The organism is Halomonas sp. HNIBRBA4712 (assembly GCF_043558675.1).
Lineage (GTDB): Bacteria > Pseudomonadota > Gammaproteobacteria > Pseudomonadales > Halomonadaceae > Vreelandella.
The window spans coordinates 395,237-608,169 of record NZ_JBIFXR010000002.1 but is presented as its reverse complement, the minus strand read 5'-3'; the positions used below and the strand labels follow the sequence as shown (position 1 = coordinate 608,169).

General features: G+C 63.9%; 199 protein-coding genes and 1 other RNA gene (1 of these 200 cut by a window edge). 130 read left to right on the top strand and 70 right to left on the bottom strand.

From position 1 onward, the window contains the following. The first annotated feature begins 15 nt into the window (after window positions 1-15). The 6 genes from ACGK9R_RS07235 (at window position 16) to ACGK9R_RS07210 (ending at window position 13,165) form a co-directional block, all read left to right on the top strand. Complete coding sequence (locus ACGK9R_RS07235) at window positions 16-6,276, top strand: Ig-like domain-containing protein (protein ID WP_394579722.1); 6,261 nt, start codon at window positions 16-18, stop codon at window positions 6,274-6,276. 86 nt (window positions 6,277-6,362) lie between these two features. Then, window positions 6,363-7,661: a TolC family protein gene (locus ACGK9R_RS07230; RefSeq protein WP_394579720.1), complete on the top strand. Its 1,299-nt coding sequence runs from the start codon at window positions 6,363-6,365 to the stop codon at window positions 7,659-7,661. Then, window positions 7,645-9,870, top strand: coding sequence for a type I secretion system permease/ATPase (locus ACGK9R_RS07225; RefSeq protein WP_394579718.1), 2,226 nt, complete (start codon window positions 7,645-7,647; stop codon window positions 9,868-9,870). Before ACGK9R_RS07230 ends, ACGK9R_RS07225 begins: the two co-directional genes overlap by 17 nt. Continuing rightward, window positions 9,857-11,035 carry an HlyD family efflux transporter periplasmic adaptor subunit gene (locus tag ACGK9R_RS07220; RefSeq protein ID WP_394579716.1) on the top strand — a complete coding sequence of 393 codons (1,179 nt, stop codon included), beginning with the start codon at window positions 9,857-9,859 and terminating at the stop codon, window positions 11,033-11,035. Before ACGK9R_RS07225 ends, ACGK9R_RS07220 begins: the two co-directional genes overlap by 14 nt. Window positions 11,036-11,119: 84 nt before the next feature. Beyond that, window positions 11,120-12,091: a GlxA family transcriptional regulator gene (locus ACGK9R_RS07215; RefSeq protein ID WP_394579714.1), complete on the top strand. Its 972-nt coding sequence runs from the start codon at window positions 11,120-11,122 to the stop codon at window positions 12,089-12,091. A 180-nt stretch (window positions 12,092-12,271) separates the two neighbouring features. Next, complete coding sequence (locus ACGK9R_RS07210) at window positions 12,272-13,165, top strand: ABC transporter substrate-binding protein (protein WP_394579750.1); 894 nt, start codon at window positions 12,272-12,274, stop codon at window positions 13,163-13,165. Here ACGK9R_RS07210 and ACGK9R_RS07205 read toward each other — a convergent pair. The 5 genes from ACGK9R_RS07205 to ACGK9R_RS07185 all read right to left on the bottom strand — a co-directional run bounded on the left by ACGK9R_RS07205 (window position 13,156) and on the right by ACGK9R_RS07185 (window position 16,960). Beyond that, window positions 13,156-13,983 carry an alpha/beta hydrolase fold domain-containing protein gene (locus ACGK9R_RS07205; protein WP_394579712.1) on the bottom strand — a complete coding sequence of 276 codons (828 nt, stop codon included), beginning with the start codon at window positions 13,981-13,983 and terminating at the stop codon, window positions 13,156-13,158. The two genes, ACGK9R_RS07210 and ACGK9R_RS07205, sit on opposite strands and share 10 nt — an antisense overlap. A 37-nt stretch (window positions 13,984-14,020) precedes the next feature. Further along, complete coding sequence (locus ACGK9R_RS07200) at window positions 14,021-14,473, bottom strand: thioesterase family protein (RefSeq protein ID WP_394579710.1); 453 nt, start codon at window positions 14,471-14,473, stop codon at window positions 14,021-14,023. Further along, window positions 14,473-15,429 carry an L-carnitine dehydrogenase gene (locus ACGK9R_RS07195; RefSeq protein ID WP_394579708.1) on the bottom strand — a complete coding sequence of 319 codons (957 nt, stop codon included), beginning with the start codon at window positions 15,427-15,429 and terminating at the stop codon, window positions 14,473-14,475. The genes ACGK9R_RS07200 and ACGK9R_RS07195 overlap by 1 nt, the downstream gene beginning before the upstream one ends. Continuing rightward, entirely contained in the window at window positions 15,426-16,322 is an 897-nt protein-coding gene (locus tag ACGK9R_RS07190; protein WP_394579706.1) for a 3-keto-5-aminohexanoate cleavage protein, read from the bottom strand. Before ACGK9R_RS07190 ends, ACGK9R_RS07195 begins: the two co-directional genes overlap by 4 nt. Window positions 16,323-16,438: 116 nt before the next feature. Then, window positions 16,439-16,960 carry a hypothetical protein gene (locus ACGK9R_RS07185; protein ID WP_394579704.1) on the bottom strand — a complete coding sequence of 174 codons (522 nt, stop codon included), beginning with the start codon at window positions 16,958-16,960 and terminating at the stop codon, window positions 16,439-16,441. Between the two features lie 187 nt (window positions 16,961-17,147). Here ACGK9R_RS07185 and ACGK9R_RS07180 point away from each other — a divergent pair, with 187 nt between their 5' ends. Next, entirely contained in the window at window positions 17,148-17,651 is a 504-nt protein-coding gene (locus ACGK9R_RS07180) for a CreA family protein (protein ID WP_394579702.1), read from the top strand. On the opposite strand, the gene ACGK9R_RS07175 is transcribed toward ACGK9R_RS07180, so the two are convergent. Both ACGK9R_RS07175 and ACGK9R_RS07170 read right to left on the bottom strand, forming a co-directional pair. After that, window positions 17,648-18,202, bottom strand: a complete 555-nt coding sequence (locus ACGK9R_RS07175; protein WP_394579700.1) for a CAP domain-containing protein — start codon at window positions 18,200-18,202, stop codon at window positions 17,648-17,650. The two genes, ACGK9R_RS07180 and ACGK9R_RS07175, sit on opposite strands and share 4 nt — an antisense overlap. Window positions 18,203-18,655: 453 nt before the next feature. Beyond that, entirely contained in the window at window positions 18,656-19,834 is a 1,179-nt protein-coding gene (locus tag ACGK9R_RS07170; RefSeq protein WP_394579699.1) for an alpha-hydroxy acid oxidase, read from the bottom strand. Window positions 19,835-19,945: 111 nt separating this feature from the next. Between ACGK9R_RS07170 and ACGK9R_RS07165 the strand changes: the two genes are divergently transcribed. The 8 genes from ACGK9R_RS07165 to uxuA all read left to right on the top strand — a co-directional run bounded on the left by ACGK9R_RS07165 (window position 19,946) and on the right by uxuA (window position 28,721). Further along, a complete protein-coding gene (locus tag ACGK9R_RS07165; RefSeq protein ID WP_394579697.1) occupies window positions 19,946-20,692 on the top strand; it encodes a GntR family transcriptional regulator in 747 nt (248 codons plus the stop codon). Further along, the gene (gene manD / locus ACGK9R_RS07160) at window positions 20,689-21,900 is read left to right on the top strand and encodes a D-mannonate dehydratase ManD (RefSeq protein WP_394579695.1); all 1,212 of its coding nucleotides are present in this window, start codon (window positions 20,689-20,691) and stop codon (window positions 21,898-21,900) included. Before ACGK9R_RS07165 ends, manD begins: the two co-directional genes overlap by 4 nt. 14 nt (window positions 21,901-21,914) lie before the next feature. Next, window positions 21,915-22,937 (top strand): Zn-dependent oxidoreductase, encoded by a 1,023-nt coding sequence (locus tag ACGK9R_RS07155; protein ID WP_394579693.1) that lies wholly within the window; start codon window positions 21,915-21,917, stop codon window positions 22,935-22,937. A gap of 83 nt (window positions 22,938-23,020) precedes the next feature. Then, a complete protein-coding gene (locus tag ACGK9R_RS07150; RefSeq protein ID WP_394579691.1) occupies window positions 23,021-23,989 on the top strand; it encodes a TRAP transporter substrate-binding protein in 969 nt (322 codons plus the stop codon). A 175-nt stretch (window positions 23,990-24,164) separates the two neighbouring features. Beyond that, window positions 24,165-24,743 (top strand): TRAP transporter small permease, encoded by a 579-nt coding sequence (locus tag ACGK9R_RS07145; protein ID WP_394579689.1) that lies wholly within the window; start codon window positions 24,165-24,167, stop codon window positions 24,741-24,743. A gap of 2 nt (window positions 24,744-24,745) precedes the next feature. Further along, complete coding sequence (locus tag ACGK9R_RS07140) at window positions 24,746-26,029, top strand: TRAP transporter large permease (protein ID WP_394579687.1); 1,284 nt, start codon at window positions 24,746-24,748, stop codon at window positions 26,027-26,029. A 2-nt stretch (window positions 26,030-26,031) separates the two neighbouring features. Then, entirely contained in the window at window positions 26,032-27,510 is a 1,479-nt protein-coding gene (locus ACGK9R_RS07135) for a mannitol dehydrogenase family protein (RefSeq protein WP_394579685.1), read from the top strand. Window positions 27,511-27,521: 11 nt separating this feature from the next. After that, window positions 27,522-28,721, top strand: a complete 1,200-nt coding sequence (uxuA, locus tag ACGK9R_RS07130; RefSeq protein ID WP_394579682.1) for a mannonate dehydratase — start codon at window positions 27,522-27,524, stop codon at window positions 28,719-28,721. A 32-nt stretch (window positions 28,722-28,753) separates the two neighbouring features. Here uxuA and kduD read toward each other — a convergent pair whose 3' ends face one another. From kduD to ACGK9R_RS07105, 5 genes are all read right to left on the bottom strand, one after another. Next, window positions 28,754-29,506 (bottom strand): 2-dehydro-3-deoxy-D-gluconate 5-dehydrogenase KduD, encoded by a 753-nt coding sequence (gene kduD, locus ACGK9R_RS07125; RefSeq protein ID WP_394579680.1) that lies wholly within the window; start codon window positions 29,504-29,506, stop codon window positions 28,754-28,756. Between the two features lie 70 nt (window positions 29,507-29,576). After that, window positions 29,577-30,251 (bottom strand): HAD family hydrolase, encoded by a 675-nt coding sequence (locus ACGK9R_RS07120; protein WP_394579678.1) that lies wholly within the window; start codon window positions 30,249-30,251, stop codon window positions 29,577-29,579. After that, window positions 30,248-31,222, bottom strand: coding sequence for a 2-hydroxyacid dehydrogenase (locus ACGK9R_RS07115; RefSeq protein WP_394579676.1), 975 nt, complete (start codon window positions 31,220-31,222; stop codon window positions 30,248-30,250). The genes ACGK9R_RS07120 and ACGK9R_RS07115 overlap by 4 nt, the downstream gene beginning before the upstream one ends. A 37-nt stretch (window positions 31,223-31,259) precedes the next feature. Continuing rightward, window positions 31,260-32,243, bottom strand: coding sequence for a sugar kinase (locus tag ACGK9R_RS07110; RefSeq protein WP_394579674.1), 984 nt, complete (start codon window positions 32,241-32,243; stop codon window positions 31,260-31,262). Between the two features lie 35 nt (window positions 32,244-32,278). Continuing rightward, complete coding sequence (locus tag ACGK9R_RS07105) at window positions 32,279-33,289, bottom strand: LacI family DNA-binding transcriptional regulator (RefSeq protein WP_394579673.1); 1,011 nt, start codon at window positions 33,287-33,289, stop codon at window positions 32,279-32,281. A 206-nt stretch (window positions 33,290-33,495) separates the two neighbouring features. Between ACGK9R_RS07105 and ACGK9R_RS07100 the strand changes: the two genes are divergently transcribed. From ACGK9R_RS07100 to ACGK9R_RS07085, 4 genes are all read left to right on the top strand, one after another. Beyond that, the gene (locus tag ACGK9R_RS07100) at window positions 33,496-35,010 is read left to right on the top strand and encodes an amidase (protein WP_394579671.1); all 1,515 of its coding nucleotides are present in this window, start codon (window positions 33,496-33,498) and stop codon (window positions 35,008-35,010) included. 33 nt (window positions 35,011-35,043) lie between these two features. After that, complete coding sequence (locus tag ACGK9R_RS07095; RefSeq protein WP_394579669.1) at window positions 35,044-35,865, top strand: methyltransferase domain-containing protein; 822 nt, start codon at window positions 35,044-35,046, stop codon at window positions 35,863-35,865. Beyond that, on the top strand, window positions 35,862-36,851 hold the full coding sequence (locus ACGK9R_RS07090; RefSeq protein WP_394579667.1) for a methyltransferase: 990 nt from the start codon (window positions 35,862-35,864) through the stop codon (window positions 36,849-36,851). Before ACGK9R_RS07095 ends, ACGK9R_RS07090 begins: the two co-directional genes overlap by 4 nt. Before the next feature lie 81 nt (window positions 36,852-36,932). Then, window positions 36,933-37,658, top strand: coding sequence for an SIMPL domain-containing protein (locus tag ACGK9R_RS07085; RefSeq protein WP_394579665.1), 726 nt, complete (start codon window positions 36,933-36,935; stop codon window positions 37,656-37,658). Between the two features lie 2 nt (window positions 37,659-37,660). Here the strand turns inward: ACGK9R_RS07085 and ACGK9R_RS07080 are convergent, their stop codons facing one another. The 4 genes from ACGK9R_RS07080 to greB all read right to left on the bottom strand — a co-directional run bounded on the left by ACGK9R_RS07080 (window position 37,661) and on the right by greB (window position 40,390). After that, entirely contained in the window at window positions 37,661-38,968 is a 1,308-nt protein-coding gene (locus tag ACGK9R_RS07080) for an arsenic transporter (RefSeq protein ID WP_394579663.1), read from the bottom strand. 4 nt (window positions 38,969-38,972) lie between these two features. After that, window positions 38,973-39,389: an arsenate reductase (glutaredoxin) gene (gene arsC, locus ACGK9R_RS07075; protein WP_394579661.1), complete on the bottom strand. Its 417-nt coding sequence runs from the start codon at window positions 39,387-39,389 to the stop codon at window positions 38,973-38,975. Next, window positions 39,386-39,745: an ArsR/SmtB family transcription factor gene (locus ACGK9R_RS07070; protein WP_394579659.1), complete on the bottom strand. Its 360-nt coding sequence runs from the start codon at window positions 39,743-39,745 to the stop codon at window positions 39,386-39,388. Before ACGK9R_RS07070 ends, arsC begins: the two co-directional genes overlap by 4 nt. A 111-nt stretch (window positions 39,746-39,856) precedes the next feature. Then, window positions 39,857-40,390 carry a transcription elongation factor GreB gene (gene greB, locus ACGK9R_RS07065; protein WP_394579657.1) on the bottom strand — a complete coding sequence of 178 codons (534 nt, stop codon included), beginning with the start codon at window positions 40,388-40,390 and terminating at the stop codon, window positions 39,857-39,859. Window positions 40,391-40,644: 254 nt separating this feature from the next. Here greB and ACGK9R_RS07060 point away from each other — a divergent pair, with 254 nt between their 5' ends. The 9 genes from ACGK9R_RS07060 (at window position 40,645) to ACGK9R_RS07020 (ending at window position 48,444) form a co-directional block, all read left to right on the top strand. Then, window positions 40,645-41,286 (top strand): TRAP transporter TatT component family protein, encoded by a 642-nt coding sequence (locus ACGK9R_RS07060; RefSeq protein ID WP_394579655.1) that lies wholly within the window; start codon window positions 40,645-40,647, stop codon window positions 41,284-41,286. Between the two features lie 70 nt (window positions 41,287-41,356). Continuing rightward, window positions 41,357-42,052, top strand: coding sequence for an NUDIX domain-containing protein (locus ACGK9R_RS07055; RefSeq protein ID WP_394579653.1), 696 nt, complete (start codon window positions 41,357-41,359; stop codon window positions 42,050-42,052). Beyond that, window positions 42,045-42,491 (top strand): DUF1249 domain-containing protein, encoded by a 447-nt coding sequence (locus ACGK9R_RS07050; RefSeq protein WP_394579651.1) that lies wholly within the window; start codon window positions 42,045-42,047, stop codon window positions 42,489-42,491. The genes ACGK9R_RS07055 and ACGK9R_RS07050 overlap by 8 nt, the downstream gene beginning before the upstream one ends. Further along, on the top strand, window positions 42,491-43,228 hold the full coding sequence (locus ACGK9R_RS07045; protein WP_394579649.1) for a metallophosphoesterase: 738 nt from the start codon (window positions 42,491-42,493) through the stop codon (window positions 43,226-43,228). Before ACGK9R_RS07050 ends, ACGK9R_RS07045 begins: the two co-directional genes overlap by 1 nt. Window positions 43,229-43,381: 153 nt before the next feature. Then, entirely contained in the window at window positions 43,382-44,344 is a 963-nt protein-coding gene (gene cysD, locus ACGK9R_RS07040) for a sulfate adenylyltransferase subunit CysD (RefSeq protein ID WP_394579647.1), read from the top strand. Further along, window positions 44,344-45,777: a sulfate adenylyltransferase subunit CysN gene (gene cysN / locus ACGK9R_RS07035; RefSeq protein ID WP_394579645.1), complete on the top strand. Its 1,434-nt coding sequence runs from the start codon at window positions 44,344-44,346 to the stop codon at window positions 45,775-45,777. The genes cysD and cysN overlap by 1 nt, the downstream gene beginning before the upstream one ends. A gap of 221 nt (window positions 45,778-45,998) precedes the next feature. Continuing rightward, window positions 45,999-46,562, top strand: a complete 564-nt coding sequence (locus tag ACGK9R_RS07030) for a type 1 glutamine amidotransferase domain-containing protein (RefSeq protein ID WP_394579642.1) — start codon at window positions 45,999-46,001, stop codon at window positions 46,560-46,562. Next, window positions 46,562-47,695, top strand: coding sequence for an App1 family protein (locus ACGK9R_RS07025; protein WP_394579640.1), 1,134 nt, complete (start codon window positions 46,562-46,564; stop codon window positions 47,693-47,695). The genes ACGK9R_RS07030 and ACGK9R_RS07025 overlap by 1 nt, the downstream gene beginning before the upstream one ends. Before the next feature lie 74 nt (window positions 47,696-47,769). After that, complete coding sequence (locus ACGK9R_RS07020) at window positions 47,770-48,444, top strand: zinc metallopeptidase (protein ID WP_394579638.1); 675 nt, start codon at window positions 47,770-47,772, stop codon at window positions 48,442-48,444. Here the strand turns inward: ACGK9R_RS07020 and cmoB are convergent. Further along, window positions 48,441-49,457 (bottom strand): tRNA 5-methoxyuridine(34)/uridine 5-oxyacetic acid(34) synthase CmoB, encoded by a 1,017-nt coding sequence (cmoB, locus tag ACGK9R_RS07015; protein ID WP_394579636.1) that lies wholly within the window; start codon window positions 49,455-49,457, stop codon window positions 48,441-48,443. The two genes, ACGK9R_RS07020 and cmoB, sit on opposite strands and share 4 nt — an antisense overlap. A gap of 1 nt (window position 49,458) precedes the next feature. Further along, window positions 49,459-50,202: a carboxy-S-adenosyl-L-methionine synthase CmoA gene (gene cmoA / locus ACGK9R_RS07010; RefSeq protein ID WP_394579635.1), complete on the bottom strand. Its 744-nt coding sequence runs from the start codon at window positions 50,200-50,202 to the stop codon at window positions 49,459-49,461. 96 nt (window positions 50,203-50,298) lie between these two features. Here cmoA and pgi point away from each other — a divergent pair, with 96 nt between their 5' ends. The 4 genes from pgi to serB all read left to right on the top strand — a co-directional run bounded on the left by pgi (window position 50,299) and on the right by serB (window position 57,231). Continuing rightward, window positions 50,299-51,996, top strand: a complete 1,698-nt coding sequence (pgi, locus tag ACGK9R_RS07005; RefSeq protein WP_394579633.1) for a glucose-6-phosphate isomerase — start codon at window positions 50,299-50,301, stop codon at window positions 51,994-51,996. Window positions 51,997-52,141: 145 nt separating this feature from the next. After that, window positions 52,142-54,052 (top strand): DNA topoisomerase IV subunit B, encoded by a 1,911-nt coding sequence (parE, locus tag ACGK9R_RS07000; protein WP_394579631.1) that lies wholly within the window; start codon window positions 52,142-52,144, stop codon window positions 54,050-54,052. Window positions 54,053-54,058: 6 nt separating this feature from the next. Beyond that, window positions 54,059-56,311: a DNA topoisomerase IV subunit A gene (parC, locus tag ACGK9R_RS06995; protein ID WP_394579629.1), complete on the top strand. Its 2,253-nt coding sequence runs from the start codon at window positions 54,059-54,061 to the stop codon at window positions 56,309-56,311. Window positions 56,312-56,313: 2 nt separating this feature from the next. Next, the gene (gene serB / locus ACGK9R_RS06990; RefSeq protein ID WP_394579627.1) at window positions 56,314-57,231 is read left to right on the top strand and encodes a phosphoserine phosphatase SerB; all 918 of its coding nucleotides are present in this window, start codon (window positions 56,314-56,316) and stop codon (window positions 57,229-57,231) included. A gap of 247 nt (window positions 57,232-57,478) precedes the next feature. On the opposite strand, the gene ACGK9R_RS06985 is transcribed toward serB, so the two are convergent. From ACGK9R_RS06985 to ACGK9R_RS06955, 7 genes are all read right to left on the bottom strand, one after another. Continuing rightward, on the bottom strand, window positions 57,479-57,865 hold the full coding sequence (locus ACGK9R_RS06985; protein ID WP_394579625.1) for a Na+/H+ antiporter subunit G: 387 nt from the start codon (window positions 57,863-57,865) through the stop codon (window positions 57,479-57,481). 31 nt (window positions 57,866-57,896) lie between these two features. Further along, a complete protein-coding gene (locus tag ACGK9R_RS06980; protein ID WP_394579623.1) occupies window positions 57,897-58,166 on the bottom strand; it encodes a K+/H+ antiporter subunit F in 270 nt (89 codons plus the stop codon). Continuing rightward, window positions 58,160-58,657 (bottom strand): Na+/H+ antiporter subunit E, encoded by a 498-nt coding sequence (locus ACGK9R_RS06975; protein ID WP_394579621.1) that lies wholly within the window; start codon window positions 58,655-58,657, stop codon window positions 58,160-58,162. The genes ACGK9R_RS06980 and ACGK9R_RS06975 overlap by 7 nt, the downstream gene beginning before the upstream one ends. After that, complete coding sequence (locus ACGK9R_RS06970) at window positions 58,654-60,165, bottom strand: monovalent cation/H+ antiporter subunit D (protein ID WP_394579619.1); 1,512 nt, start codon at window positions 60,163-60,165, stop codon at window positions 58,654-58,656. The genes ACGK9R_RS06975 and ACGK9R_RS06970 overlap by 4 nt, the downstream gene beginning before the upstream one ends. Next, window positions 60,162-60,494 carry a Na+/H+ antiporter subunit C gene (locus tag ACGK9R_RS06965; RefSeq protein ID WP_394579617.1) on the bottom strand — a complete coding sequence of 111 codons (333 nt, stop codon included), beginning with the start codon at window positions 60,492-60,494 and terminating at the stop codon, window positions 60,162-60,164. Before ACGK9R_RS06965 ends, ACGK9R_RS06970 begins: the two co-directional genes overlap by 4 nt. Before the next feature lies 1 nt (window position 60,495). Further along, window positions 60,496-63,321 (bottom strand): monovalent cation/H+ antiporter subunit A, encoded by a 2,826-nt coding sequence (locus ACGK9R_RS06960; RefSeq protein WP_394579615.1) that lies wholly within the window; start codon window positions 63,319-63,321, stop codon window positions 60,496-60,498. Between the two features lie 321 nt (window positions 63,322-63,642). Further along, window positions 63,643-64,050, bottom strand: coding sequence for a hypothetical protein (locus tag ACGK9R_RS06955; RefSeq protein WP_394579613.1), 408 nt, complete (start codon window positions 64,048-64,050; stop codon window positions 63,643-63,645). Window positions 64,051-64,082: 32 nt separating this feature from the next. On the opposite strand from ACGK9R_RS06955, the gene ACGK9R_RS06950 reads away from it, so the two are divergent. Further along, a complete protein-coding gene (locus ACGK9R_RS06950) occupies window positions 64,083-64,940 on the top strand; it encodes an ion transporter (protein ID WP_394579611.1) in 858 nt (285 codons plus the stop codon). Window positions 64,941-64,982: 42 nt separating this feature from the next. Here ACGK9R_RS06950 and ACGK9R_RS06945 read toward each other — a convergent pair whose 3' ends face one another. Together ACGK9R_RS06945 and ACGK9R_RS06940 are read right to left on the bottom strand one after the other, a co-directional pair. Continuing rightward, window positions 64,983-67,004 (bottom strand): pyrroloquinoline quinone-dependent dehydrogenase, encoded by a 2,022-nt coding sequence (locus tag ACGK9R_RS06945; RefSeq protein WP_394579609.1) that lies wholly within the window; start codon window positions 67,002-67,004, stop codon window positions 64,983-64,985. Between the two features lie 11 nt (window positions 67,005-67,015). Next, window positions 67,016-67,375, bottom strand: a complete 360-nt coding sequence (locus ACGK9R_RS06940) for a hypothetical protein (protein ID WP_394579607.1) — start codon at window positions 67,373-67,375, stop codon at window positions 67,016-67,018. Window positions 67,376-67,573: 198 nt separating this feature from the next. On the opposite strand from ACGK9R_RS06940, the gene ACGK9R_RS06935 reads away from it, so the two are divergent. After that, the gene (locus ACGK9R_RS06935) at window positions 67,574-68,653 is read left to right on the top strand and encodes a hypothetical protein (RefSeq protein ID WP_394579605.1); all 1,080 of its coding nucleotides are present in this window, start codon (window positions 67,574-67,576) and stop codon (window positions 68,651-68,653) included. Here the strand turns inward: ACGK9R_RS06935 and ACGK9R_RS06930 are convergent. The 6 genes from ACGK9R_RS06930 to ACGK9R_RS06905 are packed head-to-tail and all read right to left on the bottom strand — an operon-like array spanning window position 68,603 to window position 74,394. Next, window positions 68,603-69,820 carry a four-carbon acid sugar kinase family protein gene (locus ACGK9R_RS06930; protein ID WP_394579603.1) on the bottom strand — a complete coding sequence of 406 codons (1,218 nt, stop codon included), beginning with the start codon at window positions 69,818-69,820 and terminating at the stop codon, window positions 68,603-68,605. The two genes, ACGK9R_RS06935 and ACGK9R_RS06930, sit on opposite strands and share 51 nt — an antisense overlap. A gap of 2 nt (window positions 69,821-69,822) precedes the next feature. After that, the gene (locus ACGK9R_RS06925; protein WP_394579601.1) at window positions 69,823-71,070 is read right to left on the bottom strand and encodes a RuBisCO large subunit C-terminal-like domain-containing protein; all 1,248 of its coding nucleotides are present in this window, start codon (window positions 71,068-71,070) and stop codon (window positions 69,823-69,825) included. Continuing rightward, window positions 71,067-71,612 carry a VOC family protein gene (locus ACGK9R_RS06920; RefSeq protein ID WP_394579599.1) on the bottom strand — a complete coding sequence of 182 codons (546 nt, stop codon included), beginning with the start codon at window positions 71,610-71,612 and terminating at the stop codon, window positions 71,067-71,069. The genes ACGK9R_RS06925 and ACGK9R_RS06920 overlap by 4 nt, the downstream gene beginning before the upstream one ends. 8 nt (window positions 71,613-71,620) lie before the next feature. Next, on the bottom strand, window positions 71,621-72,895 hold the full coding sequence (locus ACGK9R_RS06915; protein WP_394579597.1) for a TRAP transporter large permease: 1,275 nt from the start codon (window positions 72,893-72,895) through the stop codon (window positions 71,621-71,623). Beyond that, on the bottom strand, window positions 72,886-73,386 hold the full coding sequence (locus ACGK9R_RS06910; RefSeq protein ID WP_394579595.1) for a TRAP transporter small permease: 501 nt from the start codon (window positions 73,384-73,386) through the stop codon (window positions 72,886-72,888). The genes ACGK9R_RS06915 and ACGK9R_RS06910 overlap by 10 nt, the downstream gene beginning before the upstream one ends. 3 nt (window positions 73,387-73,389) lie before the next feature. Next, complete coding sequence (locus ACGK9R_RS06905; protein ID WP_394579593.1) at window positions 73,390-74,394, bottom strand: TRAP transporter substrate-binding protein; 1,005 nt, start codon at window positions 74,392-74,394, stop codon at window positions 73,390-73,392. A gap of 111 nt (window positions 74,395-74,505) precedes the next feature. On the opposite strand from ACGK9R_RS06905, the gene ACGK9R_RS06900 reads away from it, so the two are divergent. Then, entirely contained in the window at window positions 74,506-75,540 is a 1,035-nt protein-coding gene (locus ACGK9R_RS06900; RefSeq protein WP_394579592.1) for a LacI family DNA-binding transcriptional regulator, read from the top strand. 121 nt (window positions 75,541-75,661) lie between these two features. Here ACGK9R_RS06900 and ACGK9R_RS06895 read toward each other — a convergent pair whose 3' ends face one another. Together ACGK9R_RS06895 and ACGK9R_RS06890 are read right to left on the bottom strand one after the other, a co-directional pair. Next, on the bottom strand, window positions 75,662-77,554 hold the full coding sequence (locus tag ACGK9R_RS06895; protein WP_394579590.1) for a TRAP transporter permease: 1,893 nt from the start codon (window positions 77,552-77,554) through the stop codon (window positions 75,662-75,664). Between the two features lie 111 nt (window positions 77,555-77,665). Then, window positions 77,666-78,667, bottom strand: a complete 1,002-nt coding sequence (locus ACGK9R_RS06890; protein WP_394579588.1) for a TAXI family TRAP transporter solute-binding subunit — start codon at window positions 78,665-78,667, stop codon at window positions 77,666-77,668. Between the two features lie 295 nt (window positions 78,668-78,962). Between ACGK9R_RS06890 and dapA the strand changes: the two genes are divergently transcribed. From dapA to ACGK9R_RS06865, 5 genes are read left to right on the top strand one after another with little or no spacing between them, the layout of a single operon-like run. Beyond that, complete coding sequence (gene dapA, locus ACGK9R_RS06885) at window positions 78,963-79,838, top strand: 4-hydroxy-tetrahydrodipicolinate synthase (RefSeq protein WP_394579586.1); 876 nt, start codon at window positions 78,963-78,965, stop codon at window positions 79,836-79,838. Then, a complete protein-coding gene (locus ACGK9R_RS06880; protein WP_394579584.1) occupies window positions 79,838-81,088 on the top strand; it encodes a four-carbon acid sugar kinase family protein in 1,251 nt (416 codons plus the stop codon). The genes dapA and ACGK9R_RS06880 overlap by 1 nt, the downstream gene beginning before the upstream one ends. Window positions 81,089-81,137: 49 nt before the next feature. Next, window positions 81,138-82,175, top strand: a complete 1,038-nt coding sequence (gene pdxA, locus ACGK9R_RS06875) for a 4-hydroxythreonine-4-phosphate dehydrogenase PdxA (protein ID WP_394579582.1) — start codon at window positions 81,138-81,140, stop codon at window positions 82,173-82,175. Then, complete coding sequence (locus ACGK9R_RS06870; protein ID WP_394579580.1) at window positions 82,172-83,062, top strand: NAD(P)-dependent oxidoreductase; 891 nt, start codon at window positions 82,172-82,174, stop codon at window positions 83,060-83,062. Before pdxA ends, ACGK9R_RS06870 begins: the two co-directional genes overlap by 4 nt. A 50-nt stretch (window positions 83,063-83,112) precedes the next feature. After that, window positions 83,113-83,889 carry a DeoR/GlpR family DNA-binding transcription regulator gene (locus ACGK9R_RS06865; protein ID WP_394579578.1) on the top strand — a complete coding sequence of 259 codons (777 nt, stop codon included), beginning with the start codon at window positions 83,113-83,115 and terminating at the stop codon, window positions 83,887-83,889. Between the two features lie 36 nt (window positions 83,890-83,925). Here the strand turns inward: ACGK9R_RS06865 and epmB are convergent, their stop codons facing one another. Continuing rightward, a complete protein-coding gene (gene epmB / locus ACGK9R_RS06860; protein ID WP_394579748.1) occupies window positions 83,926-84,945 on the bottom strand; it encodes an EF-P beta-lysylation protein EpmB in 1,020 nt (339 codons plus the stop codon). A 123-nt stretch (window positions 84,946-85,068) separates the two neighbouring features. Here epmB and efp point away from each other — a divergent pair, with 123 nt between their 5' ends. Beyond that, entirely contained in the window at window positions 85,069-85,635 is a 567-nt protein-coding gene (gene efp, locus ACGK9R_RS06855; protein WP_394579576.1) for an elongation factor P, read from the top strand. Window positions 85,636-85,710: 75 nt separating this feature from the next. Then, complete coding sequence (gene epmA / locus ACGK9R_RS06850; RefSeq protein ID WP_394579574.1) at window positions 85,711-86,691, top strand: EF-P lysine aminoacylase EpmA; 981 nt, start codon at window positions 85,711-85,713, stop codon at window positions 86,689-86,691. A 6-nt stretch (window positions 86,692-86,697) separates the two neighbouring features. Here epmA and ACGK9R_RS06845 read toward each other — a convergent pair whose 3' ends face one another. After that, window positions 86,698-88,206, bottom strand: a complete 1,509-nt coding sequence (locus tag ACGK9R_RS06845; RefSeq protein WP_394579573.1) for a DHA2 family efflux MFS transporter permease subunit — start codon at window positions 88,204-88,206, stop codon at window positions 86,698-86,700. Between the two features lie 38 nt (window positions 88,207-88,244). Further along, entirely contained in the window at window positions 88,245-89,408 is a 1,164-nt protein-coding gene (locus tag ACGK9R_RS06840) for an efflux RND transporter periplasmic adaptor subunit (protein WP_394579571.1), read from the bottom strand. A gap of 183 nt (window positions 89,409-89,591) precedes the next feature. Here ACGK9R_RS06840 and ACGK9R_RS06835 point away from each other — a divergent pair, with 183 nt between their 5' ends. Then, window positions 89,592-90,221, top strand: coding sequence for a TetR/AcrR family transcriptional regulator (locus tag ACGK9R_RS06835; RefSeq protein ID WP_394579569.1), 630 nt, complete (start codon window positions 89,592-89,594; stop codon window positions 90,219-90,221). On the opposite strand, the gene asd is transcribed toward ACGK9R_RS06835, so the two are convergent. From asd to rsgA, 3 genes are read right to left on the bottom strand one after another with little or no spacing between them, the layout of a single operon-like run. Continuing rightward, window positions 90,211-91,068, bottom strand: coding sequence for an archaetidylserine decarboxylase (gene asd / locus ACGK9R_RS06830; RefSeq protein WP_394579567.1), 858 nt, complete (start codon window positions 91,066-91,068; stop codon window positions 90,211-90,213). The two genes, ACGK9R_RS06835 and asd, sit on opposite strands and share 11 nt — an antisense overlap. Window positions 91,069-91,113: 45 nt before the next feature. Beyond that, entirely contained in the window at window positions 91,114-91,956 is an 843-nt protein-coding gene (locus tag ACGK9R_RS06825) for a sulfurtransferase (RefSeq protein WP_394579565.1), read from the bottom strand. Between the two features lie 29 nt (window positions 91,957-91,985). Next, entirely contained in the window at window positions 91,986-93,005 is a 1,020-nt protein-coding gene (gene rsgA, locus ACGK9R_RS06820) for a small ribosomal subunit biogenesis GTPase RsgA (RefSeq protein WP_394579563.1), read from the bottom strand. A 96-nt stretch (window positions 93,006-93,101) separates the two neighbouring features. On the opposite strand from rsgA, the gene orn reads away from it, so the two are divergent. From orn to ACGK9R_RS06735, 17 genes are all read left to right on the top strand, one after another. Further along, a complete protein-coding gene (gene orn, locus ACGK9R_RS06815; protein ID WP_394579561.1) occupies window positions 93,102-93,668 on the top strand; it encodes an oligoribonuclease in 567 nt (188 codons plus the stop codon). A 219-nt stretch (window positions 93,669-93,887) separates the two neighbouring features. Next, on the top strand, window positions 93,888-95,384 hold the full coding sequence (locus tag ACGK9R_RS06810) for an NAD(P)H-hydrate dehydratase (RefSeq protein WP_394579746.1): 1,497 nt from the start codon (window positions 93,888-93,890) through the stop codon (window positions 95,382-95,384). Window positions 95,385-95,393: 9 nt separating this feature from the next. Continuing rightward, window positions 95,394-95,852: a tRNA (adenosine(37)-N6)-threonylcarbamoyltransferase complex ATPase subunit type 1 TsaE gene (gene tsaE / locus ACGK9R_RS06805; protein WP_394579559.1), complete on the top strand. Its 459-nt coding sequence runs from the start codon at window positions 95,394-95,396 to the stop codon at window positions 95,850-95,852. Window positions 95,853-95,877: 25 nt separating this feature from the next. Continuing rightward, a complete protein-coding gene (locus tag ACGK9R_RS06800) occupies window positions 95,878-97,341 on the top strand; it encodes an N-acetylmuramoyl-L-alanine amidase (protein WP_394579557.1) in 1,464 nt (487 codons plus the stop codon). A gap of 48 nt (window positions 97,342-97,389) precedes the next feature. Further along, window positions 97,390-99,291, top strand: a complete 1,902-nt coding sequence (gene mutL / locus ACGK9R_RS06795) for a DNA mismatch repair endonuclease MutL (protein WP_394579744.1) — start codon at window positions 97,390-97,392, stop codon at window positions 99,289-99,291. Window positions 99,292-99,324: 33 nt separating this feature from the next. Then, window positions 99,325-100,263 carry a tRNA (adenosine(37)-N6)-dimethylallyltransferase MiaA gene (gene miaA, locus ACGK9R_RS06790; protein WP_394579555.1) on the top strand — a complete coding sequence of 313 codons (939 nt, stop codon included), beginning with the start codon at window positions 99,325-99,327 and terminating at the stop codon, window positions 100,261-100,263. Window positions 100,264-100,405: 142 nt separating this feature from the next. Continuing rightward, complete coding sequence (hfq, locus tag ACGK9R_RS06785; protein ID WP_394579553.1) at window positions 100,406-100,654, top strand: RNA chaperone Hfq; 249 nt, start codon at window positions 100,406-100,408, stop codon at window positions 100,652-100,654. A 35-nt stretch (window positions 100,655-100,689) separates the two neighbouring features. After that, the gene (gene hflX / locus ACGK9R_RS06780; protein ID WP_394579551.1) at window positions 100,690-102,000 is read left to right on the top strand and encodes a ribosome rescue GTPase HflX; all 1,311 of its coding nucleotides are present in this window, start codon (window positions 100,690-100,692) and stop codon (window positions 101,998-102,000) included. Further along, window positions 101,942-102,106 (top strand): hypothetical protein, encoded by a 165-nt coding sequence (locus tag ACGK9R_RS06775; protein ID WP_394579549.1) that lies wholly within the window; start codon window positions 101,942-101,944, stop codon window positions 102,104-102,106. Before hflX ends, ACGK9R_RS06775 begins: the two co-directional genes overlap by 59 nt. A 12-nt stretch (window positions 102,107-102,118) precedes the next feature. Then, window positions 102,119-103,396: an FtsH protease activity modulator HflK gene (hflK, locus tag ACGK9R_RS06770; protein WP_394579547.1), complete on the top strand. Its 1,278-nt coding sequence runs from the start codon at window positions 102,119-102,121 to the stop codon at window positions 103,394-103,396. Then, entirely contained in the window at window positions 103,397-104,305 is a 909-nt protein-coding gene (gene hflC / locus ACGK9R_RS06765) for a protease modulator HflC (protein WP_394579545.1), read from the top strand. 183 nt (window positions 104,306-104,488) lie between these two features. After that, window positions 104,489-105,682, top strand: coding sequence for an ATP phosphoribosyltransferase regulatory subunit (locus ACGK9R_RS06760; protein WP_394579543.1), 1,194 nt, complete (start codon window positions 104,489-104,491; stop codon window positions 105,680-105,682). Then, the gene (locus ACGK9R_RS06755; protein WP_394579541.1) at window positions 105,682-106,992 is read left to right on the top strand and encodes an adenylosuccinate synthase; all 1,311 of its coding nucleotides are present in this window, start codon (window positions 105,682-105,684) and stop codon (window positions 106,990-106,992) included. The genes ACGK9R_RS06760 and ACGK9R_RS06755 overlap by 1 nt, the downstream gene beginning before the upstream one ends. Window positions 106,993-107,268: 276 nt before the next feature. Beyond that, window positions 107,269-107,754, top strand: a complete 486-nt coding sequence (locus tag ACGK9R_RS06750; RefSeq protein WP_394579539.1) for a YajQ family cyclic di-GMP-binding protein — start codon at window positions 107,269-107,271, stop codon at window positions 107,752-107,754. 134 nt (window positions 107,755-107,888) lie between these two features. Further along, the gene (gene pepN, locus ACGK9R_RS06745) at window positions 107,889-110,519 is read left to right on the top strand and encodes an aminopeptidase N (RefSeq protein ID WP_394579537.1); all 2,631 of its coding nucleotides are present in this window, start codon (window positions 107,889-107,891) and stop codon (window positions 110,517-110,519) included. 33 nt (window positions 110,520-110,552) lie between these two features. Continuing rightward, a complete protein-coding gene (yegS, locus tag ACGK9R_RS06740; protein WP_394579535.1) occupies window positions 110,553-111,512 on the top strand; it encodes a lipid kinase YegS in 960 nt (319 codons plus the stop codon). 76 nt (window positions 111,513-111,588) lie between these two features. Then, on the top strand, window positions 111,589-112,941 hold the full coding sequence (locus ACGK9R_RS06735; RefSeq protein WP_394579533.1) for a hypothetical protein: 1,353 nt from the start codon (window positions 111,589-111,591) through the stop codon (window positions 112,939-112,941). Window positions 112,942-112,992: 51 nt separating this feature from the next. Here the strand turns inward: ACGK9R_RS06735 and ACGK9R_RS06730 are convergent, their stop codons facing one another. Next, a complete protein-coding gene (locus tag ACGK9R_RS06730) occupies window positions 112,993-113,196 on the bottom strand; it encodes a cold-shock protein (RefSeq protein ID WP_252107491.1) in 204 nt (67 codons plus the stop codon). Between the two features lie 128 nt (window positions 113,197-113,324). On the opposite strand from ACGK9R_RS06730, the gene ACGK9R_RS06725 reads away from it, so the two are divergent. Beyond that, entirely contained in the window at window positions 113,325-113,981 is a 657-nt protein-coding gene (locus ACGK9R_RS06725) for a LysE family translocator (protein ID WP_394579530.1), read from the top strand. 25 nt (window positions 113,982-114,006) lie between these two features. Here the strand turns inward: ACGK9R_RS06725 and ACGK9R_RS06720 are convergent, their stop codons facing one another. Continuing rightward, complete coding sequence (locus tag ACGK9R_RS06720) at window positions 114,007-115,956, bottom strand: transglycosylase SLT domain-containing protein (protein WP_394579528.1); 1,950 nt, start codon at window positions 115,954-115,956, stop codon at window positions 114,007-114,009. Between the two features lie 171 nt (window positions 115,957-116,127). On the opposite strand from ACGK9R_RS06720, the gene ACGK9R_RS06715 reads away from it, so the two are divergent. The 4 genes from ACGK9R_RS06715 to sixA all read left to right on the top strand — a co-directional run bounded on the left by ACGK9R_RS06715 (window position 116,128) and on the right by sixA (window position 120,177). Then, the gene (locus ACGK9R_RS06715) at window positions 116,128-116,469 is read left to right on the top strand and encodes a YkvA family protein (protein ID WP_394579526.1); all 342 of its coding nucleotides are present in this window, start codon (window positions 116,128-116,130) and stop codon (window positions 116,467-116,469) included. A 107-nt stretch (window positions 116,470-116,576) separates the two neighbouring features. After that, complete coding sequence (htpG, locus tag ACGK9R_RS06710) at window positions 116,577-118,481, top strand: molecular chaperone HtpG (protein WP_394579524.1); 1,905 nt, start codon at window positions 116,577-116,579, stop codon at window positions 118,479-118,481. Between the two features lie 156 nt (window positions 118,482-118,637). Continuing rightward, a complete protein-coding gene (locus tag ACGK9R_RS06705; protein WP_394579522.1) occupies window positions 118,638-119,711 on the top strand; it encodes an NAD(P)H-dependent glycerol-3-phosphate dehydrogenase in 1,074 nt (357 codons plus the stop codon). Continuing rightward, on the top strand, window positions 119,701-120,177 hold the full coding sequence (sixA, locus tag ACGK9R_RS06700; protein ID WP_394579520.1) for a phosphohistidine phosphatase SixA: 477 nt from the start codon (window positions 119,701-119,703) through the stop codon (window positions 120,175-120,177). Before ACGK9R_RS06705 ends, sixA begins: the two co-directional genes overlap by 11 nt. Before the next feature lie 67 nt (window positions 120,178-120,244). On the opposite strand, the gene gatB is transcribed toward sixA, so the two are convergent. The 3 genes from gatB to gatC are packed head-to-tail and all read right to left on the bottom strand — an operon-like array spanning window position 120,245 to window position 123,504. Beyond that, window positions 120,245-121,699: an Asp-tRNA(Asn)/Glu-tRNA(Gln) amidotransferase subunit GatB gene (gene gatB / locus ACGK9R_RS06695; RefSeq protein WP_394579518.1), complete on the bottom strand. Its 1,455-nt coding sequence runs from the start codon at window positions 121,697-121,699 to the stop codon at window positions 120,245-120,247. Further along, complete coding sequence (gene gatA, locus ACGK9R_RS06690) at window positions 121,699-123,159, bottom strand: Asp-tRNA(Asn)/Glu-tRNA(Gln) amidotransferase subunit GatA (protein WP_394579516.1); 1,461 nt, start codon at window positions 123,157-123,159, stop codon at window positions 121,699-121,701. Before gatA ends, gatB begins: the two co-directional genes overlap by 1 nt. Before the next feature lie 57 nt (window positions 123,160-123,216). Continuing rightward, on the bottom strand, window positions 123,217-123,504 hold the full coding sequence (gatC, locus tag ACGK9R_RS06685; protein WP_394579514.1) for an Asp-tRNA(Asn)/Glu-tRNA(Gln) amidotransferase subunit GatC: 288 nt from the start codon (window positions 123,502-123,504) through the stop codon (window positions 123,217-123,219). 227 nt (window positions 123,505-123,731) lie between these two features. On the opposite strand from gatC, the gene ACGK9R_RS06680 reads away from it, so the two are divergent. The 7 genes from ACGK9R_RS06680 (at window position 123,732) to tldD (ending at window position 133,629) form a co-directional block, all read left to right on the top strand. Next, window positions 123,732-124,769, top strand: coding sequence for a rod shape-determining protein (locus ACGK9R_RS06680; RefSeq protein WP_259036490.1), 1,038 nt, complete (start codon window positions 123,732-123,734; stop codon window positions 124,767-124,769). 24 nt (window positions 124,770-124,793) lie between these two features. Further along, the gene (gene mreC, locus ACGK9R_RS06675; RefSeq protein WP_394579512.1) at window positions 124,794-125,741 is read left to right on the top strand and encodes a rod shape-determining protein MreC; all 948 of its coding nucleotides are present in this window, start codon (window positions 124,794-124,796) and stop codon (window positions 125,739-125,741) included. Then, window positions 125,734-126,222: a rod shape-determining protein MreD gene (gene mreD / locus ACGK9R_RS06670; protein ID WP_394579510.1), complete on the top strand. Its 489-nt coding sequence runs from the start codon at window positions 125,734-125,736 to the stop codon at window positions 126,220-126,222. Before mreC ends, mreD begins: the two co-directional genes overlap by 8 nt. A 5-nt stretch (window positions 126,223-126,227) precedes the next feature. Then, window positions 126,228-126,812 (top strand): Maf family protein, encoded by a 585-nt coding sequence (locus ACGK9R_RS06665; protein WP_394579508.1) that lies wholly within the window; start codon window positions 126,228-126,230, stop codon window positions 126,810-126,812. Window positions 126,813-126,880: 68 nt separating this feature from the next. Continuing rightward, window positions 126,881-128,344, top strand: a complete 1,464-nt coding sequence (gene rng / locus ACGK9R_RS06660) for a ribonuclease G (protein WP_394579506.1) — start codon at window positions 126,881-126,883, stop codon at window positions 128,342-128,344. Then, window positions 128,345-132,178: a YhdP family protein gene (locus ACGK9R_RS06655; RefSeq protein WP_394579504.1), complete on the top strand. Its 3,834-nt coding sequence runs from the start codon at window positions 128,345-128,347 to the stop codon at window positions 132,176-132,178. After that, complete coding sequence (gene tldD / locus ACGK9R_RS06650; RefSeq protein WP_394579502.1) at window positions 132,178-133,629, top strand: metalloprotease TldD; 1,452 nt, start codon at window positions 132,178-132,180, stop codon at window positions 133,627-133,629. Before ACGK9R_RS06655 ends, tldD begins: the two co-directional genes overlap by 1 nt. Window positions 133,630-133,668: 39 nt before the next feature. Here tldD and yjgA read toward each other — a convergent pair whose 3' ends face one another. Then, window positions 133,669-134,199 carry a ribosome biogenesis factor YjgA gene (yjgA, locus tag ACGK9R_RS06645; RefSeq protein WP_394579500.1) on the bottom strand — a complete coding sequence of 177 codons (531 nt, stop codon included), beginning with the start codon at window positions 134,197-134,199 and terminating at the stop codon, window positions 133,669-133,671. Window positions 134,200-134,293: 94 nt separating this feature from the next. Between yjgA and pmbA the strand changes: the two genes are divergently transcribed. Beyond that, window positions 134,294-135,634 carry a metalloprotease PmbA gene (gene pmbA, locus ACGK9R_RS06640; protein ID WP_394579498.1) on the top strand — a complete coding sequence of 447 codons (1,341 nt, stop codon included), beginning with the start codon at window positions 134,294-134,296 and terminating at the stop codon, window positions 135,632-135,634. A gap of 63 nt (window positions 135,635-135,697) precedes the next feature. On the opposite strand, the gene ACGK9R_RS06635 is transcribed toward pmbA, so the two are convergent. The 11 genes from ACGK9R_RS06635 to ACGK9R_RS06585 form a co-directional block, all read right to left on the bottom strand. Next, window positions 135,698-136,237, bottom strand: coding sequence for a hypothetical protein (locus ACGK9R_RS06635; RefSeq protein WP_394579496.1), 540 nt, complete (start codon window positions 136,235-136,237; stop codon window positions 135,698-135,700). Window positions 136,238-136,266: 29 nt separating this feature from the next. After that, window positions 136,267-136,536 (bottom strand): HPr family phosphocarrier protein, encoded by a 270-nt coding sequence (locus tag ACGK9R_RS06630; RefSeq protein ID WP_394579495.1) that lies wholly within the window; start codon window positions 136,534-136,536, stop codon window positions 136,267-136,269. Window positions 136,537-136,594: 58 nt separating this feature from the next. Then, window positions 136,595-137,482 (bottom strand): RNase adapter RapZ, encoded by an 888-nt coding sequence (gene rapZ / locus ACGK9R_RS06625; protein ID WP_394579493.1) that lies wholly within the window; start codon window positions 137,480-137,482, stop codon window positions 136,595-136,597. 44 nt (window positions 137,483-137,526) lie between these two features. Beyond that, window positions 137,527-137,997, bottom strand: coding sequence for a PTS sugar transporter subunit IIA (locus ACGK9R_RS06620; RefSeq protein WP_394579491.1), 471 nt, complete (start codon window positions 137,995-137,997; stop codon window positions 137,527-137,529). A gap of 4 nt (window positions 137,998-138,001) precedes the next feature. Beyond that, complete coding sequence (gene hpf, locus ACGK9R_RS06615) at window positions 138,002-138,310, bottom strand: ribosome hibernation-promoting factor, HPF/YfiA family (protein ID WP_394579489.1); 309 nt, start codon at window positions 138,308-138,310, stop codon at window positions 138,002-138,004. An 80-nt stretch (window positions 138,311-138,390) separates the two neighbouring features. Then, window positions 138,391-139,806: an RNA polymerase factor sigma-54 gene (locus ACGK9R_RS06610; protein ID WP_394579487.1), complete on the bottom strand. Its 1,416-nt coding sequence runs from the start codon at window positions 139,804-139,806 to the stop codon at window positions 138,391-138,393. Between the two features lie 105 nt (window positions 139,807-139,911). Continuing rightward, window positions 139,912-140,661, bottom strand: coding sequence for an LPS export ABC transporter ATP-binding protein (lptB, locus tag ACGK9R_RS06605; protein WP_394579485.1), 750 nt, complete (start codon window positions 140,659-140,661; stop codon window positions 139,912-139,914). 10 nt (window positions 140,662-140,671) lie between these two features. Then, entirely contained in the window at window positions 140,672-141,163 is a 492-nt protein-coding gene (gene lptA, locus ACGK9R_RS06600) for a lipopolysaccharide transport periplasmic protein LptA (protein WP_394579483.1), read from the bottom strand. A 2-nt stretch (window positions 141,164-141,165) separates the two neighbouring features. Beyond that, window positions 141,166-141,789: an LPS export ABC transporter periplasmic protein LptC gene (gene lptC / locus ACGK9R_RS06595; protein WP_394579481.1), complete on the bottom strand. Its 624-nt coding sequence runs from the start codon at window positions 141,787-141,789 to the stop codon at window positions 141,166-141,168. Window positions 141,790-141,806: 17 nt separating this feature from the next. After that, window positions 141,807-142,337, bottom strand: coding sequence for a KdsC family phosphatase (locus tag ACGK9R_RS06590; RefSeq protein ID WP_394579479.1), 531 nt, complete (start codon window positions 142,335-142,337; stop codon window positions 141,807-141,809). 74 nt (window positions 142,338-142,411) lie between these two features. After that, complete coding sequence (locus ACGK9R_RS06585) at window positions 142,412-143,398, bottom strand: KpsF/GutQ family sugar-phosphate isomerase (protein ID WP_394579477.1); 987 nt, start codon at window positions 143,396-143,398, stop codon at window positions 142,412-142,414. A 265-nt stretch (window positions 143,399-143,663) separates the two neighbouring features. Here ACGK9R_RS06585 and ACGK9R_RS06580 point away from each other — a divergent pair, with 265 nt between their 5' ends. The 9 genes from ACGK9R_RS06580 (at window position 143,664) to hisD (ending at window position 150,456) form a co-directional block, all read left to right on the top strand. Continuing rightward, window positions 143,664-144,485: an ABC transporter ATP-binding protein gene (locus tag ACGK9R_RS06580; protein ID WP_394579475.1), complete on the top strand. Its 822-nt coding sequence runs from the start codon at window positions 143,664-143,666 to the stop codon at window positions 144,483-144,485. After that, window positions 144,485-145,285 carry a lipid asymmetry maintenance ABC transporter permease subunit MlaE gene (gene mlaE / locus ACGK9R_RS06575; protein ID WP_394579473.1) on the top strand — a complete coding sequence of 267 codons (801 nt, stop codon included), beginning with the start codon at window positions 144,485-144,487 and terminating at the stop codon, window positions 145,283-145,285. The genes ACGK9R_RS06580 and mlaE overlap by 1 nt, the downstream gene beginning before the upstream one ends. 16 nt (window positions 145,286-145,301) lie before the next feature. Next, window positions 145,302-145,766, top strand: coding sequence for an outer membrane lipid asymmetry maintenance protein MlaD (gene mlaD / locus ACGK9R_RS06570; RefSeq protein ID WP_394579471.1), 465 nt, complete (start codon window positions 145,302-145,304; stop codon window positions 145,764-145,766). Between the two features lie 120 nt (window positions 145,767-145,886). Continuing rightward, window positions 145,887-146,471 (top strand): phospholipid-binding protein MlaC, encoded by a 585-nt coding sequence (locus ACGK9R_RS06565; RefSeq protein ID WP_394579742.1) that lies wholly within the window; start codon window positions 145,887-145,889, stop codon window positions 146,469-146,471. Beyond that, the gene (locus tag ACGK9R_RS06560; protein WP_394579470.1) at window positions 146,468-146,806 is read left to right on the top strand and encodes a lipid asymmetry maintenance protein MlaB; all 339 of its coding nucleotides are present in this window, start codon (window positions 146,468-146,470) and stop codon (window positions 146,804-146,806) included. Before ACGK9R_RS06565 ends, ACGK9R_RS06560 begins: the two co-directional genes overlap by 4 nt. Before the next feature lie 119 nt (window positions 146,807-146,925). Beyond that, window positions 146,926-147,177, top strand: coding sequence for a BolA family protein (locus tag ACGK9R_RS06555; RefSeq protein WP_394579468.1), 252 nt, complete (start codon window positions 146,926-146,928; stop codon window positions 147,175-147,177). 11 nt (window positions 147,178-147,188) lie between these two features. Then, on the top strand, window positions 147,189-148,451 hold the full coding sequence (gene murA, locus ACGK9R_RS06550) for a UDP-N-acetylglucosamine 1-carboxyvinyltransferase (protein WP_394579466.1): 1,263 nt from the start codon (window positions 147,189-147,191) through the stop codon (window positions 148,449-148,451). 27 nt (window positions 148,452-148,478) lie between these two features. Next, entirely contained in the window at window positions 148,479-149,129 is a 651-nt protein-coding gene (hisG, locus tag ACGK9R_RS06545) for an ATP phosphoribosyltransferase (RefSeq protein WP_394579465.1), read from the top strand. 13 nt (window positions 149,130-149,142) lie between these two features. Further along, complete coding sequence (hisD, locus tag ACGK9R_RS06540) at window positions 149,143-150,456, top strand: histidinol dehydrogenase (RefSeq protein ID WP_394579463.1); 1,314 nt, start codon at window positions 149,143-149,145, stop codon at window positions 150,454-150,456. Between the two features lie 21 nt (window positions 150,457-150,477). Here hisD and ACGK9R_RS06535 read toward each other — a convergent pair whose 3' ends face one another. Beyond that, window positions 150,478-151,719, bottom strand: a complete 1,242-nt coding sequence (locus ACGK9R_RS06535) for a Do family serine endopeptidase (protein WP_394579461.1) — start codon at window positions 151,717-151,719, stop codon at window positions 150,478-150,480. Between the two features lie 153 nt (window positions 151,720-151,872). Between ACGK9R_RS06535 and ACGK9R_RS06530 the strand changes: the two genes are divergently transcribed. Beyond that, window positions 151,873-152,634, top strand: a complete 762-nt coding sequence (locus ACGK9R_RS06530; RefSeq protein WP_394579459.1) for a Nif3-like dinuclear metal center hexameric protein — start codon at window positions 151,873-151,875, stop codon at window positions 152,632-152,634. A 56-nt stretch (window positions 152,635-152,690) separates the two neighbouring features. On the opposite strand, the gene ACGK9R_RS06525 is transcribed toward ACGK9R_RS06530, so the two are convergent. Beyond that, entirely contained in the window at window positions 152,691-153,149 is a 459-nt protein-coding gene (locus tag ACGK9R_RS06525) for a ZapG family protein (protein WP_394579457.1), read from the bottom strand. A 232-nt stretch (window positions 153,150-153,381) separates the two neighbouring features. On the opposite strand from ACGK9R_RS06525, the gene zapE reads away from it, so the two are divergent. The 5 genes from zapE (at window position 153,382) to ACGK9R_RS06500 (ending at window position 156,901) form a co-directional block, all read left to right on the top strand. After that, window positions 153,382-154,560 (top strand): cell division protein ZapE, encoded by a 1,179-nt coding sequence (gene zapE / locus ACGK9R_RS06520; protein WP_394579455.1) that lies wholly within the window; start codon window positions 153,382-153,384, stop codon window positions 154,558-154,560. A gap of 172 nt (window positions 154,561-154,732) precedes the next feature. Next, complete coding sequence (gene rplM, locus ACGK9R_RS06515; protein WP_394579453.1) at window positions 154,733-155,161, top strand: 50S ribosomal protein L13; 429 nt, start codon at window positions 154,733-154,735, stop codon at window positions 155,159-155,161. Window positions 155,162-155,174: 13 nt separating this feature from the next. After that, window positions 155,175-155,564: a 30S ribosomal protein S9 gene (gene rpsI, locus ACGK9R_RS06510; protein WP_394579451.1), complete on the top strand. Its 390-nt coding sequence runs from the start codon at window positions 155,175-155,177 to the stop codon at window positions 155,562-155,564. A gap of 185 nt (window positions 155,565-155,749) precedes the next feature. Next, window positions 155,750-156,376 (top strand): stringent starvation protein SspA, encoded by a 627-nt coding sequence (gene sspA, locus ACGK9R_RS06505; protein WP_394579449.1) that lies wholly within the window; start codon window positions 155,750-155,752, stop codon window positions 156,374-156,376. Window positions 156,377-156,424: 48 nt separating this feature from the next. Next, on the top strand, window positions 156,425-156,901 hold the full coding sequence (locus tag ACGK9R_RS06500; protein ID WP_394579448.1) for a ClpXP protease specificity-enhancing factor: 477 nt from the start codon (window positions 156,425-156,427) through the stop codon (window positions 156,899-156,901). A 106-nt stretch (window positions 156,902-157,007) separates the two neighbouring features. Here the strand turns inward: ACGK9R_RS06500 and ACGK9R_RS06495 are convergent, their stop codons facing one another. Genes ACGK9R_RS06495 through ACGK9R_RS06480 form a run of 4 tightly spaced genes read right to left on the bottom strand, consistent with a single transcriptional unit; the run spans window position 157,008 to window position 160,096 of the window. Next, complete coding sequence (locus tag ACGK9R_RS06495) at window positions 157,008-157,580, bottom strand: BON domain-containing protein (RefSeq protein ID WP_394579446.1); 573 nt, start codon at window positions 157,578-157,580, stop codon at window positions 157,008-157,010. A gap of 41 nt (window positions 157,581-157,621) precedes the next feature. Continuing rightward, on the bottom strand, window positions 157,622-158,212 hold the full coding sequence (locus ACGK9R_RS06490) for a phosphoheptose isomerase (RefSeq protein ID WP_394579444.1): 591 nt from the start codon (window positions 158,210-158,212) through the stop codon (window positions 157,622-157,624). Between the two features lie 20 nt (window positions 158,213-158,232). After that, window positions 158,233-158,604, bottom strand: coding sequence for a YraN family protein (locus ACGK9R_RS06485; RefSeq protein WP_394579443.1), 372 nt, complete (start codon window positions 158,602-158,604; stop codon window positions 158,233-158,235). Further along, window positions 158,594-160,096: a penicillin-binding protein activator gene (locus ACGK9R_RS06480; RefSeq protein ID WP_394579441.1), complete on the bottom strand. Its 1,503-nt coding sequence runs from the start codon at window positions 160,094-160,096 to the stop codon at window positions 158,594-158,596. Before ACGK9R_RS06480 ends, ACGK9R_RS06485 begins: the two co-directional genes overlap by 11 nt. Before the next feature lie 115 nt (window positions 160,097-160,211). Between ACGK9R_RS06480 and rsmI the strand changes: the two genes are divergently transcribed. The 17 genes from rsmI to lpxC all read left to right on the top strand — a co-directional run bounded on the left by rsmI (window position 160,212) and on the right by lpxC (window position 179,344). After that, entirely contained in the window at window positions 160,212-161,081 is an 870-nt protein-coding gene (rsmI, locus tag ACGK9R_RS06475; protein ID WP_394579439.1) for a 16S rRNA (cytidine(1402)-2'-O)-methyltransferase, read from the top strand. Between the two features lie 46 nt (window positions 161,082-161,127). Beyond that, window positions 161,128-161,472: RNase P RNA component class A (gene rnpB, locus ACGK9R_RS06470), an RNA gene on the top strand. Window positions 161,473-161,517: 45 nt separating this feature from the next. Further along, entirely contained in the window at window positions 161,518-162,468 is a 951-nt protein-coding gene (gene rsmH / locus ACGK9R_RS06465) for a 16S rRNA (cytosine(1402)-N(4))-methyltransferase RsmH (protein WP_394579437.1), read from the top strand. 2 nt (window positions 162,469-162,470) lie between these two features. Further along, the gene (ftsL, locus tag ACGK9R_RS06460) at window positions 162,471-162,803 is read left to right on the top strand and encodes a cell division protein FtsL (RefSeq protein ID WP_394579435.1); all 333 of its coding nucleotides are present in this window, start codon (window positions 162,471-162,473) and stop codon (window positions 162,801-162,803) included. Continuing rightward, window positions 162,800-164,506, top strand: coding sequence for a peptidoglycan D,D-transpeptidase FtsI family protein (locus ACGK9R_RS06455; protein WP_394579433.1), 1,707 nt, complete (start codon window positions 162,800-162,802; stop codon window positions 164,504-164,506). Before ftsL ends, ACGK9R_RS06455 begins: the two co-directional genes overlap by 4 nt. Window positions 164,507-164,521: 15 nt before the next feature. Further along, window positions 164,522-166,018, top strand: a complete 1,497-nt coding sequence (locus ACGK9R_RS06450) for a UDP-N-acetylmuramoyl-L-alanyl-D-glutamate--2,6-diaminopimelate ligase (RefSeq protein ID WP_394579431.1) — start codon at window positions 164,522-164,524, stop codon at window positions 166,016-166,018. Then, a complete protein-coding gene (gene murF, locus ACGK9R_RS06445; protein WP_394579429.1) occupies window positions 166,018-167,361 on the top strand; it encodes a UDP-N-acetylmuramoyl-tripeptide--D-alanyl-D-alanine ligase in 1,344 nt (447 codons plus the stop codon). Before ACGK9R_RS06450 ends, murF begins: the two co-directional genes overlap by 1 nt. Window positions 167,362-167,380: 19 nt before the next feature. After that, the gene (gene mraY / locus ACGK9R_RS06440) at window positions 167,381-168,463 is read left to right on the top strand and encodes a phospho-N-acetylmuramoyl-pentapeptide-transferase (protein ID WP_394579427.1); all 1,083 of its coding nucleotides are present in this window, start codon (window positions 167,381-167,383) and stop codon (window positions 168,461-168,463) included. A gap of 30 nt (window positions 168,464-168,493) precedes the next feature. Then, on the top strand, window positions 168,494-169,873 hold the full coding sequence (gene murD / locus ACGK9R_RS06435) for a UDP-N-acetylmuramoyl-L-alanine--D-glutamate ligase (protein WP_394579425.1): 1,380 nt from the start codon (window positions 168,494-168,496) through the stop codon (window positions 169,871-169,873). After that, window positions 169,870-171,051: a putative lipid II flippase FtsW gene (gene ftsW, locus ACGK9R_RS06430; protein ID WP_394579423.1), complete on the top strand. Its 1,182-nt coding sequence runs from the start codon at window positions 169,870-169,872 to the stop codon at window positions 171,049-171,051. Before murD ends, ftsW begins: the two co-directional genes overlap by 4 nt. Before the next feature lie 14 nt (window positions 171,052-171,065). Beyond that, window positions 171,066-172,163 (top strand): undecaprenyldiphospho-muramoylpentapeptide beta-N-acetylglucosaminyltransferase, encoded by a 1,098-nt coding sequence (gene murG / locus ACGK9R_RS06425; RefSeq protein WP_394579421.1) that lies wholly within the window; start codon window positions 171,066-171,068, stop codon window positions 172,161-172,163. A 53-nt stretch (window positions 172,164-172,216) separates the two neighbouring features. Then, the gene (gene murC, locus ACGK9R_RS06420) at window positions 172,217-173,629 is read left to right on the top strand and encodes a UDP-N-acetylmuramate--L-alanine ligase (protein ID WP_394579740.1); all 1,413 of its coding nucleotides are present in this window, start codon (window positions 172,217-172,219) and stop codon (window positions 173,627-173,629) included. A 52-nt stretch (window positions 173,630-173,681) separates the two neighbouring features. Further along, a complete protein-coding gene (locus ACGK9R_RS06415; RefSeq protein WP_394579419.1) occupies window positions 173,682-174,611 on the top strand; it encodes a D-alanine--D-alanine ligase in 930 nt (309 codons plus the stop codon). 27 nt (window positions 174,612-174,638) lie between these two features. Continuing rightward, the gene (locus tag ACGK9R_RS06410; RefSeq protein WP_394579418.1) at window positions 174,639-175,367 is read left to right on the top strand and encodes a cell division protein FtsQ/DivIB; all 729 of its coding nucleotides are present in this window, start codon (window positions 174,639-174,641) and stop codon (window positions 175,365-175,367) included. A 405-nt stretch (window positions 175,368-175,772) separates the two neighbouring features. Next, window positions 175,773-177,062 carry a cell division protein FtsA gene (gene ftsA / locus ACGK9R_RS06405; RefSeq protein WP_394579416.1) on the top strand — a complete coding sequence of 430 codons (1,290 nt, stop codon included), beginning with the start codon at window positions 175,773-175,775 and terminating at the stop codon, window positions 177,060-177,062. 34 nt (window positions 177,063-177,096) lie between these two features. Beyond that, entirely contained in the window at window positions 177,097-178,269 is a 1,173-nt protein-coding gene (gene ftsZ / locus ACGK9R_RS06400) for a cell division protein FtsZ (protein ID WP_394579414.1), read from the top strand. A gap of 163 nt (window positions 178,270-178,432) precedes the next feature. Further along, window positions 178,433-179,344: a UDP-3-O-acyl-N-acetylglucosamine deacetylase gene (lpxC, locus tag ACGK9R_RS06395; RefSeq protein WP_394579412.1), complete on the top strand. Its 912-nt coding sequence runs from the start codon at window positions 178,433-178,435 to the stop codon at window positions 179,342-179,344. A gap of 110 nt (window positions 179,345-179,454) precedes the next feature. Here the strand turns inward: lpxC and ACGK9R_RS06390 are convergent, their stop codons facing one another. Then, a complete protein-coding gene (locus tag ACGK9R_RS06390; protein WP_394579410.1) occupies window positions 179,455-179,925 on the bottom strand; it encodes a DUF721 domain-containing protein in 471 nt (156 codons plus the stop codon). Between the two features lie 87 nt (window positions 179,926-180,012). Between ACGK9R_RS06390 and ACGK9R_RS06385 the strand changes: the two genes are divergently transcribed. From ACGK9R_RS06385 to ACGK9R_RS06370, 4 genes are all read left to right on the top strand, one after another. Next, window positions 180,013-180,357 (top strand): hypothetical protein, encoded by a 345-nt coding sequence (locus ACGK9R_RS06385; RefSeq protein WP_394579408.1) that lies wholly within the window; start codon window positions 180,013-180,015, stop codon window positions 180,355-180,357. A gap of 78 nt (window positions 180,358-180,435) precedes the next feature. After that, the gene (gene secA, locus ACGK9R_RS06380) at window positions 180,436-183,153 is read left to right on the top strand and encodes a preprotein translocase subunit SecA (protein ID WP_394579406.1); all 2,718 of its coding nucleotides are present in this window, start codon (window positions 180,436-180,438) and stop codon (window positions 183,151-183,153) included. Between the two features lie 55 nt (window positions 183,154-183,208). After that, window positions 183,209-184,423, top strand: coding sequence for a bifunctional glutamate N-acetyltransferase/amino-acid acetyltransferase ArgJ (argJ, locus tag ACGK9R_RS06375; RefSeq protein WP_394579404.1), 1,215 nt, complete (start codon window positions 183,209-183,211; stop codon window positions 184,421-184,423). Between the two features lie 103 nt (window positions 184,424-184,526). Further along, window positions 184,527-185,474, top strand: coding sequence for a Nudix family hydrolase (locus ACGK9R_RS06370; RefSeq protein WP_394579738.1), 948 nt, complete (start codon window positions 184,527-184,529; stop codon window positions 185,472-185,474). Between the two features lie 61 nt (window positions 185,475-185,535). Here the strand turns inward: ACGK9R_RS06370 and ACGK9R_RS06365 are convergent, their stop codons facing one another. After that, window positions 185,536-186,435, bottom strand: a complete 900-nt coding sequence (locus ACGK9R_RS06365; protein WP_394579402.1) for a carbon-nitrogen hydrolase — start codon at window positions 186,433-186,435, stop codon at window positions 185,536-185,538. After that, entirely contained in the window at window positions 186,432-187,538 is a 1,107-nt protein-coding gene (locus ACGK9R_RS06360; RefSeq protein WP_394579400.1) for an agmatine/peptidylarginine deiminase, read from the bottom strand. The genes ACGK9R_RS06365 and ACGK9R_RS06360 overlap by 4 nt, the downstream gene beginning before the upstream one ends. Before the next feature lie 178 nt (window positions 187,539-187,716). Between ACGK9R_RS06360 and ACGK9R_RS06355 the strand changes: the two genes are divergently transcribed. Together ACGK9R_RS06355 and ACGK9R_RS06350 are read left to right on the top strand one after the other, a co-directional pair. Next, on the top strand, window positions 187,717-188,958 hold the full coding sequence (locus ACGK9R_RS06355) for a lipoprotein-releasing ABC transporter permease subunit (protein WP_394579398.1): 1,242 nt from the start codon (window positions 187,717-187,719) through the stop codon (window positions 188,956-188,958). Between the two features lie 10 nt (window positions 188,959-188,968). Continuing rightward, the gene (locus ACGK9R_RS06350) at window positions 188,969-189,685 is read left to right on the top strand and encodes an ABC transporter ATP-binding protein (RefSeq protein ID WP_394579396.1); all 717 of its coding nucleotides are present in this window, start codon (window positions 188,969-188,971) and stop codon (window positions 189,683-189,685) included. A 57-nt stretch (window positions 189,686-189,742) separates the two neighbouring features. On the opposite strand, the gene ACGK9R_RS06345 is transcribed toward ACGK9R_RS06350, so the two are convergent. Continuing rightward, window positions 189,743-190,294 (bottom strand): DUF2062 domain-containing protein, encoded by a 552-nt coding sequence (locus ACGK9R_RS06345; RefSeq protein ID WP_394579395.1) that lies wholly within the window; start codon window positions 190,292-190,294, stop codon window positions 189,743-189,745. Window positions 190,295-190,396: 102 nt separating this feature from the next. Between ACGK9R_RS06345 and ACGK9R_RS06340 the strand changes: the two genes are divergently transcribed. The 7 genes from ACGK9R_RS06340 to murB are packed head-to-tail and all read left to right on the top strand — an operon-like array spanning window position 190,397 to window position 197,944. Next, the gene (locus ACGK9R_RS06340) at window positions 190,397-192,667 is read left to right on the top strand and encodes a DNA internalization-related competence protein ComEC/Rec2 (RefSeq protein WP_394579393.1); all 2,271 of its coding nucleotides are present in this window, start codon (window positions 190,397-190,399) and stop codon (window positions 192,665-192,667) included. A 40-nt stretch (window positions 192,668-192,707) separates the two neighbouring features. Next, window positions 192,708-194,444 carry a lipid A export permease/ATP-binding protein MsbA gene (msbA, locus tag ACGK9R_RS06335; RefSeq protein ID WP_394579391.1) on the top strand — a complete coding sequence of 579 codons (1,737 nt, stop codon included), beginning with the start codon at window positions 192,708-192,710 and terminating at the stop codon, window positions 194,442-194,444. Then, a complete protein-coding gene (gene lpxK / locus ACGK9R_RS06330; RefSeq protein WP_394579389.1) occupies window positions 194,441-195,472 on the top strand; it encodes a tetraacyldisaccharide 4'-kinase in 1,032 nt (343 codons plus the stop codon). The genes msbA and lpxK overlap by 4 nt, the downstream gene beginning before the upstream one ends. A 21-nt stretch (window positions 195,473-195,493) precedes the next feature. After that, window positions 195,494-195,703 (top strand): Trm112 family protein, encoded by a 210-nt coding sequence (locus tag ACGK9R_RS06325; RefSeq protein ID WP_394579387.1) that lies wholly within the window; start codon window positions 195,494-195,496, stop codon window positions 195,701-195,703. Further along, window positions 195,703-196,476 (top strand): 3-deoxy-manno-octulosonate cytidylyltransferase, encoded by a 774-nt coding sequence (kdsB, locus tag ACGK9R_RS06320; protein ID WP_394579385.1) that lies wholly within the window; start codon window positions 195,703-195,705, stop codon window positions 196,474-196,476. The genes ACGK9R_RS06325 and kdsB overlap by 1 nt, the downstream gene beginning before the upstream one ends. After that, window positions 196,473-196,937, top strand: coding sequence for a low molecular weight protein-tyrosine-phosphatase (locus ACGK9R_RS06315; RefSeq protein WP_394579383.1), 465 nt, complete (start codon window positions 196,473-196,475; stop codon window positions 196,935-196,937). Before kdsB ends, ACGK9R_RS06315 begins: the two co-directional genes overlap by 4 nt. 2 nt (window positions 196,938-196,939) lie before the next feature. Then, on the top strand, window positions 196,940-197,944 hold the full coding sequence (murB, locus tag ACGK9R_RS06310; RefSeq protein ID WP_394579381.1) for a UDP-N-acetylmuramate dehydrogenase: 1,005 nt from the start codon (window positions 196,940-196,942) through the stop codon (window positions 197,942-197,944). A 54-nt stretch (window positions 197,945-197,998) separates the two neighbouring features. Here murB and rne read toward each other — a convergent pair whose 3' ends face one another. After that, window positions 197,999-201,328, bottom strand: a complete 3,330-nt coding sequence (rne, locus tag ACGK9R_RS06305) for a ribonuclease E (protein ID WP_394579379.1) — start codon at window positions 201,326-201,328, stop codon at window positions 197,999-198,001. A 700-nt stretch (window positions 201,329-202,028) separates the two neighbouring features. Here rne and ACGK9R_RS06300 point away from each other — a divergent pair. Genes ACGK9R_RS06300 through sppA form a run of 3 tightly spaced genes read left to right on the top strand, consistent with a single transcriptional unit; the run spans window position 202,029 to window position 204,810 of the window. Continuing rightward, window positions 202,029-202,970, top strand: coding sequence for an RluA family pseudouridine synthase (locus ACGK9R_RS06300; protein ID WP_394579736.1), 942 nt, complete (start codon window positions 202,029-202,031; stop codon window positions 202,968-202,970). 25 nt (window positions 202,971-202,995) lie between these two features. Further along, a complete protein-coding gene (locus ACGK9R_RS06295) occupies window positions 202,996-203,649 on the top strand; it encodes an HAD family hydrolase (protein ID WP_394579377.1) in 654 nt (217 codons plus the stop codon). A 39-nt stretch (window positions 203,650-203,688) separates the two neighbouring features. Beyond that, window positions 203,689-204,810, top strand: coding sequence for a signal peptide peptidase SppA (gene sppA / locus ACGK9R_RS06290; RefSeq protein ID WP_394579375.1), 1,122 nt, complete (start codon window positions 203,689-203,691; stop codon window positions 204,808-204,810). Here the strand turns inward: sppA and ACGK9R_RS06285 are convergent. After that, window positions 204,798-205,412 (bottom strand): Maf family protein, encoded by a 615-nt coding sequence (locus ACGK9R_RS06285; protein WP_394579373.1) that lies wholly within the window; start codon window positions 205,410-205,412, stop codon window positions 204,798-204,800. The two genes, sppA and ACGK9R_RS06285, sit on opposite strands and share 13 nt — an antisense overlap. 250 nt (window positions 205,413-205,662) lie before the next feature. Between ACGK9R_RS06285 and ACGK9R_RS06280 the strand changes: the two genes are divergently transcribed. From ACGK9R_RS06280 to mltG, 9 genes are all read left to right on the top strand, one after another. After that, window positions 205,663-206,211, top strand: coding sequence for a YceD family protein (locus ACGK9R_RS06280; protein WP_394579371.1), 549 nt, complete (start codon window positions 205,663-205,665; stop codon window positions 206,209-206,211). 34 nt (window positions 206,212-206,245) lie between these two features. Then, window positions 206,246-206,416, top strand: coding sequence for a 50S ribosomal protein L32 (rpmF, locus tag ACGK9R_RS06275; RefSeq protein WP_394579369.1), 171 nt, complete (start codon window positions 206,246-206,248; stop codon window positions 206,414-206,416). A 40-nt stretch (window positions 206,417-206,456) separates the two neighbouring features. Next, on the top strand, window positions 206,457-207,494 hold the full coding sequence (plsX, locus tag ACGK9R_RS06270; protein WP_394579367.1) for a phosphate acyltransferase PlsX: 1,038 nt from the start codon (window positions 206,457-206,459) through the stop codon (window positions 207,492-207,494). Window positions 207,495-207,583: 89 nt separating this feature from the next. Next, the gene (gene fabD, locus ACGK9R_RS06265) at window positions 207,584-208,546 is read left to right on the top strand and encodes an ACP S-malonyltransferase (RefSeq protein ID WP_394579365.1); all 963 of its coding nucleotides are present in this window, start codon (window positions 207,584-207,586) and stop codon (window positions 208,544-208,546) included. Between the two features lie 43 nt (window positions 208,547-208,589). Further along, complete coding sequence (gene fabG, locus ACGK9R_RS06260) at window positions 208,590-209,333, top strand: 3-oxoacyl-ACP reductase FabG (protein WP_394579363.1); 744 nt, start codon at window positions 208,590-208,592, stop codon at window positions 209,331-209,333. Window positions 209,334-209,457: 124 nt separating this feature from the next. Continuing rightward, window positions 209,458-209,691: an acyl carrier protein gene (gene acpP, locus ACGK9R_RS06255; RefSeq protein ID WP_008956801.1), complete on the top strand. Its 234-nt coding sequence runs from the start codon at window positions 209,458-209,460 to the stop codon at window positions 209,689-209,691. A 183-nt stretch (window positions 209,692-209,874) separates the two neighbouring features. After that, entirely contained in the window at window positions 209,875-211,113 is a 1,239-nt protein-coding gene (gene fabF, locus ACGK9R_RS06250; protein ID WP_394579361.1) for a beta-ketoacyl-ACP synthase II, read from the top strand. Window positions 211,114-211,118: 5 nt separating this feature from the next. Continuing rightward, window positions 211,119-211,925 (top strand): aminodeoxychorismate lyase, encoded by an 807-nt coding sequence (pabC, locus tag ACGK9R_RS06245; protein ID WP_394579359.1) that lies wholly within the window; start codon window positions 211,119-211,121, stop codon window positions 211,923-211,925. A 32-nt stretch (window positions 211,926-211,957) separates the two neighbouring features. After that, window positions 211,958-212,933: the 5' portion of an endolytic transglycosylase MltG gene (gene mltG, locus ACGK9R_RS06240; RefSeq protein ID WP_394579357.1), read on the top strand. Its footprint extends 32 nt past the window's final position; the window shows 976 of its 1,008 coding nt (coding positions 1-976); it begins with the start codon at window positions 211,958-211,960; the stop codon falls past the right edge of the window.

Sequence of the window (212,933 nt, the reverse complement as noted above, 5' to 3'; positions counted from 1 at the left end):
TTGAACTGGCAGCCGGTGACCGGCGATCGCTTCCTGCTGCCCCAAGGCAGCTACGCGGCGGATACCATTCAGGTACGCCAGACCGACGGCGCGGGCAACGTCAGCGAATCCGGCAGCATCGCGGAGGCGATCAGCGTGGTCACCACGCCGCCTCCGGCACCGATAGCCACCCTGATCGGTGACGGACCGATCACCAACGACGCCACGGTGGATGTCGACGGCATTCTCGACGGCGCCACCTGGGAGTATTCCATCAACGGCGGCACCACCTGGCTGGCGGGCACCGGGGCGAGCTTCGAGCTGCCGGAAGGCAGCTACGCCGCCGGTACCGTGCAGGTCCGCCAGACCGACGGCGCGGGCAACGTGAGTACACCCGCCCGGGTCGGCGCGGTCGTGATCGATCTCACCGCCCCGGAATCCCCGACGGCCACGCTTGCCGATGAAAGCCCGATCACCAACGACGGCACCGTCAACGTGGGCAACCTCGAGCCCGAGGCCATTTGGGAGTACTCGCTCGATGGCGGTGACAGCTGGCTGATCGGTACGGGCACGAGCTTCACATTGCCCCAGGGCGACTACGGGATCGGCGACGTGCAGGTGCGCCAGACCGACCGCGCCGGCAACGTGAGTGAGTCTTTCGAACTGGGCGTTGCCGTCACCATCGACGTGTCGGCCCCGGAAGCCCCCATCGCCACCCTGGCGCTGGAAGGCGAGCTTATCAACGACGGGACCGTCAGCGTCACGGGAATCGAAGAGGATGCGTTCTGGGAGTACAGCCTGGACGGCGGGTCGAACTGGCTGGTGGGCGAGGGTGATAGCTTTACGCTACCGGATGGTCCTTACGCGCTGGATGATATTCAGGTTCGCCAGACCGATCCAGCGGGTAACGTTAGCCCGCTGGCGACCCTGGGGCCGGTGGTCATCGATACCATACCCCCACAGGCACCGACGCTGACACTGGCCAACGACACCGGTGTCGAAGGCGATGGCATTACCGCCGATGGCACCATTCTGGTCGGTGGTCTCGAGCCCGGCGCGACTTGGCAGTACCGGCTGGACACCGACGGCGCTTGGATCGACGGCAATAACGGAAGCTTTATCCTTCCCGAGGGTGTCTACACGGCTGGTCAGATTCAGGCGCGCCAGTTCGATGCAGCGGGTAACGTCAGTGAGGTGGCCGAATTCGGCGCGATCACCGTTGACCTGAACATCGAGCCGCCCACGCCGGTCGAGGCGCCGACGCTTGCGCTTGCCGAGGATACCGGCGCGGTGGACGGTATCACCAGCAACGGCACCGTGAACGTGCTGGGCCTGGTCGAGGGCGCCACCTGGGAGTACAGCACCGATGGTGGCGACAGCTGGACCGACGGCACCGATGCCAGCTTCGAGTTGGTAGATGGCACCTACCCGGCGGGCAGCGTGCTGGTACGTCAAACGCTTGGTGAGATCACCAGCGCTCCCCGTACGCTGGAAACGGTCACGATCGATACGACCGCCCCCGCTGCCCCCACGCTTACGCTTGCCACCAACACCGGCGTCGATGACGACGTGACCAGCGACGGTACGGTGCTGGTAAATGGTCTGGAAGAGGGGGCGAGCTGGGAGTACAGCACCGATGGGGGAGACACCTGGACGGCGGGCACTGGCACAAACTTTATCCTGCCGGAAGGTGTCTACGTGGACGGGCAGGTGTTGGCCCGCCAAACCGACATTGCGGGTAACCAGAGCCTGGAGGGCGAGCTGGCCCCGATCGTGGTAGACGTGACGAGCCCCGGCGGTGAAAACGGCACCGATGCGCCGTTTATCGCGCTACCGGCGCTGATCAACGGGTTCATCAATGCCGAGGCGGCGGATGAAGGCATCGAGCTGGGCGTGATGTTGACCCCCGGCACCCAGGCGGGCGATACGCTCACCGTTACGCTGACCGGCGGCGGCGAGACCCTGGAATTCGATTACACCGTAACCGATGAGGACGTCACCGCCGGCGCGATGAGCGTGGTGCTCGAAAGCGAGACCGCTTTGCTTGACGCAGGCTACAGCGTGTCCGCGCAAATCACCGATGGGGCGGGTAGTGGCTCTGCGGTGTCCAACGTGATCGGTTTCGTGCTCGATACGGTTGCGCCCAATGACGCGACCACCTTCATCGAGGTGGCCCCGATCACCGCAGACAACATCATCAACATCGCCGAGTCGGGGCGCAGCGTCGAGATCCGCGGGCGCGTCGATGGTGAGTTCCGCGCGGGCGATGAGCTCCTGATCACCGTGGGTGACGGCGAGTACCGCACCACCGTCGGAGCAGATGGCGCCTTTAATGTGGCGGTACTGGGAAGCCTGCTCGCCAGCGCCACGCCGCCGGAGGTAAGCTTCGCGCTCGCCGCTCGGGACGCGGCGGGCAATGTGGGCACCATCGTAGACACGGCAGATTACACCGTCGACCTCTCTACACCCACCGTGACGATCGACCCGCTGACCGGTGACAACATCGTCAACGCGCAGAATATCGCCAACGGTTTGGAGGTGACCGGCACGGTGGAAGGTGCTCCGGTAGGCGCCCCAGTGACTCTCGCCATTGCCGGTGCCACCTTCGAGGGAGTGGTTGAGAACGGCAGCTGGAGCGTGTCGATACCGGCAAGTTTTCTGCGCGATATCGATGGCAACACCGTGGAGCTCGTGGCCACGGTGGCCAACGAGGTCGGAAACGTTGGGGCGTCCGCGCCGGTTGATGTGGTGATCGATACCCTCGCCCCCACTGCGACCATCGCCATTTCGGATACACTAATCGGCGCTGGCGACGAGGCGCTGGTGACCTTTACCTTCAGCGAGCCCATCGAGAACTTCACTCTTGCGGATGTCGCTGTGACCGGCGGCACGCTGGTTGATCTTGCGAGCGAGAACGGTACCGTCTGGACCGCGACCTTCCAGCCAGGCGCCGTGTCCGGCCCGGCGAGCATTACCCTGGCCGGGGCAAGCTATACCGACCTGGCCGGCAACCCGGGTCAGCCGGCGAGCCTTGACGACATCACGGTGGATATCGACCGACCGTCACTCGAGTCGATCAGCTTCGCCGTGCAGGGCCGCCCCTTGACGTCCCAGGAAACTACCGAGGTAACCTTCAGCTTCAGCGAGCCGGTCACGGGCCTTGCCCTTGGTGACTTCACGGTCACCGGTGGGCGGCTTTCCAATCTGAGTAGCGTCAACGGTGGCGCGACCTGGACCGCCACGTTCCGTCCGGACGGCACGGCCACTAGCGCATCGATCACGCTTGAGAATGGAAGTTTCACCGATCTGGCCGGCAACCCCGGCATCGGCAGCACGAGCCCTGGTCTTGACATCGATATTCTCCAGCCGGTGCTGGTCATCGAGGCCGCCGATGACGGCTGGATCAACGAAGTCGAAGCCACGAGCGCCGAGGTGCAGGTCGGTTTTGGTGGTCTGAGTGTCCAGGAAGGCGAAATCGTTACGCTGGAGGTGATCGCCCGGCCCGGCGGTGAGCTCGCCGAGGGGGTGAGTATCGCCACGCTGACCTACACCTTGACCGCGGCGGATGTCGCCAACGGCTTCGCGACGTTCTCGCTGGACATTCCCACCGAGTACGCCTTCCAGCCGGCGAGCGCCCAAGTGCAAATTGGCGGTAGCGCTGGCTCGATGGACGTGGACTTCGTGCTCGATACCATTCCCCCGGGCCGCGCGGTGGATGAGGGCGTGGAGGTTGCCGGTAATGGCATCCTGTTGGGCACTCTATTCAACCCCGGTGAAGGCATCCGGCTGCGTATCGAAGATAACGAGGACACGGTGCGCATTCTGGATACCGATGACTACCCGGGACTTCTTAGCCAGAACGCCAGCGGACAGTTCGTGATCGACCTGTTCGTGCTGGCCCTGAACCTCGGGGAGCTTCTAGGCGATGATCTGGGCGATCTGCTGGATCTGAGAAGCCTCGATCTGCAGCTTTCCTCTTTTGATGCCGCAGGCAACGAAGGCGAAATCGTCACTCTGAACGATTTCAATATCCTGGGGCCGGTGGTGTCGCTTCTTGATTTCACCGGATCGCTGATCGGGGTGACCGACCCGGGTGCAACGGTACAGCTCGATGTTCGCCTTGCGGGCGTGACCCAGACCCTTACCGTCGGCTCCGATGAAAACGGCCAATTCGCGGTGAATCTGCTGGCTGACCCCCGATTGAGTTTCAGCCTCAACGACCTGCTTCAGGCGTCGATCACCGCCGTGGCGACGGACGCCCAGGGCAACCGCAGCGTCTCACCGGTCAACGCGAATCTGGTAGACCTGCTGCCGGTACCGCTCTCTACCCTGGATCTGAGCCCGCTCACCGATCTGGTGGTGGGCGGTGCCGGGGTCGTGCCGAGTCTGACCAATATCGTGCTGCCGGAGGGCAGTACGCTGACCGCAACGCTGGATGTTTCAGGGCTTGCCGGGGTCAACGTGCCATTAAGCAACAACCCCAATGGCACGCTTTCGCTAAACGTGGGCGCGGCGCTGGGATCTGCGGTGACGTCGCTGAATCTTCTAGGCGGCGTTGCGGGACTTCTGAGCGGGCGCGGCGTGGGGCTTACCCTCGAGTACACCTCGCCCGAGGGGGTGGTCGGCACCACGGAAGTGAGACTGCTGGGCGGGTCGTTGGCCACGCTCACTTTTGGTAGCGCAGGCGAGACCACGGTCATCGGTACGCCTGAATCGGACGTTCTCATCGTCGGTGCCGGTCAATCCATCGAGGCGCGCGGCGGTGACGACCTGATCGTGCTGCGAAGTGCTGATTTCGTCAGCATCGACGGCGGCGCCGGCACCAATACACTGCTCGTCGAGCAGGGGCTGACCCTCGAGCTTGCTGACTTCGCGCGCATGAGCAACGTTCAGCGCTTGAACCTGGGCACCAGCGGCAGCACGGTGCAACTCGACGCCGAAACCGCAAGTGCGCTGGCCGGCGACGGCGGCTCGCTTCAGATCATCGGCGGCGCGTCGAACAGCCTGTTGATTACCGGCGCCGCGTCTTCGATGGGCACGGTGGTAGTCGATGGCGTCACCTATCAGCAGATCACGCTGGGGGATACCAGCGTGCTGGTCAGCCCCGAGGTCGGCCTGGACTACGTGCCCACCATCAATCAGACCGCTGGGTACATTATCAGCGGAGGCGGCGAGGCGGGCGCGGCCGTGGTCATTACCGTGGGCAGTACTACCTACAACACCCAAGTGAACGGCGAAGGCGATTGGCGTCTGGTGCTCGACCAACCCGCCACGGCGGGCAGCCAGATTCGCGCGGTCGTGGGCGGCGATATCACCGAGACGGTCAGCGTGCCCACGCTCGTTGCCGCCCCATCCGGGCTACAGATTCGTACCCCGTCAGCGTTGGGTAATATCCTCAATCTGGTAGCTCAGCCTCCGCTACTTGAGGGCAATGCTCCCGGTGCCAACTCCGTGCGGATGGATGTCTATCAGAACGACCTGTTCACGTCGTTGAATAGCGCCACTATCGCCGTTGGATCGAACGGGGGATTCTCTACAAACGCTTCGTTGATAAATACCTTGCTCAGTGACGTTACAGGCTTTTTGTTGGGTGGCCAAGGAGTTAGCGTTGGATTCACCGCTCTACGCAATGACGGCTCACAAAGCACTACCGAAGTCGTCAATATCGGCTCGGCGGAGTCGGTGCTCGCCAACCCTACCGGAGCGCTCAATAACTTGCTCGGTGGAGTGCTGGGCGGTGTTGTCGGCCGCACCGATCCGCTGACGGTGAATACCTCCTTCTACGACGGCAGCGACCGCGCCGATCTCGTGCAGGGCAGTGCGCGTAATCAGACCTTCACTACCGAGGATGGTAACGATGTGGTCATTAGCACCGGCGGCGCCGATGTCATCAGCACCGGCACTGGCGACGACGTCATCGTGCTGCGCAGCACCCAGTTCGCCAGCATCGATGGTGGCGACGGGTTCGATATCGTCGCACTCGGCACGGGCATCAACCTGAACCTGACCAGTTCGACGATCGGCGAGATCAGTAACGTCGAGCGTATCGCGCTTGGCCGTAACAACGGAGCGAACACCCTGCGCCTGGGCCGCCAGGAGCTGATCGAGCTGACCGATGACGACAACGTTCTACAGGTCACCGGTGGCGGGCAGGATCGGGTCGAGCTTGCCGGGGGTAGCTGGAGCCGCTCGGCGGGCACGCAGACCGTTGATGGGGTGGTGTTCAACGAGTACACCAATCAGGACGTCATTCTACTCATCGAACAAACCATCAATAACGTAGCGGAGGTGTCTTGATCGAAGCGATGGTCGAACTGGCAGGCTGCAGTGAAAAAGGGCGCCGGGAGGCGGCGCCTTGCAAGCCCGAGAAAACGCGATGGCGAATGACAATGACAAGACACCGTGTCTGGTTGGTACTTTCTGTGGTACCGCTATGCCTGGCCCCTTTACCGGGGCTGGGGATAACGCTCGACGAGGCGGTGCGCCGCGGCCTCGAGATCAATCCGATGGTGGCCCAGGCCGAGCAGGAGCTGGCCGAGGCGGGCACCGAGGTGGATATCGCGCGGGACGGCTACTGGCCGACGGTCGCGCTTTCCGCCGGGCCCGAAGGGTTTTCGACCAGTAACTTCGGCTACGACTTGACCGCCAGCCAGACGCTGTACGACTGGGGGCGGGTGAGTAGTCAGGTGGAAGGGGCGTCCGCTACCTACCGCCAGTACGAGCAGGAACTCAGGCTCGTCGCCGAAGAGGCGGCGCTGGATGTCACCGAAGTGTATCTCGACGTGGTCAACGCCCGGCGCCGTGAGGCGGTGGTCGAACGCCACATCGAGTCGCTTGAGCGGATCGCTGCGCTTGCCCGCTCGCGCAGCGACATCGGCTACGCCGATCGGACCGAAAGCGACCGGGCGGCGCTGGAAATTGCCCGGGCGAGAGAGCAAGCGGCCCAGGAGGCGGGTATCCGCCGGGATGCGGAACTTCAGTTTCGCCAGCTGGTGGGCGCGGTGCCGAACGATATATCGCTGCCCGAACCGATGACGTTCACCCAAATGCTGCAAGCCTCTCCGGAAATGCTGTCCGAGGCGATTCTGGATGCACCTCAGTTTCGCCAGGGTGAAGAGCGCATTGCCGAGGCGCGTGCCGGCACCGAAGAAGCGCGAGCGGCGCTTTTACCCAAGCTCAATCTGGAAGGGTCGGTGCTGCGCCGCGAAATCGGCGGCACCATGGAGGACGACACCGTGGTGGCGCTACGGTTTCGCATGGATAGCTTTCAAGGGTTTTCCAACCTGCGCCGCACCCAGTCCGCCGAGCAGCGTTTGGAAGCGGCACGCTGGGGCGTCGAGGTGGCGCGACGTGACCTGGGGCGGTCGCTGACCTCGCTGATCGAAAATCACGAAGCGCTCGGCTTTCGCGAAGAGGCGCTGAGCGCGCAGTTGGACAACGCCTCGAACGTGGTCGATGTCTACGAAGAGCAGTTTTCGGTCGGCTTGCGTGACGTGTTGGATCTTCTCAGCCTGCAGCGCGACGCCTTCGAGGCCGAGCGCCAGTTGGTCGAGCTTGCGACCGAGCAGCGGCGCATGCAGTACCGCGCGGCGGCGCAGTTGGGCCTTCTTCATGCATTGATTACCGCCCCCCCGCAGAAGATGGAGCATCTCCTAAGGACCTCGCATGCAGCATCGCGATAGTCGCTCGCGCGCCACAAAAAGCGAAAAGCCCGGCGGTAATGAAAACACGCGTACCGACGCAGCGCCTTTGGCCCCACCAGGCGAAGACTTCAACGAAGGCCTGGCGCTGCTGTGCCGCGAGCTTGGCCGACCCACCACCGAGGTGGAGCTGACCGACGGCTTTGCTTTGGAGCAGGGGCGGTTACCGCTGAACCTGGTGCCCCGGGCACTCAAGCGTATCGGCATGACCGGGCGAGCGGTCGAGATGTCGCTGACTCGTCTGGGCGAGGGCTTGCTACCGGCGCTTTTGATGCTCGAACACGGCGCGGTGTGCCTGTTGGTGCGTGTCGATGCCGGCGAGGCCACGATTCTCGTACCCGAAACCGGCGGCGGCGAGGAGCGCCTGGCGCTCGAGACCCTGACGGCGCGTTACTCCGGCGTGGCAGTGGTGGCGCGCCAGGTATACCGGGCCGATGCGCGTGCCGGTAACTTTGCTAAAACGAAAAAAGAGCACTGGCTAAAGGGGCCGGTACGGCGGCAGTGGAAAACCTATGCGGAGGTCGGCGTGGCCGCATTGATGGCAAACCTGCTCGCCATTGCCACGGCGATTTTCGCCATGCAAGTGTATGACCGGGTAGTGCCCAACAATGCACTGGACACGCTCTGGATTCTGGCCAGCGGCGTGGCGCTGGCCGCCACTCTCGAGTTCGTGTTGCGCGTGCTGCGTGCCCGGTTGATCGACACCACCGGCAAGCGCCTTGATTTGAGCCTCTCCTCGAGGCTTTTTGAGCAGGTGATGCAGCTTCGCCTCTCAGCCAAGCCCGGCTCCACCGGGGCGTTCAGTAGCCAGCTTCGCGAATTCGAATCGGTGCGTGAATTCTTTACCTCTTCGACCATCGGCGCGATCAGCGATCTACCCTTCGTCATTCTATTTATCGGAGTGATCGCCTATATCGGCGGGCCGATCGCCTGGGTGCCGCTGGCGGCGGTGGTACTGATGGTGCTGCCGGGGCTTCTCGCTCAGCCCAGGCTTGCAACGCTTGCCCGCCAGAACCTGCGCGAAGGCGCCATTCGCCAGGGCGTGGTGCTGGAAACGCTGGAGAACCTCGAAACGGTGAAGACCACCCGAGCCGAGGCCCGCCACTTGAAAATCTGGGATTCGCTTTCGGCGGAGCTTGCCGATGCCGGGGTGAAAATGCGCTCGCTAAGCTCGACCTTGAGCTTTGGCGCCGCCTTCGTACAGCAGCTTTGCTATATCGGAGTGGTGATCGTCGGCGTGTATCAGATCAGCGCCGGCGCCTTGACCGTGGGCGCGCTGATCGCCTGCACGATTCTCGCCTCGCGCACCATTTCGCCGATGAGTCAGGTCGCCGGCATTCTGACCCGCTGGCAGCACGTCAAGGTCGCGCTCGAAGGCCTCGACGAGGTGATGAAAGCGCCGGTCGAGCGCCCGGAAGGACGCTCGTTCGTGCACAAGACCTCGCTTGCGGGCACCTATCATCTCGAGGGCGTGAAGCTCGCTTACCAGCAGGATAGCCCACCAGCGCTCAACCTTGATGTGCTCGATATCGCCGCCGGCGAGCGTATTGCGCTGCTGGGCGGCAACGGCGCGGGCAAATCGAGCCTTCTACGGCTGCTCGCCGGGCTTGCCGATGTGGACGCCGGCGAGATCCTGCTCGACGGTGTCAACATCGCCCAGCTCGAGCCCGCGGACAAGCGTCGCGCGATCGGCTACCTCCCTCAGGATATCGCGCTATTTTACGGCACTCTGCGGGAGAACCTGCTGCTCGACGGCCACGCCCACAGCGACGAGGCGCTGCTCGAGGCGCTAGAGTCGGTGGGCCTTGGCAGCTTCGTTGGCCGCCACCCTCAGGGGCTCGACTTGCCGATTCAAGGTAATGCCAGTCTTTCTGGCGGCCAGCGCCAGGCCGTGGGGCTTACCCGGCTTCTGCTTCAGGACCCGCGTATCGTACTGCTCGACGAGCCCACCGCCGCTTTTGACCAGACCAACGAGCGCCGCGTCATCGAAACCTTGAACGGCTGGCTCGAAAACCGAACGCTGATTCTTTCGACCCACAAGTCGTCGCTTCTGGCGCTGACCCAGCGCGCCATCGTGCTGAGCGAGGGCCGGCTTGCCATGGATGGACCGGTAGAGGGCGTGGTCAGCGGTAACCAGGTCAAGGTACCCGCCAGAAAACCTCAGGGAGTGCGCCGCCATGACACCCAGTGAAGCGATCCGTCACGAACTCGGCGATCCGCGCCTGACGCTGAGCCCTAAACGCAGCCACGTCATACTATGGGTAAGTTTTTTTGCCTTCATCGCCTTCATCGGCTGGGCGGGCTGGGCGACGATCAACGAGGTGACCAAGGGCGAGGGCAAGGTGGTGCCTTTCACCCGCCTGCAAACGATTCAGAGTTTCGAGGGCGGCATCATTGCCGAGCTATTGGTGGGCCGGGGCGACCGGGTGGAGGTCGGCCAGCCGCTGGTTCGCCTGGACGAGACGCGTTTTCGCAGCGCTTTTCTGGAAACCCTGAGCCAGATCGAAGTGCTCCAGGCGGCCATTGCGCGGCTCGAGGCCGAGGTGCTTGAGCAGGAGGCAATCGACTTCCCTGCCGAGATCGACCCGGAAGGGGGGCTTGCGCGCTCGGAGCAGGCGCTCTTTACCGCCCGCCGGGGGAGGCTTCGTGAGGCGCAAAGCTCGCTCAATGAAGAGATCGCGCTGGCGCGGCGCCAGCTTTCATTGGTGGAGCCGCTGGTGCGAAGCCGCTCGGTCAGCGAGATGGAGTCACTCAAGCTGAGCCAGACCATCGCCGGACTCGCCGGGCGGCTGGCGGAACTTCGCAACACCTACGTACAGGAGGCTTATACCGAGCTTGCTACCAAGAAAGCGGAGCTCGCCACCCTCGAGCAGATCATGCTGCAGCGTCGTGATCAGCTCACCCGTACGGAAATCCGCTCGCCGGTGCGCGGGCGAGTCAACGAGATTCTGGTCACCACGCTCGGCGGTGTGATTCAATCCGGCGAGCCAATCATGGAGATCACCCCCATCGAGGATCGTCTTTTAATCGAAGCCAGGGTCAAGCCCCAGGACGTAGCGTTCATCGCGCCGGGCATGCCGGCCAGCGTCAAGATCACTGCCTACGACTACACCATTTACGGCGATCTAAAGGGTCAGGTCGAGCAGATCAGCGAAGACACCATCGAAGAGGAGACCCCCCGCGGCACCGAAGCCTTCTACGAAGTGCTGATCGTTACCGATGAAACGCACCTGGTACGCCACGGCGAAACCCTGCCCATTCGCCCCGGCATGCGCGCCGACGTGGATATCCAGACCGGCGAGCGCTCGCTATTGAGCTACCTGTTGAAACCGCTGATCAAGGCGCGCCTCTATTGAGGCACGAAGGATTGAGGCACGCTTACCCGCCTGCGTGTAACATGACGGGCCCCCTGACATCCTTTCAGCCCATCAGGAGACACCTTGCGTCTGCACTATTCCGGGCCGCTCCCCGAGCGTATCGGCTTTTTACTGCTGCCCCGTTTTTCGATGATGGCGTTCTTCTCTGCCGTCGAGCCGCTGCGTATTGCCAACCGTATCAGCGGTAAGGCGCTGTTCGAGTGGCGCTTGATCAGCCTGGACGGCGAGCCGGTCACCGCCAGCAACGAGATGACGCTGGTGGTCGATCAGCCGATCGGCTCGGTGGAGATGGCGTCGCTGGCGCTGTGCAGTGGCTTCGAGCCCGAACGCCATCTCGACCGGGCGCTGATGGGTTGGCTCCACCGGCTTGACCAGGCCGGCTGTGCGCTGGGCGGGCTCGACACCGGCGGTTTTTTGCTCGCGGCGGCGGGGCTACTCGAAGGCGAGCGGGTCACGCTGCACTGGGAGAGCCTGCCGGTGTTTCGCGAGCGCTTCCCCTGGCTCGAAACCTCCGATGAGCTCTTCGAGCTTGGCGAGCGGCGTTTCTCCTGCGCCGGCGGCGCAGCGGCGATGGACATGGCGCTGGAGATGATCGCGCGGCGCCACGGCGCGACGCTGGCGGTGGCGGTTTCCGAGCAGCTGATTCACGAACGCTTGCGAAGCCACCACGACCAGCAGCGCATGTCGCTGGCCAGGCGGCTGGGCAGCCATAATCGCCGCCTGGTCGAGGCGGTGGCGCTGATGGAGCGCTACCTGGAGGAGCCGCTGGCGCTTGCCGAGATCGCCCGTCAGTGCGATGTGTCTCCTCGCCAGTTGCAGCGCCTGTTCGAGCATCAGCTCGGGGCGACGCCACGCCAATGGTATCTGAACCTGCGCCTGGAGCGGGCCGAGCGGCTGTTGACCGAAACCGGCATGAGCATTTTGGCGGTCGGCGTCGCCTGCGGCTTCGGCTCGAGTTCGAGTTTTGCGCGTGCGTTCAAGATCCGCTTCGGCTATTCGCCAACCGCTGCCCGCCGCCAGGCACAACGGCGCTAGAAACGGCGCATAGCGTTGTTATAACGTCGCACTGAGTCAATTCAGGCTGGTGAAAGACGTCACACTGGTCGATCGTTCTCGATCAAGGTGCAGTGAATGAAGACTTCTCTAACGAATTTTCCCCGATACGTTCTGCGCTGTGCTGGCGCTGGCCGCGCGCTCACCCTCGGCGCCTTGAGTATGGGCGGGCTCGCCGCAGCCCCTGCGGCGCTGGCTGCGCTTGACGAAGTGCGATTCGGCGTGCCGCCCTGGCCGGGGGTAACGGTCAAGACCGAGGTGGCCGCTCAGCTCATGGAGGCGATGGGGTACGAGACTCGCCAGCGTGAGTTGGCCGTGAGCGTGATTCTCGAAGGGCTGACCCGGGGCGATATCGACGTCTACCTGGGCGGTTGGTACCCGGTACAGACCGATATGGTCGAGCCGTTGATTGAAAACGGCGAGGTGGAAAAGCTCGTCTCCAACATTCAGGGTGCGAACTCGGGGCTGGTAGTACCGCGCTACGTGTACGATGCCGGCGTGACCTCGGTGGCCGATCTGGACCGCTACAAGAAGCGCTTTGGCGGTGAAATCCAGGGCATCGAAGCGGGCACCGGGATCAATACCGCGGTGCTGGAGGCGATCGACAACGACCTGGCCGGGCTCGGCGACTGGCGCCTGCGAGAAAGCTCGACCTCGGCGATGCTGGCTCAGGCCGAGCAGAAGATGAACGATGAAGAGTGGGTCACGTTCGTCGGCTGGGAGCCGCACTGGATGAACGTGAGCTTCGACCTGGCCTATCTGGAGGATGCCGACGATGCGGGCATCGCCGCCATCGAAAGCACCGTCTGGACGGTCGTACCGGCGTCGCTAGCCGATGAGTACCCGGCGCTGCATCGCTTCCTTTCCCAGTTCACGGTGGATATCGAGGATCAGAACGAGTGGGTCCACGGCTATAGTTTCGAGGATCGCCCGGCGGACGAGGTCGCATCCGACTGGATCGGCGCCCACCTGGATACGGTCGCAGGCTGGCTCGAAGGGGTCGAGGCGAAGGACGGCACGCCCGCCATCGACGCAGTAAAAGCCGCTTACGAATAAGCCGCACCCAGATGATCCTTGAGCGCCTGGCAGAACGTTTGCCAAGCGCTCTGCATCTCGGGTAAATGCGCGTGGGCGTGCAGGGCGGCGTGCACCATGTGCGGCGCGCAGCGGTAGCCGACCGACGCCCCTTCGCGGCGCCACGCCGCCACCACTCGTTCAAGCGGTGCGGTCAAGGGGTCGTGCTCGACCGCCAGCACTTCGACGACGCTGTTTGGTAACGGCGTGGGCGAGGCGTCGCCAAGCGGCGGGCAAAGCGGCGAAAGAAACAGCACGTCCTGGCGGCTTAGAAGCGGGGCGTCCGGGCCGAGCGTTTGCGCCCGCAGGTCGTTCACCGGCGGATAGACCAGTCCAAGCGGCACCTCGAGCCCGGCCGCGTGGGAGCAATCCATCGCCAGGCGCGCCCCGGCGCTGTCGCCAACCAGCGCGGCCGGGCAGAGCGCTTCGATGACATCGATGCAGCGCCGCGTCGTCGCCGCGTAGCTCGCCTCCGGTGCCCGCGGGTAGTCGAGGCTGATGACTTCGCGGCCAAGGGCTTGGGCCAGGCTCGCGGCGATACCGTGGTGGCTTGCGCTCGAGCCGAGCGTAAAGCCGCCGCCGTGTAGAAACACCACCGGCGCGCGTGCAGCGCCAGCCGGGACAAAGCGCCGTAAGGGGAGGCCATCGACGGCGGCGTCGTCGATTCGCATACCCGCTGGATCTGGCGGCGCGAACGATTGGCAGAGCGCATCGTAACGCTTGCGCGCCAGGGCGATCGGCAGCGTTGCAAGGGGTTCCAGGCCCGCCTCGAAGCGGCGAATGAACGTCTCGATCTTCATGGCCGACCCTTTCCCCTTCTTCAACGAATGCTCATGTTCAACGAATACCGATGGTGCGCCCGGCAAGCGCCGGCCAGGCATTTTCGTCGCAGGCGGGCAGCCGCGTGACGCCTTCGAGCACCGGCGCGGGGAAGGGTGCCGGGCGAGCGCTCGCGACGTCGATGCCCATCAGCATCTGCTCGCTGGTGGCAAGCACGGTGTGCGCCTCGTCGAGCAGCTCGAAGAAGGCGTGCAGACGCTTGGCATCTCGATTCAGGAGCGTCACGTTGACGCTCAGGGACTGGCCTTCGTGCGCTTCGCGCCGATAGCACAGATGCGTTTCCAGCGTGTAGAGCGTGTAGCCGTGCCGGGTGCGACCTTCGCCATCCAGGCCAATTCGCACCATTAGCTCATCGACGGCCAGCGAGAACACCCGGGCGTACTCGGCATCGTTCATGTGGCCGTTGTAGTCGACCCACTCACTGGCAACCCGCGTGGAGAGTATCTGCATCAGAGTCGTCCTTCCAGGCCTTCGGCTTCGGGCCAGTATTTTTGTACCAGCCCCAGCAGCTCGACCAGAAAATCATCGCGGCGGCGGTCCAGCTCCCCCACGCTGCGCCCGGCGGCCTGATGCTCGCAGCCTTCGACCACGCGATCGATCAGCTCATCGGTCAGCTCCGGCGCTTCGAGTTTGGTCCAGGGCTGTTTCAGCGCCGGGCCGAACTGTTCGAGCATATGGCGCATGCCCGCCTCGCCGCCGGCCAAATGGAAGGTCAGGAACGTGCCCATCAACGACCAGCGCAGCCCGCAGCCGTAGACCACGGCGGCGTCGACCTCTTCGGTGGTGGCCACGCCATCGTTGACCAGGTGCAGCGCTTCGCGCCAAAGAGCCTCCATCAGGCGATCCGCCAGGTGGCCTTCGATCTCCTTGCGCACCACCAGCGGGCGCATGGCCAGGCTTTCGTACAGCTGTTTGGCGCTTTCAATGTGTACCGGCGTGGTCGCTTCACCGCCGACCAGCTCTACCAGCGGCAGCAGATAAACCGGGTTGAAGGGGTGGGCAACGATCACTCGCCCCGGCGCCTTGCGGCACTCGGCCTGCAGCTTGGAGGGCTTGTAGCCCGACGTCGAGGAACCGATCAGCACTGACGCCTCCGCGGCCTGGTCGATTCGGGCCAGCACGTCGCGTTTGAGCGCCAGGCGCTCGGGTACGTTCTCCTGAATGAGCGTCGCGCCTTCGACGGCTGCTTCCAGGCTATCGACGAAACGCAGCCTCTCAACGCTCGCGCCCTGGGCCAAGCCCAGCCGTTCGAGCGAAGGCCAGGCATTGGCGACAAAGGCGCGGGTGCGCTCGGCGGCTTGCGGGTCCGGGTCGAAGGCGACCACGTCGAAACCCTGAGCCAGCGCGCGAGCGATCCAACCATTGCCGATCACCCCGGTGCCGATCACGCTGAGCTGTTGACTCATGCCTCACCTCCCTTGGTGCGGTTGCGCAGGTCAAGATGAGCGCGGGCCTCGGCCGGGCTCATCACCTGGCCGCCCAGGTTCTCGAGCAGCGTCGCGGCTTTTTCGACCAGCTGCGCGTTACTCGCCAGCATCCCTTTTTTCAGATAGAGATTGTCCTCGAGCCCAACGCGGGCGTGCCCGCCCAGTAGCGCCGACTGCGCGACCATCGGCATCTGTGCGCGGCCAATACCGAACGCCGCCCACTGGGCGTTATCGGGCAGTTTGTTGCGCATGGCGAGCATGGTTTCGGTGTCGGCCTCGGCGCCCCAGGGGATGCCCAGGCAGAGCTGGTAGAGCGGGTCGCCGGCGATCAAGCCTTCCTGCTGCAGTTGGCGCGCGAACCAGACGTGGCCCAGGTCGAAGCACTCGAGCTCAGGCTTGACTCCGGCGGCCTGCACGAGTCTTGCGTGCTCGCGCAGCCAGTCTGCCGGGTTGACGTAGACCATGTCGCCAAAGTTGAGGCTGCCGCAGTCCAGCGTGCAAAGTTCCGGCAAAAACTCGCCTACCGGCGCGTGGCGCTCGGCGGGCGTCTGGATATCGGTGCCCGGCCCGCCGCGCGTCGGGTCCTGAACATCGGGTATCCAGTCGCCGCCGCCGCCGGCGGTGATATTCATGACGATATCCACGTCGGCCTCGCGTACCCGCGTCATCACTTCACGAAAGTGTTCGAGGTCGTGGCTCACGCCGCCAGTGTTGGGGTCGCGAACGTGAATATGGGCGATGCTGGCGCCGGCCTTCGCGGCGTCGATGCAGTCGTTGGCGATCTGCTCCGGGGTGACCGGCACGTTGGGGTTCTTGCCGGTGGTGTCACCTGCGCCGGTGACCGCGCAGGTGAGAATGACGTTACGATTCATCGCTGGCTCCTGACTTCTTCGATTAGTGGAAGAGAGTATGAAGCCAGGCGAACGCATCATTTGACTTAAAGCGACTTGTGGTCGACGTAATACGACGACGCGTTCGCGGGGGCTCCTCAGCCCGCCGCTGGACTGCGCAGCGCTGCCTCTAACTGCTCGAAGCTGCGGCGATAGCTCGCTTTTTCGGCGGCGCTGATAAACCCCTGTTCGCGCGCAAGCTGCACAACGCTCTGCTCGACGGCCTCGAGCTCGGCGAGATAACGCTGCCGCTCGTCGGGGGAAAGCGCCTCGTTTGCTGCAATGCGCTCGCGAAGCGCCGCGCTCTCAGCGTGCACCCGGCGCTGCTCGCGCTTACTCACTTCGAGCCCGTCCCGCGTGGGGTAGCCCTCCCAACCGGAGTCCTGTAACAGTGCCCAGAGCGCCTCTTCCGGGCGGTAGGTGCCGCTTACGGCCGGCGCTGTCTCGGTAATCCGCTGAGCGGAGGGAATAGCGCACCCGCTGCGCATTGCAAGCTGCGCCAGCGCCTGGTTCATCGGCTGGGCAGGCAGGTCGAGCGCGATGGGGTCGCGCGTGCATTCGGCGTGGGCGGTGAAAGTGATCAGAGTGGTTAGAACGACGAGCGAGGCGCGTAGCATCATGGCAGCGTTAATTCCCGGCATAAGGGTGGGCAGCGCGATTATCGAGCGCCTTTAGCGCCACTACAAGCGGCTTTTTCGATCGATATAAAAAGAGTGTGCGTCACTACTTTCCGCGCTCATCACGGCGTGCAGTATCGGGTATGCTCCGGGGCTCTGTACCAACCAATTGCTCATTGAAGGCTTATCCATGACCCTGACTGCTCGCTATTGCCGGCGCCTGTTGACCGGCGCTTTGATGCTGCTCTCCCCAACGCTTTACGCCCAGGACGCCCATATCGGCAGCGTACGCACCGAATTTCGCATGCTGGGGCCTAACAACACCATCGAGGTAGAGCGATTTGACGACCCGAAGGTGCAGGGGATTGCTTGCTATCTCTCCTACTCGAAGATTGGCGGGCTCTCCGGCGCGGTGGGGCTCGCCGAAGAGGCGAGCGAAGCGAGCGTGGCCTGCCGGCAGGTCGGGCCGATCGCCTTCAACCCGGGCGAGATAGACCAGCAGGAAGTGGTCTTTTCCCAACGTCGCTCGGCGCTGTTCAAGAACCTTCGCGTGGTGCGCATGCACGACGCCCAGGCGCAAACCTTCGTCTACCTCACCTACAGCACCAAACTCGTCGATGGCTCGCCGAAGAACGCCATTAGCGCCGTACACTACGGCGCGCTCACGCCAGGCGATTCGTCTGACCCGCGTTAGCGCGCCCGCCCAAAGGCCTGGGCCCAGTAGGTGTTATAGCGCGACTCGCTGTTATCGGCCTTGGCCATCCCCATTTCGGTAAAGGCATCGAGCATGATGTTACGACAGTGGCTAGGGCTTTCAAGCCAGGCCAGCACCACGCTCGAGGAGGTGCGCTGGCCAGCGGCGATGTTCTCGCCCAGCGCCCGCCAGGCGTAGCCCGTCGCCTCGGCGCGGTTCTGAATCTTCGAGCCATCGAGACCGGTATGGCTGAAGTACTCGTACTCGGCCATGTCTTTTGCGTGACCCTCGGCGGCGACTTCCAGCTGGCAGTTCCAGCTCAGCGACTGAGCGGGCGGAAAGTACTCGGTTCCGCATTGGCGCGCCTGGCTTCGCGCCTCGTTGACCAGCCGCAGCATTTCCTGCTGCTGGCCGGTCAGCTCGCAGCGGTTCTCTGTGCGGCTGTTTTGCAGGAAGTCCTCTGCGCTTGCGGCGCTGCCGGGTGTGAGGAGGATGAGCGCGCAGGCGCTGGATAAAAGCCAATGCGGTAGGCCGGGCTTTCTGGTCTTCACGTATCGACACCTTGAATGGGATGGAGAAAATCAAGGTGTTCGTTCAGGATGCGAGCTACGAGCCGCTACCTGGCTCTTAAAGGAGTAGACCGCTGTGTACCATCGTGAAAGGTAAATTCGCTAACGAACGCCTTGATTAACTTTTATCGGCGTTTTCAAGCGGAAGATTAATTTTTTAACGTAGTTGATGTCAGTTGGATTGGTGAAAGTCTTTGTTTCAAAATGGTAATGAGGTAAGGCGAATTAATGAGTTTTTGAGCGATCAAAAGTCACCCAAACGCTCGCAATGACAGGACTTTTAGCAATTCCAGGTAGCGGGTAGGACATTGTGAGCAGAGGCTGCGATTGAGGGAGCCGCGCAGATTCAAGCGTAAAAATAGCGGCTCCAAAGCCGCTTATTGGTAAATCGTCAGACCTGAACGAGGGAGCGCCGACAGCGCCCGGGCTAGGTAGTTAGAAGCCACGCTGTCGCAGGCAGGTGGCGTCGAGCGCGTCCAGCCGCGTGTGCCCGAGAAGCCCGAGCGTCGATTCCATCTCCTTTTTGAGCAGCGAAAGCGCATGGGCAACGCCGGGCTGGCCACCGGCTGCCAGCCCATAAAGCGTGGCTCGGCCAAGCCATACGGCGTCGGCACCGAGCGCGCGAGCCTTGATGATATCGGTGCCGCGCCTGAAGCCGCTATCGATAAACAGCTGGCAGCGATCACCCACGCGCATCTTCACCTCGGCCAGCGTATCCATCGGCGATAGCGAATGATTGAGCTGGCGCCCGCCGTGATTGGAAAGCACGATACCGTCGACGCCTTTATCCACGGCCATTTCAGCTTCATTAGGAGACAAAATTCCCTTGAGCATGAGCTTGCCGGGCCAGAGCTCGCGAAGCCAGGCGATGTCGTCCCAGTTGAGTGTGGGGTCGAGCTGCGGGCCGATGATCTGCGAGGCGCCCTGAGCGTTGCGCTTGTCCGGCGGCAGCAGATCGTCCAGGTTCTTGAACGTGGGCAGCCCATCAGGCCACAGCACGTCGCTCATCCAGCCCGGCTTGGTCAGCAGGTGCAACAGGTTGGCAAGCGTGGGCTTCATCGGCCGGCGGAAATTGCGCACGTCCCATTCGCGGTTGCCGTAGATGGCGCTATCGGTGGTCACCACGATGGCCTCGAAGCCGGCATCCGCGCAGCGCCGAATCATCGATTTGACGAACTCGCGGTCGCGGTAGAAGTAGATCTGCATCCAGGCCGTGAGCCCTTCGATGGCGGCGATCTCTTCAAGGCGGGTGGTGGAGACGCTGCTGAGCACGAAGGGGATGCCGGCGTCTCGCGCCGCGAGGGCGAGTTTCAGGTCGCCGTCGCGGGTGAGCATACCGTTGAACCCGGTCGGGCCAATGGCCAGCGGCATGGTATGAGTGCGCTCGAACAGGGTGGTATCGAGCTTTCGCGGGCCGACGTTCGTCATCGTTTTGGGTTCGAACAGGTACTGGTCGAACACCGAGCGGTTGTGTCTGAGCGTATGTTCATCGTCGCTTCCGCCGTAAACGTATTCGAAAACGAAATTGGGCAGTCTACGCTTTGCGATGCGCTCCAAATCCTCAATATTCAAGGCTTTTTTGTAGTTCCTGCCGGTGTAACGCGGGCGCTTCATGGGCACTTACCTTAAACCAAAGTATAGGGTCCGGGGGCTTTTGTTTGTTTCGCCATACTACCATACTAGCGCCATTGGTTTTGGGTCGAGACCCTCTTTCAGGCGGTATCCATGGGCGACATCAATCTTACGCTACAAACGCTTTGGCGGGAGACTTCGGAAACCGAGTCCGTACGCCAACGCCTTTACCAGGTGCTCAGGCAGTCCATCATTCAGATGGTGCTGGCACCGGGTAAAGCGCTATCCGAAAAGGAAGTGGCGGATGCCTTCTCGGTGAGCCGCCAGCCGGTACGCGAGGCCTTTATTCGCCTGTCAGAATCGGGGCTCGTTGAGGTTCGCCCGCAGCGCGGCACGTTCGTCGTCAAGATTTCCCAGCGCGCGGTGCTCGAAGCGCGCTTCGTGCGCGAAGCCGTCGAGGTGGCCGTGGTACGCCAGGCAAGCGCCAAGGGGCTCGCGTCCTCCGTGATCGACGAGCTCAACGAGCTGATCGCGCGTCAGCGCCGCTGCATTCAGCCTCACGACGCCACGCTTTTTTACCAGCTCGACGAGCGCTTTCACAAAACGCTGTCGCTGGCCGTCGGCCAGCACGCGGCCTGGAAGGTGATCGAGGAGGTGCGCGTACAGCTCGACCGCGTGCGCTATCTAAGCGTGCCGGATACTACGCCCATCGCGCGGCTGGTCGACCAGCACGTCGACATCGTATCCGCCATCGAAGAGCGCGACGTGATGCTTGCCGAGCAGGTCATGCGGCGCCACCTGCGCGAAATACTCGTTTCTCTACCCGACCTGGTTCATCGCTTTCCCCTGATGTTTGATGCGCAACAAACGCAATCCCTCATTGAAGAGACAGCTCCATGAAGATCGAACACGCCTATACCATCGTTACGTCTCCGGGGCGTAACTTCGTTACCTTGAAGATCGTCACCGATGAGGGCACTTACGGCATCGGCGACGCCACTCTCAATGGTCGTGAAATGGCCGTGGTCGCGTATCTGGACGAGCACGTCATTCCGGCGCTGATTGGCCGCGACCCGCAGCGTATCGAGGATATCTGGCACTATCTGTATCGCGGCGCCTACTGGCGGCGCGGGCCGGTCACCATGAGCGCGATCGCCGCGGTGGACATGGCGCTTTGGGACATCAAGGCGAAACTCGCGGGCATGCCGCTTTACCAGCTGCTGGGGGGCAAGAGCCGCGAGCGCGTGATGGTCTACGGTCACGCTACCGGCCGCGACATCGACGCCTGCCTCGAGGAGGTTGCCCGCCACGTGGACGAAGGCTATAAGGCGGTGCGCGTTCAGGCCGGCGTGCCGGGTATCGCCAGCATCTACGGCGTCGCTAAAAAAGAGGGCGAGCCCTACGAGCCGGCGGATGCGGACCTGCCCGCCGAGCACGTCTGGAGCACCTCGAAATACCTGAACCACGTACCGAAACTCTTCGCCGCCGTGCGCGAGCGCTTTGGCGACGACCTGCACGTACTGCACGATGTTCATCACCGCCTGACGCCCATTGAGGCCGCTCGCCTTGGCAAGGCGGTGGAGCCCTATAACCTCTTCTGGCTCGAGGACTGCGTGCCGGCGGAAAACCAGGAAGGCTTCGGGCTGATTCGCCAGCACACCACCACGCCGCTGGCGGTCGGTGAGGTGTTCAACAGCCTGTTCGACGCCAAGGCGCTGATCGAGAATCAGTGGATCGACTACATCCGCGCCACGCTCACCCACGCCGGTGGTATCACTCACGTGCGCCGCCTGGCGGATCTGGCCGGTCTCTACCACGTACGCACCGGTTTCCACGGACCGACGGATCTTTCGCCGGTATGTATGGGCGCGGCCATCCATTTCGATACCTGGGTGCCCAATTTCGGCATTCAGGAGTACATGCCGCACACCAGTGCCACCAACGAGGTGTTTCCGCACGATTACCGTTTCGAGGATGGCCACTTCCTCGTCGGCGAGAACCCGGGGCACGGCGTGGATATCGACGAGGAGCTTGCCAAGCAGTACCCCTACAAGCGTGCGAGCCTGCCGGTTAACCGGTTGGAAGACGGCACTCTCTGGCACTGGTAAGGAGTTTTTGCCCCATGAAAGCATTTCAGGTAAGCGCGCCCCACGACTACCGCGTCGCCGATATCGATACGCCGACCCCCGGCGCGGGTGAAGTGCTGGTGCGCGTGGCGTTCGCCGGAATCTGCGGCTCGGATATGCACATCATTCACGGCGACAACGCCTTCGTGCGCTTTCCGCGCATCACCGGCCACGAGTTCGCCGGCGTGATCGAAGCCGTTGGCGAAGGTGTCGACGGCGTGAGTGCCGGCGAGCGCGTCTGCGTCGATCCGGTCATCAGCTGCGGCGAATGTTATCCGTGTCGCATTGGCCGCCCCAACGTGTGTAGCGCGCTGGAAGTGATCGGCGTACACCGTCACGGTGGCTTCGAGGAGTTCGTCGCCGTGCCGGCCGCGAACGTGCATAAGCTTCCCGAGCACATTGGCCTGGACGCCGCCGCGCTGGTCGAGCCCTATACCATCGCCGCCAACGTGCTGGATCGCATGCAGCCGCACCCGGGCGATCGCCTGCTGATTCTGGGCGCCGGTGTGATCGGTATGACCATCCTGCAGATGGCCAAAGCCCTGGGGCTCGAAGAGATCATCGTCACCGACGTGATCGACGAGCGCCTGGAGGCAGCCAAGAGCCTTGGCGCCACCCACGTATTCAACAGCCGCTCCCAGGATGTCGAGCAGGAAATCACGGCGCTGACTAGAGGCGAGGGCGTCCCGCTGATCGCCGACGCCGCCTGCGTACCGGCGCTTTTGCCGCAAATGCTGCGCTTGGCGTCACCCGCTGGCCGCATCGGACTTTTGGGCTTTAGCGTCCAGCCAAGCGATCTGGTGCAGCTCGAAGTGATCAAAAAGGAGCTGACGCTGGTCGGCTCGCGGCTCAACAACCGCAAGTTTCCGGAGGTGCTCGAGCTCATGGCAAGCGGTAAGCTGGACCCGCTGGCGCTGGTCAGCCACCGGCTGCCGCTCGCCGAGATGCCCGATGCCATCGAGATGCTCGACCATCGCCCGGAAGAAGCCCGCAAGGTGCTGATCCAGATCGGTGCTTGAGGGATATGTCCACCCAACACGCTAACTCACCAACCCCACGCGCGATCAACAACCAATAACGCAAAAGTGCAGGAGTAACGAAAATGATCAAGAAACTACTCACCAGTGCGGTTATCACAACGATGCTGTTCAGCGCTCAGTCGGCGCTCGCGGCGGACTACACGCTGCGCTTTGGCCATTTGGCCAACGAGCAGAACATCTGGCACCAGGCCGCCGAGAAGTTCAAGGAAGAGGTCGAAGCCAACTCCGATGGCCGTATCGAAGTGCGCCTTTATCCCAGCGAGCAGCTCGGCAGCGAAATGGATGTGATCAATAGTATCCAGCTCGGCACCGCGGACATGACCATTACCGGCGAAAGCCTGCAGAACTGGGCGCCGAAGGCGGCCATGATGGCTGTACCTTACGCGTTTCGCGACTCCGATCACTTGAAGGCGGCGGTCGATGGTGAGATCGGCAGCGAGATCGAAGAGCAGATCACCGAGCGCACCAACCTGGTGCCGCTGGCCTGGTTCGAGCGCGGCCCGCGTGAGCTGACCTCCAACCGCCCGATTCGCACGCCGGAAGATCTGGACAGCCTGCGTCTGCGCGTACCCAACGTGCCGCTGTTCGTCGATGTCTGGCAGGCACTCGGCGCCCGCCCGACCCCGATGGCGTTCAGCGAAGTGTTCACCGCGCTTCAGCAAAACACGCTGGAAGGCCAGGAGAACCCGCTGAGCCTGATCGAAAGCGCGAGCTTCAACGAGGTTCAGGACTACGTGAACATGACCGGCCACGTGCGTAGCTGGATCTACGTGGTGATCGGCCGCAATCAGCTCGAAAGCATGCCGGATGAGCTGCAAACCGTCGTACGCGACGCGGCGCAGACCATGCAGAGTTTCGAGGCCGACCTGTTCGTCGAAGACCAAAAGCGTCTGGAGCAAGCGCTTTCCGAGCGCGGCATGGAGTTCATCGAGGCCGATGTCGACGCCTTCGCCGAAAAGGCCCGCCCGGCGGTGCTCGAGGCCCTGACGCCGGAGCAGCGTGAGCTCTTCGAAGCCATTCAGGACCTGTAACGCCGTTAGGCAATCAAGGTGGGCTGGTCGCAAGGCCAGCCCACTTTTGTATAGGCCATGTTGAGAGCTGCAATCGTCTGAACCGCAAGATAGTTACTTGCAAACACATGCATTGCAAAAACCGAATTGCAAGAGTTTCAACTTCTAGAGCGGCTAGCCCCTCGAGGATACGTTTATGAGCTCGGATCAACACGCGCTCGAGCACGAAGCGCTACAGAGCCTGGATTCGATGTCGACGGTGCCCAAACTTCAGGGGCCGGTGGGTCGGCTGATCGGCTGGGTCGATACCTGCTTTTTGACCCTCGCCGTGCTGGCGCTGGTTGCCATTGCGGGCACGGTCTTGCTGCAAGTCTGTTCGCGGCTGTTTCTGCCGATCTCCATTTCCTGGACCGAAGAGCTTTCACGCTATCTCTTCATCTACATGGTGTCGCTGTCCGCTGGCGTCGTGCTGCGCCAGAACCGCAACATCAGCGTCGAGCTGTTCCACCACATGCTGAGCCCGCGCCTGCGCGCGCTGTTTCAGGCGCTGATCTGTTTGGGGATCGGCGCGTTCGCGTTCATGGTGCTGCCCTACGCCTGGCAGTACGCCCAGAACGGCGCCTGGCAAACCTCGCCGACGCTCAAGCTGCCCATGCTGTATATCTTCTTCTCGACGGTCGTCACCTACGCGCTGCTGCTGGTTTATAGCGCCCTCGGTGTCCTCGAGGGGGTATTGGCGATGTGTCGCCCCGCCGTGCGTGAACAGGAGTCCTGAGCATGGAAGTCATCATTTTATTCAGTGTTTTTCTGGTGCTTCTGGTGGTGGGTATGCCCATTGCCTTTGCACTCGGCATCTCGTCGATGTCCTATCTGCTGATGGAGGGCATTTCGCTGACCATCGTGCCTCAGCGCATGTACGCGGGTATCGATACCTTCGTGCTGCTGTGCATTCCCGGCTTCGTACTAGCCGGTAACCTGATGAACGTGGGTAATATCACCGAGCACATCGTGCGCTTCTCCAACGCTTTGCTTGGCCACATTCGCGGCGGATTGGGCCTTGCCAACGTCGGCGGGTCGATGATCTTTGGCGGTATCTCCGGCACCGCGGTGGCGGATTCGGCGAGCATCGGCTCCGTCATGATTCCCGGCATGGCGCGCTCGGGCTACGACAAGCCTTTTGCCGCCGCCGTCACCGCGGCGTCTTCCACGGTCGGGCCGATCATTCCGCCCAGCGTGCCGATGATCATTGCAGGTTCGCTTAGCGGTATCTCGGTGGGCCGCATGTTCCTGGCCGGCGCCGTGCCCGGACTTTTGATGGGCGTGGCGATGATGGTCACGGTGTACATCCTCGCCGTTCGCCGCGGCTACCCGAAAGAGCAACGCGTGCCGTTTTTGCAGCTGCTGCGCGAGGCCAGGACTGCCTTCTGGGCACTGCTGATGACCGTGATCATCCTCTACGGCATCATCGGCGGCTTCTTCACGCCGACCGAAGCCTCCATCGTCGCCTGCGTTTACGCACTGGTGGTCGGCATGTTCGTTTATAAGGGGCTCTCCTGGCGCAAGCTGCCAGGCATCCTGGTGGACACGGTGCTGACATCCTCGGCGCTTCTGCTGATGGTAGGGCTCGCCAACCTGTTCGGCTGGATCCTGACCAGCGAGCAGATCCCGCAGATGATCGCAGCACTGATCCTGTCGATCAGCGAGAACCCGCTGATCGTGCTCCTGATCCTCAACCTGATCCTGCTGTTCGTCGGCGCGTTCATGGAAACCATCGCCGCGCTGATCATCCTGTTTCCCGCGCTGGTGGGCGTGGCGACCGGCGTGGGTGTCGACCCGGTTCACTTCGCCGTCATCGCGGTGCTCAACTTGATGATCGGCCTAACCACGCCGCCGGTCGGGGTGTGTCTGTTCGTGGTCGCCGGGATCGGCAAGCTGCCGATGCTCTCGGTCGCCCGCGCCATCGTCCCGTTTCTGCTCTGCAACCTGGCGGTGCTGCTGTTGGTCACCTACGTACCGGCCATTTCACTTTGGCTGCCGAATCTGCTGATGGGGAGTAACTAGTCGTGACCACCCAACATATTGACGCCGCTTCGGCCAATGGCCAGTTCGGCATCGTTCACTTGGGGCTGGGCGCGTTTCATCGCGCTCATCAGGCCGTTTATCTGGAGCGCTATCGCCAGCGCACAGGGGATCAGCAGTGGGGCGTGTGCAGCGCCAACCTGCGCGCCAGTGTCAAGCTGGTGGATAGCCTTCAACAGGCGGGCTATCGCTATCACGTGGCAGAGTATGCCAACAGCCAAGAGCTGACCTTGCGCGAGATTGGCGTCATCGAAGAGGCGCTGTTCACTGGCCGCGACAACGCCGACCGCTGGGGGCGCGACCGAGAAGCGCTACTCGAACGGCTGGCCGCGCCCATTACACGTATCGTCACACTCACTGTGACCGAGAAAGGTTATTTTCTGAGCCCGACCAGCGGCGAGCTTCTATTGAGCGACCCCATGATTGCCGGCGATATCGTCTCGCCCTTTGAGCCGCGCACCGCACCGGGGCTACTGGTCGAGGCGCTGGCGCGGCGTCGCTCCGCGGGCGTGGCGCCGTTTACCATTCTGTGCTGCGATAACATGCCCCATAATGGCGCGCGCACACGCAAGGCCGTGGTAACTCTGGCGCGCCAGCGCAGCGACGAGCTGGCCAACTGGATCGATACTGAAGTGGCGTTCCCGAGCTCCATGGTTGATCGCATCGTGCCGGCCATGACCGAGCAGGATTTCGCTGCACTCCAGATACTTGGGGTCGATGACGCTAACGCTGTGGTGTGCGAAGCCTTTTCCCAGTGGGTGGTCGAGGACCACTTCCCCGCTGGGCGCCCGGCCTGGGAAGAGGAGGGCGTGACCATGGTCGCTGACGTGGCCCCCTTCGAGACCATGAAGCTTCGTATGCTCAACGGCAGCCACTCGCTGCTTGCCTATCTGGGGTCGCTGGCCGATATCGACACCGTGTTCGACGCCGTCTCGAACCCGGTCTACAAGGCGCTTCTGAGCGCCTACATGCGCGAGGAAGCCGCGCCGACGCTGGACATGCCCCAGGAGATCGACGTGGACGCCTACGCGGATTCGTTATTGGCGCGCTTTGCCAACGACAGCCTGCGTCATAAGCTCCAGCAGATCGCCATGGACGGCAGCCAGAAACTGCCCCAGCGCTGGCTGCAGGTGGCCGAGGCCAACCTGGTCGCCGGGCGTGATACCGCCTGCGTGGCGCTGGGCCTGGCCGGCTGGATTCGCTACACCCAAGGCACAACGCTTGGCGGTCGCGCGTTTCGCGTCGACGACCCGATAGCCGAGCAGCTCGAAGCACTCCACCAGCGTCACGGCGATGATCCTCGCGCACTGATCGATGCCTTCTTCGGTGTTGAGGCGGTGATACCTAAGGCGGTCGCGCGCGATGAGCGCTTCAAACAGCAGGTGCTTGATGCTTATCTCACGCTGACCGAGCGCGGTGTCGAGGCGGCCATTGCCGAGCTTGCCGGTCCCGGCGTTCGCTAAAAGGAGATCCCATGGAACACACCTGGCGCTGGTTTGGGCCCAATGACCCGATTCAACTCGATGAAATTCGCCAGACCGGCGCGACTGGTATCGTGACCGCGCTGCACGATGTGCCCAATGATCAGGTCTGGTCAGTGGAGGCGATTGGCGCGCGCAAGGCGATGATCGAGTCGTCAGGGCTCACCTGGTCGGTGGTCGAAAGCGTGCCGGTACCCGAAGCGGTCAAGAAGGGCTTGCCCGAGCGCGACGCGCTGATCGACACCTATTGCCAAACGCTGAGAAACCTGGCCGCCTGCGGGATCGATACCGTCTGCTACAACTTCATGCCGATCCTCGACTGGACGCGCACCGACCTGACCTATGAGTTAGCCGATGGCGCCCGAGCTCTGCGCTTTGATCAGACCGCCTTCGCCGCTTTCGATCTTTACCTGCTCGAGCGCCCCGGTGCGCGCGAAGAGTACTCGGAGACCGACAGGCTTGATGCCAAACGCTACCTGGAGACGCTTGACGGGGCCGGCCGCGCGAAGCTGATCGACACGCTGATTGCAGGGCTTCCCGGCGCCGAGGAGCACTACACCCTGGCGCAGTTTCGCGAGGCGCTGGCGAGTTACGCCAGCATCGACGCGCAAACGCTGCGCGAGCACCTGGGCTACTTTCTGCGCCGGGTGATCCCGGTCGCCGAGAAAGTCGGCATTCGCATGGCGGTCCATCCCGACGACCCACCCCGGCCGCTGCTTGGCCTGCCACGGGTGGTATCGACCCGTGACGACGCCCAGTGGGTGATCGATGCTGCGCCGAGCCCGGCTAACGGCATTACCTTCTGCACCGGCTCTTACGGGGTGCGCGAGGATAACGACCTGGTCGCGATGGCGCGCCACTTTGGTCCGCACATTCACTTCGCTCACCTGCGCTCGACAAGGCGCGAAGCCGATTCGCGCTCATTTTTTGAGGCGCCGCACCTGGCCGGCGATGTCGATATGGTTGGTGTAATCCAGGCACTGGTAGAAGAGGAGCGCCGGCGCGAGCGCGAAGGTGGCGCGCGATTGCCGATCCGGCCTGACCACGGCCACCACATGCTTGACGATCACGCTCGCGCCACGGCGCCGGGGTATCCGCTCTATGGACGACTGCGAGGGCTGGCTGAGCTCAGGGGTGTCGAGGTTGCCGTGCGCCGGCTAACGGCGAGTGGCCTGCCGCCGACCGATCAGTAGCGTTCGTGCGCAAGGTGCTTTCACGCAAAGCGTCAACGCCCCAGCCACCCGCCATCGACGGCCAGGGCGTGGCCGTGAACATAGCGGGCGGCGTCGGAGCATAGAAAGACCACCGCGCCGGCCAGATCCTCCGGGGTGCCCCAGCGTCCGGCCGGGATGCGCTCGAGAATGGCGTCGTGGCGCTCGGGGTCGTCGCGCAGGGCCTGGGTGTTGTCGGTGGCCATGTAGCCCGGGGCGATGGCGTTGACGTTGATGTCGTGGGCCGCCCACTCGTTGGCCAGAAGCCGCGTTAGCCCCAACAGGCCGCTTTTGCTCGCGGTATAGGAAGGCACGCGGATACCGCCTTGAAACGAAAGTAGTGAGGCGATGTTGACGATCTTGCCCGGCGAGCCCCGGCCGATAAGGTGTTGGGCAGCGGCCTGGGCGAGAAAGAACGCGGCCTTGAGGTTGACGTCGATGACCGCATCCCAATCCTCCTCGCTGAACGTAAGCGCCTCCGCCCGGCGAATGGTTCCGGCGTTGTTGACTAGAATGTCGAGCTTGCCCGTCTGTGCCAGCGCTCGCTCTATGATGTGAGCCGGCGCGTCTTCCCCCAGCGTCGCCTCGATCGGGTAAAAGCGCCGTCCCAGATGCTCGACCTGGCGGCGCGTATCGTCGGCGCTCTGGCGGCTGACGCCGACGATATCCGCGCCGGCTTCGGCTAAAGCCAGCGCGAGCCCCTGACCCAACCCCTTGTTACAGCCGGTCACCATGGCGACCCGGCCCTCCAGTGAGAAACACTTCATGGCGCTGCTCCTGTTGTAACGATCATCGTTGTGACGATCGTGGCTGTTATTGTATTTGGGCGCTGGTGTGTCAGACGCTCAAGGGCTGGCGCAGGCCGGCAACGACGCCGGGCAGCTCCTCGGCATGGTGAATCTCGGTCGCACCTTCGGGCGTGGTCTCCTCATCGGGAAAGTGGTTCAGATGGATCACCTGCATCCCCGCATCGAGCCCGGCCTGAACGCCGACCGCGGCGTCGTCGATCACCACGCACGCCTCGGGCGGGTAGCCCATGGCGGCGGCGGCTTTAAGGTAGAGCTCCGGGTCCGGCTTCCAGACGTTCAGCGTATAGGCGCTGAAAAGCCGACCGGCGAAGTGGTGCTCGAGGCCGGTGCTCTCCAGCGCGCAGCGAATCTTGCGCTCCGGGCCGTTGGAGACCACCGCCTTGGGATGGTGGGCGAGCGCGTCGAGCGCGGCGGGCATCCCTTTGATCGGCTCGAGCTCGGCGCGCATCCGCGTCTCCATCCGCGCGCGCATGTCCGCCTCGAGCTGATCGAATCGATCCGGGGTGAGCGGCTTAAAGCGCGCCTCCAGTTCGTTGACGATGGTCTGAAAGCGCACGCCGCGAAACTCGTCCATGTACTGGCGCGCCGAGAAGGGCAGGCCGAACTCGGGCAACAGCTCGCCCATCACCTCGGCGAGCAGGATTTCGCTGTCGACCAGCGTGCCGTCAGAGTCGAACAGCAGGCACAGGTCGGTACCGCTCATGAGAGCACCTCGTCGTTGACCGGGCTGATCGGGCGCTCGCCGGTCAGCGCCAAGCGAAGGTTGTCGACCGCGCGCTGGGCCATGGCGGTACGGGTTTCAGAGGTGGCCGAGCCGATGTGCGGCAGGGCGACCACGTTGGCCATGCCGGGCAGCGGCGAGGTGTCGGAAAGCGGCTCCTTCTCGAAGACATCCAGACCGGCTGCGCGAATCACGCCGCGCTCGAGCGCGTCGATCAGCGCGCCTTCGTCGACCACCTTGCCGCGGGCGATGTTGATCAGAATGCCCGTGGACTTCATTCGGGCAAGCTCCTTCTCGCCGATCAGCTTTTCGGTCTCTTCGGTCAGCGGCACGGTCAGGCAGACGAAATCCGACTCACCAAGCAGCGCCTCGAGCTCGCGGCGCTCGGCGCCGAGCTCTTTTTCCACTTCCGGCTTGGGCGAGGCGTTGGAGTAGAGCACTTTCATACCAAAACCGAGCGCCCCGCGGCGCGCCACGGCCTGGCCGATGCGCCCGAAGCCGACCATGCCCAAAGTCTTGCCGTGAACGTCGCAGCCGTAAAGATCCGGGCCGATGCTGGCCTGCCAGGCGCCCGCCTTGACCCAGGTCGCAAGCTCCACGACGCGCCGGGCGGTGGCCATCAAAAGGGTAAAGCCGGTATCGGCGGTGGTTTCGGTCAGCACGTCCGGCGTGTTGCAGAGCAGAATGTTGCGCCAGGTGAGCGCCTCGACCGGCACCGTGTCGTAGCCCACGGAAACGAGCGCCACGACCTCAAGATTCGGCGCGGCGTCGAGCAGCGCCTCGCTGATCGGCAGCCCCGAGCCGATGATGCCGTGGGCCCGTGAAAGGGCGTCGCGCACCTCGGGGGCGTCGAGATCGAACGAGGGCAGCGGCGGCAGAATCTCGAAGTGCGCCTCGAGCTCGGCCCGCTGGTCTTCGTTGAGCTTTGCTTGGGCGATGATCGTTTTTTTCATGCTCTTTCCTTGGGTGTGCTGGTGTTGTGTTTGTGAATCAGGCGATGCTGTGGTTATTGCTCTCGAGCGTTTCGAGCGTGGCGCGGGAAGGGAGCCCTTCCATATCGCCCACCACCTGAACCGCCTGGGCGCCGATCAAATTGCCGCGCGCCAGCGCCCGGGCCGGCGGCAGACCTTCGAGCAGCGCGCTGATCGCGCCGACGGCGAAGCCATCGCCGGCGCCGACCGTGTCGATGACGCGCTCGACGGGTTGGCCGGCCACGCTCAGGCTTTCAAGCTTACCGTCGAGGCGCCCACGATAGTAGCTTCCTTCCGGCCCGAGTTTGATGATGACGGCGCTGGCGCCGCGCTCGAGGTAGAAATCCGCGATTGTCTCCGGCGTATCAGCGCCGGTCAGCCGCTCACCCTCGGCAAGCCCGGGCAGCACCCAGTCGGCAAGGCCCGCCAGTTCGTTGAGCGTATCACGCATGAGCGCCTCGCTTGACCAGAGCGTTGGGCGCAGGTTCGGGTCGAAGGAGATGGTAGCGCCGTTGGCGCGGGCGCGCTCCATTAGCCGCCGCGTAAGCGCCAGCGCGCTTTCGGAAAGCGCCGGGGTGATGCCGGTCACGTGCAGATGATCGAGACTGGCGAAGTCGACGGCGTCGGCATCCACCGTGCTCAGGTGGCTCGCGGCACTGCCGCGGCGAAAATACTCCACTCTCGGGTCGGCGCCGTTTTCGGCGCGCTCCTTGAACACCAGCCCGGTCGAGTGAGCCGGGTCGGTGACGATATAACGATCGTCGATGCCTTCGGCGGTGAGCGTGCGGCGAATGTACTCGCCCATGCTGTCGCGGCCGACCCGGCTGAGCCAGCTGACCCGAAAGCCCAGCCGCGCAAGGCCGATGGCGACGTTGTTGTCGGCGCCGGCAAGGCGACGCTGAAAATGCTCAACGCTGTCGAGCGGCCCTGGCGACTGCGCCACGAGCATGCCCATGGCTTCCCCAAAGGTGAGAACGAAACGCTCAAACGGCTCTGAGCTCATGCACTATCTCCTGTCATCAAGTAGGCGTTCTGTTATCAAGTGTGTGAGGTGGCGTCGCGGTAAACGGTGCTACCGCGCGCAATCAGGCGCGGGGCGTGGCGAAGGCGGCCAGGCTCGGCGGCCGGGTCAAGCAGGCGCGCAAGGGCAGCTTCGCCGATCGCCTCGAACGGCTGAGCCAGGGTCGTGACGCCGGGGCCGACCAGCGCGCACCAGTCGAGTTCGTCGATGCCCATCAGGCCCACGCGGCCCATTTCAAGGTTCAGCGCCTGAAAAGCCTTCGCTGCGGCCAGGGTGGCAGTGGCGTTGGCGCAGAGCACCGCCGCCGGGGCGCAGTTGGGTGGCTCAACCAGCGCGCCAAGCGCCGGGTAGAGGCTTTCGGCGTCGAGCCGCGTTTGCACTCGGGCATCGAGGCCACGGCGCGCACACCCGGTTGTGATGCGCTCCATGCGCTGGCGGCGGGCGCTCACCGAGGCCGGGTCGTTGGTCAGGTAGAGAATGCGCCGGTAGCCGCGCTCGCTCAGGTGATCGAGCGCGGTATCGATCGCTAGGGCGTTATCCAGCCCCACCACGTCGCTTGCCAAATCAGGGATCTCCCGGTCCAGCAGCACCACCGGTACGCCGATGCGCTCGAGCGCCCGAAGCTCGTTCGCGGGTGCCCCCACGGCGTTGATCACCAGGCCCTCGACGCTGTAGGAGGCCAGCAGTGTCAGGTGGCGCTGCTGCTGAGCGGGGTCGTTGTCGGTGTTGCATACGATCAGCGCGTAGCCCCGGGCGCGGGCAGCCTGCTCGACGGCGTGGACCGCGGCAACCGAAAACGGGTTGCGAATGTCTGCCACCAGCATCCCCAGAAGCCGCGTGCCGCCGCCTTTCAACCCTCGCGCCATCAGATTCGGCCGGTAGCCAAGGCGGCTGGCCGCGCTTTCGATACGCGCCTGAAGCGCGCTGGATAGCTTCTCGCGCTCGGGGCCGAAAAACCGCGAGACGCTGGTCTTGGAGGTCTTCGCTTCACGAGCGACTTCGATGAGGGTGGCGCGATTGTCGGGCAAGAAACTCTTCCTGAACCAGTTTGGGAACGTTCCCATTGGCATTCAAGGTACCGTTTGTGGCGCAAGCAGGCAATATCGCCAAAAGTGGTAAAGCGCACGATGGCGCCGTCAGATACCTTGGCTTGACCACCCGTCGCGAGCTGAAGCTCCCTCCCACAAGCGCTACCCATGCTTAAATGAACGGTATTAGCCCGGTGGAGTTTTTCATGTATCTCGAGGAGTATCAGCGCTTCGACGCCATGGGCCTAGCTGCCCTCGTGCGCCGCGGTGAGGTCAGCCGTGAAGAGCTTTTGAAAGCCGCCATCGAGGCGATAGAGTGCTTTAACCCGTCGCTTCACGCGGTGGTGCGTACCCGCTTCGAGCGCGCCCGGCGAGAGAGCGCAGCCGTAAGTGAAAAGAGCTGCTTCACTGGCGTGCCCACGCTTGCCAAGGATCTGCTGATGGCGCTTGCCGGTGAGCCGCTGGCCTCGGGCAGCGCGGCGCTCAAGGGCGTTGTCGCGAAAGAGGATTCGCCGATCATCACCCGCGCACGCCAAGCGGGGCTGGTGATCCTTGGGCAGAGCGCGACGCCGGAGTTCGGGCTGATGGCGATTACCGAGCCCAGGGCGTTTGCCCACCCGCAGAACCCTTGGCGCTTGGGCCACTCGCCGGGCGGTTCCAGCGGTGGCGCCGCGGCGGCGGTGGCCGGCGGGATCGTACCCTTGGCGCTGGCCGGCGACGGCGGCGGCTCGATTCGTATTCCGGCCAGCTACTGCGGCCTGTTCGGCTTCAAGCCCTCGCGCGGGCGGGTGCCGCTGGCGCCGTCTCAAGGCGAAGTGTGGCAGGGCGCTGTGGTCGAGCATGCGATCACGCGCAGCGTGCGCGACAGCGCTGCGCTTCTGGAGCAGATCAACGGCAGCGTGGCCGCAAGCCCTTATCCGGTTGCGCGCGAAACCGGCTACCTTGCCGCGCTCGAGCAGGATCCAAAGCCGCTAAGAGTAGCGCTGTCGCTGGGCGAGCCGCTGTCGCGCGGGCTCTCCGGCGCGCTCGACCCGGCAGTGAAAGCCGCCGTCGAGAAAGTCGGCCTGGAACTCGTTGCCAGCGGCCACACGGTGGCGTGGGCAGACCCGCCCGTGGAGGGCGAGACGCTCGCCGAGAGCTATCTGACGCTCTATCTTGGCCAAATGGCGGCGGAGCTCGATAGCCTGAGCCGCGAAACCGCCACGGCCTTCCGGCGCCTGGCGATCGAATCCACCACGCGGGCGATCGGCCGGCTCGGCGGCGCCCTGGACGCCCGGCGCTACGAACTTGCCCGGCGCGAGTGGAGCCAGGCCGGGGCGCGCATGGGGGCGTTTCACGAGCGCTTCGATGTCCTCGTGCTGCCGGTGGCCACGAGCACCGCGCCCGGAATCGGCGAGCTCTACCCAAGCCCGGCGCGCGAGCGGCTGATGGCGCTGCTGGCGCTGCCCGGCATGTCGCGGCTGGCGCTGAAATTCGGGCTGCTTAAGCACTTCGCGGCAGATGCGCTGGCCCGCACACCCTTTACCCAGCTTGCCAACCTGACCGGCCAGCCGGCGATGTCGCTGCCGCTCCACCTATCGCAAGGACTTCCGGTAGGCGTTCAGGTCATTGGGCGAATGGGCGAGGACAAGCGCCTTTTTCAGCTGGCGGCAGCGCTCGAACGGCGCCTGGGCTTTACGGCGCTGCCTTCGTCGCAAGCGTTAAAAGCGCCGGCAGGGTAGACTGGGCGCTTTTGATCGGCACGGGCTTGTTGGATGCACCCCATATATGAACTCACCCCGGCGGGAGATCGCTATTTCGACGGCATGGTCGAGAAGTTTTCACGCGCGCTCTACCACGCCCCGCGCGGCGAGCTGCGCCTGAAGATGCTCGATTATCTGCTGCCGCAAATGCTTAACCTCGACGCTCAACCGGTGCTGGACGTGGGCGGCGGGCTTGGCCAGCAGGCGGCCTGGTTCGCCGAGCGCGGTCATCGCGTCACCCTGGCCGAACCCTCGGCGGATATGCTCGATTACGCTCGCGATTGGCACGGTGAACGCGAGACGATCCCCAGCGATGCCATCCGCTACCTGCACGCGCCGCTTCAGGCGCTGCCCCTTGATGTTCCCGGCCCCTGGCCGCTGATCACCTGCCACGCGGTGCTCGAGTGGCTGGGCGAGCCGCGCGCGGCGCTCGAACACCTGGCCGCGCTGCTCGCGCCCGGCGGCCAGCTGAGCCTGATGGTGTTCAACCGCGACGCGCTGCGCTTTTCCAACGCCGTGAAGGGCAATCTGCAAAAGGCGCTGGATGACACGCTCGAAGGTAAAGGCAAGCGCCAGCGGCTGACGCCGATTTCGCCGCTGACTCACGAGGCACTCACCCGCTGGGCCGAAGAGTGCGGGCTCAGAGTAGAAGAGGTCGCCGGGATTCGCGTATTTCAGGACTACCTCAAGAATCCGCCGGCGAGCGAAGCCGAAGATGCCACGCTGCTCGCGCTGGAAAAGCGCTACTGCCGTCAGGAGCCGCACTGGCGCCTGGGCCGCTATCTTCTTTACACACTGACCAAGCCATTGACCCAACCCGAGGCCGATTCATGAGTGCCCAACTGCCCGCCTGCCAACTGCTCGAACGTTACCACGGTGAGCGCGTCGAGCTGTGCCCCATTGCCCCGCCGGAAGACGCCTGGCTGATCGCGCGCTCCGCCATCATGGTCAGCGACAGTATTGCGCTTCGCACTGCCTGGCAGGCGCGAGACAAGCGCGACCAAAGCCCTTTCGATACCCGCGTCGACCCGAGTGCGGGCCAGGTGGTGCTGTTCTGGCCCAAGGCGCACCAGCTCGGCGTCTGGTGGCTCGATTGGCTCTGCCAGGTACTGCCCGAGGGCACCGAGGTAGAGATCGTCGGCGAGCACCAGGGCGGTATCAAGCGCGTGCCCAAATTCCTCGAAGCGCGCAACATGCGCTGCGACAAGCTCGATAACGCCCGGCGCTGTACGCTGTACTCCACGCGTACGGTGAAAGGCGCTGACCCGGAAGATGTCTGGACCCGCTTTGCAGCTCTGGAGCTCGAACTGGTCAGCCACCCGGGCGTGTTCGGTCACGGCAAGCTCGATGAGGGAACGCAGCTTCTGCTCGAGCAACTCGAGTCGAGACTCGGCCGGGCCCCGCTCGAGATACTCGATATGGGCTGCGGCGATGGCATCATCACCGCCTGGCTCGCCAGGCGCGGCCATCGCGTGACCGCCGTGGACGTCAGCGCCTTCGCCGTCACCGCCTGCCGGCGCACTCTCGAGGCCAACGGTCTGGACGCTCGAATAATGGAGAGCGACGTGTTCAGCGCCCTCGACGGCGAGCGCTTCGACATGATCGTCAGCAACCCGCCGTTTCATCAGGAGCGCGAACTCAGCTACGGGCCGAGTGCGCGCCTGATTGAGCAGGCCCCCAGGCATCTGAACCCCCGCGGGCAGCTACTGCTGGTGGCCAACGCCTTCTTGCCGTACCCGGACCTGCTCCAGAGCGCCTTCTCGAGCGTCGAGACCCTGGCCGACAACCGGCGTTTTCGCGTTTATCAGGCCGAGCGATAAATTCTCCCATGTGACCGGCGCTTTTGACGCAAGCAGCGGTCAAAGGCGTGGATCACTCTTGAGGCTTAAACGGGGGCACCCATGACGATCAATCGACGCAGTGGCGGCAGGCTGGTGAGCGCCGCGGTGCTGGGCGCCTTGCTGGCGCTGGGGCTTGGCTGGGGCGGAAGCTACCTGAAAGGGGCTGCCCAGGTGTGGGAGCAGTCGTCGCGAAGCGTGACCGTGCGCGGGCTCGCGGAGCGCGAGGTGGCGGCGGATCTGGTGCTCTGGCCGCTCAACTACGCGGTCAGCGCCAATACGCTGGGTGAGCTCGAAGGGCAGCTTTCGAGCGGCGAGCGCCTGATTCGCACCTTTCTCACCGAGCGCGGCTTTGCGCCAGATAGCATCAGCACCACGCCGCCGCGCATCACCGACCAGTTCGCCAACGCCTACGGCGGCGAGCGCCCGGACGAGCGCTACCGCGCCGAGGCCACACTTCTCTTGCGCACTGACCGCGTGCAGGCAGTGATCGAGGCGGTGCCCGAGGCCACGGCGCTGGTGCGCCAGGGTGTGCTGCTCTCGCCAAGCTACGAGTACCGCACCGAGTTTCTGTTCACCGGGCTCGATGCGATCAAGCCCGAGATGATTCGCGAGGCCACCGCAGATGCGCGAAGTGCCGCCCAGCAGTTCGCCGAAGACTCCGGCAGCGCCGTGGGCGGCATCAGAAGCGCCACTCAGGGCTACTTCTCGATCGAGGATCTGGATACCTACACGCCTCAGATCAAGCGCGTGCGCGTGGTCACGACCGTCGACTACGCGCTGGAGTGAGCTCAGGTCGGCAGCCTCGGAAGCCACAGTGCTAGCGCCAGAAGCGTGGCCAGCAATACCGGTGGGGTGATCACAAGCCCCACCTTCATGTACTCCCCCCAGCCAATGCGATACCCCTTGCCCGCCAGCACGTGAAGCCATAAAAGCGTGGCCAGGCTGCCGATGGGGGTGAACTTTGGCCCCAGGTCGTTGCCGATGACGCTTGCGTAAATCATCAGCTCCCGGGTCAGCGTTGGCAGTTGGGCCTGATCGATGGAAAGCGCTGCCACCAACGTGGAGGGCATGTTGTTCATCACTGAGGCGACGAGCGCGATCAGAAATCCGGTACCCACCGTGGCGACGATATCGTCCTGGCGTGCGAGCCATTCGAGCGCTTGAGCGCCGAGGCCGGTCAAGCCCGCATTGCCAAGCCCGTACACCACCAGATACATGCCGAGTGAAAACAGCACGATCTGCCAGGGCGCGCCGCGTAGCGCCTGATTGACGGATACTACTGCGCCGGAGCCTGCGCGCCACCAGCGTCCGGCCAGCGCCGTCAGGACCAGTGCGGCAGCGCCGGTGATCAGCGCGATGGGCACGTCAAGTGATGCGGTGACGAAGTAGGCCACCAGCAGCAGCGCCAACAGCGGAAAAGCGGCCTTGAACACCAGCGGGTCCTTGATCGCCGAGGCCGGTGCTTCTAGCTTATCCAGCGTATACCGCGCCGGTATCCGTCGCCCGAAAGCGAGCCAGAGCACGCCGAGCGTGGCGGCAAGCGAGACCAGGTTGACCGGCACCATGACCAGTGCGTAGCGGTCGAAGCCGATGCCGAAGTAGTTGGCGGTGACGATGTTGACCAAATTGGAGGTCACCAGCGGAAGGCTCGTGGTATCCGCCACGAATCCGGTGGCGATGATGAAGGCCAGCGCCGCCGGTGGGGTGAAGTTCAAACGCAATAGAATGGCGATGACGATGGGCGTGAGCAGCAGCGCGGCACCGTCGTTGGCGAAGAACGCGGCAATGAAGGCGCCCAGCACGACCACCAGCGGAAACAGCAGATGCCCTCGGCCATTGCCCCAGCGCGCCACGTGAAGCGCCGCCCAGGCGAAGAAGCCCGCCTCGTCGAGCAGCAGCGACATGATGATCAGCGCCACGAAGGTGAACGTCGCGTCCCAGACGATCTCCCAGACAATGGCGACCTCGCCTACTTGCACTACGCCCGTCATCAGCGCCGCCACGGCACCGCCCAGCGCGCTCCAGCCAATGCCGAGGCCCCTGGGCTGCCAGATCACGAATAGCAGAGTGACAATAAAGATGGTCAACGCCAGCATGGCGTCATTGACTCGTCGGGGAGGAGGGCGTGACCTGTTCGCCATCCTCTTTGGCGAACGTGGCCACCGGGCTCTCAAGCAGGGCGAAAACCCGCTCTGAAGGGCGGCAAAGCCGTGCTCCCTTGCCGGTCACGACGATCGGGCGGTTGATCAGAATGGGGTGGGCCATCATGGCGTCGATGAGTACTTGGTCGTCCACGGCGGGGTCATCGAGGCCCAGCTCGCGGTAGGGCGCCTCCTTCTGGCGCAGCAGCTCGCGCGGCGCCATCGCCATCAGCGCGAGCAGCTCCTGTAGCCGCTCCCGGCTGGGTGGGGTCTTGAGGTATTCGATGACTTCATGCGGCTCCCGGGAGGCCTGCATGATGGCCAGCGTGTTACGCGAGGTGCCGCAATTGGGGTTGTGGTAAATCAAGGACGTCATGGAAGTGGTTCCTTCGTTGAGGACGATGAACAGGCTGTCAGGGCATCGACCAGCGGCGCGCAGAGTATTGGGTCGCCGTTGCAGCAGTCGCTGACCAGAAAGGTGAGTACCTGTTGCATGTGGTCGAGGTTGGCGCGGTAAATGATCGAGCGGCTTTCGCGCCGGGAGCTGACCCAGCCCGCTCCTGCGAGCACCGTGAGATGCGCCGAGAGCGTGTTGTGGGGCACGTCGAGGCTGCGTGCAATCTCGCCGGCGGGCAAGCCGTCGGGTTCGTGGCGCAAGAGAAGGCGTAACGCTTTTAAGCGAGTGGGCTGGGAAAGCGCGCTGAAACTTGAAGTGGCATCTTTTATTTCCATGTGTCCAGTATTACGGACATGTTGGGTCAGGGCAAGGGCCTCATGGAAAGTTCATGGCATGCGCGATCTGTCCATTCAGGCGAATCCGTCCAACCCGGCCAGGCCAGTGTATCAGGCGCCGGCGTAGTGAATCGCCGTCACGATGTAGCAGTCCTCACCTCTCGGGGTCTGTACGGTGATCTCGTCGTCCACTTCCTTGCCCAGTAGCGCTTTCGCCATCGGCGCATCGACGCTGATCCAGCGCTTTTGTGTGTCGATCTCGTCGTGGCCGACGATGCGGATCTCGAGCGCCTCGCCCTCGTCGTCTTCCAGGCTCACGAAGGCGCCGAAGAATATCTTGTCGGTATTTGCCGGCAGGCGGTCGACCACCTGTAGCTCATCGAGGCGCTTGGTCAGGTAGCGAATCCGCGCGATCACTCGGTTGAGCTCTTTCTTGTTGTAGGTGTAGTCGGCGTTTTCCGAGCGGTCGCCATGTGCGGCGGCTTCGCCCACCTTGGCGGAGAGCGCCGGGCGCTTCACTCTGGAAAGATGATCGAGAATGCCGCGCAGGCGCTCGGCGCCCTGGGCGGTGATCAGGTTGCTCTTGGGCGCCTGGCGCGGGTCCTTGGCCGGGTCGCGCCAGCGGGTCATGTTGCGGCCTTTCATCGCGTCTTACTCCTTGTCGGCAAGCGCTCAAGCTTAATCGAAAGCGCCGCGCGGCCCAACGTCCTGTAAATGAACGCAGCGGTAATGGCGGAGGCCGTGGTGGAAAATGTCGGGCGTGGGCCCTTTGGTCTAAGCGAGTCATTCAGCGCTGGCGAGTCATTCAAACGTTCGTTACATTGTGGGGGAAGCGGCTCGCGACGGGAGCCGCGTATGGCTTTCGAGCGCGGGACAATAACAACCAAGGAGCTTTTTCAATGCGTACGCATACCTCACGCTGGCTGCTGGCACTCACCCTGGGCGGAGCGCTTGCGCTATCGCCGCTCGCTGCGAGCGCCTATCAGGATGAACTCTTCTCGCTCAAGAACCGCTGGGAGCACACGGTGACCGACCTGCCCGCCAACCAGCGCCAGGGCACGCTGGAGGCACTCAGTAGCGAGGCTGCCACCCTTGCCGAGCAGAACCCGAATAGCGCCGATGTGCTCGTTTGGCAGGGCATCATTCTGGCCTCCTACGCTCGCGAGCGCAGTGGGCTTGGCGCGCTCGGCACCGCCAAGGATGCCCGCGCGGTGCTCGAGCGCGCCATCGAGATCGACCCCCAGGGCAGTAACGGCTCCGCCTACGTGACCCTGGGCGCGCTTTACGACCGGGCGCCGGGCCGGCCGCTCGGTTTTGGCAACAGCGACACCGCCGAGCGCATGTTCCAGCGCGCGCTCGAGATTCGCCCGAACGGCATCGACGTGAACTACTACTACGCCGCCTTTCTGAAAGAGGAGGGCCAGACCCAGGCCGCGCGTGAGCACGCCCAACGCGCAGTCGACGGCACCGCCCGCGAAAGCCGCCAGCTTTCCGACGAGGCGCTTCGCCGCGAGGCGCAAACGCTGCTGCAGTCGCTTTAATCCCCCCTCAATTGGCATTCCCGGCATCGAGCATTGATAATAGAGCGATTGTGCCCACCGGGAGTGCCTCATGGCGTCCAACCCCACTTCGCTGTCCAGGCCAACGTTTCGCCGTAGCGACGTCACGCTCGAAAAGCGCGAAACCCTCTACCAGGGGTTTTTTCGCCTCGAGGAGCTGACGCTGCGCCACCGCCTTTTCGACGGCGGTGTTAGCGATTCGATGCGCCGGGAAATCCATAGCCGTTTTGACGCGGTCGGCGTGCTGCTTTACGACCCGCAGCGGGATGCGCTGGTGATGGTCGAGCAGTTTCGCGCCGGCGCCATCGACGACCCGCGCTCGCCCTGGAAGCTCGAGCTGGTGGCGGGCCTGGTCGAGCAGGGCGAGTCGCTGGAGCAGGTCGCCCGGCGCGAGTCCCTCGAGGAGGCGGGTTGCAAGGTAGGCGCGCTGACCCAACTTCACACCTACTACCCAAGTCCTGGGGCCTGCAACGAGCGGGTCACGCTGTTTTGTGGCTTGGTCGATACCAGGGGGCTTGGCGGTATTCACGGGCTCGACGAGGAGCACGAGGATATCCGCGTTCACGTGGTGAGCTTCGTTGAGGCCTGGCGGCTTCTAGGCGAAGGGCGCCTGGACAACGCCATGAGCCTGATTGCGCTGCACTGGCTCAACGGCCAGCGCGCCTCGCTGCGCGCGGCGTCTCACCCGCCCCCGGTTACCCGCGAATGTGAAAGTACCCGCGAATGTGAAAGGAGTGACGATGGCTAGAGCCGCCTACGTAACCGACCTCAAATCCCTGCAAGGGGAGTGCAGCGCCAACTATGCGCGTCTGCTGCGGCTGGTCGGCGACCTGGACGCCGGCCAGCAGCGCGACATCAGCCTGCACAGCAAGGGCCAGACGCTGGGCGCGCTTCACCTGGCCGTGCTCGAGCAGGCGCCTTACACCACGATGGTCGAAGTGACCCAGACCGGGCCGCTGGATGGGGTGCTCGAGGGGCCGAAAATGCGCGTGCATCTCTACCACGACGTGCGCATGGCCGAAGTGACCGACTTTCAGCGCGAGCGCCACTTCAGCGGCCGCTACCGCTACCCCAACGCCCGAATGCACCAGCCCGACGAGAAGCTTCAGCTCAACCGCTTTCTCGGCGAGTGGCTCGCCCACGGCCTGGCCCACGGCCACGCCTACGATATTCCCGAGTACCCGTGATGCGCTTGGTTCAGATCACCGACGCCCACCTCTACGCCGATAAAACCGCGCGTTCGCGGACGGGTGTGCCTTGGCGGCAGTTCGAGCGCGTGATCGAGCGGGTCATCGACGAGCGCCCGGATGCGGTGCTGTTTAGCGGCGATATCAGCCAGGACGAAACCCTGATCTCCTACCAGCACGCCTGTCAGGCGCTCGAGCGCTTGCCGTGCCCCTGGTATTGGCTGGCCGGCAATCACGATCAGCCGGCGTTCATGGCCGAGTGTCATCCGCTGGTTGATGAGGTAGAGCTGGACGAGTGGCGGTTGTTGCTGCTGGATACCCGCGTCGAGGGCAAGCCTCACGGGGAGCTGGGCGAAGAGCAGCGCCAGGCGCTCTCGGAACGTTTGGCGCAGAGCGACAAACCCACGCTGATTGGCCTGCACCATCCGCCGGTGGATGTGGGGGCGGCGTGGATGGATGCCATTGGCCTTTTTGATCGCGACGGCTTCTGGCAGGCGCTCGAGGGCTTTACCCAAGTGAAGCTCGTGCTCTTTGGCCACGCCCATCAGGCGTTTGCCGCCACGCAAGCCGTAAATGACCACCGCATCGGCGTCTACGGCTGCCCGGCGTTGGCGGACCAGTTCCTGCCCGGCGCCGAAAGTTTCGCCGTGGACGAGGCCTCGCGCTCGGGCTATCGCATGGTAGAGCTTTCCCGCGACGGCGGTTGGCGAACCTGGGTCGAGCGGGTCGAGGTGTGATCGCTCTATAGAGTTTTTAAGAATAAAAAGATAGTCATTAATTCTTTCAGGTTATTACCTTTCGGCGTTACCCTACTTCCAGTGACTAAAAATGAGGCGAACACCGTTTGCAATCAGCCCGAATAAGGCGCGGTGTTTCTTGAGGAGTAGGCAATGACCCAGTTGAAGGCGCCGCCGCAGGCCGAGCGGCGGGAGAGATCGGTAGCAATCGACGGTGCGCGCCAGACGCACCTCAAGCAGCTCGAAGCCGAATCGATTCATATCATCCGTGAAGTCGCCGCCGAGTTCAGTAACCCGGTGATGATGTACTCCATCGGCAAGGACTCTTCGGTCATGCTGCACCTGGCGCGTAAGGCGTTCTACCCGGGCCCGCCGCCGTTCCCGCTGCTGCACGTCGATACGACCTGGAAGTTTCGCGAGATGATCGAGTTTCGCAACCGCACGGCGAGCGAAGCGGGTATGGAGCTTCTGGTGCACACCAACGAAGAGGGGCGGGCGGCGAACATCAACCCCTTCGATCACGGCAGTGCCAAGTACACCGATATCATGAAGACCCAAGCGCTCAAGCAGGCGCTGGACAAGTACGGCTTCGACGCTGCCTTTGGCGGCGCGCGCCGCGACGAAGAGGCGTCGCGCGCCAAGGAGCGGGTCTACTCGTTTCGCGACAAGTACCACCGCTGGGACCCGAAAAGCCAGCGCCCCGAGCTCTGGAACGTCTACAACGCCAAGGTCAACAAGGGCGAGTCGATCCGTGTCTTCCCGCTTTCGAACTGGACCGAGCTCGATATCTGGCAGTACATCTATCTCGAGTCGATCCCGATCGTGCCGCTTTATTTCTCCGCCCCGCGACCGATCGTCGAGCGCGACGGCATGCAGGTGATGGTCGACGACGAGCGCCTGCCACTGGCGCCGGGCGAGGTGCCGAAGCAGAAATCGGTGCGGTTCAGAACGCTTGGCTGCTATCCGCTGACCGGTGCGGTCGAATCCACCGCGGCGACGCTACCAGAGATCATTCAGGAAATGCTGCTGACCCGTACCAGCGAACGTAGCGGGCGCGCCATCGACCGCGACCAGGTCGGGTCGATGGAGAAGAAAAAGCGCGAGGGGTACTTCTAATGGCACACCAGTCGAACTTGATCGCCGACAACATCGAGCAGTACCTGCAGGAGCACGAGAGCAAGGATCTCTTGCGCTTCATCACCTGCGGTAGCGTCGACGACGGCAAGTCCACGCTGATCGGGCGGATGCTGCACGACTCGAAAATGATTTTCGAGGATCAGCTCGCCGCGATCACCCAGGCCTCGAAAACCAGCGGCACCACCGGCGATGCGGTGGATCTGGCGCTGCTGGTCGACGGGCTGCAGTCCGAGCGCGAGCAGGGCATCACCATCGATGTGGCTTACCGGTTCTTCTCCACCGACAAGCGCAAGTTCATCATCGCCGACACGCCGGGCCACGAGCAGTACACCCGCAACATGGCCACCGGCGCCTCCACCGCGAGCCTCGCGGTGATTCTGATCGACGCGCGCTACGGCGTGCAGACCCAGACCAAACGTCACAGTTTCATTGCCGATCTGCTCGGTATTCAGCACCTGGTGATCGCGGTCAACAAGATGGACCTGGTCGACTTCTCCGAGGAGCGCTTCAACGAGATCAAGCGCGAGTACCAGCAGTTCGCCACCAACCTGAACGCCCCGGACATTCGCTTCGTGCCGCTCTCGGCGCTGACCGGCGACAACGTGGTCAACAAGAGCGAACGCACGCCCTGGTACTTCGGCCCGGGCTACGAAGCCCGCACGCTGATCGAGCTTCTGGAAAGCGTCGAGCTGAGCGAGGACCAGAACCTGACGGATCTGCGCCTGCCGGTGCAGTACGTCAACCGCCCGAACCTGGATTTTCGCGGCTACTGCGGCACCCTCGCTGCGGGTATCCTGCGCCCCGGTCAGCGGGTGAAAGTGCTGCCATCGGGCAAGACCTCTAACGTCGAGCGCATCGTGACGTTCGATGGCGACCTGAGCGCCGCCTACCCGGGCCAGGCGATCACCGTCACCCTGGAAGACGAGATCGATATCTCCCGCGGCGACTGGCTGGTCGAGGCGAACGCCGAAGTAGCGCTTTCAAACGCCTTCAAGGCGGATATCGTCTGGATGCACGAGGATGCGCTGGTACCTGGCAAGCTCTACGACTTCAAGCTCGCCACGCGCGATCTTTCCGGGCAGGTGCGCGCGATCGACTATCAGGTCGACGTCAACACCCTGGCGCACTCGCCGGCCGAGCGGCTCGAGCTCAATGCCATCGCCCGCTGTGAGGTCGAGCTGACCGCCAGCGTGCCGCTGGACGACTACCGCTCGAGCCCCGGCACCGGCAGCTTCATCATCATCGACCGATTGACCAACGTGACCGTTGGCGCCGGCATGATCCGCGGCGTGGCCGAGCAGGGCGAGCAGGGTCAGGGCACCGACTGGGCCGCCTTCGAGCGCGACCTGAACGCGCTGGTGCGCAAACACTTCCCCCATTGGGACGCGCGCGATATCAGCAAGCTGTTTTAGAACTGCCACACTCTAAAGCCCGCCAGCTGTTGCGAATCCATGAGAGCCGGCCCCGTTCAACGATGGGGCCGGCTCTCGTGTATAACTTGTAACGCGCTGGTGGCGCGATTCGGTCGGACTCCGAGCTTGACGATTGTACAGGATCAGCCACACTTGAAAGCGTTGTAGGAGATAGCGCAACGTAAGCGTTTTGATCAGTTCATCACGAAAAGGAGAGCACGATGGGTCAATCACTAAGCGGTAAACGTGTTGCAATTCTGGCCGCCGATGGCTTCGAGGAGTCCGAGCTGAGCGTGCCGAAGGCCTCACTGCAAAAAAACGGTATCGAAGTGCATATCGTGACGCCGAACGGCAAGGGCATTCGTGCCTGGGCCGAAACCGAGTGGGGCGACACTTACGATGCCGATAAGGCGCTTTCCGAGGTGTCCGAGTCTGACTACCACGCGCTGGTGCTGCCGGGCGGTCTTTTCAACCCGGATGAGCTTCGTACCAACGACGACGCGCTGAGCTTCGTCAAGGCGTTCTTCCAGGCCGGTAAACCGGTCGGCGCCATTTGCCACGCCCCCTGGATTCTGATCAACGCCGGCGTGGTGGAAGGTCGCAAGATGACCTCGGTTCACAGCGTCGCCCAGGATCTGAAAAACGCCGGCGTCGAGTGGGTCGACGAAGCCGTGGTTTGCGACGAGGCCCTGGTCACCAGCCGCACGCCGAAAGATCTCGATGCGTTCTGCTCCAAGCTGCTCGAAGAGATCGAAGAGGGCAAACACTCGGGCCAACACGCCTGATGGCATGGTATAGCCCCTGGGCAAGCTTCGTTAAGAGGCTTGTCCATGTTGTCGCCAGGCCCATGAAGCGTGACCAGGGCCGCGGTGGGATGGTGGTTCATCCCTACCGCGGCTATGGCTCGCAGAAGGAAGTTTTCCTCATGGGCCGCGTGTTTCGTCAGGCGGCACTCGGCCGCGCCATTCCCCGGCGCGGCATTTTACGTGATACCGCCGACGTGACTCGCCGCATTTTTCGTCGCGGGCTGAGCGACGCCGAAGTGGACATCAGCATTGGTGAAAACAGGCTGTCGATGACCACGGATCGCGACGGCTATTTCGATGCCCACCTTCCCATCGAGCACGACCTTCCCATCGATGTCTCCTGGCATCGCGCGGATATCATGGTGCACGCTCAGGGACAGCAGAGCGTTCGCACCAGTGCGGAAGTTTACGTGCCACCCCCGGAAGCGGACCTGCTGGTGATCAGCGATATCGACGATACCGTCATGTTCACCGGCGTGGCCGAGAAGCTCAAGATGCTCTACCGGCTGTTCGTTCGCAAACCGCACCGGCGCACCGCATTTCCGGGAGTGGCCTCGCTTTACCAGTCGCTTTATCGCGGCCAGAGTGAAAAGGCCGAGCGGCCGATCCTGTACGTCTCTCGCGGCCCCTGGGCCATTTACGAAATGCTCGAAACCTTCTTTCAGCTCAACCGCATTCCGGTCGGGCCGATTCTTTTTCTGCGTGAGTGGGGAATCTCCTGGCGCAAGCCCTGGCCGCGCAAGGCCGAGGCGCACAAGCGCGATCTGATCGACCGCATGCTGGCGCTTTACGACGACATGCCGTGCATTTTGATCGGCGACAGCGGCCAGCACGACCCGGAGGTCTACACCGAGGTGGTCAAGGCCTACCCCGGGCGGATCAAGGCGGTCTACATTCGTCGGGTGGACAAGGATCCCAAACGTCAGGAGGGGATCGAGCGCCTGCGCGACGAGCTCAAGGGCAGCGATTGCGACCTGGTGCTGGCCGCCGACAGCGTACTGATGGCCGAACATGCGTATGAACAGGGCCGCATTTCCGCTCGCGGGCTCGAGGCGGTCAAGCGCGATGTACAGCAGCATCTGGAAGAGGAAGCGCGAGAGGCCAACGGCTGATTCGCCGTCGTGCAGCGCTGGCGTGGTCGTGGTACAACACTCGGCATGTTCTGAGATCGACCGGAAACCCGACCATGATCGTACTGCTGATCGCGCTGGCGCTGGCCATTTTTCTGCTGCCCAACCTCTGGGCGCAGTGGGTATTGAAGCGCCACACCAAAGGGCGCGACGACTACCCCGGTAGCGGCGCCGAACTGGCAAGCCACCTGCTTCGCCGCTTTGATCTCAAGGAGGTTGCGGTCGAGCGTACCGAGCAGGGCGATCACTACGACCCGCTGACGCGCACCGTGCGCCTGTCGCCAAATCACTTTGACGGCCATTCGCTCACCGCCGTGACCGTCGCCGCCCACGAAGTCGGCCACGCGCTGCAGCACGCCGAGGGTTATGCGCCGCTCATCGCTCGCAGTCGAATGGTCGGCGTGGCGCAAAAAGCCGAAAAGCTCGGCGCGCTTCTAATGATGGCCGCACCCTTTCTTTTCATCCTCACCCGCCTGCCCGGCGGGCTCGCCGCGGTGATCGCCGTCGCCGTCATCAGCTTCGGCACCGCGGCGGTGGTGCACCTGGTCACGCTGCCGGTGGAGTTCGATGCCAGCTTCAACCGCGCGCTCCCGCTTCTGAAAGAGTACGTACCGCCACGCGACATGGCCGGCGCCCGCCACGTGCTCACCGCCTGCGCCTTTACCTACGTCGCGGCCTCGCTTGCCAGCATTCTGAATCTGGGTCGTTGGCTGGTGATCTTGCGGCGTTAACTGACCGGCTTTTCAGCCAGAATAACCGCCCGCCTCGGCGCCGGATAACCCTCGATCGTGCGGGTGCGGTCTTCGAGGTCGAGAAAGTCCGCAAGCGACTGATAGGTCATCCAGTCCGTCGAGCGCTGCTCATCGAGGCTCGTCGGCGCTTCATCGACGACGCGGACGTTCTCAAAGCCGCAGCGGGTAAGCCAGTGGCAAAGCGCTTTCGAGGAGGGCAGAAAGTAGACGTTGGGCATCGCCGCGTAGCGCTCGCCGGGCACGAACACCGTCTGCTCATCGCCTTCGACCACCAGAGTTTCCAGCACCAGCTCGCCGCTTGGAGCAAGCGCCGCTTTTAACTGGTTCAGGTGCTCGAAGGGCGAGGCGCGGTGGTAGAGCACGCCCATGGAGAAGATGGTATCGAAAAAGCCCAGGTTCTCCGGCACGTCCTCGATGCCAACTGGCAGGAAGTGGGTGCGGTTGCCGTCCGCGTCGCCGACGAAGTGGCGCACCGCCTGAAACTGCCAGTAAAAGCGCGGTGACGGGTCGATCACCAGCACGAAATCCGCGCCCGCGCCGGCCATGCGCCAGGCGTGGTAGCCGCTGCCGCCGCCGACATCCAGCACCTTGCGGTATTTCAAATCCGAAAGGTGCGGTGCCACGCGCTGCCACTTCCAGTCCGAGCGCCACTCTGTGTCGATGTGAATGCCGCCAAGGCTGAACGGCCCCTTGCGCCAAGGGGCGAGTTTCTTGAGCAGGTTGAAGCACTGGCGCTGCTGGCTTTCGTCCAGCGTCATTGCCACGCTAACCGTGTCGCTATCGAGCGATACGGTGCGCTGCTCGGGCAGGAGCGGCAGTTTTTTCACCGCCTTTTCCCAGCTCGAGAGATCGCCGTGGCGTTTCTTGTCGAGCCCATCGGCGAGCTGCTGCGGCAGGCGCGCAAGCCAGGGGAGCAGGGCGTCGTTCTGGGTGGCCTGGTCGAGAAACGCCTGGTAGAGCGCCCTGTGATCGTCGGGAAGGGGCTTTGCCACGTTAGCTCTCCTTGAAGGCGATCAGGGAGGCGAAATTCAGGTACTGAAACCAGGTCATGGCGCGGGGGAAGCCCGCCTTGCCGAGCCGCTCCTGCAGGCCATCGAGGCTATCCGGAATCAGCACGTTCTCGAGCGCGGTGCGCTTCTGGCTGATCTCCAGCTCCGAGTAGCCGTTGGCGCGCTTGAAGTCGTGGTAGCGCTCGACCCGCCAGGCGTTGTCGCGCTCGTCCGGGTCGACGGTCTTCTCCGAGAGAATCAGCACGCCGCCGGGCTCGAGCGCCTCAAAAAGCCTTGCGAGCAGCGCGTCGCGATCACGCGGCGGCAGAAACTGCAGCGTGAAATTAAGAATGATCATGCCCGAAGAGGCGTATTCGAGCGTGCGGATATCCTCCTCGAGCACCGTCATGGCGTGCTCGGAACACTCGGCGGTGAAGGTCTCGCGCGCTTTCTCCACCATCGCCGGCGAGACATCGACCCCGGTGTAGCGAAACGCATCCGCGGGCAGGGCGCCGGCAAGCGCCAGGCCCGAGGCGCCGAGCGAGCAGCCCAGATCGTACACGTGAGCGCCGTGGCGCAGGTGGCGCTGAGCGATGACGCCGAGCATCCCGAGAATCTGGCCGTACCCCGGTATCGATCGGCGAACCATATCGGGAAAGCACGCCACCACCTGCTCGTCGAAAGAGAAGCGTGCGACCCGGTCAAGGGGTGTCGAAAAGATAGCGTCACGGTAAGATGCGGTACTCATGGGCAAGCCGGGATAGAGGATGGAGGGGGCGTAGTTTACGCGCCCTCGCCACGACGCAACAGCCCCGCGCTTTCGGATCGCCGCCAAAAGAGGGACATGGCCTTGGCAAAACACGACACCCCCGACACGCTGCCCGCCTGGCAAACGCTGGCCCGCCACGCGCAGGCGCTCAAGCACGTGCATCTAAAGGATCTTTTCGGCGAGCCGGCGCGTTTCGAAACGTTCAGCCGCAGCGTAGGCGGGCTCACGCTCGATCTCTCGAAGCAGCGCTTCGATGACGACACCCTGGAGCACCTGCTGGCACTGGCGGGCGAGGCCGGCGTGCCAACCGCGATCGAAGCGCTCTTGAGCGGCAAGCGCGTCAACGTGAGTGAAAACCGCCCGGCGCTTCACACCGCGCTGCGCCTGCCAGTGGATGCCACGCTCGATGTCGACGGCGAGAACGTGGTCACCGCCGTGCACGAAAGCCTGGATCAAATGGAACGGCTGGTGGCTCGGCTTCACGCCGGGCAGTGGCGCGGGGCGACGGGCAAACCGATTCGCCACGTGGTGAATCTGGGTGTCGGCGGCTCGGATCTTGGCCCCTTGATGGTCACCCACGCGCTGGCGGACTACCGCCCGGCGGACATTCATCCGGTGGAGGTGCACTTTGCCTCGACCATGGACGGCTCCCAGCTGGCGGATTATCTCGCCCGCTTCAACCCGGAAACCACGCTGTTCATTCTGTCGTCGAAGTCGTTCACCACCATCGACACGCTCTCCAACGCCAATACGGCGAAGGATTGGCTGCTGGGTCGGCTCTCCGAGCACGACGACATGGCCGGCGCCCATCCCGTAAGCGCCGAGCTGATCGTGCGCCAGCACTTCATCGGCGTCTCGGCCAACCCGGAGAAGATGTGCGAGTGGGGCATTGCGCCGGACCATCAGCTTATGTTCTGGGAGTGGGTCGGCGGGCGCTATTCGCTCTGGGGCACGATCGGGCTTCCCATCGCACTGATCGTCGGCATGGCGCACTTTCGCGCGCTGCTGGAAGGCGCCCATGCGATGGACAACCATTTCCGTGAGGCGCCGCTTGATCAGAATCTGCCGGTGCTGCTGGGCCTGGCGGGCATTTGGAACGTCAATTTTCTCGATATTCGCGCCCACTCGATTCTGCCCTACGATGGGCGGCTCGAGTACTTCGCGGCGTATCTCGAGCAGCTCGAAATGGAGTCCAACGGCAAATCGGTCACAGGCCAGGGCGAAAGCGTGAGCTACTCCACCTGCCCGGTGCTCTGGGGTCAGCTCGGCCCGAACGCCCAGCACGCCTTCTACCAGCTGTTGCATCAGGGCACCCAGCCGGTGGTGTGCGACTTCATCGCCCCGCTCAAGCGCTACGACGATGTCGAGGACCCGGACACTCGGCGCCACCTGAAAGCCCAGCACCGGCTGTCGCTTGCCAACTGCTTCGCCCAGTCGCGCGTATTGATGCTCGGCGACGACGCCGTGGCTGAAGAGGGCACGCCGCCGGCGCACAAGCGCTATCGCGGCAACCAGCCCTCCACCACGGTACTGATGGACGAGCTCACCCCGCACACCCTGGGCGCGCTGATAGCGCTCTACGAGCACAAGGTGTTCGTCCAGGCGGTGATCTGGGACATCAACCCCTTCGACCAGTGGGGCGTGGAGCTTGGCAAGGAGATCGCCAAGGAGACCCGCGCGCTGATGGAGGGCGACGGCGATATCGGCTCGCTGGACGCTTCGAGCCAGGGGCTCATTCGCGCGTTCTGGGCCGCCGAGAAGGATGGCCCTTGACACACTCGACCGTGGCGCTGGCTGGCCGTGATCGGTCAGGTATGGCTGGATATACAGTAATTTGCTTTTACGCTATCCTGTGTCTTTTTTCGCCGCGCCCGTTCATCCGGCGCGGTAAGGTACCGTTTCCAGGAATTGATGCACCATGACCCAGTTTGACGGCTCTCAGTACGGCGCGAGTTCGATCGAGGTTCTCTCGGGGCTCGAGCCGGTACGCAAGCGCCCCGGTATGTATACCGACACCTCGCGGCCTAACCACCTGGCTCAGGAAGTCATCGACAACAGCGTCGACGAGGCGCTGGCGGGTCACGCCACGGCCATCAGCGTGGTGCTTTTGGAAGATGGCGCGATCGAGGTGACGGACAACGGCCGCGGCATGCCGATCGACACCCACCCGGAGCACGGCGTCTCCGGCGTCGAGCTGATCCTCACCAAACTCCACGCCGGCGGCAAGTTCTCGGCCTCGAGCTACCGCTTTTCAGGGGGCTTGCACGGCGTCGGGGTGTCGGTGGTCAACGCGTTATCGAAACGCCTGGAAGTGGAAGTGACCCGCGACGGCGCGCGCCACGCCATCGCTTTCGAGCACGGCGAAAAGGCCGAGGAGCTCCACGAGATCGGCAAGGCCGCCAAGCGCGCCACCGGTACCCTGGTACGTTTCTGGCCGGACGAAAGCTACTTCGACAGCCCCAAACTCGCCCTTGGCCGCCTGAAGCATCTCCTGCGTGCCAAAGCGGTGCTCTGCCCGGGGCTCAATGTCACCCTGGTCGAGCCCGACGGCACTAAAACCGAGTGGGCCTACGCCGATGGCCTGCGCGACTATCTCGCTCAGGCCACCGACGGTTACGAGGTACTGCCGAGCGAGCCCTTCGTTGGCCACTTCAGCGACGACGAGCACGGCGTCGACTGGGCGATCCAGTGGCTGCCGGAAGGTGGCGAGGCGCTTTTGGAAAGCTACGTCAACCTGATTCCCACGCCCCAGGGCGGCACCCACGTCAACGGCTTTCGCTCCGGGCTTTTAGAGGCGCTGCGCGAGTTCTGCGAGTACCGAAGTCTTCTGCCGCGCGGCATCAAGCTCACCGCCGACGATCTCTGGGAGCGCGCCTCCTTCGTGCTTTCAGTGAAGATGCTCGACCCGCAGTTCGCCGGCCAAACCAAGGAACGGCTCTCGTCGCGCACCATCGCGGCGTTCGTCTCCAACGTGGTCAAGGACGCCTTCTCGCTGTGGCTCAATCACCACGTCGATCAGGCCGAGCAGCTCGCGGAACTTGTGATCAGCGCCGCCCAAAGCCGCCAGAAGAAGGCGAAGAAGGTCGCGCGCAAGAAGGTGACCTCCGGGCCGGCGCTGCCCGGCAAGCTCGCCGACTGCTCCGGCCAGGACCCTTCGCAAAGCGAGCTCTTTCTGGTCGAGGGCGACTCCGCCGGCGGCAGTGCCAAGCAGGCGCGCAACCGCGAAACCCAGGCGATCCTGCCGCTGCGCGGCAAGATTCTCAACACCTGGGAGGTCGAAACCCACGACATCTACGGCTCCCAGGAGGTACACGATATTGCGGTCGCTATCGGCGCCGACCCGGGCAGCGCCGACCTCGAGAAGCTTCGCTACCATAAGATCTGCATTCTCGCCGACGCCGACTCCGACGGCCTGCACATCGCCACGCTCTTGTGCGCGCTGTTCGTCAAGCACTTCCCGTCCCTGGTCGACGCCGGCCACGTCTTCGTCGCCATGCCGCCGCTTTACCGCATTGATCTGGGCAAGGAGGTGCACTACGCCCTGGACGAAAGCGAGAAGGCGGCGATATTGAAGCAGCTCGCGAAAAAGCGCGGCACGCGGAAGGCCGCCCCGCCCAACGTTCAACGCTTCAAGGGCCTCGGTGAAATGAGCCCGCTGCAGCTTCGAGAAACCACCATGGCAGTGGAGACGCGCCGACTCGTTCAGCTCACCCTCGAGGATGGCGACGGCACGCTCGAGATGATGGACATGCTGCTGGCCAAAAAGCGCGCCAGCGACCGCAAGAAGTGGCTGGAAGATTACGGCAACCTCGCAGACATTGAGGTATAACCCTGGATGACCATGGATATTCAAGTGGCCGAAGGCGACGTCGAGCGCCTCTCCCTTCGCGACTACACCGAAAAAGCGTACCTCGACTACTCGATGTACGTGATTTTAGACCGGGCGCTTCCCAACATCGGCGACGGCATGAAACCCGTGCAGCGGCGCATCATCTACGCCATGCGCGAACTGGCGCTGAACGCCAACGCCAAGTACAAGAAGTCCGCGCGCACCGTGGGCGACGTGCTGGGCAAGTTTCACCCCCACGGCGACAGCGCCTGCTACGAGGCCATGGTGCTGATGGCCCAGTCGTTCAGCTACCGCTACCCGCTGGTGGATGGCCAAGGCAACTGGGGTAGCCCCGACGATCCCAAATCCTTTGCCGCGATGCGCTACACCGAGGCGAAGCTCTCGAAATTCGCCGATGTGCTGCTCAGTGAGCTTGGGCAGGGCACCGTCGAGTGGGCGCCGAACTTCGACGGCACCATGCAGGAGCCGGTGGTGCTGCCGGCGCGCCTGCCCCATGTGCTACTCAACGGCGGCACCGGCATCGCCGTCGGCATGGCCACCGACATTCCGCCGCATAACGTCAGTGAGGTAGTCGAGGCGACCTGCCATCTGCTGCGCAATCCCAAGGCCACCACCGCGGATCTGATGGAATTCATCCCCGCGCCGGATTTCCCCACCGACGCCGAAATCATCACCCCGGCGGCGGATCTGCGAAAACTTTATGAGGCCGGCCGCGGCTCGGTGAAGCTGCGCGCCCGCTATATGCGTGAAGAGGCCAACATCGTCATCACCGCGGTACCGTACCAGGTGAGCGGGGCCAAGGTGCTCGAGCAGATCGCCGCGCAGATGCAGGCGAAAAAGCTGCCCATGGTGGCGGATCTGCGCGACGAATCCACCCACGAGGAGCCCACGCGGCTGGTGATCGAGCCGCGCTCGAGCCGGGTGGATGTGGACTCATTAATGGCGCACCTGTTCGCCACCACGGATCTCGAGAAGAACGTGCGGGTGAACATGAATGTGATCGGTCTCGACGGCCGCCCGCGGGTGATGCCGCTGCCGGAGATGCTCGGCGAGTGGCTCACTTTCCGCCGTGCCACCGTGCGCCGGCGCCTGGAGCACCGCCTCGGCAAGGTCGAGGATCGCCTGCACATTCTCGAAGGTCTTTTGGCGGCGTACCTGAACCTGGACGAAGTGATTCGTATCATCCGCGAGGAGGATGAGCCCAAGGCCGCGCTGATCGAGGCCTTCGCGCTTTCCGAGCGTCAGGCCGAGGCGATTCTCGAGCTTCGCCTGCGCCACCTGGCCAAACTCGAAGAGATGAAGATTCGCGGCGAGCAGGACGCGCTCGAGAAAGAGCGCAAGAGCCTCACGGGTTTACTGGGGAGCGAAGCGAAGCTCACCACGCTGATCGAGAAGGAGATCCGCGCCGCTGGCAAGGAGCACGGCGACGCCCGCCGCTCACCGCTGGTCGAGCGAGCCGAATCCAAAGCGCTCTCCGAGGTGGAGCTTCTGGGCGCCGACCCGATCACCGTGGTGGTCTCCGAGAAGGGCTGGATTCGCGCCGCCAAGGGCCACGACATCGACCCCGCCGGGCTCTCGTTCAAGGCCGGCGACCGCTATCAGCTTGCCGGGCGCGGCAAGACCAACCAGCCGCTGGTGCTGCTCGACGATACCGGCCGGGCTTATACCCTGGCCGCCCACAACCTGCCAAGCGCCCGCGGCCAGGGCGAGCCAATTACCGGCCGGGTCAACGTTGCCGCCGGCGCGCAGATGACCGGGCTCATGCTCGCTGCGCCGACCCAGAAGTTCGTGCTGGCAAGCGACGGCGGCTACGGCTTTCTGGCAACGCTTGGGGATCTCACCGGCAAGAACAAGGCCGGCAAGGCGGTGCTGAGCCTGCCCAAGGGGTGTAGCGTGATGGCGCCGGTCGCGGTGCCGGAAGGCGAGGCGCTGTGGGTGGCGCTCGTTTCCAACGAAGGGCGGCTGTTGCTGTTCCCCTTGAGCGAGCTACCGCAAATGAGCAAGGGCAAGGGCAACAAACTGCTCGATATCCCCGGCCCCCGGGCCGCAAGGCGCGAGGAGTTCGTGCGCGACATGGCGGTGCTGGGTGACGCCGCCGAGCTCATCATTCACGCCGGCAAGCGCAAGCTCACCTTGAAGGCCGCGGATCTCGCCTACTACCGCGGCGAACGCGGCCGCCGTGGCAGCAAACTGCCGCGCGGATTTCAGAAAGTCGACCGCCTGGAGGCAGGGGAGTAATCATGGCACGTAACGAACGACGGTTGACCCTGCTGGCGCCGACACTGACGCCGGCCATTGAGTCCGAATTCGCCGCGCTGAAAAAGCGCTTCGATCTCGAGGAGCGTGGGGTGACGCGCCTGGCCGAGGCGTCGAAAGGCGCGGCCATGGACGCCATCGAATATGTCGTCGAAGGCGATGATGCCGAGTGGGAGGCGCTTCGCCACGCGGCGCTGGCGATCGGCGAGGCGGAGCCTGTGGATATCGTGCTTCAGAACGCCGGCGAGCGCGCCTACCGGCTGGTCTGCTTCGACATGGACTCGACTTTGATCAAGGCCGAGGTGATCGACGAACTCGCCAAGCGCCACGGCGTGGGCGATCAGGTCGCCGAGGTAACCGAGCGCGCCATGCGCGGCGAGCTCGATTTCAAGGCGAGCTTTCGCGAGCGCATGGCCAAGCTCGAGGGGCTTTCGGAGACCGTGCTCGAAAGTATCGCCAGCGAGCTTCCGTTGATGGAGGGCGTCGAACGGCTGATGAAGAACTTGAAGCGGCTGGGTTATCGCACCGCGATTCTCTCCGGCGGTTTCACCTACTTCGCCCAGGCGCTGCAACAGCGCCTCGGCTTCGACGAAATTCACGCCAACGAACTGGTGATTAGCAAGGGTCTGGTCACCGGCGAAACCGCGGACCCGATCGTCGATGCCGAGCGCAAGGCGGTGCTTCTAGAGCAGATCGCCACGCGCGAAGGCTTCTCGCTCGATCAGGCCGTGGCCGTAGGGGACGGCGCCAACGATCTGAAGATGCTGGCCAAAGCCGGCATGGGTGTGGCCTACCACGCCAAGCCCCTGGTGCGCGCCGAGGCGCGTCAGGCGGTGTCGACGGTGGGTCTCGACGGGCTTTTATACCTGCTTGGTCACGCGGAAGACGAGCTGCTTCGCTAAACGCGAATCGGCCACGAAAAGCGGTGCTTCAGGCGTAATGCCAATCAGTTAAGCTATGCACGTACCAGAGGGAATCGCAAATCTATTGTGGGAGGCTGCTTCAGCGGGCGAATGGCGCCGTCAGGCGCCTTGGCCTTGCCACCAGTCGCGAGCTGAAGCTCCCTCCCACAACCCCTCTAACCAAATCCAACTGAAAGGCATTGGCGCTTCTGGCGCCGTTTTTTTATGCCTGCTTGTTGCATGCCGCTCAGCCGTGGCCCTTGTCCGGATGGGGCACGGGTTTCTTGCCCACCTCCTCGTCGCGCAGCTCGAAAGGCACGCCGCCGGTCTTTTTGGCGTACTTCAAGCGCAGGTGCAGGCCGGTCTTGGCCAGAAGATGCGCGCTGACCGGCGCGGTAATGAACAGAAACAGCGTGATCAGCATCTCCTGGATGTCGATGTGGCCCTCCAGGTGCCAGAAGTAGCCCATCGAGGCGAGCAGCATGCAGCCGATACCCAGTGTCGAGGCCTTGGTCGGGCCATGCAGGCGCATGTAGAAATCGCGCAGGTGCGCCATGCCTAATGATCCGATAAAGACGAACACGCCGCCGGTCACCAGCAGCAGTGAGACCAGCGCCTCGGTTAGAAAAGCCATGAAGGCACTCCTTGTCGTAAGGCCTGAACGGTCATTCGATGATGTCCCCGCGCAGGATGTATTTGCACACCGCCACCGTGCTGATGAAGCCGAGCATGGCGATCAAGAGCGCCGATTCGAAGTAGGTCTTGCCGCCAAGCCAGAGCCCGAGTAGCACGATCAGTGCGATCGAGTTGACGTACATGGTGTCGAGCGCGAGCACGCGATCCGGCAGATCCGGCCCGACCACCAGCCGGAACAGATTCAGGATCAGCGCGATCACCACCAGCGTCGAGGTCAGGTATAGTGCCACGCTCAGCATTCGTAGATCTCCTTGAGAGGGCGTTCGTAGCGCTCGCGAATCTGCTCAACCAGCGCCTGCTCATCGTCGACATCCAGCGCGTGAATCAGTAGCGACTTGCCGTCCAGGCGCAGGTTGGCGGAAACGGTTCCCGGTGTCAGGCTGATGGTGCTGGCCAGTAGCGTGATCGTGAAGCGCTCCTCGAGCATCAGCGGATACTCGATGAAGTGGGGGTTGAGCCGTTTCCAGGGGTTGATTAGAAGCCTCGCCACCTCGAAGTTGGCGATGACGATATCCTTGAGCACGCGCAGCACGAAGCGCGCCAGAAGACGCGGCTTTTTGATTTGCATGTGCCCATCCCAGAAGCGGTAGGTCACCAGCGGAATGATGATCGCCAGTGCGCCGCCAAGCAGTATCTGCCCCGGGGCGTAGCTGCGCGCCATCAAAAGCCATACGAACAGCAGTAGAAGCGAAAGAACCGGCGTGGGTAGCCATTTACGCGGGGTAATCATAAGTGGCCTCGCGACGATGAAAGAAGCGTTTCGGTCAGGCGCTCGGGATTGGCGAGCTGCTCGGCGGTCGCCTCGGTGTAGACGCTCACCGGGTGAGCGAACACCACCAGAAGCGGCGCCGCGCTTAGAAGCCAGATGACGCCGAACCACTGAAAGGCAGGCAGTTTGGCGCCACTCGGGCTACCCTGGGCGCTGCGCCAGAAAAGCGTCGAGCCGGCGCGGGAAAGCGCGATCAGCGCGGCCAGGCTCGCCAGCAGCAGCGTCGGCCAGAGCCACAGCCGCTGGGCGGCATCGGCGGCGCTCATCACCAGCGCCTTGCCGATCGCCCCGGAAAGCGGCGGTACGCCGACCACCGCGATGGCGCCGGCAAAGAACAGAAGGCCGAGCCCCTTGCCCTGTACCAGCGGGCGCGCCTTCACCAGCCGCGTGCCCGCCTTGCCGCGCTGCACGCCGATCATCTCGGCAAGCAGGAAGAGTCCGCCGGTGATCAGCGTGGTGTGGATCAGATAATACAGCAGCGCCGACGCCGAGGTTTCGCTTCTCATGCCGACCCCGGCCAGCAGCGTACCTACCGAGAGCAGCACCAGATAGCTGATCAGCAGGCGCAGATCCCGCGCCGCGAGAATCCCCACCAGCGAGGCGACCAGCGTTGCCAAACCCAGCCACCACACCCAAGCCTGCTCGAGGGCGGCCAGGGGGCCCGCGCCGTCACCGAACACCAGCAAGAATATGCGCAGAATGGCGTAGATACCCACCTTGGTCATGATCGCGAACAGCGCCGCCACCGGCGCCGGGGCGGCGGCGTAGGCGCGCGGCAGCCAGAAATAGAGCGGCAGGATCGCGGATTTGAGTCCAAACACCACCAGCAGGATCAAGGCACCGGCGGTCACGAGCCCTTGGCGCTCGGCGGGAAGCTCCGCCACGCGAATTGCCATATCCGCCATGTTCAGCGTGCCCAAAGCGCCGTAGAGAATGCCTGCGGCGATCAGGAAAAGCGATGACCCCGCCAGGTTCATGACCACGTAGTAGACGCCGGATTGAATCCGCGCCTTGCCACCGCCGTGTAAAAGCAGCGCGTAGGAGGCGAGCAGCAGCACCTCGAAAAAGACGAACAGGTTGAACAGATCGCCGGTCAGAAAGGCGCCGTTGATGCCCAGCAATTGCCACTGAAAAAGCCCGTGAAAGTTGCTGCCTTTCTCGTCGTCGCCGGCGCAGGCGAATACCACCGCGCCGAGGGCGAGTATGGAGGTCACCAGCAGCATCAAGGCGGAAAGCCGGTCGAGCACCAGCACGATGCCGAAGGGCGGCTGCCAGTCGCCCAGCGCGTAGTAGAGAATTTCACCGCTTTGCGCGCGGGCGAGTAGCGCCACGGCCACCGCCAGCAAAAGCGCAGTGGCGCCGACGCCAACGCTGCGCTTGAAGCGCACCAGCCCCTCGCGCTTATAAAGCAGCAGAATGCCCGCGACCAGCGGCACCACGATGGGAAAAACTACAAGGTGTTGCATCATTCGCGGTCTTCCTTCTTGCCGTCGACCTGGTCGTTACCCAACTCGCTTCGCGCGCGCATCGCCAGAATCACCACGAACGCGGTCATGGCAAAGCCAATGACGATGGCCGTGAGCACCAGCGCCTGGGGCAGCGGGTCGGCGTAAGTGCCCTCCCCGTGAACGATGGTGGCGCCATCGGTGGTCAAGCCCCCCATCGAGAACAAAAACAGGTTCACCGCGTAGGAGAGCAGCGTCAGCCCCACCACGACCGGAAAGGTGCGCCCTCGCAGCGTTAGATAGAGACCGCAGGCGCTGAGTACGCCGGTGGTCACTGCATAAAGTGTTTCCATGTCAGAGACTCTCCTTGTTCGTGCCGGCATCGTCGGATTTGGTCGCGTTGACCACCGGGCGGTGGGCGGTGGTGACCTTGCCCAGGTTCGCCAGAATCATCAGCGTGGCGCCGACCACGGCCAGGTACACTCCCAAATCGAACAACAGCGCCGTGGCCAGCTCGAACTTGCCCACCACCGGCAGGCTGAAGTAGCCAAACGCCGAGGTCAGGAAGGGGTGACCGAAGAGCCAGCTGCCGAGTCCGGTCAGGGTCGCGACCGCCACGCCGACTACTGCCACCGGCTGGAAGGGGAAGTCCAGGCGTTGCTGCGCCCACTCCACGCCGCGGGCCATGTAGAGAAGAATCAACGCCACTGCGGTAATCAGTCCAGCGATGAAACCGCCGCCGGGCTCGTTATGCCCGCGAATGAAGATGAACGCCGAGACCAGCAGCGCCAAAGGCAGCAGCGCCAGCGAAATCGAAGTCAGAATCGCGGGGTAGCGATCCGGTGACCAGATTCGGCCTTCGCTATCGCTGTGCGGGATGAACAGCCGCAGCCGGTTCAAGAGCTTGAAGATAGCGAGCCCCGCCAGCGCCAGCACGGTGATCTCGCCCAGCGTATCAAAACCGCGGAAATCGACCAGAATGACGTTGACCACGTTGTGGCCGCCGCCGCCGGGCACGCTGTTTTCCATGAAGAACTGCGAAATCGAGAGCGTCTCGCGGGTCATCACCGCGTAGTTGAGGCTCGCCACTACGCCGCCGACCGCGCCAGCCAGCACGATATCGCGCAGGTTGCGTTTACTGCTCGACTCCGGCGGCGTCTTCTGGGGCAGAAAGAACAGCGCCAGCATCAAGAGAATCATGGTCACGACCTCAACGGAAAGCTGGGTCAGTGCCAGATCCGGCGCCGAGAAGCGCGCGAAGGTCAGCGCCACGAACAGCCCCACCACCGAGAGCATCAGCAGCGACACCAGCCGGTAGCGGTGGGTTATCGCGGTGGCCAAACCGCCAAAAATCAGCATGACCGCGCCCAGCACGACGATGCCGTCTACCGGCTGGTTGCCAAGCTCCCCGGTGAGCTCGCTCATCTGTGCAAGGCCGACTGCTCCCATCACCAGGGTCGCCAGCAGCAGCCACCCCATGTAGCGCTGAAGCGACTGGCCATCCCAGGCGTCTAGCAACTTCTCGGCGCGCTGACAAAGCCCCACCACGGCGCGCTCGAACACGCGGGTCGCTTCCACCGGAGCGAACGCCTCCTTGAAGCGGCGAAGGTCGCCGTGGCGCCAGTAAAGCGCGGCGCCGATCACGAGCGCCACCGCGCTCATCAGAAGCGGCAGGTTGAAGCCGTGCCAAATCGCCAGGTGGAAATAGGGCACCTCCCGGGCCACGGCCTCGACGGCCAGCGTCAGCAGACCCGTCGCCGCGAAGGCGGGCAGCACGCCCACCAGCAGGCAAATGCCCACCAGCAGCTCGACCGGCAGGCGCATCAGCCGCGGCGGCTCGTGAGGCGTTTTGGGCGGTGCTTGGCGCGGCGCCTTGAAGCACACCGCGACCACCAGACGCACCGAATACGCCACTGACAAAATACTGCCAAGGGTTGCCAGCACCGGCACCATCCAGCTCAAGCCCCCCAGCAGCGGGCTCTCGAGGGTTTCGGTGAGAAACATCTCCTTGGAGATGAAGCCGTTGAACAGCGGCACCCCGGCCATGGCGGCGCCCGCCAGAATCAGCAGCAAAGCGGTGATCGGCATGCTCTTTCTCAGCCGGCCCAGCTGCTTGAGCTCCCGGGTACCCGCCTCGTGGTCGATGATGCCGGCAATCATGAACAGCGCCGCCTTGAAGGCCGCGTGGTTGATGATATGAAACATTGCCGCCAGCACCGCCATCGGCGTGCCGATGCCCAGAAGGGCGGTGATCAGGCCCAGGTGGCTGATGGTGGAAAACGCCAGAATGCCCTTCAGGTCGGTCTTGAACAGCGCGAACCAGCCGCCGTAGATCAGCGTGATCAGCCCCACTACCGGTACCACCAGCTGCCACATCGGGCTATCCGCCAGCGCCGGGTGCAGGCGCGCCATGAGGAAAATCCCCGCCTTGACCATGGTGGCGGAGTGCAGGTACGCCGATACCGGCGTGGGCGCGGCCATGGCGTTGGGCAGCCAGAACTGGAACGGAAACTGGGCGGATTTGGTGAACGCGCCGAGCAGAACCAGCGCCAGCATGACGGGGTAGCGGGAGTCCGTCACGATCAGCGCGCCGCTTGCCAGCACCTGGTCGATGTCGAAACTGCCAACGATATCGCCTAAAAGCAGCAGCCCGGCCAGCAGCGCCAGCCCTCCGGCGCCGGTCACGGTCAGCGCCATACGCGCGCCCTTGCGCGCATCGTTTCTGTGCGACCAGAACCCGATCAATAGAAACGACGATAGGCTGGTCATTTCCCAGAACAGCCACAGTAGCAGCAGGTTGTTGGAAAGCGAGATGCCCACCATCGACGCCATGAACAGCATCAGGTAGCTGTAAAAGCGCCCGACCGGCTCCTCCTTGTCCAGATAGAAATGGGCATAGAGCAGAATCAGCAGCCCGATGCCCAGAATCAGCAGATTGAACAGAAGCGACAGCCCGTCGAGGCGAAACGCCAGGTCGAGCCCAAGCGAGGGCAGCCACTCGGCGAAAAAGCGCAGCGGCTCACGCGCGTTGAGCGCGGGGATTTGCCAAAGCGTCAGGCCCAGCGCCACGGCGGGCGCAGCGGCGGTGGCGAGCGAGCACGTGACGCGAGAGCGCTTTCCGACCAAAAGAGGCACCAGCACTCCCAGCAAAGGGAGCAGAGCAATCCAGAGCAGTGTCATTGGGGCATCCAGCACAGGGGTATAAATCGTGGCGAGCGCCCGAGGCGCTTTCGAGCTAATTCAGTGTAAGCAAACCCGAGGAGGATACCACTATCGGGAAAGTTTGCGGCTTTAGTCTTACGAGCCAATTAAAATGACCGCGAGCGCCCCTGTCAATTTTGCCTCTACCGGGATTTGCTGGATGGGATGAAGGCGCAAGCGTTGGAAGCCAGTGGCTGATAGAGCGCTAGCGCGTCCTATTGCTCCTGGTGTCATGATGCTGCCTTCTGACGCGGCGTACAGGGCAAGGGTCAAGAATCAAGACGATTCACGCTCAAGGTTTTAAACTTGAGTTTCATTGAGTTGAGTCAATATCGATCGATTTTCAGGATCTTTTTTGGGTGTCCGGTGCAGGTTCTGCTTGCGTTCTGTACATGGCTGGTATAACTTTAAATCGTTCGCGGCAGGACGCCGCTTTTGGATAGGGATATCGCATTCACGGATGAGTGCACAGTGCCATGACGGCAGCCCCAGCCCCCGCAAGGGGGCTTTTTTTTGTGCCCGCTTTTTGCCTGTTATGTTTTTCTCGAAGACCGCCTTTTTGTGGCTTACCACGTCTCTTTTTTTCCGCTTATAGCGACCTGAATGGCGTCTACCCAAAGACTCAATCGGCGCGCCATTCCAGGGTAGAATGCCGGGGCCGATAGCTGGGCGCGCAACCGCGTGCCGGCAAGGCATCAACCGATGCATGAACCCCTTCGTTTAAAGGCGTGACGTTTAGAATGAGTGCTTCTTTAGTGACCTGGCAGGCGCGTTTCGAGAAGCTGCGCAGCAACAAGATTTTTGAGACCTTCGTGATCGCCATCATCGTCGTGTCGGCGCTGGTGATCGGCGCGCGCACCTACGACGAGGTGAGCCGCTTCGAGCAGTGGCTCGCCTATCTCGACGTGGCAGTGACGCTGTTCTTTCTGGTCGAGATACTGATTCGCATGGCCGCCGAGCCGCGCCTTCGCGACTTCTTCAAGAAGGGTTGGAACGTCTTCGACTTCCTGATCGTCACCGCGAGCCTGATCCCGATGGACGAGTCCGAAATGGTGCTGCTGGCGAGGCTTCTGCGCATCTTCCGCGTGCTGCGCCTGGTGTCGATGATCCCGGAGCTGCAGATGCTGCTCTCGGCGTTGGTGAAGTCGATTCCGCGCATGGGCTACGTGGCGCTTCTGATGTTCATCATCTTTTATATCTACGCGGCGATCGGAAGCTTCCTGTTCCATACCGTGGACGAGCAGCTCTGGGGCAACATTGCGCTGGCCATGCTGACGCTGTTTCAGGTGGCGACCTTCGAGAGCTGGGCCACGGCGGTGCTCTACCCGACCATGGAGCAGTTTCCCTACGCCTGGATCTACTTTTTGACGTTCATCTTTCTCAACGCCTTCGTGTTTCTGAACATGATGATCGGCATCGTGCTCGATGTGATGCAGAAGGAGAGCGCCCAGATGGCGCTCGATAACGGCGAGGGCGAGGAAGCGGAAATTTCGGCGCTGCGCGGCGATGTGAAAAACCTCCAGGCGCAGCTCGATCGTATGGAGGCCGCGCTGACTCGCCAGGGCGAAGCGCAAGGTGATTCCGGCAGAAAGACATGAAGAGGGCGGCCGCGAGGGCCGCCCGTTTATTCAGCCGCTGCGTTACTCCGGCAGGGCGTAGACCACCACCTGATCGCCGACGTGATCCTTGAGGATGGTGTTACCGCCGGCGACGAACGCCACGTACTGACGGCCTTCGTACTCGTAGACGGCGGGGTTGGCGACCACCGGAGCCTGGGCCTGGTCCGACCAGAGCTGCTCGCCGGTTTCCAGCGAATAGGCGCGCACCTTGGCATCCATCGAAGCGCCGATGAAGATCAGGCCGCCGGCGGTGACTGCCGGGCCGCCGATGGTCGGCGAGCCCCAGCTTTCCGGCATGAAAAAACCGTACTGCTGGGAGGCGCCGACCGGGCCGCGCCACTTGACCTCGCCGGTGGTCATATCAATCGCTACCAACTCGCCAAAGGGTGGCTCCCAGCAGGGCATGCCCAGCCAGTTCAGCGCCACTTCCAGGCGCATGCCGTAGGGCGCGCCCTCTTGCGGAGAGAAGCCGCTTTCGTTGCCGGAGCCGCTGTCCGCTTCCTCATACGCCTCGCGCTCGAAGAGCTTGACGTACTGCACGATGTGCGAAGTGTTGACCACCGCGGTCTGGCTGACCGGGTCGAAGGCTACGCCGCCCCACTGCACGCCGCCGGCGCTGTCCGGGTAGGCAAGCGTGCCTTCGCCCTGGGTGGTGGGCGGGGTGTACATGCCCTCGTACCAGAGATCGTCCCAGAGCCTGGAGCACTGGCCGAAGCTCGCCGCGTCCGCCAGGGCCCATACTTTGGGTTTCTCCGACTGGTCCAGAAGCGGCGCGGGAAGGGTCGGGAAGGGCTGGGTCGGCGAGTAGACCTCACCCTCTACGTTGCCGTCGCCGCCGGGCACCTCGCGCTCCTCGATCGGCCAGACGTCCTCGCCGGTCTCGCGGTTGACCACGAACAGAAAGCCCATCTTGGTGGCCTGCATCAACGCCGGGATCTCTTCGCCATCGACGGTGATGTCCATCAGCGTTGGCGCGGCGTTGATGTCGTAGTCCCAGATATCGTGATGCACCCACTGGCGCGACCAGACGACCTCGCCGGTCTCGATATCGAGCGCGGTGGTGGAGGTGGCAAGCGGCACCTCCTCGGTGCGGTTGCCGCCCCAGAAGTTGGGCGAGGGCGAAGCCACGGGCAGGTAGACCAGCCCCAGCTCCTCGTCGGCGCTCATGTGGGTCCAGACGTTGGCAGTGCCGCTTTTCTCGCGCATCTCCGGCGTCAGCGCCTCGAAGGTCCACTCGCGCTCGCCGGTTTGCGCGTCGATGCCGAACACGGTGCCCGCCGGCGCCACGCTCTCTTCCCAATCCTTGCCGGCCCAGCCGAGTATCAGCCGGTCGCCGACCACCGTGGGCGGCTGCAGAAGCGACAGCGGCCAGTTTTCGGGCTTGTCGTTCCAGTCGTTGATGTTCAAAACGCCGCCGTCGGCAAAGCCTTCGCACAGCTCGCCGCTGTCGGCGTCCAGCGCAAACAGCTGGGCGTCCATGGTGCCGAAGTAGACGATCTTCTGGCACGCTTCGCCCTCGACTGGCTCATCCGCCTCCCAATAGGCCACACCGCGGCTCTTGAGCGCCGGCTGAGTCAGCGCCTCCTGACTCGACTGGGTATCGAACTGCCAGCGCTGTTCGCCGGTGGCCGGGTCCAGCGCAAATACCCGGTACATCGGCGTACCGATGTAGAGCGTGTCGTTGGCGAATACCGGCGTGGCCGACCACACCGTTGCGGCGGTGTCGCCGGAGCCGTCGGAGACGTCGCCGGTATGAAACTCCCAGGCTTTTTCGAGTTCATTGACGTTGTCGGCGGTGATCTGATCCAGCGGGCTGTATTTCTGGGCGTTGAGCTGGCCGTGAAAGCTGTCCCAGACCGCGCCTTCCGGCACCAGTGGAATCGGCGGCGCGGCGGCTTCGCTTGCCTGCTCCTCGCCATCGGCGGGCGGCGCGGGTTGCGCCAGAAGCGGCAGCGGTGTCAACAGCGTGACAGAGAGTGCCAGCGGGCGCATCAGGCGCTGGCGGCGAGCCAAAAGGCGCGGAGTGTTCGTGTTTGAAAACATGGTACGTCTCATCAGCGAAGGGCGGGCGAAGGCGCGGGACTTGCAAAATCGATGATCCAGCCGATCAGGCCGATGACCATCGCCGCACACAGGAGCCACTGGTGAAGCAGCAGCGCGGCAAAGAACGTGCCGGCAAGGCCCAGCAGGATCAGCCCGCGCAGCACGTTCAGCCCGGCCCCCGGCGAGAGCTTGAAAAGCCCGAGCGCCGCGGCGGCCAATACAAGACAGGCCAGAATGGCCACCAGCGCGCCGAGGGTGCCGGTCACCCCAGTCAGCGGCGTGAAGTACGCGTACAGCGCAATGAATAATCCCGCGAGGGCCGATAACAGCAGCACCCCTGCGCCGAGTCGGCGCCTTTTTAGCGATGACATGGTGATTCTGGCTCCCCTTTTTTACAAGAATTTAGTTGGCTCTCTAACGGTTTTTAAGCCTAGCAGAGGTTGCGCGGGGCATTGGTGAAATGTGCATGATAGCCGCCTGGCTCGACCGGCGGGGCCCGCGGGAGGGCTTGCTTGAGTTTTGTGTTCATTGCGCTTTAATGGTCTTTTCGCCACACCAAGGAAGCGCCCATGCGCCCGGCACGACTTCTTCTCGCTCTCGCCATTGGGCTTGCCGGGTTGCTGACCGCGCTGGCCTCGTCGGAGGCTTTCGAGCCGCGTCTGGTTCGGCTCGAAGCCCAGCGCGCGCTGCCCTCGCTCGACGCCGCCCTGGCTGATGAAAGCGCCGAGATCAACGCACTCTTTCTCCACTACGCCGACACTCCCGCGCTCTGGATGAATGCCCATCTGGCGCTCGAGCGACAGGGCGCTGCCGCCCGCGAGGTGCTTCTCGCTTACGCGTTTTTACCTGAGTTTCAAGATGTGCTCGCCCGTTTCGGCCCCGAGGCGCTCCTGCCGATCATTTACTACCGCGAGCACGACGTGGCCACGCTCAAGGCCCGACACTGGCTCGGCGAGCGCTACCGCGAGGCGAGCCGTTGGTGGAGCGAAGCCGACGAACTCCCCGTTGAGCCCGCCGAGTGGAACGCGGATCAGCGCGGATTGATGGGCATTGCGCTGCTGGCGGAGGAAGGTCACGCGCTGTTGAACCAGTTCGCTATCGACGCTCAGGGCGATATTCACTGGCTACAGAGTGAGCGCATCGTCACCGGGGTAGGCGATTTCTTCACCAGCGGCGTGCGCGGCCTGGAAGGGCGCTGGCGCCGAGGCGAGGCGATCGGCGCCGCAGACGTTGGCTGGGCCGGGGTCGATCTCCTCTTGATGGCGAGTACCGTGAAAGTGCTGCGCGCCGGGCGGCTCGCTCGCGGCGCGCGGGTGGGAAGCGTCGAGGCGAGAGCGACGCAAACCGGCGCGCGCTCCGGCGCCCTTGCCGGCGCCGCCCGCTTTACCACGCTTCCCCGAGTCGCCAAGCTCGCCGCGCTCACCACTACCGCCTACGTGGTGATCCGCCACCCGTCGCTGATCAGCGCGCTCGGCGCCAACGTCGCCCGCTGGCTAGGCTTTCCCGCCTGGGTCGGGCAGTTCGCGCTGTGGCTGATTGTGCTGCTGCCTCTATTGATCGTCGTGCGGTTGGTGTGGCGGTGGGTGCTGGCGCCGCTTTTATGGAGCCTCGCCCTGCTGATGCGCCATTCGAAACGCCCGATCGAATAGCTCCACCGCGCCCATCTGGCCGCCTTTCATGATGACGGGAAGCGTACGCCCGTCCGCCAGGTTCGCCACGCAGATGGGAACGCCGGTATCGAAAGGGCCGAGATAATCGATGCTTTTCGGCGCAAGCTGGCGAAGCGCCAAACTCGAGGTATCGCCCCCGGCAATCAGCAGCGTGCCGACCGGCGTGGCCGCCACCAGCGAGGCGATCAGCTCGGCGCAGCGCTTTGCTACCTCGAGCGGGCTCATGGCGTGGGTGGTGTCGTCGTCCAGGGCGACCAGCACGCTTTGGCCTTGCTGCAAACGGCGCGCGATGCGTTCGCGATCGGGCTTTTCATTATCTGCCAGGGTGCGCGTCAAAATCGAAAGGCATTCGAACTGCCGAACGGCGGCGACCTGCTCGGCGGTCAAGGCGGAGCGGCTGCCGGCAAATACGAGCAGCGGGCCGGGCAGCTGGGTGGGGGAAGGCAGCGTCCGTTGCTCGGGGTACAACGCCTGGGCGACGCTACTTGCCCCGACCCAGAGCTGGGGCATGGCCTCGGAACTAAAACGTTGGCCGATCCGCTCGAGATCCCGCTGCTCCAGAGCGTCGCAAAGAAGTGGGCCGGCGGGCAGCGCCTGATCGTTTTCAAGGCTCGCGCGATCGAGCAGCGTGACATTTGCAAGCCCCATGGCGTCGAAATGACGACGCAGGTCCGCTTCGTTCATGGGCGTGACCGGATGGCGCTGCATGACCGGGTGACGGTCGATGCGGTAGGTGTGGCCGTCGCTTGCCTTGGCGAAAAGAGTCCCGAAGACGCAGTAGCGCCCCAGGCTCGGCTGGCCGCCGACGATCAGCGTCGTCAAGGGCTTCAGCTCGGCGCTCAGCACTTTGATCGCAGCGGCGATGTTGCCGGTCGTTTCGCTGCTATCAAACGTGGAGCACACCTTCAGATGAACAATATCCGGGCGGTGAGGACGCAAATGCTCGCCCAAGCGGTGCATCTTCTGGGCAAGGCGCGACTTATCCATGCTGCGTGCCGAAGTGGCGATGCCGAAGGCGTCCAGGTCGGCCACTTCCTCGAGCGAGGGCGGGACTAAATAGAGCCGTGCCCGCAGCCCCGCGCGGCACAGAGTGGCCAGCGTATCCGAGGCGCCGGTAAAGTCATCGGCGATGAAGACGTAGCGCATGATTAGCGGCCGCCGAAAAAGTCGAGCGCCTCACTCAGCGCCGGTCGGTGAGAGCGGGACAGCGGCTCACCCGCTTCGATGCTCTGCCAGGCCTCTTTGAGGCTTGCGACTCCTGCCGCCGCACCGCCGGGATGGGCCAGAATGCCGCCACCGGCAAGAAACATGAAGTCGGGGCTCTGGGTCTTGTCGAGGGTGAAGGGCAGCGTGCCCGCCCATTGGCCCGAGGAGAACACCGGCATCACGCGATCGTCGGTCGCGCCAAGAGCCGTGAGCGACAGTTTGGCCGCCTGGGCTACCTCTTCGGTGGCATCGGCGAACTTGCCGTTCATGCCGTGCACGTGCATGTGGTCGATCCCGGTCAGGCGGTAAAGCGTCTGATAGGCGTTGAAGTCGATGCCCAGCGCCGGGTGGCGGGCGAAAGCGCCGAAACCGTTGCGGTGGCCGTGAATGGCGAGTTCCGTCGAGGCGCGCAGGCTCTGCATCGCCGAGAGCCCGCACCAGTTGAGACTCGCCATCACGCAGTGGCCGCCCTCTCTTTGGACGTGGTCGGCGTGGCGGCGCATGGCGTCGAGCTCGTCGGTGATATTGAACGCCACCATTACGTTGCGCCCGCTACGCTCGCGGTAGCGTTTGATGCGCGGCATTACTGCGCTAACCCGCGCCTCGACCGGCGCGTGGGGAAGATTGCCGGCGATTTCGTCATCCTTGATGAAATCCACCCCCGCCTCGCACAGCCGCTCGACCAGATCGGCGGTCTCCTCCGGGGTCATGCCGATATTGGGCTTGAGGATGGTGCCAAAGAGCGGGCGCTCGAACGCCCCCACGGCCTCGCGAGTACCCGCCACCCCCAGCTTTGGTCCCGGGTAGCGGTCGCGGTACTCAGGGGTGAGCGCAATCGCCATCAGACGAAGCCCGGTCAGCTCGCCCAGATCGAACAGATTGCCGGCCACCGTTGCCGCCAGGGTCGGCAGGTTCACCCCGACGTTGTTCTCGGGGTACTCGATGTCGACCGCTACCTTCTTCCAAGGGCCGCGCACGTTTTTGCGCGCCAGATAGGCGCTGTAAAGCGTGGGCGCCGCTCGCTCCTCGAGCACTTCGAGCCTCGTTACGCGCGCCCGGAAGCGTTCACGTAGAGCGTCGGTTTCGCTCTCGAGCCTGACGAAAGTGGCGCAGCTCTGTTCACCGGCCATCATGTCTGCCACTTGGTGCGGGTCGAGCGGCGTTTCCAGGTGATAGGTGGCGCGAATCATTTCCGGGGCTCCGATAGATCGGGGAAGGGGCGTACCGGGTCGCTACCGTCCCAGTTTTCTGACGCCTCACGAATCATCTCGAACATCCGACCCTTGGGGCCGAGCACTTCGGAAAGCTCGATGACGGTGCCCGGGTGGTACTCGCGGTCGAAGTAGGCGAAGCGGCCGTTGGCGCCGACCTCGCCGCTCATCTTGACGCGATACCCGCGTGCCACCATGGCGGCCAGATCGGTATCGTACTGCTGGGTCCAGAAGGCGACGTGCTGCAGGCCCGTATGCCCCGCCTCGAGAAAGTCGCGGTACATGGAGGGCGTATCGTCCCGTGTCTGGATCAGCTCCACCTGAATAAAGCCGGAGTTGGCCAGCGCCACCGAGTTGTGAACGTCATACTGCTGGTCTTCGTAGGTATAGTGCTTGATCGGCACGCGGGGGTTGTAGAAAAAGGGCCCCACGCCCATCACATCGGTCCAATAGGCCATGGCTTTTTCGATATCTGTAACCACGTAACCCAGTTGGCGAATCGCTCCAAGATATTGGCTCATGACGTTTCCTACATGACGAGGTTGGGCAACCAGGTGGAGAAGGCGGGCACCAGAGTGACCAGCGCCAGGGCTGCAAAGAGTGAAAGATAGAAGGTGGCCACGCCGCGAATGATCTCCGAAAGCGGCATTTTGGTAATGATCGACACCATGTAGAGGCTCATGCCTACCGGCGGCGTCAAAAGCCCAAGCATCAGGTTGAGTACGAACACCACCCCGAGCTGCTCCGGCGCTACCCCCGCCTGTAAAAGTGCCGGGGTGACGATCGGCGCGATGATCAAAATGGCCACGATCGCCTCCAGAAACATGCCCACGACTAGCAGCAGAAGATTCAATAACAGCAGCAGGACGAGCGGGTTGTCCGATAGGTTCAAAAGCCACTCGCCGGCAAGCGCCGGAATACGGTCCATGGTCAGCACCCAGGCAAACAACGCCGCCGAGGCCACCACGAAAAGAACGTTCGCCGTCGACAGCACGGTTTCGCGGGCGCACTCGAGAAACGAGCGCAGGCTAAGCGAGCGGTAGATGAGTACACCGATCAGCAGGGCGTAGGCCGTCGTGACCCCCGCCGCTTCCGTCGGCCCGAAGTAGCCGCTGACCATGCCGCCCACCAGCAGCACCGGTGCCAGCAGCGCAGGCAGCGAGATCAGCGTTTTTTTACCCAGCGCCCTCAAGCCTGGCTGCACGTCGTCCCGGGGAAGCTGGTAGTACCGAGCCATGAGACCGATCTGAACCATCAGCGCGATCGCCACGACAATGGCCGGAAGCACCCCGGCCAGCAGCGCCCGAATGGTCGACACCTCCGCGGCGGTGGCGAAGATGATCAGCGGTATCGAGGGCGGAAAGATCGGGCCGATGGTCGCCGCGGCGATGGTCAGGCCCGAGGCGAACCGTTTGGTATAGCCCTGCTGCTCCATCTGACGAATCTGGATGCCGCCGAGCGCGCCGATATCCGCCAGCGCCGCGCCGGACATACCGGAAAAGATCAGGCTGGTGAGCACATTGACGTGGGCCATTCCGCCGCGAATACGTCCGACCACCATGCGCATCAGCTCGAATAGATGCGTAGTGACGCCGGTCGCGCCCAATAGAGACGCCGCAAGTATGAATAGCGGTACCGCCAGAAGCGGCGTGCTGTCGAGGGTGTTGATCGCTCGCTGAGCCATCACCGTGAACGGCAGGTCATAAAGGAAAATGACCGCGCCGGCGGAGAGTCCCAGACTGATCGCCACTGGTGCGCCGAGCAATAGACTGGCCGCGAAGATCAACAGGAGCGTCAGGGACATGAAGGCACCTCCCGGTAAGTCAGCCGCGAAAGTCGGTAGAGCGAGACCACCGCCAGCAGTGCGATGCTGATTAGCGCGGGCATGTAGAGCCACAGGTTCGGAATGCCCAGCGCCGGCGAAGCAAAGCGCCCGGCGCGTAGCAAAAACCGATAGAAGCCGTAGAGCGTCAGCGCGCAGAAGCCCAGGGTGGCAAGCTCACCCATTGCCAGGCATAACCTGCGCTTGAGTCCCGACAGGACGTCCGCCAGCATCGTCACCGCCACGTGCTGGCCGTGAAAGAGCAGGTAGGGGGTGGCCAGATACACCATCGAGATACCCGCAAAGCGCGCCGCCTCGTCTGCCCAGGGAAGTCCCGTGTTAAACAGGTTGCGGGCAACGACCTGGGCGACCACCAGCGTGGTGATGACGACGAGTAGCGCCATCGCGATTGCCAGAAAGAGCTCGCTCAGCCGGCCAAGGCTTCGTGTAGCCAGAGTGTGTTCAGCGCTCATGGCTTAGCGCGTTTCGCGAATCAGCTGGTAGAGATCGCCGTACTGCTCGTCGAACTCCTCGGCGATGCGCGCCTGTACGCGGCTTCGAAAGGCATCCACGTCTAACCCCTGCTCTGGCCCAACGATCTGCATGCCCGCCTCTTCAAGTGTTGCAAGGTCGCTGGCTTCGGCCTCCAGCATGGCGTCGGTAGCGCGCTGGCGTACTTCCTGAGCGGCTTCGGCGATCGCTGCCTGGTTTTCCGGCGACAGCGACTGCCAGGTATCGTCACTGATCACGACGACCTGGGCGGCGCTGATGTGACCGGTCAGCATTAGATGACTCTGCACTTCGTTGAGTTTGGCGGTGACCACGACGTTGACCGGATTTTCCTGGCCCTCGACTACACCGGTGGCAAGCGCGGTAGGCACTTCCGACCAGTCGACGGGCACCGGAATGGCACCCATGCCTTCGACGGTGGCCATATAGATGGGGAAGGGGATCGAACGAATCTTGACGCCGTCGAGATCCTCGGGCGTCAGAATTTCCTGATTCGCCGTCAGGTGCCGGGTGCCGAAATAGAAGGCGTAAAGAAGGCGCACGCCGGAGGCCGCGGCGAGCTCCTCGTTGAGCTCGCTCATGACCGGCGAGTCGACATCCATCACCGCCATCAGGTGATCGACGTCGCGGTAGAGGTAGGGTGTATCAAAGGCGGCGAAGGGGCCGTACAGCGAGCCGATCGCACCGGCGGTGTTGTGGGAGAGCGCAATCGACCCCGTCGAGACCGCTTCGGCAAGCTCCTGAAGCCGACCAAGCTGGGAGTTCGGGTACATTTCGACGCTCACCTCGCCGCCTGTTTTCTCCTCGATGGTCTCTGCCAGCCATTCGGCCTGCATGCCGGCGATAGAGTTGGGCGTGTGCATGTGCCCGTAGCGCAGCGTGACTTCCTGAGCCGAGGCAGTGGCAACGCTCAATCCGAGAGCGCTGGCCAGTAACGTGAGATGGCTAGTGCGTACCAGTTTGGCTAGCATTGTTATTCTCCTGCTGATGGTTTTTTATTGTTTTGCAGCCAGGCGTTTTTCACCCACCCGCAGGTTTGAGGCTAGGGCAGCTCAGGGTGCTTGGGCAATGAGGAATTCGTGATGGTTTTTGATGTAAAGCGTCCGCTGATTCCTGATATCGCTTCTGCCGCTGGGGTGTCGACGGCGACCGTGGATCGCGTGCTCAATCGTCGACCCGGCGTGCGAAAGGTGACGCTGACCCGAGTACTCAAGGCCGCCGTCGAGGTGGGTTATCTGGACGCAGCGGACATGAACCGGCGGCTCGGACCTACTTTCGCCAAGGTGGTCTTTCTATTGCCTCAGGGCAGCAACCCCTATCTCACTGGGCTCAACCGCTACGTTCGCGAAATGGCCAAGCTCTCCGTCGAACCCTTGAAAGTCAGCAGCCACTTCATCGAAAGCGTCGATCCCGAAGCGCTGGTGCAGGCGCTGCGCCGCTACGGAAAACCCTCGGATGTGGTGGTTTTCATGGCCATTGAGCACCCCAGAGTGCGCCAGGTGATCGACGAGTTGACCAGTCTTGGCAAGCGGGTGGTGACCATCATTTCCGACTTGCCTACCTCGAGTCGCAGCGCCTACATCGGCATCGATAACTTCGCCGCCGGGCGCACGGCCGCCAAAGTGATGGGGCGTTTTTGCCGCGCCGCCTCGGGAAAGGTGGCGCTGGTGGCCGCAAGTCGCGCCTACCGCGCTCACATGGAGCGCGAAATGGGTTTTCTGGCGCTGATCGAAGAGAGCTTTCCCCACCTGACGGTAATCGGCCCCCAGGAAGGCCATGACAATCGGGATGAAAACTACGTCAATGCAAGCCGCCTGTTGGCCAGGCATTCGGATATCGTGGGTATCTACAACGTGGGCGGCTCCTCCGACGGTATCGGCCGCGCCCTGCGGGAATCGAGACGAGAAGAGGAGATCTGCTTTATGGGCCACGGGCTCACGCCGGATACGCGCACCATGCTGGTGGACGGGACAATGGACATGGTCATCACCCAAAGCCCCAGCGCCATCTACGCCCGCGCGATGGAGATCGCCAGCGGCGAAGTGGCTGAAACCACCGGCACCGTGGCCATGGAGATCTATTTTTCGGAGAATTTGCCTGCCGTGCAAGCGGAATGACTTTGATAACGAAAAATGCGAACTGCGCTGGCGAGCGCCTTTCTTTTCTTATGGAGCAAGTAGGTATCGATAAAAGTGCGCCTGGCTTGTAGCCGGGCGCACTTTTTGAAGCGGAGATACTTTACGTTCGAGCGGGCATGAGGCGCGGACGCAATGTGAAACACCACCCCAGCAGAATCACGACGGCCAGTACGCTGACGCTCCAGATTTGGGAGAGCGTTGGCGATAGTATCAGCGCCAGGCTTATGACCAGATAAACACCGCGCTCGAGCCAGGATAGCTTGCCGTTCATCCAGCCCATCAAGAATACCGCCCAGGAGAACGTGGCCAGCAGCATGCCTACCGCACCAATGAAAATCTCCATGCCCGTGCCTTGCCAGAGTACGTGGGGATCGTTGATGAAGCCGAAGGGCACCAGGAAGATCACTAGCGAATAGCCGAAGGCGAGAAGGCCTGTCTTGTTCGCATCGGAGCGAGCAATGCCCGCTGCGGCGTAGGAGCAAAGTGCCACTGGCGGCGTCACCATCGATAGAACGCAGTAGTAAAGGACGAATAGATTCGCCGCCAGACGATCCACGCCCAGATCCATCAGCGCGGGCACGAAGACCAGCGACCCGATGATGTAGGCGGCAACGGTTGGCAGCCCCATCCCCATGATGATGCAGCCCAGAATGACCAGCAGTAGCGAAAGATACAGCTGCCCCGTGCCTGCATCGGAGAGAAGGCTGACGAAGTTGAGCGCCAGGTTCGATTGGGTAGCGACCACCATAACGATGCCGACCGCGGCCAAAGGCGCTGAAATCCACGCCATCTGCTTGGCCGCATCCAGTACCGCCTCGAACAGCTTGCGCGGGTCAAAGCGGGTCGACTTGCGCAGAAAAGGTACGATCAGCGCCGTGACCGTTCCCACGAGTGCGGCATAGGGCGCGGAGTAGCCGACGATCAGGCAGGCGATCATGGCAACGGGCGAGGCCAGCAGGTGGGCGCGGGGCATCACCGGATCGATATCGAGAAGCTCCGAGGGTACGTTGCCGATGCCGTAACGCCGAGCGCGTAGATCGACGATGACGTAGAGAGCAAAATAGAAAGCGGCTGAAGGAATCAGTGCCGCCGCCGCGATGGTGCCGTAGGGTATGCCGAGAAGGTCCGCCATGACGAAGGCAGCCACTCCCATGATGGGGGGCATGAGCTGGCCGCCGGTAGACGCGATCGCTTCGGTGGCAGCGGCCTGATCTTTCGAGTAACCCGCACGGTTCATGATCGGAATGGTCAGGGCGCCGGTCGAGGTGGTATTGGCGATGGCCGACCCCGACACCATGCCGAAAAGTGCCGAGCCTACCAGCGACATCTTGGCCGCTCCTCCTTTCAGGCGGGCAGTCATGCGCATGGCCAAATCGATGAACAGCGCACCGCCGCCGGTCAGGGTAAACACCGTGCCGAACAGGACGAAATAGAACACGAAGTTGATCGCCGCCGTCGCCGTGACGCCGAAGATGCCGTCGGTTTTCATGCTGATCAGCTCGGTCATCGTCGACAGCGAAAAACCGGGGAACGCCATCCAGCCCGGAAAATACGGGCCCAGATAGGCGTATGCCAGAAAGCCCATCACCACGATCAGAAGCGACCAACCCACGGCGCGCCGAACGGCTTCGAAAATCAGGATCAAGCCCACGACATGCAGGAAGATATCGAGGGTCAGAACCGGGTCGATCATTTCGAGGTGGCGCTCGAGACGCCTCATTTCACTTTGATAGATCCACACGAAGGCGATCGACATGACGATACCGCCAAGATCGATTACGCGGCCCAGCCAACGCATCAACCCCGACTGCCAGTTCAAGGGGTTGAAGGCAAAAACCAGCGCTACGGCCATGTAGACGTGAAACGACACCGCTGCAAGCGGTGATGCCGGATCGAAAAAATGTTTGAGCAGATAGCCCACGTAAGTAAACGACAGCCCAATCTGGATGACGCGCATCAGCATCGGGAAAGTCAGCAGGTCGGACGGTTTCAAGGCACTTACCTCGGAATCGAAGGCCGTATTGATAATGGTGCGCCGCCGCGATAAGCGGCGGCGTCACGGCGGTTGAGATTGACGTTCAGAGGATGACCGTCGGGCCGGCGCTTACTCGATCCAGCCACGCTCGCGGTAGTATCGGGCAGCACCCGGGTGCAGCTCGAGCACTGCCTGGTCGGCTTGAGCGCCGGCTTCGGGATCCCAGCCGGCCAGCGGCGGAAAGGAGTCGGCAAGCTGGTCACGCGCTTCCACCATGGCCCTGGTGACCTGATAGGCAATATCGTCATCCATGTCGGCACTAACGATCAGAATGGTCGGTGTGTTGGATGTGGCGTAGTCACCGTCCATGCCTTCGTAGCTGCCGTCGGGCAGAGTGATTCGCGGCACGCCCACCTCGGTCATGTGATCAAGTATGTCGTCGGACATGGGGGCGAAGAAGAGATCGGTGGTCAGCGCCAGCTCCTGCATGGTGGCCTGGCCGAGCGGGGCGTTTTCGATATAAACGTCTGCGGTGCCATCGCGCATCATTTGCGCGATCTGAGCGGTGCTGATCTGATTGATCGCGCCCTGGTCGCGCATTTCGTCGAGGCTGGTGCCGAGGGCTTCGAACATGTGATCGGCCAGGATCGGCACCTGGGAGCCGGTGGGCTTGAGCACGAAACGTGGCGGGTTATCCGCGTTGACCATTTCCTCGAAGGTTTCGAGCCCCGTGCGCTCCACGTAGGCGCGGCGGGCGACGACGGTCGTGTAGGCCGCCTGCAGGCCGCCGACGAGCGTACGCAGATTTCCCGCGGCGCGGCCTTCAAACTCCTCGCCGATGCCGTCACGCGCCCAAAGCGCGGCGTTGGCAGTGGCAAAGCCCAGGTCCGCTGCCCCCTGGCCCACGGCTAACGGGTTCATCATGCCGCCGCCGCGAGGTAACACGTCCGCGTTCAGATCAAGTTCGCCCTGAGACTTTTTGATGATGTCACCTACCGCCGAACCGTAGGCGTACCAGCCCGTTCCCGGGTCCTGGGAAATGATGCGAACCGTTGCATCCTGAGCCACCGCGGTCATGGGAAGCAGCAGCGTGGAAGCGAGCAGTGCTTTGAGTGATTTACGTATCGTCATGTGGACTCCGGTTGTTGTTATGCAGCGAATTAACACCTGAAAGGGGTTCAATAGAGGCCCGGCGCAACCGTCCAAACGCTCCAGTTGTTCTAAATTGATCGAATTGATCATTCCTTGCATTTAAACTTTTGGCTAATATACGAAAGTTAAAATATTTTAAATATTATTCAATACATATGGTTATGTAGAATTTTAGGAATATCGCTAAGTCGTAAAATAGACGTATGGTTGCGATTGTTATTCTTTTCGATCATTTTATGATCGATTCGATCGTAATTCATATAGGAAAAGGTTCATGACGCCATTCAAGGGGATCATTCCCGCCCTGATTACGCCGCTGACCGACCGCCAGACCGTTGATGAAGCTGGCCTACGCACGCTGGTGGACACCCTGGTCGAAAAGGGCGTTCATGGGCTCTTCGCGCTGGGCACCAACGGCGAGTTCTTCGCGCTCGATGATGAAGAAAAAATCGACGTAGCGCGTATCGTGGTCGACCAGGCTCGAGGCCGGGTGCCGGTGATCGCAGGCACCGGCGCCTTCACCACTCAAGCGGTGATCGACATGAACGCGCGAATGGCCCAGGTCGGCGTCGATGCCTGTTCGATCATCACGCCCTACTTCAACGCGGTATCCCAGCGCGAGCTGGTGACTCACTACACCGCGATCGCCGAGCAGGCGACGCTGCCGTTCATGCTGTACAACATTCCCGCCAAGACCGGCGGCACCATCAATGTCGATACCGTCGCCGAGCTTTCGCACCTGCCCATGATCCAGGGCATCAAGGACAGCGGCGGGGATTTCGATCGACTGACCCAGCTCATCGGCTTGAAGCGCGACGACTTCGCGGTGTTTACCGGTACCGATTCGCTCATTCTTTGGGGACTTCTGGCAGGCGCCGATGGTGCCGTGGCGGCCACCACCAATGCGGTACCCGATACGGTGATGAGTATCTACAACGCTTTTCAGGCGGGCGATATGGAAACGGCCCGCGAGTCCCAGGAAAAACTGCGCGTTCTGCGAACCGCCTTCGGCATGGCGACCATGCCGGTGGTACTCAAGGCGGCAGCGGAGTTGATGGGCATGCCCGCTGGCCCCACCCGCGCGCCGGCGCTACCGCTGAGCGAAGAGCAACGCTTCAAGCTCGACGAACTGATGCAGGTCTATCGCTGATGGTTGAAACGTCAACCACGCCGCTTACCGGGCCGACGCGATTGATCATTTTGGCCGACGACCTTTCCGGGGCGGCGGACTGCGCGGTGAGTTTCGCCCGGGCCGGCTTGAAGACCTCCATCGAGCTGGCGCGCAAGAGCCTCAACCAGGCCGAGGTAGTGGTGTTCGATACGGATTCGCGCCACCTGGCGCCCGAGGCGGCAGCCGCCGTCAACGTCGATACCTGGCGGTCGGTGCGCAGCTCAGGGCCTGGGCTCTACAAGAAAATCGATTCGACTCTGCGCGGCAACTGGGCGCAGGAAGTCGCCGCGCTGATTCCCGAGGCAGGCATGGCGATCGTGGCCCCGGCCATGCCGCTAATGAAACGCTACACCCGCGGCGCACGCCAATACATCGACGACACTCCGGTAGAACAGACGCCGGTATGGCAGAACGAGGGTCGCCAGGGTAGGGCATCGCTCGATGGGCTGCTCGATGAAGTGGGCGTGGAGTCGGCGTATTTGTCCCTTGATGCGTTGCGCAATACTCCGGTCGACGCGCTCGGCCGGCTCCTGCTTGGGCACCGCGACCGAGGCGTCGGGGCCGTGGTGTGCGATGCGGAAACCGACGAAGATCTGGACTGCCTCGCGCGCGCCGCTCGGCAGCTTAGTGGCATTTTCTGGGTCGGCTCGGCCGGGCTCTCCAACGCGATATGCGCTTCGCTACTCAGTGGAAAGGCGGCCAATGCCCAGCCTGGCGTTACGGTGGCGGGGCCGGTGCTGACCGTCGTGGGCAGCATGTCCGCGATCTCGCATCGCCAGGTCGATCATCTCCTTGCCCAGGGCGGCGAGAATATGGCCTGCTTTACGGTCGCTATCGACGAGCTGCTCGCATCGACCGAGATACCCGAGGCATTGGCTGGCGCGCAGCGCGCTATCGAGCGGGGGCAGGACGTACTGGTCACTTTGGCACGGCAGGCCCCGGATGCGTCCATCAATGGCTACGCATTGTCTCAGCGCCTGGCCAGCCACTTGGGGGGGCATCTCGACCGCATCGGTGCGCTGGTCGCCACCGGCGGCGAAACGGCACGCGCGCTGCTGGGCGCGGCGGACATTGATCGAATGCGCCTGCTGGACGAGCTCGAGCCTGGGGTAGCGCTTTCGGTCACAAGCCTGGGCGCACCGGTGGTGACCAAGGCGGGCGCCTTCGGTCGGGAGCAGACCCTGACCGAGGTTTGGCAAACCCTCGTTCGTCGCCGTGCACCTCGTTGACAACGGACGTGCAGCTTTTCGACCTGATAATTTCGGAGTAACAGTACCAATGAGCTACCTTCCTGTCGTAGGTATCACCATGGGCGATGCCGCGGGCATCGGCCCTGAAGTCATCATGAAGGCGTTGGCCCATGAGAGTGTCTATAACGTCTGCCGGCCGCTGGTCATCGGCGACGCAGGCCGTTTGAAAAAGGCGGGCCAGATCGTCGGTAGCGAGCTTGTGATCAACGTCATCGATGAGGTCAGCGAAGCGACGTTCGCCCCGGGCACTCTTGATTGCATCGATCTTGGATTGATCCCCGATGACCTGCCCTATGGCCAGGTATCGCCGGTAGCCGGCGACGCCGCCTACCAGTTCATCGCGCGCACCGTCGAGCTGACCCAAAAGGGCGAGCTGGACGCCATTTGCACGGCCCCATTGAACAAGGAGGCGCTGCACGCCGGCGGCCATATCTACCCGGGCCATACCGAGATGCTGGCGCACCTGACCGGCATCGATGAGGTGTCGATGATGTTGGTGGCCCCCAATCTTCGCGTGATCCACGTCACGACCCATATCGGGCTTCTGGATGCCATCAATCGTATCGAGCCGGGGCTCGTGCAGCGCACCATCGAGCGCGCCCACGATACGTTAGTGCGCGCCGGTATCGACAACCCGCGCATCGGGGTATGCGGCATTAATCCTCACGCCGGCGAGAACGGTCTGTTCGGTTACGGTGAAGAGGAGCAGAAGATCGTACCCGCCATCGAAGCACTCACCGCTCGGGGCTGGAATGTTCAGGGGCCGCTGCCGGCGGACACGCTGTTCTTCCGCGCCGGACGCGGCGACTTCGATGTGGTCGTGGCGATGTATCACGACCAGGGGCATGGTCCGGTCAAGGTCATGGGGCTCGAGGCCGGGGTGAACGTGACCGTGGGAATGCCGGTCATTCGTACCTCGGTGGACCACGGCACTGCCTTCGATATCGCCGGCAAGGGCATCGCCGACGAGCGCAGCCTTCTGGAAGCACTTACCCAGGCCGTCGATCTCGCCAATCGCCGTGAAAAGCCTATCACCACAAGCACTGTCAAGGAGAATGTAGAATGAAACGTATCGGTTTTATCGGCCTGGGCCTGATGGGCGTCAATATCGCGCGTAATATCATTCAGGGCGGTTATTCGATGTCGGTTTACGATCCTCGCCAAAAGAGTCTGACACCGCTTCTCGAGCTTGGCGCTCAAGCGGTAGACTCGGCCCAGGCGTTGGCGCAGTGCTCGGATATCGTGTTCATTTGCGTACCCGGTGCGCCTGACGTCGAGGCGATCGTCGAAGGTGAGCAGGGCCTGGCGTCCGGCGCCCACGAAGGGCTCGTCATCGTCGACTGCTCGACCTCGGACCCGACCCTCACACGGCGGCTGAACGAGACCCTGGCAGCCAAGGGTGTTACCTTCATGGACGCCGCGCTGGGCGGCACGCCCACCCAGGCGGAGTCTGGCGAGCTACAGGCGATCGTGGGTACCGATGAGGCGACGCTCGAAGCGGTGCGCCCGGTCCTCGAGTGCTGGGCGGGCAAAATTCTGCACGTCGGCCCGGCGGGTGCCGGCCATACCATGAAACTGCTCAATCAGTTCCTGGCCATGGGCTATGGTGCGATCTACTCGGAAGCGCTCACCATCGGGGCCAAGGCAGGGGTGACGCCGGCGGTATTCGACAGCGTCATTCGCGGCAGCCGGATGGACAGCGGTTTCTATCAGACGTTTTTCCAGTACGTGCTGGAGCGCGACCGCGATGCGCACCGTTTTTCGCTGGCCAATGCCGGCAAGGACATTCGCTATGTGGCCAATCTGGCCGATGATCTGAAGGTTCAAGCGGGGGTTGCTCACGCGATCAAGGATCTTTATGCCAGCGCGCTCGAGGAAGGCGCCGGCGAGAGCTTCGTGCCCGAGCTTTCTGACATCGTTGCCAAGCGCCACGGCGTGTCTTTTTCATCCTGATACTCGTTCAACCTGATGCCGAGCATTCGAGCCCGCCGTAAGGAGCCTCAATGAAAGTCGCCAAGCGCCGCAGTGCCATGCTGGAGGCAGTTCACAACGGCATCACCGATGTAGAAACTCTTTGCGAGCGCTTCGATATCTCGGAAGCCACGGTACGGCGCGATCTTTCGGCGCTGGCCGACGAAGGGTACATCGTGCGTACCTATGGCGGCGCCGCCGCGGTGGTGGGTAAGCGTGAGCCGGAGCTACCGCTTTCTCAGCGCCAGCAAGAGCGGGGCGACGTAAAGGCGCATCTGGCTCAAGCCGCCCTTGCACACATCGAGGATGGCGACACGCTGCTGCTCGACGGTGGATCCACCACCTCGGCGCTAGCCAGGCTGCTCGGGCAGCGTCGAGGACTACACGTGTTCACCAACAATCTGGGGGCGCTCCCTGCGCTGGCGGCCATCATGGATTGCAAGGTGACGTTTCTCGGCGGGGATTTGCGCGCGGCCAGTATGACCACCTACGGAGTGACCGCTCAGGCAGCACTCGAGCGGCTATCGGTCGACAAGCTGTTCATGAGCGCCGACGGCGTCGTGGCGGATCTGGGGCTTTGTGAGGCGAGCGCCGAGCAGGCGTATCTCAAGGAGATGATGATCCGCCGCGCACTGCACGTGGTCGTGCTGGCGGATTCGTCCAAGCTGGGGAGCGCTCGCCAGCAGCACTGGACCCCCATGCTGAGCCACTGGACGCTAATCACCGATGACCAGGCCGGCGATGACCGGCTCGAGGCGTTCAAGCGCCGACGCGGTATTACTCTCGAAGTGGTTGATTCAGGGAACTGAAATACGTCTACCGGCTGAACTTTTCAGAGCCTGCTTTCAAAGCGGCGTCTTGCTCGCCTCCCCCGGAATCTCGCGCACCAGCCTCGGCATTAAAAAACCGGGCAGATGAGCGCGCAGTTCGCTCACCAACGCGCGCGCCTCATCGTCCGGCACATCGAAGTGCGCGGCGCCCTGGACCGGGTCGAGCACGTGCAGGTAGTAGGGCAGGAGGCCCGCCTCGAATAGCCGTTCAGAAAGTGTGGCGAGCGTGGCGACATCGTCGTTGACGCCGCGCAGCAGCACGCTCTGGTTCAGAAGCGTCACCCCGGCCTTTTTGAGCCGTGCGCAGGCATCGACCACCGCCTGGTCGATTTCGTTGGCGTGGTTGATGTGCAGCACCATCACTTTTTGCAGCCGCGTGGCGTCGAGCCAGCCGAGCAGGGCGTCGTCGACCCGGTCGGGAATCACCACCGGCAGGCGAGTATGGATACGCAGGCGCTTGAGGTGGGGGATCTTTTCCAGCTCACCCACCAGCCAGCCAAGCTGGCGGTCGCTTGCCGCCAGCGGATCGCCGCCGGAGAGAATCGCTTCATGGATGCTTTCGTCACCGCGCAGGTAGTCGAGCGCTTCCTGCCACTGGGCGCGGGACGGCGAGTTTTCGGCGTAGGGGAAGTGGCGGCGAAAGCAGTAGCGGCAGTTGACCGCGCAGGCGGGGCTTGCGATCAGGAGCACCCGACCCCGGTACTTGTGAATCAGGCCACGAGCGGGGCGGTGGTCGGCTTCTTCCAGCGGGTCCTGCACGAAGCCCGGGTGCGTTCGCGTCTCCTCACCCAGCGGCAGTATCTGTCTCAATAGCGGGTCTTGCGGGTCGGCGCTGTTGATACGTGCCGCGTAGGCCTCAGGGACGCGCACCTCGAACAGCGCGTGGCCCAAGCGTGCGCCATCAAGCCAGCGATCTGCCAGCCCCAGGCGTTCGAGCAGCGCGCCTGGGTCGCGAATCGCCCCGGAGAGCTGGCGCTGCCAGCTCGGTTTGGCGTCGCTTACGCCTTCGTCGGCGTGGATGGCCGGGATCCTCATGTTCTCCTGCAAAAAAGCCCTCCTTCGGGTTATGATGCGCGCACTCGTCAACAGCGTCGCTTGAATGGCGCTCGATGGCAGCGTTGATGCGCGCTACTTAGCAACCGATTAGTGAGAGAGATCATGGCGAACTATTCTACCAACGAATTCAAGGGCGGTCTGAAAGTAATGCTCGACGGCGATCCGTGTTCGATCGTCGACAACGAGCTGGTCAAGCCCGGCAAGGGCCAGGCCTTCAACCGCGTGAAGCTGCGTAACCTCATGACCGGCCGCGTCTGGGAGCGTACCTTCAAGTCCGGCGAGTCGCTGGAAGGCGCCGACGTCATGGAACTCGAAATGGAGTACCTCTACACCGACGGCGACATGTGGCACTTCATGAAGACCGACGGCTCCTTCGAGCAGTACGCGGTCGAGAAAAAGGCGCTGGGCGAGACCGAAAAGTGGCTGAAGGAGCAGGTGCCTTATACCGTTACCTTGTGGAACGATAAGGCCATTGCGGTATCGGCACCTAACTTCATCGAACTCGAAGTCGTCGAGACCGACCCGGGGCTCAAGGGCGATACCGCCCAGGGCGGCTCCAAACCTGCCACGCTTTCCTCCGGTGCCGTAGTGCGCGTGCCGCTGTTCATCAACCAGGGCGAAGTGCTGAAGATCGACACCCGCTCCGGCGACTACGTCTCCCGCGCCTGATTCAACGGGCTCGTTCGCCGAGCCTGCCTTCTCCAAGCCACGCCGTTGCGTGGCTTTTCTTTTGAGGAACTGGCCATGGCCCTCGAATGGCGCCCCAGTGCGGATATCGACACGCTGAAGGCCCGCGCACGCCTTTTCGCCCAGGTGCGTGCCTTCTTTGCCGAGCGCGGCGTGCTGGAGGTGGACACACCCGTGCTTGGCCAGGGTGGCAGCACCGACGTCCACCTGGCGTCGCTTTCGACCCACGCCCAAATCGGGGCTGAGTCGCGCACGCTCTGGCTTCAAACCTCGCCGGAGTTTCACATGAAGCGGCTTCTGGCCGCGGGCAGCGGGCCGATCTTTCAGCTGGCGCGAAGCTTTCGCGACGGCGAAGTGAGCGCGCGCCACAACGTCGAGTTCACCATGCTCGAGTGGTACCGCCTAGGCTTCACCCTGGTGGATTTGATCGAGGAGAGCGCCGCGCTGATCAAGGCGCTGCTTTGCGCCCCGGATCTGCCGCTCGAGCGCTATAGCTACCGTGCACTGTTCAAGCATCACCTTGGCCTTGACCCATTCACCGCGCCGCTCGATGAGCTGCGCCGGCTGGCCGAAAAGCACGGCGCCATGCCCGCTGGCCACCTGGCGGAGGAGCCGCGCGATACCTGCCTGGATCTGCTGATGAGCGTGGTGATCGAGCCCACGCTCGGTAGGGGCGAGATCAGCGCCGTGGTGGATTACCCGGCAAGCCAGGCGGCGCTGGCCAAGCGCCACCGGGACGAGGAGGGCGAGTGGGTCGCCTCGCGCTTCGAGCTGTATATCGACGGTATGGAGCTTGCCAACGGCTACGACGAGCTGGTGGACGCAGCCGAGCAGCGCGCGCGCTTTATCGAGGACAACGCCGAGCGCGAGCGTTTGGGGCTGGCGCCGGTGGCCATCGACGAGCGGCTGCTGGCCGCGCTCGAGCACGGTATGCCCGAAGGCGCCGGCGTGGCGCTGGGTATCGACCGGTTGATCCAATTGGCGCTTGGCAAGGCGCGCCTGGAAGAGGTGCTCGCCTTCGCTACGCCGCGCTGTTGATCCTTTTTAGGCGCGAATGCGCTTGAGCAGAAACACCAGCGGGACCGTTGCGATGTAAACGAGCCCCAGCCAGGTAAAGATGTCGTTGAAGGCGAGCACCTGAGCCTGCTGGGCAACGCGCTGGGCGATCAGGCCCACCGCCGCCTGGTGAGCGTCGGCGACGGCGCCGGAAAGCAGCGCCTCGTATTTTGCGATTTCGGCCACCACTACCTCACGGCCGGTGTCGATGGCGGGGATCAGCTGGTTCCAGTGGAAGTCCTCGCGAATATCGCGCACCGTATCGAGCAGCGCCAGCCCCACGGCGCCGCCCAGGTTTCGCATCACGTTGAACAGGCCGCTGGCGTTGCCCACCTCCGCCGGGGGCAGGGTGCCAAGCGCGATACGCGAGGCGGGGATGATGCACATGATCAGCCCCATGCCGCGTACGATCTGCGGCAGGCAGAACTGCCAGAAGCCGGACTCCACGGTGAGGTTGGCGTTCATCATTGTCCCGACGCCGACCAGCAGAAAACCGAAGAACAGTAAAAGGCGCAGGTCCAGATGGTTGGTAGCCTTGCCGACCAGCGGCGCGCAGAAGAACATCGTCATGCCGGTGACGAACATTACCTGGCCGATCTGCAGGCTCGAGTAGCCGCGCACGTAGCCGAAGAACAGCGGCATGATGTAAACAAGCCCATAAAGCGCGATACCGATGATGAACCCCATGCCGGCGCCGATGGCGAAGTTACGATTGGCGAAGGCGCGAAGATCGACGATCGGGTGGGGGCTTCTCAGCGTTCGCGTGAAAAACCACGCGCCGGCGGCCACGCACAGCAGGCTGAACGCGACGATCTCGCGGCTGGCGAACCAGTCGTCCCCCGGGCCCTCTTCCAGCACGAACTCCAGCGAGCCGAGAAACAGTGCGATCAGCACAAGCCCGATCACGTCGAGCCGGCGCGCGAGCGCGTGGTTGGGTTTGTCGATATCGAGGAAATTCCAGGCCGCCCAGCACACCAGAATGCCGGGAATCACGTTGGCCAGAAGCAGCCAGTGCCAGCTCTGGGTTTCGGTGATGTAGCCGCCTACCGTTGGGCCGATCGACGGCGCCATGGTCACCACCATGCCGATCACCGCCTGCACGCTGCCCATCACCCGGCGCGGGAAGATCGAAAAACTGATCGCTTGGGTGATCGGAATCATCGCCCCGCCCATGAAGCCCTGGATCGCCCGCAGTACGATCAGCTGCTCGATGGAGCCCGCTAGCGCGCAGCCCAGGCTCGCCAGCGTGAACCCGGCGCAGGAGAGGGTGAAGGCGACCCGGGTGGAAAGAATACGCATCAGCATGCCCGAGAGCGGAATCATCACGATTTCGGCGATCAGGTAGGAGGTCTGCACCCAGGAGATCTGATCCTGGCTCGCCGAAAGCCCGGACTGGATCTCGTTGAGCGAGCTGGCGACGATCTGGATATCCAGAATCGCCATGAACATGCCGAACACCGCGGCGATGAAGCCGATCCGCTGCGGCCAGGGCGGCATATCGCTCACACCCTGCGCGCCGGGTTGAGAGGCGGCGCTCATTGCGGTGTCTGAGGCTCGAGGGCGGCGCTGGCCTGGCGGTCGTCGCGCTCGCTATCGAGGCCACGCGTATCGATTTCGGGCACGGCGGAGAGCCCGGCGCGCAATAGGCCAAGTGACTCACGCGGGCCGGTCACGCGTATACGCACCGGGACGCGCTGGACGATCTTGTTGAAGTTGCCGGTGGCGTTGTCCTGGGGCAGCAGGCTGAACTCGGTGCCGGTGGCCGGCGACAGGCTCTCGACCACGCCTTCAAAGGTAATGTTCGGGTAGGCGTCCAGATGAATCGCAGCGGGCTGACCGATGCGGATACGTTCGAGCTGGGTCTCCTTGTAGTTGGCGCTGATATAGGCAGATTCGATGGGCACCAGCTGCATCAACGTCAGCGACGGCTGTGCAAGCGCGCCGGTTTTCACCCGCAGGTTGCCGATAACGCCGTCCCGCGGGGCGGTGATGCGCGTCTTGTCGAGCTGGTGCTGGGCATAGGCAAAGTCCGCTTCGGCGGCCTGCTGGCTTGCCTCGCCGCGGGTGACGTCGCTTTCCGCTACCGCCAGCTGGCGCTCGGCAGAAACGACGCCGGCGCGGCGGCTCGCCAAAGTAGCCTCGGCCACGCGCAGCGCGCTTTCGTCGTCTTCGCGCTGCTGGCGCGAGCCGTAGTTGTTGGCGGCCAGCGACGTCGAGCGCTCAAGGTGCGCGCGTGCGCGGTCGACATCGGCCTGGGCGGCGTCCACCTGGGTGCGCGCCTGGTCGATGGCGGCCTGCTGCAGCGCCACCTGGCGCCGGGTTTGCGCAAGCGCCGCCGCAGCTACCGCCTGCTGCGCCCGAGCCTGGTTTAATTGGTCGCGATAGCCGGCGTCGTCGAGCTGTACGAGCAGATCGCCCCGCTGGACCGTTTGGTTTTCGATCACCGCTACGTCGACCACCCGCGCCGAAAGCTCCGCGCTCAGCGCTACGCTGTCGGTGCGCACGTAGGCGTTGTCGGTGTCGATCATGAAGCGGCCCACCTGCCACCAGCCAACGAGCCACCAGCCAAGTGCGGCCAGCGCGATCAGACCGATCGCCAACAATAGCCATTTGCGCCCACGCTTTTCAGGCGTGGTCTGCGCAGTAGGCGCACTGTGGGAAGGGTTAGCGTTATCGACTTGAGCGTCGCCCTGAGCCATGGCTACTCCTCGATTCGAACGTGTCGGCCGGGTGCCGAAAGGGTAAGGATCAATAGTGTAATGAATGCTACACTACATATCCAGCGTGACGTATCGGGTGCAGGATTTCATCAGTGACCTGGACGAGCAGTGGCGCGCCGAATAAGCGTTGCGTGAAGAAAAACCGATGGGGCGGAGTGGACAGTGGGCAAGAAGGAAAACAGTGATGCGCGGATTCCGCGGGGCGCCGCACGGCGTGAACGACTGCTGGACGCAGCGCGGGATGTGTTTCTGGAGCAGGGCTACGCCGGGGCCAGCGTGAACGACGTGGTCGCTCGCGCCGGCGGGTCGCTCGCCACGCTTTACAAGCAGTTCGGCAACAAGGAGGGGCTATTCACCGCGGCGATGGAGCGCCATATCGAAACCGCTTGGGCGGTGCTCGAGGCGGGGCGGCGCGACCGCCAGGCGCCGGAACAGGTACTGTATGAGCTCGGCCGGCGCATGCTGATGCTGGTCTTCGACCCCGGCGTCATTCGGCTGATGCGGGGGCTTGCGTTTGAAGCCGAGCGCGCACCGGCGCTTGGCGAGCTGTTTCTCGTGCGCGGGCCCGACCGTACCCGCGAGGCGCTGGCGGCGTATCTGAGCGATCAGGTCGAGCAGGGAAGGCTCGCGCTCGAGGCGCCCCGAGAGGCGGCGGGCATTTTCATGGGGATGCTGCTGGGCGAGTGGCACATCAATGCGCTGCTCGGTCGCGACCTGGCCATCGATGAAGCGCGCTGCAGCGCCCGGGCCCAACGCTGCGTGGCGATTTTTCTGGAGGGTGTCAGGCGCTGACCGGGGCGCCGGCGGGCGTATCGGCCAAGCGCTGGCCCATCTGCACCGCTGTCTCCGGCGCCAGATCGTCGAAATCGACCGGGCTCTCGAAACACATCACCACCGTCGAGCCGAGCTTGAAGCGGCCCATCTCCTCACCGCGCTCGAGCGTCACCGGGTGCTCGAAGCGGGTGCGCTGTGGCGTACAGGCCCGCGGCGTGATCTGGCCTGCCCACACGGTCTCGATCGCAGCGACTACCATCGCGCCGACCAGTACCATCGCAAATGCGCCCTGGGGGCTATCGAAGACGCACACCAAGCGCTCGTTGCGGGCAAACAGGTTGGGCACGTAGCGGGCCGTGGCCTGATTGACCGAAAAAATACGCCCGGGAACATAGATCATCTCGCGCAGCGTGCCGCTCATGGGCATATGCACGCGGTGATAGTCGCTTGGCGATAGATATACCGTGGCGAAGCTTCCGCCCATGAACTCCTCGGCAAGTGCGGCGTCGCCGCCCAGAAGTGTCTGGGCCGAGTAGGTGTGGCCCTTGGCTTGCAGCAGCTGGCCGGCCTGTATCCGCCCGTGGCGCGAAAGCGCGCCGTCGGCGGGGCTCAGAAGGCCGTCGCCGAGCGGACGGGCGTCGGCTTTCAGCGCGCGGGTGAAGAACGCGTTGAAGTGGGGGTAGGCCGTCGGGTCGGGCTCCAGGGCCTGACGCATGTCGACGTTAAAGCGCTTGATGAATGCCTTGATCAGCGCGTTCTTGAGCCACGGCGTTTCGCTACGAGCGAAGGCGCCGGTCAGGCGCGAAATGCCGTGATGGGGCAGCGGGTATTGAATCAGCGAGAAAATCTTTTGAGATAGCGTCACAGTGCGTTCTTTTCGTCGGGTACGGGGGAGCAGGTCAGGGTGGCGCTACTTTTCGATCGGCGTATCGTCGCGGTTGCCCCACTCGCCCCAGGAGCCGGCGTAGCCGCGGATGTCGAACCCAAGCGCTTTGCCCACAAGCCAGGTAAAGCTGCTGCGATGGTGGCTCTGACAGTGGGTGGCGATCTCCATGTCCGGCGTCAGGCCCATCGCTTCGAGCTCGGTGACGAGCTCGGCGTAGTCGCGAATGCGCAGCGCGCGGGTGCGGTCCATGGCGTCGACCCAGTCCATGTTCACCGCCCCCGGAATGTGGCCCAGACGCTTGTTATTGCCTTTTTCGCCGTCGTACTCGCCCTTCGAGCGCGCATCCCAGATCGCGAAGTTACGATCCTCGAGCTTCTCCTCGATCTCCTCGCGAGTGATCAGGGTGTGCGGGTTGAGCACCTCGGCGCGGTACTCGGAAGGCTCGGGCCGGGTCTGCTCGGTGCTCTCATCGAGGCCTTCGTCGCGCCAGGCGTGAATGCCGCCGTTGAGGTACGAGTAGCGGGTGTGACCGATCAGATCCAGCGTCCAGAGAAGCCTCGCCGCCCAGCCGCCGCCTTCGTCGTCGTAGGCCACCACATGGGTGTCGCGGGTCAGGCCCAAAGCGCTGAACAGCTGCGAAAGAAAGTCGACGTCCGGCACTTCGTTGGGCACCGGGCCTTCGCCGCGCAGCAGGTAGCGAAAGTCGAGATACACCGCGCCGGGTACGTGGCCCTGGCGGTAGCTCTCCGGGTTGGTCGGCACGTCGACGATCAGAAGCTCGGGATGATCGAGGTGCGCGGCGAGTTCACCGGGCTCTACGATCAGGGGCAAGACGTTTTGTTCGCTGGATGGGTGGTCAGCGCTCATGAACCGCTCCTTCAGTGGGGCCCGTGCCGTCAGGCGGTCAGGCTTTCGAGTATACGCCGGTAGCTGGCGAAACGTTCTGGATGAATCTTGCCTGCCTCGACGGCGTCGCGTAAAGCGCAGCCCGGCTCCGAGCGGTGGCGGCAGTCGCGAAAGCGACAGCGCCCCAGATAAGGGCGAAACTCGATGAAGCCCTCGGTCACTTCCTGCTCGGTAAGGTGCACCAGGCCGAACTCGCGAATCCCCGGCGAGTCGATCAGCTCGCCGTCGGCTACCTCGGCGGCGTTCATGGGGTAGAGCCTGGCGGTGGTGGTGGTGTGTGTGCCCTTGCGCGAATCCTCGGAAAGCGCGCCGATGCGCAGGGTCTCGTCGGGCAAGAGCAGGTCGATCAATGACGACTTGCCCACGCCGCTTTGCCCCACGAACACCGAGGTGCGCTTGGCAAGCTGCTCGCGAAGCGGTGCCAGGCCCGGCGCGTTGGCCGTGGTGGTGCGCACCACCGGGTAACCAAGGGCTTCGTAGCGCGCCAGCAGTTCGCCAAGCTCGCCGCCGTCTTCCGGCAGCAGGTCGGTCTTGTTGAGCACCAGTACCGGGGCGATACCGGTTGCCTCGGCGGCGACCAGGTAGCGGTCGATCAAATTGGGGTGCGGGGCGGGCTCGACGGCGAAGACGATCAGAATCTGGTCGATGTTGGCCGCCACCGGCTTCAACAGCCCGCGGGCGTCCGGGCGCTTGAGAACGCTGTCGCGCTCCTGGCGGGCGACCACCACGCCGGCGCCGTCCTGGCCCGCGCGCCAGATCACCTGGTCGCCGGTGACCAGGCCCTCCAGGTTGGCGCGCAGATGGCAGCGCACCGGGGTGCCTACGCTGTCGCGCACCTCGAGGGTGCGGCCGAAGTGCGCCATCACACGACCGGGCTGCTCGGCGCCGTATTCACCGGCGGCGAGCTTCTGGCTGTCGTCGGCGTCGCGCTTTTGCGCGCGGCTGGCGCGCTCGGCCTGGATCTTTTCCACCCGCCAGCGCTGCTGGCGGCTCAGTTTACGTTTGCGCATGACCACCCGATGATCGGTACAATGGCGTTAGTGTACCTGTTAACGTGATCCGGGTAACGACCCGGCGCTCACGCCTTGCCCGCTTTGGAGAATCTCATGCCTGACACGACTGCCCCGCGCCGCGACCTGCTGGTCTGGATCGACTTGGAAATGACCGGGCTCGACCCGCAGAAAGAGCGCATCATCGAAGTCGCCACGCTCGTCACCGACGCCGATCTGAACGTGATCGCCGAAGGCCCGGTGATCGCGGTGAACCAGCCGGACAGCCTGCTTGCCGCCATGGACGACTGGAACCAGAAGACCCACGGCGACTCCGGGCTCGTGGCGCGGGTCAAACAGAGCCAGGTGGATACCGCGGCGGCCGAGCGCGAGACGCTGGCGTTTCTGAGCCGTTTTGTTGAGCCCGGCACCTCGCCCATGTGCGGTAACAGCATCCACCAGGACCGGCGCTTTCTGGAGCGCGAAATGCCCTCGCTCTGGGCGTTTTTCCACTACCGCAACCTTGACGTCTCCACGGTCAAGGAGCTGGCCAAGCGCTGGAACCCGAAGGCGCTCGAGGGCTTTGGCAAGAAGAACGTGCACCTGGCGATGGACGACATCAAGGAGTCGATCGCCGAGCTCGCCCACTACCGCAAGACCTTCCTGAAAGCCGGCGGCGAGTAGGTGCTCACGGCGTGACCGGTGGGTTGCAGTCGCGCCCTGCGCGCGGCTTGCAGCCGAGCCTCAAGTCGTGCTGACAGGCCGCTGCGCCAAACCCTGACACCAGTTTTACGCGCCGACGCTCGCACTTCGTTCCATACTGTTGGCCATCGCCGCCCTTTCCATTTCATCCAACGACAAGGAGCGCTTGTGTCGACTTCAGGCCGGACGCCTAAACCATTAATGAACCCCGAACCGAGCGTTGAGACGCTACGCCCGCTCTACACCGCCGCCCAAGTGCGCGAGCTCGACCGGCGCACCATCGCCGCCGGCATCGAGAGCTTCGCGCTGATGCAGCGCGCCGCCTCCAGCGCCTGGCACAGTTTCCGCGCGCGCTGGCCCCAGGCGAAAAGCGTGAGTGTGATTTGCGGTAGCGGCAACAACGGCGGCGACGGCCACGTGTTGGCAGCGCTGGCTCAGCAGGCCGGGCTCAAGGTGCAGCGCATCTCGAGTCGCGAGCTTGAGTCGCTTGCTAACGACGCCGCCCGCGCCGCCGAGCTCGCCAGCGCCGCCGGCGTGGGCTGCGAGCGCTTTCAAGCCGGCATGACGCTGACCGGCGAGGTGATCGTCGACGCGCTCTTGGGCACCGGGCTTTCGCGCCCGGTCGAAGGCGAGGCGCGTACCCTGATCGATGCCATCAACCGTGCCGGAAAGCCGGTGCTCTCGCTCGACGTGCCCTCGGGGATCGCTGCGGACACCGGCGCGGTTCAGGGCGCGGCGGTAAACGCCGACTGCACCGTGACCTTCATCGGCGACAAGATCGGCCTGCACACCGGCGATGCACCGGGCTATAGCGGCGAGATCGACTTTCGCCCCCTCGGCGTCAAGGCCCAGGCCTTTTTCGATATCGTGCCCACCGCCTGGCGGCTGGAGGAGAGCTGGCTTGTGAGCGCCTTCACACCGCGGCCGCGCGCCGGACACAAGGGCCACTTTGGCCACGTACTGGTCATGGGCGGCGCGCCGGGGTTCGGTGGTGCGGCGCTTCTGGCCTCCCAGGCGGCGGCACGCCTGGGTGCCGGTAAGGTGAGCCTGGCCACCGCCGCCGAGCACGTCAGCGCAAGCCTCACGCGCTGCCCGGAAATCATGGCCAGAAGCGTTGCTGGCGGCGCTGACGCCGCCGCCTTTGCCCAAATCGGGGATGTGATCGTGGTGGGGCCGGGCATGGGCGAAGGCGCCTGGGGCCAGGCGGTACTGCAGGCTGCACTCAAGACCGAGGCACCTTTGGTGGTGGATGCCGACGCGCTCAACCTGCTGGCCGCGCGCTGGCCGACGCTTACGCGCGATAACTGGGTGCTGACACCGCATCCCGGCGAGGCGGCACGGCTTCTTGAGTGCTCGGTGGCCGAGGTACAGGCGGATCGCCCGGCCGCGGCCCGCGCGCTTCAGCGCGCCCGCGGCGGGGTGGTGGTGCTCAAGGGCGCGGGAACGCTGGTGGCCGGGCCCGGAGGGCTTGTGGTATGCCCCTTCGGCAACCCCGGCATGGCCAGCGGCGGCATGGGCGATGTGCTCAGCGGTATGCTGGGTACGCTCGTCGCCCAGTTCGACGATCTCGAGCTTGCCACGCGCCTTGGCGTCATGGTTCACGCCTTGGCCGGTGACGCGGCGGCAAAAGCGCACGGCGAGCGTGGCTTGCTGGCAAGCGATCTGGCATCCTATGCACGCATTTTGATCAACCCGTGAAGGCCTGCCATGCAAGTGCAGTTGAGTGATGAAACCGCCCACGTGGCGTTTGGTGAAGCGCTTGGGCGCGCGCTGAAAGGGCGCGGGCGGGTTTATCTCGAAGGCGAGCTGGGGGCGGGCAAGACCACGCTCACGCGCGGTATTCTGCGCGCCTACGGCTACCAGGGGGCGGTGAAAAGTCCCACCTACACGCTGGTCGAACCCTACGAATTCGACGCCCGGCGCGTGTATCATCTGGACCTTTACCGGCTGGCGGACCCGGAAGAGCTCGAGTTTATCGGCGGGCGCGATATTTTAAGCGACGACGCGCTGTGCCTGATCGAGTGGCCCAGTCGCGGCGAAGGTTGGCTACCCGGCGCCGATGTGCGTATCGAATTAAGCGTCGCCCGCCAGGGACGAGCGGCGACGCTGACGTCTGAAAGCCCCTGGGGCCGGCAGGTGCTGGCGGCACTGCAGGCGGCCAAGTGAAACCGCAGGAGAGTAGTGTAATTCAATGGATATGAGCGCCACCTTCAAACGCCTGATCGGCGCCGCGCTGCTGGGCGCCTGGGCGCTCTCGGCGCCGGTTCAGGCCGCGACCGTCGAGAGTATGCGCCTGTGGGCGGCGCCGGACCACGCGCGGCTGGTGTTCGACCTCTCCGGCGCGGCGAGCGCGGAGGTTTTTTCCCTCGACAACCCGGCAAGGCTGGTTATCGATATCGACGACACCGAGCTCGATACCGACGCCTCGACGCTGCCACTTAACGACAGCGCGATCGACGCCGTGCGCACCGGCCGCCTTGACGGTGGGGGGCTTCGAGTGGTGCTCGAACTCAACCGCGCGATTACACCGCGCCACTTCACGCTGCCGCCCAACGACCAGTACGGCCACCGCCTGGTGGTGGATCTGGAGTATCCCGGCGAAAGCGCGGTGGAGAACCCGATCGACCCGATCGAGGCGATGATTCGCGAGCAGGAGATCCAGGCTCAGCGCGCCGTAGCCCAGGCCGAAGCCACCGCGCCGCCGGATGCGCCGCTCGCCGAGCGCGCGCCAACGGCGGTCCAGCCCGCCCAGCCGCACCCGCGTCGCGACATCATCATTGCCGTCGACCCGGGGCACGGCGGCGAGGACCCGGGCGCGATCGGCCCCGGCGGCACCCGTGAGAAGGATATCGTGCTGGAGATCGCGCGGCGGCTGGCGGCGGACATCAACGCCGCGTCGGGCTTCAAGGCGGTGCTCACCCGCGACAGCGACTACTACATCGGCCTTCGCCAGCGCACCCAGCTCGCCCGCGAGCAGAAGGCCGACTTCTTCGTTTCGATCCACGCCGACGCCTTCTCGAGCCCGCGCCCCCAGGGCAGCTCCGTGTTCGCGCTCTCTCAGCGCGGGGCGACCTCGGAAACCGCCCAGTGGCTCGCCGACAGCGAAAACCGCTCGGATTTGATCGGCGGGGTGGACGGGGCGCTGTCGCTGCGCGACAAGGACCAGGTGCTGCGCGGGGTGCTGCTGGATCTGACCATGACCGCCACGCTCAACGATTCACTGGCGATCGGTGGCGAAGTGCTCGACCAGCTCGGGCGTATCAACCGGCTGCACAAGTCGCGGGTCGAGCAGGCGGGCTTCATGGTGTTGAAGTCGCCGGACATTCCGTCGCTTTTGATCGAAACCGGCTTCGTCTCCAACCCCGATGAGGAGCGCCGACTGCGCGACCCGTCCTACCAGCAGACGCTTGCGCGGGCGATCTTCAGCGGGCTGCGCGCCCACTTCGAGCGCAACCCGCCGCCGGCGAGCCTGCTGGCATGGCAGCGCGACAACCAGCGCGCGCCGACGGGCAACGAATACCGCATCCAGTCCGGCGATACGCTCTCGACCATCGCGGTGCGCCACGGCGTGCCGGTCAACCAGTTAAAGCAGGCCAACGACCTCAACGGCGACGTGATTCGCGTGGGCCAGGTGCTGCGTATTCCCGGCTCGTGAGTCGCCCCTGTGCATTGGCCAAGACTAAAGAGGTGACTCGTGGCTGAGGTGAGCCCGACAACGCGTATTCATGTGCTCGACGCACGCCTGGCCAACCAGATCGCCGCCGGCGAGGTGGTCGAGCGGCCGTCATCGGTGACCAAGGAGTTGATGGAGAACGCCATCGACGCGGGGAGCCGGCGCATCGATATCGAAATCGAACAGGGCGGCACGCGGCTGGTGCGGGTGCGCGACGATGGCGTAGGCATTGGCGAGGCGGATCTGCCGCTGGCGCTGGCCCGCCACGCGACCAGCAAGATCGAAAGCCTCGAGGATCTCGAAGGCGTCAGCTCGCTGGGTTTTCGCGGCGAGGCGCTGGCCTCGATCAGCTCGGTGTCGCGCCTGGAGCTCGTCTCCAACGCAAGCGATGATCCCACTCAGGGCTTTCGTGTCGTCGCCGAAGGGCGCGGCATGGAGGCGCGCGTGGTGCCCGCGCCGCACCCGCGTGGCACCAGCGTCGCGGTGCGCGATCTGTTCTTCAACACGCCGGCCAGGCGCAAGTTCCTGCGCACCGAAAAGACCGAGTTCGCCCACGTCGAGGAGGCGTTTCGCCGCCAGGCGCTGTCGCGCTACGACATCACCTGGGTGCTGCGCCACAACCAGAAAACCGTGCACCAGTTGCCCGCCGGCGACTCGCCGGCGGCGCGGGAGCGGCGTATTGCTTCGCTTCTGGGCAAGAACTTCATCGAGCACGCGCGCTACATCGAGCGGGAAGCCGGCGGGCTCAGAATGAGCGGCTGGGTGGGGCTTCCCACCCATTCCCGCGCCCAGGCCGACCAGCAGTACTTTTTCGTCAACGGCCGCGTGGTGCGCGACCGGCTGGTGGCCCACGCGGTGCGCCAGGCCTATCGCGATGTGCTCTACAATGGCCGCCATCCGGTGTTCGTGCTGTACCTTACGCTCGACCCGGACGTGGTCGACGTCAACGTTCACCCGACCAAGTACGAAGTGCGCTTTCGCGACTCGCGCATGGTCCACGACTTTCTCTACTCGAGCCTGCACCACTGCTTGGCCGCCTCGAAACCCGCCGAGCAGAGTGCCAACGAACCGGCGGCCGTGCCTGCCGACGCGCCCGCACAAAGCGGCTTCGAGGCCGAGCCCGAAACGTCCGCGCCGCGCTGGAAGCAGCAGGGCATGGCGCTGGGTGAAGGCCCGGCGCGTCACCCCGGCGCCGAGCGCGTGCGTCGCTTCATGCAGGGCTACCAGGCGCTGCACCCGGAGCACGAAGAGCGCCTTTTGACGCCGCAACCGCGCGGTGACGAGCGCCCGGAGTCCCATCAGGTGCGTGAGGCGCCGGTGGCGATGCCGGAGGTCGATCCGACCAGCGCGCCGCCGCTCGGCTTTGCGCTGGGCCAGCTGCACGGCATCTACATTCTGGCTCAGAACGTCCAGGGCCTGGTGTTGGTGGACATGCACGCCGCCCACGAGCGCATCGTCTACGAGCGGATGAAAAACCAGATGGCGCACCAGGGCGTGGATACCCAGCCGCTGCTGGTGCCGGTATCGCTCGCTGCCAGCGGCCAGGAGGTAGCTACGGTTGAAAGCGAGTACGAGGCGATTGCCGCCCTGGGCCTCGAGCTCGACGTGGCAGGCCCCGAGACGTTGCTGGTGCGCAGCCTGCCGGCGCTTTTAAGCGGGGCCGACCCGGAAGGCCTGGTGCGCGAGGTGCTCGAGGAGATGGCGAGTTTCGGCCGCAGCCACCAGGTCGAGGCGCGGCTACACGCGCTGTTGTCCACCATGGCGTGCCACGGCAGCGTGCGCGCCAACCGCCGCCTGACGCTGGATGAAATGAACGCGCTGCTGCGCGACATGGAGCGCACCGAGCGCAGCGACCAGTGCAACCACGGCCGACCCACCTGGACGCAGATGAGCATGAAGGCGCTCGACAAGCTCTTTCTGCGCGGCCAATAGCCCCAGCCCCTCTCGATACGGAGTTTTGCGGCCATGGCCGACACACGCCCTTTGGCGATTTTTCTCATGGGCCCGACCGCGGCGGGCAAGACCGATACCGCCATTGCCCTGCACGAGCGCCTCGGCTGCGAGCTGATCAGCGTCGACTCGGCGATGGTCTATCGCGGCCTGGACATCGGCAGCGCCAAGCCAAGCCACGAGGAGCTTGCTCGCGCGCCGCACCGGCTGATCGACATTCGTGAGCCCGAAACCCCCTACTCGGCGGGGGATTTTCGCGACGATGCGCTCGATGAGATGCGACAAATCAGCGCGTCCGGGCGAGTGCCGCTGCTGGTCGGCGGCACCATGCTCTACTTCAAGCGCCTTTTCGAAGGCGTGGCCGAGCTGCCCGCCGCGAATGAAGCGGTACGCGCCGAATTGGAGAGGGAGCGCGAGGCGCTGGGTCTTGCCGGGCTTCACGCCATGTTAGAGAAAGTCGACCCGGCCTCGGCCGCGCGCATTCACCCCAACGACCCGCAGCGGCTAATGCGCGCGCTCGAGGTCTACCGGGTCAGCGGGCGCACCTTGAGTGAGCTCTGGGCCGAACAGCAGCCACAAAACTTTCCCTACCGCGTCGTGTCGATAGCAGTGGCGCCGGCAGATCGCCGCGTTTTGCACGAGCGTATCGCCCAGCGTTTCAGAATAATGCTGGATCAGGGCTTGATAGAGGAGGTCGTCGCCCTCAAAAAGCGGGGTACCTTGCACAAGGACCTGCCGGCCATGAAGAGCGTAGGCTACCGCCAGGTATGGGAGTACCTGGAGGGCGAGTTCGACGAGCAAGCGCTTGTTGAACGCGGCATCATTGCCACTCGTCAGCTTGCCAAACGTCAGCTAACCTGGTTAAGAAGCTGGCCATCGCTTCACTGGGTCGATTCGAGCGCCTCGGCGCTTTCGGATAAGGTGCTGAAATTCGTGCGCGAAAGCGGCGCTTAGCGTAAGATGGTGTTTTCGTCAGTGCGCCGTCAACGCGCCTTTGACGTATGTTACTACCAGGCCTTTCGGGCAATAAGATTGCGGCAGCGTCAGCAAGGCGCGCCATTTAATAACCCACTCCAGACAGTTCAGGGAGAGCAGCATGTCCAAAGGGCAGTCCCTTCAAGATCCGTACCTGAATATCCTGCGCAAGGAGCGTATTCCGGTCTCCATTTTCCTGGTCAACGGCATCAAGCTTCAGGGTCAGATCGAATCCTTCGATCAGTTCGTGATCCTGTTGCGTAACACCGTCAGCCAGATGGTCTACAAACACGCTATTTCCACCGTGGTGCCGTCGCGCAACGTGCGCCTGCCGGCCCAGGATCCGGCCGCAGCCGACGCCGACCTTTAACCCCGGTGGCGAGCATTTAATACAAGAGGTATTGATTGTTTTTTGAACGCCCAGACGCCGGTGAAACGGCCGTACTCGTCCATGTGGATTTCTTCGACGAGCAGGCGCGCGAGGACCCGGGTGAATTTCTCGAACTCGTGCGCTCTGCCGGTGCAGAGCCCGCGACGCTATTGACGGCCAGCCGGCAGCGTCCCGACCCGCGTACCTTTATCGGTTCGGGCAAGCTCGACGAGCTCAAGGCCATGCTTGCCGCGCATCAGGCCGAACTCGTGATCTTCAACCACGGGCTCGGTCCTTCGCAAGAGCGTAATCTGGAGCGCGAACTCAAGTGTCGCGTGCTCGACCGTACCGGCTTGATTCTCGATATCTTCGCCCAGCGGGCCAGAACCCATGAGGGCAAGCTGCAGGTCGAGCTTGCGCAGCTCGAATACATGTCCACGCGGCTGATTCGAGGTTGGACCCACCTGGAACGCCAGAAGGGCGGTATCGGCCTTCGCGGTCCGGGTGAAACCCAGCTCGAAACCGACCGCCGACTTCTGCGTGGACGCATCAAGGCGATCCACAAGCGCCTGGACAAGGTGCGCAGCCAGCGCGAACAGAACCGTCGCGCGCGCTCCCGCGCCGAGATTCACAGCGTCTCACTGGTCGGCTATACCAACGCCGGCAAGTCAACGCTTTTCAACGTACTCACCGATGCTAAGGTGTACGCCGCCGATCAGCTGTTCGCCACTCTCGACCCGACCCTTCGCCGGCTCGAGATCGACGATGTCGGGCCGATCGTGATGGCCGACACCGTGGGCTTCATTCGTCACCTGCCGCACAAGCTGGTCGAGGCGTTTCAAGCCACGCTGCAGGAAGCCGCCGAGGCGTCGCTGCTTATTCACGTGATCGATGCGGCGGACCCGGACCGCGAACTCAACGTCGCCCAGGTCGACCACGTGCTCAAGGAGATCGGCGCCGATGACGTGCCGGTACTCAAGGTGATGAACAAGATCGACCAGCTCGACAGCGCCCCGCGCATCGAGCGCGACGGCAAGGGCCGCCCCGAAGTGGTGTGGCTCTCGGCGCGCGAGGGCCAGGGGCTCGATCTGCTGCACGAGGCGCTTTCAGAGCGGCTGGCCGACGATGTCATCGGGTTTTCGCTGACGCTCGCGCCGGAGCAGGGTAAGCTCAGGGCGGGGCTTCATGAGCTCAATGCCGTGCGCGACGAGTACTTCGACGAAAGCGGCCGCTCGGTGCTGGAGGTTCGTCTGCCGCGGCGCGATTTCAACCAGCTGATGGCACAGCTTGGCGAGCGGGCCAATCACTATTTGCCCGAGTCGCTACAAGAGACCGACCAGTGGTAGCCTATTGATCACGCCACGTAAAACGGCACAAGGACTCTATAGCAACAATATTATAAGCACGGCGGCCTCGCTCTTACGCGGGGCCGCGTGCAGGTTAACACCTTAGTGGAGACGAAGTATGGCCTGGAATGAGCCTGGTGGTGGCAACCAGCACGACCCCTGGAGCGGCGGTGGCCGGCGCGGCGGTAACGACCGCGGCAACGGCGATCGCGGTGGTAATGACAATGGGGGTAACAACGGCGGTAATAACGGGGGTAACAACCAGGGGCCGCCGGATCTGGACGAGGCGCTGAAGAAGTTTCAGCAAAAGCTCAACGGCATGCTGGGCGGCAGCGGTAAAAAAAGCGGCAACGGCGGCAATAACGGTGGCGGCGGCAAGCCGCGCAACTCCTTTGCGCTGCCCGGCCTTTTGATCGTGCTGGCGCTGGCGATCTGGGCGGCCATGGGCTTTTACCTGGTCGATCAGTCCGAGCGCGGCGTGGTGCTGCGTTTTGGTGAGTACCAGGGCATCGTCGAGCCGGGCCTGCAGTGGAATCCGCCCTTGATCGACGACGTGCGCATGGTCAACGTGACCCGCGTGCGCTCGGTCTCCCAGACCCAGTCGATGCTGACTCGCGACGAGAACATCGTCGAGGTCGAGATTTCGGCCCAGTATCAGGTCTCCAATCCGCGGGACTTCGTGCTCAACGTGCGTAACCCGGCGCTTTCTATCGAAAACGCGCTGGACTCCTCACTGCGCCACGTGGTCGGCGGCACCGACATGATCGACATTCTGACCTCGGGCCGTGAAATTCTCGGCAGCTCCGTGGCTAGCCGTTTGCAGACCTACCTCGACGCCTACGGCGCCGGTATCCGCCTTCAGACCATCAACATCGAATCGACTACCGCTCCCGCGCCGGTCATCGACGCCTTTGACGACGTGATTCGCGCCCGCGAGGATCGTCAGCGTACGATCAACGAAGGCATGGCCTACGCCAACGCCATCATTCCGGCGGCTCAGGGTCAGGCGCAGCGCATCGTCGAGCAGGGCCAGGGCTACCGCGAATCCGTGGTCGCCGAAGCCCAGGGTCAGGCGAACCGCTTCAACGCGCTGGTCGGCGAGTATCGCAACTCACCGGAGATCATGCGCGAGCGTATGTATTTGGATACCCTTGAAGAGGTCTTCGGCAACACGCCGAAGGTGCTGCTGGACGTAAGCGACAACGCACCGCTGATGTACCTGCCAATCGACCAGATGCGCGGTGGCAGCGGCGGTACCAACCGCTCGGCCAACGCCAGCGGCAACGGCAGCGACGAGCAGATCGACCCGTCGGTCATCGAGACACTGCGCAACACCCAAGGCTCGAGCAATAACGCGTCGTCGAACAATGGCACCATTCGCAGGGAGGGCCGCTAAATGATTAACAACCGATCCCTGCTGATCGTGGGCGGCCTGGCCGCTATCGCCTGGCTTGCCAGCAACACGCTGTACGTGGTGGATGAAACCGAGCGCGCGGTGAAGCTGCGCTTTGGTGAAGTCATCGAAGAAAACATTCAGCCGGGTCTGCACGCGAAAGTGCCGATCGCCCAGACGATTCGCAAGTTCGATACCCGGCTTCTGACCCTGGACACCGACACCAGCCGCTACCTGACCCTCGAGCAGAAAGCGGTGATCGTCGACTCCTACGTCAAGTGGCAGGTCGTCAACCCGACCCGCTACTACGAGGCCACCGCCGGCGACGAGATGATGGCGATTCGCCTGATTCAGCCGCGGGTGGACGAGAGCCTGCGTAACGAGTTCGGCCGGTTAAATCTGCAGGAAATCATCGCCGAGCGCCGTGACGACCTGATGATCGGCCCGACCGAAGAGCTCGACAGCCTCATGCGCGACGAGTTGGGCGTGGCGATACGCGATATCCGCATAAAGCGGATCGACCTGCCGGAAGACGTCTCCGCGGCGGTATTCCAGCGGATGCGCTCCGAGCGTGAGCGCGAGGCCCGCGAGTGGCGCGCCCAGGGGCAGGAAGAGGCCGAGCGGATTCGCGCCAACGCCGACCGCCGCCGCCAGGTACTGCTCGCTCAGGCCAACGAGCGCGCCGAAACCCTGCGCGGTGAAGGCGACGCGGAAGCCGCGGCGATCTTCTCCCAATCCTATGGCCAGGATCAGGAGTTCTTCGCTTTCTGGCGCAGTCTGAACGCCTACCGTTCGAGCTTCGCCGACGGCAGCAACATGCTGGTGCTGGAGCCGGATAGCGACTTCTTCCGCTACCTGCGTAGCCCGAACCCGGAGTCCGGCGGCCCTAGCGAAGGCGGCCAGGGCGAGTAAGCGCTGGAGACGACCTCGCCGCCTGGCGGGGTTTCTCCGGCGGACAAACGTGGTAGACTTAATTGAACCGGGCGTTCGCCCGGTTTTTTTGTGGCCCTCGTTTGGCGCGGGTGCGTTATTGGCAGGCCGCCAACGGCGCGTTCGGCGAGTTCAGGGCCTTCATCGTCTTGCAGGATTGTTCACATGACCATCGCTGACCGCTGGCTGCTGCCCGACGGCATGGATGAGGTGCTGCCACCTCAGGCAAGCCGTATGGAAGAGCTGCGCCGTACGCTGCTGGATCTCTATTACGTCTGGGGCTACGACCAAGTGATGCCGCCCCCCGTCGAGTTTCTGGATTCGCTGTTAACCGGCACCGGCACCGAGCTCGATCTGCAAACCTTCAAGCTGACCGACCAGTTGACCGGACGCATGATGGGCGCCTCCGCCGACGTGACCCCGCAAGTGGCGCGCATGGACGCCCACTCGTTAAGACGCCAGGGCCCGGTGCGCCTTTGCTACTGCACCAACGTGCTGCGCGCCAAGGCCGACCAGCACCAGGGCGGGCGAAGCCCGGTGCAGGTCGGGGTCGAGCTTTTCGGCCATGCAGGTCTTGAGGCCGACAGCGAAATCATCAAGCTCGCGCTTTCGAGCCTGGCCGCGGCCGGGGCGACCGAGGTTCACCTGGCGCTCGGTCATATCGGCATCTTTCGTGCGCTGGTCGAGGCCGCGGCGCTGGTCAAGGATCAGGAAGCGGCGATTTTCGACGCGCTGGCGCTCAAGTCGCCGGGCGAACTTGCCCGGCGCGTAGGCGAGCACGTCACGGATCCGGCGCTTGCCGACATGTTCCTGGCCCTGGGCGAGCTTCACGGCGACGCTGCTATTCTGTATGAGGCGCGCGAGCGCCTGGCCGGGGCGCCGGCGTCGGTGGCCGCCGCGCTCGATCAGCTCGAGACGCTTAACCGGACGGTGTTGGCGCAGTTCGACGTTTCGCTCTATTTTGATCTGGCCGAGCTTCGCGGCTATCAGTATCACACCGGCATGATGTTCGCCGCCTACGTGCCCGGCTATGGCCACGCCTTGGCCAAGGGCGGGCGCTACGACGATACCGGTCGCGCCTTTGGCCGCGCGCGCCCGGCCACCGGTTTCTCGATGGATCTCAAGCAGCTGGCGACGCTTGCCGCCGCTGCCCCCACGCCGGGGTTGATCTGGGCGCCGTCAACGGATGACGAGTCGCTGCAAACGGCCATCGATGCGCTACGCCAGCAGGGCGAGCGGGTCATCCAGGCGCTGCCCGGTCAGCGCAGTGAACCGGCGGAGCACGATTGCGATCGCCGCCTCGAGTTTATCGACGGTCGTTGGCAGACAACGGCCCTGACACAAGAGACGAGTGCATAATGGGTAAGAATGTCGTAGTCCTGGGCACCCAGTGGGGTGATGAAGGCAAGGGCAAGATCGTGGATCTGCTCACCGAGTCGGCCTCCGCCGTGGTCCGCTTCCAGGGCGGCCATAACGCGGGTCACACGCTGGTGATCGACGGTGAAAAGACCGTTTTGCACCTGATTCCGTCGGGCATCCTGCGCCCGGGCAAGACCTGTGTGATCGGCAACGGCGTGGTGCTGTCGCCGGAAGCGCTGATCAAGGAAATCCGCGAGCTCGAAGAGAAGGGCGTGCCGGTGCGCGAGCGCCTGCGCCTGTCGCCGGCCTGCCCCTTGATCCTGCCCTACCACGTGCGCCTGGATCAGGCGCGGGAAAAAGCCCGGGGCGTGGCCAAGATCGGCACCACCGGTCGCGGCATCGGCCCGGCGTACGAGGACAAGGTAGCGCGGCGCGGCCTGCGCCTGGGCGACATGCTCCACCGCGAGCGATTTGCCTCCAAACTTGGCGAAGTGCTCGATTATCACAACTTCGTGCTGGTGAACTACCACGGTGAAGCGCCGGTGGACTTCCAGGAAGTGCTCGATAGCGCCATGCAAATGGCCGATGAGCTTCGCCCGATGGTCGGCGACACCGTCACTCAGGTCCACGATCTGCGCAAGGCCGGTGAGAATATCCTGTTCGAAGGCGCCCAGGGCTCGCTTCTCGACATCGACCACGGCACTTATCCGTACGTGACCAGCTCCAACACCACCGCCGGCGGTACCGCCACTGGCTCCGGCGTCGGGCCCTTGTATCTCGACTACGTGCTGGGCATCACCAAGGCCTATACCACCCGCGTCGGGTCAGGGCCGTTCCCCACCGAGCTTTTCGACGACCACGGCCGGCATCTCGCCGAGCGCGGTCATGAGTTCGGCGCGACCACCGGGCGGGCGCGGCGCTGCGGCTGGTTCGACGCCGTCGCTCTGCGCCACGCGGTGCAGATCAACTCGGTCTCCGGGATCTGCCTGACCAAGCTCGACGTCCTCGACGGGCTCGAGAACATCCGCGTCTGCGTGGGCTATCGCGGCAAGGATGGTGAGATGCTCGAAAACCCGGTCGACTCCGAAGGGTTCGAGGCCGTCGAACCGGTCTACTTCGATCTGCCGGGCTGGAAGGAGTCGACCCTCGGCGCGAAGAAGGTCGAGGATCTGCCTGCCAACGCACGCGCCTACATCAGCTACCTGGAAGAGCAGGTGGGGACCAGCATCGATATCATCTCGACCGGCCCGGACCGCAACGAGACAATCGTGCTGCGTAACCCTTTTGAGGAGCGCCACTCCCCCGAGTAGCGCTACCCTTCGAAGAGCCACTCTCTTGAGTGCTAGAGGTACGCCTACTTCCAAAGCGCCGCCGGTTAACCGGCGGCGCTTTGCGTTGCAGCGTCGCGGCTCGCCTCTACACAAGTCGGCGTAATCCGGGGTAAGGTCTTGACGCGTATCGCAACCGGCGCCGGGCTGCTCTAGAATGACAGCTCGATTTTTTTAGACGCTTTTTCTGGATTCCATTTTTTTGGGACTCCATTTTCTGAATTCCATGCTCAGGCCCTGTCTTTCAAGGAGTGCGCCATGCCCTCGTTCGATATTGTTTCCGAATTCGACCGCCACGAAGCGGCCAACGCCGTCGACCAGGCCAACCGCGAGGTGGGTTCGCGCTTCGACTTCAAGGGTGTCGACGCCAGCTACACGCTGGAGGGTGAAAGCGTAGCGCTCGAAGCCGAGGTGGATTTTCAGCTCAAGCAGATGCTCGACGTGCTGCGGGCGCGGCTGATCGCCCGTGGCATCGATGCGCGCTGCATGGAGGAGAAGGACCCGGTACTCTCCGGCGTCAAGGCGCGTCAGGAAGTGGCGCTGAAACAAGGCCTCGACGCCGCCCAGACCAAGGATATCGTCAAGCGTATCAAGGCCTCCAAACTCAAGGTGCAGGCCCAGATCCAGGGCGAGAAAGTGCGCGTGACCGGCAAGAAGCGCGACGACCTGCAAAGCGTGATGGCGCTTCTGCGCGGTGAGGAGGGCCCGGATCTGCCGCTGCAGTTCGACAATTTCCGCGATTGAGCGCTGCCCTGGGTCTGGTGCAAGGCGCGCCGCCGCCAGGGCGCGTCTCGTCTATACTGGATCTTCGATAATGAAGCGTTTGAGACAGTCACGTTTGAGAATGTAACGTTCGAGAAAGCAAGGAGCCCCGCAACATGTCCGATCCGCAGCCGGTTTATCTAAGCGACTATCAGCCGCCCGATTACACCGTGACCCATACCGAGCTGACGTTCGATCTCGACCCTGCTGCTACCCGCGTCAAAGCCCGCCTTCACATCGAGCGAAACAGCGCCGCCGCCGCGGATGCACCACTGGTCTTCGACGGTGAAAAGCTTGCCCTCAAGGCCCTTGCGCTCGACGGCCAACCTCTCGATGAAAGCGCCTACACGCTGACCGATACCACGCTCACCGTGGCCTCGGTGCCGGCGCGCTTTTGTCTTGAAAGCGAGGTCGAGATCGACCCGCAAAGCAATACCGCCCTCGAAGGGCTTTACCAGTCGAGCGGAATGTACTGCACCCAGTGCGAAGCCCAGGGCTTTCGCCGGATCACTTTCTACCCGGACCGCCCGGACGTCATGGCCACCTTCCGCGTCACCGTCATCGGCGACAAGAACCGCGAGCCGGTGCTGCTTTCCAACGGTAATCCGGTGGAGAAGGGCGAGGCCGACGGCGGCCGCCACTACGCCACGTGGGAGGACCCGCACCCGAAACCGAGCTACCTGTTCGCGCTGGTGGCCGGCGACCTGCACAAGGTGAGCGATCTTTTCACCACCATGAGCGGGCGCGAGGTCACGCTGGAAATCTGGGTCGAAGAGGAGAATCTCGACAAGATCGAGCACGCCATGGCCTCTTTACAGCGCGCCATGGCCTGGGATGAAAAAGCCTACGGGCGCGAGTACGATCTGGATCTGTTCATGATCGTCGCGGTCAACGACTTCAACATGGGCGCGATGGAGAACAAGGGGCTCAATATCTTCAACTCGGCGGCGGTGCTGACCCGGCCGGACACCGCCACCGACGCCACCTTTCAAACCGTCGAGAGCATCGTTGCCCACGAATACTTCCACAACTGGTCCGGCAACCGGGTGACCTGCCGCGACTGGTTTCAGCTCTCGCTGAAGGAGGGCTTTACCGTCTTTCGCGACCAGTGCTTCTCGGCAGACACCAACTCCGCGCCGGTCAAGCGCATTCAGGACGTCTCGTTCTTTCGCACCGCTCAGTTCGCCGAGGACGCCGGCCCTACCGCGCACCCGGTACGCCCGGATCACTACATCGAAATCACCAACTTCTACACCCTGACCATCTACGAAAAGGGTGCCGAAGTGGTGCGTATGCTGTGCAACCTGATAGGCGAAGAGGCGTTTCGTCAGGGGGCGGATCGCTACTTCGAACGCTTCGACGGTCAGGCCGTGACCATCGAGGACTTCGTTGGCTGCATGGCCGAGGTCTCGGGTCAGAACCTGGATCAGTTCATGCGCTGGTACGCCCAAGCGGGCACCCCGGAAATCGACGCCTTCGGCGAGTACGACTACGTACACGGCGAGTACCGGCTGACGCTGCGCCAGCGCACGCCGGCCACGCCCGGTCAGAACGAGAAAAAACCGCTTCACGTGCCGATTCTGATGGGGCTGGTGGGCACCAAGTCCGGCCAGGATCTGACCCTGACCCTCGAAGGCGAAAGGCTCGGCAAGCAGGCCGTGGTGCATCTTACGAAAAGCGAGCAGACGTTCGTGTTCAGCGATGTCGCCGAGGCCCCGGTGCCGTCGCTACTGCGCAACTTCTCCGCGCCGGTCACGCTCAACTACCCTTACTCGCGGGAGGACCTGGCGTTTTTGCTGACCCACGACAGCGACGGCTTCAACCGTTGGGACGCCGGTCAGCGCCTCTCCATGCTGGCGCTCGACGATCTGATCGCCGCGCACCGTAACGGCGTCGAAAAGGTCATGGATTCTCGGGTGATCGAGGCGTTTCGCGCGCTTCTGACCGGCGAGCAGAACGACAAGGCGGTGCTGGCCGAAATGCTGACGCTGCCCACCGAGGCCTACATCGCCGAGCAGCAGCGCATCGTCGATGTCGACGCCATTCACCACGCGCGCGAGTTCATGCGCCAGTCGCTGGCGGTCGCACTGCGTGACGAGTTCGTCGCCACCTACGAAGCCAATACTCAGGACGAGCCCTACGCACCGACGCCGGAGCAGATCGCCACGCGCAGCTTGAAAAACGTCGCGCTGGCCTATCTCATGTCGATCGAGGACGAGCAGGGCGTGGCGTTCTGCCAGGCGCAGTTCGACGCCGGACTCAATATGACCGACGTGCGCCAGGCGCTGACGCTGCTGGTTCATAGCGACCAAACCGAGCTTGCCACGCCCGCGCTCAAGGCGTTTGGCGAGAAGTGGGCGCACGATTCGCTGGTGATGGATCAGTGGTTTACCGTGCAGGTCACCCGCCCGCAGCCGGACGTGCTCGAGCGGGTGCGCTACCTGATGGATCATCCGGCGTTCTCGATAAAAAACCCCAACAAGGTGCGCGCGCTGATCGGTGCATTCACGCAAAACCGGGTCAATTTCCATCGCCTGGATGGCGAAGGCTACCGGCTACTAGCCGACGTGGTGATCGAGCTCAACCGCTTGAACCCGGAAATCGCGGCTCGGCTGATCACGCCGCTGACGCGCTGGCAGCGCTTCGACGAAGCGCGCAAGGAGCTGATGCGCGCCGAGCTCGAGCGCATCGCCAGGGAACCGCTCTCCTCCAACGTGTTCGAGGTAGTGGAGAAAGCATTGGCTTGACGCAGTCAATCAACCAGGGAAAGGACAACGCCGGTGACAGATTCGAAAAAACGCTACTTATTGATCGTTAACGGTAAATCCGCCGGGGAGCCGGCACTTCGCGAGGCGGTTGGCGCCGCGCGCAAGAAGGGCGGCGAGATCGTGGTGCGCGTCACCTGGGAGGGAGGCGACGGCGCCGAGTTCGCCGAAAAAGCGGCCGAGGAGGGCATCACTCACGTGATCGCGGCCGGCGGCGACGGCACCGTCAACGAGGTCGTCAACGGCTTGATGCGCGTCCCTCACGACCGCCGCCCGGCGCTCGGGATCGTACCGATGGGCAGCGCCAACGACTTCGCTACTTCCGTGGGGCTGCCGCTGGAACCCGGCCCGGCGCTGGCGGCGGCGCTGGAGTACGACGCCTACCCGATCGACGTGGTGCGCATGACCGCCGGAAGCGCAGACGATACCGCCACTAGTTACTACGTGAACATGACCACCGGCGGCTTCGGCGCCGAGATCACCTCGACCACGCCCAAGATGCTCAAACGTATGCTCGGCGGTGGCGCCTACTCCTTGATGGGCGCGTTGAAGGCCTGGCGCCACCAGAGTTACCGTGGCACGCTACACTGGCAGGAGCGGGAGCAGAGCGAATCGCTTTTACTGTTGGCGCTGGGCAACGGTCGCCAATCCGGCGGCGGGCAGGTGCTGGCACCGCGCGCCAAGCTCGACGACGGCCGGCTCGATGTTCTACTGGTCAAGGATTTTTCGTCGGTGTGGGAGCTACCCACCCTGATCAGCGAACTGCAGCACTTTCCCGCCGAAGGGCGCTACGTGCGCTACTTCACCGCGCCCAGGTTGACCGTTACCACGCGCGGTGAAGACGAGCCCTGGCCGCTGACGCTCGACGGCGAGGCGCGTCGCTTTGATCGCTTTTGCGTCGAGGTCGTGCCGCTGGCGCTGAGCGTGCTGCTGCCGCCGGGGTGTTCGCTTTTGTCCGCCAACGATCCGCCGTGACCGATTTTATCGTTTCAAACAACGCTGCCACCCAACACATTGCCATCGAACATGGCCATCCAGGGAGAGTCACCCCATGGTAAATCGCTTGTGGATACCGTTACTGGCAAGCCTTGCGCTTTTTTTGAGCGCCTGCGGCGAATCCCAGGAAGACCCCACCGTCGAGCCGGAAGCCAGCGACAGCGCGGTCTCCGATGACGAGGTGATCGACAACGAACCGGCGCCCCAGGCCGCTGAGAACGCCGCCGACATGCCCGACCCTAATGAGATCGAAGATGAGGTCGAGGCGCGCCAGGCCGCCGAGGAGCTCGAACAGGCCGAAGCGCTCGACGCCGAAGGTGCCGACCCCGCGCCGATGACTGGCGACGAGGTGCAGGCCGGTGAAGAGACCCTGGCCGCCGACCCGGAGGAGGCGCTGAGTGAAGAGAGCGCCATGCCCGGCGAAACGACCCGTTCCGATGTGGATGACGTCATCGCTGAAACCGAGCGCCGCTTCGAGGAAGCCCAGCGCCAGCTCGAGCAGCAGTTTCAGGAAGTCGAGAGCCAGACGCCGGAGCTCGAACCCATGGAGAGCGAAAGCTTCTCCACCGACTGGGAGGTCGAGAGCAGCCTGCCGGAAAGCGAACGCCGGAGCGAGAACCTGGACGCCACCGATGTCGACGCCATGATCGAGGATACCGAGCGGCGTTTCGAAGAGGCGCAGCAGCGCCTGAACGAGCAGTTCCAGGAGATGGAGCGCGAGCGCAGCGCCAGCGCTACCGGTGCGAATTTCGGCAGCAGCGCCAGCCAGAGCGGCAGCGGCAACTCCATGCTTAGCGCCGCCGCCATCGCCGGCGCGGCGGCGGTTGCCACTGCCGTGATTGCCAATCGTGGTTCCGATAACGACGACCGCCCCGCCGCGTCGCAAGGCGCCGCTGCGCAGACCTCAATTGACACCACCGAACAGAGCGCCGCACCGACGAGCGACAGTGCCGAAGCCGCGCCTTCGAACGAGTCACCCGCAGCAGCCCAGGAAGCGCCGGCGGCCTCGAACGACGAAAGCGCCCCCGGCGAAGAGGAAAGCGCTGCAAGCGAGGGCGACGCCCAAACGCCGCCGGTCGGCGAGCAAGGCAGCATTGATACCGACACCCCGGCCGCGGAGACCGAGGAAGCCGAAGCAGCGCCAGATGGCGCGACCGTCGACGCTGTCAGCGCGGAGGAGCCTGAGGCCAGCACCTTGAACGAAGGCACTGTGAGCGAAGATGGATCGAGTGAGCAGGGCATCCCGGGTGACGCTGAAAGCGACTCGAATGCATCTGACGACGATTCAGAGGCAGCTGATTCCGGCGAAGAGGCAGGTAGCGAGGCGGAGCGCGATGAAGCGGACGGGGAAGAGGCGCCGCTCGACGAGCAGGAGCGCAACCTGGATGACCTGAACACGGCTCAATGAGACAGGCAATAAAAAGGCCCGCTTTGGCGGGCCTTTATCTTCGCGATTCGATCAGGAAACGCGGATGTTTGAGGCCTGAAGGCCCTTCTTGCCTTGCGTGACTTCAAAAGTGACTTTTTGACCGTCCTGCAGGGTCTTGAAGCCTTCAGCCTGAATCTCTGAGAAGTGCGCAAAAAGGTCGTCGCCGCCGTCATCGGGGGAGATGAAGCCGTAACCTTTCGTGTCGTTGAACCACTTGACGGTACCAGTTGCCATCTTTCGTTTCCTTAAACGTGCTTTTAGTAATGGGTAGGCGCTTGGAGCCTACAAGAACACTTTAGAAGTAATAAATCGGAGCGTCCAGTGACGTTACCCGGAATCTTTTTAACGCGGAAGCGCCCCGAATGAGCCAGATCATCCTGTTCGATACCCAGTTTCTACCCTTTCTGCTGGCGATTACGCTGCTGACGATCACGCCGGGCGTAGACACGCTGCTGGTGATTCGCAATACCGCCCGCGGCGGCGTGCGCGACGGGGTGTTGACCAGCGTGGCGATCTGCAGCGGGCTGTTCGTGCACGCAACGGTCTCGGCGCTCGGCATTTCACTGATTCTTCTGCAGTCGGCCTGGGCTTTTAACCTTTTGAAGTTCGTCGGCGCCGGGTATCTGGTGTGGCTTGGGCTCAGTAGCCTTCTGGCCGCCAGGCGCGGTACGGGCTTGCCCGTTGGCGGGTTCGACCAGGCCCGCGCCCGGGTGCCGATGATTCAACCGTTGAAGGAGGGGCTTCTTTCCAACGTGCTGAACCCCAAGACCGTAGTCTTCTACATGGCGTTTCTACCGCAGTTCATCGCCCCGACCGACCCGGCGCTATTGAAGTCGCTGTGGCTCGCCGGCGTCCACTTCGTGATCGCCAACGCGTGGCAGATAGCGGTGGTACTGATGGTGGGAGGCGCCAGCCGGTGGTTGGCCAGCGCCCGTTTTGCGAGGATCCTGAATGCCACCACCGGCGCGGTGCTGGTGGTTTTTGGTCTGCGTTTGGCGCTCGAGCAGCGCCCGGTCTAGCCGGGCGCTTGGGGGTGGGCAGTGGTTAGCGCAGCGCCAGCAGCGCGCGGTCGTAGCGCACCTGCTGCTCGTTGTCGCTCAAGAGCGTCACCCCCTGGCTGTCGCCGCCGTTGGCCAGGCTCTCGAATATCACCCGGTAGCTCAGCACCGCCTGAACGTAGTCGCGGGTTTCGCGAAACGGGATGCTCTCGACGAACAGATCAAACGACTCCACGCCGCTGCCCAGCCACTGATCGACTCGACCGGGGCCGGCGTTGTAGGCCGCTGCCGCCGCCAGCCGGTTGCCCTGGTAGCGGCTGAGCTTGTCGCGCAGATAAGTGCTGCCCAAACGAATGTTGAGCTCCGGGTCGAGCACCCCGTAAGGGCCCGGGTCGGAAAGACCCAGCTGGCGAGCGACCTGGGCGGCGGTGCCCGGCATCAGCTGCATCAGTCCGCGCGCGCCGGCGGGTGAAAGCGCCACCGGGTTGTAGGCGCTTTCGCGCCGCGTAATCGCCATCAAAAGGTACGGATCGACCCCGGTCTGGCTGCCCCAGCGCAAAAAGCTTTCACGATAGGCGGGGGGAAAGCGCCAGTCGAGTGCGTCCCACATTTCACCGGCGATGGTGGTTTGCACCAATAGCGGATACCACTGGCGCTGGGCGGCGTAGTCCGCCAGCGCTCGGGCCTCAGCCGGGGGCAGGGTGCGCGCCGCGTGGAGCCACTCGCTGTTGGCCAGCCCATCTTCGCCGATGCGCATGAGCGCCTCGGTGCGCTGCACCACTGCCATGTTCGCGGTGCGCTCGCGGGAGTAGTCGTCGAAGTGGCTGCGCTCGTTGTTGAGCCGGTAGGGCACCCCAAGCTTCTCCGCCGCAGCGAAGCCGTAGAAGCTTCGATCCAGCGCCGCCTCGCGGTAGCGCGCCTCCGCCGCGCCGTGGTTGCCCAACTGCTCGTGGGCGCGGGCGAGCCAGTACTGCCAGCGGCTGTTCTCCTGCTGGCCAGCCGGCATCAGCGCGATCCAGTTGAGTACGTCCTGCCAGCGACGCTCTTCGAGCGCGCGGCGCACGCGAAGCTCGAGCACGCGCTCGCTTTCAAGGCCAGGCAGCACGCTGTCCACCCAGCCGATCGACCCCGGCACGCTTCTCACCAGCGCGTAGAAGGCGAGCTCCTCCTCGATAGCGCGCTGGGCCTGGCTATCGAGCCCGAGCCGTGGGGCGATGTTTTGCCAGGTATTTAGCGCCGCCGGGGTGTTCTCGCGGGTGTAGCGCTGCATGGCGGCCTGGTAGAAAGCGGCGCTTGCCGCGCACTGCGGCCCCAGACACGCCGGCGCCTGAGTGATCATCTGCGGATTGCGGTTAACCGCCTCGACGGTGTCCAGCGCACCTTGCCACTGACCGCCCAACAGGCCGCCCAGGTAGCTCGAAAGCCCGGTTTCGCCGGCCTGCCAGGCGAGCATCTTGCGCTCCCACACGGCGCGGTCGTCGATGGTACCGTCGGCACGCAGGCGGTTGAAGAGACCGTCGCAGGCGTTGGGCTGGGAGCTTCCGGTCAGCCACAGCTCGCGACCGGCAGCGCGCGCCTCCATCGGCGACCGGTCCAGCAGGGCGCTGTAGTAGTAGCACTGGCGAGCAGTGCCGTCCGGCACGCCGTCGGCCACCGCCAAAAGGTCGTTGTCGCGCCCGGCGTAGCCGTAGTTGGCGATCGCCTGGCCGCGCATCCACTCTGAAAGCGGCGAGTCGCTGTAACGCTGGATGAAGGCCTGGACTTCGCCGGAGGAGACGTTGGGCAGCCGCCCGCGCAGGCGGTGATACTCGACGTAGCCGGCGAGCACGTGGCCGGCGATCAGGCCCTCGTCTACCCGCTGCCACTGCTGGTCGCGAGCGGCATCGAGTGCTGCGCTCATCTGGGCGTCGGTGGCGGCAAGGGCGGGAATGGATAGGCCGATGAGCGCGGCGGCGCTGAGCATTCGAAGGCGAAAACGTAATCGCAAGACCGGCATGGCGTCCTCTCTTTGATGGGGCCTTATGGATGGGGGCCATCGTAGGGTGCTGATTGAGTGTGGCGCTGACTAAAAAGAGTCGACCCTCTATAGTGGACTATATCGAGAAACGCTGCTCGTATAATCCGCGTTGATGAAGCATTCGAACTCGCGACGACAAGGAGTCGATCCATGCCACGATGGACGAAAGTGTGGTGGCTTTCGCGCTTGAAGCATCGCCTGTGGGCGTTCAAGCGTATCGCTCGGGCGCTCAAGCTTTTTCTTCCCATGACCCGCGACGTGCTGGCCGGGCGCTTTCGCCCGGTGCCCTGGTCGGCGTTCGGCATGATGGCACTCGCCTTGGGCTATCTGGTCATGCCCTTCGATCTGATCCCGGATTTCATCTTCATTCTTGGCCTGGTCGACGATGCGCTGATCATCGGCTGGCTACTGGATCGTATTGACCGCCGTCTGGCGCCTTACCGCGCGTGGAAGTCGGGGGCGTCGGAGGATCTGCCGCACACGATGCGATAAGCGCAAACGTTGTTGAAATTACTCGGCCTGGCCCCATATTCACTCCACACGACGTTAGCGCCAAACGGCGCACGGATAACGCAGCCACTGGTAATCGAGGGTTAGGCATGAGTACGGCAACTCACGAAGAGACGCTTGGGTTTCAAACGGAAGTCAAACAGCTTCTGAATCTGATGATCAACTCCCTGTATTCCAACCGGGAGATTTTTCTACGCGAGCTGATTTCCAACGCCGCGGACGCCTGCGACAAGCTGCGCTACGCCGCGCTCGACAGCGACGCGCTGTATGAAGGCGATAGCGACCTGCGTATCGAAATCGAGCACGATGCCGCCGCCAACACGGTCACGCTGCGCGACAACGGCATCGGCATGAACCGTGACGACGTGATCGCCAACCTCGGCACCATCGCCCGCTCCGGCACCGCCGAGTTCATGCAGCAGCTCACCGGCGAGCAGCAAAAGGACGCCAAGCTGATCGGCCAGTTCGGCGTGGGCTTTTACTCCGGCTTCATCGTCGCCGACGAGGTGGTCGTGCGCACCCGCAAGGCGGGAAGCTCGAAGGGCGAAGGCGTCGAGTGGCGCTCGAAGGGCGAAGGCGAGTTCAGCGTCGCCGATATCGAGCTCGATTTCCACGGCACCGAAATCACTCTGCATCTGAAAGAGGATGCAAAAGAGTACGCCGACGACTACCGTCTGAAAGGGCTCGTGCGCAAGTACTCGGACCACATCGAAGTGCCGGTGCGCATGCCGAAGGTCGAAACCGCCAAGGACGACGAAGGCAACGAGATCGAAGGCAGCGAGGTCACCACTTGGGAGACCGTCAACGAAGCCACCGCGCTCTGGGTACGGCCCAAGTCCGAGGTGTCAGACGATGAGTACAAGGCGTTCTACAAGCACGTCGCCCACGATTTCAGCGACCCGCTGACCTGGAGCCATAACAAGGTAGAGGGCAAGCTCGAGTACACCAGCCTTCTTTACGTGCCGGGCCGGGCGCCGTTTGACATGTTCGAGCGCGACGGCGCCCGCGGCGTGAAGCTCTACGTGCAGCGCGTATTCATCATGGACGACGCCGAGCAGTTTTTGCCGCTCTACCTGCGCTTCATCAAGGGCGTGCTCGATACCCGGGATCTGTCGCTCAACGTTTCTCGCGAGATTCTCCAGCAGGATCCGAAAGTCGAGAAGATCAAGAGCGCGCTGACCAAGCGCGCGCTCGACATGCTCAAGAAACTCGCCAAGGACGAGGAGCAGTACAAGACGTTCTGGACCACCTTTGGCAGCGTCTTGAAGGAAGGCCCCGGCGAAGACCCGGCCAACCGCGAGAAGATCGCGGAGCTCTTACGCTTCGCCTCAACTCACACCGACACCGCTGCCCAGGAGCAGACGCTTGCCGGCTACATCGAGCGGATGAAAGAGGGTCAGAAAAAGATCTACTACGTGGTAGCGGATAGCTTCAATGCGGCGAAAAACAGCCCGCATCTCGAAATCTTCCGCAAGAAGGGCATTGAGGTGCTGCTGCTGAGTGATCGTATCGATGAGTGGCTGATGAGCCACCTGACCGAGTTCGACGGCAAGTCGTTTGCCGATGTGGCCAAGGGCGAGCTGGATCTCGGTGACGTCGAGGACGAAGAGGAGAAGAAGGCCCAGGAAGAGACCGCCAAGGCGAAGGAAGAGCTGGTCAAGCGGGTGAAAGAGGCGCTCGGCGACGGCGTTCAGGAAGTGAAGATCACCCACCGCCTGACGGATTCTCCGGCCTGCGTGGTGCTGCCGGAGCACGAAATGGGCTACCAGATGCGCCGCATCATGGAAGCCGCCGGCCAGCCGATGCCGGAGGTCAAACCGATTCTCGAGCTCAACCCGGAGCACGCCCTGGTGTCGCGGCTCGAAGGTGCCGACGGCGAGTCGTTCAGCCAGCTGGCGCACATTCTGCTCGACCAGGCGATCATCGCCGAAGGCGGCCATCTCGATGACCCGGCGGCCTACGTCAAGCGCTTGAACAGCGTACTCACCGCCTGATCTCAGCGCTCGCTCATCGGCCCGCTTTCGAGCGGGCCGTTTTTTTGCGGCGCACTTCAATCCGTTACCCGGCGCCAGGGCGTGGGATTAGTCATAAAAGAGGCCGTGGGATTAGTGGTAAAGTAGCCCCATCGCTTAAAAGAGTAGGACAACGTCATGGCTTTGGAGCAGATCAAGGTCGCGGTGCTCGGCGGTGGTAGCTTCGGCACCGCCCTTGCCAGCATCGCCGCCGATAACGGCGCCCGCGTCAGTCAGTGGATGCGCGATTCGGCGCTGGTGGATCAGATCAACGAAGAGCATAGAAACGGGCGCTACCTGCCCGACTACGCGATCAACCAAGCGGTCACCGCCACGACCGATATTCGCGAAGCGGTCGAAGGTGCTGTGCTTGTGCTGGTCGCCATTCCCTCCAGCGCCTTTCGCCAGGTGGTGCGCCAAGCCAAGTCTTGGCTTTTACCGTCGCAGATTCTGGTCAGCACCACCAAAGGGATCGAGCAGGAAAGCTTTCTGCTGATGAGCCAGGTGCTGGAAGAGGAGACCGGCTTTGATCACATCGGTGTGATCGCCGGGCCCAACCTCGCCTCAGAAATCGCCGACAAGCAGCTGACCGCCACGGTGGTGGCAAGCCAGGACCCGCTGACCCGCACCCGGGTGCAGAAGGTGCTGAGCTGTCGCTACTTTCGCGTCTACGCCAGCAACGACCGCCACGGCGTGGAGCTTGGCGGGGCGCTCAAGAATATCTACGCCATTTCCGCCGGCATGGCGGCCGCACTCGGCATGGGCGAGAACACCCGCAGCATGCTGATGACCCGGGCGCTGGCGGAAATGGGCCGCTTCGCCGTCGCCCAGGGCGCCAATCCGATGACCTTTCTGGGCCTGGCCGGCGTGGGCGATCTGATCGTCACCTGCTCATCGAAGCTTTCGCGCAACTACCGCGTCGGCTTTGCCCTCGGCGAGGGCCGCTCCCTCGAAGAGGCCGTCGAAGCGCTGGGCCAGGTGGCGGAAGGGGTCAACACGGTCAGGCTGGTGTGCGACAAGGCGCGCGAGATGAAGGTCTACATGCCGCTCGCCGAAGGGCTCAACCGGGTGCTGTTCGAAGGCGTGGCGCCCAGGGAGATGGCACGTACGCTGATGATGGGCGAGCACAGCAGCGACGTCGAATTCGTGCTGCCCCGCGAAGACGTCCACCAGGCACACGAAAGCGAAAACGGAGGCAGCGATGGCCGATAGCCGCCTTCTGATCATGCGCCACGGCGAAGCAGGCCCCGGCCGGGACGACCCGGCGCGCACCCTCACAACTCGAGGCGAGCGTGAAGCGGCGCGCATGGCCGCTTGGCTTGGTACTCGGGTAAATCCGGGTACGGTCAGGCTCTACGCAAGCCCCTATCGACGCGCCCAGCAAACCGCCGCCCCGGTGAGTAAGGCGCTCGGCGTGCCGGTCGAAACGCTCTCGCTCATCACGCCGGACGACGACCCGCGAGCGGTGAGCGACTGGCTCTCGGCCCAGCCGGAAGGGAAAACGATCATGCTCGTCAGCCACATGCCGCTGGTCGGTGCGCTGTGCGGCTACCTGGTCGAGGGCAGCGAAATGCGCGGGCCCCGCTTTGCTACCGGCGCGGTCGCCGAGCTTACCGCACCGGTGTGGGCGGCGGGGCTTGGGCGGCTGGTGCACTATATCGAGCCAGGCCAGCTCTAGCCGTGGGGCCATATACGCCAACGGCGGCCCAAGGGCCGCCGTTGGCGTTATGCTTTGAAGCGGCTTTCTAGAGCAGCGCGTCGAGCTTCTCCTTCAGCAGGCCGTTGACCTGCTGGGGATTGGCGGTACCGCGTGAGGCCTTCATCACCTGGCCGACGAAGTAGCCGATCATCTTGCCGCGCTTGTCCGGCTCCGCGTCGCGATACTGGGCGACTTGAGCCGGGCTTTCGGCGATCACCTGGTCGATCATCGCCTCGATGGCGCCGGTGTCGGTGACCTGTTTCAGGCCCTTGGCCTCGATCACTTCATCGGCGTCGCGCCCCTGGCCGTTCCACAGCGCCTGGAAGACCTCCTTGGCCGCCTTGCCGTTGATCGTGCCGTCGACCACGCGCGCGACGAGCCCGCCGAGCTGCTGGGCGGAAATCGGGCTCTGGGGGATGCTCAGGTTCTCGCGGTTGAGCGCGCCGGCGAACTCGCCCTGCACCCAGTTGGCGGCCTGCTTGGCATCGCCGCACACCTTGTGCACCTCCTCGAAGAACTCCGCCATTTCGCGGCTCGCCGAGAGCACGTTGGCGTCATAGGCGGAAAGGCCGAGCTCATTTTGAAAGCGCGCGCGCTTGTCCGCGGGAAGCTCCGGCAGCTGGCCTTTTAGGTGGTCGAGATACGCCTGGTCGAGCACCACCGGCAAAAGATCCGGGCAGGGGAAGTAGCGGTAGTCGTTGGCTTCTTCCTTGGTGCGCATGCTGCGCGTTTCGTCGCGCTCCGGGTCGAACAGGCGCGTTTCCTGGACCACTTCGCCGCCATCCTCGATCAGCTCGATCTGGCGCTCGACCTCGAAGGCGATGGCGCGCTCGACGAAGCGAAACGAGTTGACGTTCTTGATCTCGGCGCGGGTGCCGAAGGCCTCTTGCCCTTTGGGGCGTACGGAGACGTTGACGTCGCAGCGCATCGAACCTTCCGCCATGTTGCCGTCGGAAATGCCCAGATACGTCACGATCGAGTGGATCGCCTTGAGATACGCCGCGGCTTCTTTTGCGCTTCGCATGTCCGGCTCCGAAACGATCTCGAGAAGCGGGGTGCCGGCACGGTTCAAATCGATGCCGGTCATGCCCTGGAAGTCCTCGTGCAGCGACTTGCCCGCGTCCTCTTCCAGGTGCGCGTGGTGGATGCGGATGCGCTTGGTGACGTCGTCGTCCAGAGTGATCTCTACTTCACCGGCGCCGACGATCGGGTGATACATCTGGCTGGTCTGGTAGCCCTTGGGCAAATCCGGGTAGAAGTAGTTTTTACGATCGAACACCGAGACTTCCGGGATCCCGGCGTGCACCGCGAGGCCGAACTGCACCGCCATGGCGACCGCCTGCTCGTTGAGCACGGGAAGCGAGCCGGGCAGGCCCAGGTCCACCGCACTTGCCTGGGTGTTGGGCTCACTGCCGAAGGCGGTCGAGGCGCCGGAGAAGATCTTGGAGCGGGTGGCGAGCTGAACGTGAACCTCCAGCCCGATGACGGTTTCCCATTGCATTAGGCGTTCTCCTCGGCGAAAGCGGGACGTTGCAGGTGCCAGTCGGTGGCTTGCTGGAACTGGTGGGCCACGTTCAAAAGCTGCGCTTCGGCGAAGTGGGTGCCGAGAATCTGTAGGCCGACGGGGCGGCCGCCGGCAAAGCCCGCCGGCACGCTGATGCCGGGAATGCCGGCCAGGTTGACGGCGATGGTGTAGATATCCTGCAGGTACATCGACACCGGGTCCTTCTTCGCGCCCAGATCAAACGCGGCGGCCGGTGCGGCCGGGCCCATCAGCACGTCGACATCCTCGAAGGCGTCGAGGAAGTCCTGGCGAATCAGGCGGCGTACCTTCTGCGCCTTGATGTAGTAGGCATCGAAAAAGCCTTCCGACAGCGTGTGGGTGCCGATCAGAATGCGCCGCTTGACCTCTTCGCCGAAGCCCTCCTGGCGGGTGCGGGTATAAAGGTCGATCAGATCCTTCGGATCCTCGCAGCGGTGGCCAAAGCGCACGCCGTCATAGCGCGACAGATTCGAGGAGGCCTCCGCCGGGGCGATGACGTAGTAGGCAGGGATGGCGTAGTGGGTGTGCGGCAGGCTCACCTCGCGCACGGTGGCACCTAGCGACTCGTACACCTTGACCGCCTCGCGCACGGCGCGCTCGACATCCACATTCAGGCCATCGCCGAAGTACTCCTTCGGCAGGCCGATCTTGAGCCCGGACAGCGGCGCGTCCAGCGTTTCCAGATAGTCCGGCACGCCGCGGGTGGCGCAGGTGGAGTCGCGCACGTCGTGGCCGGCGATGACGTTCATCAGATGGGCGCAGTCTTCGGCGCTGCGCGCCATGGGGCCGGCCTGGTCGAGGCTCGAGGCGTAGGCGATCATGCCAAAACGCGAAACCCGTCCGTAGGTCGGCTTGAGCCCGGTGACGCCGCAGAACGCCGCGGGCTGGCGAATCGAGCCGCCGGTGTCGGTGCCGAGTGCGGCCGGTACCAGGCCCGCCGCCACCGCCGCGGCGCTGCCGCCGGAGCTTCCGCCGGGGACCGCGGAGAGATCCCAGGGGTTTTTTACCGCGCCATAGTGGCTGTTCTCGTTGGAGGAGCCCATGGCGAACTCGTCCATGTTGGTCTTGCCAAGGCTCACGGTGCCCGCGGCATTGAGCTTCTCGACCACGGTGGCGTCATAGGGCGCCTCGAAGTTGTCGAGCATTTTCGAGCCGCAGCTGGTCTTCACGCCCTGGGTGCAGAAGATGTCCTTGAGCGCCAGAGGAATACCGGCAAGCGCCGGGGCATCGCCTTTGGCGCGGGCCTTGTCGGCGGCCTCGGCGGCGCCCAGCGCCTGCTCGGCGGTCACGGTGATGAAGCTATTGAGGGTGCCGTCGAGTTTTTCGATCCGCCTCAAGTAGTGGGCGGTGATTTCACGGCTCGAGAGCTCGCCGCTTTTCAAGGCGGCCGCCAGCTGGGTTACGGTTTGATCATGCATGACCCAAAAGCTCCGTTCGGGGCGAATAGAAGAAAATCAGAAAGGCGGTGAGAAGGCTCACTCCACCACGCGAGGCACCAGATACAGGCCGTCTTCCACCGCCGGCGCGCAGCGCTGGTACTGATCGCGCTGATTGGTATCGGTGACCTCGTCGGCGCGCAGGCGCTGGGTGGCGTCGAGCGGGTGGGCGAGCGGGGCGACGCCGTCGGTATCGACCTTTTGCAGCTGGTCGACCATGTCCAGAATTTGGCTGAGATCGTCCACAAAGCGGGTGGCCTGATCGTCGCTGATGGCCAGGCGCGCCAGGTGGGCGGCCCGGCGCACGTGAGATTCTTCGAGTGCCATGATCGCGGTTTCCTCGCAAACGTAATGGAACGTATTTCGCTTCAGGCGGTATACGTACGGTCATCAAGACGCCGTTTAATGTTCTGGACGTCTATAAAATAGCCGCAAAAGGTACCACACAATCGCTGTAACGGGCAGGGGCGTGACTCGTGCTTGCTGATAGGGGGTTGCGGTGATACCGTTTGCATCCGCACAGGGTTCCCGGTCTGCACTAGGTAACAACATCCATGTTCAAACGTTTGAGGGGGCTGTTTTCCAGCGATCTGTCGATCGACCTGGGTACGGCCAACACACTGATTTATGTACGCGGGCGCGGTATCGTTCTGGACGAGCCCTCCGTTGTCGCCATTCGCCAGTCGGGCAATATGCGCAGCGTCGCCTCCGTCGGCGCCGATGCCAAACGAATGCTGGGCCGCACGCCGGGTAACATCACGGCGATCCGCCCCATGAAAGACGGCGTCATCGCCGACTTCACCGTCACCGAGCAGATGCTTCAGCACTTCATTCGCAAGGTTCACCAAAGCACCTTTCTGACGCCGAGCCCGCGGGTACTGGTGTGCGTGCCCTGCATGTCGACTCAGGTCGAGCGCCGCGCCATTCGTGAATCCGCCGAAGGCGCGGGCGCGCGCGAAGTGTTTCTGATCGAAGAGCCCATGGCCGCTGCCATTGGCGCGGGTCTACCCGTCGAGGAAGCCCAGGGCTCGATGGTCGTCGATATCGGCGGCGGTACCACCGAAATCGCGATCATCTCGCTCAACGGCGTCGTTTACTCCGAGTCCATCCGCGTCGGCGGTGACCGTTTCGACGAGGCGATCATCGCCTACGTGCGCCGTCACTACGGAAGCCTCATCGGCGAAGCCACCGCCGAGCGCATCAAGGAAGAGATCGGCTGTGCCTACCCAGGCGGTGAGCTGCGCGAAATCGACGTGCGCGGACGCAACCTGGCGGAAGGTATCCCGCGAAGCTTCACGCTCAACTCCCACGAGATTCTCGAAGCGCTTCAGGAGACGCTCGGCTCCATCGTCGCCGCCGTCAAAAGCGCGCTGGAGCAGTCGCCGCCGGAGCTCGCCTCGGATATTGCCGAGCGTGGCCTGGTGCTGACTGGCGGCGGGGCGCTGTTGCGCGATCTGGACAAGCTGATCGCCGAGGAGACGGGCCTTCCCGTGATCGTCGCCGAAGATCCGCTGACCTGCGTGGCCCGCGGGGGCGGCAAGGCGCTCGAAATGATCGATCAGCACACCTTCGAGCTTCTTTCGAGCGACTGATTCTAGCGGTTTACTGCGAGGGGTTTGCCTATTAAACCGCTATTTTCGCACGGCCCCATTCCGGGCTACCGGTTCTTCTTTTGCGTACTGGCGGCCAGTGCGCTGATGTTCGTCGACCACCGCTTTACGCGCATGGAAGACGTGCGCGCCCACATGACCATGGTGGTCGCGCCGGTGCAGTGGGCGGTGGGCTTGCCAAGCGATTTGCTGAACTGGGGGTCGCTTGTGTTCTCCGACCAGCAGGCGCTGGTCGATGAGAACCGCCGTCTGCGCGAGCAGATTCTCACGCTTTCCCACCGGGGGCAGCGCCTGGCCAACCTGACCGCCGAAAACGCCGACCTGCGCGAGCTTTTGAGCGCCGCCGAGCGCACCGAAATTCCTTATATGGCGGCGGAGCTACTGTCTCTGGACAACGACCCGTTCAGCCACCAGATGGTGATCGACCGCGGGCACCGTAACGGCGCCTACGTCGGCCAGCCGGTGATCGACGCGTTCGGGCTGGTCGGCCAGGTCACGGCGGTGTCCGCCTACTCCAGCCGCGTGCTGCTGCTGGCGGATGCAAGCCACGCCTTGCCGGTGCAGGTCAATCGCAACGGCCTGCGCTTCATCGTTCAGGGTACCGGGCGCTACGATAGCGTCAGTGTGCTGCACGTACCCGACACCGCCGACATTCGCGAAGGCGACCTTTTGACCACCTCCGGGCTTGCCGGGCGTTTTCCGCCGGGCTACCCGGTGGCGCGGGTGACCGAGGTCTACCACGACCCGGGCCAGCCGTTTGCTCGGGTCACTGCAACGCCTTCGGCACAGCTTACCCGGTCGCGCCATTTTCTGCTTCTATTCCCGCCGCCGCTGGAGCCCGAGGACGATGCGCTCTGGGACAGCTCCATGGCGCTTGCACCGGAAGCGATCCACGCCTCCGAGCGGCTCAACCCGGAAGACCCGGCGGCGACCGACGAGGTGCCCAATGGCTAGAGCGCCGGTGATTCCCCTGATCGTGGTGTGGCTGAGCCTGGTACTGGCGCTTTGCCTGCAGGTAATGCCGCTGGCCGACGGTTGGCAGGCCTATCGCCCGGACTGGATCGGCCTGATGCTGGTCTACTGGTGCATGCGCGTGCCGGATCGGGTGGGCGTGCTCCACGGTTTCGTGATCGGGCTGATGGTCGATCTGATCGAGGGCAGCGTGCTGGGTCAACACGCGCTGGTGTATACCACGCTCGCGTTTCTCGCAGCGCTGGTCTATCCGCGCTTTCGCGCCTACTCGCTGGTTCAGCAGGCGGTGCTGATACTGGTGCTGCTGGGGCTCGTTCAGCTGATCGAGCAGTGGCTTCGCGTGCTCACCGGCGACTTCTCGATTCACCTGTCGTTTCTGATCTCTTCATTGATCAGCGGGCTGCTCTGGCCCTGGCTTGCCACGCTTGCCGGCGCGCTGGAGCGCCGCGTGGCGGGAGGATAGCCGCCGTGACCATCCCCGTTCTGTGTCTGGCCTCGGCCTCGCCCAGGCGCCGCGCGCTGCTCGAGTCGATCGGCGTAGCACTCGAAGTACGCCCGAGCAACGTGGATGAAACGCCGATGCCCGGCGAGTCGGCCAGGGCTTACGTCGAGCGCCTGGCCATCGCCAAGGCGCGGGCCCTGATTGATTCAACCGAACTTCCAGTGCTCGGCTCCGACACCGCGGTGGTGCTCGACGGCCGCCCGCTTGGCAAACCCGTCGATGAAAACGACGCGCGCGCGATGCTCGCCGCACTTTCCGGGCGTACCCATCAGGTGTTGACCGGCGTGGCGGTGATCGGCCCTGCCGGCACGCTCTCCTGCGTGGTGAGTACCGATGTTCGCATGCGCGACATCGAGTTGGATGAGATCGCACGCTACTGGCATACCGGCGAGCCTCAGGACAAGGCCGGCGGCTACGCGATCCAGGGCCTGGCCGCCGTGTTCGTCGAAGAGATTAAGGGCAGCCACTCGGCGGTGGTTGGACTTCCGCTTTTCGAGACGGCACGGCTACTTTCGCGCCAGGGTGTGTCCGTTTGGTCGACTCGCCTGTAAAGTGGTACCCACACGGAATTTCTGATGCTGGCGAGTCCCTGATGCTGGTGAGCCCTAAGGAAGAGCGCATGAGCGGTGAAGTCCTGATCAATTTGACCCCCATGGAAACCCGCGTGGCGCTGGTTGAAAACGGTGTATTGCAAGAGGCGTTGATCGAGCGCTCGCGACGGCGCGGGATCGTTGGCAATATCTACAAAGGCAAGGTGGTGCGGGTGCTGCCTGGCATGCAGGCTGCCTTTGTCGATATTGGCCTGGAGCGCGCCGCGTTCATTCACGCCCACGAAGTGATGGCCGAGAGCGTCGCCGGCGAGCCGCATCCCTCGATCGGGACGCTGCTGCACGAAGGCCAGGCGCTGGTGGTGCAAGTCACCAAGGACCCGATTGGCACCAAGGGTGCGCGGCTGACCACCCATCTTTCGATTCCCTCGCGCTACCTGGTCTACATGCCGGACTCGCCGAATCACGGCGTTTCCCAGCGCATCGAGGACGACACCGAGCGCGAGCGTTTGAAAGTGCTTCTGGAAGCGAGCATCGAGGCCCAGACCCTCGAGGTCACCGGCGGCTTCATCGTGCGCACCGCCGCCGAAGGGGTGAGTGCCGACGAGCTCGAAAGCGACATGTACTTTCTGCTGCGCATCTGGCGCAAGGTGAGCGAACGCAAGATCAGCGCCGCGCCGCCGAGCGTGATTTACGACGACCTGCCGCTCTTTATGCGCACCCTGCGCGACATGATGCGCGACGACATCGAGAAGGTGCGCATCGATTCCCGCGAAAACTTCGTCAAGCTCGTCGAGTTTGCTGAGGAGTTCATGCCCTACGCGGTGGATCGCATCGAGTACTACCCCGGCGAGCGGCCGATCTTCGATCTCTATAGTGTCGAGGACGAAATCCAGAAGGCGCTGGCGCGCAAGGTGCAGCTCAAATCCGGCGGCTACCTGGTCATCGACCCGACCGAGGCGATGACCACCATCGACGTCAATACCGGCGGCTACGTCGGTCACCGCAATCTCGAAGAGACCATCTTCAAGACCAACCTCGAAGCGGCCACGGCGATCGCCCGCCAGCTGCGCCTTCGCAACTTGGGCGGCATCATCATCATCGACTTCATCGACATGATGGACGTCGAGCATCAGCGCCAGGTGCTCCGGGTGCTGGAAAAAGCGCTCGAGCGTGACCACGCCAAGACCAAGTGCACCGGCGTCACCGAGCTAGGACTTGTGCAGCTGACCCGCAAGCGCACCCGCGAAAGCCTCGAGCAGACGCTGTGCGAGGCGTGCCCGACCTGTAGCGGGCGCGGCACGCTCAAGACCCCGGAAACCGTGTGCTACGAGATCTTTCGCGAAATTCTGCGCGAAGAGCGCGCCTACAGCGCCGACACTTACCGGGTGCTCGCCTCGCAGCCGGTGGTGGACCGGCTGCTCGACGAGGAGTCGGCGGCGGTGGCGGATCTGGAGGCGTTCATCGACAAGACCATCCGGTTCCAGGTCGAGCAGCACTACTCCCAGGAGCAGTACGACATCGTGCTGATGTAGATGACTCCACTGGCTACTCTGACGCGCTGGGCACTGGTCGCCACCGCTTCGCTTCTGGCGCTGCTCGCGCTACTGCTTCTGATCCTGCGGCTTGCGTTCAGCCAGGCCGATGGTCTGATCCCGCGCATCGAGTCACTGCTCGAAGGCCAGATCGGCGCGCCGGTCACCATCGAGAGCCTGGCATTATCGCTCGAGCGCAACGACCTGGTGCTGCGCCTCGACGGCCTCGAGGCACGTACCGATGAAGCGGCGCTGGTGTCGCTCGAGAGCGCCTATCTGCGCCTCGATAGCTGGGCCTCGCTCAAGGAGTGGGCGCCGATCTTCAGCGACGTGCGCGCAACCGGGCTCGACTTTCACCTCTATCAGCTCGACGAAGCCCGCTGGGGGTGGCCTGAGCCCGCGCGGCTTCCGCTGGCGCTCGCCGATCAGCCGGACGTCGATCTCGATCGCATCGACCGCTGGACCGAGCTGATTCTGCGCCAGCGCCTCTGGATGCGCGAAAGCCAGCTCACCTTTCACGGCGACCAGGGCGCGCTTTCGCTGAACGCGCCCAGGCTGTTGCTCGCCGGCAACGAGGAGCTTGCGCGTTTCGAAGGGACGGTCAATATCGTCGACGACGATCCCGAGCGTGATAGCGCCCAGCCCGCGCTGGTCGTACAGGCGGAAATGCAGCCCGGCCGCGACGGCCCCAACGACTTCTCTGCCGTGGTGCAGGCAAAACTTCAGCTCGACCACCTGGTGGGGCTTGGCGAGGTGTTTCGTACCCACAACATGCCCTACATCGAACAGGCCGGCGGCTCGGTGCGTGTTTGGGGTGAGTGGTTCGGCGGAAGACTCCAGCAAGTGCGTACCGGCGTCGATATCCCGCAGCTCACGCTGCGCCACCAGCAGCGCCTCGCGGTGCTGCGCCGGATCGAAGCCAACGGCCAATGGCAGCGCGATGACGAAGGCGGCGAGGCCTGGCTCAGCGCCAACGCCGAAAGCGTCGAGTGGGCGCAGCCGGATAACGTCAGCGAAGGCCCGGCGCTGCCGCGCCACTGGTATTTGAACCACCAGCCCGGGCGCTGGGGGCTGCGCACCAGCGCCTTCGAGCTCGCCTCGCTGACCGCCTGGCGTGAGTACGTCTTTCTGCCCGAGTCGGTGACCCGGGTGCTGCAGACGCTGTCGCCCAGCGGCCAGGTCCAGGGGCTGGCGCTGGGCCAGCTCGACGGGCGCTGGGGCGTGGACGCCGCCCTCACCAACCTGAGCGTCGAGCCCTGGCAGCAGGCACCCGGCGGCGGGCCGCTGGATGCCTGGGTGCAGGCGCGGGATTCCCGCGGGCGGGTGATGTTTGCAAGTCCCAATGAGAGCCAGCTCTACTTTCCTGAACTATTCGCCGAACCGATGCAGCTGCAAAGCGCCAACGGGCTCGTGGAGTGGGTGTACGACGGCCCGAGGGCCATGGTCAGCGGGCGCGATCTGGACATCCGCTGGGACGGCGCCGAGATCACCGGCGGGTTCGGTCTGGTCAACGCTCCGGGCCGGGGCCAGTTCGGCCTCAACATCGACTTCGCCAACGTCGACGCCGTCGAGCGCCCGCTAACGCAGTGGCTACCGGTCAAGGTGCTGGGAGAAGGGCTCAAGGAGTGGCTGGCCGACGACGTCGGCGGCTTCGTGCCCGAGGGCTCGGTGCGCCTGGGGCTTCCCCTCGGCGAGAATCGCGCCGGCAACCCGGCGAGTCTGGCGCTGTCCCTCGACGTCGAGCGCGGATTTTTGCCGATTGCCGAAGGCTGGCCGATGCTCGAGCAGGTCGAGGGGCGCCTTGGCTTTCAAAACCAGGTGCTAAGCGCCCAGGTCGAGCGTGCGGTGAGCCTGGGCATCGAGGCGCGCCAGGGCGAAGTGAAGATGGAGGATGAAACGCTCACCATCGACGGGCTTCTTTCCACCGACGCCGACGGTCTGCTCGACTTCATTGAAGCGATTCCCGAGGTCGACACTTCGTTTCTGGCGGATATTCAGGCCAGCGGCCAGGTCGACGGCGAGCTGAAAGCGCAAGTGGCGCTGGAGAATCCGGAGGCGCTCACCCTCGAGATCAACGCCCGCCCGCGTCTTTCCCGGGTCAACTACACGCCATTCGCCCGGGCGCCGTTGACCGATGTCGAAGGCGATATGACCTGGCAGCAGCGCGGTTCGCGTTTCGCGCTGACCGGCAGCGCCAACGGGCGGCTGCTCGAAGGTTTGATCACCGCCCGCTTCGACGTGCCGGACAGCGGCATTACGCTTTCCGGCGAGCTCGATACCGGGGCGCTCTTTACCCTCGCGGGTGTTGCTTCAGAGCCAGCGCGGGCGCTTATTGACGGGCGTACCGGTTGGGAAGGGCTCGTGCGCCTCGAGCCGACGCCCTACCTGCGTTTCGAAAGCGATCTTGAAGGCGTCGAAAGCGCGTTGCCTGAGCCTTTTAACAAGCCGGCCTGGGCGCGCTGGCCCTTGCGGGTCGAGGCGAATATCGAGCGCGGCGCACTCGAGGCGACCCTGAGCGACGTTTTTGAGGCCCGGCTTTTGATGAGCGAGGGCATCGAAGGCGCAGTAGCCGTTGGCCGTGCCGCGCCGCTTCAAGCCACGCCGCTGGATGCGGGCTTGCGGGTCGAGGCGGATATCGAGCGCCTCGACGTAGCGGCTTGGCAGCGCACGCTCGCATTACTTGCCGAAGGCGGGGGAGAAACCGCGCCGGGTGAGTTTCCACCGCTCGAGGAGCCGCTCTCGCTGATGTTCGATACGCCGTGCCTGGCCTTCGACGGCGCCTGCCTTGGCGAGCTGAGTCTCTCGGCGCAGCTGGCGGACCGCGCGCTCGATGCCCGGGTGGGCGGTGATATCGTCTCCGGCCGAGTGGCCTACCGCCAGAGCGCCGAGCGCCCGCTCGATATCACCGTGGCAGCGCTCGACGCCGAGCGCTTGATGGGGCTTTCCACCAATGACGACCAGATGCCGGCGCCGAGCTCCTGGATGGCGGCGGTCGAGACCACCCGGCCCGCGCCGCTCGAAGCACCCGCGTGGCTCGAGCGGGTGCCCAACGGCCGCCTGCGCCTTGCCGAAGTGGCGCTGGGCAATAGCCGCATCGGGCCGCTGACCGCCTACTGGCAAACCGGGCCGCGCTGGCTCTCGGTGTCGCCGGTGGGCCTTACCCTTGATGAGCTGTCGCTGACCGGCGAGCTTTGGTGGCAGGGCCACGAAAGCACTGCGGATGTGATGATGCGCGGCGGTGATATCGGCAGCGCCCTGGAGCGCCTTGATCAACCGGTGCCGATTCGCAGCCGCGCGAGTCGCGCCAACGCGCGCCTGGAGTGGCCAGGCGCCCCCTGGCAGCTCGACCTGGCGCGGGCGACCGGGCGGCTCGATGCCGAACTCGTCGACGGACGCTTTCTATCGATGAGTTCGCCGTCGGCCAGGCTGGTGGGGCTTTTGAACTTCGACAACATCCTGCGCCGGCTGCGGCTCGACTTTTCCGACCTGACCGGGGAGGGCACCGCGTTCGACCGCATTCAGGGCAGCGCCGGGGTGGCCGGTGGACGCCTGACGCTTCGCGAGCCCTTGCAAATCGAGGCGCCGGCCGCCACGTTAAGACTCACGGGACATGTTAACCTGCTCGAGCGTGAACTCGACCAGCGCCTGGGCGTCACACTGCCGGTCAGCCAAACGCTGCCCATCGCCGCGCTCGCCGTAGGCGCACCGGCGGTGGGCGCGGCGCTTCTGGTCGCCGACCAGCTCATTGGCGACTCGCTCAACCGAGCCACAACTTTACACTTTCGCGTGCAAGGCCCCTGGACCTCGCCGCGGGTTACTCTGGAAGGCCCTTAATGACCGCACATACGAGTGATTTGGACTTTGCCGCCTCTATCCTGCTCACGCCCGGCGGGCTCGATCTCAAGGCGCTGGATACCGGTTTGGACTATGCCCTGGGCGCCGGCATCGACTACGCGGACCTCTACTTTCAGCGCACCTGGCAAGAGGGCTGGGTGTTGGAGGATGGGCGCGTCAAGGAGGCGAGTTACAACATCGACGGCGGCGTGGGCGTTCGCTCGCTCGCCGGCGAGAAGACCGGCTTTGCCTACTCCAACCAGATCAACGCCAATGCCTTGATGGACACGGGGCGCACCGCGGCGGGTATCGTTAGAAGCGGCCAGACGCTGCCGGGCCAGAAGGTCGAGGTGGCGCGCTTTGATCACTTCTACGCCGGCATCGACCCGCTCGCGGGGCTCTCCGCCGAAGAGAAGGTCGCCATGTTGATGGAGGCCGACAACGTGGCGCGGGCGGCGGACCCGAGCGTAAGCCAGGTCAGCGCCTCGCTCTCCGGCACCTATGAAGTGGTACTGGTGCGGGCAAGCGACGGCACGCTGGCCACCGACATTCGCCCGCTTGTGCGCTTCAACGTCAGCGTGATCGCGGCGAAAAACGGCCGCCGCGAGCGCGGCGGCGCCGGCGGCGGCGGGCGCTACTCGATGGCGACGCTAAAAGAGCAGGGGGCGCCTGCGCGCTACGCTAAAGAGGCGGTGCGTCAGGCGCTGGTCAACCTGGAAGCCATTGACGCCCCGGCAGGCCAGATGCCGGTGGTGCTGGGTGCAGGCTGGCCGGGCATTCTGCTGCACGAAGCGGTCGGCCACGGCCTGGAAGGCGACTTCAACCGCAAGGGCAGCTCCGCCTTCGCCGGGCGCATGGGCGAGCGCGTGGCGGCGAAGGGCGTGACCGTCGTGGACGACGCCACGATCCTGGACGGGCGCGGCTCGCTCAGCGTCGATGACGAAGGCACCCCGGGCCAGAACACGCCGCTGATCGAGGACGGTATTCTCACCGGCTACATGCAGGACAAGCTCAACGCGCGGCTGATGGGCATGGCGCCGACCGGCAACGCCCGGCGCGAGTCGTTTGCCCACCTGCCGATGCCGCGCATGACCAACACCGTGATGCTGGCAGGCCAGGACGACCCGGACGAGATCATCAAGAGCGTCAAACGCGGCCTCTACGCGGTGAGCTTTGGCGGCGGCCAGGTGGATATCACCTCGGGCAAGTTCGTGTTTTCGGCAAGCGAAGCCTACCTGATCGAGGATGGCAGGATCACCGCGCCGGTGAAGGGCGCTACGCTGATCGGCAACGGCCCGGAAGCAATGGGGCGGGTGTCGATGATCGGCCACGATATGGCGATGGATACCGGCGTGGGCGTGTGCGGCAAGGAGGGCCAGGGCGTGCCGGTGGGCGTCGGCCAGCCCACACTCAAGCTCGACGAGCTGACCGTGGGCGGCACGCAGTCCTGAAGCGCGCCGTTATCAAGCGCAAGACCTGGAGAGCGAGATTTAGAGAGCGAGCGTTTCGCGCAGGTGTTTGAACAGCTTACGCGCGCTGGCCGGCGGTTTTTCCTGCTCGCGCTCCTTGCGCGCGTTGCGCACCAGCTGGCGAATGACCTGGCGATCCGCGCTCGGATGCTCCGCCATGAAGGCGTCGACCGCCGGCTCGCCTTCGTCGACCAGCCGGTCGCGCCACTTCTCGAGGCGATGAAAGGCGTGATCGCGCTGGGTCTTTTCGGCCTCGATGGCGTCGAACACCGCATGGATCGCCTCCAGATCCTCCTTACGCACCAGCTTGCCGACGTACTGCATGTGGCGTCGGCGCCCTTCGTGGGAGCGGATGCGTGCGGTTTCGTCGATGGCGGCGAGCATGTCATCGGAGAGAGGAAAGCGCGCGCGCTCGGCCGGTTTCATCGCGATCAGCGTTTCACCGAGCGCCTGAAGTTCGTGCATTTCGCGCTTGAGCTGGGTTTTGCTGGGGCGCTCGGGTTGCTCGTCCTGGGGCTCAATAGCTTCGATCGCACGGCGTTTTTTAGGCATGAGGCACTCACTTGATAGATTCGTCGCCGGCTAGTATACCAGCTGCGACCCCTACATTGATCCGCCAGCAACCAGGGCGAAGAAGGAGAGAGTTATGGCACAGGCATTCGACGCAGCCACCCAGGAGCGAGAGCTCGTCGCGCGGGCCGAGGAGGCACTGGCGTTGGCCAAAAAGCTGGGCGCCGATCAGGCTGAGGTCGGCGCGAGCGTCGATCAGGGGCTGGGGGTCAGCGTACGCCTGGGCGAGGTCGAAACCGTCGAGCTTTCCCGCGATCAGGGCATCGCGGTAACGCTCTACGTGGGCAGCCGCAAGGGCAGCGCCTCCTCGAGTGACGCAAGCGCCGCGTCGATCAAGGCGGCGGTCGAAAAGGCGCTGTCGATCGCCCGCTATACCGGCGAAGACCCGGCGGCCGGACTCGCCGATGCCGAGCTGATGGCGACCCATCTGCCGGATCTCGACGTTCACCACCCCTGGGCGCTGGATACCGACCGCGCCACCGAGCTTGCGCTCGCCTGCGAGCAGGCCGGGCGGGAGGTCGCGGGCATTCACCAGTCCGAAGGGGCGTCGATCTCGAGCGGCGAGGGCGTGCGCGTCTACGCCAACAGCCACGGCTTCGTGGGAACGCAAAAGGGCAGCAGCCACTCGCTCTCCTGCATGCTGATCGCCCAGAACGAAAACGGCATGCAGCGCGATTTTGATTACACCAGCGCCCGCGACCCGCGCCTGCTTCGCGACCCGCAGAGTGTGGGCCGTGAGGCGGCCAGGCGCACGCTGCGACGCCTCGGCGCCCGGCGCCCGCCAACCGGCACCTTTCCGGTACTGTTCGATCCCTCCCAGGCGGCGGGGCTGGTGGGGCATCTGATGGGGGCGCTTGCCGGCGGAGCGCTCTACCGCGAGGCGTCGTTTCTCTGCGACAGCCTGGGGCAGCCGCTGTTTCCCGAGTGGTTCAGCCTGGGCGAGCGGCCCACGGAAGTCGGCGCCCAGGCAAGCTCGCCTTTCGATGGCGAAGGCGTGCAGACCCGCGACAATCGATTCATCGAAAGCGGGCGCATCGCGAGCTACATGCTCTCTTCCTACAGTGCGCGGCGCTTGAGCATGGCCACCACCGGCAACGCCGGCGGAGCGCGAAACATTCGCCTCGAGGCGCCGCTCGAGAACTTGGACACGCTACTCAAGAAGATGGGGCGCGGCGTGCTGGTCACCGAGCTGATGGGCCAGGGCGTGAACGGCGTGACCGGCGACTACTCTCGCGGCGCGGCGGGGTTCTGGGTCGAAAACGGCGAGATTCAGTACCCGGTAGAGGAGTTCACCATCGCCGGCAATCTCAAGACCATGTACGCCGGATTGCAGGGGCTGGGTAGCGACATCGACACCCGGGGCAGTGTCCACACCGGCAGCTGGCTAATCGATGCGATGACCGTCGCCGGCAGCTAAGTCGACACTTTCCATGTGTGCGAAAGGCCCGCTTGAGCGGGCCTTTCGCAGGTGAGTCTGGCGCTACGCTTTCGGGCGGTAGTGTTCGTCGAGACCCAACCGGTCGAGCAGGCGTTGAAACAGAAACGCTTCGTCGCCGGTCAGCGAGCGGCTCAGGCAGTCGAGGTATTCACGGCGCGGGTAGCGCCAGAAACGCGGCGCCTTGTAGGCGTCCAGGTCGATGGCGAAGATGCGGCCGTCGCGCACCAGGAAGTTGCCGGTGTGCAGCCCGCGACAGTGAATGCCCTCGCGGTCGAAGGCGACCAGCGCATCCAGATACTGCGCCTGCAGATCGGGGTCGTCGAGAATCCGCTCTCTGAGCGGTACGCCGTGAATGTTTTCGGTCACCAGCCGGTAGCGGCGCGCCTCGGTAATAGTGGGCGTGGCGATTCCCAGCGCCTCCAGGCGCGCGGCGATCAAGGCGAAGTTACGCCCCGGGTAGGGGCGAATACGCAGCAGATAGCGCAGCCGGTCGAAGGGTTTGGGCTGAAAGGTCTTGATGAACAGATCGCGTTCGGGGTCGAAGTGGACGCGGGAGTACTTCCCGGTCTGGATCAGCTGCATGGGGTTGCTCGATGGGTGAGTGGGGTGCCTCAAGCGCCTTCGTCGAAGCGTGAGTCGAACAGCGATTGGATAGCGTCAAGCGCCGCTTCGGCATCTTCGCCGATCGCTTCGACGGTCAGCGCCGTACCGCAGGGCGCGGCCAGCATCAAAAGCGACATGATGTTGGCCGCATCCGCCTTCTGGGCCTGGCGGTAAACGTGGATCCGCGACTCGAACTGCTGGGCGCAGGTCACGAGCTTGGTCGCAGCACGTGCGTGCAGGCCGCGCTGGTTGGTCAGTGTCAAGGATCTCTGCGCCACCCTGTTTCCTTCTTTCAAGCGATTCCTTGTTGTAAGCAAGACCGACGGCCCGCGTTGGTCAGAACGGCGTCGCCTCGCTTAGCGAATAGTGTAGCCCCAGTTCGCGATGGCGAACCTGAACGTGAGCCCGGCGCTTTTGCAGCTGGCGGGCGAGCTGCTCGACCATATAGACCGAGCGGTGCTGGCCGCCGGTGCAGCCGATGGCAACGGTCATGTAGCTTCGCTGGCTCTGCTGGTAGGCGGGCAGCCACTTCTCGAGCCAGTCGGTGATGTCCTGGCCCATTTCATCGACCACCGGATAGCCCTTCAGAAAAGCGATGATCTCTTCGTCGCGCCCTGTGTAGGGGCGTAGCGTCGGGTCCCAGTAGGGGTTGGGCAGGCAGCGAATATCGAACACGATATCGGCATCGAGCGGCACGCCGCGCTTATAGCCGAAGGACTCCAGCGTCAGCGTCAGCTGGCTCTGGCGCTCGTGGCCGAGCTGGTCGGTGATACGTCGGCGCAGATCGTGCACCGTGAGCCGCGAGGTGTCGATCCTCAGATCCGCCAGTTCGCGAATGCCGAACAGCGTTTCTTCTTCCTTGGCGATCGCTTCCTCGAGCGTCATGTTGCTGTCGCGGGTCAGCGGGTGGCGCCGCCGCGTGGCCGAGTAGCGCTCGAGCAGCGTCCGCGCATCGGTGGTCAGATAGATCACCTGCACCCGCGTGGTGCCAGCCTTCAAATCCTGAAGCAGTGCGGGAAAGCGCTCGAGTGCCGTGGGCAGGTTGCGAGCGTCGATGCTGACCGCCAGGTGGGTACGCTCGCCCTGCTGGCCAAGTTCCTCGACCAGCGAGCCCAGAAGCATCGCCGGCAAATTGTCGATGGCGTAGTAGCCGAGATCCTCGAGCGCCTGAAGCGCAATGGATTTCCCCGACCCGGAGCGGCCGCTGATGATCACCAGTTGCATCGAATGCCTCTTCGGTCAATGGGGCAGGAGAGCGTCGAGCCGGCTTAGCTTGCGGCGTGTTCGCGAATTCGCGCGGTGACAAGCTCGAGAAGCTCGCGCTGGCTTTCGCATTTGCGAAACTGGGCGCGGGTTCCGGCGTCATTCATGATAGTGGCGACCTGACCCAAAAGCGCAAGATGAGTGTCGTCCGCCTCTTCCGGCACCAGCAGTACGAACACGAGATCCACCGGGTCGCCGTCGATGGCGTCGAAGTCGACCGGCTCGGCGAGCTTTAGAAAGCCCGCGATCGGCGCACTGCAGTGTGGGCTTCGGGCGTGGGGGATGGCCACGCCGTTGCCGATGCCGGTGCTGCCAAGACGCTCGCGGCCAATCAGCCGGCTGAAGACTTCCTGGCTGTCGAGGCTGGGCGTATTCTGGGCGATGAAAGTGCTGAAGAACTCCAGCACGCGTTTTTTGCTGCCCCCGGGGACGTCGAACAGCACGCGTTCCGGGGGGAGTATGCTTTCCAGGGTCATTGGTTCAACGCACGCCGGCGCCCTGGGCGCGGGCCTGTGCTTTTTCCTTGTGTTTTACCAGTTGGCGGTCGAGCTTGTCGGCAAGCGCGTCGATGGCGGCATACATGTCGTTGTCCTGAGCTTCAGCGTGAAGATCGGCCCCGGCGGCGTGGAGCGTGCAAGCGGCCTGCTGACGCTCTTTTTCGATCGACAGCGTCACCTGAACGGTGGTGATGTTGTCGTAGTGGCGCTCGATACGCTCGAGCTTTTCGTTGACGTAGTCACGCAAGGCGTCGGTCAGTTCCAGGTGATGGCCCGTAATGTTCACTTGCATTGGCGTGCTCCTTTAGCCAGGACTGTACTTCGATTGTAACCCTTTTTCCGCCATTGCAAAGCCCCGGCGACAAGTTTCGCCTAGCGCAGGCGCCGGCGCTCGCTGGAAGAGGGAATGCCCATCGCTTCGCGGTATTTGGCCACGGTGCGCCTGGCAACGTTAATGCCGCTTTTTTCGAGCAGCGACACCAGGTGGCTGTCCGACAGGGGTTTGCCCGGCGTTTCATCCTGAATCATCTTCTTGAGCCGAGCGCGGATCGCGGTGCTCGAGTGGCTGTCACCGCCGTCCTGGCCGCTCACCTGGCTTGAGAAGAAGTACTTGAGCTCGAACACGCCGCGGGGGGTGTGGATGTATTTCTGCGTCGTGACCCGCGAGATCGTCGACTCGTGCATCTCCACCGCCTCGGCGATATCGGCCAGTATCAAGGGTTTCATCGCCTCTTCACCCTGCTCGAGAAAGCCGATCTGGCGGGTGATGATCTCACGGCCGACGCGCAACAGCGTGTCGTTACGGCTCGACAGGCTCTTGATCAGCCAGCGCGCCTCCTGCAGGTGCTCTTTTAGAAACTGATTGTCCTGGCTCTTGTCGGCGCGCTTGATGAGGCTGGCGTAATCCGGCTGCACGCGAAGCCTGGGCAGGGCCTCCGGGTTGAGCTCCAGGTGCCAGCCCTCCTGGTCGTGGCGCACCACCAGGTCCGGCGTGATATAGCTCTGGTGCGTGGCGCCAAAGGCACTGCCCGGACGCGGGTCGAGGCTTCGAATCAGCCCGATGACCTCGTCGAGCTGCTCGTCATCGAGGCTCAGGCGGCGCTTTAGAAGGCGCAGGTCGTTCTTGCCCAGCGCCTCGAGAAACTGGCGCACCAGGCGTTTGGCCTGCATAAGCAGCGGGGTGTCGTCGGGGAGCGTTGCGAGCTGTAGCATCAGGCACTCGCGCAAGTCGCGGGCGAAGACGCCGGTGGGTTCGAACTGCTGCATGCGCAGCAGGGTGTTTTCCACTTCCCGCTGGCTCAAGCCGTCAAGGCCCTGCGCCTTGAGCCCTTCACGAATGTCGTTGAGCGGCTGGGTCAGGTAGCCGTTGGCATCCAGCGCGTCGATCAGGCTCTCGGCGATGGCATAGTCGCGCGGGGTGACGTCGGTCATCGCCAGCTGCCATAGGAGATGGCCCTGCAGGCTCTGGCCCGCCGCCTGGCGCTCGAAATCCGGGCCCTCGGAAGAGGCGCCGGCACCGGCCATGTCCTGGTAAGTGTCGGACCACTCACTGTCCGTCGAAAGCTCCGTGGGGATGTGCTCTTCCCACTCGGTTTCCGCGGTTTCGACCGTGCGTTCCTCGCCGAACTCGTCCTCCTGCTCCAGCAGTGGGTTGGCGTCGAGCGCCTGCTGAATCTCCTGACGCAGATCCAGCGTCGAGAGTTGCAGCAGGGCAATGGCCTGCTGCAGTTGCGGTGTCATGGTCAGCTGCGTGCCTACCCGCAGCTGCAAGGAAGCTTTCATGACCATCGAAGAACCACTCGTTACGGGTAAAGCTCCACACTAGAGCGAGTGGCGTTAAGACGCAAGTGCAATAAATATGCCAGTAAACGGAACTTTATGTTTGACACCGGGTTAGAGGCGAAAGTCCGCGCCCAGATAGACCTCGCGCACTTTTTGGTTGTTGAGAATGGCATCGGCGTTGCCGCTGGCGATGATGTGGCCGTCGCCAACGATGTAGGCGATATCACAGATGTCCAGGGTTTCACGCACGTTGTGGTCGGTGATCAGCACGCCGATGTGGCGCGCCTTGAGCGCGAGGATGATCGATTTGATTTCGCCCACCGAGATCGGATCGACCCCGGCGAAGGGTTCGTCGAGCAGAATGAAGGCCGGGTCGGTGGCGAGCGACCGGGCGATCTCCACCCGCCTACGCTCGCCGCCGGAGAGGCTCATGCCGAGGTTGTCGCGAATATGGGTGATATGAAAATCTTCCAGTAGCTGCTCCAGGCGCTCCTGGCGGGCGTGCCGGTCGAGATCCTTGCGCGTTTCCAGAATCGCCAGAATGTTGTCGGCCACCGAAAGCTTGCGAAAGATCGATGCTTCCTGGGGCAGGTAGCCAATCCCGGCGTTGGCGCGCTCGTGCATCGGCGCCTTCGATAAATCCAGCGCGTCGATGCCGACCGAGCCGGCGTCGGCCTTGACCAGCCCTACGATCATGTAAAACGACGTGGTCTTGCCCGCGCCGTTGGGGCCCAGAAGTCCGACGACGCTGCCCTGTTCGATTTCAAGGTTGATGTCTTTCACCACCCGGCGGCGTTTGTAGCTCTTGGCCAGATGGCGGGCGTGAAGCGTCTTTACCGCCTCGGATGTAGTGCTCGACACGGTGGCTCTCCTATTGTGCGGGCTGCAGCGTCATGCGGATACGCTGGTTGTCGCTGCCGCTAACGTCGGAGCGCGCCTGCACCACTTCGCGGTCGATGAAGTACTCGAGCCGCCCGCCGCGAAAGCGGTCGCTTCGCTGGGTGAGCTCGGCCTGGTCGATCAACTCGACCCGGCGCTCGCTGACGTGATAGATGATGCGCCGCGCCCAGCCCTCCATCGGCGCCGGCTCGCCTTCGAGCTGGTTGCGCAGGTAGGCGCGCTCGCCGGTGGCGGTAGCTTGCGACAGCTCGCCAGCGTCGTTACGGGTGATTTCGACGCGGTCGCCGCGAATCTGCATCTCGCCCTGGCGAATGTTGACGTTGCCGGAATAGACCGCGGTGCCTGCACGCTGGTCGAGATCGAGCCGGTCGGCTTCCACTTCGACGGGCGCCTGGCTGGTTTGGGCCAGAGCGGTCAGCGGCAGAGCCAGGCCGAGCAGTGCGATGCGAAAATAAGCGTGCATGATTACTCCTGAGGGTTGAGGTCCTGGGGGGACGAATCGGTCGTGGGCCGAGCCGGCACCGGTGGGTGGGTACCGCGCACATTGTCGCTCATGCGCACCCGGCTTTCGTCGAGCCAGACATCCATGCGCTCGGCGCTCATACGCTGCGGCGGCTGCTGTAAAAGCGCGGGCGCCTCGGTATAGGCGTGGCGCTCGCGGCCGTCGTAGACAAAACGCTCGGTATCGAGCTGCCACCCTTCATCCGGGGCGAGCAGGCGGGCATTGCCCTCCATTACCAGCGTCTGGCGCTCGTTTTGCAGTATGCCGCGATCGGCGTTGGCCAGCCACTGGCGCTGTTCGGAATCGAACAGGGTGGCCTCTGGCGCCTCGATTTCGGTCAGCGCCTGCTGGGGCGTGTGAATAAGCTGCGGCGTCTCGAGGCGCTGAGACACCGCGCCGGTGTCGTCGAAAAGCGTCAGCCTTGCGTTATCGAGCACGTGCCCCGGCTCTTCGCGCTGCACCTCGGGGTCGACCTCGAGGGCCTCGCGCCCGCCCGGGTCGAGCCATACGAGCCAGGCGCCCAGCGCAATCACTAGCGCAGGCATCCAAAGGCGCTTTTTGATGCGTCCTGCCGTCGAGCCCGGCATCGCGTTTCCTCGGTCGGTTAAAGATAGGTGTCCATGACGGCGTCCCAGTGGCCCTGGGTCATCAATAGCGTATCGCAGATTTCACGCACCGCGCCGTGACCGCCGAGGGCATCGGTGATCCAGTCGGCGTGGGTATGCATGTAATCCGGCGCGTTGGGCATGGTGATGCCGACGCCGGAGCGCTTGATGCATTTGAGATCCGGCAGGTCGTCGCCGCAGTAGGCGACCTGGTCAAGCTCGAGCGACAGCCGCGAGCAGAGCGCCTTCAGAGTGGCGAGCTTGTCCTCGACGCCCTGGTGGACGTGGGTGATCCCGAGCGCGGCGGCGCGCTGGCTGACCATGGGCGAGTCGCGCCCGGTAATCAGCGCTACATGAAAACCCGCGCGCTTCAAGAGCTTCAAGCCGTGGCCATCCTGGGTGTGAAATGCCTTGATTTCGATGCCGTCGGCCTGAAAGTAGAGGCGGCCGTCGGTGAGCACACCATCGACATCGATGGCGAGCAGGCGAACGTTGCGAAGGCGGTCATTCAAAGCGTCGGGTACGGCCATGGTCTCTCCAGTGGGTCTGTCAAAAAGTAAAGAAAGTAGTGATGCAAGGCGTCGTGCGAGGACGACCCGAGCGCTTAGATTACGCCGCTCGAGAGCAGGTCGTGCATGTGCAGGGCGCCGACGGGGCGCTCGTGCTCATCCACGACTGCCAGCGCGGTAATGCGGCTATCCTCCATCAGGCGCACCGCCTCGGCGGCGAGCATCTCCGGGCGCACGCGCTTACCAGGGCGGGTCATGACCGCATCGACGCTGACATCGCGAAGATCGTGATGTTCATCGAGGGTGCGGCGCAGGTCACCGTCGGTATAGACGCCGGCCAGGCGGCCTTGTTCATCGATCACGCAGGTGAAACCGAGCCCCTGACGGGTAATTTCCAGCAACGCATCGCGTAGCGGGCTGCCCAGCGCGACCACCGGCAGGCGCTCGCCGCTGTGCATTAAATCCTTCACCCGTAAAAGCAGACGCTTGCCCAGGCTGCCGCCGGGGTGCGACAGCGCGAAATCCTCGGCGGTGAAGCCGCGCGCCTCCAAAAGTGCCACCGCCAGCGCATCGCCGAGCGCCAGCGCCGCGGTGGTCGAGCTAGTAGGGGCGAGATCGAGCGGGCACGCCTCGCGCGCAACGCCGCTGTCGAGGTGAGCGTCGGCGTGGGTGCCAAGCGTGGAGTGGGGGCGGCCGGTCATGCTGATCAGCGGTACGCCCAAACGCTTCAACAGCGGTAATAGAGCGGTGACTTCGGCGGTTTCGCCGGAGTTGGAGAGTGCGATCACCACGTCGGCGCGGGTGATCATGCCCAGATCGCCGTGGCTCGCCTCGCCGGGATGGACGAAAAACGCCGGCGTGCCGGTGCTGGCGAGCGTGGCGGCGAGCTTGCCAGCGATGTGGCCGGACTTGCCCATGCCGGTGACCACCACGCGTCCGTGGCAGGCGAGAATCAGCGCGCAGGCGTGGTCGAACTGCTCATCCAGCTTCTCCTGAAGCTCGCCGATGGCGGCCTGCTCGATCGAGAGCGTGCGCAGGGCGCTTTCGCGCAGGGTGCTTTGAGAGCCAAGTGACGCTGGCATGAAGGCCTCATTGAAGATGTCGCGAGTGAGCGGGCAAGAATAACATTTTGCGAGCGGGCAAAGGTACGGCCATTTCAAATAGTCCAATTGGCGCGCTAAACGTCTGACACCAAAGCGTGAAGAGGGTAGGCGGTAGCGTTAAAGTGGATTGTTCGCTATGATTCGAAAACACTGTTTTTTTTGATTGCCGGTTTAGATGAGCCCGCATCCCCTACGTTAGCGATGGTTCGCTCGCCTTGTATCCTGGAGGAGGGTTCGTCCACTCATGTCCGAAATGCCTTTCATTGAAATCGAGGATCTGCACTTTTCCCGCGGCGAACACGATATCTTTCGCGGCGTGAACATGCGCATCATGCGCGGGCAGGTGACCGCTATCATGGGCCCCAGCGGCACGGGTAAAACGACGCTTCTGAAGCTGATCGGCGGCCAGCTTACGCCGGATCGCGGGCGGGTGTTGATCGATGGTCAGAACGTGCACACGCTGTCGCGCAAGGCGCTGTTCGCGCTTAGAAAGCGCATGGGGATGCTGTTTCAAAGCGGCGCGCTGTTCTCGGATTTGAACGTGTTCGAGAACGTCGCTTTTCCGCTTCGAGTGCACACCGATCTACCGGACGCCATGATCCGCGATCTGGTACTGATGAAACTCCAGGCCGTCGGCCTTCGCGGCGCGCGCGAGCTCAGCCCCGCCGAACTCTCCGGCGGCATGGCCCGGCGCGTGGCGCTGGCCCGCGCGATTGCGCTGGACCCGGAGCTCGTGCTTTATGACGAGCCCTTCGTCGGCCAGGACCCGATTTCGATGGGCGTGCTGGTGCAGCTGATCAAACGGCTCAACGAGGCGCTGCGGCTGACCTCGGTGGTGGTTTCCCACGATATCAAGGAGACCTTGAGCATCGCCGACTATCTCTACCTGATCGCTGACGGCCAGGTCGTCGCTCACGGCACCCCGGCGACGCTCGATACCCATCAGGATCCGCGGGTGAGCCAGTTCATGCACGGCGAGCCGGACGGGCCGGTGCCGTTTCACTACCCCGGGGCGAGCTTCTATCGCGACATGCTGGAGGGCGCGCCCTCTGAAAGGACGTCTTGATGCAGTCACTATTCACGCGAAGCGCTGGTTTCATTACCCGATTGGGGCGCAAGGGGTGCGATACGGTCGAGGCACTGGGCCGGGCCGGGGCGTTTCTCGCCCAGTCGAGCGTTGGCGTGCCCTCGCGGGCGGGGTTCGCGCTCTGGGTGCGTCAGATGCACTTCGTTGGCGTGCTTTCGCTTGCCATCGTGCTTGTCTCCGGGCTTTTCATCGGCATGGTGCTGGCGCTTCAGGGCTATACTATTCTGGTCGATTTCGGCGCTGAACAGGCGCTGGGGCAGATGGTGGCGCTGTCGCTTCTGAGAGAGCTGGCGCCGGTGGTGGCCGCGCTTCTGTTTGCCGGGCGCGCCGGCTCCGCGCTGACCGCAGAGATCGGTCTGATGAAGGCCACCGAGCAGCTTACCAGCATGGAAATGATTGGGGTCGACCCGCTCAAGCGCGTGGTCGCGCCCAGGCTATGGGCGGGTTTCGTAGCGTTGCCGATTCTCACCGTAGGGTTCAGCGTCGTGGGTATTTACGGCGGCTATCTGGTCGGCGTCGAGTGGCTGGGCGTGTTCGAAGGCTCCTACTGGAGCAACATGCAGGCGAGTGTGGCCTTCGTCTCTGACGTGGGCAACGGCATGATCAAGAGCCTGGTATTTGCGCTGGTGGTGACCTGGATCGCGGTGTTCCAGGGCTATGACCTGGTGCCCACCTCCGAGGGCATTTCCCGCGCTACCACGCGCACCGTCGTTTATTCGTCGCTGGCGGTGCTGGGTCTCGATTTTGTACTTACCGCCGTAATGTTCGGCGGCCTTTGATTGTGGGAGCACGTTGATGAGACGCAGTAAAACCATGGAGTTCGGCGTTGGGCTATTCATGCTGGCCGGGATTGTCGGGCTCGTGTTTCTGGGCCTGAGGGTCAGCGGGCTGTCGCTGTCGGCGCCGACGCAAACATTTCAGCTGGAAGCCAACTTTTCCAATATCGGCGGTCTAAAGCCCCGAGCCCGGGTCACCATGGCCGGCGTGACCGTAGGAAGGGTCGAGTCGATCGATCTTGACACCGACTGGTACGACGCGCGCGTGATTTTGAATCTCGATAGCGACCTGGAAGGCCAGATCTCCCAGGACTCCACCGCAGCGATTCTGACCGCAGGGCTTCTGGGCGAGCAGTACATCGGGATCAGCGTGGGCGGCTCGCCGGAGATGCTCGAGGATGGCGGTGTGATCCGCGATACCCAGTCGGCGCTGGTGCTCGAAGAGCTGATTCAGCAGTTTGTTTCCAATATGGTGGGCGGCTAGTTACGCTTGTTCATCAAAAGAATGTTCAGCCAGGAGATGGATGCCATGCAAGGATATACCACGTCATTTCGTTACTGGGCGCTGGCGCTGCTGGCGGCGGTAATAGTTGCGCTGCCGGCGATGGCCAGCGCCCAGAGCCAGACGCCTGAAGCGATGATTCGTGAAAACGTTTCCGGCTTCATGGCGCGACTCGACGGGCGTGAAAGCTACTACGCCAACAACATCGACGAGCTCAAGGCGATCGTCGATGAGACCCTCGACGAAGTGGCGGATTTTCGCTACATCGGCGCCAGCGTCATGGGCAGCTACTTCCAGAACGCAACGCCGGAGCAGCGCACCCGCTTTGCCAACGTCTTCCGTCAGACCCTGATCGACACCTACGCTCGTGGGCTCGTCACCTACGATTACGAAGATCTTCGCGTGCTCGATAACCAGCGCGGCCAGCGTTACGAGGATCAGGCGAGCGTGGACATGCAGGTCATCGGCACCAACGGCCAGGTCTACCCGGTCAGCTATAGCCTGCGTCTTTCAAACGGCGAGTGGAAGGTCGTCAACGTAATCGTCAACGGTATCAACCTGGGGCTTACCTTCCGCAACCAGTTCGACCAGGCGATGCGTCAGCAGAACCGCGACTACGATGCGGTCATCCGCAACTGGGCGCCGGAAGTGGGCATCGACGAACTCGAGCGCGGGGGTAACGCGTGAGTCGTCTTCTCACGCTCGAAGGCGTTACGCTCGACCAGCGCGAGCAAACGCTATTCCTGGAAGGGGATTTGACCATGCACGCAGCGGCCCGGGTGGCCGCTGCGGGGGTTGACTGGCTCGAGCGCGAAGCGCCGAGCCAGGCCGCTTTCGATTTCACCGGCATCAAGAGTGCCACCAGCGTGGCCCTGAGCGTGCTGCTCGAATGGCTTCGCACCTGCCGCGCGCGCGCCATTATCGTTTCGCGCATCGAGCTATCCGAGCCGCTCACGCGGCTGGCGACGCTCGCCGAGCTCGACGAGCTGATCGCCCACCCCGGCCAGACCCACGCCGGCTAGCCCCGGCATCGTAAAGCTCATCATCGCAAAGCCCGGCATCGCCAAGTGCGGTGCTTTTCTTTATGATGTCGGCTCGTTTTTGACAATTCACCGATGTCCCCAGAGGAGTTTCCTGTCTCATGCAACCCAATGAGGTAAAAGCGCTGCTTGAATCCCGCATCGACGGATGTGACTTTCATATTCAGGGGGAAGGTTGTAATTTTCAGGTGGTTGCGGTTGGGGAGGCCTTCGACGGGCTCTCGCCGGTCAAGCGCCAGCAGCTGGTGTATCAGGCGCTGAGCGACGAAATCGCTTCCGGCGCGCTGCACGCGATCAGCATCAAAACCTATACCCCGGCGCAGTGGGAAAGCGCGCCGGAAAACGCCCGCTAAGGGGCGCCTCGATGGATAAGCTTCTCATCAACGGCAACGGTCGCGCCGACGGCGAAGTCTGGGCGAGCGGGGCCAAGAACGCCGCACTCCCGATTCTCTGTGCCAGCCTGCTCTCGAAAGGGCCGGTGGTCATCGGCAATCTGCCTCATCTTCAGGACATTACCACCACCCTCGAGCTTCTGGGCCGCATGGGCGTGGAGCCGGTCATGGGCGAGCGGATGAGCATTCAGCTCGACGGCTCTCAGGTCACCGAGTGCCATGCACCCTACGAGCTGGTCAAGAAGATGCGCGCCTCGATTCTGGTGCTCGGCCCGCTGCTTGCCCACTTCGGCCAGGCCGATGTGTCGCTACCCGGCGGCTGTGCGATCGGCTCGCGCCCGGTGGATCTGCACATTCGCGGGCTCGAGGCCATGGGGGCAACGATTCGCGTCGAAAGCGGCTACATCCGCGCCAGCGTCGACGGGCGGCTCAAGGGCGCGACGATCTACTTCGATACCGTGACCGTGACCGGTACCGAGAACCTTTTGATGGCGGCCACGCTTGCCGAGGGCAAAACGGTGCTGGAAAACGCCGCCCGTGAGCCCGAGGTGGTGGATTTGGCCGAGTGCCTGATCAAGATGGGCGCGAACATAAAGGGCCACGGCACCGACACCATCGTCATCGAAGGCGTCGAGTCGCTGCACGGCTGCGAGCACGACGTGATGCCGGATCGCATCGAGACCGGCACCTTTCTGGTCGCGGCGGCGATGACCGGCGGGCGAGTGAAAGTGACCCGCACCCGCGCCGACATTCTGGAGGCGGTGCTCGCCAAGCTCGAGGAAGCCGGCGCCGACATCACCTGTGGCGAAGACTGGATCGCGCTCGACATGCACGGCAAGCGGCCGAAGGCGGTCAACATCCGCACCGCGCCTTACCCGGCGTTTCCCACCGATATGCAGGCGCAGTTCGTGGCCATGAACGCCGTGGCCGAAGGCCACTCGAGGGTGGTGGAAACCATCTTCGAGAACCGCTTCATGCACGTCCAGGAGCTCAACCGCATGGGCGCGAACATCGCGCTCGAAGGCAACGCGGCGCTGATCACCGGCGTCGAGAAGCTCTCCGGGGCGCCGGTGATGGCGACGGATCTTCGCGCCTCTGCCTCTCTGGTGATCGCGGCGATGATGGCCGAAGGTGAAACGCTGGTGGACCGGATCTATCATATCGATCGCGGCTACGAGTGCATCGAAGAAAAAATGCAGTTGCTGGGGGCGAAGATTCGCCGCATTCCCGGCTAGCCACGCAACCCATTACTGGCCAACACCATGAGTAAGCAACTGATCCTGGCGCTCTCGAAAGGGCGCATACTCGAGGAAACGCTGCCGCTTTTAGCCGACGCCGGTATCACGCCGGCAGAGGATCTGGGTAAAAGCCGTAAGCTTTTGTTCGACACCAACCTCAGTGATGTCAAACTCGTCGTCATCCGCGCCACCGACGTGCCCACCTACGTTCAGCTGGGTGCAGCGGATCTGGGCATTGCCGGCAAGGACGTGCTGCTCGAGCACGGTGCCGAAGGCCTTTACGAGCCCGTCGATCTCGACATTGCCCGCTGCAAGCTAATGACCGCTGGTGTCACCGGCCAGGCGCCCTTGAAGGCGCGCCGGCGGGTCGCCACCAAGTTCGTCAATGTGGCAAGGCGCTACTACGCCGAGCAGGGTATTCAGGCCGAAGTGATCAAGCTTTACGGGGCGATGGAGCTGGCGCCGCTGATGAACCTGGCCGACGAGATCGTCGATATCGTCGATACCGGCAACACGCTGCGGGCCAACGGCATGGAGCCGCGGGAGCTGATCGCCGAGATCAGCACCCGGCTGGTGGTCAACAAGGCCGCCATGACCATGAAGCACGACCGTATCAAGCCCCTGCTTTCGCGGCTGCAGCGTGCGGTCAAAGAGCGTCAGGCGATTGATACGTAACACGAGGTCATCGATGAGCGATAAAGCGATTTTGATCAACCGGCTCAGCGCCGCGGATAGCGGGTTCGATGCCAAGCTCGACGCGCTGCTGAGCTGGGAAGGCGTCTCCAACGACGAAGTGCAGGCGCGCGTCACCGCCATTCTCGACGACGTCAAGCGCCGCGGCGACCAGGCCGTGGTCGAGGCGACCAACCGCTTCGACCGGATGGACGTGGCGGACATGGACGCGCTTCGCCTCACCCCCGAGCGTCTTGCGGCCGCCTTCGACGGGCTGCCCGTCGAGCAGCGCGAGGCGCTCGAGTGCGCCGCCGAGCGCGTGCGCCGCTACCACGAACGGCAAAAGCCCACCGGCTGGCAGTATCAGGAGCCCGACGGCACGGTGCTGGGCCAGAAGGTCACCCCGCTCGACCGCGCCGGCATCTACGTGCCCGGCGGCAAGGCGGCGTATCCATCGTCTGTACTGATGAATGCGATCCCCGCTCACGTGGCCGGGGTGAGCGAGATCATCATGGTGGTACCGACGCCGGACGGCGTGCTCAACGAGCTGGTGCTGGCCGCGGCGCACCTGGCCGGCGTCAGTCAGGTGTTCACCATCGGTGGCGCCCAGGCGGTGGCCGCACTTGCGTTCGGGACCCAAAGCGTGCCGCGGGTCGACAAGATCGTGGGGCCGGGCAATATCTATGTCGCCACCGCCAAGCGCGCGGTATTCGGCCAGGTGGGGATCGACATGATCGCCGGGCCCTCGGAGATTCTCGTGATCTCGGACGGGCAGACCGACCCGGAGTGGCTGGCGATGGATCTGTTCTCTCAGGCGGAGCACGACGAGGACGCCCAAGCGATCCTGCTAAGTTGGGACGCCGAGCACCTGGAGTCGGTAGGGGAGGCCATCGAGCGGCTGCTGCCAACGCTCGAGCGCGAGGCGATCGTGCGAGCGTCGCTTTCCCGGCGCGGCGCGCTGATTTACTGCGAAAGCGAGCAGCAGGCGCTGGAAATCGCCAACCGTGTGGCCCCGGAGCACCTGGAGCTTTCGGTGGCCGAACCCGAGCGGTTGGTCGAGCAGGTGCGCCACGCCGGCGCGATCTTCATGGGCCGCCACACCGCCGAGGCGCTGGGTGATTACTGCGCCGGACCCAATCACGTGCTGCCCACCTCGGGCACGGCGCGCTTCTCGTCGCCGCTTGGGGTGTACGATTTTCAGAAGCGCTCGTCGATCATCCACTGTTCGCCGGAAGGCGCCTCGACGCTTGGTAAAACCGCCTCGGTGCTGGCTCGCGGCGAATCGCTCACCGCTCACGCCCGCTCGGCGGAGTATCGTATCCGCGATTGAGAGCCTGGGCAGCGTTTGAGCTCAGGAGCCGTTTCGAGGGTTGAGCGTGGCCTCGCTCGGCGTGGGGCGCTCGCCCACCTCGACGGTGGTCTGGATACGCTCGCCGTTTCTGACCACCGTCAGCGGAAGCGTCGTGCCCGGCGCAATCGACGCGACATCGCTCATGGTTGCCCGGGCATCGAGAATCGCCTGATTATCGATCGACAGCAGTACGTCGCCTGGCTGTAGCCCGGCGCGGTCGGCCGGTCCGCCGCTGACCACCCCCGCCACGATCACCCCTTGAGGCGTACGCAGCCCGAACGAGGCGGCAAGCTCGCGCGACAGCGCCTGGGCTTCGATGCCGAGCCAGCCGCGAATCACCCGCCCTTGAGTCACCAGCTCGTCGAGAATGCCGTGGGCGAGATTCGCCGGAATGGCGAAGCCGATGCCCTGGGAGCCGCCAGAGCGTGAAAAAATCGCCGTATTGATGCCCACTAAAGCGCCGTCGGCGTTGACCAGCGCGCCGCCGGAGTTGCCCGGGTTGATCGCCGCATCGGTTTGAATGAAGTCCTCGTAGGCGTTGAGTCCCAGATGGCTGCGCCCGGTGGCGCTGATGATGCCCATGGTCACCGTCTGGCCGACGCCGAAGGGGTTGCCGATAGCGAGTGCAACATCGCCCACCGCCACGTCCTGGGAGTCGGTCAGCTCAATCACCGGCAGGTTATCGAGCTCGATGCGCAGCACCGCGAGATCGCTTTCCGGGTCGGTGCCGACGACCTCGGCCAGGGTTTCGCGGCCATCGCGAAGCGCGACCTGAATCTGGTCGGCGTCGTTGATCACGTGGTGGTTGGTCAGCACGTAGCCGTCCTGGCTGACGATGACGCCAGAGCCCAGACTCGAGAGCATGCGCTGATGGGCGGTGGCGTCGTCACCGCTGAAAAACTGCTGAAAGAACGGGTCGGACATCAGCGGGTGCTGATCGCGCTCGACGATGCGCGAGGAGTAGATGTTGACCACCGCCGGCGCCGCCTGGTTGACCGCGTTGGCGTAACTTGCCGGACCCTGGTGACGCTCCAGCGGTGCCGCCTGGCGAATGTCCGGGCGCGGCCGGCCGGCGTTCTGGCCGCTAGTATCGCTTGCCGGCACCAGCGCGCCGGTTGCGGTGGGTTCGGGGTCGTCGTGAAACGGGTTGGGTAGCGTGTCGGGAAAGGCGAACAGCAAGAGTGCAGCCACCAAAACGCCGATGATGATGGGCCATATATAGGGCAGCACGTAGCGGTGCATGCGAAACATCCTCAGCCGTGGGCATTTTCGGGGCGCGAAAAGCGCTCGCCGCCGAGCCGGTTCGCGGTAACGCGGCGCGAGCTTTACAATAGCTATCAGGGTAACACTTTTTGCACCCCATCCTCAGTAGCCCGGCTTTAAAAAGGAGAAGATGTGATTAACCGCGACCAGCTCGTCAAGGCGTGCGACCACCAGCTTCGCGCGGCGCATTTCAAGGATTTCACCGTCAACGGCCTGCAGGTGGAAGGACGCGAGTCGGTGAGTCGGGTAATGACCGGGGTAACCGCCAATCAGGCGCTGCTCGAGGAGGCCGTGGCTTGGCAGGCGGATTTGGTGCTGGTGCACCACGGCTACTTCTGGAAAAACGAGCCGGTGGCGATTACCGGCATGAAGCAGCGGCGCATCAAGACGCTGCTCGACCACGAAATCAACCTGCTGGCTTATCACCTGCCGCTCGATGCCCACGCCGAGCTTGGTAACAACGCCGAGCTTGGCAGGCGGCTGGGTTGGAAGGTGGAAGGGTGCCTGGACGGCGAGCTCGGTGAAGGGCTTCTATGGTCCGGAAGAGTGCCCGAGCCGCAGCCGCTCGAGCGCCTGGCACACCAGATCGAAACGCTGCTGTCACGCACGCCCACCGTGATCGAGGCGCCGAGTGTGGGAGAGATCGAGCGCATCGCCTGGTGTACCGGCGGCGCCCAGGACATGATCACTGCAGCGTTCGAGGCCGGGGCCCAGGCGTTCGTTTCCGGCGAGATCTCCGAGCGGACCACGCACCTGGCCCGCGAAATGGGGATCCACTACATCGCCGCGGGCCACCACGCCACCGAGCGTTTCGGCGTGCAGGCGCTCGGGGAGTGGCTCGCCGACGAGTACGGCGTGACGCATCGCTTCGTGGAGATCGACAATCCGGCCTGAGCCTGCATCAGGGAAAAAAAGCGAGAGGCGAACGCCTCTCGCTTTTTTTGAAGCGCTCAGTAGCGCGGAGGTTGGGTAACGGCGCTCTCTTTCGCCTTGCTCTCTTTTAGCCCGTACTCTTCGGAAAGCGTACCGTTCTTGCCGTCGGCGTAATCTCGCGGAGTGACCGGGGCGTCGGCGTTCGGCGGGGTGGGGGTGCCCGTCGCTTTTGTCTTCGGCGCCTCGGGGGTGGCGGTGTGACGCGCAAGCTCCCACTGCTCGGAGGCGGCGTCGAGCTTGTCCTCGAGATCGTCGGCCTGACTTCGAATCGCTTCGAGGCACTGGCGAACGTCGCCCACGTGGCGGCCCTGGGCCTTTTTCAGCTCGGCGATCTGGTGTTCGCGTTCGAGCAGCGCCTGTTTCAGCGTTGCTCGCTGGCGCTCTCCCTTGCTCGCCAGCCGGTAGCACAAAAGGCCGATCAGAAAGCCAACGACCGCGCCGATGAGCGCAAAAATGAACGGTGAGTTTGCTTCCACAGTTTTCTCCCTAAAACCAGATTTGGATCAGTACGAGCGCACCGCCAGGCGCTGCGGCAAGTCAGACTTCATTATAGTCGTCTGTTAGCCTTGCGGGTCAATGCGCCGATGCGCCAGGGCCTCTTTCGGCGTATAATTGGCCCTATTTACAGCGCCCTGGATCACGCGATGCGTTTGTCGCCCCTGACGCAATTCCTCTGGCTTGGGCGCCTTGAACCAGGAGAGTGTTTGAATGTCATCGAAAGTCGCCTCGGTCGCCGCCAATTCCACGCCGCCTACGCCTTTGGCCCGTTATAAAAGCGACATCAAGCGCGACGATTTTCAGTTCGATGCCGCCCAGGAGAACGCGGTCAAGCACCTGCAGCGACTCTACGACAACCTGTTGGCGGCGCCTTCTACCACGCCCAAAACCGTGGTGGCGAACAAAGGGCTAAAGGCGCGCATGGCAGGCCTGGTAGGTAAGAAGAAAACGACGGACGAGCCGCCGGTGCCGCGCGTCAGCGGGCTCTACTTCTGGGGCGGGGTCGGGCGCGGCAAGACCTACCTGGTCGACACCTTTTATGAAGCGCTGCCGTTTCCCGACAAGATGCGCACCCACTTTCACCGCTTCATGCAGCGGGTGCACAACGAGCTGAACCACTATAAGGGTGAGAAAAATCCGCTCGAGCTGATCGCCGGCAAGTTCGCTTCCGAAGCGCGGGTGATCTGCTTCGACGAGTTCTTCGTCAAGGACATCACCGATGCGATGATTCTGGCCAACCTGCTCGAGGCGCTGTTCAAGCGCGGTGTGGTGCTGGTGGCCACTTCCAACATCGTGCCCGATGATCTTTACAAGGATGGTCTTCAGCGGGCGCGCTTTTTGCCGGCGATCGATCTGCTCAAGCGCCACTGCGAGGTGGTCAACGTGGACTCCGGCGTGGATTACCGCCTGCGTGCGCTCGAGCGCGCCGAAATCTTTCACTTCCCCAGCGACGAAGCCGCCGAGCGCGAGCTTTCGCGCAGCTTCAAGGAGATCGCCGGGCAGGCGGGGGAAGAGGACGCACCGCTCGAGGTCAATCACCGCGTGCTCAAGACCCGCCGGCTGCACGACAACGTCGCCTGGTTCGACTTTCGCGCGCTCTGCGACGGTCCGCGCAGTCAGAACGACTACATCGAGATCGCCCGCGAGTTTCACACCGTGCTGGTCTCCGACGTGCCGCAGATGAGCGCCAAAACCGAGGACCAGGCGCGGCGCTTCATCAACATGGTCGATGAGTTCTACGACCGCGGGGTGAAGCTTTTGATGTCCGCGGACGTGGCGGTGGAGTCGCTCTACACCGAAGGCAAACTCTCCTTCGAGTTCGAGCGCACGCTATCCAGGCTTCAGGAGATGCAGTCCCGGGAGTACCTGGCGCTGGCTCACAAACCCTGACGGCGTTAAAGAAAAATCGCCGCTGGCCTTAACTTGCGGGCAGCGCTCGTGTAGAATGCCGCCTCGCTGTTCGTTACAGGCTCGCATTCACGCCTGTAACCAAAAAAAATAGGGATGGTGCCCGGTCTTTTGGCCCTGGTGCCCAATACACTTAATCTGGTGAAATTCATCCATGAAGACGTTCAGTGCTAAGCCGCAGTCCGTCCAGCGCGACTGGTATGTTGTCGATGCCACGGACAAAACGCTCGGTCGTCTGGCAACCGAAATCGCTCGCCGCCTGCGTGGCAAGCATAAGCCCGAATTCACACCTCACGTTGACACCGGCGACTACATCGTCGTGATCAACGCCGAGAAGGTCCAGGTCACCGGCAAGAAGGCCACGGACAAGAAGTACTACCGTCATACCGGATATCCGGGCGGTCTGCGCTCCATGACCTTCAATCAGCTCAAGGACCATGCGCCGGAGCGGATCATCGAGTTCGCCGTCAAGGGCATGCTGCCGAAGGGCCCGCTGGGTCGCGCCATGCACTCCAAGCTGAAAGTGTATGCGGGTACCGAGCATCCCCACGCCGCCCAACAGCCGCTTGAACTGAACATTTAAGGAAATCTTCGCCATGTCACAGCAATATTACGGTACCGGGCGCCGCAAGACTTCCACCGCTCGCGTGTTCCTCAAGCCGGGTTCCGGCAACATCACGGTCAACAACCGCGCCCTCGACGAGTTCTTCGGTCGCGTTACTGGCCGCATGGTCGTACGTCAGCCGCTCGAGCTGACCGAGACGCTGAACCAGTTCGACATCTACGTCACCGTTGAAGGCGGCGGCGGTTCGGCCCAGGCCGGCGCTATCCGTCACGGCATCACCCGTGCGCTGATGGAGTACAACGAAGACTTCCGTCCTGCGCTTCGCGCCGCCGGCTACGTGACACGCGACGCGCGTCAGGTCGAGCGTAAGAAAGTCGGCCTGCGTAAAGCACGTCGTCGTCCGCAGTTCTCCAAGCGTTAAGTTCTCGACGCTTCGAAAAACGCCCAGGCCCCTGGCCTGGGCGTTTTTGTGTCCTGGGGGCGTTGAGTGCAGCTCGATGGATCGATGTTATGGTCGATGAGCCGGCAAGTCGGCGCGGGTCGGGCTGCCCCAGGCGGGCGCCAGCATGTTATTATTGCCTATTGTTTTGATGCGAGGATGCTTTCATGGGTGTTGTGGCCAAGCGGTCTTCAATGATCTTTTACTCCGGTAACGACGATCATTTTAGCCATCGAGTGCGCATTGTTCTGGCCGAGAAGGGCGTCGCCGTCGATATCGTCGACGTTAGCGACGACCGACCGCCGCAGGAGTTAGCCGATCTCAACCCCTACAACAGCGTTCCCACGCTGCTGGACCGCGATCTGGTGCTGTACGAGTCCAAGGTGATGATGGAGTACCTGGACGAGCGGTTTCCGCATCCGCCGCTTCTGCCCGTCTATCCGGTCGCGCGCGCCCAGAGCCGGCTCTGGATGCACCGCATCGAGCGCGAGTGGTGCCCGATGCTCGACCAGATCCGCACCGGCGGCAAGAAAGAGGCCGACAAGGCGCGTAAGGAATTGCGTGAAAGCCTGATCGGCATTTCGCCGATCTTCGAAGACATGCCCTACTTCATGAGCGAAGAGTTCACCCTGGTGGACTGCTGCCTGGCGCCGATTCTGTGGCGTTTGCCGGAGCTCAACATCGAGCTTCCGGAAAAGCAGGTCAAACCGCTGATGGATTACATGGCGCGGGTCTTCGAGCGTGACGCGTTCAAGGACGCCTTGAACGAGCGCGAAAAAGAGATGCGCGCGTAAACGCGACCGGCCCCGCCCAGGCGGGGCATCACCGACAAGGGGAGCCTTATGAAATCGAGCCGTCCCTATATCGCCCGCGCCCTGTATCAGTGGCTGCTGGATAACGAGCTGACCCCGCACCTGGTGGTCGACGCGACCCAGCCGGGTGTGGAAGTACCGCGCCAGTTCGTGCAAAACGGCCAGATCGTCTTGAACGTCGCCCCCACGGCGGTGCGCGATCTGTTCATGGAGAACGAGGCCATCGGCTTCAGTGCCCGCTTCGGCGGTCAGCCGATGCAGGTGATGGTGCCGATCGAGGCGCTGATCGCCATGTACGCGCGTGAAAACGGCGCGGGTATGGTATTTGGTCACGAGCCGGTGCTCGACGAAGGCGACGACGAGATCGACGAGCCGGATGGCGAGCAGGAGCAGAGCGACGGTCCGCAGCTTAGCGTGACCGGGCCCTCTGACGACCAGGAGGGCGAGACGCCGAAAAAGCAGGATGGCAAGAGCAAGAAAAAGCCGACGCTTCGCGTGGTCAAGTAGCCGATTCGGCTCGCGTCCCGACTCGCTTTTAGCAAAAAGCCCCGTACGACGTCGTACGGGGCTTTTTAGTGGGCGAAAATTAGTGGGCAAAAAGGGTCGGGGCGGGCTAGTCGATATAGTCAAACACCTTGACGATGCGCTGAATACCGCCCACCGAGGAGGCCGCGTTGACGATGCGGTCGGCTTCCTGGCGGGTGACCATACCCATCAGGTAGACGCTGGCGTTTTCCGTGGTCACCTTGAGCTTCGAGGAGTCGATCTGCTCGTTGGTGGCCAGATGGCTCACCACGTTGGTGGTCAGCCAGGTGTCGGTCAAGCGCTGGCTCGCCGGCAGGTTGGCGGCGATGGTGAGCTCGTTGTGAACCTGGTTGACGCCGCGAATATTGGTGGTCACCTTGCCGGCCATGCTTTTGAGCTCGTCGCTGGGTACCTGGCCGACCAGCAGTACCGTACCGTTGTAGCTATGAGCGCGAATGCGTGCATCGTCCAGGCGCGCATCGGCCTGGCCAAGCGCGCGCTCGACCTGACGCTCGATGGTGGCGTCGACCGCCTCCACATCGCTGCTACGCTGGGCGTAGTTCGATGGATTGGAGGCCGAGTTGTTGGCACAGCCCGCCAGCAGTACCGCGCTGCAGGCGGTGATCAAGCAAAAGGAACGAAAAGCGTTGCGCAGGGCCATCGCCAACTCCTTGAGGTGTGAATGTTCGAATGGGGCGGCGCTCAAACGCCACCGAAAAGCTGCTCGTCGATCAAATCGCACAGGCAGTGAATCGCCAGCAGATGGACTTCCTGAATGCGCGCGGTCGAAGTGGCCGGCACGCGAATCTCGCAGTCGTCCTGGCCCAGGAGCGAGGCCATGTCGCCGCCATCGCGCCCGGTCAGCGCCACGACCGCCATGTCACGGTCGTGGGCAGCCTGAATTGCCTGCACGATGTTGGCCGAGTTACCGCTGGTCGAAATCGCCAACAGTATATCGCCTGGCTGCCCGAGCGCCCGAATTTGTTTGGAAAACACCTCGTTATAGCTGTAGTCGTTGGCGATCGAGGTTAGCGTCGAGGTGTCGGTGGTCAGCGCCAGTGCCGGCAGGCTCGGGCGTTCGCGCTCGAAGCGGTTCAAGAGCTCGGCGGAGAAGTGCTGGCTATCGCCGGCGCTGCCGCCATTGCCACAGGCCAGAATCTTGCCTTCGTTGACGAGGCACTGAACCATCATCTGACTTGCCACCTCGATGAACGGGGGCAGCACTTCGCTTGCGTAGGTTTTGGTGTCGATGCTTGCATTGAAGTGGCTGAGAATGCGGGCTTGAAAGTCCATTAGGCCTTCCTGGAGTTATATCAGTAAGCGTCAAACGCCGCCTTCTCCCAGTGAAACTCGAGAGCGGGAGGATGACCGGTCAGCGCTAGAATATCAAAACGACAGGGTGTCGAGACAGCCTGATGGGCCAAATAGAGCGACGCCGCCCGGATGAGGCGGCGTTTTTTGGTGGGGGTAATGGTTTCGAGCGGATGGCCGCGGGTGTGGTTGACGCGGTGCTTGACCTCGACGAACACCAGCGTGTCGCCATCCATCATGACCAGATCGAGCTCGCCACCCTTGACGTGGTAGTTGGCGGTGACGAGCGTGAGCCCCTTGCGCGCAAGCCACCGGGCAGCGAGCTGCTCGGTGGCGGCGCCGCGCGCTCGCGCGGTTTGCGGCTTATTGGTCACCCAAAAGGCCCGGCGAGAGAATCGGTGCAGGGCGGCCGTTCTGGAAGCGTGCCCAGGGCAGTTCGCGGTGGATGCGGCCGTCACCGGAGAGTGAAAGGGTGCCGGTGCTGCCGTTGAAGCCCTGGATCGAAGAGAGATCCGACAGGCGCGTGGCAAGCTCGTAGGCATCGACACCCATCGCTTGCAGCCGGAACAGCGACGCATCGCCTTCGCCCTGAAGCGCCTGATAGCTCGAGTAGAAGGGCAGCGCTTCGGCCCCGCCTACGGCGGCGTCCGGAATCTGCCAGGGAATGTCGACGAACATCACGTCGTTCAGATCCTGGTTCAGGCGCCGCTCCTGAGTACCTTCAAACAGGTGCGAGGTAGCATAGATGGGCAAATCCGGCGCGTAGTAGAAATCCATCATCGGTGGTACCTGGCGGGCGTACTCGGGCAGCGCGAGCAAAAACAGCGCGTCGACGTTACCCAGCTGCGCGCGGTCGCCGCTGACGTTGAGCGCGGTTTGCACGGCGCTTGAAACGTCGTTACTCGGGTTGTAGCGCACCGCGTTGGAGACTTCACCGCCGAGGGCGTGGAATTCGTTCCAGAACGCTTCGCCAACGCGACGGCCCCAGTCGTTGTCCGGCACCATCACCGCCATCTGACGGTGGCCGTCCTGATAGGCGCGGTTGGCCGCCTGACGTGCTTCGTCCTCGGCGGAAAGGCCGTACTGGAAGAGCCCGGACGCCTGGTTTTGCGCGCTATTGCCGTAGTTCAGCGCCAGGGTCGGCATCGGCACGCTGGGCTGCTGCTCGAGGCGGGTGACCTGTTCCTTGTCGAGCGGACCGACCAACAGCTGGGCGTTCATCTGCTCGGCACGGCTGTAGAGCTCGTCCATCGAGTACTGGGTGGAGTCGACAAACGAAAGCTCGACGCCCTGACCGCGAATCGAGGCGTGCTCGCGCATGGCACTGCTGATGGTGTCGGCGATGCTGCTCAGCGGCCCGGACTGGGGCAGCGCGACCATGATGCGGCGGATCTCGGTGCCCGCAAGCGACGCCGGCGTGCCCTGGGTGCGGCCCGGCTCGTCGAGGGCCTGACGGGCCCACTGGGCGCGCTCGCGAAGGGTCTGCTGCTCGTTGCCCTGCATTGGCAGTTCGTCGTCGAGCACCTGGGTTGCGCGTAGCACCGCGCGCGGGTCGTCGAGCGCCCGGGCAAGCTCCGAGAACAGCAGCGCCCAGCGCACGCGGTCGCGCTCGGAAAGGCTTCCCTCTTCAACGGCGGCGGCGGCGTCGAAGGCCGCTTCGCGCTGGCCCTGTTGCGCCAGAATGTTGGCGGCTTCCAGTCGGCTCAGCGACGCCTGTTCCGGGCCTTGCTGTTCGGCCTGGCTCAACAGCCTTCCGGCGTCGCCGTCCGGCACGCGGTCGACCACGCCCGGTTGCTGGATGGCACACCCGCTGATCAGAAGAGCCGCAAAGGCGCTGGCGAGCAGGCCACGAAGTGAACGTTTCATGTATGCTTCCTTGGTTTTTTCGTTTGCGCGGTTTTTATAGCCGAGGATGGTCCCTCAATCCTTGCACAAGCATAGCGCACCGAGAGCGTCAGCTATCAATAAATCAGGAGCCATTATGACCTATCAGCCTCCGGGCACATTGTACGTGGTTGCCACACCGATTGGGAATTTGGAGGATCTGACCCCGCGTGCTGCCCGGATTCTTGAAAGCGTATCGCGCATCGCTGCCGAGGATACCCGGCACAGCGCGCGGCTTTTGAATCACCTGGGGATTAACAAGCCCTTGCTGTCGCTTCACGAGCATAACGAGGCGCATCGCGTTGAGGCGCTCGACGCCTATCTCGAAGCCGGCGAAAGCATTGCCCTGGTCAGCGATGCCGGTACGCCCTTGATCAGTGACCCCGGCTTCATTCTGGTCAGGGCGCTACGCTTGCGCAACCGTCATGTGGTACCGGTACCCGGTGCCTGCGCGCTGACCGCTGCTCTGAGCGCGGCGGGCCTACCCACCGACCGCTTCACCTTCGCGGGCTTTCTGCCAGCCAAGGCCGGCGCTCGGCGTCAGACGCTGGAAAGCTATCTCAAGCGCGAGGAGACGCTGGTATTCTACGAATCCCCGCACCGCATTCTGGCAACGCTCGAAGCGCTTGAAGAGCAGATGCCGGCTCGCCCGGTGGTACTGGCCCGTGAGCTGACCAAGACCTTCGAGACGTTTTTGCAGGGCACGCCTGCCGAGCTACTGGCCACGCTCGCCGAGGACCCCAACCAGGCGCGCGGCGAGTTCGTGGTGATGATCGGCGGCGCTTCGATCACCGGGGCATCGAGCGAGCAGGCAGTCGACGACGAAACGCTGCTAAAAACGCTGCTCGATGAGGGCGTGGGCGTGAAACAGGGCGCGGCGATTGCGGCAAAGCTGCTCGGCGGGCGCAAGAAGGCGTGGTATGAGCGGCTTCTACTGATGAAATCAGAAGCGCAAATCAAGCCGTGACAACCGAGCATTGAGGCGCGGGCAGGGCGCTGGTATGCTTGCCGCCGGAGTTGGCCAGACAGTCGCCGCTGCGCGTGCGCAGGGGAGGAAAGTCCGGGCTCCATAGGGCAGAGTGCCAGGTAACGCCTGGGCGGCGCAAGCCGACGGAAAGTGCAGCAGAGAGTAGACCGCCGGCCTTTGGGTCGGTAAGGGTGAAAGGGTGCGGTAAGAGCGCACCGCGCGCCTGGTAACAGTGCGTGGCAAGGTAAACCCCACTCGGAGCAAGACCAAATAGGGACCCTTTGGCGTGGCCCGCGCTGGGTCCGGGTAGGTTGCTTGAGCGCTTTGGCGACAAAGCGCCTAGAGGAATGACTGTCCACGACAGAACCCGGCTTATCGGCCGACTCCCCTTTTCCATGCAAGGCCCACCTGGGCCTTCCAACACAGCGTGCGTAACATGTCCTCTGCCAGCCAGACCGCTTGTGACTTTCGCCATACCAGCGTGTTGCTGGACGGCGCGGTCGATACCCTCGTTCATGCAACCGATGGTGTCTACCTGGACGGTACTTTTGGCCGCGGCGGGCATTCGCGCCTGATTCTTTCGCGTTTGGATGAAAGCGGCCGCCTTCTGGCTATGGACCGCGACCCCCAAGCGATCGACGCCGCCGGCGACATCGAGGATCCGCGCTTTTCGATCACCCGTCGAGAGTTCGCTCGCTTGGGCGAATACGCCAAAGAGCTCGGCCTGCACGGAAAGCTCTCCGGGGTGCTGCTCGATATCGGCGTCTCATCGCCCCAGCTCGACGACCCGGAACGCGGCTTCAGCTTCATGCGCAACGGCCCGCTCGACATGCGCATGGACCCAAGCCAGGGCGAAAGCGCGGCCGAGTTTCTCGCCCGTGGCAGCGAGGCCGATATCGCTCACGTGTTCAAGACCTTCGGCGAGGAGCGCTTTGGTAAGCGCCTCGCCCGCGCGGTGGTCGAACGCCGCGCGGAGAGGCCTTTCACCCATACGCTGGATCTGGCCGAGGTGCTCAAGGCCGCCCACCCCGCCTGGGAGAAGGGGCGCCACCCGGCGACCAAGGCCTTCCAGGGGCTCAGAATCTATTTGAATGGCGAACTCGAGCAGCTCGACGCTGCGCTGGAGGAAGCGCTCGAAGCGCTAGCCCCGGGTGGGCATCTGGTCGTGATCAGCTTCCATTCGCTGGAGGATCGCCGGGTCAAGCGCTTCATTCGCCATCACGTACGTGGCGATAACGACCTGCCCCGCGGTGTGCCGATTCGCGACGATCAGATCAACCGCCGGCTCGAAGCGCTCAACAAGGGCGTGCGCCCAAGCGATGACGAAGTGGCCGAGAACCCGCGAGCACGCAGCGCCGTAATGCGAGCGGCCAGGAAGCGGGGCTAGCCATGATTGAACGTCTCGATCACTGGTTCTCGGTCATGCGCCGAGAGTGGCCCTTCAAGCTGCGCTTTCGGCTCTGGCCGCTGATTATCCTGGCGCTGTTTCTCGCCTGCATGTTCACGGCGCTGGCGGTGGTTGCCACGACCCACATGACCCGCACCCAGTTCGCGCAGCTTCAGCGTCTCGAGCAGGAGAAGAATCAGCTGCAAACCGAGTGGGGTCAACTTCTGCTCGAAGAGGGCGCTTGGTCGACGCCGGCGCGGGTCGAGCAGATCGCCACCGAGCGTCTCGAGATGCGTATTCCCGATGTAGATGATGTCGAGGTGATTCGGCCATGAATCAGCACCGGCGAGGCGGCACGTCCCGCCAGCACCCCATCGCGCCGCCGCTAGCGGGCGGGCGCTTTCTGTTCATTCTGATTCTGGTGGCGATCGCTGCGGTAGTGCTGATCGGGCGTATTACGCTTTTGCAGGTCATCGACCGCCCGTTTCTGCAAAGTCAGGGCGATGCGCGAACGCTGCGTCACGAAGTGATTCCTTCCCACCGCGGCATGATCACCGACCGCAACGGCGAGCCGCTGGCGATCTCCACCCCCGTGGTCACGCTCTGGGCCAACCCCCAGGAGCTGCCTTCCGACGGTATTCAGCGGGTCATGCTTGCCCAGGCGCTGGGCATGAGTCTCGACGATTTCGAGGCGCGCATCGAGCGCTACTCGAGCCGCGAATTCATGTACCTGCGCCGCCAGATGACGCCCGCCGCCGCGCAGCGCATTCTCGATCTGCGCACCCCCGGCGTCTACCAGCAGCGCGAGTACAAACGCTACTACCCGGCCGGGGAAGTCGCCGCCCAGCTTCTGGGCGTCACCAACGTCGACGACATCGGCCAGGAAGGGCTTGAGCTCGCCTACCAGCCGTTTCTCGCCGGCCACCCGGGCCAGCGCCGGGTGATCAACGACCGCCGCGGCCGGCTGGTGCGCGAGCTGGGTATCATCAGCGACGCCCAGCCCGGCGGCGAGCTTTCGCTTGCCATCGACCAGCGCATTCAATACATGGCCTACCGCGAGCTGCGCGCGGCGGTCGCCGAGAACGAAGCCGACGGCGGCGTGCTGGTCACCATGGACGTGCGCACCGGCGAAATACTGGCGATGGCCAATCTGCCCTCCTATAACCCGAATAACCGCGCCGGGCTCGACCCGCGCGGGCTTCGCAACCAGGCGCTGGTCGACGTGTTCGAGCCCGGCTCGGTGATGAAGCCGCTGGCGATGGCGGCGGTACTGGAGAGCGGCGTGTTCGACCGCGACGTGGTGATCGACACCTCGCCGGGCTGGATGCGCATCGACCGCTTCACCATTCGCGATGTAAGTAACCACGGCAAGCTCGATTTGGCCGGTATTCTGGAGAAGTCTTCCAATATCGGCATGTCCAAGCTCGCTCTCGAGCTTGGCGATACGGTGATCTGGGAGAAATACAACCAGCTGGGGTTCGGCCAGAGCCCGGGCACCGGTTTCCCCGGGGAGTCGACGGGTAGTTTGCCGGCGCCGGTGCGCTGGTCGCGCAGCGAGCGCGCCGCGCTCTCCTACGGCTACGGGCTTTCGGTGTCGGCGGTGCAGATCGCCAGCGCCTACACTGCGCTTGCCAACGGCGGAGTACGCATGCCGCCTTCGCTTTTGCGTCTTTCCGAGCCGCCCCAGGGGGTTCAGGTGATCGACCCGAACGTGGCCGACGACCTGCTCGATATTCTCGAGACCTCGGTAGGGCCGACCTCCGGCGGACGGCGCGCGCGGGTAGAAGGGTATCGGGTCGGCGGCAAGACCGGTACGGTGCGCAAGACCGGCACGCAAGGTTACGCAGAAAACGCCTACCGCAGCGTGTTCGCCGGTATCGCGCCGATTTCTGACCCGCGCATCGTCACCGTGGTGATGATCGATCACCCCCGCGCCGGCCAGTTCTACGGCGGCGCGGTGGCGGCTCCGGTTTTTTCCAGTGTGACCGGCAACGCGCTGCGGCTTCTGGATGTGCCGCCGGATTATGAAGTGCACTAGCGTGAAGGAGACAAGATGACGTCCAGCCCCGCCCGCCTGTGGGAGGCGTTGCGCAAAGGATGGCCGGCCGCGGAGCTGCCCACGGCGCTGCCCGAGCTTTTCGACGATTTCAAAATCACCAGCGACACGCGCATCCTCGAGCGCGGTGATGTGTTCGTCGCCGTTCCCGGCAGTGCCCGCGACGGGCGCGATTACATCGAAACGGCCCTCGAAAGTGGCGGCGCGGCACTGGTGCTGGCCCACGCCGAGTCGCCGGGTGTTCATCTCGAGGGCCGCGTACTTCATCTTCCGCACCTGACGCGCCGCCTGGGGGAGCTGGGCAGAACGCTTTTCGGCGTGGCCGACGGGCTCGACCTCATAGGCGTGACCGGCACCAACGGCAAGAGCTCGGTGACCCACTATATCGCCGCGCTCAGCGAACGCCTGGACACGCCGGCGGGGGTCATCGGCACCCTCGGCACCGGCCGGCTCGGGGCGCTTGACGACAGCGGCCTGACCACGCCTGGTCCGCTCGCCCTGCAGCACGCGCTGGCCAAACTTGGCCAGAGCGGCGCCCGGCGCATCGCCATCGAGGCCTCTTCCCACGCGCTGGATCAGAACCGGCTCGACGCCTGTTCGATCACCGCCGGAGTGTTCACCAATTTGACGCGCGACCACCTGGACTACCACGGCAGCATGGCGGCTTACGCCGCTGCCAAGGCGAGGCTCTTTCGCCGCCCGGAGCTTGCTCTTGCGGTAGTCAACGCCCGCGACCCGCTGACCCGGCTGATGCTCGCCGGGCTCGAGAAGGGCGTGCGCGTGCTCGCCGTGGGCGACGATGAAGCATGCACGCTGCGCGTGGTGGGGTGGCACCCGCACGCGTTGGGCCAGAGTGCGCTGGTGGCCACGCCGGAAGGCGAAAAGACGCTGGAGCTTGGCCTGATGGGGCGCTTCAATCTGGATAACGTGCTGCTCGCCATCGCCACGCTCTTTGGCCTCGGCGAGCCGCTGGAGGCTCTGTTCGACGCGGCCTCCAGGCTCGAGCCGGTGCCCGGGCGAATGGCGCTACTTACTCAGAACGGTGCGCCGAGCGTGGTGATCGACTACGCCCACACGCCGGATGCGCTCGGCGCCGCGCTCGAGGCGCTGCGCGAGCATCTGGGCGATGCCGGCAAGCTCTGGTGCGTGTTCGGCTGCGGCGGCGAGCGCGACACCGGCAAGCGTTCTGAGATGGCGCGAGCGGCCGAGGCGCACGCCGATCACTGCGTGATCACCGACGACAACCCGCGCGGCGAGTCGCCGGATGCCATTCGCCACATGATAGCCGAGGGTTTTAGTGACGGCGCCGCGTTCAGCGATATCGGCGACCGGCGCGCGGCCATCGAGCAGGTCATCGCCCGGGCAAACCCGGAGGACGTGGTGCTGATCGCCGGCAAGGGGCACGAGTCTTATCAGGAGATCGACGGCGTGCGCCACGCCTACCGCGACGACCTGGAAGTACACAAGGCCCTCAATGCGCGGAGCGCCCGGTGATGCGCTTTAGCGCCGAGAGCGTCGCCGCCGCACTGGGGCTTTCGCTTGCCGATACGTTCCCGGCGCTCGCGTTTAGCGGCGTTACTACCGATACCCGCCGCATCGAGCCCGGGTCGCTGTTCGTGGCACTCCGGGGCGCGCGCTTCGACGGCCACGATTTCGTCACGCAGGCGCGCGAGCAGGGCGCGGCGGCGGCGCTGGTCGAAACGCCTTGCGATGACGCACTCCCGCAAATCGTCTGCGCCGACACGCGCCTCGCCCTGGGCCTTCTTGGCCGCGCCCGGCGCGCTTGCTTTCACTACCCGCTGGTGGCGGTGACCGGCAACAGCGGCAAGACCACGGTCAAGGAGATGCTGGCGGCACTGCTCGCCCCGCTCGGGCCGGTGCTGGCCACACAAGGTAATCTCAACAACGACTACGGCGCGCCGCTCACGCTTTTGCGTCTGGAGGAGGAGCACCGCGCGGCGGTGGTCGAGCTTGGCGCCAACCATCTGGGCGAGATCGCCTGGACCAGCCGGCTCGCCGCGCCGGACGTGGCGATCATCACCAACGTGACCGGGGCTCACGTCGGCGAGTTCGGCGGGCTGGGCCAGATCGCCCAGGCCAAGAGCGAGATTCTCCAGGGGCTCGCGCCGACGGCCACCGCGGTGCTCAATGCCGAGGATCGCTACTTCGCTACCTGGGCGGCGCTGGCCCCCTGCAAGGTGGTCAGCTATGGCGTTGATCGCGAAGCGGATGTCTGCGCCAGGGCTCTTTCCTGCGACCGCCAAGGGCGGTATGCTTTCACGCTTGTTCAAGAGGGGGTGGCGCTTGGCGAGGTGCGTTTGGCACTCGCCGGTCGGCATAACGTCAGCAACGCCCTGGCCGCCGCTGCCGCCGCGCTCGCCGTCGGTGTCGACGCCAGGGCGGTGATGACAGGACTTGGCGATTTCGCGCCGCTTTCAGGGCGGCTCAGCGTGCTCGACGGGCCAAACGGCAGTACGATTCTCGATGACACCTACAACGCCAACCCCGGCGCGATGAAGGTGGCACTCGAAACGCTTTCGCGCTTTCCTGGGCCGCACTGGTGTGCGCTGGGGGCGATGGGGGAGCTTGGCGAGAAGAGCGAAGCGCTGCACGCCGACGTGGGGCGCTATGCCCAAACGCTGGGGGTCGATACGCTTTTGACCTGCGGCGACGCGGCACGCGCCACCAGCGCTGCCTTTGGTCGCGGGCACCATTTTGACGACCACGAGACGCTTGCGCGTCATCTTATTAATACGCTGCCGCCTGGCGCCACGCTGTTGGTCAAAGGGTCACGCAGTGCGGGCATGGAACGCGTCATCGCCGCGCTGCTCGGTTGAAACAGGGTAAACGCCGTTCATGTTACTTCATCTGGCGAATTTGTTGGCTCAGTATCAGAGCGCTTTTCAGGTTTTCAATTACCTCACGCTTCGCATTATTCTCGCCGCCATTACCGCGCTGATGATCTGCCTGTGGCTCGGCCCGTGGGTCATTCGCCGGCTGGTCGAGGGCCAGATCGGCCAAGCGGTGCGCGACGATGGCCCCCAGTCGCACCTCTCGAAGGCCGGTACGCCCACCATGGGCGGGGTGATGATTCTGATGTCGATCGCCATCAGCACGCTGGTGTGGGGGGATCTCACCAACTATTACGTTTGGGTGGTGCTCTCGGTCACCCTCGGTTTTGGCGCGATCGGCTGGGTCGACGACTACCGTAAAGTGGTGGAGAAGAATCCGCGCGGGCTGCCTGCGCGCTGGAAGTACTTCTGGCAGTCGGTCGTCGGGTTGGGGGCCGCGTTGATCCTTTATCTGAACGCCACCACTCCCGCCGAAACGAGCCTTTTGCTACCGCTGTTCAAGGATTTTGCGCTGCCGCTGGGACTCTTCTATATCGTGCTGACCTACTTCGTCATCGTCGGAAGCTCCAACGCGGTCAACCTGACCGACGGTTTGGACGGGCTTGCGATCATGCCGACGGTGCTGGTCGCCATGGGGCTTGCGGTGTTCGCCTACGCCAGCGGTAACGCGGTGTTTGCCAACTATCTGCACATGCCGTTCATTCCCGGTACCGGTGAAATCGCGGTGTTCTGCGCCACGATTGCCGGCGCCGGGCTGGGCTTTTTGTGGTTCAACACCTACCCGGCCCAGGTCTTCATGGGCGATGTAGGCGCGCTGGCCCTCGGCGCGGCGCTTGGCGTGGTCGCGGTCGTGGTGCGTCAGGAGATCGTGCTGTTCATCATGGGCGGTATCTTCGTCGTCGAAACGCTGTCGGTGATTCTGCAGGTCGGCTCCTACAAGCTGACCGGCCGGCGCATTTTCCGCATGGCGCCGCTTCATCACCACTACGAGCTCAAGGGCTGGCCGGAGCCGCGCGTGATCGTACGGTTCTGGATCATCACCGTGGTGCTGGTACTGCTGGGATTGGCCACGCTCAAGGTACGCTAACGCGCCGCCGCTTCACTCGAGGAGCCCGCCATGCAAATACCCCAGGGAGTGACCGCCGTGATTGGGCTGGGCGTTTCGGGGCGCGCGATTTGCCGTCATCTGGCGCGCCGCGGCGTACCCTTCGCGCTGCTCGACACCCGCCCGGCGCCGCCGGGGCTCGAGGCGTTCAAGGCGCTCTACCCAACGGCACCGATTCACTGCGGCCCGCTTGACGAGGTCGATTTCAGCCGCGCCTTCGAGGTGGTGATAAGCCCAGGCGTCGACCCCTTTACGCGAGGGCTCGAAGGCCTGCTCGACGAGATCAACGACGCCACCGGCGAGCCCCGGCTGGTAGGCGAGATTGCGCTGTTCAAGCGCGCGGTGACCGCGCCCATCGCCGCGATTACCGGCGCCAACGCCAAGTCCACCGTAACCACGCTGCTCGGCGAAATGGCGCGCGCCGCCGGCGTCGACGCCGCGGTGGGCGGCAACCTCGGCACCGCTGCGCTCGAACTGCTCGATACTCGCCCGGACGCCGAACTCTACATTCTCGAACTCTCGAGCTTTCAGCTCGAAACGACCCCACACTTGGGCGCTGCCGCCGCCGCCTTTCTGAACCTGAGCGAGGATCACCTCGACCGCCACGGTACGCTGACGGGCTATCGCCAGGCAAAGGCGCGCATTTTCAACGGCGCAGAGCATATCGTCGTCAACGCCGACGACCCGCTGACCGCGCCGCCTACGGCCACCCGCGCCCAGGTGGCCTACTTTGGCCGTCGCGCTCATGAGACCGGACAGTGGGGCGTCGAGCGCGCGGATGGGCGGCAGTGGCTTGCTCATGGCAGTGAGCGGCTGGTCGCCGTTGACTGCCTGAACCTGACCGGTCAGCACAACTACCTGAACGCGCTGGCGGCGCTGGCGCTGGGCGAGGCGCTGGGCTTTGCGCGCGAGGCGATGGTGCGGGCGCTGGTGGCGTTTCGTGGCCTGCCTCATCGCAGTGAGACGATCGACACCCTCGGCGGGGTGCGCTTCGTCAACGACTCCAAGGGCACCAACGTGGGCGCGACCCTGGCCGCGATCGAAGGTATCGGACCCACCCTGGAAGGGCAGCTGGTGCTTTTGGCCGGCGGCGTCGGCAAGGGGGCGGATTTCACCGCGCTGGCGGCACCGCTTGCGCGCTACGCTCGCGAGGTGTTGGTGTTCGGTAAGGATGCGCCGCGGCTCAAGGCCGCGCTCGAGGGCTTTGTGAGCGTGCGTGAAGTCGACACCCTCGAGCAGGCGCTCGAGACGGCCCAAACCCTTGCGCGGCCGGGTGATTGCGTTTTGCTGTCGCCGGCCTGCGCGAGTCTCGATCAGTTCGCAAACTATGAGGCGCGGGGCGAGGCGTTTCGCGCGTGGGTTCAACGTAAGCGTAGCGAGGGGGAAGCATGAATCGACGTCAACGCTTCTTGAAGGCCGTGGCGACGCGCCATTTGCCCTGTGACGTATGGCTGATCGTGGCGGTAGTGACGCTGGCCGGGCTTGGTTGGATCATGGTCAGCTCCGCATCAATCGGGCTTCTGGAGAACAGCTACTACTACTCGCGCCAGCACGCGCTGTTTTTGCTGGTCGCGGGGTCGGCGTGTCTGTTCATGCTCTGCGTGCCGCTCGAAGCCTGGCGGCAAAACGCCTCGCTGATTCTGATGGTGAGTATTTTCCTGCTCGTCATGGTGCTTTTGGTAGGCCAGGAGGTTAACGGCAGCAAGCGCTGGATCTCGCTGCCCGGCCCGCTTCCCAGTCTGCAGATCTCCGAGCTTGGCAAGGTCGGGCTGATCTTCTACATGGCGGCGTTCATGTCGCGCTTCACCTACGAGCTGCGTACCCGCGCCTTCAGCCTGTGGCGGCCGATCGCGGTGCTCGCCGTGCCGGCGGGGCTTCTGTTTTTCGCGCCGGACTTCGGCGGCATGGTGGTCTATACCGTGTGCGTGATCGGCATGCTGATGATGAGCGGCGCTTCGATGGTGCTGTTGATCGGCAGCGGCGGGGTGCTCGCCTTCGGCGCGGTGATGATGGTGGTGCTCGAACCCTACCGGCTGGCGCGCTGGACGAGCTTTCTCGACCCCTGGGCGGATCAGTTCGCCACCGGCTATCAGCTGACCCAGGCGCTGATTGCCTTCGGTCGCGGGCATGTTACCGGTATGGGCCTTGGCAACAGCGTGCAGAAGCTGCACTACCTGCCAGAGGCGCACACCGACTTCATTTTCGCGGTGATCGCCGAGGAGCTTGGCATGATCGGCGCGATCAGCGTGGTGGCGCTGTTTACCCTGTTCGTCACCCGCGCCATGCTGATCGGCCGGCGTGCGGAGCTCGCCGGACACCTGTTTGGCGCTTACGTCAGCTACGGCATCGGCTTTATCGTCTCCGCGCAGGCCTTCATCAACATGGCGGTAAGCTCAGGGCTTCTACCGACCAAGGGGCTGACGCTGCCGCTGATCAGCTACGGCGGCTCGAGTCTGCTGGTCACCGGCATGATGGTCGGGCTTTTGCTGCGCGTCGACGCCGAGACGCGCCACCGGCCGCGGCGCCCCTCCACCCCCTATAAATCACGCTTCGAGCCGCGTTTATCTTGAGTAAGGAGTCACCTGTGACGACGAACCCCCGTCGACGCATTCTCATCATGGCCGGCGGCACCGGCGGTCACGTCATTCCGGCGCTGTCGCTTGCGCGCTCGCTTGCCGAGCGCGACGTCGACGTCGAGTGGCTGGGCAGCCCTCGCGGCATCGAAAACCGCCTGGTGCCCGAAACCGGCATTGTGCTCAATACCGTGGCGATCAGCGGGCTTCGCGGCAAGGGGCTTGTCGGCTGGCTGAAGGCGCCCTTCAATCTGGGCCGCGCCGTGCTCGACGCGCGGCGCGTGATCAAACGCTTCGCCCCCGATGTCGTCGTGGGGCTTGGCGGCTTCGCCAGCGGCCCCGGCGGGCTTGCGGCCAAACTCTGCGGCGTGCCGCTGGTGATCCACGAGCAGAACGCTGTAGCGGGGCTGACCAACCGGGTTCTGTCGAAGCTCGCCAACCGTACCTACGCCGCTTTCGACAACGCCTTTGGCCCCTACGCCGAGGTAATCGGCAATCCGGTGCGCGACGAGATCAAGGCCCTGGGCGAGAACCCGCGCAGCGCGGCCGAGCTCAGTACGCGCGCGCTGCGGCTGCTGGTGGTGGGCGGCTCGCTGGGCGCCGTGGCGCTCAACGAGCGTTTGCCGGTCGCCATCGCCGCGCTCGGTGAGCACAACCATCCCGAGATCTGGCACCAGGCCGGCCAGGGGCGCGAAGAGGCGGCCCTCGAGGCGTACCAGGCGCTTGGAGTGAAGGCGCGGGTCAGCGCGTTCATCGACGACATGGCCGCCGCCTACGACTGGGCGGATCTGGTGGTGTGCCGGGCCGGCGCCTTGACCGTGGCCGAGCTCGCCGCGGCGGCGAAGCCCGCGCTGCTGGTGCCGTTTCCCTTCGCCGTGGACGACCATCAGCGCGTCAACGCCGAGGTGCTGGTCAAGGCGGGGGCGGCGCGCTGCGTCGTGCAAAGCGAGCTTACTCCTGAGCGGTTGACACAGCTTCTCGATGAGCTTTTAACCCGGGACACGCTGCTCGAGATGGCATCGAACGCGCGCCGGGCCGCGCACCTGGACGCCACCGAGCGTTTGACGGCAGGATGCCTTTCGTTTGTGAAGCAAGGAGATTCGGCGTGATTGATTTGACAGGCGACCAGCCCACTCAGGCGAGCCGCATAAGCGGTCGCGGCATGCGACGCATCAAGCGTTTGCACTTCGTCGGCATCGGCGGGGCGGGCATGTGCGGCATCGCCGAGGTGCTCGCCAACCAGGGCTACACGGTCAGCGGCAGCGACATGCGCGCGTCCACCGTCGTCGAGCGGCTTCGCGGCTGCGGCGTCAACGTCTTCATCGGCCACGCCGAGGAGAACGTGCAGGGGGCCGACGTGGTAGTCGTCTCGAGCGCCATCGACGAGACCAACCCGGAGATCCGCTGGGCTCACGAGCACCGCGTGCCGGTGGTGCGCCGCGCCGAAATGCTCGCCGAGCTGATGCGCTTTCGCCACGGCATTGCGGTGGCCGGCACCCACGGCAAGACCACGACCACGAGTTTGACCGCCACGCTTCTGGCTGAAGGCGGGCTCGACCCGACCTTCGTGATCGGCGGCAAGCTGACCAGCGCCGGCGCCAACGCGCGCCTGGGCGAGGGCGACTACCTGGTCGCCGAGGCCGATGAGTCCGACGCTTCGTTTCTGCATCTGCAGCCGATGGTCTCGATCGTCACCAATATCGATGCCGACCACATGGCCACCTACGGCGGCGACTTCGAGCGGCTCAAGACCACCTTCATCGAGTTTTTGCACAACCTGCCGTTTTACGGGCTGGCGGTGCTGTGTACCGACGACCCGCACGTCAAGGGACTTTGCGATCAGGTCAAGCGCCACTTCGTGACCTACGGCTTCAACGAAGAGGCCGACTACCGCATCACCGATTTCAGCCAGCGCGAGGGCGAAGTCAGTTTTACCGCGCTGCGGCCCGACGGCGCGGCGCCGCTGCCGGTGCGCCTGGCGATGCCCGGGCGCCACAACGCCCAGAACGCGATGGCGGCGATCGTGGTGGCCACCGATGCCGGCGTCAGCGACGAGGCGATCCTCAAGGGGCTTGCGAGCTTTGCCGGGGTCGGGCGGCGCTTTCAGGTGCATGGCCACTTCCCGGCGCCGAACCAGGGCGGCGAGGTCATGCTGGTGGATGACTACGGCCACCACCCGCGGGAAGTCGACATGATCATCCAGGCGGTACGCGCCGGCTGGCCCCAGCGGCGGCTGGTGATGCTCTATCAGCCTCACCGCTACAGCCGCACGCGGGATCTGTTCGAGGACTTCGTGCGCGTGCTCTCTCAGGTCGATACGCTGGTGCTGCTCGATGTCTATAGCGCCGGTGAGCCGGTGATTCCGGGGGCCGAGGGGCGCACGCTTGCCGGCTCCATCCGCCAGCGCGGCGAGGTCGATCCGCTGTTCGTCGAGCACAAGGAGGAGCTGCCCGCGCTACTGAAGCGGGTGCTGCGCCCGGACGACATTCTGATTACCCAGGGCGCCGGGGATGTCGGCGGTATCTCGCTGGCGCTGGCGAAGGCCGGTCTGGCGTTGGATCAGGTTGAGCTGTGATCCGGGAATTTTGATTCAGGAACTGTGAGTAAAGAACTGTGAGCCAGGAATCATGAGCGAAAAAGCAGCGAACGGCGCGACCGAGAACGTAGTGGTGGTGTACGGCGGCACCTCCGGCGAACGCGAGGTATCGCTGAAAAGCGGCGCGGCGGTGCTCGAGGCGCTCAAGCGCCGGGGCGTGGCGGTGCAGGGCTACGATCCGCAAGAAGGTGGACTCGTCGGACTCGAGGCGCTGGCGCCAACGGCAGTGTTCATTGCGCTTCACGGGCGCGGCGGTGAGGACGGCACCCTGCAAGGGGCGCTGGAGCTTTTGAACATTCCCTATACCGGCAGCGGCGTACTCGCCTCGGCGCTGGGTATGGACAAGGAGCGCACCAAGCAGGTGTGGCGCGCCCAGGGGTTGCCCACGCCGGAGAGCATTACGCTGGAGGAGGGCGCCGACTGGCGCGCGGTGATCGAGACGCTAGGGCTTCCGATGATCGTCAAGCCGGTGCACGAAGGCTCGACGCTCGGGATCAGCATCGTCAAGAGTGAAGCCGAGCTCAAGGCCGCCTACACCGAGGCCGCACGCTTCGACGCCCAGGTAATGGCCGAGCGCTTCATCGAAGGCGACGAGTACACCGTGGCACTGCTGGGCGATCGCGCGCTGCCCGCCATTCGCGTGGAAGTGCCCGGCGGCTTCTACGACTACGAGGCCAAGTATCTTTCGGATACCACGCGCTACCATCTGCCCTGCGGGCTCAGTGACGCCGAGGAGCAGACGCTCGCCGCGCTCTGCATGAAGGCGTTTCGCGCCATGGGCGGCCAGGGGTGGGGGCGTATCGATGTGATGCGCGACGCTAAAGGCATCTTCTGGCTGATCGAGGTCAACACCGTGCCCGGCATGACCGATCACAGCCTGGTTCCCCAGGCGGCGGCCCACGCGGGCATCGACTTCGAGACGCTGGTCGTCGAAATTCTCGCCACCGCCAGGGCCTCCTGATGCGCTTTTCTGGCCAGCGAGCGTTCCATGAAAAAGCGTAACGCCTGGTTCGGTGTCATCCTGCTTGCGCTGCTGCTGGGCGGCGGCGGGCGGGCGCTGTGGCTTTGGCTCGACCGACCCATCGAGCGGGTCTCGATTCGCGGCGAGTGGGAGTACGTCAGCGCCGACTACCTGCGCACCCAGCTGGCGCCGCTGGTGCAAAACGCCACCTGGTTATCGGCGGATCTGGGCGAGCTTCGCAATCGCGCGCTCGATATCGGCTGGCTCTTCGAGGTGCGAATCTCCCGCGAATGGCCCAACGCCCTGGTGTTCGAGCTGGTCGAACAGCAGCCGGTAGCGCGCTGGAACGACGATTTTCTCCTCAACCCGGCGGGTGAGCCGTTCCCCTTCGCGCCGCTCGATGTGCCGCCGGGGCTTCCTGATCTGGCCGGCCCTGCCGGCAGCAGCGAAGAGGTGCTCGACTACTTTCAGCGCCTGACGCCGCACTTTACCTCGCTGGGGCTGGCGCTTTCCCAGCTGCGCCTCGAGCCGCGCGGCGCATGGCGGCTGCAGCTCGACAACGGTACCTGGGTGATGCTGGGCCGGCGTGAGCACGACACGCGCCTGGCGCGACTGACCGCCTCCTGGCAGCGAGAGCTTTCCCGCCAGGGCGATCAGATTCGCTATATCGATCTGCGCTACCCCAATGGCGTCGCCGTTGCCTGGCACGGGGAAAGCGAGTTCGAGCAGAGCGATGAACCGGGCGAGGGCGATTAAAAGATCGATTTTGATCGAAAGTGATCATCGAGGCGTTGAAGTTAGCGTTCGCCAACAAGGAAAAGCCATCGGTGGGGTTTAAATTCTCCGCCAAGCCCATTATCGTGGGTGGGAGCAGTCGTATATTGACACCGGTTTCTATATGATGACTCTGACCGCTTGGGGCGTGGCGCCGGAGTTCGTCGTTGCACTCCGGCAGAGCTTCCAAGCAGTGTTCAGTTACACCGTCTGGATACATTGATTATCTGTACAAATATACAGTTTTTAACGGTGGTGTACAGCACTTATCGATATCAGGTAACTGTTTACGCGTAATGCACGCCGCTTATTTATTGGTTACCGGGCCGTTGACGACCGACATCCGCCCGGCGTTTACAAGATTACTATAAGGAGATAACCCGACTCATGGCAGGCTCACCCAACGCATCCGGTATGGTTGTCGGGCTGGACATCGGAACGTCCAAGGTCGTCGCGATAGTCGGTCAACCCACCGATGACGGTGGTATCGAAATTGCGGGTATAGGCTCTCACCCCTCGCGGGGAATGAAGCGCGGCGTTGTGATCAATATCGAATCGACGGTTCAGTCGATTCAGCGGGCGGTCGAAGAAGCCGAGCTGATGGCCGGCTGTGACATTCACTCGGTTTACGTCGGCGTTGCCGGCAATCACATTAGCTCGATGAATTCAGATGGCGTGGTCGCGATCAAGGAGCGCGAAGTCACACCGTCTGACATTGATCGGGTTATCGACTCGGCCCGGGCTCGGGCCATCTCGGAAGGCCAGCGCGTACTGCATGTACTGCCTCAGGAGTTCTCGATCGACGCCCAGGGCGGCATTCGCGAGCCGCTGGGCATGTCCGGCGTTCGCCTTGAAGCGCAGGTGCATCTGGTTACTGCGGCGTTGAACGCGGTGCAGAATATCGAAAAGTGCGTACGCCGCTGCGGGCTGGAAGTGGATGCCATCATTCTGGAGCAGCTGGCGTCCAGCATGGCGGTGCTGACCGAGGACGAGCGCGAGCTGGGCGTGTGCATGGTGGATATCGGTGGGGGCACGACCGATATGGCCATCTTCAGCGAAGGGGCGATCCGCCATACGGCGGTGATTCCCATCGCCGGTGATCAGGTCACCAACGATATTGCGATGGCGCTTAGAACGCCCACGCAGCACGCCGAGGAGATCAAGGTCAAGTACGCTTGCGCGCTGACCCAGCTGGCCGCAAGCGATGAAATGATCAAGGTACCCAGCGTAGGCGATCGGCCGTCGCGCGATCTTTCGCGACAGGCGCTGGCGGAGGTGGTCGAACCCCGCTACGAAGAGCTGTTTACGCTGGTACGCGATGAATTACGCCGCAGTGGCTATGAAGACATGGTGGCCGCCGGAGTGGTACTCACCGGCGGTACCTCGCGCATGGAAGGTGTCAGCGAACTGGCAGAAGAGATTTTCCACATGCCGGTACGGATCGCCTGCCCGCAGAACGTGCGGGGGTTGGCGGACGTGGTTCGCAATCCGATCTATGCGACAGGCGTTGGGCTTCTGCACTACGCGCTGCAGGAGTCTCGCCACGGACAGGGTCTTGAGAGCCATGGGCGAATGAGCGCGCCGCACAAGGGTCGCGGTGATCTCGCCCAGCGTGATAGCAGGGACGGCCATTCGGCGCTAGCAAAAATCAAGGGCTGGTTCAAAGGAAATTTCTGACAGGGCCGCAAGCGCGGTTCAGGAGACGGGGCTTATGTTCGAATTGGTAGATAACGCACCCTCGAGCAGTGCGGTCATCAAGGTAGTCGGGGTTGGCGGCGGCGGCGGTAACGCGGTCAACCACATGGTCGAAAGCAACATCGAAGGCGTCGAGTTCATCTGCGCCAATACCGATGCTCAGGCGCTCAAGCGCGTTTCGGCCAAAACGGTATTGCAGCTCGGTGGCGAGATCACCAAGGGCCTGGGGGCCGGAGCCAATCCAGAGGTCGGCCGCCAGGCGGCGATGGAAGATCGCGAACGCATTGCCGAGCTGCTCGACGGTGCCGATATGGTGTTCATCACCGCCGGTATGGGCGGCGGTACCGGTACCGGCGGCGCGCCGGTGGTGGCTCAGGTGGCCAAGGAGCTGGGTATCTTGACCGTGGCCGTGGTCACGCGCCCGTTCCCGTTCGAGGGGCCCAAGCGGATGCGCGCCGCCGAAGAGGGCATGAAGGAGCTCTCCGAGCACGTTGACTCGCTGATCACCATCCCCAACGAGAAGCTTCTCTCGGTATTGGGCAAGAACGCCACGCTGCTGACCGCCTTTAGCGCGGCCAACGATGTGCTGCTCGGCGCGGTGCAGGGTATCGCCGAGCTGATCACCAGCCCCGGTATCATCAACGTCGACTTCGCCGACGTGCGCACCGTGATGTCCGAAATGGGCATGGCGATGATGGGTACCGGCGGCGCCACCGGCGAAAACCGTGCCCGTGAAGCAGCGGAAAAAGCCATTCGCAGCCCGCTTCTGGAAGATATCGACCTTCACGGCGCGCGCGGTATTCTGGTCAACATCACCGCAGGCCCGGATCTTTCGATCGGCGAGTTCAACGATGTGGGTGCCACGGTGCAGGAGTTCGCCTCCCAGGAAGCGACCATCGTGGTGGGAACCTCCATCGACATGGAGATGTCCGACGAGCTGCGCGTTACCGTCGTGGCGGCAGGGCTCGATGGTACCAAGCCCAAGCAGGCCGCCCGCGAGCCGGCGCGCCGCACCGCCGCCGAGCCCGCGGACTACCGCAAGATGCAGCAGCCCGCCGTGACGCGCCGCCAGGCGGCCAGCGCCGACGCTCAGGAGGCTTCTTCCAAGCCCCGGGCCGAGAAGCGCCGCCCGGCGGAGTCCGACGACTATCTGGATATTCCTGCCTTCCTGCGCCGCCAGGCCGATTGATCCAGACGTTAACGGCAGAAGTGCCCCACGAGCGTTTTAACCAGAGAAAGATTGGTTAAAACGCTCGTTTGCTGTTAAAGTAAACACTGTTCGATAACTTTTCCGTTCCCCGGCCGGGTCGCTTGTAGTTTGACCTCGCCGTTTTCAGAGTTCTACCACGCCCATGATCAGACAACGTACATTACAAAACGTGATTCGCGCTACCGGAGTGGGTCTGCACTCCGGAAAAAAAGTCCACCTGGCTTTGCGCCCGGCACCCGCCAACACCGGGATAGTGTTCGTTCGCACCGATCTGGATCCCGTGGTCCACGTGCCTGCCCGCGCCGAGCTCGTCGAGGACACGAGGCTTTGCACCGCGCTTTCTTTCGAGGGCGTCAAGGTCGCCACCGTCGAGCACCTGATGTCCGCGTTTGCCGGGCTGGGTATTGACAATGCCTATATCGACGTCAGCGCACCGGAAATTCCGATCATGGACGGTAGCGCCAGCCCCTTCGTCTTTTTGATCCAGTCGGCGGGAATTCTCGAGCAGGACGCGGCCAAGAAGTTCATCCGTATCAAGCGGCGCATCGCGGTGAGCGATGGCGACAAGGAGGCGGTGTTTCTGCCTCACCAGGGGTTCAAGGTGTCGTTTTCGATCGATTTCGACCACCCGGTGTTCGAGCAGCAGAACCAGGATGCGCTGATCGATTTCTCGACGACGTCCTTCGTCAAGGAAGTCTCCCGGGCGCGTACCTTCGGTTTCATGCGCGACCTGGAGTTTCTGCGCTCCAATAACCTCGCGCTTGGCGGCAGTCTCGATAACGCTATCGTGGTCGACGACTACCGTATCGTGAACGAGGGTGGGCTACGCTACGAAGACGAGTTCGTTCGCCACAAGGTGCTCGACGCCATCGGCGATCTTTACCAGCTCGGTTTCAGCCTGATCGGCGAGTTCCGCGGCGTGAAGTCTGGCCACGCGCTCAATAACCAGCTCTGCCGTGAGCTTCTGGCCCAGCCCGAGTCGTTTGAAATCGTCACCTTCGAGGACGAGCGTGACGTGGCGCCGATCTCCTACGCCGCGCCGGCCATGGCCTGATAGAGACCGCGGGCTCGGAAAGGACTCGGAACATGAAAGGGGGGGCAGCAGTTGAAAACCTTCGCGCCCCGCCCCATCTACAAAGCACCGCCCGGCGGTGCTTTTGTCGTTCAGGAGGTTGGGGCTTTGGGGGCTGCGTGAGAGGCGAGGCGTTCGAGCGCGCGCTTGAGTCTGGCGTCCTCGGTATCTCTGGCGCACTGGGCCAGGGTTTCGCCGGCGCTATTCGAGAGTGTACGGGTGTTGCGCGGCGCGGCCTTGATCGGGCGGACCGGACGCACCTTGAAATGAAATCCGACGACCGCCTCGAAGCCCGGCAGCTGGTGGAGTAGCTGTAAAAGCCGGCTCTGCTCGAAGCGAAGCCAGGCAAGCCAGCTGGCCTGACCGCTGATCAAGGTCAGGCGCGCGTTGCTGAAACCGCCAACGAAAATGTGTTCACGCATCTCTTCGGGCAGATGGGCGCGCAGGTGGCGCTGGGCCTGATCGATCAGGCGTGACTGGCGCAGCAGCTGGTTCACTTCAGACGAGCCTTCGAGCACCCGGCGGATGGGCTGGGCGCGCGAACGCTTAACCTTTATACTCATACGCTTAATTCCAGATAACCGAGTCAGTGCGCCATGCCGAGCAGGGCTGGACGCTGAGCCTAACACGCCAGGGAGCCGACACCCAGCATGCTATCAACGCCTGCGCCCTTCGAGCCAACCGCCCCTCGGCGCTCCCGCCGCTGCGGGCTGGCGCGCTGGTGGCTGGCCGGGCTTCTGGTCAGTTGCTTGTTGCCGGTCACGCTGTCACCGGCCAGCGCCGCCCAGGGCGAGCGCGCGGTGACCATTTGCCTTTGGGTGCCGGCGATGCTGCGCGTCCGCTCTCAGCGTATGGCGGTACGGCGTCGCCAGCGCGCCTTTGTAAAAAGGCCCCGGCGTCTCTTGTGTGCGCTGTCGCGCCCGCTTGTCTTCCCGGCTGCAACGCCCCGCGTCGCCGCGCTCGACGTACTCACTCAGCGCGGCCCGCCCCGGTAAACACCCCCTCGTCTTTCACTGCTTGATTTTTAAAAAAAGGGTGCTCCATCGGTGCGCTTGCTATGACCTGGAAATTTCATGATTAATACATTACTGCGCAAGGCTATTGGCTCGAAAAACGACCGCGACGTGAAGCGCATGCAAAAAAGCGTGCAGGACGTCAACAAGCTCGAAGCCGAGATCGAAGCGTTAAACGACGAGCAGCTCAAGGCGCAAACCGGCGAGCTTCGTACGCGTCTCGAGTCCGGTGAGGCGCTGGACAAACTCTTGCCCCAGGCGTTTGCCGTGGTGCGCGAGGCGAGTAAGCGCGTCATGGGTATGCGCCACTTCGACGTGCAGATGGTCGGCGGCATGACGCTGCACCGCGGGCGGATCGCCGAGATGAAAACCGGCGAAGGTAAGACGCTGGTAGCGACCCTTGCGGTCTATCTCAACGCGCTGCCCGCCAAGGGTGTGCACGTGGTGACGGTCAACGACTACCTCGCTCGGCGCGACGCCGAGTGGATGCGCCCGCTCTACGAATTTCTCGGGCTCTCCGTGGGCGTCATCTTCGCCGGCCAGACCGGTGATGAAAAGCGTCACGCCTACGCCTGTGACATCACCTACGGCACCAATAACGAGTTCGGCTTCGACTACCTGCGCGACAACATGGCGTTCTCGCTCGAAGAGAAAGTGCAGCGCGATCTGCACTTCGCCATCGTCGACGAGGTCGACTCGATCCTGATCGACGAGGCGCGCACGCCCCTGATCATCTCCGGCGCGGTGGACGAGAACACCGAGCTCTACAACGTGGTCAACGGCCTGGCCCAGAACCTCGAGCGCGGTGAAGTGAGCGAGGACGACGAAACGCCGGTCAGCGGCGACTTCGTACTCGACGAAAAGCAGAAGCAGGTCGAGCTCACCGAGCAGGGGCACAACCGGGTCGAGGAGATGATGCGCTCTCAGGGCCTTCTGGGCGAGCACGATTCGCTCTACGCCGCCCAGAACCTGAACCTTCTCCAGCACATGCACTCGGCGCTGCGCGCGCGCCATCTCTACCAGCGCGACGTCGACTACATCGTCGTCGAAGGCCAGGTGGTGATCGTCGACGAGCACACCGGGCGCAGCATGCCCGGCCGGCGCTGGTCCGAAGGCCTGCACCAGGCGGTGGAAGCGAAGGAGGGCGTCGCCGTTCAGCGCGAAAGCCAGACGCTCGCCTCGACGACCTTCCAGAACTACTTCCGCCTCTACGAGAAGCTCGCCGGCATGACCGGCACCGCCGACACCGAAGCCTTCGAGTTCCGCCAGATCTACGGCCTCGACGTGGTGGTCATCCCGACCAACCGGCCGCTGGCGCGCAAGGATTTGAACGACCTGGTCTACCTGAGCGCCGAAGAGAAGTACGAGGCGATCATCAAGGACGTGCAGGCGGTCACCGAGGCCGGCCGTCCGGTGCTGGTGGGTACCGCCTCGATCGAGACCTCCGAGTACCTGGCGCAGCTGATGCGCAATGCCAACATGAGCTTCAACGTGCTCAACGCCAAGCAGCACCAGAGCGAGGCGGAGATCATCGCCCAGGCCGGGCGTCCGGGTGCTGTGACCATCGCCACCAACATGGCCGGTCGCGGTACCGACATCATGCTCGGCGGCAACTGGGAAGCCGAAGCCGCCAAGCTCGACAATCCGAGTGATGAGCAGATCGCCGCGCTCAAGGCGGAGTGGAAGACCCGCCACGACGCGGTGCTCGAGGCGGGTGGCCTGCACGTGATCGGCTCCGAGCGCCACGAGTCGCGGCGTATCGACAACCAGCTGCGCGGCCGCGCCGGGCGTCAGGGCGACCCGGGCTCGACGCGCTTTTTCCTCTCGCTGGAAGATAGCCTGATGCGCCTGTTCGGCTCCGACCGGGTCAAGCGCCTGATGCAGGCGCTGGGCCTCGAGCGCGGCGAGGCGATCGAGCACAAAATGGTCTCGAACGCCGTCGAACGGGCGCAGAAGAAGGTCGAAGGGCGCAACTTCGATATCCGCAAGCAGCTTCTCGAGTACGACGATGTGGCCAACGACCAGCGCCGCGTGATCTACGAACAGCGTAACGACATTCTTGCTTCAAACGACGTCTCCGAGGCGGTGATCGGCATTCGTGAAGAAGTGATGGAGAGCACCGTCAGCGACTTCGTGCCGCCGCAAAGCCTGGCCGAGCAGTGGGACCTGGCCGGGCTCGAGGTGCATCTGAAAAGCGAGTTCAACCTCGATGCGCCGGTCACCCAGTGGGCCGAAGAGGACGACCGCTTCAGCGAGGAGAAACTGCGCGAGCGCCTGCAGGCCATGCACCGCGAAGCGTATGATGCCAAGATCGCCGCTGCCGGGCAGGCGCTGATCCAGCGCTTCGAGAAGCAGGTAATGCTCCAGGTGCTGGATACCCGCTGGAAAGAGCATCTCCAGTCGATGGATCACCTGCGCCGCGGGATTCACCTGCGCGGCTACGCGCAGAAAAACCCCAAGCAGGAGTACAAGCGCGAAGCCTTCGAGCTGTTCCAGCATCTTCTGATCAACATCAAGGCCGACGTCACGCGCATTCTGAGCCACGTACAGGTGCGCCAGCCCGAAGAGGTCGACGCCCTCGAGCAGAAGCGCCGCGAAGAGGCCGCTCGCGAGAAGGCCGCGGCACAGCAGGCGTCCCAAAGCGCTTCCAGCGCCGAGACCGAGACTGCTGAGAGCGCCGCGCCGCAACGCCGCGAGACGCCCAAGGTCGGGCGTAACGATCCGTGCATTTGCGGCTCGGGCAAGAAGTACAAGCAGTGCTGCGGCAAGCTCCAGTAAAGTTCAAGACTTGAAAGTTCAAGGCTTGTATTGACTAACGTAACAGGAGAAGAGCATGGCGGTGGGTCACTGTCCGTTTCCGAACATGCCGCCCCTTGATGGGGTGCGCCTTGGCTCTGCCACGGCGGGAATCAAGAAGCCGGGGCGTCGCGATCTCGTCGTCATCGAGCTGCCCGAAAGTACCGTGACCGCCGGGGTATTCACCCGCAACGCGTTCTGCGCCGCGCCGGTGACCGTGGCCAGGGCGCACCTGGCCGAAACCGCCTCGCGCTACTGGGTGATCAACACCGGTAATGCCAACGCCGGTACCGGCCAAATCGGGCGTGATGATGCCGAGCGCACCTGTAAGGCGCTGGCCGAGGCCACCGGCGTCTCGCCCGGTGCGGTACTGCCGTTCTCCACCGGGGTGATCGGCGAGCCGCTGCCGATGGAGCGCTTGTTGGCGGGGCTTCCCGCCGCCGTTGAGGCGCTCTCTGATAGCAGCGAGGCCTGGCGGCTCGCCGGTGAAGGCATTCTCACCACCGATACCCGCGCCAAGGGCGCCACCGCCACCGGCGAGATCGACGGCGAGCGTTTCTGCATCAACGGCATCACCAAGGGCTCGGGCATGATCAAGCCCAATATGGCGACCATGCTCGGCTTTCTGGTAACCGATGTGCGCATCGATCAGGCGCTGTTACAGCGGCTCTTGCGTGAAAGCACCGAGCGCTCGTTCAACGCCATCACCGTCGACAGCGACACCTCGACCAACGACGCCTGCATGCTCGCCGCCACCAATACCGGCGCGCGCGTCGAGAGCGACGCCCAGATCGCCGTTTTCCGTGCGGCGCTGGACGAAGTGATGATGAGGCTCGCCCAATCCATCATTCGCGACGGCGAAGGTGCGACCAAGTTCGTCACCCTGAACGTCGAGGGCGCTTTGAGCGTGGAAGAGGCCCGCGACGTCGCTTTCACCGTGGCCCACTCGCCGCTGGTGAAGACGGCGCTCTACGCCAGTGACGCCAACTGGGGGCGGATTCTCGCCGCCGTTGGGCGTGCGCCGGTCGCGAGTTTCGACGTCGACCGCGTAGTGATCGATCTTGGCGACGTGCGCCTGATCGAGAACGGCGGCCGCGCGGGGAGCTACCGCGAAGAGATGGGAAGCCGGGAGATGGCGAAAGAGGAGATCACCATTCGCATCGATCTTGGCCGCGGCGAGCACAGCGCTACCGTCTGGACCTCGGATCTCTCCCACGACTACGTCTCCATCAACGCCGACTACCGAAGCTAATCGCCGAGCACCGGCGCTTGCGCGGCGCCGGTGGCAAGCCTGGCAGTTTCGCGCCGGGGCCACGCCCGGCGCACCAAATGTGGAAAAGAACGTCATGAATGTAATGGTAAAACGACGGGTACACGTCGCCGCGGCCGCTATCGTCAGCGCCGACCGCAAGCAGGTGCTGATCGCACGCCGGCCCTCGAACGTGGATCACGGCGGTCTCTGGGAGTTTCCCGGCGGCAAGCTCGCGCCTTACGAAACCGGGCTCGAGGGCTTGAAGCGCGAGCTGCACGAGGAGCTCGGGATCGAAATTGTGCGCGCCCAGCCGCTCATTCGCGTTCATCACGAGTACAGCGACAAGCACATTCTGCTCGACGTCTGGCAGGTGCACAAGTTCAAGGGCGAGCCCTTCGGTCGTGAAGGCCAAGCGGTGCGCTGGGTGCCAATGGAAGAGCTGGTGGGCTATCCGTTCCCGGCGGCCAACCTGCCGATTTTGCGCGCGGTGATGCTGCCCAAGGAGTACCTGATCACCGGCGAGGAGCCGGACGCCGCGCGCTTTGAAGAGCGCCTGCGCCGCGCCCTCGACGAGGACGGCGTACGCCTGGTGCAGCTACGCGCTAAATCGCTCGAGCGCGACGCCTTTATCGAGCGCGCCGAGACGGCGCTTTCGCTTTGCCGCGAGTTCGGCGCCAGGCTCTTGCTCAACGGCGAGCCGGAGCTTCTGGAGCATGTCGACGCCGACGGTATCCACCTGACCAGCCAACGGCTGATGGAGCTGGAGCGTCGGCCGATCGGCGAGGGCAAGTGGCTCTCCGCCTCGACCCACGACCAGGCACAGCTCGACCAGGCCGCACGCCTGGGCTGCGACTTCGTCACGCTGTCGCCGCTGCGCACCACGCCTTCGCACCCGGACGTTGCGCCGATGGGCTGGCACGACTTCCAGCAGCTGGTCGAGCGCGCCGGTATGCCGGTGTTTGCGCTTGGCGGCATGACGCGTTTCGACGCCAATCACGCCCGCGCCGTGGGTGCCCAGGGGATTGCCTCGATTCGCGATTTCTGGAAGTAGGCGATTAAGCAAAAAAACGCCGGAGCCTCAGGGCTCCGGCGTTTTTTTAGTGCCGCCAGGGCTAGTCGCGGTAGCGCCGGGTGAGATCGCCGTAGGCGTCCACGCGGCGATCGCGAAGGTAGGGCCAGATGCGCCGGGTATTCTCGCTTCGCTCCATATCGAGGGTGACTACCAACTGCTCAGCCTCGACGCCGGCGTGAGCCAGCAGCTCCCCCTGGGGGCCGCAGATGAAGCTGCCGCCCCAGAAGTCGATTCCGCCGCCCACGCCGGAGTGATCCGGCTCGAACCCGACCCGGTTGGCCGCCAGCACCGGCAGGCCGTTGGCCACGCCGTGAGCGCGCTGAACGAGCGTCCAGGCCTCTTTCTGGCGACTCTTTTCGCCGTCGTCGTCGCTCGGGTCCCAGCCAATGGCGGTGGGGTAGAGCAGAAGCTCGGCGCCGGAAAGCGCCATTAGCCGCGCCGCCTCCGGGTACCACTGATCCCAGCACACCAGCACGCCGAGCCGACCCACGGAGGTGTCGATGGGGGTGAAGCCCTCGTTGCGCCTGGCATCGGCGTCGCCGGGGGTGAAGTAGAATTTCTCGTAAAAGCCCGGATCGTCGGGAATGTGCATCTTGCGGTACTGGCCCACGCGACCGCGCGCGCCGTCAACCACCACCGCGGTGTTGTGGTAGAGCCCGGCGGCGCGCTTTTCGAAAATCGAGCCGACCAGCACGATGTCGAGCTCGCGGGCAAGCGCCTCCAGCCGCTGACCCGTCGGCCCGTCGAGCGGCTCGGCCAAATCGAACAGCGCCGGGTCCTCGTACTGGCAGAAGTAGTGGGTAGCGTGAAGCTCCTGGAGCAGCACGAGTTTTGCTCCGCGCGCGGCGGCGGCGCGCACGCCTTTTTCCGACTCCGCCAGGCTTTTGGCCTTATCCGGCCAGGCACTCTGCTGGATTACGGCAACGGTCAAATGGCTCATGAGGCCTCCTTGAAAAGCGCGGTGTTGAGCGTGCCTTGGGGTAGCTGCATGGTCAAACAGTGCAGGCTGCCGTGCTGGCGAATCACGCTTTGGCACTCGATGGGAACGATCTGGCGCTCGGGAAACGCCTCGGCTAGCGCATTAAGGGCGGCCAGATCCGCCGGGTCGGCGTAGGTGGGCACGAGCACGGCGCCGTTGATGATGGTGAAGTTGGCGTAGGTGGCGGGCAGCCGGTGGCCGTCGTCCGGGTCGAACGCCGCGTCCGGCCAGGGCAGGGCGATCAAGCGGTAGGGCGCGCCGTTGAGCTGGCGAAACGCCAAAAGCTCCGCTTCCATCGCCTTCAGGGCCGGGTAGTGCGGGTCCGTCTCGTCGTCGCAGCGAACGTAGGCGATGGTATCCGGGCTGCAAAAGCGCGCCAGCGTATCGATGTGGCTGTCGGTGTCGTCGCCTTCCAGGAAGCCGTTGGCAAGCCACAGAATGCGCTCGACGCCCAGATCTGCTTTTAACGCGTGTTCGATCTCGGCCTGGGAGAGCGTGGGGTTGCGGTTCGGGTTCAACAGGCACTCTTTGGTGGCCATGAGGGTGCCCTGGCCGTCGGTTTCGATCCCGCCGCCTTCGAGCACCAGCGCGCGCGTCACAACGTCGCAGGCCCAGACGCCTTGCTCACCGAGCGCCTGGGTCAGAGCGTTGTCGCGGCTGGCGGGAAACTTGCCGCCCCAGCCGGTGAAGGTGTAGTCGAGCAGCGCCATCTCGCCGTTTTCCGCCATCACGCCAAGCGGGCCGTGGTCCCGCGCCCAGGTGTCGTCGGTGGCGGCCTGGACGAATAAAAGCCGCTCGCTGGCAACGCCCAGGCTCGCAAAGCGGAATTCCAGGCGCGCGCGCGTGGCGGCCTCCGAGACGCTTACGATGACGCGCTGGTAGCACGCGGCGGCCAGCACGATGCGCTCGAGCGTTGCCTCGATACGCTCGAGAAGCGGCTGCCAGTCGCCGTCGGCACGCGGCCAGGTAAGCTGCAGGGCGTCCTGGGGGTGCCATTCCGGCAGCAAACGGTAGGGGGAGTGTGCCAAGGTGTCGGTGCTCTTGTGGCCTTGAAGATCAAGCATTAATTAGCGCCGGGGCGGCCCGGTCAAAAGGCGCAATGTAGGGGCTCGCCGGGCAAGATGCAAGTGGTTGCGCCCGCGCGGAATTTTGCCCGAGCGTTGGTGTCGCGGCGAACGTTTCTCCATGCAGGGCGGTTAAAAAAACCGTACCATGGGTGCCAGTTAACCAAGGAATGATGCCATGCTTGATCGTTTGCCTTTTCTGGTGGGGCTGCGCTACGTGCGCGCTAAACGCCGGAACCACTTTATCTCGTTCATTTCGCTGATTTCGATGCTGGGGCTCACCCTCGGCGTAACGGTGCTGATTCTGGTGCTGTCGGTGATGAACGGCTTCGACTACGAGCTTCGCACGCGCATCCTGGGCATGGTGCCGCACACCAAGATCGAGTACCGCCCAGGGCTCGTCGAGTGGGAGGCGCTAGCCGACCGGCTGATCGAGCGCGACCGGGTGATCGGCGTGGCGCCTTACGTCGAGCAGCAGGGCATGTTCTCGGCAAGCGGACGCAACCAGGGCGCGATGGTGACCGGTATCGACCCGGCCTGGGAGGATCAGGTGTCGATCATCGGCGAGCACATGCGCGAAGGTGAGCTTTCTGATCTGGCGCCGGACTCCTGGAACGTGGTGCTCGGCTCGATGCTCGCCAACCGGCTGGGCGTGGGCGTTGGCGACCGGGTCACGCTTTTAGTGCCTGAAGCCTCGATCACCCCAGCGGGCGTGTTTCCGCGGCTCAAGCGCTTCACGGTAAGCGGTATTTTCAGCGTCGGCGCCGATCTCGACGGCAGCCTCGCCTACGCCAATATTTCGGACATGCAGACCCTGGCCCGGCTGGGCGACGTCATCGGCGGGCTGCGCCTGGAGCTCGACGATCTGTTCGTTGCCGGCAGCGAAACCCAGGCGATCGTCAACGAGCTCGGCCCGGGCTACATCGGCCGCGACTGGACCTTCACCCAGGGCAGTCTCTTTCAGGCGATCCAGATGGAGAAACGCATGATCGGGCTGCTGCTGACCGTGATCGTGGCAGTGGCGGCGTTCAATATCGTCTCTACGCTGGTCATGGTGGTGACCGACAAGCGCGCCGACATCGCCATTCTGCGCACCATCGGCGCCACGCCGCGCTCGATCATGGGTATCTTCATCGTTCAGGGGTTGACCATCGGTATCATCGGCATCGCGCTCGGCGTGCTCGCCGGGGTGGTGCTGGCGCTGACGATTTCCGATGTGATCGGCTGGTTCGAATCCGCCACCGGTATTCAGTTTCTGGATTCCGGCGTCTACTTCGTCAGCCACCTGCCTTCGAAACTGATATTTGGCGACATTCGCAATATCGTACTCGCCGCCTTCGGTTTGACTTTCCTGTCGACGCTCTATCCCGCCTGGCGGGCCGCGCGCGTGCAGCCGGCGGACGTACTGCGCTATGAATAAGGACGCGCCCATGAACTCAACGACTTTGGATGCGCCGGTGATGCTCGCCTGCCAGGCGCTGACCCGGGTGTACAGCGAAGGCCCCCAGGATTTGACCGTGCTCGACCGGCTCGAACTCGAGGTGCGCGCTGGCGAGCGGGTGGCGATCGTCGGCAGCTCCGGTTCCGGCAAGACGACGCTTCTGAACCTGCTCGGCGGGCTCGACCGGCCAAGCGACGGCAGTGTGGTCATCGCCGGCGAGTCGCTCGCCGGGCTCAACGAGACCCAGCTGGGCCACTTTCGCAACCGCTACATCGGCTTCGTCTATCAGTTTCACCACCTGCTGGCGGAGTTCAGCGCGCTGGAGAATGCAGCGCTTCCCTTGATCATTCGCGGGCAGCGCAAGAAGGTCGCCGAAGAGCGCGCCATGGCGCTTCTGGAGCGGGTGGGAATGAAGGCCCGCGCCGATCACAAGCCCGGCGAGCTCTCCGGCGGCGAGCGCCAGCGCGTGGCGATCGCCCGCGCGCTGGTCACCGACCCGAGCCTGGTGCTGATGGACGAGCCCACCGGCAACCTGGACCAGACCACCGCGGCGACCATTCTCGCCCTGATGGACGAGCTCGCCCGAGAAAGCGCCTGCGCCTTCGTCATCGTGACTCACGATGTGGGCCTGGCCGCTCATCAGGACCGGGTGCTGCGCCTGGACGGCGGCCAGCTCCGCGCGGAGCCGGCAGCGCCCCTGGGCTGATTCGCCAGGAGATAAGTCGCGGTTTGCAGTAGAGAAGAGAGTAAAGCGAGAAAGGGCCTACCTGTCGAACTCGGATTCGACTCTGGCCCGGCGCTGCTGGCGCTTTAGCCGGCGGCGCTTCCAGTTCTGCGAGACGTGCCAGCGCCAGATCAGACGGATGGCCACGTTCGCCGCCACGGCAACGACCACCGCGGTGACCACCGAACCCAGAAACAGCGGCGGCAGCAGGTCGTGCATCTGCTCCGCCAGCCAGCGCGTAGAAATACGCGACGGTGCCTCGCGTACCGGCGCGCCCATCAGAAACGTTCCCACCCGATAGTTGAAGTAGAAGATCACCGGCATGGTCAGCGGGTTGGTGATCCAGACCAGGCTCACCGACAGCGCCAGATTGCAGCGAAACAGCCGCGCACCAAGCGCGGCCACCATCATCTGTAGCGGAATCGGCAGCATGGCGCAGAAAAGCCCGACGCTAAAGGCGTTGGCCACGCTCTTGCGCGTCAACTGCCAAAGGCCGGGGTCGGCGATCAGCGGCGCCATGAAGCGAAGCGAGCGCTGGCGCCGGAGCGTGTCGGGTTTAGGCATGTAGCGCTGCAGGAAACGGCGCGGCATGTCGGTTACTCTTTGAAGTAGTGCGCTCCATTATCCACATCGCACGGCGTCAAGGCTACGCCGCGCGCTCACGCAGGCTTGGGGGGAAGCATGGTGAGAGGAGTGGCGATACCCGCGGCCCTGGCGGCGCTGGCCGGCGGCCTTTTGGCCTTCGTCAGCGGCGCCGAAGGGTATCTTTTACAGGCTCTGAGCGTAATGCTGGTAGCTGCACTGCTGCTGGCGGCCCGCAATCCCGGCGCGCTTGGCGCGCTGGCGATCGGCGCCTTCGTGCTGCTGGCCATTCACACCGAGTGGCAGCGCGTGCTGCCCGCCGGGCTCGGCGGTGAGGATCTTATCGTCACCGGGCGGGTGGTCGATGCTCAACCGCTTGGCAGCGCACAGCGGCTGATGTTCGACGTAACGCGCTGCGAAAGTCCGCCCGAGCGCTTGAGCTGCCAGGCGCTCGGGCGCGTACGTGTCACCGCCTACGGTGAGGCGCACTATCAGGCCGGCGAGCGCTGGACGCTCACCCTGAGGCTGCGCCCGCCGCGCGGCTTCTCCAACCCCGGTACCTTCGACTACGGCCAATGGCTCTGGCGCGAAGGCGTTCACGCTACCGGCTACGTGCGCCAGCAGCCCGCGCCGGTGCGCGTCAGCGAAGCGCGATCCAGGATTCGAGGCTGGGCGCTCGAGTACCTGGATTCTTTGAGCCTCGAGGCGCGCACCCAGCGCTGGCTCGCCGCACTCACGCTTGGCGACAGCCGCCAGCTGACCCAGGAGGACTGGTCGCTATTGAACGCCACCGGTACGACCCACCTGGTGGTGATCTCCGGGCTGCACGTAGGGCTGATCGCCTCTTTGGTGCTGCTGGTGAGCCGGCTATTAGCGCGCCTGATCACGCCTTCGAACTGGCGGCTGCGCAGCTGGCCCTGGGTGGCGGCGGGGGTGGGGTGTATCGGCTACGCACTGCTTGCAGGCATGGGGCCGCCGGCGATGCGCGCCATGGTGATGACGCTGCTCGGGCTCTGGGTGCTGAGCGGGCGCCATGCGCCCGGTGCCTGGCAGGCCTGGTGGCTGGCGCTGTTGCTGGTGATACTGCTGGACCCGCTCGCGCTGTGGCGCCCGGGGCTTTGGCTTTCGTTTCTAGCGGTGGCGTGGCTGATCGTTATCTGGCAGGGACGTTCGCGGCCAAGCGGTCTCAAGGGGTGGTGCTGGGCGCTGGTACGCACCCAGCTGCTGCTCGCTCCGCTGATGGCGGCGGCGGTGCTGATCGCGTTTGGCCGCGTAGCACCAGGGGCGCCGCTGGTGAATCTGATCGCCGTGCCTTTGGTCAGCTCGGTGATGGTACCGCTGGCGCTGCTGGGGTGGCTCACTGCGCCGCTTTTCGGCGTCGGCGAGCTTGTCTGGCGCGCTTTCGAAGGCACGCTTTATCTGTTTCACGCGCTGCTGAATGTGACGTTCGGGACGCTGCCGCTATGGGAACCCACGGCGGGGCTTAAGTGGCCGCTCGCCGCGGCACTAGGGCTTCTGGCGCTCTGTTGGGGGCTTGCCTTCGTGCCACGCTGGCTGCGCGTGGCATCTCTGGGTGTGGCGCTGGCTCTGCCGCTGGCCTATCAGCCGCGGCCGATCCCCCCGGGGGCGCTGCGGGTGAGCGTATTCGATGTCGGCCAGGGCCAGCTCATCGAGCTTGAAAGCGCGACCGAGCGGCTTCTTTACGATACCGGCCCGCGCTTTCGCAGCGGCTTCATGCCGCTCGATACACTCTGGGCGCCGGGCCAGCGCTTTGATCGTGTCATCGTCAGTCACGGCGATACCGATCACGCCGGCGGCGTCGAGGCGCTGCTCGCCGACCACCGGGTCGATCGCTGGCTGGCGCCGCAGGACGAGACGCTGGCCACGGCCTTCGCGCCCTGCGCCCGCGGCCAGCGCTGGACACGCGATGGCATCGACTACCGCGTGCTCTGGCCGCCGCCGGGGGCGAGCGCGCTTACGCCCAACGAGCGCTCCTGCGTGCTCGAGGCGCGCGTTGGCGAGCATCGGCTCCTGATCACCGGCGACGCCGGGCGCGATAGCGAGCGGCGCTTTCTCAACGATCTCGACGAACCCGTCAGCGTACTGGTGGCGGGGCATCACGGCAGCCGCACGAGTTCCGGGGTTCAGTTCGTGCGCCGAGCGCGCCCGGAGCACGTGATCTTCAGCGCCGGGCGCGACAATTCCTTCAATCATCCGGCCGACGAAGTGGTGCGCCGCTTCAGAGGTATTCAGAGCTGCCTGTGGAGCACTGCTCACGACGGTGCACTGCGTGTAACGCTGACGCCGGGCCAGCCGGTCGAGGTAACGCCGCACCGGCGGCGTATCGGAGCGCCCAAGCGGTGTCGATATGCCGCGCCTTAGGGTAGAATCCGGCGCATTACATTCCAGGGCGGGAGCGCGTGTGACCGATTCGAGTTGGGCGTTGTACAAACGCTTGTTGAGCTATGTAAAGCCGCACTGGAAAGTGTTCGGGGTGGCGATCTTCGGCTTCGTGGTGTACGCCGCCTCCAGCACGGCGCTGGCAGAGATGATGAAGCGGCTGATCGACGGTATCCAGAACCCGGACGCGGCGTTTCGCCTGTTTTTGCCGCTGTTCGTGGTGCTGATGTTCGCTGCTCGCGGCGTCGGCACGTTTCTGAGCACCTACTACATGGCCTACGTGGGGCGCTATGTGATCCACACGCTGCGCTGTGACGTGTTCGATCACATGCTGCATCTTCCGGGACGCTTTTTCGACCAGCACTCGAGCGGGCATCTGGTGTCGCGGGTTACCTATCACGTCGAGCAGGTAGCCGGGGCGGCGACCAACGCGCTGACCGTGATCATGCGCGAAGGGTTCTTCGTGATCGGACTGATGCTCTATCTGCTCTGGACCAACTGGATGCTCACGCTGCTCTTTCTCGGCGTCACGCCGTTGATCGCGGTGATCGTAAGCTATGTCAGCAAACGCTTTCGCCGGATTTCCAAGCGTATCCAGCACTCCGTAGGTGATGTGACCCATGTGGCCTCCGAGGCGCTGACCGGTTACCGAGTGGTGCGCACCCACGGCGCCGAAGCCTTCGAGAAGAAGCGCTTCGAGCGCGCCAGCGAAGAGAATCGCCGCCAGAGCATGAAGCAGGCGATGACCAAGGCGATCAGCTCGCCGGTGATTCTGATGCTGGTGGCGATCGCCATGGCACTGCTGGTGTGGCTGGCCATGTCGCCGACCTTCATGGCCGACATGACGCCGGGCGAGTTCGTGGCCTTCATTACCGCCGCGGCGATGACGATCAAGCCGGTGCGCCAGCTCACCGAGATCAATGGTGAAATTCAGAAGGGGCTGGCCGCCGCTGCAGAGCTCTTCGGCGTGGTCGATCTCCCCTCTGAAGCCGACCGCGGCACTCGTTGCCCGCAAGCGCTCACAGGCGACGTGCGCTTTGAAAACGTAAGCTTTCGCTACGCCGAGGATCAGCCCGATGTGCTGCACGGCATCGATCTGCGCGTCGCCCCCGGCGAAATGGTCGCCATCGTCGGGCGCTCGGGAAGCGGTAAATCGACCCTGGTCGGGCTGCTGCCGCGCTTTTATCGCCCCACTCAAGGACGTGTGGCCATCGACGGCGTCGAGCTCGACGAGTACGCCCTGGGGCCGCTTCGCCAGCAGATCGCCATCGTGTCGCAGCAGGTGACGCTGTTTAACACCACCATCGCCGCTAACATCGCCTATGGCGAGAGGGCCCCGGACATGGATCGCGTGCGCGAAGCCGCCAAGGCCGCCTATGCTAGCGAATTCATCGAAAAGCTCGCCCAGGGCTTCGATACGCTGGTGGGCGAAAACGGTCTGACGCTTTCCGGCGGGCAGCGCCAACGGCTGGCGATCGCCCGGGCGATCTACAAGAATGCGCCGATTTTAATCTTCGACGAGGCGACCTCGGCGCTCGACTCCGAATCCGAGCGCTATATTCAAAAAGCGCTCGAGTACGTTTGCAAGGGCCGCACGACCCTGGTGATTGCCCACCGGCTTTCGACCATCGAGCGCGCCGATCGCATCGTGGTGATGGATCAGGGGCGCGTCGTCGAGGCGGGCAGCCACGAGGCGCTGCTCGAAAAACGCGGCGCTTATGCGGCACTTCACCAGATGCAGTTTCAGGAGAGCGCGTGAGCCTGGCCAACCGCTGGCTCGAAAGCGTCTACCGGCCGAGCCTGGCGCGAACGCCCTGGCTCTGGCCGCTGCTGCCGCTCTCCACGCTGTTTGCGGCGCTGGTCAAGCGCCGCGGCCGGGCCTACGCCATGGGTAAAAAGAGCGTCTGGCGCGCGCCGGTGTCGGTCATCGTGGTGGGCAACATCACTCTGGGTGGCACCGGCAAGTCGCCGCTCGTCGGGCGCTTGGTCACACTTTTGCGCCAGCAGGGCTATCACCCGGGTATCGTGACCCGCGGCTACGGCGGCAAGGCACGAAGTTATCCGCTGATCGTCGAGGCCTCGACGCCGGTGGCCGAAAGCGGCGACGAGCCGGCGATGCTTTGGCGCCAGACTCAGGCGCCGGTGGCGGCGGACCCGGATCGACCGCGCGGGGTGAGGGCGTTGATCGAGCGCGGTTGCGATATCATCGTAAGCGACGACGGCTTGCAGCATCTTGCTCTGGGGCGGGATATCGAGCTTCTGGTGGTGGATGGCGCACGCGGGCTCGGCAACCGCCGCTGCCTGCCTGCCGGGCCGCTTCGCGAACCCGCAAGCCGCCTGGAAAGCGTCGACGCGGTGATCGTTAACGGCGTTTCGAACACACCGCTTGCCACCGACGCCGTTCCCATGACGCTAACACCTGCGCGCTGGCGCAACGTCGCCAGCGGCGAGCCCGCGCCGCTTTCGCCGCTGCCGTTTGCGCTGCCGGTTCACGCGGTGGCAGGTATCGGCAACCCGGCGCGCTTTTTTGAAACGCTCGAGTCGCTGGGCGTTGACGGGCAGATGCACGCCCTGGCGGATCACCAGGCACTCGATCCCAAAGCGCTGAGCTTTTCTCCCCCCGGGCCACTTCTGATGACGGCCAAGGACGCGGTAAAGTGTCAGCACTTTGCTCCACCCAATAGCTGGGCGCTGGAGGTCGAAGCCGAGCTTCCCGAGGCCTTCGAGCGCTGGCTGCTCGATAAACTGGCCACGCTCGAAACGCCCCAGCCACCCACTCACCGATGACGACAAACGAGGAAGGCGCTCATGGATAAGGAACTCTTGGCAATGCTGGTTTGCCCGCTGTGTAACGGCAAGCTCGAGTACGATCGCGACGCCCAGGAGCTGATCTGCTACTACGACGGCCTGGCCTACCCGATTCGCGAAGGCATTCCGGTGATGCTGCCGGAAGAGGCGCGGGTACTCAGCGCCGACGAAAAGCTCAAGTCCTCCCCGGGGCGCACGGGGCAGGCGTAATGGCGCTCGATTTCATCGCCGTCATACCCGCGCGCTTCGGCTCCTCGCGGCTGCCCGGCAAACCGCTGCTGGAGATCGCCGGTGTTCCCATGGTGGCCCACGTCTGGCGCCGCGCCTGCCAGAGCCAAGCGGGGCGCGTGGTGGTCGCTACCGACGACGAGCGCATCCGCGACGCACTGTTGCCGCTGGGCGCCGAGGTGGTGATGACCCGCGCCGATCACCCCACGGGCACCGATCGGCTGGCGGAAGTCGCCGCTCTTCTGGGGCTCGACGACGACACCCTGGTGGTCAACGTCCAGGGCGACGAGCCGCTGATTCCGCCGGCGCTGATCGACCAGGTCGCCGCGCGGCTGGCCGACGATCCGGGCGCCGCGATCGCCACGCTCGGCGAGCCGATCACTGACGTCGAGACGCTGTTCAATCCCAACGTGGTGAAAGTGACGCGAAGCCTGGAGGGCCGCGCGCTCTATTTTTCCCGGGCGCCGATTCCCTGGGATCGCGAGCAGTTTGCCCAGAAGCCCGCGCTGCTGAATACCGACGCCTGGCTCAGGCATATCGGGATCTACGCCTACCGGGCGCGCTTTCTCTACGCCTATCGCGATATGGCGCCGTCCCAGCTCGAGCAGCTCGAGCAGTTGGAGCAGCTCAGAGCCCTCCAGCACGGCCACATCATTCAGGTAGCGCTTGCCTGTGCTCAGAATCCGACCGGAGTGGACACGCCGGAGGATCTGGCGCGGGTTCGCTTGATTCTCGAACAAACGGAGGCGTCATGACGCGGGTACTGTTCGTCTGCCTTGGCAATATCTGCCGCTCTCCCAGCGCCGAGGGCTTTTTTCGCCAGGCGCTGATAAACGCGGGGCTCGACGACCAGGTGACCGTCGACTCCTGCGGCGTCGGCGACTGGCACGTGGGCAAGGCACCGGACGCGCGCGCCCAGAAAGCGGCGCTTGCGCGCGGCGTGGATATCAGCGCTCTGCGCGCGCGAACGCTCACACGAGAGGACTTCGACGCCTTCGATTACGTCCTCGGCATGGATCGCGCCAATATGGAGGCGATCCACGCGCTAGCACCTGCATCGAGCCGCGCCCGTATCGCGCTGTTTCTCGACTACGCCGACGGCGATGAGCGCGAGGTGCCGGATCCGTACTACGGTGGCGAGGCGGGCTTCGAGCATGTACTGAATCTGATCGAGTCCGCTGCAAAAGGGCTGATCAAAGAGATTCGGCGAGGGTGACGGTGGCGCTTTTTGAGCGCGAGGTGGATCTCACCGGCGCCAACACGCTGCGCCTTCCCTGCGTGGCCGATTTTGCTGCGCGCCCGAAAACCGTCAACGAGCTGCGTCGAGTGCTCGAGGTGTGCCGCGCCGATCGTCTACCCATTACGCTTTTGGGCGGCGGTAGCAACGTGCTGCTGCCCGAGCGCCTGGCCGGCATGGCGATCACGCCCGCCTTCGATCAGTGGTGGATCGAGCGGCGAGGGAGCGAGGCCACCGCGCTCGTCGGCGCCGGAGCCAACTGGCATGAGCTGGTGATGACGCTGGCCGAGCGCGGCTGGTGGGGGCTCGAAAATTTGGCGCTGATCCCCGGCAGCTGCGGCGCGGCGCCGGTGCAGAACATCGGCGCCTACGGGGTCGAGCTTGGCGATGCGCTCGAAGGCGTTCAGGTAATGGAGCTTGCCACCGGCGGCGTTCGCTGGCTCGCGCGCGACGAATGCGAGCTGGGCTACCGCGACAGCGTGTTCAAACGCGCGCTGGCCGGCCGGGTGGTGATTCTGCGGCTGGCGCTCAGGCTGAGCCGCCAGGCAGCGCCCAGGCTCGACTATGGCGACCTGGCCCGCCGCGTGACCGGTACGCCGACGCCGCTGGCGGTGGCCGAGGCGGTATGCAGCACGCGCCGCGAAAAGCTGCCGGACCCGCGCGAGCTCGCCAACGCCGGCAGCTTCTTCAAGAATCCGGTGGTCGAGCGGGCCACTGCCGAGGCGCTGCTGGCGCGCTACCCGGATATGCCCTGTTTTGCCCAGCCCGGCGAGCGCTGCAAGCTGGCGGCGGGCTGGCTGATCGACCGGTGCGGGCTCAAGGGTACGCGTCGCGGCGCCTTTGGCGTGCACGAACGCCAGGCGCTGGTGCTGGTGCACTTCGGCGGCGGCACCCGCGAGGCGCTTCTGGACTTCGCTCACGGGATCGCTGATACGGTGCAGGCGCGCTTTGGCGTACATCTCGAGCCCGAGCCGCGCTGCGTTTAGCCGTTTGCCGAACGAAAAAAACCCCGCCGAAGCGGGGTTTTTCATGAGCGCGGCTTATACCTGACCGCTGCTGTTTTGCTTGCGCTTTTCGCGCGGGTCGTTGTGGGCCCGGCGGCGGCGTCTCGGAGCGGGCGTTGTCGGCTCCTCGGCATTGGGCGCATCCGCCGCTTTGGCGGTTTCGTCGGCGTCAGCCTTGTCGGCAGGTGCGGTCGCCGGCGCAGGTTCGACGACGTTTTCGACCTTCTCCTGCGGTGCCGTGCTCGACTCGCTCTCTACCGGGATAGCGGCGGGTGCATCGCTGGGAGCCGGCTGCGGCGACTCTGAGGCCTTCTCCTTCAGAGCGTGGGGCTGCTCGGCGGCTTCGGCCTTGTCGACTTTCGGCTGCTCCGGTGCTTTTTGCTCGGAAGTGACAGGCTGCTCGATGGCTTCGGACTTACCGGCTTTCGGCGGCTCCGGCGCTTTTCGCTCGGAAGCGACAGGCTGCTCGTTGGCCGCTGCCTTGTCGGTCTTCGGCGGTTCGGGCGCTTTTTCGCCAGAAGTGACAGGCTGCTCGGTAGCATCGGCCTTTGGCTGCTCAAGCGCTTGCTCGCTGGCGGCGTCAGTCTGCTCGGCGGGCACCTGCTTATCGGCTTTTGGCTCCTCGGTCTTCGCCGTGGTAGCGTCAGCCGCTTGCTCGGGCTCTGTCGGAGCGGGCGGCGCCTTGACCGGGGCGGTTGCTTCGAAAGGCGCCTGAGCGGTATCAGCGTCGGCCTTTGAGGCTGATGCTGCGCGGGGCTCGGCGTCGGCGGGCTTCGTCGGCTCGACCTTACGAGCCTGTTCGTCAGGCGCTTTCTCGTCAGCGGTGTCAGCACTCGGCTCAGGCTTCTCGGCAACGGGCTCGTCAGGTGTTGTCGGTGTCGACTCGGGCGCTGAGGCGTTGTCGACCGGTTTCTTCGCTACCGCGGCGTCGGCGGCCGGGGTCTGCTCGAGCGATGTCGCGTCGCGCTGAGTATCAGCGTTTGCCGGCGCGCTCTCGACGCTGGCAGCAGCCTCGGCGCTTTCGGCAGCGGGCGGTGCCTTCGCGGCTTCGGCCTGCAGCGCGAGCTGCTCGGCTTCGGCTTTCGGGTTGATCGCCTGCTTGCGCGAGCGGTTGCGCGGGTTGTTACGGGTGCGCTTGGGCTTACCGTCATCCTTCGGCGCTTGCCTGGAGGCGTCCGCGCTGGCCTCGTTTTTCGCCTCGGCGTTTACCTCGGGCTTGCTCTCCGGCCGAGCCTCGGGCTCTTTAGGGGCGCGGTTCTGTTCGTTTTTCTCGCTCTTCTCGTTTTTGGGCCGGGTATCGCGCGGCTTGTCGCGGCGGTTATCGTTTCGGCCCTTGGCCGGCGCCTGGTTCGAGTCATTAGCGTCGCTTGCGCGCTCGCTCTGGCGTGCGGGTTTGGCCGCTTCGCTCGCTTTCGCCTCGTTGGAGGCGCCGCCCCGGCGGCGGTTGCGCGTGCGGTTGGGGCCGCTGCGTTTGTCACCGCTGTCGTCCTGGGGTTTCGTGGAGGCGTCGACGCGCTCGCTGGTGCTCGATTCCGTGCGCGCGCTCGGCTTGTGTTTTTCACGCACCGGGCGGGCGCGCTCGTTCTGGGCGGGCGTTTTGCGGCGGGCGGTGTCGGCGTTTTTCTGCTCGACGGGGGCGCTTTCGTCGCTGCCCAGGAGCTTCGCGAAGCCGCGAATCAGCCGGCCGAGTACGCCGGTGTCGCTGCTTTCAGCGGGCGCGGGGCTGGCGGGGGTATCGGTTTGCAGCGACGCCGGCGCCGGCGCGTCGTGGGCGACGGTCTTGACGGCGGCTTCCGCGCGCTTGGCGGGCGGGGCGAAGCTGGCCTCCGGCTCCTTGCCGACCTCGGTGTCGGTCGAAAGCTCATAGCTCGAGAGCGTGTGGCTCTCGTCTTCGTCGAGGTGGTCGGCACGCAGGCGCTGCACGTCGTAGTGGGGAGTGTGCATCTCCGGGTTGGGCAGCAGCACCACGCGCACGTCCTGGCGCGCTTCGATATCCGCCAACACGCTGCGCTTTTCGTTGAGCAGGTAGGTGGCGACGGGCACCGGCAGAATGGCGCGAATCTGGGCGCTGCGCTCCTTCATCGCCTCTTCCTCGATCAGGCGCATGATCGAAAGCGACAGCGAGCGCACGTCGCGAATGGTGCCCTGGCCGTTACAGCGCGGGCAGACCACGCCGCTGGTTTCGCCGAGCGACGGGCGCAGACGCTGGCGCGACATCTCCATCAGGCCAAAGCGCGAAATACGCCCGATCTGGACGCGGGCGCGGTCGAGCTTGAGCGCGTCGCGCATGCGGTTTTCGACTTCACGCTGGTTGCGCGCCGGGCCCATGTCGATGAAATCGATGACCACCAGGCCGCCGATATCGCGCAGACGCAGCTGGCGAGCGATTTCGTCGGCGGCTTCGGAGTTGGTTTGAAGCGCGGTCTCTTCGATATCGTTGCCGCGGGTGGCGCGCGCCGAGTTGATGTCGATCGACACCAGCGCTTCGGTGTGGTCGATCACGATCGAGCCACCCGAGGGCAGCTTCACTTCACGCTGGTAAGCGGTTTCGATCTGTGATTCGATCTGGAAACGCGAGAACAGCGGCACTTCGTCGGTATAGAGCTTGATCTTCTGCTGGTACGACGGCATTACCTGGCGAATGAAGGCCAGCGCCTCGGCGTGGACCTCGGGGCTGTCGATCAGTACCTCGCCGATGTCCTGGCGCAGGTAGTCGCGCATGGCGCGGATGATGACGTTGGATTCGCGGTAGACCAGAAACGGTGCGGGGCGCTTGTTGGCTTCGGCGGTGATCGACTCCCACACCTGGGCGAGGTAGTCCAGATCCCACTGCAGCTCCTCGGCGCTTCGGCCGATACCGGCGGTGCGCACGATCAGGCCCATCTTGTCCGGCACCGTCATCTGCGACATCGCGTCCTTGAGCTGGCTGCGATCGTCGCCTTCGATGCGCCGTGAAATGCCGCCGGCGCGCGGGTTATTGGGCATCAGGACCAGAAAACGCCCGGCCAGGCTAATAAAGGTGGTGAGCGCCGCACCCTTGTTGCCGCGCTCCTCTTTATCCACCTGAACGATGACTTCCTGACCCTCTTTCAGCACTTCCTTGATGCTGGGACGACCGGAGACATCCTTGAGGAAGTACTCCCGTGAGATCTCCTTGAGCGGCAAAAAGCCGTGGCGCTCGGCGCCGAAGTCGACGAAGGCGGCCTCGAGCGAGGGCTCTACCCGGGTGATCTTGCCTCGATAGATGTTGGCTTTTTTCTGCTCCCGAGCGCCGGATTCGATATCCAGATCGTACAGGCGTTGGCCGTCGACGAGCGCAACCCGCAGCTCTTCGGGCTGGGTTGCGTTGATGAGCATTCTTTTCATGGTGTCTCGCAAAGCGTATGTGCCGAGTTGCCATCAGGCGGGGCGTCGACGAATCGCTTTTGCTGCGTGCTTGTGCTCGGCGCATGGCTATGCGGACGCATTGAGCCGGGGGCAGAGTGGCCCGCGCGGCCGGTGGGCGTTGAGTACGTGGCGGAGGCAGGACATGTTTCGGTGGCGTATGCGTCCATCCGGCCCTGCTGACACCGCCGACACCTGGCATTCATCGATTCGTCAACGCCGGTATCGGCACGGCGTTGAGTCTAATACCCCGGCCGGGTGCTTCAATGCACTAACACAGTGACAGCTGAAACCCGATTCCGGAGCGTTACGTAGTATCTCTTGCACGGTGGCCCACTTGGCCAGGCCGCAGACGCTACCGCACTCAAGCGGTAGGGCTCCTTCATTTCTCACATCCGGTCATGGGTAATGCGTACACTATTCCATCGAACCTTCGCTCGGGCCTGCGTGTTGGTCGGGCAGGCGCTAGGGCAGGGGTGAGAGCGCTTATAAGGCGATAACCGCGGCGTTTATCGAGCGAGCTCGGCCGTGGATCACACCCTGCCAATGAGCCATTCGGAATATAACAGGTAAGCCTGGCGCCAGCAATTGACGCATTGGCTCGGGCACTACGTTAGAATGGGGCGCTTCAACAGAGCAGTGTGACGATAGTCGAGTGACAATGGATCAGGAGCGTGCGGCGATGGCCGAAGGGCGTGAAGTGCAGTGGGTGGAGATCGCCCCGGAGCAGGCGGGTCAGCGAATCGACAACTTTTTGATGACCCGTTTGAAAGGCGCGCCTCGCGCCTTGATCTATCGCATCGTGCGAAAGGGCGAGGTGCGAGTCAATAAAAAGCGCATCAAGGTGGATTACCGACTCGCCCCGGGCGACCTGGTGCGCGTACCGCCGCTTCGCCTGAGCCCGCGCGAGGCGCAAAAGGAAGTAAGCGACAGCCTGCGCGATCTGTTGCTCGGCAGCGTGATCATGGAAGGCCCGGACTGGCTGGTGCTGAACAAGCCATCAGGCCTTGCGGTTCACGGCGGTAGCGGGGTGAAGATCGGGCTGATCGAGGCGCTGCGCCAGGTACGTGACGATCTGAATTTTCTCGAGCTGGTTCACCGGCTCGACCGCGACACCTCGGGCTGCTTGCTGCTCGCCAAATCCCGCGAGGCGCTGGTCACGCTCAACGAGTCGCTCAAGAAGCACGCCATGGACAAGCGCTACGTGGCGCTGGTCAGCGGGCGCTGGCCGGCGCGCAAGACCTACGTCAGCGCGCGGCTGGATCGCTATGACGCCGGCAACGGCGAGCGCCGAGTGCGGGTCGACCCCAACGGCAAGGTCTCCCGCACCCATTTTCAGGTGCTGGAAACCTTCGAGAAGGCAACGCTGATCGAGGCGGAGCCGGTGACCGGGCGTACCCACCAGATTCGCGTACATGCCGCCCACGCCGGCCACGCGCTGCTCGGCGACGACAAGTACGCGACCCGTGAAAGCGGCTACATGTCGCGCCAGCTCGGCGTCGAGCGGCTTTTCTTGCACGCCCGCGCGCTGACCTTTCCCGAGCCCGGCAACGGCCGCCCGGTCACGGTGAAGGCGCCGCTGCCTGAAGCGCTCGAAGCCGCGCTCGCCCGCGCCCGCAAGTAATCAGCTAGTCAAGCAAGGAGCGATCGTGCGCTACGAACTAATCATTTTCGACTGGGACGGCACGCTGATGAATTCGGTGCCGAAAATCGTCGCCTGTATGCAGGCCGCCGCTCGAGAAGCCGAGTGGGAGGAGCTTGAGGTCGGTGCGATCGAGAACATCATCGGCCTGGGGCTGCCCGAGGCGATCGCGACCCTCTGCCCGGGGATCGACCCGGCGCGGGCAGAGACGCTGCGCCAGCGCTACTCGCACCACTTCGTGGTCGAAAACACCACGCCGATGCCGTTTTTCGACGGCGCTTTGAACGGGCTTTCGCGGCTCAGAGCCCGCCCCGGTCAGCGTCTGGCGGTGGCCACCGGCAAGAGCCGCCGCGGGCTCGATCGCATATTTCGTGAAACCGACAGCGGCGCGCTGTTTCACGCCAGCCGCACCGCGGACGAAACCCGTTCCAAGCCGCATCCGCAGATGCTCGAGGAGCTGCTCGCCGAGCTCGAGGTCGATGTTTCGAATGCCGTGATGGTGGGCGATACCGAGTACGACCTGGAGATGGCCCGGGCCATCGGCATGGATCGCGTCGGCGTGACCTACGGCGTGCACACTCCGGCCAGGCTGCGCCAAAGTGACCCCAGATGGGTGGCGCACAGCGTGGCAGATCTTTTTAGCTGGCTCGAAAGCGCCTAGCGCTTGCCGGCCTCATCACCTTGCTAGCAGGAAGACGCCATGAGTAACGACGAAGGACGCTTTGAGTCGCCGCGCCGCCGCCTGGACGCCCAGACCGACACGCCCAATGATCGCGAGGATCGTTGGGCCCGGGGGCCGGAGGTGAAAAAAGGTGAGCGCGAGGAAGCCCTGGCCGGCATGCCCGGCGATACCGGCGAGACGCTAAGAGAGCGCCAGCGCCTTGCCCAGATCGAGATGATGGATCGCTGGATCGGCGGCGTGCTCACCGAGCAGCGCCGCAGCCGGCGCTGGAAGCTCTTCTTTCGTCTTCTGATGCTGGCGCTGGTGCTGGCCCTGGTGGGGTATGTGTTCTATCGCGCCTTTGTGGCCGAGCCCGGTAGCGGCGCGCCGGCCAAGCGCCACCTGGCGTTGGTCGAGGTACACGGCGTGATCGCCAGCGACGCGCCGGCGAACGCCGAGCGCATCATTGCAGGGCTCGACCGCGCCTGGGAGGCAGACAGCGCCGCCGCAGTGGTGCTGCATATCGATAGCCCCGGCGGAAGCCCGGTGCAGTCTCAGCGCGTCTACGCCGAAATCATGCGCCTGCGTGAGCAGGGCGACAAACCCATCATCGCCGTGATCGAGGATATCGGCGCTAGCGGCGCTTACTACATCGCCTCGGCGGCGGATGAAATCGTGGCCTCGCCGGCGAGTCTGGTCGGCTCCATTGGCGTGATCTACGCAGGGTTTGGCTTTCAGGAGGCGATCAGTGATCTCGGCGTCGAGCGCCGGGTGATGACTGCCGGGGAGAACAAGGCGTTTCTGGATCCGTTTCAGCCGCTCAACGAGGAGATCGCTGCGTTCTGGCAGGGCGTGTTGAACCAGACCCACGAGCAGTTCATCAATGACGTCCGCGCTGGGCGTGGCGACCGGCTGGTGGAGAGCGACGAGCTTTTCTCCGGGCTGATCTGGAGCGGCGAGCAGGCGATCGAGCTTGGGCTGATCGATGAGCTGGGCAATCTCGAGCAGGTCGCCCGGGCCCAGGTCGATGAAGCCGCCTGGCAGGATTACACTCCGCGGCTGGACCCGTTCGAGCGCCTGACCCGGCGTTTCACCGGGGCGGCCGCCGAGCTTCTGGGCATCGAAACCACCCGCTCGCCGCTGCGCTTTCAGGCGCGCTGAGGCGTTTCGCCGAGAGGGTCCATGCCCGCCTTGCGTAAGAGTTCGCACAGCGCGATCAGCGGTAAGCCAATCAGCGCATTGGGGTCGCGCCCTTCGAGCGATTCGAACAGCGCGATGCCGAGTCCTTCCATACGGAAGCTGCCGGCGCTATCCAGCGGCTGCTCGCGCTCGACGTAGCGCGCGATGTCGTCATCGTCAAGCGTGCGAAAGACCACGTCGAAGGGCTCGATGACGACCTCGCGCTCGCCGCTGCGGGTATCGACGAGCGCCAGGCCGACCAGAAAGCGCACCCGGTTGCCGGAGAAGCGCGCCAGGTTGGCGCGAGCGCGCTGTGGCGTATGCGGCTTGCCCAGTATTTCGCCCTCGAACAGCGCGATCTGATCCGAGCCGATGATCAGGTGTTCGGGGTACGCTTCGGCGACGGCCTCGGCCTTGGAGAGCGCCAGCCGGCGCACCAGCGCCTCCGGCGTTTCCCCCGGCTGCGGGGTTTCGTCGATATCCGGCGAGTGACACTGGTAGGGTAGCGCCAGGCGGTCGAGAAGCGCCTTGCGAAAGCGCGAGCTCGAGGCAAGGACCAGCGGGGCGTTGGCGACTTCGGGCACTGCATTCTCCTTTTATCGGCAGTTGTCTAAACAGTAAGTTGTCTAAACAGTAGTTAAAATCAGCGCATTAGGGTAGCCCCGTGGCAAGATACGCGGCTCATCCGTGCCTCATGGGAGATAAGCGGCGGACCCGGAATCACCCTGAAGCGTGTAGTCAGGCGATAAATTGCCGCTTCGACCCATAAAAACGTTGAAGAAAAGCCCGCACGGCTTTGACAGGGGCGGGGGGAGTGCCTATCATTGCGCGCCTATGTTGACCTCACAACTCCCCAGCCGGGTCGAGCCTTATAAGCTTGCCGCCCGCAACGAACGACTCGAAGGCCACGTGGCGCTTGATAAAATGGCGCGGCTGGTCGAAGAGGCAGGCGAGCAAACCGGCGAATGCTACGCATCGCTCGAGTTTGGTATCGATGCCCAGGGTCGTCGTGAAATTCGTGGCCATCTGAGCGCAACGTTGTCGCTTGCGTGCCGCCGCTGTCTGGCGCCGATGAGTCAGGACGTCTCGAGCGATTTCCTCCTGGGGATGATCGCCGACGAGGCGCTGGCCTCCGAGCTTCCCGCCAGTCACGAACCGGTGCTGGTGGAAGGCGAACAGCTGGACCTTTTGACGGTAATCGAGGATGAACTCATCCTCAGCTTGCCGCAGGTGGTTTACCACGACGAGGCGGATTGCCTGGTGTCGTCGGACCAGCTGGTCAGCAGGACAGACGGCGCGGCCGAGGAGTCCGCACCTCGATCGAACCCTTTCGCGGTGCTTAGTGCCTTGAAAGGAAAGGATTCATCCGACGGTAAGAAGTAAGCAACCCTTACCCACTCTATTTGGAGTACTACTCATGGCAGTTCAAAAAAGTCGTAAAACTCGTTCCAAGCGCGGCATGCGTCGTAGCCACGATGCCCTGACGGCGCCGACCCTGTCCCAGGACAAGGAAACCGGCACCACGCATCTGCGTCATCACGTTGCTCCCGACGGTTTCTACCGCGGTCGCAAGGTGGTCGAGGTATAAACCTCACGCCTTCTTGAACGGCAAAACAGAGCCGGTTCACGTGCGTTTGGCGATTGATGCGATGGGCAGCGACCAAGGCCCCCGCGTTGTCCTCGAAGGCGCTGCCCGAGCGGTGATTGAACGCCCTGACCTGGAACTGGTTCTGTTTGGCCCTTCTCGGCTGTTGACGGCCGAGTTGAAGCGCTTGCCGCGGCCCCTGGCTGCGGCAACGTCACGTTTGGTGGTTCGTGATTCGCCGGATTGGGTCCGCCCGGAGGCCACCGCGGCCTGGGCGCTTCGTCACGGGCACGCCACCAGCATGGCGGCGATGCTTGATCTGGTAGCCAACGGGCAGGCGAGCGGCGGCGTTAGCGCTGGCAATACGGCGGCGCTAGTGGCGCTTGCTCGGCGCGATATCGGACTTTTGGGCGGGCTTTCGCGCCCGGCTATCAGCTCCTCGATCCCTTCCGGGCGAGGCAGACGCTGCTATCTGTTGGACCTTGGCGCCAACGTCGACTCGCCGACGGCCAGGCTGGTCGATTTCGCTTTGATGGGCGCGGCCATGGCCCAGTGCCTGGACGGCGTTGCCCGTCCGCGGGTGGCGCTTTTGAACGTGGGTAGCGAAGCGATGAAGGGGGCCGCCTGCGTGCGCCAAGCCAACGCCTGGCTTTCCGAGCGCGCCGGGATGCTCGGCTTCGATTACTGTGGCTACGCCGAGGGCGATGAGATCTATCAGGGGGCGCTGGATGTCATCGTGTGCGATGGTTTTGTGGGTAACGTTACCCTCAAGGCGAGTGAAGGATTGACCCGCATGCTGGCCGAGCGTTTGCAAACCGCGCTGACATCGCGCTGGAGCGGACGTTTGGCAAGCCTGCTGGCCAGCCCTTTATTGCGCCAGCTCAAGCGCGAGCTTGATCCGGTGCGCTATAACGGGGCGAGCCTTTTGGGGCTCAAGCAAAGCGTCGTCAAAAGCCACGGCAGTACCGATGCCGAGGGCTTTTACTACGCGATCGAACGCGCGCTACACGAAGTGGCGCATTGTCTACCCGCCCGTATCGAGGGCCTGCTCACAAGGCAAGGCATATCGACGGTGGGGTAGTAAAATTCTGCATTGAACGATAGTGAAGCGGTCTTTCGCCGCTTTCATGCTCGAACGAGCAAATGCCTACAAGAGCAAAGGTGAACGACATGTCTCAACCCCTTGCCCTCGTGTTTCCCGGTCAGGGTTCGCAGCAGCTGGGTATGCTGCGCGAGCTGGCCGAGCGCTACAGTGTGGTGGGAACGACATTTGAGGAAGCCTCGGATGCGCTGGGTTTCGATCTCTGGAAAATCGTCCAGGATGGTCCGGACCAGGCGCTCAACCAGACCGCCTGCACGCAGCCGGCGCTTCTGACGTCGAGCGTGGCGATCTGGCGCGTGTGGCAGGAGCTCGAAGGCCCCAGGCCCGCCATCATGGCCGGCCATAGCCTGGGCGAATATAGCGCCATGATATGCGCCGGCGTAATGGGGTTTGCCGAAGGCGTTCGCCTGGTGCGCTTGCGCGGCGAGGCGATGCAGGACGCCGTGCCCGAAGGCGAGGGCGCCATGGCGGCGGTGCTGGGGCTCGAGGACGAGGCGGTCGAAAAGGCCTGCCAAAGCGTCGCCGGTGGCGACGTGGTGGCCGCCGTCAATTACAACTCACCCGGTCAGGTGGTCATCGCCGGCAACAGGAGTGCGGTCGAGCGCGCCATCGCCGCCTGTCAGGAAGCTGGCGCCAAGCGCGCGCTGGCGCTACCGGTGTCGGTGCCTTCGCACTGCGCGCTGATGCGTCCGGCCGCCGAGCGCCTGCGGGACTACATGCAGGACATCGAGTTTCGCCCGCCGCGCTACACCGTGGTGCAGAACGTCGACGCCCAGGCGCACGCCGATGTCGACACACTGCGTACCCGTCTGATCGAGCAGCTCTACCAGCCGGTGCGCTGGTCGGCCTGCGTCGAGAAGATGGCCGAGCAGGGTGCGAGCGTGTTCATCGAGTGTGGCCCGGGCAAGGTGCTTACCGGGCTCAACAAACGTATCGTGCGCGGTAGCAAGGGGCTGGCGGTCAACGACCCGGACAGCCTCGACCAGGCGCTCGAACTCGCCCGTGAGGCGATGGCCGACGACGGCGCTTAGGCGCTACACTGGGTATATTTCAAACGGTTTTAGGTAACGCGCTATGAGTCAGGAAAGTAGAGTTGCGCTGATCACCGGCGCCAGTCGGGGTATCGGTCGCGCCATCGCGTTCGAGCTGGGCCGCCAGGGGCGAGTGGTGATCGGTACTGCCACCAGCGAATCCGGTGCCGAGAAAATCGACGCCTACCTGAAGGAGCAGGGGTTCGAAGGCGCTGGTCTGTGCCTGAACGTAACCGATCAGGCAAGCATCGATGCGGTGCTCAAAGAGATCGCTGAGCGCTTCGGCGCGCCGGCCATTCTGGTCAACAATGCCGGTATCACTCGCGATAACCTCTTGATGCGCATGAAAGAGGACGAGTGGGACAGCGTCATGGATACCAATCTCAAGTCCGTTTATCGTGTAAGTAAAGCTTGCCTTCGCGGTATGACCAAGGCACGCTTTGGGCGCATCGTGTCGATCAGCTCTGTGGTCGCCACGATGGGCAATCTCGGTCAGAGCAACTATGCTGCGGCGAAGGCCGGTATGGAAGGCTTCAGCCGCGCGCTGGCGCGCGAAGTAGCCTCCCGCGCCATTACCGTCAATACCGTGGCGCCGGGGTTCATCGCCACCGACATGACCGAGGCGCTGCCCGAGGCGCAGCACGAATCGCTTTTGAAGCAGATCCCGCTGGCGCGTCTTGGCGGGCCCGAAGAGATCGCTGCCGCCGTGGGCTTTTTGACCAGCGACGCTGCCGGCTACATCACCGGCGAAACGCTACACGTCAACGGCGGCATGAATATGCGTTGATGGCCTGGATTCGACGGTTGCGTCGACCCTGGGGCGTCTATAAACTACCCGCAGCTTTTGGCTAGCGGTTCCCGATATAGCTGATTATCAATAACGGCTAACTGTGAATGACTGGAGTACGTTGATGAGTACTATTGAAGAGCGCGTTAAAAAAGTCGTGGCCGAGCGCCTGAACGTCAAGGAAGAGGACATCCAGAACAGCTCCTCGTTCACCGAAGACCTGGGTGCCGACTCACTCGACACCGTCGAGCTGGTGATGGCGCTGGAAGAGGAATTCGACACCGAAATTCCCGACGAAGAAGCCGAGAAGATCACTACCGTTCAGGAAGCAATCGACTACGTCAACGCCCACCAGTAAGGGTTTGTCGACGTTACGCATCGGGTGGTGTTAGCCCCCGAGGCAAAAAAGCCGCCCCACACCGGGGCGGCTTTTTTGTGCCCGTCGCCGAGTGAATTCCCCCGGCAATCTCCGGTATACTAGGCGAAATTTTTACCGCAATGGCCGTAGGGTCTTGTACCAAGGATGCCGGGAGGAGAGCTGATGGCGCGCAGAAGAGTAGTGGTAACCGGATTGGGGCTGGTGACGCCGGTAGGGAATACGGTCGAGCAGTCCTGGGCCAACATCGTGGCCGGCAAGAGTGGTATCGCGCCGATCGAGCATTTCGATGCCAGCAGCTTCAATACTCGCTTTGGCGGGTCGGTGAAGGATTTCGACATCAGCGGCTACCTGAACCCCAAGGATGCCCGCAAGATGGATCTGTTCATCCAGTACGGTATGGCCGCGGGCGGGCAGGCGATCAGCGACGCCGGCATCGAGTGTACCGAGGAGAACGCCGCGCGCATCGGCGTGGCGATCGGCTCCGGTATCGGCGGGCTGCCGATGATCGAGCAGAACCACAACGCGCTCAACAAGGGCGGCGCGCGGCGCGTATCGCCGTTTTTCGTGCCCGGCTCGATCATCAACATGATCTCCGGCAACATGGCGATTCAGCACGGCTTCAAGGGGCCGAATATTGCGATCACCACGGCCTGTACCAGCGGCACCCATAACATCGGCTACAGCGCGCGCACCATCGCCTACGGCGACGCCGACGTCATGATCTGCGGCGGCGCCGAAATGGCGACCACGCCGCTGGGTCTTGGCGGGTTCTCGGCGGCGCGGGCGCTCTCCACGCGTAACGACGACCCCCAGGCGGCGAGCCGCCCCTGGGACGTGGACCGCGACGGCTTCGTGCTTTCCGATGGCGCCGGTGTGCTGGTACTCGAGGAGTACGAACACGCCAAAGCGCGCGGGGCGCATATCTATGCCGAGCTTGCAGGCTTTGGCATGAGCGATGACGCCTTCCACATGACTGCGCCTCCTGAAGATGGCAGCGGCGCGGGGCTTGCCATGAGCAACGCGATCAAGGATGCCGGTATCGACCCAAAAAAGGTCGATTACATCAACGCTCACGGCACCTCGACCGCCGCGGGTGATCTCGCCGAGAGTCGTGCGATCGAGCGGGTGATTGGCGACGGCGCCAAAAACGTTGCGGTCAGTTCGACCAAGTCGATGATCGGCCATCTGCTCGGCGCGGCGGGCGCGGTCGAAGCGGTGTTCTGTATTCTGGCGATTCGCGATCAGGTAGCGCCGCCGACGATTAATCTGGACAACCCGCAGCCCGGCTGTAATCTGGATTACGTCCCCCACACTGCGCGCGACATGCGTATCGATACTACGCTCTCCAACTCCTTTGGTTTTGGCGGTACCAACGGCTCGCTGCTGTTCACGCGGGTATAAGCGCGATGAGCGCCGCGCAGGTGCCCGGTGACGACCGCGGGCTCGCTTACGGCGATGGGCTTTTTGAAACGGTACTGCTGCGCGCGGGACAGCCGCTACTGTGGCCTTACCACGTAAAGCGCCTTGCCCGGGGCTGCAAGCGGCTGGGCATTGCGATGCCTTCGCTTGCCTCGCTCGAGAAGGGTTTCGAGCAGGATGTTGCGGCAGGGCTCGAAATCCTCAAGCTGATCGTGACCCGCGGCAGCGGCGGCCAGGGGTACCGTGCGCCCGCCGATCACGAGCCGCGGCTGCTGGTCTCGCGAAAACCGTTCACCGCGGCCCAGGCGCGTTGGCAAGAGGGCGCCTGCGTTCGCCTATGCGAGCTAAGGCTTGGCCACCAGCCGCGCCTGGCGGGCATCAAGCACCTCAACCGGCTCGAAAACGTGCTCGCCCGGCAGGAGTGGGATGACCCAATGATTCATGAGGGCCTGCTCGCCGATAGCGAAGGCTTTTTGATCGAGGCGGTCAGCATGAACGTCTTCTGGCGCGCCGAAGGGCGGCTCTGGACGCCGCGTCTTGACCGCTGTGGCGTGGCGGGTACCCTGCGCGAGGCGCTTCTGGAGCGCGGGGTGATCGGTGAATCCGAGCTTTCGCTGGCAGCACTTCCCGGCGTCGACGCGCTCTGGGTGGGCAACTCGGTTCAGGGCGTCTGGCCGGTGCACACCCTCAAAAGCGCTACTGGCGAGACGCTGGCGCGCTGGCCCCGGACGTTTGATGATGCGCTGATGCGTCAGGCCCACGGCCTGCTCGGATACCCGCAGGCGCCGCGTTAGCGCCACGATTTTGACATGAGGCACCGAGTGACATGCTGAAACGATTGGGGTTTGCGCTGCTGCTACTGGCCGTGCTTGGCGCCGCCGCGGCGGCGGGCGGCTACGTTTACTGGCAGAGCCGGCTGAACGCGCCGGTGCCCATCGACGAACCGACGCTCTACTACGTGGCGCCGGGCGCCGGCTTCAACCAGGCCGTGGCCGAGCTCGACGAGCGCGGAGTGATCGAAGAGAGCTGGCCGCTGCGGCTGCTGGCGCGGGTCTCGCCACAAGAGGTGCCGCGTCTTCGCGTTGGCGAGTATCGCATCACCCCGGAGATGAGCGCGCTCGACGTCATGCGTCTTCTCGGCAGCAACGACGTGGTCACCTACGCGCTGACCATTCCCGAGGGCTGGACCTTCGCGCAGATGCGCGCGCGACTCGATAGCGCCGAAAAGCTCGACAACGTGACCGCCGGCATTAGCGACGCGGAGGTCATGGGGCTGCTTGGCCGCGAGGACACGTATCCGGAAGGGTGGTTTTTCCCGGATACCTACCGCTATCACCTGGGAATGAGCGATGTCGATATCCTGCGCCAGTCGCTTACCCGCATGGAGCGCATTCTCGACGAGGTGTGGGCACAGCGCGACGATGACCTGACCATCGAAACGCCTTACGAGGCGCTGATCATGGCCTCGTTGATCGAGCGCGAAACCGGGGCCCCGGAAGAGCGGCGCGAGATCGCCGGCGTGTTCAAGCGGCGCATGGAGCAGGGTATGCGTCTGCAAACCGACCCGACCGTGATCTACGGCATGGGCGAGCGCTACGATGGGCGCATTACCTACGCCGATCTGCGCGAGGCCACGCCTTACAATACCTACGTGATCGACGGCATGCCGCCGACGCCGATCGCCATGCCGGGGGAAGCCTCGCTCGAAGCGGCGGTCAAGCCGCTGCCCGGCGATACGCTCTACTTCGTCTCGAAGGGCGATGGCACCCACCACTTTTCGCGCACGCTGCGCGAGCACAACA

What these genes read in the sequence shown, in the direction of transcription:
- mreD (WP_394579510.1), top strand. Translation starts at nt 125,734, where the DNA reads ATGGCTAGAGCGCCGGTGATTCCCCTGATCGTGGTGTGGCTGAGCCTG.
- yjgA (WP_394579500.1), bottom strand. Translation starts at nt 134,199, where the DNA reads ATGCCTAAAAAACGCCGTGCGATCGAAGCTATTGAGCCCCAGGACGAG.
- mlaE (WP_394579473.1), top strand. Translation starts at nt 144,485, where the DNA reads ATGCAGTCACTATTCACGCGAAGCGCTGGTTTCATTACCCGATTGGGG.
- murC (WP_394579740.1), top strand. Translation starts at nt 172,217, where the DNA reads ATGCGACGCATCAAGCGTTTGCACTTCGTCGGCATCGGCGGGGCGGGC.
- ACGK9R_RS06680 (WP_259036490.1), top strand. Translation starts at nt 123,732, where the DNA reads ATGTTCAAACGTTTGAGGGGGCTGTTTTCCAGCGATCTGTCGATCGAC.
- ftsW (WP_394579423.1), top strand. Translation starts at nt 169,870, where the DNA reads ATGAATCGACGTCAACGCTTCTTGAAGGCCGTGGCGACGCGCCATTTG.
- ACGK9R_RS07200 (WP_394579710.1), bottom strand. Translation starts at nt 14,473, where the DNA reads ATGCAGATACTCTCCACGCGGGTTGCCAGTGAGTGGGTCGACTACAAC.
- rpsI (WP_394579451.1), top strand. Translation starts at nt 155,175, where the DNA reads ATGTCACAGCAATATTACGGTACCGGGCGCCGCAAGACTTCCACCGCT.
- ACGK9R_RS06585 (WP_394579477.1), bottom strand. Translation starts at nt 143,398, where the DNA reads ATGCCAGCGTCACTTGGCTCTCAAAGCACCCTGCGCGAAAGCGCCCTG.
- ACGK9R_RS07170 (WP_394579699.1), bottom strand. Translation starts at nt 19,834, where the DNA reads ATGAAGCGCCCGCGTTACACCGGCAGGAACTACAAAAAAGCCTTGAAT.
- ACGK9R_RS07145 (WP_394579689.1), top strand. Translation starts at nt 24,165, where the DNA reads ATGAGCTCGGATCAACACGCGCTCGAGCACGAAGCGCTACAGAGCCTG.
- zapE (WP_394579455.1), top strand. Translation starts at nt 153,382, where the DNA reads ATGTCATCGAAAGTCGCCTCGGTCGCCGCCAATTCCACGCCGCCTACG.
- ACGK9R_RS06635 (WP_394579496.1), bottom strand. Translation starts at nt 136,237, where the DNA reads ATGCAGCTGATCCAGACCGGGAAGTACTCCCGCGTCCACTTCGACCCC.
- murA (WP_394579466.1), top strand. Translation starts at nt 147,189, where the DNA reads ATGGATAAGCTTCTCATCAACGGCAACGGTCGCGCCGACGGCGAAGTC.
- manD (WP_394579695.1), top strand. Translation starts at nt 20,689, where the DNA reads ATGAAGATCGAACACGCCTATACCATCGTTACGTCTCCGGGGCGTAAC.
- ACGK9R_RS06825 (WP_394579565.1), bottom strand. Translation starts at nt 91,956, where the DNA reads ATGAGCGCTGACCACCCATCCAGCGAACAAAACGTCTTGCCCCTGATC.
- parC (WP_394579629.1), top strand. Translation starts at nt 54,059, where the DNA reads ATGACCATGGATATTCAAGTGGCCGAAGGCGACGTCGAGCGCCTCTCC.
- kdsB (WP_394579385.1), top strand. Translation starts at nt 195,703, where the DNA reads ATGGCGCTCGATTTCATCGCCGTCATACCCGCGCGCTTCGGCTCCTCG.
- ACGK9R_RS06980 (WP_394579623.1), bottom strand. Translation starts at nt 58,166, where the DNA reads ATGCTGAGCGTGGCACTATACCTGACCTCGACGCTGGTGGTGATCGCG.
- ACGK9R_RS07195 (WP_394579708.1), bottom strand. Translation starts at nt 15,429, where the DNA reads ATGAGTCAACAGCTCAGCGTGATCGGCACCGGGGTGATCGGCAATGGT.
- ACGK9R_RS07060 (WP_394579655.1), top strand. Translation starts at nt 40,645, where the DNA reads ATGCGTACGCATACCTCACGCTGGCTGCTGGCACTCACCCTGGGCGGA.
- acpP (WP_008956801.1), top strand. Translation starts at nt 209,458, where the DNA reads ATGAGTACTATTGAAGAGCGCGTTAAAAAAGTCGTGGCCGAGCGCCTG.
- ACGK9R_RS07020 (WP_394579638.1), top strand. Translation starts at nt 47,770, where the DNA reads ATGATCGTACTGCTGATCGCGCTGGCGCTGGCCATTTTTCTGCTGCCC.
- pepN (WP_394579537.1), top strand. Translation starts at nt 107,889, where the DNA reads ATGTCCGATCCGCAGCCGGTTTATCTAAGCGACTATCAGCCGCCCGAT.
- ACGK9R_RS06760 (WP_394579543.1), top strand. Translation starts at nt 104,489, where the DNA reads ATGACCATCGCTGACCGCTGGCTGCTGCCCGACGGCATGGATGAGGTG.
- sixA (WP_394579520.1), top strand. Translation starts at nt 119,701, where the DNA reads ATGGCCGATAGCCGCCTTCTGATCATGCGCCACGGCGAAGCAGGCCCC.
- lptA (WP_394579483.1), bottom strand. Translation starts at nt 141,163, where the DNA reads ATGCACGCTTATTTTCGCATCGCACTGCTCGGCCTGGCTCTGCCGCTG.
- greB (WP_394579657.1), bottom strand. Translation starts at nt 40,390, where the DNA reads ATGAAAGGCCGCAACATGACCCGCTGGCGCGACCCGGCCAAGGACCCG.
- gatB (WP_394579518.1), bottom strand. Translation starts at nt 121,699, where the DNA reads ATGCAATGGGAAACCGTCATCGGGCTGGAGGTTCACGTTCAGCTCGCC.
- ACGK9R_RS07185 (WP_394579704.1), bottom strand. Translation starts at nt 16,960, where the DNA reads ATGATGCTACGCGCCTCGCTCGTCGTTCTAACCACTCTGATCACTTTC.
- serB (WP_394579627.1), top strand. Translation starts at nt 56,314, where the DNA reads ATGGCACGTAACGAACGACGGTTGACCCTGCTGGCGCCGACACTGACG.
- ACGK9R_RS07055 (WP_394579653.1), top strand. Translation starts at nt 41,357, where the DNA reads ATGGCGTCCAACCCCACTTCGCTGTCCAGGCCAACGTTTCGCCGTAGC.
- rng (WP_394579506.1), top strand. Translation starts at nt 126,881, where the DNA reads ATGAGCGGTGAAGTCCTGATCAATTTGACCCCCATGGAAACCCGCGTG.
- ACGK9R_RS07080 (WP_394579663.1), bottom strand. Translation starts at nt 38,968, where the DNA reads ATGCTGGCGTTGACCATCTTTATTGTCACTCTGCTATTCGTGATCTGG.
- gatC (WP_394579514.1), bottom strand. Translation starts at nt 123,504, where the DNA reads ATGGCACTCGAAGAATCTCACGTGCGCCGGGCCGCCCACCTGGCGCGC.
- ACGK9R_RS06345 (WP_394579395.1), bottom strand. Translation starts at nt 190,294, where the DNA reads ATGCCGCGCCGTTTCCTGCAGCGCTACATGCCTAAACCCGACACGCTC.
- murF (WP_394579429.1), top strand. Translation starts at nt 166,018, where the DNA reads ATGCGCTTTAGCGCCGAGAGCGTCGCCGCCGCACTGGGGCTTTCGCTT.
- ACGK9R_RS06450 (WP_394579431.1), top strand. Translation starts at nt 164,522, where the DNA reads ATGACGTCCAGCCCCGCCCGCCTGTGGGAGGCGTTGCGCAAAGGATGG.
- ACGK9R_RS06910 (WP_394579595.1), bottom strand. Translation starts at nt 73,386, where the DNA reads ATGAGCGCTGAACACACTCTGGCTACACGAAGCCTTGGCCGGCTGAGC.
- ACGK9R_RS07190 (WP_394579706.1), bottom strand. Translation starts at nt 16,322, where the DNA reads ATGAATCGTAACGTCATTCTCACCTGCGCGGTCACCGGCGCAGGTGAC.
- ACGK9R_RS07095 (WP_394579669.1), top strand. Translation starts at nt 35,044, where the DNA reads ATGCACCCCATATATGAACTCACCCCGGCGGGAGATCGCTATTTCGAC.
- murD (WP_394579425.1), top strand. Translation starts at nt 168,494, where the DNA reads ATGCAAATACCCCAGGGAGTGACCGCCGTGATTGGGCTGGGCGTTTCG.
- ACGK9R_RS06940 (WP_394579607.1), bottom strand. Translation starts at nt 67,375, where the DNA reads ATGTCATCGCTAAAAAGGCGCCGACTCGGCGCAGGGGTGCTGCTGTTA.
- ACGK9R_RS06900 (WP_394579592.1), top strand. Translation starts at nt 74,506, where the DNA reads ATGGTTTTTGATGTAAAGCGTCCGCTGATTCCTGATATCGCTTCTGCC.
- fabG (WP_394579363.1), top strand. Translation starts at nt 208,590, where the DNA reads ATGAGTCAGGAAAGTAGAGTTGCGCTGATCACCGGCGCCAGTCGGGGT.
- ACGK9R_RS06355 (WP_394579398.1), top strand. Translation starts at nt 187,717, where the DNA reads ATGCTTGATCGTTTGCCTTTTCTGGTGGGGCTGCGCTACGTGCGCGCT.
- ACGK9R_RS06535 (WP_394579461.1), bottom strand. Translation starts at nt 151,719, where the DNA reads ATGCACCGCTACGTGCTGCCCTATATATGGCCCATCATCATCGGCGTT.
- ACGK9R_RS06495 (WP_394579446.1), bottom strand. Translation starts at nt 157,580, where the DNA reads ATGGCCCTGCGCAACGCTTTTCGTTCCTTTTGCTTGATCACCGCCTGC.
- ACGK9R_RS06715 (WP_394579526.1), top strand. Translation starts at nt 116,128, where the DNA reads ATGCCACGATGGACGAAAGTGTGGTGGCTTTCGCGCTTGAAGCATCGC.
- dapA (WP_394579586.1), top strand. Translation starts at nt 78,963, where the DNA reads ATGACGCCATTCAAGGGGATCATTCCCGCCCTGATTACGCCGCTGACC.
- ACGK9R_RS06300 (WP_394579736.1), top strand. Translation starts at nt 202,029, where the DNA reads ATGGCCGAAGGGCGTGAAGTGCAGTGGGTGGAGATCGCCCCGGAGCAG.
- ACGK9R_RS06925 (WP_394579601.1), bottom strand. Translation starts at nt 71,070, where the DNA reads ATGATTCGCGCCACCTATCACCTGGAAACGCCGCTCGACCCGCACCAA.
- ACGK9R_RS06755 (WP_394579541.1), top strand. Translation starts at nt 105,682, where the DNA reads ATGGGTAAGAATGTCGTAGTCCTGGGCACCCAGTGGGGTGATGAAGGC.
- ACGK9R_RS07220 (WP_394579716.1), top strand. Translation starts at nt 9,857, where the DNA reads ATGACACCCAGTGAAGCGATCCGTCACGAACTCGGCGATCCGCGCCTG.
- ftsA (WP_394579416.1), top strand. Translation starts at nt 175,773, where the DNA reads ATGGCAGGCTCACCCAACGCATCCGGTATGGTTGTCGGGCTGGACATC.
- mraY (WP_394579427.1), top strand. Translation starts at nt 167,381, where the DNA reads ATGTTACTTCATCTGGCGAATTTGTTGGCTCAGTATCAGAGCGCTTTT.
- ACGK9R_RS06720 (WP_394579528.1), bottom strand. Translation starts at nt 115,956, where the DNA reads ATGCCGGTCTTGCGATTACGTTTTCGCCTTCGAATGCTCAGCGCCGCC.
- pmbA (WP_394579498.1), top strand. Translation starts at nt 134,294, where the DNA reads ATGGCACAGGCATTCGACGCAGCCACCCAGGAGCGAGAGCTCGTCGCG.
- sppA (WP_394579375.1), top strand. Translation starts at nt 203,689, where the DNA reads ATGAGTAACGACGAAGGACGCTTTGAGTCGCCGCGCCGCCGCCTGGAC.
- ACGK9R_RS06705 (WP_394579522.1), top strand. Translation starts at nt 118,638, where the DNA reads ATGGCTTTGGAGCAGATCAAGGTCGCGGTGCTCGGCGGTGGTAGCTTC.
- uxuA (WP_394579682.1), top strand. Translation starts at nt 27,522, where the DNA reads ATGGAACACACCTGGCGCTGGTTTGGGCCCAATGACCCGATTCAACTC.
- ACGK9R_RS07140 (WP_394579687.1), top strand. Translation starts at nt 24,746, where the DNA reads ATGGAAGTCATCATTTTATTCAGTGTTTTTCTGGTGCTTCTGGTGGTG.
- arsC (WP_394579661.1), bottom strand. Translation starts at nt 39,389, where the DNA reads ATGACGTCCTTGATTTACCACAACCCCAATTGCGGCACCTCGCGTAAC.
- ACGK9R_RS06480 (WP_394579441.1), bottom strand. Translation starts at nt 160,096, where the DNA reads ATGAAACGTTCACTTCGTGGCCTGCTCGCCAGCGCCTTTGCGGCTCTT.
- ACGK9R_RS06350 (WP_394579396.1), top strand. Translation starts at nt 188,969, where the DNA reads ATGAACTCAACGACTTTGGATGCGCCGGTGATGCTCGCCTGCCAGGCG.
- ACGK9R_RS07225 (WP_394579718.1), top strand. Translation starts at nt 7,645, where the DNA reads ATGCAGCATCGCGATAGTCGCTCGCGCGCCACAAAAAGCGAAAAGCCC.
- ACGK9R_RS06415 (WP_394579419.1), top strand. Translation starts at nt 173,682, where the DNA reads ATGAGCGAAAAAGCAGCGAACGGCGCGACCGAGAACGTAGTGGTGGTG.
- ACGK9R_RS06280 (WP_394579371.1), top strand. Translation starts at nt 205,663, where the DNA reads ATGTTGACCTCACAACTCCCCAGCCGGGTCGAGCCTTATAAGCTTGCC.
- htpG (WP_394579524.1), top strand. Translation starts at nt 116,577, where the DNA reads ATGAGTACGGCAACTCACGAAGAGACGCTTGGGTTTCAAACGGAAGTC.
- ACGK9R_RS06955 (WP_394579613.1), bottom strand. Translation starts at nt 64,050, where the DNA reads ATGCATCGGTTGATGCCTTGCCGGCACGCGGTTGCGCGCCCAGCTATC.
- ACGK9R_RS06365 (WP_394579402.1), bottom strand. Translation starts at nt 186,435, where the DNA reads ATGAGCCATTTGACCGTTGCCGTAATCCAGCAGAGTGCCTGGCCGGAT.
- ACGK9R_RS06950 (WP_394579611.1), top strand. Translation starts at nt 64,083, where the DNA reads ATGAGTGCTTCTTTAGTGACCTGGCAGGCGCGTTTCGAGAAGCTGCGC.
- ACGK9R_RS07025 (WP_394579640.1), top strand. Translation starts at nt 46,562, where the DNA reads ATGGCATGGTATAGCCCCTGGGCAAGCTTCGTTAAGAGGCTTGTCCAT.
- miaA (WP_394579555.1), top strand. Translation starts at nt 99,325, where the DNA reads ATGGCCGACACACGCCCTTTGGCGATTTTTCTCATGGGCCCGACCGCG.
- ACGK9R_RS06580 (WP_394579475.1), top strand. Translation starts at nt 143,664, where the DNA reads ATGTCCGAAATGCCTTTCATTGAAATCGAGGATCTGCACTTTTCCCGC.
- ACGK9R_RS06800 (WP_394579557.1), top strand. Translation starts at nt 95,878, where the DNA reads ATGGATATGAGCGCCACCTTCAAACGCCTGATCGGCGCCGCGCTGCTG.
- ACGK9R_RS06930 (WP_394579603.1), bottom strand. Translation starts at nt 69,820, where the DNA reads ATGCGCTACGTCTTCATCGCCGATGACTTTACCGGCGCCTCGGATACG.
- ACGK9R_RS06965 (WP_394579617.1), bottom strand. Translation starts at nt 60,494, where the DNA reads ATGGAAACACTTTATGCAGTGACCACCGGCGTACTCAGCGCCTGCGGT.
- ACGK9R_RS07115 (WP_394579676.1), bottom strand. Translation starts at nt 31,222, where the DNA reads ATGAAAAAAACGATCATCGCCCAAGCAAAGCTCAACGAAGACCAGCGG.
- ACGK9R_RS07120 (WP_394579678.1), bottom strand. Translation starts at nt 30,251, where the DNA reads ATGAGCGGTACCGACCTGTGCCTGCTGTTCGACTCTGACGGCACGCTG.
- parE (WP_394579631.1), top strand. Translation starts at nt 52,142, where the DNA reads ATGACCCAGTTTGACGGCTCTCAGTACGGCGCGAGTTCGATCGAGGTT.
- rapZ (WP_394579493.1), bottom strand. Translation starts at nt 137,482, where the DNA reads ATGCAACTGGTGATCATCAGCGGCCGCTCCGGGTCGGGGAAATCCATT.
- ACGK9R_RS06985 (WP_394579625.1), bottom strand. Translation starts at nt 57,865, where the DNA reads ATGGCTTTTCTAACCGAGGCGCTGGTCTCACTGCTGCTGGTGACCGGC.
- ACGK9R_RS07045 (WP_394579649.1), top strand. Translation starts at nt 42,491, where the DNA reads ATGCGCTTGGTTCAGATCACCGACGCCCACCTCTACGCCGATAAAACC.
- hisD (WP_394579463.1), top strand. Translation starts at nt 149,143, where the DNA reads ATGAGCGATAAAGCGATTTTGATCAACCGGCTCAGCGCCGCGGATAGC.
- ACGK9R_RS06975 (WP_394579621.1), bottom strand. Translation starts at nt 58,657, where the DNA reads ATGATTACCCCGCGTAAATGGCTACCCACGCCGGTTCTTTCGCTTCTA.
- ACGK9R_RS06915 (WP_394579597.1), bottom strand. Translation starts at nt 72,895, where the DNA reads ATGTCCCTGACGCTCCTGTTGATCTTCGCGGCCAGTCTATTGCTCGGC.
- ACGK9R_RS06840 (WP_394579571.1), bottom strand. Translation starts at nt 89,408, where the DNA reads ATGGCTCAGGGCGACGCTCAAGTCGATAACGCTAACCCTTCCCACAGT.
- ACGK9R_RS06750 (WP_394579539.1), top strand. Translation starts at nt 107,269, where the DNA reads ATGCCCTCGTTCGATATTGTTTCCGAATTCGACCGCCACGAAGCGGCC.
- ACGK9R_RS06935 (WP_394579605.1), top strand. Translation starts at nt 67,574, where the DNA reads ATGCGCCCGGCACGACTTCTTCTCGCTCTCGCCATTGGGCTTGCCGGG.
- ACGK9R_RS06455 (WP_394579433.1), top strand. Translation starts at nt 162,800, where the DNA reads ATGAATCAGCACCGGCGAGGCGGCACGTCCCGCCAGCACCCCATCGCG.
- cysN (WP_394579645.1), top strand. Translation starts at nt 44,344, where the DNA reads ATGGCACACCAGTCGAACTTGATCGCCGACAACATCGAGCAGTACCTG.
- ftsZ (WP_394579414.1), top strand. Translation starts at nt 177,097, where the DNA reads ATGTTCGAATTGGTAGATAACGCACCCTCGAGCAGTGCGGTCATCAAG.
- kduD (WP_394579680.1), bottom strand. Translation starts at nt 29,506, where the DNA reads ATGAAGTGTTTCTCACTGGAGGGCCGGGTCGCCATGGTGACCGGCTGT.
- ACGK9R_RS06865 (WP_394579578.1), top strand. Translation starts at nt 83,113, where the DNA reads ATGAAAGTCGCCAAGCGCCGCAGTGCCATGCTGGAGGCAGTTCACAAC.
- cmoA (WP_394579635.1), bottom strand. Translation starts at nt 50,202, where the DNA reads ATGAGTACCGCATCTTACCGTGACGCTATCTTTTCGACACCCCTTGAC.
- ACGK9R_RS06735 (WP_394579533.1), top strand. Translation starts at nt 111,589, where the DNA reads ATGGTAAATCGCTTGTGGATACCGTTACTGGCAAGCCTTGCGCTTTTT.
- ACGK9R_RS06870 (WP_394579580.1), top strand. Translation starts at nt 82,172, where the DNA reads ATGAAACGTATCGGTTTTATCGGCCTGGGCCTGATGGGCGTCAATATC.
- ACGK9R_RS06920 (WP_394579599.1), bottom strand. Translation starts at nt 71,612, where the DNA reads ATGAGCCAATATCTTGGAGCGATTCGCCAACTGGGTTACGTGGTTACA.
- ACGK9R_RS06360 (WP_394579400.1), bottom strand. Translation starts at nt 187,538, where the DNA reads ATGCTTGATCTTCAAGGCCACAAGAGCACCGACACCTTGGCACACTCC.
- sspA (WP_394579449.1), top strand. Translation starts at nt 155,750, where the DNA reads ATGGGTGTTGTGGCCAAGCGGTCTTCAATGATCTTTTACTCCGGTAAC.
- ACGK9R_RS06880 (WP_394579584.1), top strand. Translation starts at nt 79,838, where the DNA reads ATGGTTGAAACGTCAACCACGCCGCTTACCGGGCCGACGCGATTGATC.
- ACGK9R_RS06410 (WP_394579418.1), top strand. Translation starts at nt 174,639, where the DNA reads ATGAAAAAGCGTAACGCCTGGTTCGGTGTCATCCTGCTTGCGCTGCTG.
- pdxA (WP_394579582.1), top strand. Translation starts at nt 81,138, where the DNA reads ATGAGCTACCTTCCTGTCGTAGGTATCACCATGGGCGATGCCGCGGGC.
- argJ (WP_394579404.1), top strand. Translation starts at nt 183,209, where the DNA reads ATGGCGGTGGGTCACTGTCCGTTTCCGAACATGCCGCCCCTTGATGGG.
- ACGK9R_RS06390 (WP_394579410.1), bottom strand. Translation starts at nt 179,925, where the DNA reads ATGAGTATAAAGGTTAAGCGTTCGCGCGCCCAGCCCATCCGCCGGGTG.
- gatA (WP_394579516.1), bottom strand. Translation starts at nt 123,159, where the DNA reads ATGCATGATCAAACCGTAACCCAGCTGGCGGCCGCCTTGAAAAGCGGC.
- rsmH (WP_394579437.1), top strand. Translation starts at nt 161,518, where the DNA reads ATGTCCTCTGCCAGCCAGACCGCTTGTGACTTTCGCCATACCAGCGTG.
- rsgA (WP_394579563.1), bottom strand. Translation starts at nt 93,005, where the DNA reads ATGCGCAAACGTAAACTGAGCCGCCAGCAGCGCTGGCGGGTGGAAAAG.
- ACGK9R_RS07165 (WP_394579697.1), top strand. Translation starts at nt 19,946, where the DNA reads ATGGGCGACATCAATCTTACGCTACAAACGCTTTGGCGGGAGACTTCG.
- ACGK9R_RS06845 (WP_394579573.1), bottom strand. Translation starts at nt 88,206, where the DNA reads ATGCCGCCCTGGCCGCAGCGGATCGGCTTCATCGCCGCGGTGTTCGGC.
- pgi (WP_394579633.1), top strand. Translation starts at nt 50,299, where the DNA reads ATGGCCTTGGCAAAACACGACACCCCCGACACGCTGCCCGCCTGGCAA.
- ACGK9R_RS06730 (WP_252107491.1), bottom strand. Translation starts at nt 113,196, where the DNA reads ATGGCAACTGGTACCGTCAAGTGGTTCAACGACACGAAAGGTTACGGC.
- ACGK9R_RS07180 (WP_394579702.1), top strand. Translation starts at nt 17,148, where the DNA reads ATGACCCTGACTGCTCGCTATTGCCGGCGCCTGTTGACCGGCGCTTTG.
- lptC (WP_394579481.1), bottom strand. Translation starts at nt 141,789, where the DNA reads ATGCCGGGCTCGACGGCAGGACGCATCAAAAAGCGCCTTTGGATGCCT.
- hpf (WP_394579489.1), bottom strand. Translation starts at nt 138,310, where the DNA reads ATGCAAGTGAACATTACGGGCCATCACCTGGAACTGACCGACGCCTTG.
- ACGK9R_RS06905 (WP_394579593.1), bottom strand. Translation starts at nt 74,394, where the DNA reads ATGCTAGCCAAACTGGTACGCACTAGCCATCTCACGTTACTGGCCAGC.
- ACGK9R_RS06725 (WP_394579530.1), top strand. Translation starts at nt 113,325, where the DNA reads ATGAGCCAGATCATCCTGTTCGATACCCAGTTTCTACCCTTTCTGCTG.
- ACGK9R_RS06385 (WP_394579408.1), top strand. Translation starts at nt 180,013, where the DNA reads ATGCTATCAACGCCTGCGCCCTTCGAGCCAACCGCCCCTCGGCGCTCC.
- ACGK9R_RS07085 (WP_394579665.1), top strand. Translation starts at nt 36,933, where the DNA reads ATGACGATCAATCGACGCAGTGGCGGCAGGCTGGTGAGCGCCGCGGTG.
- ACGK9R_RS06810 (WP_394579746.1), top strand. Translation starts at nt 93,888, where the DNA reads ATGAACCCCGAACCGAGCGTTGAGACGCTACGCCCGCTCTACACCGCC.
- ACGK9R_RS07030 (WP_394579642.1), top strand. Translation starts at nt 45,999, where the DNA reads ATGGGTCAATCACTAAGCGGTAAACGTGTTGCAATTCTGGCCGCCGAT.
- ACGK9R_RS06970 (WP_394579619.1), bottom strand. Translation starts at nt 60,165, where the DNA reads ATGATGCAACACCTTGTAGTTTTTCCCATCGTGGTGCCGCTGGTCGCG.
- fabD (WP_394579365.1), top strand. Translation starts at nt 207,584, where the DNA reads ATGTCTCAACCCCTTGCCCTCGTGTTTCCCGGTCAGGGTTCGCAGCAG.
- ACGK9R_RS06315 (WP_394579383.1), top strand. Translation starts at nt 196,473, where the DNA reads ATGACGCGGGTACTGTTCGTCTGCCTTGGCAATATCTGCCGCTCTCCC.
- ACGK9R_RS06960 (WP_394579615.1), bottom strand. Translation starts at nt 63,321, where the DNA reads ATGACACTGCTCTGGATTGCTCTGCTCCCTTTGCTGGGAGTGCTGGTG.
- lpxC (WP_394579412.1), top strand. Translation starts at nt 178,433, where the DNA reads ATGATCAGACAACGTACATTACAAAACGTGATTCGCGCTACCGGAGTG.
- ACGK9R_RS07090 (WP_394579667.1), top strand. Translation starts at nt 35,862, where the DNA reads ATGAGTGCCCAACTGCCCGCCTGCCAACTGCTCGAACGTTACCACGGT.
- rne (WP_394579379.1), bottom strand. Translation starts at nt 201,328, where the DNA reads ATGAAAAGAATGCTCATCAACGCAACCCAGCCCGAAGAGCTGCGGGTT.
- ACGK9R_RS07150 (WP_394579691.1), top strand. Translation starts at nt 23,021, where the DNA reads ATGATCAAGAAACTACTCACCAGTGCGGTTATCACAACGATGCTGTTC.
- cysD (WP_394579647.1), top strand. Translation starts at nt 43,382, where the DNA reads ATGACCCAGTTGAAGGCGCCGCCGCAGGCCGAGCGGCGGGAGAGATCG.
- hflK (WP_394579547.1), top strand. Translation starts at nt 102,119, where the DNA reads ATGGCCTGGAATGAGCCTGGTGGTGGCAACCAGCACGACCCCTGGAGC.
- ACGK9R_RS06610 (WP_394579487.1), bottom strand. Translation starts at nt 139,806, where the DNA reads ATGGTCATGAAAGCTTCCTTGCAGCTGCGGGTAGGCACGCAGCTGACC.
- ACGK9R_RS07210 (WP_394579750.1), top strand. Translation starts at nt 12,272, where the DNA reads ATGGGCGGGCTCGCCGCAGCCCCTGCGGCGCTGGCTGCGCTTGACGAA.
- hisG (WP_394579465.1), top strand. Translation starts at nt 148,479, where the DNA reads ATGAGTAAGCAACTGATCCTGGCGCTCTCGAAAGGGCGCATACTCGAG.
- rsmI (WP_394579439.1), top strand. Translation starts at nt 160,212, where the DNA reads ATGACCTATCAGCCTCCGGGCACATTGTACGTGGTTGCCACACCGATT.
- rpmF (WP_394579369.1), top strand. Translation starts at nt 206,246, where the DNA reads ATGGCAGTTCAAAAAAGTCGTAAAACTCGTTCCAAGCGCGGCATGCGT.
- pabC (WP_394579359.1), top strand. Translation starts at nt 211,119, where the DNA reads ATGAGCGCCGCGCAGGTGCCCGGTGACGACCGCGGGCTCGCTTACGGC.
- ACGK9R_RS06500 (WP_394579448.1), top strand. Translation starts at nt 156,425, where the DNA reads ATGAAATCGAGCCGTCCCTATATCGCCCGCGCCCTGTATCAGTGGCTG.
- ACGK9R_RS06325 (WP_394579387.1), top strand. Translation starts at nt 195,494, where the DNA reads ATGGATAAGGAACTCTTGGCAATGCTGGTTTGCCCGCTGTGTAACGGC.
- hfq (WP_394579553.1), top strand. Translation starts at nt 100,406, where the DNA reads ATGTCCAAAGGGCAGTCCCTTCAAGATCCGTACCTGAATATCCTGCGC.
- tsaE (WP_394579559.1), top strand. Translation starts at nt 95,394, where the DNA reads ATGCAAGTGCAGTTGAGTGATGAAACCGCCCACGTGGCGTTTGGTGAA.
- ACGK9R_RS07050 (WP_394579651.1), top strand. Translation starts at nt 42,045, where the DNA reads ATGGCTAGAGCCGCCTACGTAACCGACCTCAAATCCCTGCAAGGGGAG.
- ACGK9R_RS07205 (WP_394579712.1), bottom strand. Translation starts at nt 13,983, where the DNA reads ATGAAGATCGAGACGTTCATTCGCCGCTTCGAGGCGGGCCTGGAACCC.
- ACGK9R_RS06590 (WP_394579479.1), bottom strand. Translation starts at nt 142,337, where the DNA reads ATGGCCGTACCCGACGCTTTGAATGACCGCCTTCGCAACGTTCGCCTG.
- epmB (WP_394579748.1), bottom strand. Translation starts at nt 84,945, where the DNA reads ATGAGGATCCCGGCCATCCACGCCGACGAAGGCGTAAGCGACGCCAAA.
- ACGK9R_RS06945 (WP_394579609.1), bottom strand. Translation starts at nt 67,004, where the DNA reads ATGTTTTCAAACACGAACACTCCGCGCCTTTTGGCTCGCCGCCAGCGC.
- ACGK9R_RS06565 (WP_394579742.1), top strand. Translation starts at nt 145,887, where the DNA reads ATGGCCAGCGCCCAGAGCCAGACGCCTGAAGCGATGATTCGTGAAAAC.
- orn (WP_394579561.1), top strand. Translation starts at nt 93,102, where the DNA reads ATGCCTGACACGACTGCCCCGCGCCGCGACCTGCTGGTCTGGATCGAC.
- ACGK9R_RS06490 (WP_394579444.1), bottom strand. Translation starts at nt 158,212, where the DNA reads ATGGACTTTCAAGCCCGCATTCTCAGCCACTTCAATGCAAGCATCGAC.
- tldD (WP_394579502.1), top strand. Translation starts at nt 132,178, where the DNA reads ATGACCGCACATACGAGTGATTTGGACTTTGCCGCCTCTATCCTGCTC.
- epmA (WP_394579574.1), top strand. Translation starts at nt 85,711, where the DNA reads ATGGCCCTCGAATGGCGCCCCAGTGCGGATATCGACACGCTGAAGGCC.
- ACGK9R_RS07100 (WP_394579671.1), top strand. Translation starts at nt 33,496, where the DNA reads ATGTATCTCGAGGAGTATCAGCGCTTCGACGCCATGGGCCTAGCTGCC.
- ACGK9R_RS06655 (WP_394579504.1), top strand. Translation starts at nt 128,345, where the DNA reads ATGACTCCACTGGCTACTCTGACGCGCTGGGCACTGGTCGCCACCGCT.
- mlaD (WP_394579471.1), top strand. Translation starts at nt 145,302, where the DNA reads ATGAGACGCAGTAAAACCATGGAGTTCGGCGTTGGGCTATTCATGCTG.
- ACGK9R_RS07230 (WP_394579720.1), top strand. Translation starts at nt 6,363, where the DNA reads ATGACAATGACAAGACACCGTGTCTGGTTGGTACTTTCTGTGGTACCG.
- secA (WP_394579406.1), top strand. Translation starts at nt 180,436, where the DNA reads ATGATTAATACATTACTGCGCAAGGCTATTGGCTCGAAAAACGACCGC.
- ACGK9R_RS06620 (WP_394579491.1), bottom strand. Translation starts at nt 137,997, where the DNA reads ATGACCCTGGAAAGCATACTCCCCCCGGAACGCGTGCTGTTCGACGTC.
- ftsL (WP_394579435.1), top strand. Translation starts at nt 162,471, where the DNA reads ATGATTGAACGTCTCGATCACTGGTTCTCGGTCATGCGCCGAGAGTGG.
- ACGK9R_RS07070 (WP_394579659.1), bottom strand. Translation starts at nt 39,745, where the DNA reads ATGGAAATAAAAGATGCCACTTCAAGTTTCAGCGCGCTTTCCCAGCCC.
- hflC (WP_394579545.1), top strand. Translation starts at nt 103,397, where the DNA reads ATGATTAACAACCGATCCCTGCTGATCGTGGGCGGCCTGGCCGCTATC.
- ACGK9R_RS06890 (WP_394579588.1), bottom strand. Translation starts at nt 78,667, where the DNA reads ATGACGATACGTAAATCACTCAAAGCACTGCTCGCTTCCACGCTGCTG.
- rplM (WP_394579453.1), top strand. Translation starts at nt 154,733, where the DNA reads ATGAAGACGTTCAGTGCTAAGCCGCAGTCCGTCCAGCGCGACTGGTAT.
- ACGK9R_RS06555 (WP_394579468.1), top strand. Translation starts at nt 146,926, where the DNA reads ATGCAACCCAATGAGGTAAAAGCGCTGCTTGAATCCCGCATCGACGGA.
- ACGK9R_RS07155 (WP_394579693.1), top strand. Translation starts at nt 21,915, where the DNA reads ATGAAAGCATTTCAGGTAAGCGCGCCCCACGACTACCGCGTCGCCGAT.
- ACGK9R_RS07110 (WP_394579674.1), bottom strand. Translation starts at nt 32,243, where the DNA reads ATGAGCTCAGAGCCGTTTGAGCGTTTCGTTCTCACCTTTGGGGAAGCC.
- efp (WP_394579576.1), top strand. Translation starts at nt 85,069, where the DNA reads ATGGCGAACTATTCTACCAACGAATTCAAGGGCGGTCTGAAAGTAATG.
- ACGK9R_RS06370 (WP_394579738.1), top strand. Translation starts at nt 184,527, where the DNA reads ATGGTAAAACGACGGGTACACGTCGCCGCGGCCGCTATCGTCAGCGCC.
- fabF (WP_394579361.1), top strand. Translation starts at nt 209,875, where the DNA reads ATGGCGCGCAGAAGAGTAGTGGTAACCGGATTGGGGCTGGTGACGCCG.